Raw genomic sequence first — 230,686 nt, forward strand, 5'->3', positions numbered from 1 at the left:
AGTGGGCAAAGTCATCTAATTACACTTTGCTCACTTGATTACACCCTATTGAATCAACGATCTTGAAGAATCGTTTGAATTTTTGTCACCATTAAGTCAATCGCCACATGGTTTTGGCCGCCTTCTGGGATGATGATGTCAGCGTATCGCTTTGTCGGTTCAATGAATTGATTATGCATTGGTCTGACAACAGATACATACTGTTCAATCACAGAATCGATTGAACGGCCTCTTTCTTTCGTATCGCGTAAAATGCGGCGAATGATGCGAAGATCTGCATCTGTATCGACATACAGTTTAATATCCATTAAGTCTCTTAGACGTTCGTCTTCTAGTGCAAAGATGCCTTCAACAATGATAACATCCTTTGGTTCAACATGGACAGTCTCTTCTGAACGTGTGTTGAGCTTGAAATCATATATTGGTTTTTCAATGGATTCGTACTTTAAGAGCTGTTCCAAATGCTCAAACATCAGGTCATTGTCGAATGCGAGCGGATGATCATAGTTCGTAAGCAGACGCTCTTCAAATGGCATATGACTTTGATTTTTGTAATATAAATCTTGCTGAAGCATGAGGATGGAATGTCCTTTAAATTTTTCATAGATTGAATTGGTGACGCTCGTTTTACCTGAACCCGAGCCGCCAGCAATTCCAATGACAACTGGTTTACTCCTCATGTGGCTGTTATTTCCCCTTTCTAATCATGTTGCTAGGGTATACTTTTTGATCGAGCTTGAATTTGACGATTTGCAGCGGATGACGAGCGGCATCTAGTTCATTTCCTTTTTCATCCCAAATCGTCTCAATTTTGCATGTGAAATTCTCAATTTCTGGTCCGAAAAATTCGACTTCGTCCCCAGCTTTAAAGAAGTTACGCTGCTGCAATGTAACGATTTGTTCTTTTTCATCATAATGAAGAACGAGACCAGCGAAGTCAAATGTCGTTTTCTTTCCATGAATACCAAACATTTGTTCATCCGTACCTGGTACACCTTCGAAAAAGGCTGGTGCTGTGTCACGGTTTGCACATTTATCTAATTCATCTAACCATTCCTGCTCAATGACAAAATTGTCTGGGTCCGCACAATAGGCGTCGATGACTTTGCGATACACACTGACGACAGTTGCCACATAATGAATTGATTTCATTCGCCCTTCGATTTTCAAGCTGTCAATTCCCATTTCGATCATTTGAGGAATGGATTCGACAAGCTTTAAGTCTTTTGGACTCATCGCAAATGGTGCGTCTTCCTCTCCAAATAATGGCGCTTCCTCAGAACCTTCTAGTTTATAAAGATCATAATCCCAGCGGCAAGACTGGCAGCAGCCCCCGCGGTTAGAATCTCTTGCCGTCATATGGTTACTGAGCACGCAGCGGCCAGAGTAAGCAATACACATCGCACCGTGAATGAACGTTTCAATTTCAATATCGACCTTTTCTTTCATTTCTCTAATTTCAAGCGCACTTGTCTCGCGAGCCAGCACCACACGCTCAAGCCCTTCTTCTTTCCAAAACTGAACAGCTTTCCAGTTCGAAAGAGATTGCTGTGTGCTTAAATGGACTTCAAGCTTCGGTGCGACACGTTTACACGTTTCAATGATCAGCGGGTCAGCCACAATAATGCCCGCTACTCCAGCGCCTTCAATCCCTTGAAGGTATTCCTCCAGCCCGTCCATGTTTTCGTTGTGGGCAAAGATATTCGTTGTCACATAGATTCGTGCACCGTATTTTTTTGCAAATGCAACACCTTCAGCCATTTCCTCAATTGAAAAGTTATCGGCATTTGAACGAAGTCCAAATTCTTTTCCGCCTATAAAGACAGCGTCTGCTCCGTAATGTACAGCAATTTTCAGCTTTTCCAAGTTTCCTGCTGGTGCAAGCAGTTCTGGTTTTTTTGTAATGACACGTTTCCCGTCAATCATTTCAGAAATACCATCTTTCAATAGTGCCATTTCCTCTGCCTCCTCTTATATTAATAAACCGTTTCTTTAAAGAAGAACCCTGTATCAATTGAACGATTCACTGGCTGAATCTCTTCAATCCGCTTCACCCAGTCCTCTTTCTGATCTTCATACGCGTCTTTGTCAGTCGCTAATAAATCAATTGCTTTTCTATATAGAGACGTCACCTCTGTCATATAAGAAAGTGACTTTAAAATTCCGTCAATTTTAAAGGAGTCAATGCCTGCATCAACAAATTCCTCTAATTCGTCAATCATACACACATCATTTGGACTCATAATATGAGTGCCGTTTGCATCCTCGAAAATAGGGTATTTGTTTTGACGCTCTTGATCATGAAGGAATAGTCCTTCCTCCATATTTCTGCCTTCGACGTCCATTTGTTTGCCCTGATATTCAAAGTAGTTGCCAATGAGCGTACGTTTTGATTGAAACATACATGTCATGCCATGGACTTGAATTTCGATTTCCACCTCGGCATTTTCTTTGATGTCAATGACACTGTCCATATTCAGTTCTTTGGCAAGAACAGCACGCGTTGCACCTTTTCTGCCCCAGTAGTTACAAGTGTAATAGTTTGTCCCAGTCGTTTCTGTACTCCAGTGGAGATTCAGGCTTACCCCTGTTTCTTTGGCGGCCATGATCACTGCTGGGTCTCCAAAAACGACGCCATCTACGTTTAATGCGTCGAGAAAGGTTAAGTAATCTCCAAGCAGCTGCACACGATCATTATGAAAAATCGCATTCATCGCCACAAACACTTTTTTGTGATGCGCATGTGCAAGCTCAACCGTCTGTTTCACATCTTCTCTTGAAAACTCGCCTGCAAGACGAATACCGTATGTTTGTTCGCCTATTAAGAATGCATCAGCTCCCGCCTCGATTAATGGCAGTACGTCTGACACCTTGCTTGGCGTCACAAGCAATTCTGGTTTTTTCATGATTGGTCACCTCTTTTTGTACTAATGGCGATCCCGTCTCCCACTGGAATAATGCACGTTTGGAAATCAGGGTTTGACATAAGCCATTGATTGTATCGATCAATTTTTCCAATTAATTGTTTTTTTCGTTTATCTTCAATTTCTTCTTCATAGTTCGTTGCCACTAAGCCTTTGAATAATACGTTGTCTGTAATAATCATTCCGTCATGAGCAAGCATCGGTTCAAACAGCTCAAAAAAACGTTTGTACTGCCCTTTTGCGGCATCAATAAAGATCACATCATAGGGCGCCATCGTTTGGACTGTTTTAGCCGATTCCATGGCATCACCAAAGAACACGTGTATTCTTTCTTTTAACTTTAATTCCTCAATGTTCCGTGTCGCTTCTTCATAGCGTTTCGCATTTCGCTCAATCGTAAAAATTTCAGCAGCTGGTAGAGCTGTCGCCATTCGAATGGCGGAGTAGCCTATCGCTGTCCCAACCTCAAGAATTTTCTTCGGCTTTTTCATCGACAGCAGCTGCAGTAAAAGTTCAATGCTCACCTTTTCCATAATTGGCACATGATGCTCTTTTGCATATGCCTCTAATTGAGCGATTGCATCAGGACTTGGGTGAATTAAATGTTCAATATAATCATTCATTTGATCATCTTCGATAGTCATTATTTGTCTAGCTCCTTCATGACCTGAAAAAGAAGAGTCCTGCCTGTTGCAGCTCTCTTTCTCGTCAATCTTTCGTTCATCTAAGTAAAACAACCCGATATATTTTACCACAAAGAAGTGGTAATTGCGAACCTATAAATTGGATATTCCAACGAAAAAAACTGCAGGCAATCTTGTATTGTCTACAGTCTTTTTCGATTCACATGTACATTAATTGCTGCCTGTGATGTATTTGGCTTTCGCTTTGTTGTGCTCATTTAACGTTTTTGTAAAGACGACTTCTCCATTTTTCTTCGCAAGGAAGTACACATAATCTGTTTTATCTGGATGCAGTGCGGCTTTCCATGAAGATTCGCCAGCATTTGCAATAGGTCCAGGCGGCAGCCCCTTGTTGTTATACGTATTATAAGGAGATTTCACCTTAAGGTCTTTGTAATAAACACGGGATTTATGCTCACCTAGTGCATAGAGAACGGTTGGATCGGTTTGAAGCGGCATATCCTTTTTCAACCGGTTATAAAATACACTGGAGATTTTAGCGCGATCCGTCTTTTCTGTTGCTTCCATTTCAATCAGTGATGCCATCGTTAACACATCATGTATGGACATGTTTCTCTTTTTCATGTCTTTTTCATACGTTTTCACGTATTGATCTGTTTGTTTAATCATCGTTTCAATGATCGTTTCGAGTGATTCATCCTCACGATAAAATGGATACGTCGCAGGGAATAAATAACCTTCTAACGGATGTTTCACCTGTTTGCCATTTACCTGTGAAGTCACCGTTTTCGGATATTTTTTCATTAACGTTTGAATAAACGCAGGATCATCCAGCTTCGCTTCCACTTCTTTCGCTGAAAAATTCGTCTGGTTTGCAATAACTGCCGCAATATCAGACAGCTGTTTTCCTTCTGGAATCACAAGCTGAAAGGCGTAGTCTGTCCCTCCAGATGTCAGCTTTTGAATCAGCGTGTCTGCGTCCATCGTTTGTTTCAAATGAAAGTATCCTGCTTTAAAGCCGGACGCATTTTTGTATTTTGCATAATAAGTGAAAATCGTGTCATTCGAAATGAGCCCATTTTCTTTTAAAATGCCCGCAATCTCACGGACAGATGTCCCATTAGGAATATGAATATTAATCGTTTGTTTGCTTTTTTGATCGACCGGTCCAAGTGCTGATTTAACATATAAAAAGCCTGATAATGCTGCAATGATGATGACAGCAAGAACAGATAACAGGACGATCCCCATTTTCCTTTTGAAAAATGGTCGTTTCTTTTGTTCTGAAAACATGCATGGCCCTCCTCACATCTCGCTTTTATAGTACATGATTCGACGGAGTTCGGCAATTACTTGCTCATGCATGTCATGACAGAACTTGACATAATACGGCTAAACCAATGCCGCCACCGCTCCCAATAGCAGCCATGACATAGCTTCCATTCGGTAAGGTGCGCGCTTCATAAAATAGTCTCACCATCATCGCAGCGCCCGATGCACTATATGGATGCCCAAGACAAAGTGCACCGCCTCTTTTATTGATTCGGTCATAAGGAATATCCAGCATACGAGCAATCAGCGCTATTTTCAGAGCAAAAGCTTCATTGATTTCAAACAGTGCAACATCTTCTGCCTTGATTTTCTCTTGATCTAGAAGTTTCTTCATCGCATCAATCGGCGCAGCAGCTGGAAAATTGGGATGCATTGCCGCAACAGCACTTCCGGCATATCGCAGCATTGGCTGAAACCCATTTGCCTCCGCTAGCACTCTTTCCATCACAACGACCGCTGCTGCACCATCTGCTTCTTTGCAGCTATTGGCGGCAGTCACAGATCCTTTTCCCGGTGAAAATACAGGCTTTGCCCGCTGGATCAGTTTCGCCATCGGCCTTATTTTCGCGGCTGCTTCATCTATGCTCAGTCCGTCAATCGAAACGATTTCTTCAGAATATGTACCACGTTTGATTGCGTCTATACTTCTTTCCCAGCTTAATTGCGCATAGTCATCTTGTTCTTTTTTTGTGACAGAAAATCTCGAAGCGGTCAGCTCTGCTGCTTCTCCCATAGCCGGATCTCCTATCCATTCCGGTGAAAAGCGTGCTCTTTCTTTCATTGGTGATCTGGAAATGCTCTCAGTTCCGCCAGCGATATACATTGAACCTTCCCCTGATTGAACCATGACGCAAGCTGTTCGGATTGCTTCTAGACCTGAAGCACACTGCCTATCAACCGTCATACCAGGTACTCCTAAAGAAAGCCCTGCTTCTAATGAGGACAGACGAGCCATATTCCCGCCGCCTCCTACAACATTTCCTAATATGATGTCGTCCGGTGTCATCCTTTTAGACAAATACTGAATAAGGGGCGCGGCTAATTGCTCTGGACGATAATCCTTCAGCATCCCGTTTTTATCACCGAAGGGTGTCCGTTTTGCTTGTACAATTACTGCTTGCATGACAATTGTTCCTCCGCCCACTTTTTCATGCTGACACGTGCTATTTTTCCGCCGGATGTTTCAATTATTTGATCAATGACAAGCCATTTTTTAGGCACCTTGTAGGCCGCCAGTTTTTCTTTGACAGCTTGCCGAATCCTCTTTGTGTGCTGTCCTTCTTCAATAATGGCAACAGGGATTTCACCCCAATATGGGTCAGGAACGCCAACTACAACCGATCGCTTCACCTCTGGCTGTTCATTTAGCACACGCTCAATTTCCTCTGGAAAAATATTCAGCCCTCCATAGACGATCATGCCATTTTCACGTCCGCTCATATATAAATAGCCGTCTTCATCCAGCCAGCCCATATCATAAACTGTTATCCACTCTTCCGGCGGTTTCACTTCATGTAAGTAGCCTGCAAAAGACATTGGGCTCTTCACATAAATTCTTCCTATCTCATTTGGCTGGCAGACAGTTTGATCAGCTCGCCTCACTTCAATTTGAATGGGAGAGAAAGACTGTCCGACAGAAGAAGGTTTTTGCAAAAAGTCATTTGAAGATAAGTAGGAAACAAAGCTTAACTCTGATGTGCCGTAAAAATCAAAAAATGTCACATGCGGGTAGTTGGTCACGAGTTGTTTCTTTGAAGGAATGCCCCAATCTGCTCCAGATGATATGACAAGAAGCGGATTATCTCTCTCAAAAGCGTCTATTTCCAGCAACGATTCTGTCATTGTCGGAACAGTATACATCACAGTAATGTCTCCTGTCTGTAAGGCTTTCTTCGCTTTCACTGGCGTAAATTTTTCTAAAAGCGTCACTGTGCCGCCAAAGTATAATGTACTGATGGCACCATATAAAAAGTGAGAGGATAAGAGTGTACCTGTTATAAGAACATGATCTTGATGAGTGATTCCAAATGTACCAGCTGTCGTTCGAAAGCTTTCGATCCATGACTGCTGACGCCTGATAAAAGCTTTAGGTGAACCCGTTGATCCTGACGTAAATCCCATATAAAAGATAGGGTCGTTCTCGCTGTCGCATTTGTTAGATGGACCTTGTGTGATGAGGCTCATTTTTTCCTTCCATTTAGATAAAGAAAGAACATGCATGTCTTCGCTGTACTTTTCAAATCTATTTAAATATCGATCCTCGATAATGACGAGAGCTGCCTCACTTAACAAAAGCTTTTCTACACATTCTTCATGGCTCCATCTCGGATCAAGCGGGATAGCTGTCCACCCTGCAGAAGCAGCGCCAGCAAATATTTGGAGAAAAGAAGCACCATTTGATAATAAAAAAGCGACTCTTTTTTGCTCATGAGCCGTTTGTTGTAACCATTGCGCTGATAGCCGGACACGCTCATACCAATCTTGATAAGTGATCCTTTCTTGTCCATCAATGATGGCGATATGATCTGGGTTCATTTCTGCATGTAATGTATAGCTTTCCGTTATTCTGTTCAAACTGCACGCCTCCCTTTATGCACATCCCTTTTTCGATATGACATCGCCGCAATGATTTTCACCGTGAGAACGGCACATATGCCCGCTTTGATGAGATCACCTGGAATATAAATCAGGCTAAGAAGAGCTGCCTGAGTGACCTTGATATCCATCATCATCGCTTGAAAAGGAATGCCGCATAGATACAAAATTCCGATACTGCATACCGCATAGATCATAAAAAGACGCAGAGCGGTTATTTTTTTCAGTCGGTTGATCCACAAACTAATCATGAAGGCAGCCAATGGATAAGCAAGTAAAAATCCACCGCTTGGTCCAAAAAAGACCCCTATTCCGCCTCTGCCCCCTGACAAAAGAGGTGCGCCTGCTACCACAACCAAGAGAAACAGAAGTAAACTGATCAGTGCCTGTTTTGGCTTTAACAGCCCCCCAGCAAGCAAAAGACCTGCCGTTTGCAATGTGATGGGTACAGGTGTAAACGTAAGTAAAATCGGCGGGATCAATCCTAACATCCCGATAACCGCAGTCATTAGCGCCATTTGCATCATATCTTGAATTTTCAATTTCCATACCCCTCACTCAATACATTGTTAAAAATAGAGTAACAGGTACAGTTTATTATGTCAACACAAAATAAAATAAAGTTAACATATTGATCGCAAAAAAAGACCTGTGAAGAAAGATCACTAAGATCCGTTCACAGGCCTTTTATTCGTTCTATTCTTCGTCTTCTTCTTGATCTAAGAACGTATTTAACGTTTCTTCAATCATGTCCCACTCTTCATCCGTTTCAATAGGCTCTAGCTCGCCATCTTCACCGTTTTCGTTCGGCGTGAAGCTTGATGCATGAATTTCAATTTCTTCATTGTCTTGCTCAGAAATTGGGTAGTAAAGAACATATGATTTGTTAAAATGGTCGCTTTCAAAAGTAAATAGTACTTCGCAAAGCTGTTCATTTCCATTATCATCAACGATTGTAATTTGCTTTTCTCCGTGTTCCATTTGATTCACCTCATTTTAATTTAAGCTGTCTAAGTACCCTTGCAGGATCATAACAGCCGCCATTTTATCAATGACTTTTTTACGCTTTTGTCTGCTCACATCTGCAGAAATGAGCATTTTTTCCGCTGCCATTGTCGACAGGCGCTCGTCCCAAAGCACAACAGGAACATTGTACGTGTTTTCTAACACTTTCGCAAATGATTGGCTGGCTTCGCCTCTAGGACCGACCGTACCGTTCATATTTTTTGGAAAACCAAGTACAATTTTATCCGTTCCATATTGCGAGACGATTTCGGACAGGCGGCTGAGACCGAAGTCTCCGCCTGCTTCATCAATTTTAATTGTTTCAATCCCTTGCGCTGTCCAGCCCATTTCATCACTGATCGCAACACCAAGGGTTTTCGTGCCTAAATCTAAGCCTAAAATTCTCATGTTTTACGCCTCTTTATGTGTCTCTAAGTACGATTTAACCAATTCCTCAATTAATTCGTCTCGTTCTAGTTTACGAATTAGGTTGCGAGCATCCTGATGTCTTGGAATATAAGCAGGGTCGCCTGACAGCAAGTATCCGACAATTTGATTGATCGGGTTGTATCCTTTTTCTTGGAGTGCGTCATGTACTTTAATGAGCACTTCATTCACATTGGTTTCAGCTGAATCATCAGAGAAGTTAAACTTCATTGTCTTATCAAATGAACTCACTGCTTCTTGCACCTCTCTTCCAACATTCTACTAGCAAGCTTTTTTCTAACCGCTCATCTAATACCATTATTCTACACTACATCGCCTGATTATAAAACGGATTTGACAGATTCTTCGACAATTGCCAGTGCTTCTTCTAGCTTTTCCGGTTGTTTTCCGCCTGCTTGTGCCATGTCTGGGCGTCCGCCTCCGCCTCCGCCGCAGATTTCAGCTGCCTGTTTCACAAGTTTCCCTGCATGCAGACCTTTTTCGATGACGTCTTTTGTCACTCCTGCTGAAATGTTTACTTTTCCGTTTTGAACGGCTCCGAGCACAATGACAGCTGATCCTAATTTGGCTTTTAAGTCATCAACCATTGTTCTTAAATGGTTCATGTCTTTCGCGTTTACTTTTTCAGTTAACACTTTCACTCCGCCGATTTCTGTCACTTTTTCTAAAATAGAGCCTGCTTCAGCCTGGCTTAATTTTGCAAGAAGAGATTCGTTTTCTCTTTGAACCTCTTTTAAATCTGCCTGCAATGAAGCGATACGTTTTGGTACATCCTTCGTATTTGACTTCAGCTCACTCGCTGCCTGCTCTAAAATCGTCAGCTGGTCATTTAATTCTTCGTATGCCCCTTTACCAGTCACCGCCTCAATCCGTCGTGTTCCAGCACCAATACCCGATTCAGATGCAATTTTAAACAACCCGATTTCCGCAGTATTTTGCACATGACAGCCGCCGCATAGCTCGATGCTGTAATCGCCTACTTGGACAACTCGGACAATATCACCATACTTCTCGCCAAAGAGCGCCATTGCACCCATTTCTTTTGCTTCAGCAATCGGCTTCAGGTCAATAGCAACAGAGATGCCTTCCCAGATCTTTTCGTTCACAATTTTTTCAATCTGAGACAATTCTTCTTTTGTGACTTGTCCAAAGTGAGAGAAGTCAAAGCGAAGTCTATTTTCATTCACCAATGATCCTGCCTGGTTCACGTGGCTGCCCAAAACGTCTTTTAGCGCCTGATGCAAAAGATGTGTCGCTGTATGGTTTTTCACAATGCCTTTTCGAAGAGCTGATTCCACTTCCGCAGTGACTTCAAGTCCTTTTTTGGCTGTACCGCTTACGACTACTCCCTCATGAACATGCTGACCATTTGGCGCCTTTTTCACATCTTTGATGTCAATGTTCACTTCAGCGCTTTTCAATGTCCCTTTATCAGCCACTTGTCCGCCGCTTTCCGCATAGAAAGGTGTTTCATCTAACAAAATTTGCACTGTATCGCCTTCATGTGCTTCTGTGACAATTTCACCGTTTTGAAGCAATTCGACAATATGGGCATCTGCCGTTAGATTTTCGTAGCCAACAAATGTGCTTTCTACTTTAATATCTCCTAAAGCGCCACCTTGAACCTGCATACTGCCGACATCTTGTCTCGCATTTCTTGCACGTTCACGCTGCTTCTCCATCTCAGCCTGGAAGCCTTCTCGATCCACTGTCATGTTCTCATCTTCTGCGTATTCTTCTGTGAGCTCGACAGGGAATCCATACGTGTCATACAGCTTAAATACATCTTCACCTGAAATCTGTGTGCTGCCTTTGTCTCTTTCTTTTTTGATGACTTCTGACAAAATAGCTAAGCCTTCGTTCAGTGTTTCATGGAAGCGTTCTTCTTCATTCTTGATGACTTTCGCAATAAATTCTTCTTTCGCTTGTACATCTGGGTAGAAATCCTTCATGATTTCCGCCACAACTGGAACTAGGTCAAACATAAACGGGCGATGGATGTGAATGGTTTTTGCATAACGCACGGCACGGCGAAGCAAACGTCTTAACACATACCCGCGGCCTTCATTGGAAGGAAGCGCTCCATCACTTACAGCAAAGGCAACCGTTCGGATGTGGTCCGCAATGACTTTGAATGCTGTATCCTTTTCCTTTGTCTCGCCATAGCTTTCTCCAGAAATGGTCTCAACTGCACGAATAATTGGCATGAATAGATCTGTATCAAAATTCGTTGGCACGTTTTGAATGACAGATACCATTCGTTCAAGACCCATCCCTGTATCAATGTTTTTTTTCGGCAGCGGCGTGTATGACCCATCTGGATTATGGTTAAATTCAGAGAACACTAGGTTCCACACTTCTAGATAACGCTCATTTTCTCCACCAGGATATAATTCTGGATCGTTCATGTCGTCACCGTACGATTCACCGCGGTCATAGAAAATTTCTGTATTCGGTCCACTTGGGCCCTCGCCAATATCCCAGAAGTTGCCTTCAAGGCGAATAATACGTTCTTCAGGTACACCGATTTTATCTCTCCATAGAACATACGCTTCTTCATCCTCTGGATGGACAGTGACAGATAACAAATTCGGGTCAAAGCCAATCCACTCGTCACTTGTGAGGAATTCCCACGCCCATTCGATCGCTTCTTCTTTAAAATAATCACCAATAGAGAAGTTGCCGAGCATTTCAAAGAACGTATGATGGCGTGCCGTTTTTCCTACGTTTTCAATATCATTTGTACGTATCGATTTTTGCGCGTTGCAAATACGCGGATTTTCAGGTACGACGCGGCCATCAAAGTATTTCTTTAATGTTGCCACGCCGCTGTTGATCCACAAAAGTGTCGGATCATCATGCGGTACGAGTGATGCACTCGGTTCTACAGCATGTCCTTTTTCTTTAAAAAAGTCTAAAAACATTTGGCGTACTTGAGCTGAAGTTAAAGTTTTCATTCAAAAAATCCTCCCTTATCATTCATCAATCTCCACACAAACGAAAAAACATCCCGCCCTATGCAAGCACAAAACGACTTACACAGGGACGAGATGCTCTCGCGGTACCACCCTGATTATAGACCTATTCCGTCTATCACCTTCACATCCGATAACGCCGGAAGAGAGCGGCAGTGTTTATCTGCACTCGGGACTAGCTTCCGTTAAAGGTCTGATAAGGCTTTTCTCAGCAAAATAAAGCCTCTCTCTGCAACAGCTTTTTAACGTACTCGGGTCCGTCATTGAATTCAGTATGTAGTATGAATCGAAATTATTATAGACAACTCGGCTTCTCTTGTCAATGAACGCTTCGTCTCATGAGGATATATTGCACAATGATCACTCTGATGATAGCGGCAGTTGGTACGGCTAAAATCATGCCTATTAAACCAAATAACTCTCCTCCTGCTAGCAAGACAAGCATAATGACGACAGGATGCATATGAAGACTTCTTCCTACGATGATCGGGCTGAGGACGTTGCTTTCTAAAAATTGCAGCACCGCTACTGTAATCAGCACAATAATAACCGATTTAACCGAGATGGTAAACGCAATAAAGACAGCGGGAACCGCACCGATAATCGGTCCAAAATACGGAATGACATTCGTTGCGCCAATCAGCATACCTAGGACAAGCGGATACGGGATATGAAACAGCCAAAGCACAATGGCTGCTGCACCTCCAATTAATGAACAGACAAGCAGCTGCCCTCTAATATAATTACCAAGCGATTCATCAACTGCCTTCACAAACGCATGTCCCCTCTTCCGAAATGATGGCGGCGTCAAATACCATGCAACCCGCTTCATCGTATTCATGTCCTTCACCATATAAAAAACAAGAAAAGGAATGAGCGCTGCAACTAATGCGTAATCAAGTAATACTTTACAGCTAAGAATCATTCGCTCCGCGCCGTTAGCTGCATATGTCTCCGATTGAACAATTAAGCGATCCAAGCGGTCGTGAAGTCCGTCGGGCCAATGGCTTGTATGATGATGAATATGTGATAAAGCGCCATTATACGTTTCCGCAAGCACAGGAATTTGTTCTGACAACTCATTTAACTGCTTGATCATGACAGGCGCCCCTTTATAAACCGCAAGCCCAATCCCGCCAAAAAACAGTACATAAATCAATAAGAGACTAACAGTCCTTGGTAAGCCCCCCGCGTGCAATTTTTCCACTATCGGATAAAGCAGATAAGAAATAAAAATGGCAATGAGCAGCGGAATTAGAACCGCCTTTAACAACAAAAAAATAGGCCTCCATAACTCGTCGAGCTGCAGTAAAATGAGCAAGGATGCAAGGACAAGCAGGACCCCTGCGGCATATATCAGAAATTGGATCGGACGTTTCTTCACCTTTTTCACCTCTTTTCTTATTGTTTATCCATCTTCTGTAATTATCCATGTAAATAAAATTTGTCCTAACTTTGTTAAAAATGAATACACATGAAACATACAGCTCCATCCAAAGTCACTAAAATGTCTACACTGAATATTCCATCATGTACAAGAGGAGGTTCTTCATGATCACATTCGAAGAAGTCAACAAGCATTATGGCCAGTTCCATGTACTAAAAGACATTAACCTACATATTCAAAAAGGTGAGGTTGTCGTGATCATCGGTCCTTCAGGATCAGGTAAAAGCACGATGCTCAGATGCATCAATCGTCTTGAAAGCATTGATGAGGGAAAGGTACTCGTCAATGAAGTGCCTGTTCAGCATCCGAAGACCAACATCAATCTTGTCAGGCAAAATATTGGGATGGTGTTTCAGCATTTTCACCTCTACCCGCATAAGACGGTGCTTGAAAACATTATGCTTGCCCCAATGAAGGTGAAAAAGGTGAGTAAGGAAGAAGCGAGGGAAACAGCCGAATTTTATTTACATAAAGTCGGCATTCCTGATAAAGCTGACGCCTACCCTTCAAGACTCTCAGGCGGACAGCAGCAGCGTGTTGCGATTGCAAGAGGGCTTGCGATGAAGCCAGAGGTCATGCTGTTCGACGAACCGACATCGGCTCTTGACCCAGAGATGATCGGAGAGGTACTAGATGTGATGAAGCAGCTCGCCCGAGAAGGAATGACCATGGTTGTCGTCACACATGAGATGGGATTTGCCCGAGAGGTCGCCGACCGTATTGTCTTTATTGATGAAGGCAGAATTCTTGAAGAGTCAACACCGGCTGCATTTTATGAGAAACCGCGTGAGAAACGCGCTCAGCTCTTTTTAAGCCGTATTTTAAATCACTAGGGGGAATGATTTGATGAAAAAAATGAAACGCTTTGGCCTACTACTCTTTATGACTTGCTGTATTGCTGCATTGGCTGCTTGCGGATCTGCTGAAAAAGGCTCGACTGATGCAAAAAAAGGAAGCTCTTTAGAAGCCATTCAAAAAGACAAAAAAATCATATTCGGGGTCAAGAATGATACACGTCTCTTCGGTCTAAAAAATCCTAGCAACGGAGATATCGAAGGGTTTGATATCGATATTGCAAAAGCCATCGCAAAGGAAATGCTCGGCGATGAAGGAAAAGCAGAATTCAAAGAAGTGACATCAAAAACGAGAATTCCTCTACTGCAAAAAGGAGATATTCATGCGATCGTCGCAACTATGACGATTACCGAAGAGCGTAAAAAAGAAGTCAATTTCTCAGATGTTTACTTTGAAGCAGGACAATCATTGCTTGTGAAAAAAGGAAGCGACATTCAATCGATTGATGATCTTAAAAAAGGGACGAAAGTGCTTGCAGTGAAAGGATCTACTTCTTCTCAAAATATCCGCGAAAAAGCACCTGAAGCGTCTGTATTAGAATTTGAGAACTATCAGGAGGCTTTTACAGCTTTAAAATCAAACCAAGGGCAAGTGCTGACAACCGATAATGCGATCTTATTTGGTATGGCAGATGAGGATTCAAATTACGAAGTCGTCGGCGGCACCTTTACAGATGAGCCTTATGGTATTGCTGTAAAAAAAGGTGATCAGAAATTAACAGCTGCGATCAATAAAGCCCTAAAAACCTTAAAAGGCAATGGAGAGTATGACAAGATTCATCAAAAATGGATCAAAGAATGACCGTTTGACGTGTGAAGAATGATTCTCTCAGGGTGAGCCGCTCATTGGCTCACCTGTTGATCAGGAAGGAAGTGAACTGATTGCTACGGTTTTCCATTCTTATTGAAAATTTTCATCTTTATGTAGAAGGCTTTAAATATACCATTGGTGCAAGTGTCATTGCTTTGATTGGAAGCTTTTTGATCGGTACACTCATTGCCATTATGAGAATTGCGCCACTTAGGCCGCTCAACTGGTTAGGAACAGCTTACGTGGAGTTTGTTCGGAATATTCCGTTATTATTGATTACATTTGTCTTCTTCTTTGGATTACCCGTGCTAGGCATTGTAGCAGATGGCTTCACCGCTGGCACAATTGCCCTTGCCATTTATACCTCTGCCTTTATTGCTGAAGCCATTCGCGCAGGGATACAAGCTGTACCGCTTGGACAAATGGAAGCAGCCCGTGCTTCAGGTCTATCCTATGGCGGGACGATGCGGTATATTATTCTGCCGCAAGCGATTAAAATTGTCATTCCCCCTCTTGGGAATCAATTTATTAACCTTGTCAAAAACTCCTCTATTTTAGGTGTCATTGCAGGGTTTGATCTCATGTATCAAGGAGACCTCATCGCTTCTAGAACATTTGTGACATTTGATGTCTACATCTTTGTTGCCATGTTCTATCTACTATTAACGATTCCGCTCAGTTTAGGCGTTGGTTATTTAGAAAAAAGATTAGCAAGAAGCCACTAGAAAGGAGGAAACATCATGGATTTTCTAGGTGCCTACCAGCCTGATCATCTCGCCTTTTTACTTGAAGGATTTGCTGTCACCTTAAAAGTGGCTTTTATCTCCATCATTTTGAGCTTTCTCATTGGATTAGTCATTGGCACATTGCGGTTCGCTCAGATTCCGGTTTTATCAAAGATACTTGCAGTCGTCGTCGAAACCATTCGAAACCTGCCGCTCTTATTGATCATCTTTTTCACATATTTTGCACTGCCCGAAATCGGCATTAAGCTGAGCATTACAGCCTCGGCTATCGCAGCTTTAACCGTATTTGAATCAGCGATGCTGTCAGAAATTATTCGGAGCGGTTTAAAATCAATTGATAAGGGGCAGATCGAAGCAGCCAGGTCTTCAGGTTTAACCTATATCCAAACGTTAAAAATGATTATTATGCCGCAGGCTTTACGCCGTATGGTACCGCCAATTGTTAGTCAGTTCATCTCTCTTTTAAAAGATACGTCACTAGCTGTTGTCATTGCCCTTCCAGAGCTATTGCATCACGCTCAAATATTAAACGGTCAGAGCCAATCTTACTTACTGCCCATTTTCCTATTAGCAGCGATGATGTATTTTGTCGTCAATTTCAGCTTATCATTACTCGCGCGCCGATTAGAATATAGGCAGGCATAAAAAAGGACATCCGCTTTTGGCGGATGTCTTTTTGTTTACATCATTCTCATAACGCGTTTTCTTAGCTTTTTCATATCCCGCTTTGATGGCATATCATATCGGCTTGCAAAGTGATATGCGAGTGCACCTGCACCAAGCGTTAATAGTGAAGAAGTCATTTTGCCCATTCGAAATTCCCCCTTAACACTTATAGTTGAATTGAACGTTCATCATCACTAAACAGATCATCTAAGCTGCTTAGTGTTCCGTCTTCTTCCACTTGGTGTGTAGATATTTTGCCTTTTGACAGCGTCAATTCAATAAAACAGCCCCAGCAATAATATTGATTGACCCCAATTTTTCCGATGTCTTTACATTTGCAATTTGGGCAAATGAGCATAATCAGCACCTCTTTACGTTCGGTTTAGAACAAGTGCTTCCTTTTGAACGTTGATCAAGGTTCCGGCAGCCTGAAGCTGTTTTCGAATCCCTGATAGCTCTGTAAAGAAGCCGTCCGAGAGTTCATATGCTACGATTGTGCCCGAATTTGTGCAAAAGTATACATCTTCCAAAATGCCTAAATTTTCACCATCAGGCGACTGCATCATTTTCTTTTTCAATTTCGAAAATAAGAAGGATGGGGCGGAGGAATCCATGCCTATTCCCTCCTGGCAGCTCACATATAAGCCTTTGTCTGTCAGCTGATCCCCAGCCGAGAATGGAACGAGTGCACAGTCTTTCTTTTTCCCATCTAACACATATCCTCCGCAGCTGCCTCCGGCTAATAAGCAAATATCTTTTATCGAGCCAAGTGAATGAGACGTTTCACCTGTATAGATTGACATTCCTTCAAGCTCTCGACATGTTCTCAAAATGTGCTCAACCACCTTTTGCGGAACAGTCTTATCGTGTGCGTTTACTGCAAGACTCATACGAAGAAATGGCTTCCATGAACGAAATATGAGGATTTCTTTTCATGCTAAAAAAGGCTCCCATCTGGAAGCCTTTTATTCATGCATAAAATCAAATGGAGTGATTCCCTCCATACCGATATTTGCATCATGCACGCTAAACGGCAGTTCTTTTTGAAGTGCTGCAAGCTCCGCATCCATAACCTCTTCGGTTTGCACGAGCCGCATCGTTAAGGACGTTTGTCTGAGCGAATCCTCATTGTTTTTCACGCCCCACTCCAGTGCTGATTCCTCGCCGCACAGAATTAAAAACTTTTTACTTCGTGTAATGGCTGTGTACAGCAGATTTCGCCGAAGCATTCTGTAGTAGCTTCTCACGACTGGAAGCACAACGATGGGGAATTCACTGCCTTGTGATTTGTGGATGGAGCAGCAATAGGCATGTGTAAATTGATGAAAATCCTTTTTTGTAAAGGTGATTTCATTCCCATCAAAGGAGATCACAGCCATGTCTTCTTTTTCCGTGTTTTCTTTCGCATAAAAAATCGAGACAATTTCGCCAATATCACCGTTAAAAATATTGTTCTCCGGCTGATTCACAAGCTGAAGCACTTTATCACCGGTCCGGTACACCACATCACCAAACGGGATTTCTCTGCCCTTTGGTTTTTTAGGATTTAAAATGTGCTGCAGCATTTTATTGAGCTCATTAATGCCTGCTTTTCCTTTATACATGGGCGCAAGCACTTGAATGTCTTTAGCTGAATAGCCTTTTTGAGCAGCATTGCTGACGACTTTCTCAATCACTTCTTTCATTTGATCAACTGAGCATTTTATGAAAGATCGATCCTTTGAACGTGCGGTAATATCCTTTGGCAGGACGCCATTTTTCATATCATGTGCAAGCTCAACAATGCTGGAGCCGTCTGCCTGACGGTAAATATCTGTCAGGGTAACAGCTGGCACAGCTTGTGATGCAAGCAAGTCTCTTAACACTTGGCCTGGTCCGACAGACGGAAGCTGATGTTCATCCCCAACCATGATCACTTGGATATGGTCAGGAATGGCTTTAAACAAGTGATTCGCAAGCCAAATATCTAGCATACTTGATTCATCAATAATGACAAGCTTTCCTTCGATCGGCTGTTCTTCATCATGCGAGAATCCCTCTGACCCGTTCCAACCAAGCAGCCGGTGAATCGTCACAGCTGGAAGCCCTGTTGATTCTGTCATTCGTTTAGCTGCTCGTCCAGTTGGCGCCGCAAGCACAAATGGAAAGGATTCATCTTTTTTGTAATCACTCGGATCAAGAGATACACCGTGAAGATCGCTGTAAAGCTCAACAATCCCTTTAATGACTGTTGTCTTCCCAGTCCCAGGTCCGCCTGTTAAAAGCAGCATTGGGGACATGAGCGCCTTTTGAATCGCTTCTTTTTGTGTCGGTGCATACTGGACGCCCAGCCGTTCCTCTAGCTCACCAAGGGCTAGAAGGAATTCTGATTCAGGGAATTGGTCTGCATATTCCGTTTGGGAGACGATTTTTTGTATACGTTTGGCGACACTTTGCTCGGCATAAAATAAGGACGGATGATAGCAGCGCTCATCTTCAATGATCATCTCTTTCCCTTCGCCAAGTGCAATGATCTGATTGGCGACGTCCATTTCCGTCACTTTGTACTCATTGCCTGTCTGATTGAGCAGTTTTCGGGTTTCGACGATCAAATCCTTTGTTTGTATGTACGTATGACCGTCCTGAAGGCTGGCTGTCTCCACTGTATAAAGCAAGGCTGCACGGATTCGCTCTGGGTCATTTCCTGAGATACCGGTTCTAGCGCCAAGTTCATCCGCCTTAATAAATCCGATTCCTTCGACATCCTTGACGAGCTGATAAGGGTTTTCTTCAATCTTCTGCAGCGTCTCACTCTCGTACACTTGATATATCTTCATGCTGAGCTGTGGACCAAAGCCATATTGATTCAGGCTGATCATGATTTGTTCCAATCCTTGATGCTCCTGGAGCGCTGCGGCCAGCTTATCTGCCTTCTTTTTTGATAAGCGCGGAACGTCATACAAAACAGCTGGGTCACGCATAATTTTATGAAGCGTCTGACTGCCAAGCTGCCCCACAATTTCTTCCGCCGTCTTTTTCCCTATCCCTTCGAATAAATCACTTGAGAGATAATGAATGATTCCTTGCTTTGTTGTCGGTACTTCCTTTTGAAAATGAGTCGCCTGAAACTGTTCACCAAATTTCGGGTGACTTGTGACTTTGCCATAGAAGGTGTAAGTTTCTTCCTCATGAAGTGCTGGGAAGTAGCCTGTGACAGATGCTGTTTTTTCCTCTAAGTTTTCCGATGTTTCAATGACTTTCACCTTTAACACCGAGTATAAATTACTTTCATTATGGAAAATAACGGCTTGAACTGTCCCCTTTAAAAATGGTTCGTCCTCAAGCTTCATTTGATCTGGATGTTCCTGCACAGGTCTTCCCTCCTTCCGTCTATTCTGCCTCTTGAATTAGCTTTTGCGCATGTAGTGCCAGCATATGGTCAGGCTGCACGTCAATCGCTTTTCCTAGCATCTCAAGTGCTTCGTCTTTTTTCTCTAAGTATGCATACGCAACCCCTAAATTATAAAAGGCATCTGCATGCTGCGGATCACGCGCGATCACCTCGGTAAAGGTCGTCACCGCTTCTTCCAGCAACTGTTCATTGGCTAAGCACATGCCAAATTGGAACCTTGCTTCATTATCATCTTCATTCAGTTCGATGGCACGCTGAAGATAAGGCATCGCAAGCTTCGGCTGCTCTAATTTGATGAGCGTTTGCCCCAGCATATAAAATAAATCACTATTTTCCATCCCAGCTTGAAGTGCTTGTTCAAAATAGTCTTTTGCTTTCATAAAGTCTTCTTTTAATGTGTAGACATTTCCTGCCCCGTAATAGGCTGCAGCTGCGGCGTGATCAAGTTCTATTGCTTTTTGAAAGAAGTTTAACGCACGTTCAAATTCATTGATGCTTGAAAGCAAGTTCGCAAAGTTAATATATGGAACCGGGTCTTTCGGGCTTTCTTCAATGGCTTTCGTAAAAGCTTCTGCTGCTTTTTCGATGTTCCCTTGATTTAAGGCTTCTATTCCGATTTCGTTATGATTCATTCGCTCTCTCATCCTTTCATTAAAAAACCTCAACAGCGACGTTGAGGTTTTGAAAACATGTTACACATACGACAGCTTTTGGCCGTCCTTAAAGACATCGTCAATTGTTCCGCCGCCGAGACATTCGTCGCCATCATAAAAAACAACCGCTTGTCCTGGTGTGACAGCACGAACAGGTTCATCAAAGATGACCATCGCTTCTTGCTCACCTGTCATTTTCACCTTCACATGGTGATCTTCTTGACGGTATCTGAATTTAGCCGTGCAGGTTAATTCACCGTTTTCACCGACAATATGAGGACGAGTCCAGCTAATATTGACGGCTGAAATGCTTTCAGAATATAAAAGTGGATTGTGGAAACCTTGTTCGACAAACAGAATATTTTGTTCCAAGTCTTTTCCAACGACAAACCAAGGATCACCGCTGCCGCCAATGCCTAGACCTTGGCGCTGACCGATCGTGTAATACATCAGTCCATCGTGCTCCCCTTTAACTTCTCCGTCCATCGTCTGCATCACGCCAGGCTGGGCAGGCAAATATTGACTAAGGAACGTTTTAAAGTTTCTTTCTCCAATAAAGCAAATACCCGTTGAATCTTTTTTCGTTGCTGTTGCAAGCTCTGCTTCTTTTGCCAATTCACGAACCCTTTTTTTCTCTAGATCACCGATTGGAAACATGACTTTATCAAGCTGTTCCTGAGTCAGCTGATTTAAGAAATACGTTTGGTCTTTGTTGGCATCAAGACCTCTTAGCATTTTAACTTCATCGCCAGTTCTGTCGACGCGCGCATAGTGACCTGTTGCTAAATAATCCGCACCGAGTGACAATGCGTGCTCAAGGAACGCTTTGAACTTAATTTCTTTGTTGCACATGACATCTGGGTTTGGCGTTCTGCCCGCTTTATATTCATCAAGGAAATATTGAAACACTTTGTCCCAATATTGCTTCTCGAAATTCACTGCATAATAAGGGATTCCAATTTGGTTGCATACGCGGATGACATCCTCATAGTCCTCCGTTGCTGTACATACACCATTTTCATCTGTGTCATCCCAGTTTTTCATAAATATGCCGATTACATCATAGCCTTGCTCCTTTAACATAAGAGCAGCAACTGATGAATCGACTCCACCGGACATACCGACCACAACTCTTGTGTCTTCTGGTCTTTTTGTCATCTTCATCAACTCCATTTTCAATGAAACAGCATGTGCGTTTCGTTCTTCAGGTGCCTGGCTGTTTCATTTTTCACACACGAACAAAAGAGGAACGTTTATTTGGCTAAGCGTTTGACAACAGCTACTATCTTGCGCGCCGCCTGCTTCACATGATCCTCTTCATTCCCAAGACCGAAGCTTATTCTGACTGAGGACGTCAGCTTGTCTGCTTCTTCGCCATACATGGCGCTTAACACGTGTGAAGGAAGGACGGATCCAGCCGTACATGCAGACCCACTTGAAACAGCAATTCCTTCCATATCTAAATTCACAAGTAACGATTCGATAGAAACGCCCGGGAAATGAACATTTAAAATGTGCGGCAATGTCTCTTCCGGGTGCCCATTGATAGAGAAATCGAGTGATTCCTCTTCGAATACTTGTAGCATGATTTCTTTGAGCTTACCATAATGCATGGCTTTTTCTCTTCTATTTTGCTTCGTTAATTGAACAGCTTCTGCAAGTCCGACGATTCCTGCCACATTTTCAGTGCCAGCACGGCGTTTTCTTTCTTGTTCTCCTCCGAAAATTTGCGGAGAAAGTTTCACGCCTTCGTTTACATATAAAAAGCCCGTTCCCATTGGACCATTTAGCTTATGGCCAGAAGCAGATAAGAGATCAATATGAAGGTCTGCTACATCGATTGGCATTGTTCCAAACGCCTGCACGGCGTCTGTATGAAAATGAGCAGTGTGATTGTGTAAAAGCTCGCCAATGTCTTTGATTGGCTGAATCACACCTGTTTCATTATTGCCGTACATGATGGTCACAAGAATCGTATCATCTCTTAGTGCTTGTTTTAGTTGTTCAAGATGAATCAATCCAGTTTCATCCACATCTAAATATGTCACGTCAAATCCTAGCTTCTCTAGGCGTTCACATGTGTGCAGCACCGCATGATGCTCTGTTTTTGCTGTAATGATATGTTTTCCTTCATGCTGTCTTGCCATGGCCACACCTGTAATCGCCAGGTTGTCCGCCTCTGTTCCTCCACTTGTGAGGATGATCTCCTGTGGTTTACAGTGTAATTCTCCTGCAATCACTTCTCTTGCTTCATCGAGCCACTTTCTTGCCTCGCGCCCATATGAATGAATACTAGAGGGATTGCCAAATATCTCTGTAAAGTAAGGCATCATCTTGTCCACAATACGCTGATCCATCGGCGTTGTGGCTGCATGATCTAAATAGATACGTTCCATTCCCGGTACACCTCTGATCTAAATATAGAACATATACGCCTCTTGATCCTCGTCATCTTTATAGCTTGCCAAGTCTTCAAGAGTTGTATTGTCCAGTACGTCTTTTACTGCATCACGAATCCGAATCCAAAGTGCACGCTTTGCTGGTTCTTCGTTTTCAATGACTTCGACAGGACTAATCGGTCCTTCTAATACACGAATAATATCACCGGCTGTGATCTCGTTTGGTTCATGTGCAAGAACATAGCCGCCGTATGCACCGCGAATACTTTTCACAAGACGGGCATTCCGAAGTGGTGATACAAGCTGCTCTAAATAATGCTCAGACAAATTATTGTTTTGAGCGATTGATTTTAATGATGTAGGGCCTTCGCCATGTTTTTTGGCTAATTCGATCATGATCGTCAGACCATATCTGCCTTTAGTAGAAATTTTCAAGTTAAACACCTCTGCGTTTTCTATTTCTATGTCATCAATTAATTTTCTGATTTCATATACGCTTATATAGACCAAAAGCAATTATATCATACTTTTAGCCAACTTTCATTTGCCGGTTCTGAGCGCTATAAGAGGACGCATCCCTTTTCTATTTGAAGAAATTTCGGTACTCTATACAAACAAGACATTGCTTTAGGAGAGATAATCATGAAACCTTTAGCGTACCGGATGCGCCCAAGTCATATTGAAGACATCATTGGGCAGGAGCATCTCGTTGGAGAAGGTCAAATTATTAAACGAATGGTCGAGGCAAAACATTTATCCTCGATGATTTTATACGGACCGCCGGGCATCGGAAAAACATCGATTGCGACGGCGATCGCTGGCAGTACAAGCATTGCGTTTCGGACGTTGAATGCGGTCATTCATAACAAAAAGGATATGGAAGCTGTCGCCGCTGAAGCGAAAATGAGCGGCCAGGTCATCCTCATTTTAGATGAGGTTCACAGGCTTGATAAAGGAAAGCAGGATTTTCTTCTTCCTTATTTAGAAAATGGCATGATCATTTTAATTGGCGCAACGACAGCTAACCCCTATCATGTGATCAACCCTGCCATCCGAAGCCGGACACAAATATTTGAGCTAAAACCGCTTGAAACAGAGCAAATCAAAGCTGCATTAACAAGAGCGTTACAGGATGAACATCGCGGACTTGGCGGTTATGAGGTGACAGTGGACGATGAAGCGATGAATCATTTTTCCAATGGATGCGGCGGGGACGTACGCTCTGCTTTAAATGCTTTAGAACTAGCTGTTTTATCGACAAAAGCAGATGATGCTGGGCATATTATGATCACTCTTGCCGCAGCAGAAGAATGTTTACAAAAAAAGAGCTTCTCACATGATAAGAATGGTGATGCTCATTACGATGTCCTCTCGGCTTTTCAAAAATCCATTAGAGGCTCTGACGCAGATGCGGCGCTGCATTACCTTGCCAGACTGATTGAAGCAGGGGACCTCGAAAGCATTTCAAGGAGATTACTCGTGATGGCTTACGAAGATATTGGCTTAGCTAGTCCGCAGGCAGGCCCTCGTGTGTTAAGCGCTGTTCAAACAGCAGAAAGAGTCGGCTTCCCGGAAGCACGAATTCCGCTGGCTAACGCAGTCATTGAACTGTGTCTTTCTCCTAAGTCCAACTCAGCATATAAGGCGATCGATGCGGCACTTGGTGACATTCGTTCAGGGAAAATTGGTGAAATCCCTGTTCATTTAAAGGATGCTCACTACAAAGGAGCCACAGCACTCGGCAGAGGCGTCGATTACTTATACCCACACGATTATGAAAACGGCTGGGTGAAGCAGCAATACTTACCTGATCCTCTGAAAAACAAGCAATACTATGAACCAAAGCAAACAGGTAAATTTGAAGGCGCACTAAAACAGGTATATGAGAATTTAAAACGCCAAAAATAAAAAAGCCCACCTGCCTATTAGCAGGTGGGCTGTCAGATTGTTGACAAAGGGCTAAAATGATCTTGATTTTAGCCCTTTGTCTTCTTTTCAGCGTAATAGAAAACCTTTGCAGTCTAGGAAGGACGAGCATCGGAGCGGAGCGAATTTAACATTCGTGAGCACCGAAGCGCAGATCTGACACCGAATGCAAGGGTTTGTCTACACGCTGGCCCCTGCCTATTAGCAGGTGGGCTGTTTATTTATCCTTCACACGTGTAATTGGAATATCTTTTAAAAGCTGCATAATGACATGACCACCCATGATCAGTCCTGCAACAGATGGGACGAATGCGTTGGATGATGGCGGCATTTGTGCCTTGCGAATCTTCGCTTCATCATTTCCAACTTCTTTTCTGACATCTTCGCGGATGACAATCGGACTTTCATCAGAGAAAATGACTTCAATTCCTTTACGAATCCCTTCTTTGCGTAGACGCGTTCTCACGACTTTTGCAATTGGGTCGGTATGTGTTTTTGAAATGTCATCAATTTTGAAGCGGGTCGGATCTGTTTTGTTTGCAGCTCCCATACTCGAAATGATGTTCACACCTCGTTTCAGACACTCTTTCATTAAATGAATTTTATAGTGAATCGTATCTGACGCATCGATGACATAATCAAGTGGATATTCAAAAAATTGTTCATATGTTTCCTCTGTATAAAACATCTTGAGTGCAACAACTTCACATTCTGGATTAATATCAGCGATTCTCGCCTGCATTAAGTCAACCTTTGGCTGACCAACTGTTGAAAGCAATGCTGGCAGCTGACGATTTACATTTGTAATATCAATATCATCTTTATCAACAAGAACAATACGGCCAACGCCTGAACGAGCGAGTGCCTCAACTGCAAATGAACCAACGCCGCCCACACCAAGCACTGCAACTGTACTGTTTTTTAATATATCTAAGCCTTCCTTGCCAATGGCAAGCTCGTTTCTTGAAAACTGATGTAACAAGTGCCTCACTCCACCTTTATTTAAAATGAATCGAAAGAATCATATCATATTCAACCTTCTTCGTCATCCTTCTGAAAAAGAAAAAAACACAAAAAAGTCCCGACAACGCCGCCAGCTTTTCCTTCGTTTTGAACCCCGCACCATGCAGGTGGGTGCTTTCTTCCTGACTTTATAAGTCCTCTAAAGAGGCATTTATGCAGAAAGGAAAGGCAAGCTCCCGTATAAAAAAATGTTCGGTCAAAACTAGGTAACCACCGTACGTATCAGGACTTTATTTATTGATTGATGAAAGCATATCATAGGCATGCCGCTTTTTCAAGCGTTTACATGCCTATATCCATGCGTCTATTTTACTGTTTTACTTTTGTTTTAATCGCTAAACTTAGCTCATCAAGCTGCGCTTCGCTCACATGACCTGGAGCATCTGTTAGCACGCAGCTCGCACTTGCCGTTTTCGGGAATGCAATCGTGTCTCTTAGGTTAGAGCGGCCGGCAAGCAGCATCACTAAGCGGTCAAGACCAAGCGCAATTCCGCCGTGCGGAGGAACACCGTGCTCAAAAGCATCTAGAAGGAAGCCGAATTGTTCATAAGCCTCTTCTTTTGAAAAACCAAGTAAGCTAAACATTTTTTCTTGAATGTCCTTTTCGAAAATACGAATCGAACCTCCGCCAAGCTCATAGCCATTCAGGACAAGATCATATGCCTGTGCCTTCATGTCTTCTGGGCTTGTCTCAATTAATTCAAGATCGTCGCGTACTGGCATTGTGAAAGGATGATGGGCAGCATAGAAGCGTCCTTCTTCTTCATCTTTTTCAAGCAGCGGCCAATCCACAACCCATAAGAAGTTGAATACAGACTCATCGATGAGTTCAAGCTCTTTGCCGAGTTTTAAGCGAAGGGCACCAAGTGCGTCATGGACAACAGACGTCTTATCTGCAACAAAGAGTAAAAGGTCGCCTTCTTCGACTTGAAGCTGCTCTTTTAATTCTGCTTGCTTTGCTTCGTCAAAGAATTTAGCAATCGGCCCTTTTAATTCTGTCCCTTCTGCTTTAAGCCAAGCTAGACCTTTTGCACCGTAGTTCGCAGCAAATGCACCAAGGGCATCAATGTCTTTTCTTGAGTAATTCGCTGCAGCCCCTTTGACATTGATGGCTTTCACAGCTCCACCATTTTTTACAGCTCCGCTAAAGACTTTGAAATCAGAGTCTTTTACCGTGTCTGAAATGTTGACAAGCTTCATCTCAAAACGTGTATCTGGTTTATCAGAACCATAAGAATTCATTGCTTCATCATAGGTCATACGAGGTAATGGCAATGTCAGCTCTACGCCTTTGACATCTTTCATCACCTTTGCCATCATCTCTTCAGCAAGCGTCATAATGTCCTCTTGACTCATAAAGGACATTTCGATATCGACTTGTGTGAATTCCGGCTGACGGTCAGCACGCAAGTCTTCATCTCTAAAGCAGCGGGCAATTTGATAGTAACGATCCATTCCTGAGACCATCAGCAATTGTTTAAATAATTGCGGGGACTGAGGCAAGGCATAGAACTCTCCTTCGTGTACACGGCTTGGAACAAGATAGTCACGTGCACCCTCTGGCGTACTTTTTGTTAAAATTGGTGTTTCAATATCTAGAAAGCCGTTGTCATCTAAGAAATGGCGGAATGCTCTTGTAACCTCGTGTCGCATTTTCATCGTTTCAAACATAGCAGGACGGCGAAGGTCTAAGTAACGGTATTTAAGGCGCACATCTTCTGATACCTCGTCCGCTTGATCTGAAATCACAAAAGGAGGGGTCTTCGCTTCATTTAACACGCTGACCGTTTCGACTTGTATTTCAATTTTCCCTGTTTTTAGATTTGGATTAATTGTTGCTTCTTCTCTTGCGACAACCGTTCCTTTAATATCAAGGACATATTCATTACGAATCGATTCTGCTGTCTCAAGTGCCTCTTTTGAAAGGTCTGGATTGAAGACAGCTTGTACAATTCCTGTACGGTCACGCAGATCAATAAAGATTAATCCGCCAAGGTCACGTCTTTTTTGAACCCATCCTTTTAATACAACGGTTTGACCGATTTGGTCTTCTGTTACTTCTCCACAATAAAAAGTTCTACCAAACACAAACATTCCACTCCTTCTTTACGCCTTCTTGTGGGCCTTCATCATTTGAATCAGCTCATCAAGCTTCACTTCAATTTGTTCACCCGTTGTCGTATCTTTTACATTCACAATGTGCTGCGCCAGCTCATCTTCACCAAGGACAGCAATAAACTTGGCTTTTAATCGATCAGCCGCTTTAAATTGTCCTTTTAATTTCTTCCCTGTATAGTCCATTTCACTTGAAATGCCTTCTTTTCTCAGACGATTTAATAATGAAACAGCGTAATCTTTCGCATCATCACCGAGTGCAGCAATGTATAGATCAATGCCATCTTGCAATGGAAGATCAATCCCTTCAGCATCGATTGCTGATAGGAAACGCTCAATACTCATAGCAAAACCGATTCCTGGTGATTCAGGACCGCCAATTCCTTCAACAAGTCCATCATATCGGCCTCCGCCGGCTAATGTGGTAATCGCACCAAAGCCTTCAGCATTACTCATGATCTCAAATGCCGTGTGATTGTAGTAATCAAGGCCGCGCACTAAGTTCGGATCGACGACATATTCAACGCCTATATCTGTTAAGTATTGTTTGACCTTTTCAAAATAAGTCCGTGATTCATCATTTAAATAATCTTGAATGGATGGAGCCGTTGCCATCAATTCGTGGTCACGATCCTTTTTACAATCAAGAATTCGCAGCGGATTTTGATGTAAACGGGTTTGACAGTCATGACAGAATTCATCGATCCTTGGCTCAAAGTGCTCGACAAGTGCCTTGCGGTAATCTGCACGGCTCTCTTTGTCACCAAGGCTGTTAATGACGAGCTTTAAGTTAGAAAGACCTGCCTTCTCATAAACACTCATCGCAAGGGAAATAACTTCTGCATCAATGGCTGGATCCTTTGAACCGATCGCTTCAATCCCAAACTGATAAAATTGACGATATCTTCCCGTTTGCGGACGTTCATAGCGGAACATCGGTCCAATGTAATACAGCTTTGTTGGCTGCGCCGGCTGTGCAAATAATTTATTTTCAACATAAGAACGTACGGTTGATGCCGTTCCCTCTGGACGAAGGGTGATGCTGCGTCCCTTTTTATCTTCAAATGTATACATCTCTTTTTGAACGATATCGGTTGATTCGCCTACTCCCCGTGCAAACAGCTCTGTATGCTCAAAAATCGGTGTGCGGATTTCTTTGTATTGAAAGGCCGCACATGTATCTCTTGCAATTTGTTCAACATACTGCCAGCGTTCTGACTCTCCAGGTAAAATATCCTGTGTGCCTCTTGGAATATTAAAACTCATTTTTCGTCCTCCTACGACCATCATTCATTTTTTATGTGGACATATAAAAAACCCCCGCCTCTACTATGTGTATAGTAGGGACGAGAGTTATACCCGTGGTGCCACCCTAGTTGGAACATGATCTAGCCATGTTCCCGCTCAAATCCTTAACGCAGATTCACGTTCTCCGCCTATTGACTCATTTTTAGAGCGTTCAGCAGGAAACCTACAGAGTGTTCTTTCGTGATAAATGCCATGCGGATTCGCTTTCAGCCTAAGGCGATTCCTCTCTGCTCACGCAATTTACCCTACTATTCTCTATCATCAGTTCCACATTTTAAATTTTCAAGTGTGTTGATTTATATTATAATAAGGTCGGTGCTGCCACTCTGTCAACCCTTGCCGTGCCTCTTTTTCTTTTCCAGCTCTTCTTTTGACGTACATCCGTATTCAGATGCGGTTTCTTCAAGGAAGCCTGGTTGATCCATTTCGTCGTGCTGCCAGCGATCGATATCACGATGTCCATTATATTGCACTCGTCCTAATTTTCTGCTTAATCTCATGTTTGTACATCCTTTTATCACGTTTTTATTTAGTATAAACAGATTGATTCAATTTTATTAGGGAAACTGCAAGGAATTAGTCCATTACATAACGAATTTACATTCATCGGTTTTACAAGGGAGGGGAAAACACCGTTTTGAATCTAAAAAAACACAATCAAATGATGATGCTTCTTACCTGTTTTGTTCTTATCGCAAGTACTTTGCCTATGGCACATGCTACAGCACAAACAGATCAAGCTGTGGTCGCTACAGATGAAATCAATGTGAGAACGGGTCCTGGTTTAAGCTATGGAATCGCAGCTGTTGTGAAGCGCGGAGAAAGCTATCCCATTCTCACGAAACAAGGAGAATGGGTGCAGATCGGGCTATCGAACGGTCAAAAAGGCTGGGTCGTCTCATGGCTGATTACAACATCATCTGGCAGCCAAAAGTCTGCTAAGCCGAAGACACAAAATCAAAGCTCAGCAGAGAGCAGTTCCATTACATCGACAGCCTCTGATCTTCGCATACGGACAGGCCCTGGGACTTCCTATCAAGTCGTCGGAACTTTCCCGCAAGGCGCTTCGGCTAAAAAGCTGCAGACAAGCGGCGAATGGACAAAAATTTCGTATAAACAAGCAGTAGGCTGGGTTCACTCTGATTATGTGTCAGGCGGCCAAAAAGCTGCTCAATCAAGCTCTGGCGAGTCCTCTCGCTCTAAACAGACAGGCACAGTTGGCGTATCGAGCTTGAATGTAAGGCAATCGGCGGCACCAAATGCACAAGTCGTCGCTTCACTTGCCCGCAACACACAGATCACCATTTTGCGCGAGCAGAACGGCTGGTATGAAATTGAGGCAAAAGGCGTGAAAGGCTGGGCAGCAAGCTATTACATCGTCACAAGCAATGGAGCGAGTTCGGAGGGTGAAAAGAACTCATCTTCATCGGCTTCCCAAAAGAAAGCGTACATTGTTTACGATGGCACCAACATTCGAAAAAGTGCTTCTACCTCTGCTCAGATTGCAGAAAGAGCCACAAAAGGTGCTGCCTATCAAATTGTTCGCACGCAAGGTGACTGGTACGAGGTGACATTATCAAACGGCGGAACTGGTTATGTGGCAAGCTGGGTCGTTCAAACGAATAAAAATAGCAGCGAGGCACCAAGACCACAGCAGGATTCATCGTCAGGAACTGGTTCTTTAAAAGGAAAAACGATTGTTCTTGATCCAGGTCATGGCGGAAAAGACAGCGGTACGATTGGCGCAGATGGTGCGTTTGAGAAGAACATTACCATCAAAACCGCCAATTTACTGGCAGGCAAATTAAGGGCTTCTGGAGCAAATGTTTATTTAACTAGAAGTGAAGATACTTTTATCAGCCTTCAATCGAGGGTCGCGACATCTCATTACAGAAATGCAGATGCATTTATTAGTCTTCATTATGATAGTTTTATGGACCAAAGTGTCAGAGGAAGTACGGCGTATTATTATCAAGCAGCAAAAGACCAGCAATTAGCGACAAACGTTCATACAGAAGTCGCTAAACGCTCTCAAATCCCTGATAAGGGTGTCAAATTCGGAGATTATTTTGTGTTAAGAGAAAACAAACGTCCTTCTCTTTTATATGAACTCGGCTATTTAAGCAATCCTCAGGAGGAAGCCATCATTTATAGCGCCTCTTACCAAGAACGAGTCACAGAAGGAATGACAGAAGGATTAAAACAATATTTCCGCTAGAAAAAAGAGGCCACTGCGCCTCTTTTTTGTTTGGTCGCAAAAGAAAAAGACTCTAAACAAACTCCTGCATGAGTTTATCTACAGTCTAAAGTGAATCTATTCTTTGCTATCCATCCAGATGGTGACAGGTCCTGAATTGGTCAATGACACATCCATCATCGCGCCAAAACGGCCAGTTTCTACATGAATGCCTTTTTCTCTAAGGGCTTTATTGAAACATTCGTAAAGGGCGTTCGCCGCATCTGGCTTGGCTGCTTTCATAAAATTTGGCCTTCTGCCCTTTCTCGTATCACCATAAAGGGTAAACTGAGACACAGACAGCACGCTTCCTTTTACATCCAATAACGAATGATTCATTTTCCCGTTTTCATCCTCAAAAATACGTAAATGTGCAAGCTTATCAGCTAAATAATGCACATCTTCTTCTGTATCTTCGTGTGTGACACCAACGAGTACCATATATCCTTCATTGATGGCTCCTGTGATCTCTTCTTCTACCTTCACAGATGCACTTGTCACACGCTGCACAACAAGCCTCATAGACGATATACTTCCTTTCTAATTCATGAATCGGCGAACAGAGTAAATGTCTTTGATTTGTTTAATGCGTTCTACCACTTTGTGTAAATGGTTAATATTTTGAATAAAGATCGCCATATGGATCGTCGCCACTTTGTTACGATCAGACTTACCAGAAACCGACGAGATGTTCGTTTTGGTTTCGTTGACTGCTTGAAGCACCTCATTGAGTAAGCCGCGTCTGTCATATCCTAATATTTCAATTTCCACATTGTATTCTTTACGGTTTCGAGCAGGCTGTTCATGCTCCCACTCTACCGGAATTAACCGTTCCTGCGCTTCTCCTGTCTTCACGTTCGGACAGTCATCACGGTGAACAGATACGCCTCGGCCTTTCGTAATAAAACCAACAATGCTATCACCTGGAACAGGATTACAGCACTTAGATAAGCGGACAAGCAGGTTATCTATCCCTTTGACTCTTACACCTGCTTCTCGTTTCTTCCCGTGATACGTCTTTGGCTCTACAGTCACTTCTTGAACTGTTTTTTCTTGTTCTTCTTGATCTCTTTGTTTTCTTTCTTTTTCAGTTAAACGATTGGCGACTTGGAGTGCAGTAATTCCGTTATAACCAACCGCTGCATACATGTCCTCTTCGTTTGAGAAATTAAATTTGTCAGCCACTTTTTGCAGGTTTTCAGCTGTCAGGATGTCTTTGACATCAAACTCAAGGTTTTTGATTTCTTTCTCCACGAGTTCTCGGCCTTTTCCGACATTTTCTTCACGGCGCTGTTTTTTGAAAAACTGTCTGATCTTGTGCTTCGCTTGGGAGGTTTGGGCAAGTTTGACCCAATCCTGACTTGGTCCATAGCTGTGCTTTGATGTCAGAATTTCAATAATGTCACCTGTTTTCAATTTATGATCGAGCGTGACCATCTTTCCGTTGACCTTCGCACCGATCGTTTTGTTCCCAATTTCCGAGTGAATCCGGTAAGAGAAGTCAATCGGCACGGAACCCGATGGCAGTTCAATGACGTCTCCTTTTGGAGTAAAGACAAACACCATATCAGAGAAGAGATCGATTTTTAACGATTCCATAAATTCTTCTGCATCTGTCGATTCATTTTGGAATTCAAGGATTTCTCTAAACCAAGAGAGCTTCTTCTGGAAGACAGCTTCCTCCGTTGATTCTGCTGACTCTTTTCCTTCTTTGTATGCCCAGTGCGCAGCAATTCCGTACTCTGCAATTTCATGCATTTCCACTGTTCGGATTTGAACTTCAAGCGGGTCACCTTTTGGCCCAATCACTGTTGTATGAAGCGATTGGTACATGTTCGGCTTTGGCATTGCAATATAATCCTTAAACCTGCCTGGCATCGGCTTCCAGCATGTATGGATAATCCCGAGCACAGCATAGCAGTCTTTAATGCTGTCAACCAAAATACGAACGGCCAGCAGATCATAAATTTCATTAAACTGCTTATTTTGCAGGACCATTTTGCGATAAATACTATAAATATGCTTTGGTCTTCCGGAAAATTCAGCCTTGATGTTTACCTCTGACACACGATCTTTTACTTCATTGACAACCTCGTCCAAGTATTCCTCACGTTCCGCTCGTTTACGCTTCATGAGATTCACGATCCGGTAATATTGCTGCGGATTTAAGTAACGGAGCGCTGTATCTTCAAGCTCCCACTTAATCTTTGAAATCCCTAATCTGTGCGCAAGCGGTGCAAAGATTTCAAGGGTTTCATTTGAAATTCTACGCTGCTTTTCCTGAGGAAGGTGTTTGAGCGTTCTCATATTGTGCAGACGGTCTGCCAGTTTAATCAAGATGACGCGTATATCCTGCGCCATTGCCACAAACATTTTTCGATGGTTTTCGGCCTGCTGTTCTTCTTGTGATTTATATTTAATCTTCCCGAGCTTTGTTACACCATCAACAAGCATCGCAACTTCTTCGTTAAAATGCTCTTTTAAATCCTGTAATGTCACATCTGTATCCTCGACAACATCGTGCAGGAAACCTCCTGCAATGGTCGATGGGTCCATTTCAAGGTCAACAAGAATCCCCGCCACTTGAATTGGATGGATAATATAAGGCTCACCAGACTTCCGGTATTGCTCCTTATGTGCATTTTCAGCATATTCATATGCTCGCTCTATAAATTGAATATGTTCAGCGGACAGGTATTCTCTTGCATTGTCAATGACCTGCTGCGCCGTTAAAACTTGTTCGTTCGCCATGGAATCACCTTTTTAAATGAAAACTGTATTGTAGTTTATTATCAAGAAAAATTCGATAGATGTAAAGAGAAGAAGTCCGCTAAAAGATTTTTGATAGGAAAAAAGCACCCTTCCTACCGAGTGCTTTTTTCGTAAAACTCCATTAGTATTGCATTAACGTCAAGATGTCGTAACCGTCAAGCTTCTTTCTGCCGTCCAGATACGTCAGCTCAATCAAGAATGCAATTCCTGCCACAACGCCGCCCAATTCCTCTACAAGCTTGATGGACGCTTCAATTGTTCCACCAGTCGCAAGTAAGTCATCTGTAATCAATACACGTTGACCAGGACGAATCGCATCTTTATGAATCGTTAATACATCTTTCCCATATTCTAAGCCGTATTCGACTTTAACGACTTCACGAGGAAGCTTTCCTTCTTTACGAACCGGTGCAAAACCTACACCAAGTGCGTATGCTACAGGGCAGCCAATAATGAATCCACGCGCTTCAGGTCCAACAATGAGATCAATGTCTCTTTCCTTCGCGTATTCAACGATTTGATCCGTTGCATAACGGTACACTTCGCCTTTATCCATTAACGTTGTAATATCTTTAAATTGTACACCTTCCTTTGGGTAGTCAGGTACAACTGTCACATATTGTTTTAAATCCATCTTTTCCTTTTCCTCCTCGTACGTCAAAGCACAGGTGAGACTTCGCTCATTATGCTATTCAGCCATTCCTTCAGCTCTTTGGCTGAGGAATATGTTAGTGTTTGATCGAGTTCCATCAATCGTTGTTTTGCTGTATAGGATGCTGATGCTGTTAAATCTTTTTTAGGGGCATCACGTACTATTGACAGCACACCATTCTCTATTTTAACAAAACCGAGTTCAAAAAACACCTTTGTCATAAAAATCATTGTATCTTTTGTCCAGCCTCTATGTTTCGCAAGCTCCATTCCTTGCTCCTTGAGAGGGAAACTTCCTCGCTTTAACAAGAATCCATAAAACCATTTGAATTGATCACGGCTAGGGAAAGAGGACATGAAATGATCTTCTTTTCTTTGGAAAACCGTATAAACTCTAGCTGGCTTTTGGTTTTCTAACAGCTGCCTTAGTAAGTGTTCATCTGCTGGAACATCTGCAAAGACAACATACTTGCCTTCTACATCGAATGTTGAAACATTTTCTGCATGGACATGATGAATCGGGATTTTGACTTCCTGTTTTGTTTCTTCGTCAAAACAGACCACCACATATTTTTCTGGGTCAAGCGTGGAGATTGTCTTTTCCCAATCCTTTTTGCCGCGCAAATCAAACAGCTGCCACTCATCTACTCGGGCATCTTTTAGCATGAGCTGTGGTTTCTTCCGGTTATTCCATTCATTGATGGACATTTCACCAATGACGGAAATGCGGCTACCTGTGACAACTTCTTCTTTTAATTGACCTTGATGAAAACCGACACAGTCAAGCAGCTGGTCTTCGTCTTTCAGAGACATTTTAATATGATTCTGATTTGCTCCAATTGTTCGGATTTCTTCAAGTCTCACATCTTCAATCATGATGAACGGCTTTGGATTCTGCATGCCAAATGGTGACAGCATCCCCACTTCTTCAATTGCTTCAACCGTCAACTCGTCTACCTTGCATACAGCATCAACCCGCTGAATCGGAATAAAATCTTCTTCTGTCAACGTTTCATTCGCATATTGATTTAATCTTTCCCTTAGTAAAGGAACATCATCCGCTCGAAGTGTCATACCCGCAGCCATCGGGTGCCCGCCAAAATGCGGCAGAATGTCACGGCATTTGCTTAAATGGAAAAATAGATCGAAGCCAGGAATACTCCGCGCTGATCCTTTTGCCATTTGCGTCTCTTCATCTATTCCAAGCACAATCGCCGGACGAGAAAATGTATCCGTCAATTTAGAGGCAACAATTCCGACAACACCCGGATTCCAGCCAGCTTTCGCTACTACGATTGCAGACTGGTCATCACCTGTCTCTTCCACCATTTGAATGGCTTCTTCTGTGATCGTACTCACAATTTTTTGACGTTCTTTATTCAGTTCTTGTACAAAACGAGCGAGTTCTTCTGCTTCATCCTTATCCTCTGTCATGAGAAGATGAACAGCTGGATCGGCCTGTTCAATTCGTCCTACAGCATTCAGCCTTGGCGCAATTTGAAAGCCGACCGTTTCCTCATTTGCTTCTTCAAGAGTAGCACCTGCTTCTTTCAATAACGCCTTCAGCCCTGGTCTATTCGACTGCCTAAGCTGCATAAGCCCTTTTTTAGCGAGCCATCTATTCTCATCATGAAGCGGCACAAGATCCGCTATTGTCCCAATTGCCGCAAGATCTAACAGCTGAGTTGGCAGCTTTCCAAGAAGTGCATGCGCCACTTTAAATGCTACGCCTACACCGGCAAGTTCTTTAAAGGGATACTCACAGCCTGGCTGCTTAGGATGAACAATCGCAAGTGCCTCAGGCAGTTCCTCACTTGGTTCATGGTGATCTGTAATGATCAGGTCTAACCCTATTTCTTTTGCAATACGTGCTTCATTTACAGCTGCAATGCCTGTATCGACGGTGATGACAAGCGATGCGCCTTGCTCTTTGATATATCGGAAAGCCTGTTCATTAGGCCCATAGCCTTCTTTAAATCGATCTGGAATATAAAAGTCTACTTTCGCAGACAACTCTTTTAATGTATGTAAAAGCACAGACGTACTTGTCACACCATCCGCATCATAGTCTCCGAAGATCACAATCGATTCCTGCTCTTCGATCGCTTTGTTGATGCGCTCTACTGCCTCTTTCATTCCTTTTAATAGAAATGGATCATGAAATTCGGCTTTTTGATCAAATAAAAAAGACCTCGCTTCTTCTACTTCTTCAAGTCCTCTTTTTACAAGAAGCGATGCAGTCAGCGCTGAAATATTCAGATTTTCAGAGAGTGATTTCACTTTTTCTTCGCTTGGATGTTCATATTCCCAGCGCATTTTGGATAATAACATAAATTCACCCCTCAACCACACTATTATACTAGAGTGGCCTGAGGGGTTTCAATTTTTATTTTATGAAATTGTGCTGGAAGATTATTTTTCCTTCCGGTTAAATGATGCTGGCTGTTCTTTTAAAGGCGTCACATTCGGTTTCTTTTGAACGTCTTTGTCGATCTTTTTATTCGAAACAGCAGGTGCAGGTGCGGCTGCACGCTCAGCTTTTAATGCCTTTAGTTCACGTTTTAGTTTCATAATTTGGAAAATCCCTGCAAAAGCCACAATGAGTCCGCCCATGAGCACAGAACCAATAATGACAAGGATCAGCGGCCATTCAGCCGATCCAAATAAGTAGTCAACTTGCACCGGCCGCACATTGATTACGGCAAATACTGAGACAATTAATACGAAAATAAATGCGAGTATGATGGTCCATTGTTGTTTGTTCATCTACATATCCCCCAAGCTTTTTCTTTTATTCTTCCCTTTTCATAGTCCTTTTTAAACACAGAAAGAAAAGTGCGGAAGAAAATCTAACAGCATGGGCATGAATTAGCTGCTGAGTTTTTTTAAAATGAGATTCTTTTTTTCTTGTCTTTCTCCAGAAATAACAAGGGTATCCCCTTCTTCAATGACCGTTTCAGGTCCTGGATTCATTTTCTCATATGATTTTCTCACGATAGCGATGACTGTTACTTGATCATATTGGCGGACACTCAGGTCACCGATTGTTTGCTGAACAGCTGGTGCATTCTTTTCAATCTTAAACCATTCAATCATCAGTTTATCAATGGCTACTTCTACAGTTTCAAGCGCTTTCGGCTTATATACCATGCCGCCTAAGATTGCTGCAATTTGTCTTGCTTCTTCATCGTTTAGCAAGATACTAGAAATAGATTCTTCATGATCGTCCTCTTGAAAATGATACATTTCTCTCTCCTGCCGTCATCGTGTGTAATGATGGCAAGCTTCTCATTATTTCTTGTGATCATTTCGGCTTTGTGACCGATACCTGGCAGTTCAGTTTCCCGAACCTTCATAACAGCCCTCCAAAGCCAAATGCCTCAAACGGACACTTGCTTTCTATACTGGTCTAAACGTATGTCATTATAGCAAAAGACCATTTCAAGATCAATGATACCCGAAATGTTTTTTCGAATCGTCTGATTTCCGGAAAAACTAAAGAAAAAAGACTGCCATTCAGGCAGTCTCACTCAATTAAATATCTTGCTCAGTATCAATCTTCGCCGGTTTTTTCATCTCACGGCCTTTCCACATGAGCCAAATTTGCGCTGCGATATATAGAGATGAGTACACCCCTGTTAACAGACCGACAAGTAAGGCGATGGAGAAGTTTGTAATTGACGCTGATCCAAAGATAAGGAGTGTAATTACAACGACAAGTACGGTTAATACCGTGTTGACAGATCGCGTAAAGGTTTGCTGTAAACTTAAGTTCACAATGTACGATAGATCTTCAATGGTTTTTGGTTTGCGCTTCTTCATTTGTTCACGAACCCTGTCAAAGGTGACAATCGTGTCGTTGATCGAATATCCGATGACTGTGAGGATCGCCGCAATGAAGGTGACATCCACCTCTAAACGCGTAATACTAAAGAAGGCCACGATAAAGAACGCGTCATACAGCAGTGAAATAATCGCTGCAATGGCCATTTTATATTCAAATCGAACGGATACATATAAAATGATCCCGATTGAAGCAATGATGACAGCATATAATGCATTTCGGGCAAGTTCTTTCCCAACAGTCGGAGACACTGTACTTACGTTCGGCTCCGTTCCGTATTTATCTTTGAAGTAATCTTTCACTTCAGCAATCTTTTCTTTGTTCGGCACACCGACAAATCTCGCTGCTGCCTGATTTTCTTTTTGACCCGATAACACGACACTGTCTGTCTCAAGGTCCAGCTTTTTAAAGTCTTGCTCGACTTGTTCAGTTGACAGCTTGTGATCACTTTGGATATCAATTCTAGTTCCACTTGTAAAGTCAATTCCCGCATTCAGCTTGAAGATGGAAAGAACGATGATTCCCGCAATGGTGATAGTAGCTGAGAAAATCATAAATCCTTTACGTTTGCTGACGAAATCCCACTTATCAAATGGTGTTTTTGGCTCGGTGGTTTCTGTTGTTTCATGAATGTTCATAATGTCTTTTTGACGAACACCAAACCAGCCTTTTCTCCGGTCAAGATAGCGGCTTTCAACAAGAAGACCAAGAAGGAATCTTGATAGGAAGACAGCTGTGATAAAGCTAGTTAAAATCGATAGGATGAGCATCGTTGCAAATCCTTTTACCGAGCTTGTCCCGAAGAAGAACAGCACGCCGCCGGCAATAATACTTGTTAAGTTTGCATCAAAGATGGTTGCAAATGATCGGCGGTTCCCTGATCTGAAAGCAGAACGGACTGATTTGCCGAGCTTGAGCTCTTCTTTGATCCGCTCATAAGTAATAATGTTGGCATCAACAGCCATCCCTACCCCTAGAATCAATGCCGCAATTCCAGGCAGCGTCATGACTGCACCCATCCAATCAAACACTTGAAGCGTAATGTAAATATAAGCTGAAAGTGTGATGACAGCGATAAGACCAGGTAATCGGTAATAAAGCAGCATGAATAAGAAGATAAATGCGATTCCTACAATTCCTGCGAACACTGTTTCGTCCAGTGCTTGTTCACCAAACTGTGCACTCACAGATGTTGAATATTTTTCTGTTAATTTCACTGGCAATGCCCCGGCATTTAAAATACTTGCAAGGTCCTTTGCCTCTTGGACAGTAAATTTCCCTTCAATTTGCACGTCACTGCTGTTAATTTCTTGATTCACATTCGGTGCAGAGACATACTTATGGTTTGATTTTGAGACTTCTTTTTTGAAGGAATCTCCTTTGTGGTAATCAAGCCAAATGACAAGCTGGTTATTCGGCGCCATCGCCGCTACTTTTCTTGTGACGTCACCAAATTTTTTCGCATCCTTTAGTTTAACCGTCACAATTGGCTCATTCGTTTGACTGAATGTTTGTTTTGCACTGTTTTCGACCAGGTCAGCCCCGTTAAGGAGTTCTTTATCATTCGTATCTCTGAAGGATAGCTGTGCTTCAGTGGAAAGAATCTCCCTAGCTCTGTTTTGATCTTTTACTCCCGCAAGCTGCACACGGATACGATTGTTGCCTTCAATCGAGATGTTCGGCTCACTTACACCTAGCACATTGGCTCTTCGGTTTAAAGCCTCCACTGTACTGACGAGGACACTATTTGTGATTTTATCCTCTTTTTTCACTGGATGTACATCATACAGGACCTCAAATCCACCCTGTAAATCCAGCCCTAGCGTCATATCTTTCGCAACAGGCTTTGTTAGTAAGCCTACGCCAGTTCCGATTAACAGAACCACTAAGAAAAACGCAAGAATGCGCCCTTTTTTCATTATGTATTTCCTCCTTAAACACCTGAATCCATTAAGATGGCTTATTTCAACAGTTCATCTAGCATATTCTTGCCATCTTCACTGTCCAAAAAAGCAGACGTTTTAAACGACTGAACGGTTGCATAGTTCATAAATTCGCCAATTTTCACAGATAAAATATCTGCAACCATTTCATGAATCGGATACTCTTGTTTTTTCTTCCACTTCTTATTCTCTAAGTATGACCATAATTCCTCTAAATCTACATCTTTATAGCCCAAAACGATGAATTCTTCAAGCTTACTGAACAGAAAAGGCTTTAAATGGTCTTTGTAAATTGCAGCCGGATGTTGTGTCAATGGGACGCTCCCCCTTTTCAGTTTTTATCGAGAGACTTGTCATGCTTGGACGATATACACGCATATCTTATTGTATATGATTCTATGTCGTTTGAGAAGGCAGGTGATCTTTGATTTGACGAAGCAAACGTTTTTAAAGGGCACGATTATTTTAATTTTAGCAGGTTTTATCACGAGAATATTGGGTTTTGTCAATCGAATTGTCATTGCAAGGTTCATTGGCGAAGAAGGAGTCGGGCTTTATATGATGGCTGCTCCTACCTTTTTTCTCGCTGTGACGCTAACACAATTCGGACTGCCTGTCGCTATCAGCAAGCTTGTCGCAGAAGCAGAAGCCCGGGGTGACAAACAGAAAACAAAACGAATTCTTGTCATGTCTCTTGCGATAACAGGGACTCTCAGCCTGATATTCACGCCGCTCTTTTTATGGTTTGCACCCATCATGGCAGAAAATATGCTGACAGATCCTAGAACGGTCTATCCACTGCTTGCCATTACGCCCGTTGTCCCAGTCATCGCCATTTCCAGTGTGCTAAGAGGATATTTTCAAGGCAGACAGCAAATGAGCCCGCTTGCCATATCTCAAGTACTGGAACAGGTTGCAAGAATTTCTCTAGTGGCAGTATGTACAACGGCTTTCCTTCCTTATGGGATTGAATATGCGGCAGCAGGTGCGATGATTTCATCTGTTATTGGAGAGATGATTTCACTTGCTTATTTACTGATTGCCTTTCGTTATAAAAAGACCATTCGTATTCGAAAACGATTTTTTAAGGCGATTCATGACGGTAAGGACACGTTTAAGCAGCTGATGAGTATTGCCCTGCCAACAACAGGCAGCCGTTTTATCGGGAATATTTCGTGGTTTTTAGAGCCGATAGTTGTCGCGCAAAGTCTTGCCATTGCTGGATATGCGGCCGTCGAGGCGACAAGACAATACGGGGAATTGACTGGTCTTGCGCTGACCCTTTTGACACTGCCTAGCTTTATTACGTATTCTCTCTCCACTGCACTGGTCCCAGCAATCAGTGAAGGAATGGAGCAGAACAAACGCAAAACGGTCGAATACAGGCTGAAGCAGGCGATGCGTCTTTGTCTACTCAGCGGAGGTATTTCCTGTATTATTCTTTTCGTTTACGCAGAAGATTTAACGCTCTTTATGTATGGTTCATCGCATGCGGCTATTTATGTAAAATTCATGGCACCATTTTTTCTTCTATATTATTTTCAAGGGCCGCTTCAAGCCGTCTTGCAAGCACTCAATTTAGCTGGTGCGGCGATGACGAATAGTCTGATAGGTGCTGTTGTGAAAACAGGAATGATCTTTGTTCTTGCTTCACAGCCGGGCTTTGGCATTATGGGGGCAGCACTTGCAATATTAATCGGCATCGTCCTTGTCACGCTGCTTCATGCGGCAACTGTCGGTAAAGTACTGCCTATTCATTTACCAATGAAGGAATATGGGATATGCGTTCTTGTGATCATCGGCACTGGGGCCGTGAGCCTTTGGCTGAAATCTCAAGTAAACGGGCTCTTTTCTGCCCCTATTGAGCTTGTGATGCTGATCTTTGTTACGTGCGCGCTGTATGTCATTCTATTAATCTGTCTAGGGCTAGTGAAGCGAGAAGAGCTTCGCCGTATCCCGTTTATAGGGAAACTGCTTTAGCTCATTTCTTCTTGATCACTTCATCTTTCAAATCAATATAAAATGTCTTTTGATTAAAGCTGCAGTAGGAAATCTGATCAATTTCATGATAGCCCCTTTTGGCAAGCTCATCTTTCAGCCACTGTTCATTTTGATTAATTTGCTTCAAATGATCGTGCTGTACAACGCCATCAGCAATAAGTGGCAGCTCAAGCGCTCCGTGTGTGTGCTTGTTTTCTTTTTCGACAACCGCAAGCTTTCCGGATGGCTCTAAAATGGCGTAAGACACATCCTGAATGCTATCGATGTTGTTTTCTCTTAATTGAATGAGCAGGTCATCAAAATTGTATCGCTGTTTTCTCATCGCACCCTCGTCAATTTTCCCATTAATGATGAGCAGGACCGGTTTGCCGTCAAGAAAGCGCCGGACACCTTGGAATTTCAATGAGAGATAGGCAAGTGTGATTTGAATGAAGGTTAACAGCAGGATCGGCCATACCGTATGTAACATGTGATCCTCGACTTCTTCTATAGCGAGAACCGCAATTTCTGCGATCATCATAAAAATGACAAGATCTAAAATACTCAATTCGCCAATTTCTCTCTTGCCCATTAACCGAAAAATAAACCAAATAAGAAAATATAAAATGATTGTTCTCATGGAGATAATCAAGATGTCCTGCATGTGATGTAAACCCTCCTTCTCCACCATAGCTTGTGTCAAAACCCTTTATTTATGTAGAAAAGAAAGCCTCTGTTTTTATCGTGAGAAACATGTCTATTTTTTCTTCTATGTGAATACATTTTAGTAAAAGACAAGCTTCGGTCAATTGGAGAGGAGACGAATCACATGCAGGAAACGAAACAAATCGGAAAAGGGATTTTATCCGGCTTAATGGCCATTTTTATCGTCATGATTGTCACAAGCTTACTTGTATCGCTCATGCTTACCTTCACAAGTATGCAGGAATCATCGTTTAAATGGATGATTATGATTTTGTCCTTTGTGGCACTTTTATTAGGGGGGATCATTTCTGGAGGAAAGGCAAAGGAGCGCGGCTGGTTCATTGGTGCGATTACTTCGCTGATCTTTTCCCTCACTGTATTTTTGTTTCAATATTTAGGGTTTGGAGAAACCTTTTCACCAGAGCAGTTCATCTATCATGGGGCATTTCTAGGGATTTGTATGCTCGGCGGAATGATTGGCGTCAATCTTCGAGGCAAATAAAAAAAGAGCGGATCTATATCGCTCTTTTTTTTATGGCTATGTATCGGAGGATTAGCCTTTGTCAGCTAATTCTCTAATAGCACGACGATCGAAAGTTAAACGGTTGTTTTCGCTTGTTTTGATGACCACTTTTGATTCATCAATGTAGTCGATTTCACCGTGTAAACCACCGATTGTGACGATTTTATCGCCTTTTGATAAAGATTGCTGCATCTGACGCACAGCTTTTTGTTGCTTTTGCTGTGGACGGATTAATAAGAAGTAAAGCACAGCAAACATGACAACAATCATAATGATTGAACCCATACCACCATCCATTCTATTTCACCCCTTTCTAAAGCATTGTAAAGCCTTTTCGTTTATAGGTTAAAAGTTTTTCGCATTCGGTTCGTTAAAGCCGTAACGCTCAAAAAACTCTTCTTTAAAATCACCTAAACGATCCTCACGGATAGCTTCTCTCACTTGCTCCATTAATTTTAACAGAAAATGAAGATTATGATAAGTTGTTAATCGAATTCCGAACGTTTCATTTGTTTTGATCAAATGTCTAATATAAGCGCGTGTGTAGTTTTTACATGTGTAGCAGTCACAATTTTCATCGATTGGTCTGAAATCACGCTCATATTTTGCATTTTTCACAACTAGACGTCCTTCGCTTGTCATCAACGTACCGTTTCTAGCAATTCGTGTTGGCAGCACGCAGTCAAACATATCTACACCGCGAATGGCGCCGTCAATTAAGGAATCTGGTGAGCCGACACCCATTAAGTACCTTGGCTTGTCTGCTGGTAACAATGGCGTTGTGAACTCGAGTACACGGTTCATCACATCTTTTGGTTCCCCAACAGATAAGCCTCCGATGGCGTAGCCTGGGAAATCAAGTGACACGAGATCTTTTGCACTTTGTTTACGAAGCTCTTCGTATTCTCCGCCTTGGATGATTCCAAACAGCCCTTGATCCTCTGGACGCTGATGTGCTTCTAGACAGCGTTCTGCCCATCTGCTTGTCCGCTCTACAGAACGTTTCATGTAATCGTATTCTGCTGGATATGGCGGGCATTCATCAAATGCCATCATAATATCAGAGCCAAGCGCATTTTGAATGTCCATGGCCTTCTCAGGAGAAAGGAACAACTTATCTCCATTTAAGTGATTACGGAAGTGGACGCCTTCTTCTTCAATTTTTCTAAATTCACTCAAAGAGAAGACTTGGAATCCGCCTGAGTCGGTCAAAATCGCTCGATCCCAGTTCATAAATTTATGCAGGCCGCCTGCTTCTTTCACAATGTCATGACCCGGACGGAGCCATAGGTGGTACGTATTGCTTAAGATGATGCCTGCTTCCATTGCCTTTAGTTCTTCAGGCGCCATCGTTTTGACTGTAGCCAGTGTACCTACCGGCATAAATACAGGTGTGTCAAAGGAGCCGTGCGGTGTATGAACGCGTCCTAGTCGTGCACCTGTTTGTTTGCATGATTTAATAAACTCATAACGTATCGGTAATTGCGACAAAAATGAGCCCTCCTGTCTTTGTTGTATGATGTTATTGAATCAGCATGGCATCGCCAAAGCTGAAGAATCGGTATTCCTCTTTTACAGCCTCATTGTACGCTTTTAGGACATGCTCTCGTCCAGCTAATGCGCTGACAAGCATGATTAACGAGGATTTTGGCAGATGGAAATTCGTGATCATGCCATCAATTGCCTTGAATGTGTAGCCGGGGTAAATAAAGATTGACGTCCAGCCGCTTGACGCTTTGAATTCACCGTCATGCGCACTTGCAATGGTTTCTAGCGTTCTCGTTGACGTTGTCCCCACTGAAATAATCCGCCCGCCTTCTTTGCGAACGCGATTAAGCTCTGCCGCTGTTTCTTCATTCATTTCGTAAAATTCCGCGTGCATTTCGTGTTCTTCAATACGATCTGCACTGACCGGACGAAAAGTACCAAGCCCCACGTGCAGTGTAATGAATGCGATGTGCACACCCTTTTCTTTCAGCGCATCCAGCAGCTCGTTTGTAAAGTGAAGACCAGCAGTCGGAGCAGCAGCGGAGCCGACCTCTTTCGAATACACCGTTTGATAACGTTCACGATCGTCAAGCTGCTCTTTAATATAAGGAGGCAGCGGCATTTCACCAAGGGATTCAAGTACTTCATAAAAAATGCCGGTATACTGAAACTCAACTTTTCTTCCGCCATGTTCTAATTCTTCTGTACATACCGCTTGAAGCCGTCCATCACCAAATGTGATCACTGTTCCTTTTTTCACCCGTTTGGCTGGTTTTACAAGTGTCTCCCATTTGTCGCCTTCCTCTTGTTTTAAGAGAAGAAGTTCAACTTTTGCACCTGTATCCTCTTTCATTCCAAACAAACGTGCCGGGAGAACGCGCGTATTATTTAAAACGAGACAATCACCCGTTTGAAAATAATCGGTGATTTGTGAGAATGTATCGTGTTTGATTGCCCCCGTTTGTTTATTTAAGACCATCAGTCTTGATGCGTCTCGTTTTTCAAGCGGTACTTGTGCAATCAATCTTTCTGGTAAATCAAAATCAAATAGTTCTAGCTTCATTTCCTTCACCTATTCTGTAGTTAACTAGTTAACGTTATTTCATCCGTCCAAAGATATTCAGTAATATGGTTAGCACGATGCTAATGACAATGCATGTGATCACAGGAAAAAAGAACGTCACATTTCCTTTTTTTACAAAAATATCACCTGGAAGCTTACCAACCAATTGAAAACCTAATCCTGCGGCAAAAAGGACACCACCTAAAATCATCAATATTTTAGGGAATTCAGTCACGAATCGGAACCTCCATTTGAAAATGTTCATACGCTTCTCTTGTGACGACCCGTCCTCTTGGTGTTCTTTGCAGGAAACCAATTTGCAGTAAATACGGTTCGTACACATCTTCAATCGTATGTGATTCTTCTCCAATTGTCGCTGAGATCGTATCAAGCCCAACAGGCCCGCCTCTAAATTTTTCAATCATACTTAAAAGCAGCTTATGGTCGATATGATCAAGACCAAGCTTGTCGACTTGAAGGCGCTCAAGGGCATCTTCCGCAATGTCCTCGGTAATCGCGTGATTCCCAAGCACCTGCGCAAAATCTCTTACTCTTCTGAGTAGACGATTGGCAACCCTCGGCGTACCGCGGGAACGTCTTGCAATCTCTTCGGCTGAGCGAAGATCGATCCCAATCTCGAACAGCTCGGCTGTTCTTGAAACAATGTGAGCCAAATCTCTTTGCTCATAGTATTCCAATCTTGCATGTACCCCAAACCTGTCACGAAGCGGCGCTGTTAAAAGCCCGACGCGGGTCGTGGCACCTACAAGTGTAAATGGCGGTAAATCAAGCCGTACAGAGCGCGCTGTATCTCCTTTGCCAATGACGATATCTAAACAAAAATCCTCCATTGCTGGATAAAGCACTTCCTCAATTGAGCGCTGCAAGCGATGAATTTCATCTATAAACAACACATCACCTGGCTCAAGAGACGTTAAAATCGCCGCCAAATCACCAGGACGTTCAATCGCTGGTCCAGATGTTGTACGCAGCTGAACATTCATTTCATTGGCAATAATCGACGCGAGCGTTGTTTTCCCGAGTCCGGGCGGTCCGTATAAAAGGACATGATCGAGTGTTTCCTGCCTCATACGGGCAGCTTCAATAAACACGCTGAGGTTATCCTTTACTTTTTGCTGACCGATATATTGGCTAAGTGTCTGAGGCCGCAGACTTTGCTCAATGGCTGATTCATGGTTGTCTGCTTCAGTTGAGACGAGCCGTTCATCCATGAGACATCACCCTATTTCAACATTTTTTGTAAAGCTTTTTTCACATATTGATCGGTTGTGAGATTCTTTTCTTCTTTTAATAATGGAAGAACCTTTTTAATTTCGCGATCACCGTATCCGAGAACACTTAAGGCTTCAAACGCTTCGTCTAATGCCGTTTGCTGCGTTTCGACCTGAATATGGTCCTCGTGATTAAATAGATTGCCAATCATTTCAGGCACAACATCAGCTAGCTTTCCTTTTAGATCGAGAATGATTTGGCGAGCTGTCTTTTTGCCAACACCAGGGAACTTAATCAGGAACGCTTCATCTTCACGTTCTATCGCTGAAATGACAGCGCCTGGATCACCTGAAGCAAGAATCGCTAGAGCCCCCTTCGGCCCAATCCCTGTGACATTTAACAGTTTTGTGAACAGCGCTTTTTCTTCTCGTGTTTGAAATCCATATAACGAAAAAGCGTCTTCCTTTATGTAATGATACGTATAAATCGTTTCATGTTTATTGATTTGATAGATAAACGGGTTTGGGCTATAGACTTGATATCCCACTCCGCCGTTTTCTATGACAACATATTGCGGGCACACATAATCAATGGTCCCTTTTACAAACTCTATCACCGTTTTCACCTCTTTGACTGTTCTTCATTGTAACATAAATCGAGAAGAAAACCGCAATAAAAGTTAACATACGTTCGCTCAATGCATTTTTACGATGACACTACGAAAAACAGCTTGCGGCCTTCACACCAGCAAGCTGTTATACGCTTTAAAACGATATTTCATTTCGGTAAGGCTTCATGACTTCAAGCACATGCTCAAATTCATCCTTTGTTCGAAAAGGAATGCCTTGCTCAAGCTGCTCCTCCACATGACTTTCTAAACGGGACGTATCAATTTGAAAAAAGAGATGAATGGGCTCCGCCCAGCCGTCAGGCCTTCCATGAAACGTAGAAATCACACCGTCCTCTGATAATCCGATATATCCATTTGCTTTACTTAATGGAGAGATATCATCAATTTGCTTTCTAAAAAGCGCAAAATCCTCTTTCTGCTCTACTAGCGTCCAGCCTTTATACTGCGACCAGAATGTGTCTTTGTCTTCTAATGATGCCCGGTGTCTTTCAATACTCACATCTCCGTCTAGATAGACTTTTTCTAGCTGCACGGTGATCGAGTTTGACTGCTTTTGCAAGTGTTCTTTTCCTTCCATATCCGTAGCGAAAAAAAGCACACTTGTCATGATAAGTCCTGTAACGAAACATTTCATCTTCACTTTCACTATTTACACCTCTTTAGAACATGAGATCGATGCATGACATATGTAGTTTGACCCATTTTTCTAAACATTAACCAAATCAATGACATGAATATATGGGAAGAGTCTTTCGTTGTATCCTTCATTCGTAAATGGTATGTTTTATACAATCCATTGCTTTATCGAATGCTCGGTTTTTTCATCATTCGTTTTTCAGCCGCATAAACTGAAACCAAAGAAGGTGAAGTCAATGTCAGAAGTCAAAAGATTAGCCGAATCGATTCAGTATCATGAGGATAAACGTCTTCATAAGCTTGCCTTTAAACCGGCAGAGCTTGAGCTGTGCGGCAAAGGAAGAAGTGCCTATGTCTTTTCATACAAAAAAGACGGCAAGAAAATGGCGCTAAAAGTCTTTTTCCCTTCTTATCAGCATATTGCCCGCAAAGAAGCCGCTATTTATGAAAAGCTCTCTGGTTCGTCTTACTACCCTGAGATTTATGAATCTGGGGATCAGTATATTTTAATGGAATATATTAAAGGATATACATTCTATGAATGCCTCACAAAGGGGATTCCTATTAAAAAACAAATGATTGCGCAAGTCGATGATGCGCTAGAAGAAGCACGCGAGAAAGGATTGAATCCTTCTGATATCCATCTGAGGAATCTGATCTTAACAAAGGAAGGACAGGTCAGGGTCATCGATGTTGCCCGTTTCACACAAACAAAAGCTTGCCATCAGTGGGATGACTTAAAAGCCGCTTATGCTTATTATCAAAAACCTTTTTTCCCGAAAAAAGCACCGCGTCTTTGGCTTGAAGTGATTGCTTATTTGTATAAAAAGAACTGGCTGTCTCGCGGCCAGCTTAATAATCGGAATGATTTCTCTGCATAATGAAAGCCGCTCTCACTGAGCGGCTTTCAGCGTGTAGACAAACCCTCGCATTCTTTGTCAGTCCTGCGCGCTGGTGCTCACGAATGTCAAATTCGCTCCGCGCCAGTGCTCGTCCTTCCTAGACTTCAAAGGTTTTCTATCACGCTGAAAAGAAGACAAAGGGCTAAAATAAAGATCATTTTAGCCCTTTGTCAACAATCTGAAAGCCGCTCTCACTGAGCGGCTTTTCTGTGTCAATCTGTTTCAACATGGATGCTATTCACATTTAATAAGTTAATGATTTCATTATTCAGCTTAAACCAATGATTGGCTTCTTCAATTTTCTTATACACATCATAGGTAGCTGGACGTTTTAGCTCGAAATCAAGCACTTCCCCATTGTTCATATGAAATGTTACCTTAAATACTTTCATCATAAGATCACCTTCCACTCTCTCTTGTTAGCTGGCCAAATAGATCGGCTCTTTTCATTCATTCTCTACTCAACTCGTTTCCCCTCCTTCTTTCCTTTCAAACACAAGAAGTTTAAATTTTGTTTAAATTCAAACAATATCTCTATCCCTCTTCTTTGCAAAGAAGTATATTATTTAAAAGGAGGTTTTCTTTATGAAACGGAAAAAGAAACGAACATCCCCAGAAAGACAAACAGTCGTGTTTCATTTAACAGATGCCCTCATTCCGAGTCTGGACATGATAGGGGTTGCATTAAAGGCATTTTTCCACCTCTTAAGAAAAGCCTTATCCGCGATCTGATAAAACCCCGCACAACATGCGTGCGAGGTTCTTTTTTAGGATGAATATATTTGACTTCCTTGGCTGATAAACTCCTTCGCCTTCTTCTCCATCTCTTTTTTCACTTCTTCTGATTGATTGCGAATATCATGGGAAATTTTCATGCTGCAAAACTTCGGTCCGCACATCGAGCAAAAATGGGCAGTCTTAGCGCCTTCAGCAGGCAATGTTTCATCATGGAACGCCATCGCTCTTTCTGGGTCAAGTGACAGGTTGAATTGGTCCCGCCATCTAAATTCAAACCTTGCTTTCGATAAAGCATCATCGCGCTTTTGAGCAGCAGGATGTCCTTTTGCTAGATCAGCAGCATGTGCAGCAATTTTATAGGCAATCACACCTTCTCTTACATCTTCTTTGTTCGGCAGACCTAAATGCTCTTTTGGCGTCACATAGCATAGCATCGCTGTCCCATACCAGCCGATCATAGCTGCGCCGATAGCAGATGTAATATGATCATATCCCGGAGCAATATCTGTTGTAAGAGGTCCTAATGTATAAAATGGTGCCTCTTTGCAAATCTCCATTTGTTTGTCTACATTCTCTTTGATTTTATCCATCGGAACATGTCCAGGCCCTTCAATCATCACCTGTACATCATGTTTCCAAGCGATCTCTGTCAATTCACCTAACGTTTCCAGCTCTGCAAACTGCGCTTCATCATTGGCATCAGCAATCGAGCCTGGTCTGAGTCCGTCTCCAAGTGAAAAAGCAATATCATACGTTTTCATAATCTCACAAATGTCTTCGAAGTGGGTATAAAGGAAATTTTCTTGATGATGGGCAAGACACCATCTTGCCATAATGGCACCGCCTCTTGAAACAATTCCGGTCACCCGATCGACTGTCAGCGGAATATACCTTAATCGCACGCCCGCATGAATCGTGAAGTAGTCTACTCCTTGCTCTGCTTGTTCAATTAACGTGTCTCTGTACACTTCCCACGTCAAATCTTCTGCCACGCCATTCACTTTTTCAAGCGCCTGATAAATGGGAACGGTGCCTACTGGGACTGGGCAATTGCGTATGATCCATTCTCTCGTTGTATGAATGTCCTTTCCTGTAGACAGATCCATCATAGTGTCTGCACCCCATCTGATGGCCCATGTCATCTTTTCTACCTCTTCATCAATGGATGATGTCACAGCTGAATTACCAATGTTCGCATTGATTTTGACATGAAAATTCCTTCCGATAATCATCGGTTCACTTTCAGGATGGTTAATATTCGCTGGAATGACCGCTCTTCCGCTGGCTACTTCCTCTCTCACGAACTCAGGGCTTAGCTCTTCTCTTAACGCGATGAACTCCATTTCAGGCGTTACAATACCTTTTTTTGCATAATGCATTTGCGTCACACAGGCACCTTGTTTTGCGCGAAGCGGCTCATGATGAAAATCAGTAAGAACATGCTGATGTGACGATTTCTCTTTGGAGCGATATCCGTTATCTTCAGGTTTTACATGACGTCCTTCATAGCTTTCTGTATCCCCTCTTTCTTCGATCCATGCCGCTCTCAGACGATGAAGCCCCTTTGTAACATCGATATGGGCACGCTCATCGGTGTAAGGTCCACTCGTATCGTACACACGAATCGGTTCATTTTGAATGTTTCCTGCCTGCGTCACCGTTTGTGAGAGGGCAATCTCTCTTTTTGGCACTAAAATGTCAGGTCTTGACCCTTTCTCATACACCTTTCGGCTGCCATCAAAGCTTGATAATAACGATTGAGTTGTTAGGGTATTTTTCTTTTCTTTCATTTGCTGTTCTCTCCTTCTCTTCTTGTCACAGGACAGGACGGAATCAGCACCAGCAAAAAAACCAGGCTCTATGAACAGAACCTGGTTTCGTCGTTAGAAATAAACATGAATCTCATTTATAAGACACATGTATCATCTTCAACTTCCCCACGCTGGTACGAGCCAGATCAGGTCCAAAGGGTTAAGAAGCATACACTTCTCTCTCAGCCCAGCCGCGGGCACCCCTAGTCACATTTATTCATTTCCACAACAGTGTAGCATAGAGATGCCATGAAAAAAAGGAGTTTTAGGAAAATAGTTCCTTTTCACTACAAAAGAGATAAAGCCAGCTTGATATACACCTTTATATACATCATCCTCCTCAAACATTTAGATAAAATCTGAAATAATCATTGATCCTTTTCTCCTATTATGTATAATTAATCTAAACGGAGAATTTTTATACAGACTTTTTTAAAGGAAGTTCTAGTCGATTGCAAACATTTCTCACATTTATCGTCATAGGATTCTCAATCGCTCTACCAGTTGGAGCGATCACGGTTGAAATGACTAAACAAGGATTAAAAAACGGCTTCTTTCATGGTTTAACTGTAGGAGCAGGCGGCATGACCATTGATCTCTTACTAATCTTGGCTTTGTATGCTGGATTTGCTCAGTTTTTATCACTGCCATTTGTCCAAATCCCGCTCTGGCTGATCGGAGCTATCTTCTTAATGATGCTCGCATACGATTCCATTAAACATGCGGATCAAGACATCCATTTAGCTGGCGAAAAAGTCAATAAATCTTTCGCAAAAACGTACAGAAACGGCTTGCTTGTCGCGGTGTCTCCTGGAAACCTTGTGTTCTGGGTTTCTGTATTTGGAGCTGTACTGGCAGATGCATATACAAAAACAGATTCATCTGAATTTATACTGGCATCAGGCGGTATTTTGGCAGGGATTCTTCTTCATGACATCGGTCTTCTCACCCTTGTATCCTTAACAAGAAAAGTGATGAATCGAACGATGATCAAATGGACATCCATTATTGCTGGTATTTTATTACTTGGATTTGGCTGTTATTTCTTTTACGAATTCTATATAGGCATTAAGGTTTATTTTTAAGAAAAGGCTAAAGTTCTTGAGGAACTTTAGCCTTTTTTATGCTTCAACTTATCGAGTCATGCCTGTTTGACCTGTTTCAAATTGTGTTCTTCTCATATCTCTAAAGCGTGTGAAAGCTCCCTCGTCTTTAATGACTTGGACAGCTCTTCCATCCGCATAACGAGTCGCTGCTTCTTCCACTTGTGATACGCCCTCTGACGTCAGACGTCCATCTGATTTAATGGCAATATACACATTTTCATCTGTTACCATCACCTGTGAGTCTGCAACGTGGTTCATTTTATTGACGCGATTGGCAATTTTTCTTGAACGCTGCACATTCTCTTGTTTATCGTAGCCAGAGAACGACATTTGGTTATGATAGTTCATATCTCCATGACTGTAGCGTCCATCACCACCTGCGAGAGGCGTTCGATCATCTGCTTGAGGGCGGGTGCGATAATCAACATTCGTTGTATTCCCACCGTTCATTCCCTCCATGAGTTCAGAAACTGGCCCTTGATGATCTTGGTTATTGTCATCCGCACGGTTATTCGAATGATATCCGACTGGCTGACCTGATTGATTATGACGTGTATCTACACCTGCATTGTCATTTGTACCACATGCCGTTAACCCAATAGGAAGAAGCACTAATGCGATCGTTTTTTGCCATTTTTGTCTCAAACGAAAAACCCCCTGTACAAATTCAATCTCATGAGCGCGAAACAGGCTCTGTTTTAGCATGTACAGTTTGGGGAAAAATCAAGCTGTCAGTTATAAACAAAAAAAGGAACGATTGAGATCGTTCCCTCCAGTTTGCTAAAATGATCTTTATTTTAGCCCTTTTTCTTCTTTTCAGCGTGATAGAAAACCTTTGCAGTCTAGGAAGGGTGAGCACAGGAGCGGAGCGAATTTGACATTCGTGAGCACCGGAGCACAGCCCTGACAAAGAATGCGAGGGTTTGTCTACACGCTGAAAGGAACGATTGAGATCGCTCCTTCTGTTATTACTCTTCTTCGTCTTCCTCTGGTCTTGCAAAAACAGATTGACCTGGATATGGCTGCATATAAGGCTGAGCTGGATAAGCCCCCATTTGGCCATAAGGTACAGGATTCGGGTAATGTCCTGGCCATGGCTGATGCTGCTTCATGCCATCATCACATCCGCAGTCTTCCTTGCCATAAGCTTCATTTGAAACATTTGGATAAAAGCCTTGATTCACGTTCGCATTGACATTGGCGTTGGCATTGGCATTTGGATGCATATGGTGGTGCCAGTGATGCCCATCGTTTGCATGATGTTCATAATGTTCTCCGTAATAAGCTGGCGCTTGATACGCAGGATAATACGGCTGCGCTGGGTATGGATATGGCATCATGTGATGGTGATAATATGGCTGGACAGGATAGCAAAGACCTGACCCTGGTAAAATTGGCGATGCTGGCACCATTTGCTGCGGATATGGATACATTGCCGGCATGTAATGACCATGACCATAATAAGGATCATATGCGTCATGATGCTGGTGATGGTGATGATGTTCCTTATTCTCAGCCATTCCCCCTACCGCTGCGCCTCCTACATTCGGCATTTGCGGGAAATTAGGAAGGTTTGGGTAATTGCTGTGCTCCATATCTTTTCCCTCCTCCTTTTGATGCGGAATATGAATAAACGGATCATACCCCTTTGCCACTTCATCTTTTAAATGACCTTTATTTTCATGATGGAAATGGTCCTTGTTGTCTTTATGCTCCTTATTCTCATGATGGAAATGGTCCTTGTTGTCTTTATGCTCCTTATTCTCATAATGAACATGATCTTTATGATCCTTTTTGTCATGAACATGATCTTTCTTTTCATGAACATGATCTTTTTTCTCATGATGTTCTTTTTTGGGAGGAGGCGTGAATGGCTGGTACAGATTGGTCTGATAATAATTCACATCGACTTGTGGAAAAGCTGGCTGCTCGATCTTTGGCACTGGCGGTACATAAGGTACAGGTTCGTTTGGCTTTTCTTTCGGCTTCGTATCTTGCACTTGCACGACATCTTTTGGCTTTTCTTTCACATACGGATGTTCTTTCGTCTTTGGCATTTCTTTTGCTTTGTGATGATCTGTTTTTACAGGAACACCACTAGATGGAATCTTGATCTTCATACCCGGCATGATCAAATCTGGGTTACTGAGCTGTGAATTTAGTTTTTTCAATTCTTGAAAGTCGACTCCGTATTTCTTTGAAATTTTCCAAAGGGAGTCTCCTTTTTGCACAATATGAATTTTCAACGTTTTCCCCTCCTATGCAAAACGTGAACGTAACGGTTATGTCAGAAGTACAATATGTTTCACCATAAATTTATGCCTATTTACAAGCCGATATGATAAAAACTTGTTTTCTGATAGGAGGGGCTGATTCATTATTTAATGGCGAGCATTTTATTCAGTGCAAGTAAAGCGTCTTTTGTCGTGTCTTCATTGACTTGAATCAAACCGACCGGATCACCTTTCTCTATGCTTTCTAGTGACCATAACAAATGAGGGAGATCGATCCGATTCATCGTCAAACATGGACACATATCCGGATTGAGGGATTCGATTTGTTTATCTGGATGCTGATCTATGATTCGCTTGACCAAATTCATCTCTGTTCCAATCGCCCACTTGCTTCCTGCTGCTGCTTCCTTGATCGTATCAATAATAAATTTCGTTGAACCGGCAAGATCAGAAGTCGTGACGACTTCATGCGTGCACTCTGGATGGACAAGAATTTGAATGTCACGGTCTCTTTTTCTCGTTTCTTCAATATTCCGCACCGTAAATTTCTCATGGACAGAGCAATGGCCTTTCCATAAAATCATCTTGATGCGGGAAAGCGGCTGATCGGTGATGAGCCTTTCTTCTATTTGATCCCAGACAGCCATTTCTTCAAGTGAAATGCCTAAATCAAAGGCCGTATTACGCCCTAAATGCTGATCAGGGAGAAACAGAATCCTCTCTTTTTGTGTGAGCGCCCACTCCAGCACTTTTTTAGCGTTTGATGATGTCACAGTGGCCCCGCCATGCTTTCCGACAAATGCTTTAATATCAGCTGTTGAGTTGACATACGTAAGGGGAAGAATTGTCTCCCCAAACAGATCAGTGAGCTGCTCCCATGCTCTATCCGTTTGTTTCATGTTTGCCATATCTGCCATTGAACAGCCTGCTCTCATATCTGGCAATAGAACCTTTTGATTCTTATTTGACAGCATGTCTGCTGTTTCAGCCATGAAGTGAACACCGCAGAACACAATGTACTCCGCTTCCTTGTTGTCCGCGGCTATTTGTGCGAGCTGCAATGAATCTCCTGTTGCATCTGCAAATTGGATGACTTCATCCTTTTGATAATGATGCCCTGGTATAAAAAGCTTTGATCCAAAGGCTCGTTTAATGTCTAACACACGCTGCTTCATCTCCTCAACAGATCGGTGTTTATATTCTTCTGGCATCATGGCTACATGTTGATTCGCAAGTACATCAAGCAGTGACATGAGTTGTTCCCCCTTTATGACTGAATTCCATATTCATACTAAAATCAAATGCTGGGGCAGAATGTGTCAGAAAACCAAGTGAAATAAGATCGACACCTGTCCCTCTGTAACTTGGCAATGTCTCTAGTGTGATGCCTCCTGAAGCCTCGGTCAGAATTGTCTCAGGCGTCATTTGTTTAAAACGTTTGACTTCGTCCGGAGAGCAGTTGTCAAACATGATGACATCGGCCTTTGCATCAATGGCTTCCTTTAGCTGCGTTTCTGATTCAATTTCCACTTCAATTTTCACCATATGACCGGCATATGCTCTTGCTTTCTCTACTGCTTCACGAATAGAGCCGCATGCGGCGATATGATTATCTTTAATCATTACCCCATCTGATAAGCCGAAGCGATGATTCTTTCCCCCACCTGTCTTCACAGCGTATTTCTCTAACATACGCAAGCCGGGCGTCGTTTTTCTCGTATCACAAATCGTAATCGACGGGTCCGCTAATCGCTGCACTGCTTCATGTGTTAAAGTGGCGATACCTGTCATGCGCTGCAAGACATTTAAAATGACCCGTTCTCCTTTTAATAAGTCGCTGACTGGTCCCTTTATTTTCGCCAGCACTGCCCCTGAATGAATCCAATCACCTTCTTCAAAGAACAACTCAGTCTGAATCTGTTCATTCAGCAGGCGGTACCCTATGTCAATGACTTGAGAACCTGCCAATACACCCGATTGTTTTGCGATGATATAGGCTGTTCCTTTCTTTTCTCCAAAAATGCCATCAGCTGATACATCTCCAAAACCAATATCTTCTGTGAAAAAATGAGTCAACATTTGTTTTAACTGTAAACGTTCCATTTGGCACCGATCCTTTCATTTTTCATCATGTGAATGTGGCCTTTTTCATGGACAATTTGCACGCCCCGCCATAATGCATCATTCCGATTTGGATAATCCAATCGATAATGACCGCCTCTACTTTCTGTACGAAGTAATGCAGACTTCACAAGACAAATCGCTAATGTCCATTGATTGCTTAATTCGATCTGTTCACTTGTGATACCCTTCACATTCATTTGCTGATAAGGGACTTGCTGTAATGTTTGCAGTAAGGTCTTTAGCCCTTTTTCGTCTCTTACAATTGCGGCATATGTCGTCATCCATTGTCTCAACTGATTCTCTGAAATCTCTGGGACGGACCATACTTCTTGAATAGAGAAAGAAGGGATTGTTTTTTTCTGTTTAGCTATTTGTTCAATTCTCCGTGCCGTTTTGTTTCCTAAAACGAGACCTTCCAAGAGAGAATTACTCGCCAATCGGTTCGCTCCGTGTAAGCCTGTACAGGCCGCTTCTCCGATAGCAAAAAGAGATGGAACCGTCGTTTCTCCATATTCATTCACGCAGATTCCGCCCATTAAAAAATGCATACCAGGGGAAACTGGGAGCCTGCCGCTTGCCATATCGACACCTACCCGCTCACACATTGCAGCAATGGCTGGAAAACGAACTGAGAAATGTGGAATTTCGCTGATATTGAGATACAGCTCATGACCTAATTGCTGCTCATGAAAAATAGCTCTAGCAACAATATCTCTAGGCGCTAAATCAGCTTGTGGGTGAATGCCTTTCATGATCCTCCTGCGTGTTTCATCTTCTAAATAGGCTCCCTCTCCTCGGACTGCCTCTGAAACGAGACCGACTGCTTTTCCAGCGATCGTCAAGAGGGTGGGATGGAATTGAACAAATTCGAGATCAGCTAATTGTGCTCCGGCTCGATAAGCCATCATCAGTCCGTCTCCTGTTACAGAAGGGTCATTTGTGTTTGTTTCATATAGGGAGCCGCAGCCGCCCGTGGATAAAACAACGGCATCTGCGGTCATGGTATGTACGCGATCTTTCTCATCTTTCCAGACCACTCCTATGCAGGTTCCTTCGTGAACGAGCAGATCAACGACATGGGAATTTTCATATAAATGAATATGTGAGCCAAGCTGATTTTTTAAATACTGCACGAGGGTTTTACCTGTTTGGTCTCCTCCTGCATGCAAAATGCGATGAGTCGTATGCGCCCCCTCTTTACCTAATTGCGGCACGCCCGTCTCCGTTTGATCAAATGGACAGCCTTCTTCTACGAGCTGCTCCACCATATGCTTTCCAAGACGTACGATCTCTTGTACCGCCCTTTCATCATTGTGATCACAGCCGGCAGCTAATGTGTCTTGTACATGCTGATGAACAGAATCCTGTGCTGAAAAGGCAGCAGCGATTCCTCCTTGTGCAAGCATGGAATTACTAGAGGAAAATTGATTTTTTGTCATCATGATGACTTCGCAGCTTGCTGAAATGGTTTTTGCAAAGGAAAGCGCTGCAATGCCTGATCCCACCACAATGATTTTTTTGATTGATGACACCATCGCCCCTCCTGTCATTTACACCTGTCTTGACACATATCATTACACAACACTACAATAAATACAAGAAAAAATTTTCTCATAGGAGATGGATGGATTGGTTTATTTAGATTACGCAGCTTCTACACCTGTTTCGGAGGAGGCACTGCATGTTTTTCAGCAGCTAAGTAAAGATTGCTACGGGAATGCAAGCAGTCTACATGATGCAGGCGGAAGAGCAAATGACATACTGACTTACAGCAGACAATCAATCGCTGCCATTCTTGAGGGCGAACCAGAGGGCATCTACTTTACAAACGGCGGAACGGAATCCAATCTTCTTGCGATTCAATCGATGGCAAATGGTCTGCCAGCAGACAGGCAGCATGTCATCACAACTTCTGTAGAGCATCCTTCTGTTCATCATGCGGTTAAGAGCTTAGAGCGTCTTGGCGCGAAGGTTACGATCATTGAACCGAATCAAGATGGGATCATCACTCAGGACATTCTCAAAGATGCATTATTGCCTGAAACAGGATTAGTATCTATCCAGCATGCTAATTCAGAAACAGGGATTATCCAGCCGCTCGCTGAATTAGCACCCATTTTAAAAGAAAGGCACATTCTTTTTCATACAGATGCCGTGCAAACATTCGGAAAGGTTCGTGTGTCCATCAAGGAGCTTGGGGTTGATGCCGTATCCATCTCTAGCCATAAAGTGTATGCACCTAAGGGCGCTGGTGCTGTCTATATGGGCGCTCACGTTCCTTGGAAGCCTTTATATTCAGGTGCAGTTCAGGAAAATGGCTTCCGCCCTGGAACAGTGAACGTTCCATGCATCGGTGCTTTTGCTGCTGCGAGCGAACAATTAATGCTTAAGCTAGATGAGCAAAAACGGCAAAATGAGCAGCTTCGTGATTATTTTCTTCAACAGCTGAAAATGAGACAGCTTCCTGTTCGTACACTTCAGAACAATGGCAATCGCCTTATGTTGCCTCATATTATTGGTTGTTTTTTTGAAGGGTTTGAAGGACAATATGTAATGTTAGCATGTAACCGGCATGGGATTTGTATATCGACTGGAAGCGCATGTGCTTCTGGTTATCATCATCCCTCCCCGGCTGTGAAGGCATTGCACGTATCAGACCGTGATGCTCTTCAATTCATTCGACTATCATTTGGATCGAAGTCGTCAAAAGAGGACATCGATCAGCTTTTGCATACATTTGAACAATTGCAAAAGGAGAAGAAAGGAGCATAAGACGTGGAGCAAGAGAGGAAACTCATTGGCGAAGAGAGAAGAAACGCCATTTTAGAGTGGCTGAAAGAAACAGATTCACCGCTCACCGGGAGCTTTTTGGCTAAAAAGGCAGCTGTCTCTCGACAAGTCATTGTACAAGATATCTCACTATTGAAAGCAAAAAACGAACCCATTATTGCCACAAGTCAAGGCTATGTGTATATGGCATCTCAGCATGCGCCAGAAAGAGAAATTGAACAAATCATCGCCTGCAAGCATGATCCTGTTCGTACAGAAGAGGAACTGACCTTAATTGTAGATTTTGGGGTGACGGTAAAAGATGTGATTATAGAGCACCCTGTTTACGGTGAACTAACGGCCTCGATTCGCGTCAGCACTCGCAAGCAAGTAGCTGATTTCGTTCATCATATTTCTAACACGGGCGCCTCCTACTTGTCAGAACTAACAGACGGTGTGCATTTACATACACTCACTTCTTACAGTCAAAAGCAGCTTGACCAAGCCATCCAAGCGCTCGATGATGCTGGCTTTTTAATTAAAGATTAAAAAAATAGTGTCCTGCAAGGGACACTATTTTTCATTCGTTAGTTCATATGTTTGGTAGCTGCCGAGCAATTTGACTTCACAGCCAATTGCTTCTAATTCCTGAATCGCACCAGGGACAAGGACATCATCCATTTCTTTTTCTATATCTATAATAAATAAATAGTGTCCAAGACCAGTTTTTGTTGGACGAGATTCAATTTTTGACAAGTTGAGATTTCGCCAAGAAAAGGCAGATAACACGCGGTGCAATGCACCTGATTGGTCATCCTTTGGCAGACTGACGACAATGGTCGTTTTTGGCTTCGATGAGAACCCTGCATTCATTGGGAACGATGCTTTAGGATCTTTATGTAAAATAACAAAGCGTGTATGATTGTGCGGATAATCATGAATGTCTTTTTTTGCAATCGTTAAACCATACGTTTGTGCGGCAATTTCATTCGCAATGGCCCCAGCAGCCTCATCCGGATGCTCACTGATATATTTCGCTGCATAACCTGTTGATTCAACTGGACGATGCGGAATATCTGGGTACTGCTTTTTCAGAAATTGATGACACTGGGCAATCGCGTGCGGATGTGATTGGATCACATCTAATGTCTCCCAGCTTTCCGCTCTTGATGGGTGGACAAGCAAATGCTGCCGAATCGGTGCTGTCATTTCACCAACAATGGACAGCGCTTCTTCATGAATTAAATAATCAATCGTTAAGTTTACAGATCCTTCGAGTGCATTTTCAAGTGGAACGACCGCCAAATCGACTTCGCCTTTTGACACAGCATCCATACATTGCGGAATCGTTGCATAGGCACGCTGCATTGCATCTGCTGGAAAGCAAGAGCATACGGCCAAATGAGTAAATGTTGCCTCTGGTCCAAAATAACCTACAGTTAATTGCTTCATCTGCTATGATCTCTCCTTTTACGCCCCAGAACCTAGAATTTCAACTTTTTCGACAAATTCAAGTTTTCTTAATTGATTCATGACTGTATTGATATCATCTGCCATACCAGCCGTGCTAATGGATAGCGTGACATTCGCTCTTCCTTGCAGCGGAATCGTTTGGTGAATGGATAACACATTACAGCCAGAGTCAGCCACAATTTGAAGCAGTCTTGACAAAGCCCCAGACCGATCCTCAAGGTGGAAAAACAATGTGATGATCTGCTCTTTCACCATCGTATAAAATGGAAAAACAGCATCTCTGTATTTATAAAAAGCACTGCGGCTTAAATCCGCTTGTTGAACAGCATCGGCAACTGAATCCGCTTTTTTGCGATCGAGAAGCTTTTTGACTTCAAGCGTTTTTCGCATCGCATCTGGAAGGACATCCTCTCTTACTAAATAGAACGTTTCTTCTTTCACCTGTTTTCTCCCCTTTTAAAAACGGGAGAGCCCATGGACTGGACCCTCCTTTTGATCAATCAATAAATTCAAATTCAAATTCAAGCAGACGAATGATGTCGCCGTCTTGTGCACCACGCTCACGCAAGGCATCATCGACACCCATTCCGCGCAATTGTCTAGAGAATCGTTTCACGGACTCATCTCTTGAGAAATCTGTCATCTTAAACAGTCGCTCAAGTGCTTTACCCGTTATGACAAATGTACCGTCAGGATCTCTTGTGATCTCAAATGGTGCATCTCCCTCATCAAACCTGTACATTACGCGGTTATCAGACAGTTCCTCTTCATTATAAAGCGGGAATTCCGGTGTTGTTTCAAGCTGATTGGCGATTTCAAATAAAAGCTCACGAAGCCCTTCTCTTGTGATCGCACTAATTGGGAACACTTTATAGTCATCCGTTAATTTTTCTTTAAATGCCGCTAGATTGTCAGCAGCATCTGGCATGTCCATTTTGTTCGCTACAATGATTTGTGGACGCTCAGTCAATCTCATATTGTATTGCTCAAGCTCTTCATTAATCGTCACATAATCTTCGTACGGGTCACGTCCTTCAAGTGCTGACATATCAATGACATGGACAATGACACGTGTCCGCTCAATGTGGCGTAAAAATTGATGACCTAAGCCAACACCTTCGTGCGCGCCTTCGATCAGTCCTGGCAGATCCGCCATGACGAAGCTTCGGTTATCATCTGTTTCGACAACTCCTAGGTTCGGCACAAGCGTTGTGAAATGATAATCCGCAATTTTCGGTTTCGCAGAAGAGACAATTGAAAGCAGTGTCGATTTCCCGACACTTGGGAAACCAACAAGTCCAACATCTGCAAGTACTTTTAATTCTAAGATGACGTCACGCTCTTTACCTGGCTCGCCATTTTCAGAAAGCTGTGGTGCAGGGTTTGCCGGTGTTGCGAAACGTGAATTTCCACGTCCGCCTCGTCCGCCTTTTGCAATGACTGCCCGCTGTCCATGCTCTGTTAAGTCTGCGAGTACCTGTTCCGTCTCTGCATCCGTCACAACCGTACCGGGCGGAACTTTGACAACCATTTCTTCCGCATTTCGGCCGTGCTGGTTTTTACTCATTCCGTGCTCGCCGCGATCCGCCTTAAAATGGCGCTTATAACGAAAGTCCATCAATGTTCTGAGTCCTTCGTCTACTTCAAATACAACATCTGCACCATTTCCACCATCGCCGCCAGCCGGCCCGCCTTTTGGCACATATTTTTCACGACGAAACGCCACCATACCGTTTCCGCCGTCACCGCCTTTAACATACACTTTAACCTGATCTACAAACATAACTTCCTCCGTTTCTCTGCATCACATATCTCATTCTTGCCTCAAACAAAGCTCGATCATGGACTCATGACTTGTCACATGAAATTGAACTACACTCATACATGGATAGTTTGCGTCATGAAACGCATTTAACGCATCCAAACTTGTTAATTTTCCTTTGAAATCAAAATATAAGATCACATCATTCTCTTCATGATCTGTTTGGAACGTGACCGTTAAATGATTTTCAGTTTTCTGGCAAACTGATTGATCGAATATCGAAAACAACTCCTGTGATACCGTTAGCAGCTGCGATTCATATGCTGATAAGTCTCGGGTTTCACCAAGCACTTCGTATTCTAAGGTGATAAAATGCGACTCCCAATTAAATGTTAGAAAGTAATAGGCCAATTGGGGAATTTTTAAATTTGAGAGTTTGGATTCATGCTGTGCTTCAATGACCATTTCTTCTATAATTTCAAACACACGGTCATATTTTTCTAATGTCAAGTTGCCCTTGATCAGCTGCAATTTATTCATCCAGTCATGTCTTGAACGACTGAGCAGATAGATCAATTCATTTGTTAATGCAACGTGAGTTAATTTTTCGTTTTGTTTACTTGATATCTCTTCCATTATCGCACTCCCAATCGTTTGGTCTCTCTTTTAGGAGTCTTATCATCAATATGTCTCCCTGAATTATAACAGAGAAGACAGCATAGAAAAACACTAGTTATGTGAGGAAAGGTTGTTTTTTCTGATCTATAGGAGAAAATGAGGCAAAGTCAGCAAACGTTCTTTGATATTGATGGAGTGCATCTCTTTTTCATCTTCGATACTACTTGTAAAAAGTGAAAAAAACTCCAGTCAATGACCGGAGTTTTTAGCAATTATTGTGCCGCAGGATATACGCTCACTTTTTTACGGTCACGACCGAAACGTTCGAATTTAACTGTTCCGTCGATTTTAGCGAAAAGAGTGTCGTCGCCTCCGCGTCCAACGTTTTCACCTGGATAGATTTTCGTTCCACGTTGACGATAAAGGATAGAACCACCAGTTACGAATTGACCATCAGCACGTTTAGCGCCTAAACGTTTAGACTCAGAGTCACGTCCGTTCTTTGTAGAACCTACCCCTTTTTTAGATGCGAAAAATTGAAGATCTAATCTAAGCATGAAGTTCACCTCCTATTTTTTTGTAGATATTCTCACATAATCGTGATAATCTCGTTCGATTGTTTCTAAGGAAACGACCATGCCTTCTAAAAGCAGCTGGGCTTTTTCAAAGGATACTGGATCTGTATCAGCCGGCAATTCAAAAGAGAAATAGCCGCCTTCCTCGCCAATATCAAGCAGAGGGTCCAATCCTGTCAGTGCAATAATTGAATTGACTGAGCCGAAAACAACAGCAGATACTCCTGCACAAACGAGATCCTGACCTTTTTCAGCAAACTCGGCATGTCCAGTCATCTGAAAAGACGTAATGCTTTCATCTGCTGCCGACCGAGTAATGGTTGCTTTGATCATATCACTCACACGCCTTAAGCGTTGATTTTTTCGATAACAACTTTAGTGTAAGGTTGACGATGACCTTGTTTCTTGTGGTTGTTTTTCTTCGGTTTGTACTTGAACACAGTAATTTTCTTACCGCGACCTTGTTTTTCAACTTTAGCCGTTACTGTTGCTCCAGCAACTGAAGGGTTACCCACTTTGACAGTGTCTCCGCCGACAAACAATACGTTTTCAAAAGTTACTGTTTCACCTGCTTCAGCAGCTAGTTTTTCAACATAAACAGTTTGACCTTCTTCAACTTTTACTTGTTTACCACCAGTTTCGATAATTGCGTACATCTCTGCACCTCCTAATAAACTCAGACTCGCCGAATACAGGGGGCCTTAGGCTCTTTACACCTGCTTCGCGCGGTTGTAGCACGGGTGCTACATATCCATAACATTAAAAAATATATCAAATTAGACGCAGAATGTCAACGTATTTTCATCACTAGTACGGCAAAAGAAGCTCTTCCATGGAGGAGGTAGTTCTTCGATCTGAAAAATATGCATGAAGCAGTTCATTTTCGTCAAGCTGGCTCATTTTCACGCCATCTCTTTCAATAATAATCGGATGCTTACAGCCTCTTTGGAATCGCGCCATGACTTCATATACTTTTTCCTCAGCGCTCGCTCTCAGCGGAATCAGCTTTTCTACCTTTTGCTCTTTTTTACCGTAATAACGTTCTAGTAAAAAACGAACCCTGACATAATGCCGCTGCCGGTACTCCATCACGAGTGAATAGGCTAAAAAGGTGAGCAGCACCCAGCCGTTGAATTGAAGCGGCGCAAACAAAAGTAATCCGCCTGTCAACAGACTAAAAAAGACAAGGGAGCCTTTTATGGCAAGGGCATGTGCACGTTGGAAAGGGTAATATGCTGATAAGAGCAAAAAGAATAATTTCCCGCCATCTAGCGGCCAAATCGGCAAAAGATTCACAAGGAAAATCGCCATATTATAAAAAGTGAACATCGTAAAAATGTCGTGTGAAATAAGAGAAGCTTCCATGAAAAACCACGCCATAAGCTGGAGCGGTACATGCTGGAGCGGCCCGCATAAAATGACCGCCAGCTCTTCCTTTAGCGGGCGGTTCCCATGCTCTTCTACTTCTACCGCTCCGCCAAACGGGAGTAGAAAAATCCGCCGAATGCGCCAATGATAATAGCAAGCAGCCGCTGCATGTCCAAGCTCATGGACAAAGACGATAATGAGCAGACAAAGCAGCGGCTTGATTTGACCAGAGAGGATCGCAAACGCCATCACAATCCACAGCAGCGGATGAATGTGAATTTTCGTCAGCATGACCAGCCATCTATTCAAAGGTCATCACCTGAATAGGATCGATAAACTGTTCATTTTGCTTAATGGCAAAGTAATATGTGCCCTTTCCTTGATCATCAAGTGAGATCTGGCCAATTTTCTCACCCTTGTCGACAAAATCGTATAAGGCCACATTGGCTTCCTTTAATTGACCGTACCAGCTATAGCTGTTATCCGCATGCTGCACGACCACTGTCAGCCCTGTGTCACTTTTCTTTTTCACTTCTACTACATAGCCTTCCTTCATACTGTCAATCGCTTCAGCCGATGTTTCGATTTTGACACCTGCTCCATTTTGCGTAAAGGATTCCTGTACTTTTCCAGAAGCAGGTACGGCCAGTTCTTGGTTCGCTTGTACATCTTTTTGGTCTTCCTTTTTGTCGGTTAAAAAGGCAAGGGGGTTTCCAACTGTTTTCTCAAACCAGCGATTGGCAGCAGCAAATTGAAAATCTTGCTCAAAGGTCTGCGTAATGATCGGCTTCAGCTGCTGAAACGGCCCTGCCTGACCTTTAAATGAAATGGCTACAATCAACACAAGAGACGCAGATAATAAACATTTCAGCACAAAGGCATTGGGGTTAAATAGCGGATGCTGATATTTCTTCGGCTGATGAGACGACGATTCAAAGGAAGACGACCCTGAATGCTTTTCTTCCTCTGTCAGCATGACCCATGGAGGGATATCCTCTTTTTTCTTGAAAGTCGTCTTCTTAGATGGAGCAGCTGACTGCTTCGTTTTGCGGCGCTGCGCGATTTTCTTTCGGTACTCGTCCACACTTTTCATGAGATCACCCTTTACATACAAACAGTTTGTACATTTTATGTGGTGACCTCATCTGATATGCAACAAAAAGACCGATTCTGATCGAATCGGTCTCATTTTACCTGAATGCTTATTAAGCTCTTACACCAAAAAATGCTTTCAGCTTCGCAAACATTCCTTTGTTTTCATCTTCAAATGATTGAAGTGGAACAGATTCGCCTAGTACGCGGCGGGCGATATTACGATACGCAATCGAGACTTTATTTTTAGCATCCATGACAATCGGTTCACCATTGTTTGAAGCCTTAATCACGTCATCATCATCAGCGACAATGCCAAGAAGATCAATCGATAAGTGATGGACAACTTCATCCACATCCATTGAATCGCCACTTTTCGCCATGTGTGTACGAATACGGTTGACAATCAAACGAGGTGGTTCGATATCTTCTTGTTCTAACAAGCCGATGATACGGTCGGCATCTCTTACAGCTGAGATCTCAGGCGTCGTCACGACAATTGCCTTATCTGCACCAGATACAGCATTTTTAAAGCCTTGCTCAATTCCAGCAGGGCAATCAATGACGACATAATCAAAGTCTTGTTTCAATGATTGAATTAATTCTTTGATCTGCTCTGGTTCTACAGCCGTTTTATCGCTTGTTTGAGCAGCGGGTAAAAGATACAAAAGATCCTCGAAACGCTTATCTTTTACAAGCGCTTGGTGAATTTTACATCTTCCTTCTACTACATCGACTAGATCATAAATAATGCGGTTCTCAAGCCCCATCACGACATCTAAATTCCGAAGGCCAATATCGGTATCAACTAGACACACCTTTTTCCCTTGAATTGCTAGTGCTGTGCCTAAGTTTGCAGATGTTGTTGTTTTGCCAACGCCGCCTTTTCCTGAGGTAATCACAATAGCCTCGCCCAATTTCACATTCCTCCCTCAAGCCTTGTCAGATTAGGTCTTATATGAGCCAATTGCTGCAGGCGTTCAATGATCATGTTGCCATCTATATCTAAATAAGCACATTCCATTTCATTTCCATCTTCTTTTTGATCTGGTGCACGGTTAAACACTTGTGCGATGCGAAGCTGTGTTGGAATCATACGAGATGCCGCAATGACAGCTTGTTTATTCCCATTACATCCAGCATGTGCCACGCCTTTTAAAGCGCCGAGCACAAAAATATTTCCCCCTGCACGAATCGTTCCGCCAGGATTGACATCTCCTACTAATAAGAGATCTCCTTCAACATACAGTACCTGTCCAGAGCGCACAATTTTGGCTACAGAGGTAATTTCGGCCTCTGCTTTTAATCGTCTCGCCTCTTCAGTTGACATGACGTCACTTTCAATAGAGTGAATGACGAGATGTTCATTTTCAGAGACTGCTTCAGTCAAACGCATTTCCTGATCCTCTGTTAAATACCGAAAACCAAGCTTAATATGCACATTAACCTTATGACCTTCCCTTCCATCTGTATATTGCTCAAGTAAAAGAACCTCTCGCAAGCCAGAAAGAAGGTCATCAAACGAACAGTCATCATTTAACTGTAATGTTAATCCGTTTTTTGTACCTTTTATTGTCACATATTGCTGTTTTTGAGTTTTCAAGATGCTCACCTCAACAACATACTCATTTCGCCGTATTTGGACAAACTCCTGCTTTTATTCGTCGATCAGTCCTTGTTTCATATTGATGAAAAAGAGCCTAAGCGGCACAACAAGTATGAGAGACGCAGCAGTATTTAAAAGAATCGTTGGAATAAAGCGTTCGATGACATACGTATTAAACGGCATAATACCTGGTTGAATTGTCGCTTGAACGCCGTATACATAAAACTCCATCACGGAAACAGCAATAATCGACAGAAAGACGACCACTAACATATTTGTTTGCAAAACTTTAAAGGCTTTCGCTAGCAAATAGCAGAGCGCTCCAAAGCCAAACATATGAACACCAAGTATGCCTGTATACGAAATATCATATAAAAGTCCAAAGATAAAACCGAAAATCACACCATATTTTTGATTCACAAAAGCCGTCATAAATACAAGTGCGAGTAAGATGAAATGAGGAGCTAAAATTTGATTGTCTGAAACAAATGGGAGCTTCACTAGATCGACAAAAATACTGTCAAATACGAAGATAAACAACATGACGAAAGCAAGAAGGAAACGTCTCACGATCCTTCCTCCTTCGTCAATTCAGATGCATCTGCCGTACTTGAGCTGCGATTCACCACAATCACGCGGTCTAAATTGTTGAGTTCAGCCGCTGGTTCTACATAAATGATTTTTGTCAGGCCGTAATGATCTGGCTCGATTTCACTCACCTTACCAATCGTCAAGCCTTGAGGGAATACGCCCCCTGCTCCAGATGTTTCAACAAGATCTCCTTTTTTGACATCTCCATCTGCATCAGATTTCAGAATATTCATTGTCAGCATTTTTTTCTTACTGTCATAGCCGTTAATAATTCCGTTGAGTTCTTCTTTGCCCTTTTTCGCAAAAATTTTCGTTGAAATTCTATTATTTTGGTCAGTAGAGCTTAGCAACCTTACAGTCGAAGTAAAATTGTTGAGCTTATCACTTTCAATTTTCCCAATTAACGCACCACTCTCATTTGTGACCGCCATATCTTTGTCAACGCCTTGTTTTTTCCCTTTATCAATCATGACAAAGCTATCCCAAAGGGACGGGTTTCTAGCGATAACCGTTGATAGAATTGGCGTATAATCACGAATAGAGTTCACATAACCGAGCTGCTTGCGAAGCTTTTTGTTCTCATCTTCTAGTTCTTGAAGTTTCGCCTCATATTGGGTTTGTCCATCAAGTTTTTTTCGAAGACGTTCGTTTTCATCGTATGTGTTCTTTAAATCTTGTACGTTCCCATAAATACCGGCGATAAATTGTGATGGTTTATGAAAGACACCTTGAAAAAAGCCTGTCGTATCCCCCACTAATTTTTCCGGCCATGAAGCACCTCTGCCGCTTTTCACTGAAAAACCAATCATGGCCACCAGTACGATGACACAGACAAGGAGCAACATTAATCTTTTATTCATAAAAAACTGCGGCATGTCTTACACCTCTTTATTTACGCCCGATTATCGATTATCTTTTGATTTTCCTTTGAACAAATGAATATGCTCTAGTGCTTTTCCTGTTCCGATTGCCACACAGTCAAGCGGGTCTTCAGCAATAATGACTGGCATCTTCGTTTCATCACTAATGACTTTGTCAAGATTACGAAGCAATGCACCGCCGCCAGTTAAGACGATTCCACGGTCCATAATATCTGCTGCCAGCTCAGGCGGAGTTTTTTCAAGTGTCATTTTCACCGCATCAACAATTGTTTCCACTGTATCGCGAAGCGCTTTTGCAATCTCATCTGCTGTAATCGAGATTGTTTTTGGCAGACCAGTTAAAAGGTCACGGCCCCGAATATCCATTTCATCATGTACATCAGGCTGCGCAGAACCAATTTCCATTTTAATAGCTTCTGACGTACGATCACCGATCATCAGGTTATACGTTTTACGGATGTAGCTGCTGATCGCATCATCCATTTCATCTCCTGCCACGCGGATTGATTGTGATGTCACAATACCGCCAAGAGAAATAATGGCTACCTCTGTTGTACCGCCGCCAATGTCAACAACCATACTTCCTGTTGGCTCCCATACAGGCAGGTTAGCACCGATCGCCGCAGCAAATGGCTCTTCAATCGGGTATGCGTCACGTGCACCAGCTTGTCTTGTTGCATCAATAACTGCACGCTCTTCTACAGCTGTAATACCAGATGGTACACATACCATCACGTAAGGTTTACGAGCAAAAAGCCCTTTGCCTTTTAATGCTTGATTAATGTAATATTTCATCATTGTTGCTGTCGTCTCGTAATCTGCAATGACTCCGTCTTTCATTGGGCGAAGTGCCACAATATTACCAGGTGTACGGCCAATCATGTTTCTCGCGTCATTTCCAACCGCCACTATAGACTTCGTATCAGTTTCCAAAGCTACGACCGAAGGTTCTCTTACAACAATGCCTTTTCCTTTAATAAAAACAAGCGTGTTCGCTGTTCCAAGATCTATTCCAAGGTCTTTTGTACCAATTCCAAACATATGTATGTATCTTCCTTTCTTAAACCAAAATTCCCTTTAGGGAAAAACTCATAAACTCTATTATATCGTAAAACATTGAAAAAAAAAGTGTTACAAATACCCTTTTTCCTTCAAACTCACAAATTTTTGATCACCTATGACCAGATGATCAAGCAGCTGTATTCCAATCAGCTTTCCACATTCAAAAAGTCGCTGTGTAACTTCAATATCTTCCCTGCTGGGCGTCGGATCTCCAGATGGATGGTTGTGCACACATATAAATGAAGCGGCCGATCGTTTAAAGGCTTCTTTGAAAATTTCACGCGGGTGAACGATCGATGAATTCAGGCTTCCAATAAACACGGTATGTTTATGAAGAACTTGATTTTTTGTATTGAGATAAAGACAAACGAAATTTTCCTGTGTCAAAAATCTCATATCTTCCATCACAAAGTTCGCTCCGTCTTCTGGTGTGCGGATCACATAGCGGTTATCCGTCGTTTGATGGTGTAATCTAGTGCCGAGTTCTAAAGCAGCTAAAAGAGAAATCGCCTTCGCCTTTCCAACTCCTCTAATCTTCGACATTTCTTCAATTGAGGCTTCTTTTACAGAGCGAAGACCGCCAAATGTTTGCAGAAGTCTTGCAGAAATTTGGAGAACTGATTCTTTTTTCGTGCCTGTTCTTAGAAGAATCGCAACAAGTTCATGATTTGACAAACTGCTGGGCCCGTATTTGATAAATCGTTCTCTCGGTTTTTCATCATGAGGGAGATGCTTTAGCAGCATAGGGAAATCGTTCAGGATGACCACTCCTTTTAGAATTCCTTCCTGTCTTCAAAAAGGGGTGATTCCAAAGGTTTCAAGCACTCTGACTGTTTTCGCAATAGGTAGACCGACAACGGAAAAATAATCACCATCTATTTTTTGAACAAACAGTGCGCCTTTCCCTTGAATGCCATAGCTTCCCGCTTTATCAAGGGGTTCGCCCGTATCGATATAGCGGTCTATTTCATTTTGAGTCAGCGTCCAAAATGTCACTTCTGTCTGTTCATAAAATGTTTCTTTTCTATTCTCTGACTGAACCGTGACACCCGTCAAGACTTGATGTGTCTTTCCTGATAATAATTGAAGCATAAAAGCCGCTTCTTTCTTATCTTTTGGTTTCCCAAGACATTTGCCGTCAATTGCAACAATTGTATCTGCACCAATGACCACAGCTTTGGGATTTAATCTTTGAATATCATTTGCTTTTTGTTCTGCCAACCATTGGACGTTCTCAGCAGGGGAAAGGTTTCGATTAATTTCTTCTTTTAAATGACTTGCTTGAATGTCATAAGAAAACCCTGCTAGATCAAGCAATTCTTTTCTTCTAGGTGATTGCGATGCGAGAATCAATTGGTTCATGTTTGTTCATCCTTTCAGGGTTTAGCCTAAGAAGTAAGATACCCATTCATCCTAGCAAATGTACATCTTACCGACAATTTACGAAAATTCATTTTTCATGTACCTTCATCATTATGTTGGATGCAAAAGAAAAAAACTAGTCATTTTTTGACTAGTTTCGTTTCTTAAAAAATGATTTTACGTATTTAATTGATCAAGCAATGCCTGCTGAGATTTCCATCCATTTTCAGCAGTTGGGTCATTTAAGAGCTGCACAGCTTTTAGCAAACTGCTTTTAGCCGGTGCATCCTCTGTTTTGGCACTTTCAAGCTCAGAAATTAGCTGCGTGACTTCCTTTTGATCCACTTCATCGCCTGCAATCACTTTGGATGATAATACAGATGCCTTTTCTATTAAACTAGTCAGCTCATCCGGCACTTGAAATGAGAGCTCCTTTCCTCCCCACGCCTCAAAGTGCTGATCAATCAATTTCTTCCCTACAGCGCTTGTCATCCCCTGCTCTGTCGCAAGCCCGGCAATGACATAATATCCATCATCCATGGAAACCTTTTTCCCAGCATATCCTGCATCTTTTAAACTGCCAACTAAGTCATCTGCTCCTTTTTCAGAAGAGAATTTCCCAGCCTGTACAACAAAGGTTGATAAACTGCCAGAGGCACTTTTTTCATCTTTGTTCTCTTTTGATTCATCTGTAGTACCTGCATTCGGCGCATCCCCACCAGCTTTCATCGATGATTGATTTCCAGAACCAGATGCCGAGACACTGATATCTCCACCTGAAGGATTTGATGTACCATCTTGACTTAAACTAAGCGCAAACACCCCAAGGCCTGTCCCAAGAACGACCGCAAACACAATCGTTGTCATCACTCTCTTGAAGGGACCACGATTTTTACCGAACTTCTGATCAAAGGAGCTTTTTTTCTTTTGATAAGGTGTGACGACTTTTGGATCAGAATGATAAATATGATCAGCAGCATCATCCCACTGGAAATCTTCTTCTTTCGGTTTAGACGAATCTTCCTGAGAAGCCGCTGTCTCCTGTTCAGAATGTCTCTTTTCCTCCCAATTCGAAAACGTCACTTGATCCTCTTGCTGTTTTGGCGGCTGATGATCATCTTCATGCACCATTTCTTCCTTGCCATTAATATTGACCTTTAGCCCTTGTTTTTTTGCCTGCCTCTTTTTCACTGTCATTCCCCGCTTTCTGACATGTTTGTAAGAAAGACCTTTCTGTCCAATGAATCAGCGCGAATTTAACCCGTCCTTCTTTCTGTTTCACACTTTACCATAGCAGTAAAAAAAAAGAACAAGACTTTTGTCGGCAGGGCAAAAAAGTGTTCGCCAATTTTTTCACCCCTTCGACTATCCAAATAGAAACAAGACAGGAGCACCACAGAGATACAGCAAAAAAGAAATAGCGATCGAAGGAACAAAAGGGAATGGCTCGTTTACTCGAAAGGAAAAGACCTTTGCATAAACCATTCCAGCGATACATGAGAGAAAAAGCATGAGAAGGAACGGCTTGAAGCCAAAGCAAAACGCAAGCACACTGAACAACTTCATATCAGCTCCGCCCAGACTATTCGGCTTAAAATAATCTAAACTAGAAAACAAAAGAATGCAAAAAATCAGAGAAGCCGCCCCTTCCCACCAGATAAGAAGCGGTTCCAACGTGCGGTATATGACGAAAAGAGGGAAAAAGAAGAGAAACAGCTCGTTCGGCACCCTCATATAGAGAAGATCACTCACGACAGCAATCACGAATAAACTACAAAGAATCACAAGGAAAAGACTTTCAAACGAAACACCAGCGATCCTATAAATGAACAAAAAAAGACCGCCTGACAGCATTTCAATCGTTGGATAGAGCCAAGACAGCCGAATGCCGCAATGTTTACAAGACCCCTTCCATACAGCATAAGAAACGAGCGGGATCATCTCATACAGGGATAGCGGCTGTTTACAGGCTGTGCAGTGAGAGCGAGGGAAGAGAATAGACCGCTTCACTGGCAGCCTTTCGCCAGTGAGATGTAAGAACGATCCCATCGTGATGCCTGCAAGAAACAGAAAAATCTCAATCATATGTGGTGCTCCTTCCGGTAATAAGATAGACCGGATTTTACCATGACCCTATCCACCAAAGCATCTAGTGAAAATATGATTTTTCCCCTCTTCTACATATAAAAAGAAAAAGACGCAGGAGGCATCAAAGCCATTTGCGTCTTTTCGTTATCCAATCATACGATTTCGTAAATCTGAAATAAAATAAAGAGAGCCTGTCACAAGGATCACCGCTGAAGGATCATCACTTTTTTTCTGAATGAACTCAAGCACTGTACGAGGGTCATCATCATACGATGTTGCCTCTAACTGACTGCATGCATAAAGCTTTTCCGCTGATTCAGCTCTTGGAAAATCAAATGAAACAAAATGGATAGAGGAACTAATGGCTTCAAGTTTTTGAATCATTTGCTTGTACGGCTTATCTTTTAAAGCACTAAAACAGACATGCACTTGTTTACTAGAAAAATGAGCTTGTACCGTTTCAATTAAACGGTCGATTCCTTCTTCATTATGAGCGCCGTCTAAATAAACTGGTGGATGGTCTTTGACTTTTTCAAATCTTCCAGCCCAAACTGCATGCCGAATACCTTCATATACCTGCTCTTCTGTCACGCTAATATAGCCTTCTTGCTCCATCCATTCAATGAGTAAAACAGCAAGGGAAGCATTTTGCTGTTGATGCGTTCCGATTAACCCTGTTTCAAGCTGCGGATACTGCCTTTTTGATGTGCTTAACGTAAATCGTTCTCCTGTTTCTGTTGGCTGCTGATGACTGAAGGTACAAGTATCCTGTAATGAAATGCATTCCGTCTTCTTCTCTTTTGCGATATTTTGAATGACCGCAAGTGCTTCCGGTTGATGAACTGCGGTGATCATCGGAATACCCTCTTTGATAATGCCCGCTTTTTCAGATGCAATTTGTTCAAGTGTATCACCTAGAATCGCCATATGATCATGACCAATCGATGTAATCGCTGTTAAGATAGGTACGGCAACATTTGTTGAATCAAGTCTTCCGCCAAGCCCTGTCTCTAATAGGACAAAGTCTACTTGCTGCACATCGGCAAAATAAGCAAATGCACATGCGGTAATGATTTCAAACTCTGTTGCTGCGCCAAGCTCTGTTTGATCTAACTCATCAACAAAAGGCTTGATTTTATTCACCAAACTCAGCCATTCTTCATCCTGTATAGGTGCTCCGTTCACGCTGATTCGTTCATTGAACGTTAAAATAAACGGGGAGGTGAAGGTGCCGACTGAATAGCCTGCTGCCTGTAAAACGGAACGAGTAAACGCAATCGTTGAACCTTTTCCATTTGTACCTGCAACATGTACCACTTTTATGCGTTGTTCCGGATGGCTTAGTTTGTTCATCAGCCACTTCATTCTTTCAAGACCCGGTTTTACACCAAAGGCCAGTCTACTGTGAATCCACTCAATGGCTTCATGATAGGTTGTAAACAATGTCATCTCTCATTTCATCCGAAATTTTCAAAAAAGACGACTCCATTTTGTTAGGAGCCGTCTTTTCAACCTTATGCTTTCAGCTCTTCAATACGCTTTTGAACAGCTTCGCGTTTTGCGACATAGTCACGTTCTTTCGCACGCTCTTCTTCTACGACACTTTCAGGCGCTTTTTTCATAAAGCCTTCGTTGCCAAGCTTTTTCTGGACGCGCTCTACTTCTTTTGTCAACTTATCAAGCTCTTTTTGCAGACGAGCGATTTCCTCATCTAAGTTGATTAAGCCTTCAAGCGGCAGAATGAGCTCTGCTCCAGAAATAACAGCCGTCATCGCTTTATCACTAGCTGGGACATCTGTGCCAATTTCAAGTACACTTGGGTTCGTAAAACGCTCGATATATAAACGGTTTTTCTCTAAGCGTTCCTGCACATCAGATGTAGAAGCTTTAATGTAAAGCTCCACCTGTTTGCTCATTGGCGTATTCACTTCACTGCGGATGTTACGAACAGAACGGATGAGTTCCACAAGCAGCTTCATATCAGCAGACGCTTGTTCGTTTGAAAGCTCCGGCTTCACCTCAGGCCAAGCCGCTACAGTAATCGATTCACCTTCGTGCGGAAGATGCTGCCAGATTTCTTCTGTTAAGAATGGCATGAACGGATGAAGAAGTCTCATCGTCTGATCTAATACGTACGCAAGGATCGAACGAGTCGTTTTCTTCGCTGCTTCATCTTCTCCATAAAGCGGAAGCTTCGCCATCTCAATATACCAATCACAGAAATCATCCCAAATGAAGTTGTATAAATGTCTGCCCACTTCACCAAATTCATACTTGTCAGCTAGCTGTGTGACACTTTCAATCGTTTCATTTAAGCGAGTTAAAATCCATTGGTCAGCAACTGATTTTTCTCCTGTTAAATCAAGCTCATCATACGTTAAGCCATCCATGTTCATTAAAGCAAAACGTGATGCGTTCCAAATTTTGTTCGCAAAGTTCCAAGTGGATTCAACCTTTTCAAAGCTAAAGCGAAGATCCTGACCTGGTGAGCTTCCAGTTGCTAAGAAATATCTTAATGAATCTGCACCGTACTTGTCGATGACCTCCATTGGATCAATTCCGTTACCTAGCGACTTACTCATTTTACGTCCTTGCTCGTCACGGATCAGCCCATGAATCAGAACGTCTTTAAACGGTTTTTCTCCTGTGAATTCAAGACCTTGGAAGATCATGCGAGAGACCCAGAAGAAAATGATGTCATAGCCTGTAACAAGCAGGTTTGTTGGATAGTAGCGCTTGAAGTCTTCACTATCTGCATCCGGCCAGCCCATTGTCGAGAAAGGCCAAAGCGCTGAACTAAACCATGTATCAAGCACATCGTTATCCTGTTCCCAGTTTTCTATATCTTCTGGTGCTTCCAGTCCAACGTATACTTCTTTCGTTTCTTTATGATACCAAGCTGGAATGCGGTGTCCCCACCATAGCTGACGAGAAATACACCAGTCACGGATATTTTCCATCCAGTGTAAATACGTCTTTTCAAAGCGGTCTGGAACAAATTGAACTTGGTCGTCCCCATTTTGAAGGTTAATGGCTTCGTCTGCCAACGGCTGCATTTTTACAAACCATTGAGTAGATAAATAAGGTTCAACGACAGCTCCGCTTCGCTCACTATGACCAACTGAATGCATATGGTCCTCAATTTTGAACAAAATACCCTCTTCTTGCAAGTCTTTTACAAGCTGTTTACGGCATTCAAAGCGGTCCATTCCTTTGTATTGCAGTGCATTTGCATTCATTGTGCCATCTTCATTCATGACAAGAATACGCTCTAGGTCATGGCGGTTTCCAAGCTCAAAGTCATTCGGGTCATGAGCAGGTGTAATTTTCACAGCTCCTGAGCCAAACTCTATATCGACATAGTCATCAGCAACGATTGGAATCTCGCGTCCTGTAATTGGCAAGACCACTGTTTTTCCAATTAAATGCTGATAACGTTCGTCATCAGGATGCACGGCAACGGCTGTATCTCCGAGCATTGTTTCAGGTCTTGTCGTCGCAATTTCAATTGAACCCGTGCCATCTGAAAGTGGGTATCTTAAGTGATAAAACGCGCCTTGAACATCTTTATAAATGACTTCAATATCAGAAAGTGCCGTTTTCGTCGCTGGATCCCAGTTAATGATGTACTCTCCGCGATAGATCAGCCCTTTTTCATACAATTGAACAAACACTTGGCGTACCGCTTTATTCAGACCTTCATCTAATGTAAAACGTTCACGTGAGTAATCAAGACCAAGCCCCATTTTCGCCCACTGACTGCGAATAAAGTCCGCATATTCTTCTTTCCATTTCCACGTTCCTTCCACAAATTTCTCCCGGCCAAGGTCATAACGGCTTACGCCTTCTTCGCGAAGCTTTGCCTCAACCTTTGCTTGGGTCGCAATACCGGCATGATCCATTCCTGGAAGCCATAGAACGTCATAGCCCTGCATCCGCTTCATACGTGTCACGATGTCTTGAAGTGTAGAATCCCACGCATGCCCAAGGTGCAGTTTTCCTGTCACGTTTGGTGGAGGAATGACGACTGTATATGGATCTTTCGTTTTGTCATTTTGTGCTTCAAAGAATTTTCCTTCAAGCCAGTACGTATAGCGGTCTTTTTCAATCGCATTTGGGTCGTACTTTGTTGGCATTTCTTGATTATTTGTTTCCATTTATGTAACCTCCACATTTTTTCGGCTGATGAAACATAAAAAAGCCTTTTCATCCTTATAAAAGGACGAAAAAGCTTTTTCGCGGTACCACCTTTTTTCATGGAACACATAGACGTGTCCCATACACTCTAAAGGATAACGGGGTTCTCCCGAATTTCTCTACTTGTTCATTCAAGAAATTAAGCTCACAGGCGACCTTCCAAACAAGTGCATCCTAGGAAACCTTTCAGCTCATGGTCTCCCTCTCTTTAGGGTCTTGCTTGTACTCTTCCTGATCCACGCTTACGATATATCACGTTCATCAGCACATACTCATCTTTTATTTATATTACTAAATGCCTTTTGTTTTCGTCAATCATCTTTTCCGCTTTTCTTCTTCTTTATACAAATTGGGCAAGCACCCTTTTCCTCTTTGCCCATATGATAATAACAAAATGAAGAAGGAGGGCGTTTGCTTTGAAAAAGATCAATCCTTACACACTTCCCCCCTGGCTGAGACAAATTCGGGCAGTGGCCTCCCAAGTCGTTCTCCCGATTGCGATATTTCAAGGGTTTCGTACGATCATTTTCCCCACAACATTTGACGTCCTCATCCTAGGTATTCTCATTTTTCTCGCCTGCGCCTTTCACCTTGATTGGTTTTAAACACTCGCGCTTATGTACACACAAAATAACCTCGTCATTCCGCTGATGACGAGGCACTTTGTTCTTCTTCAAGCCGTCTAGCCTGCTCAATCTCGTGAATCTTCATGACGGTCGGCTCTGAATTTTTCATCTGCCAATACGCTCTTAACAGCTGTTGACAGCTTTCCATCTCATCCTGCCCGCCTGCTTCATAGGTTTTAACTGTATCAAACAGACCTTGCGGATAAGCAAGGTAACTAAGAAACAAATGAAGCTCTTCCTCCCGAAGAGGATTTCCTTTTTGGTACGTATAAAACAAGGAAGTGCATTCAGGACAAGACGTGGGATAGGTTTTGAATGTCCGATAGTAAAAGGTCAGAAGGTCATAAATGGGGGCGGCTTTTTTAGACCGCTCAAAATTGGTGAAATGTCCTGTACCCACATCATTATACAAAAAGTGATGAATCGACAGCTGCCCATGATTTAACACAACACGTGTTGTTTCTTTATCTTTCATTTCTTCATGCCAGTCTTCTAGTCGTTCGAGGGCAAATTCGCTGGCAGACATCGCCTCTGAAAAATACATCGCAGCAGCCAGTTCAAATGGCGACATATACCAAGTTTGCTCTGCCCGCTCTATGAATCGTTCATACATGTCTTTCTCTGTTTCCCATTTGGTCTTGATTTGTGTGTAGTGCGCTTCGATCTCTTGCTCTGTGATATCCATCATCACTTCAGTCCGCTTATGAAGTCTTGCAATCTCTTGAAATAAATATTCATGTTTATCGTCCTGCTCTTCTCTCTTTTCATTCGTCAGCCAAGGCATGAGATAATATGCGTACTGGCTTTCACGATGACTTGAGAAAAAAGAACCGCTCTTCGTCCGATAAATCGGCACAAAAGAGCGATAGCCCTTTGATTCTAGTTCAAGCATTTGCTCTGTAAACTGCATATGTCGACTGGCTTTTACTCGCTTTAAGGCAAATACGCCCTGCTTTGTATATACTTTGACGACAGCAGGACTGACAGGTTCAACGTATTCCGCCTCAAGCCCGTATTCGTATAGGACAGATTGGATCTCATCCACGTTCACTCACCACATTTTCTCGATCGGTCATCTCTTGTTAGGCATTGCTTTTTTGATATTCAGGAATATAAAGAATCTGCCCTTCTTCAAGCTCCGCATCCACTGATAATGAGTTTGTGCGAAGAAGCTGCTGCACATTCAACTGATATCGCTCACAAATACGATCGACCGTATCTTCTTGCTGAACTATACATATTTTCATGCGAGAAAAATCTTCCTCCTCCTGCTTAGCAAACAGCTTTGTTAAATAAAGAGAGTTTTCACTGCCAGACGTTTCTCTCACATCTTCTTCAAACTCCTCTTCTTCTTGAGCTGACTCATATACTTTTGGCGCTTCTCGTTCATATAACCGTCCGAGCTGGTACGTGTCATCCTGCGCCTCTTGCTCCTCTTCCACGTGATAAGCCGGTGATTCAAATACTGGATACGGCTGAACCGTTTCTTCCAGCTCTTCAGCTGCTTCGGGATCTTTTCTCACTTCCACCTCAAAGAATGTATCCTCCCTTTTCTCTTCTTCTAAGAGCTTAGGCGGTTCAAAAAATGGCGGTTCTTGCACCTGAGCTTCTGGTAAGGAGCGATAACCAAGCGCCACTTCTTCTTGGCTCTCCGATTCTTCCAGTTCTTCGGTTTCTTCTTCCCTACTCACCAGCTCTATCTCAATTTCTTCTTCCTGCTTTTCTTCTTCGGCGCGCGTGTCATGCTGTAATACAGCCTGATCCTCATCAATCTCACGTTCATAGTCTTGTAGCTCTTCTTGCTCTTCATCTTCTGGCTGCAGCTGATAATCGTAGGTCACGTCGCCATATTCTTCTTCAGAACGATGAACAAATTCATATGGCTCCTCTACAGGCACTTGGGGCATTTCCTCGTCTAATAGACCCTCAATCGCCAGATCAGCTTGAATGGTCAGCAAACGATTTTCTGTCAGCTGGTAATCAAACGCATCAATAAACACAAACACATCATTTAAATGACTGATTTTGTTTTTAGGAATCGTGATATCGACTGGGAATTGATGCAGAAGCTCCGCCGTCCCGTCTTCTCTGACCTTCACCTCATCAGCTTCTCTGTATGATGCATAGGAACTCAATTCACCCAATAGCTCCTCTTGATTTATGTTGTATTCTCCTGTTAGCTCGAGTGAACCTCTAATCGAAACATAATCATTCACTTCTTGAACGAGAATGTCAGGATCGAGAGAAATAGACAGCAGCTCACTGACTTCCTGTCCGCTTTTGAAATAGATGGATTCTTCTACTGAAAACTGTAATCGATTGTTTTGAGACAAGTCGGTGTCCTCCTTTCATCTAATCCTTCAAAATAAAATTAGATGTCAATACAGATGTATGTGAGAGGCAGTGAAAATATGATTGGTTTTCAGCAACACAAAAAAACCGATATGTCTCCATATCGGCGCAGCGTGTAGACAAACCCTCGCATTCGTTGTCAGTCCTGCGCGCAGGTGCTCACGAATATCAATTCGCTCCGCTCCTGTGCTCGACCTTCCTAGACTTCAAAGGTTTTCAATTCACGCTGAAAGGAAGAACACAAGGCTGAAAGCAAGCCTTGTGTCATGATCAAAAGCCGATATGTTTCCATATCGGCTTTCGTTTATCGACGTAGTTTTTGAAATACTTTTTCCACTGTCTCAATCGTATATTCGATGTCTTCATCTGTGTGAGCTGTTGACAGGAATAGTCCTTCGAATTGAGAAGGGGGAAGGAAGATGCCGTGGTCGGCCATTTCCTTGTAAAATTCAGCAAATAAAGCGAGATCAGCTGTTTTGGCTTTGTCATAATTGACCACTTCTTCATTTGTAAAGAAGAATCCAATCATCGAACCCGCACGGTTAAACGTTAATGGAATTCCATGTGCTTTCGCCGCATTTGAAATGCCTTCTTCCAGCCGGTCTCCTTTTCGTCTAAACTCTTCATAAGACTCAGGTGTCAGCTGTTTTAAGGTTTCTAAGCCTGCTGTCATCGCAAGTGGGTTACCAGATAACGTTCCTGCTTGATAAATTGGACCGCTTGGCGCAATTTGTCTCATAATATCCGCTCTTCCGCCATAAGCGCCGACCGGAAGACCGCCTCCGATCACTTTACCAAGACACGTCAGATCAGGTGTGATGCCAAAGTAGCCTTGCGCGCAGTGATAATCCACACGGAAGCCGGTCATGACCTCATCAAAAATGAGTAAAGCTCCGTATTGCTCTGTGATGTCTCTCAGCCCTTGTAAGAAACCGTCTTGCGGAGGGACAACCCCCATATTTCCTGCAACCGGCTCGACAATGACACCTGCAATATCGTCTCCAAATTCCTGAAAAGCAACTTGAATGCTTTCTAAATCATTGTACGGCACTGTGATCGTGTTGCTTGCAGTTCCTTCAGGTACCCCTGGGCTATCTGGAAGCCCTAGCGTTGCGACACCTGAACCTGCTTTAATGAGCAAAGAATCACCGTGGCCATGATAGCAGCCTTCAAATTTCACAATTTTATTTCTGCCTGTAAAGCCTCGAGCCAGACGAAGTGCACTCATGGTTGCCTCTGTACCAGAGCTGACCATACGAATGACTTCGATAGAAGGAACCCGCTCTGATACAAGCTTAGCTAATTCATTTTCAACTAATGTCGAAGCACCAAAGCTTGTCCCCTTTTCTGCCACTCGCTGAATGCTTTCAACCACACGGTCATTCGTATGCCCTAAAATAAGCGGTCCCCATGATAAGACATAATCGATGTATTCATTTCCATCAATATCATAGATTTTGGCGCCTTTGCCTCGTTCCATAAAAATCGGATCTGTGTTCACTGATTTAAATGCACGTACAGGGCTGTTGACACCACCAGGCATTAAATGCTGCGCTTCTTCAAATGCTTGCTTTGATTTTTCATAGCTACGTCCCATTTCAACGTCCTCCTGTCTATCCGTTCTTTATTCTGAGAGCCATTTTGCTGCATCTTTTGCATGATACGTAATGATGAGTTCTGCTCCTGCACGTTTCATGCTTGTCAGCATTTCAAGAACAAGCTCTTTTTCAGAAATCCACCCATTTTGAGCAGCGGCTTTGACCATTGCATATTCTCCGCTCACATTGTAAGCAACAATAGGGAGTGTAAATTCATTTTTCACATCACGCATAATGTCTAAATAAGAAAGAGATGGTTTCACAATGAGGAAGTCAGCTCCCTCTTCTACGTCAGATTGCGCTTCTCTTAGTGCCTCTAAACGGTTTGCAGGGTCCATTTGGTATGTTTTACGATCTCCAAACTGCGGTGTGCTATGCGCCGCGTCACGAAACGGACCGTAAAACGCACTTGCATATTTCACAGCATATGACATGACAGGTACATGAATAAAGCCAGCTTCATCAAGCGCCTCACGAATGGCAATAACAAATCCATCCATCATATTGGAAGGAGCAATGATATCTGCACCTGCGCGCGCTTGGCTAACAGCAGTTTTCGCTAATAGCTGAAGAGATTCATCATTTAAAACTTCTCCATCTTCAACGATTCCGCAGTGTCCGTGATCTGTATATTGGCATAAGCAAGTGTCTGCAATGACCACGAGCTCTGGGAAATGCTTTTTGATCTCAAGCGTCGCTCTTTGCACAATGCCATGGTCGTGATACGCTTCACTGCCCACATGGTCTTTATGATCTGGAACACCAAATACAATAATTGATTTGATGCCTAGGTCGACAAGCTCTTGGACTTCTTCTTTTACAAGGTCCACTGAAATGTGATAAACACCCGGCATTGAAGAGACTTCTTTTCGGACATTTTCTCCCTCTACAAAAAAGATCGGATAAATGAAATCAGATGGTCTTAAAAAGGTTTCTCTGACTAATTCTCTCATTCCTGCACTTGTCCGCAGTCTGCGGTGTCTGTTAAATTTCATCATTGGTTCAACTTCCTTTCAGATAAACGGCACATCAATTCAAGCATTCCGTCTATCGTATAAGTATCTGGGGTTTCAGAAGAAATCCCGTATTGAAGCAGCGCCTCTTTTGTCAGAGGACCGATCGTCACAAAACAGGTGTCAGAAGCAGCTAGCTTCGCTGCATCTGCCTCCATGGCATGCATAAATGAATGGACAGTGGATGAGCTCGTAAATGTAATAAAATCAAATGATTGCTTCGTCATTGCCGTTTTGAGAGCGGCAATTCCTTCCTCATCCTTGACCGTTTCATATAAAATCCATTCCTTTACTTCTATGCCAAGTGGAACAAGCGTTTTCTTCACGACATCTCGAGACAGGTGTCCTTTTGCTACAAACACACGCTCTCCCGGACGCACATGGTCAAGCAGCGCATCTGCGAGCTCTTCCGCTATGAATCGTTCTGGTACGACATCCACCTTCAAGCCGTGCTGCTCAAGATAGGCAGAGGTTTTCTCACCTACCGCAGCCACTTTCAAATGGGATAAACTCTTATGTAAATGATGGTCTTCTATGTAGCTCAGAAAAAAAGACGCCCCATTTACACTCGTGAAAACAAGCCATTGGCTATTTTCTAAGTCCTTTAAAAAGGCCTGCGCTTTTTCATTTGTGAGCGTAGGCTCAAACCGAATAAGAGAGGTTAAAACAGCATGGCCGTTCAGCTCTTCAATCTTCTGCTGAAACACACCCGCTTGACGTTCATTTCGAGTGACAAGCACCGTCTGTCCGTGAAGCGATTGGCCTATGGTCATTGGGAGGACAGATCCTTTTTCACCTTGTCGATTAAATCCTTTGCTCCCTTATCAGCCATCTGCTTCGCACATGCTGTTCCAATTGCCTCAGGGTCAGAGCCTGATACAGTTTCTCGAATAATCGTGTGTCCGTCAGCAGATGCCACAAGACCCGTCAGTTCAATTTCATCGCGCTCATTTATCGTTGCATAGCCAGCGATCGGCACCTGACAGCTGCCATCCATTTGTTTGAGGAAGGCTCGTTCAGCGAGAACCGTTTTCTTTGTGTATTCATTCGTAAATTGAGCGAGAAGCTGCAATAGCTCTTCATCATCTCCGCGGCACTCAATTGACAAAGCGCCTTGACCAACTGCGGGCAGGCAAGTCTCAGGAGATAAAAATTCAGACACGACCTCTTTGCTCCATCCCATTCTGGACAGACCGGCAGCCGCTAGAATAATGGCATCATATTCTTCATTTTTCAGCTTTTCCAATCGTGTATCAATGTTTCCTCTAATCCATTTAATGTTCAGATCTGGTCTTTCCTGAAGAAGCTGGGCACTGCGCCGTAAGCTGCTCGTTCCCACAATAGCACCCTTCGGCAGCTCATGAAGACGCAGATGATCCTTCGAAATCAGAGCGTCCCTTACATCTTCACGCTCAGGAATACAGCCAATGACTAATCCTTCAGGAAGAGCAGCCGGCATATCCTTCATACTGTGAACTGCCATATCGATGTCGTGATTCAGCATCGCCTGTTCAATTTCTTTGACAAACAGTCCTTTTCCGCCAACCTTTGATAAGGTCACATCTAAAATTTGATCACCCTTTGTCACAATCTCTTTTATTTCAAAAGAATAAGAAGGGTTTAGTTCAGACAGCTTTTGAATGACCCATTTTGTTTGTGTAATTGCAAGCTTACTTCTTCTAGAACCTACTTTAATTGTACGCAATTCGTCTTCCTCCCGACAATGCCCTTAAGACTCATCATTATTTATTGAAACCAATGAAAGGTTGATAAGCTACCAAGCAGAAAATAATTGATCATCAGCACAAAGAATGAACCGACATTCCACAGTGCCACGACTTTGCCCTGCATATTTTTCACCAATCTGATATATAAGTAAACACCATATAAAAACAGCATAATAAACGAACCAAGCACCTTTGTATCTGTCCAGTACAACGTATCATACGAAATATATGCCCAAATGATGCCAAGAATCAAACTAAGTAAGAGCATCGGCACGCCAATAATGTTTAATACGTATGCCATATGATCAAGCTTCGATAAATCTTCAATTCTCAGAAGCCATTTTCCCCATTTTTTCTTTTTCAGCAAACGATATTGAAAGAGATAGAGTAGAGAGAAAGCAAATGAAAGTGAAAAGGCACCGTATGATAAAATCGCCATCGTAATATGAATCACAAGCAATTCACTCGTCAGCTTCCCAGTTAGTTCTGCTGAGTGGAGATCAGATGGTGTAAAGGTGTGAATCGCCATCAAGGAAAAACCGATGACATTTGTAAAAAAGACGATAAATTCAACACGCAATATTTTTGTGAGAACAAGTGAAAGTGTCACAAGCACCCACGTATAAAAATATAACCCCTCTGCTACATTCAACACAGGGAATCGGTCTGTTTCCATCATAATATAGAACATGTAGACTGTTTGCAGCAGCCAGACAATAGAAAGCAACCAGAAAGCCATTTTTCCAGCCTTCCGGTTGTGTTGAAGAAAATCTATGAAATAGAACAAGACACTTAGTGCATAGATCAAGGTCGTCGCTTCGCCTAGTCTCGCTACAATGGATTCCATCATCGCTTAATCACTCACTGGCAACTGTAGCAAAGCCTTGTGCCATATTTGGTTTAAACAGCTGAAATGACCCTTGCTCCACCTGCATCGGCTCCACCTTTTGCTCTTCATCTTCAACCTGTAAATCAAAGATTTCTTTGAACAGTAAAAGTTTTTCTTCTGCATTCGGCTCCGCGGCAATTTCTTTTGCCTTTAAGATAGGATCTTTCAGCATTTGATTGATAATGCTTTTCGTATGTTTATTTAATAGCTTCATTTCACGGTGTGTGAGATTCGGAAGCTTTCGCTCAATACTCTGCATCGTATCCGCTTGAATCGTCAGCGCCTTTTCTCTAAGTGCAGAAATGACAGGAACCACACCAAGCGTATTCAGCCATTGCTTAAATTCCACAATTTCTGCTTCAATGAGGAGCTCAACCTGCTCAGCCACCGCACGGCGTTCTTTTAAGTTAGCTGCCACGATGCCCTCAAGATCATCAATGTCATACAAAAAAGCACCTTCTACTTCAGAAATGGCTGGATCTAAATCACGAGGGACAGCAATATCCACCATAAATAGAGGTCTGCCCTTCCGCTTTTTATTCGCACTTTCGACCATTTCTTTTGTAATGACAAATTGTTTCGCACCAGTGGAACTAATTAAAATGTCCGCTTCGGATAATGTTTTTTCCAATTGGTTTAAGCTTTTAGGCTCTCCTGAAAAACGGCCCGCCAATTCTTTTGCTTTCTCATACGTTCGATTGATAACCGTTACTTGACCAATCCCTTGACCTTGAAGGTTTTGAGCCGCTAGTTCGCCCATTTTACCCGCACCAAGAATCAGGACATGTTTATCAGAAAGACGTCCAAAGATTTTTTTCGCAAGCTCGACAGCTGCATAGCTGACAGACACGGCATTAGACGCAATGTCTGTTTCCGCATGAGAGCGTTTTGCAACGGTGACCGCCTGTTTGAATAAATAATTGAAAACGGTACCAATGGTCTTCTCCTCTTGAGCTACTTTAAAGCTAGAGCGCACTTGACCAAGTATTTGTGTTTCGCCAATCACCATGGAATCAAGTCCACAGGCCACACGGAATAAATGCTCGACCGCTCCATCATTTTCATAGAACTTCAAATACGGCGAGACATCTTCCTTTTCTAAACCGAACCAATCAGCTAAAAATCTTTTTATATAAAACCGTCCAGTATGAAGCTGATCTACCACTGCGTAGATCTCTGTTCGATTACATGTTGAGATGACGATATTCTCTAGAATGCTTTTTTCTTCTTTAAGCTTGGACATCGCTGTTCCGAGCTCGCTCGGTTCAAAGCTCAGCTGTTCCCGTATCTCAACAGGGGCTGTTTTATAATCTAAACCCACAACAAGAATATGCATAACTTCAGCTTGCACCCCCAACGCCCTGTCTAATTTATAATAATTACAATATAGAATTTATTATTTATAGTGATTATAACATATATTCATTTTTAACTGGATGAAAATTGTGAACAGATTTCAAAAATGTTGTGATATAGTAGAAAAATGTTCGACACCCATTATGCCATATCATCACTTCAAGCAATTTACCAGATTTGGCGCGTGCGGACAAATGATCTGCTTAAAAGAAGGTGACATCTTTGAAGAAGAAATCCATTTTGCTACCGCTCACTTTGCTGGCTGTAGCGCTATATGCCATTCTCTCAGGAGGTCAATTTGACATTTGGAAGGATCAAGAGAAATGGTATACACTCGTACTGCTTTTTGGCCTTGCTTTCTTATATCAAGGAAAGAAGGAGCAAGAAAGCGCTCATGTGTTTATCGGTATGCTCATGACGGGCCTTTCGCTACACTTTATTCTTCAGCCAAAATTGGACTACTGGCCAGACACATTTACGATGATCGTATTCATCGTTGGACTTGCTCTTTTTGTGAAATCATCTCAGAAAAAAGAATATCGTATTGAAAGTGTTATTCTCATTGCACTCGGTCTGTTCCTTTATTTCTTTCAGCAAATTACAAAACAGCTAAGTTCCCTTTCGATCCCTACTTCCGGTTTTGAATTGTACTGGCCTTATGTACTGATTGCTGTCAGTCTCCTCTTATTATTTTTAAAAAGGAAATAACTTATACAATAAAAAGGCATCTGCTCATGACAGATGCCTTTTTTTAGTTATTAATCTTCGCAAGGATGGCATTCCAGGCTTCGTCTTTTCCCTTTTTTGTTTCAGAAGAGAATAGGACTAGTTCATCTGATGGGGCAATGTCGAGTGTCTGTTTGACGACTTTCGCATGTTTTTCCCATTTGCCTTTTGGAATTTTGTCCGCCTTTGTTGCGATGACGATCACGGGAACGCCGTAATATTTCAGGAATTCATACATGTTCACATCATCTACTGATGGCTTATGACGCAGGTCCACAATTTGGACAACTGCTTTTAATTCTTCACGCATTGTAATATACGTTTCGATCATTCTACCCCAGGCTTCACGCTCTGTCTTTGATACTTTAGCAAAGCCGTAACCTGGAACGTCCACAAAATGGAGCATATCATTAATAATGTAGAAATTAAGCGTTTGAGTCTTACCTGGTTTAGAAGACGTACGCGCTAAATTTTTACGATTAATCAATGAGTTGATGAACGAGGACTTCCCAACATTTGATCGTCCAGCAAGAGCGATTTCAGGCAGTCCCCCGCTTGGGTACTGCTCTGGTTTTACCGCACTAATGACGATATCTGATTTTGTTACTTTCATCTTCCCTCTCCTACCAACGCTTTCTCAAGCACCTCATCTAAATGCGAGACCGGAATAAAGGTTAGTCCTTCTCTCACACTTTCAGGAATATCATCAATATCCTTCTCATTGTCCTTTGGAAGAATAATGGTTTTCAGTCCTGCACGATGTGCGCCTAATGCTTTTTCTTTTAGTCCGCCAATTGGAAGCACTCTTCCTCTTAACGTGATCTCTCCTGTCATACCAACCTCTTTTGACACAGGTCGTCCTGTGAGGGCTGATACAAGAGCCGTCGCAATGGTGATACCAGCTGATGGCCCGTCCTTTGGAACCGCACCCTCTGGAACATGGATATGAATATCATGCTTTTCATTAAAATTAGGATCAATGTTCAGTTCATCTGCTTTCGAACGAATATAACTGAATGCCGCCTGTGCAGATTCTCTCATAACATCACCAAGCTTACCTGTTAACAACAGCTTGCCTTTACCCGGAGAAAGTGATACCTCAATTGACAAGGTGTCTCCGCCAACAGTGGTATACGCAAGTCCTGTGACAACTCCCACTTGGTCTGTCGTTTCAGCCTGACCATAACGGTAAAGTCTTTTTCCGAGAAATTCAGATAAGTTCTTTTCTGTCACCGTGATGCGTTTGCGGTCTTCAGCCACAATCGCTCTTGCCGCTTTACGGCATATCGCCGCAAGCTGACGCTCTAATCCACGAACACCCGCTTCTCTTGTGTAATAGCGAATCGTATCATAAATCGCTGCTTCACGAAGCTGCAAGTTCCCTTTCTTTAATCCGTGCTCCTTTAGCTGCTTCGGCAGAAGATGATCTTTCACAATTTCTGCTTTTTCAACCTCTGTATACCCTGCAATCGTGATAATCTCCATTCTATCACGAAGTGGACCTGGAATGGTTGCTAAATTGTTGGCAGTGGCAATAAATAACACCTGAGACAAATCAAATGTTTCTTCAATATAGTGATCGCTAAAGTTATGATTTTGCTCTGGGTCTAAGACTTCGAGCATCGCAGAAGATGGATCGCCTCTAAAATCAGAGGACATTTTATCAATTTCATCTAAAAGGAAGACCGGATTCATCGTTCCTGCCTTGCTCATTCCGCGAATGATACGGCCTGGCATCGCACCTACATACGTTCTTCTATGTCCACGAATCTCGGATTCATCACGCACACCGCCAAGGGAGATACGGATAAACTTTCGGTCAAGTGATTTGGCAATCGATTTGGCAAGTGACGTTTTCCCTACGCCAGGAGGTCCTGCTAAGCAAAGAATCGGTCCTTTTAATGAATTGGTCAGCTTCTGTACAGCAAGATATTCAAGCACCCGTTCTTTGACCTTTTCCAGCCCGTGATGCTCATCATCTAAAATTTCACTTGCAAGCTTTAAATCGAGACGATCTTCTGTATAGATGCCCCACGGGAGGCCGATCAGCCAATCAATATAATTTCGAATCACAGAGCTCTCAGCAGAGCTTGAAGGAATTTTTTCATAACGATTCAATTCTTTTAGCGCCGTTTCACGAACAGAATCCGGCATGCTCGACTCTTCGATTTTAGACATTAAAGAACTGACTTCGCCCGTTTTCCCTTCTTTGTCTCCAAGCTCTTTTTGAATGGCTTTCATTTGTTCACGTAAATAATATTCTTTTTGCGTTCGTTCCATTGAACGTTTCACGCGCTGCCCAATTTTCTTTTCAATCTCGAGCACTTCTTTTTCATTGTGAATTAAGCTGATGACCCGGTTCAGCCGTTTTTTGACATCTACTGTTTCCAGTACTTCTTGTTTGTCCTTTAATTTAAGCGGCAGGTGAGAAGCAACGATATCTGCCATTCTCCCCGGTTCTTCAATGTCCGTCACTGTTGCATATGTTTCAGCTGAGATTTTTTTTGAAATTTTTATGTATTGATCAAAGTGATCTAACAATGTACGCATGAGGGCTTCTGCTTCTGCGTCCTTTAATTCTTCTTCTGTCAATTCTTTAATGTCGACGGACGTATAGTCCTCCAGCTCGACATATGATTCGATCTGCGCTCGATTTAGGCCTTCAACGAGTACACGAATCGTTCCATTTGGCAGCTTCAGCATTTGTTTAATTTTTGTGTAGGTGCCGACTTTGAAAATTTCCTCTTCACCTGGTTCATCTATTGAAATTTCCCGCTGTGTAGCTAGAAAAATCATATGATCGTTCATCATCGCCTGTTCTAATGCTTGAACAGACTTTTCGCGTCCAACGTCCAAATGCAAGACCATTGTTGGATAAACAAGCAAACCTCGCAATGGAAGGAGCGGAACATTCTTTTTGATTTCATCTGCCATGTTGATTGACACCTCCGTCACTAGTATGAATCATTATAATATACCTGTTTCAGTCTTGTACAATGTAAAAGACTTGAGAAATGTTGATCTTACCGTAGTATACCCTTTCTTTTTATCTTGAAAAAGAAAAAAAGATCTATTTCACTAAAAAATCCCCATATGTGATGGGGATTAAACAGATTTTCTTTTCATTTCTTCTTCTAGTCCATCTTTCTTCTCGTCTGGCGGGTTAACCAAACACTGATCCAGCACTTCTTGGAAGTGCTTCACAGGCACAATGGTGACCCCTTCAATCTCTTTTAAGATCGACTGCTGGTTGTCATAAGGAATAATGACGGTTGTGGCACCAGCCTGCTTCGCTGCCTTTATCTTCGGTATCACACCACCGATCGGCTTCACCTGACCTTGCAATCCGATTTCACCCGTCATGGCTGTTAGATGATCAATAGGGATTTGATGTATGGCTGAGAAGATTGCGGTTGCCATGGCAATCCCAGCAGACGGTCCATCAATTGGGGCACCGCCTGGAAAATTAATATGGATGTCATATTCATTTGTCCGAATGCCTAAATTTCGAAGTACCGTTAATACATTTTCAACTGACCCTTTGGCCATACTTTTTCGTCTAATGGATTTCGATTGATTGCCAATGCTTTCTTCTTCTGCAATGCCTGTAATGTTGATACTGCCTTTCTCAAGCGCCTTACAGATGTTCACTTCAATCTCAAGCAAGGCACCGCTGTTTGGTCCATAAACGGCCAGTCCATTGACTACCCCCACTTTTGGCTTTTCCGGTACTTTTTGTTCATATCTTGGTGTCAGCTGGCTCGAATGAATAACCCATTCTACATCTTCGATCGTGATGTCTTTTCGATTTTCCGTGACCGCCATGCCAGCGGCAATCTGCACCATGTTGACCGCTTCACGTCCATTTTTCACATAGGAGGTTAACAGGTTCAGCCCTTCATCACTTAATTCCTTTTGAATTTTTTGGACAGCCTTGGCAGCGACGATTTTCAGTTCATGCTGGTCAAGGTCTTTAAAGAAAATTTCGAGACATCTTGACCGGATCGCTGGTGGAATTTCGTCAGGTGTTCTTGTCGTGGCACCTATCAATCGAAAATCGGCCGGAAGTCCATTTTGGAAAATATCATGAATGTGATTCGGGATTTGGGTATTTTCTTCACTGTAGTAGGCACTGTCTAAAAAGACTTTCCGATCTTCCAGCACTTTGAGCATTTTGTTCATTTGGATCGGATGCAGTTCGCCAATTTCATCGATAAACAGAACCCCGCCATGAGCATGTGTGACGGCTCCTTGTTTTGGCTGCGGAATGCCTGCTTGCCCCATTGCTCCAGCCCCTTGGTAAATTGGGTCATGCACGGAACCAATAAGCGGATCTGCAATGCCTCGTTCATCGAATCTCGCGGTTGTGGCATCGAGCTCTACAAAGACCGCATCTTTTTTAAAAGGAGAATCAGCGTGACGCTTCGCTTCTTCCATCACAAGACGGGCAGCGGCTGTTTTACCGACTCCCGGTGGTCCGTAGACGATGACATGCTGTGGGTTCGGCCCACATAGTGCCGCTTTTAGTGCACGAATGCCGTCTTCCTGCCCTACAATATCCTGAAACCCCTTTGGCCGGACTCTCTCTGATAAAGGTTCACTCAGCTTGATTGACCGCATCTTTCTGAGTGCCTCCATTTCTTTCTTTGACTCTTTGTCTATCGTCACCTTTTGTGTGCGCTGATTTCGCAGTAAGTTCCAAAAGTACAGCCCAATGACGATACCAAAGAACAGTTGTATGAATAAAACGATTCCTGTCCAGCTCAATCGGTGCTCCCTCCTTCATCTATCGTATGTATTGGTTTCTGTCTGCTAGTATTTCCTAGAGCTGGACGGAATAAACACAACTTCCACGATAAATAAAAAACTCCTGAATCAAAAGGATTCAGGAGTGAGACTACTCTTATGCAGATGTTTTCGTATCTTTATTAACGACTGTGCCGTCCTTTAACACAAGACGCGGCGACACGCCATCAGCAACTGTTGCACCAGTGATTACACATTTTTCAATATCATCACGTGATGGAAGGTCAAACATCACATCAAGCATGATGCCTTCAATGATTGAACGTAGACCACGAGCTCCTGTTTTACGCTCAATTGCTTTTTTCGCAATTTCGCTAAGAGCATCTTCTTCAAATTCTAGCTCTACATCATCAAGCTCAAGCATTTTTGTATACTGCTTAACGAGTGCATTTTTAGGCTTCGTCAAGATCTCTACAAGTGCTTTTTCATCTAACGGCTCTAGGCTTGCAATAACCGGTAGACGGCCGATGAATTCTGGGATTAAACCGAAGCGAAGCAAGTCTTCTGGGAGTACTTTTGATAAAAGAACTTCTTTTTCAAGATCTTCGATTTTATTTTCCGCACCGAATCCAATGACTTTTTGACCTAAGCGGCGTTTGATGATTTGCTCAATGCCGTCAAAGGCTCCACCACAAATAAAGAGGATATTTGTTGTATCGATTTGAATGAATTCTTGATGAGGATGCTTACGTCCACCTTGAGGCGGTACACTAGCGACAGTTCCTTCAAGAATTTTCAATAGTGCTTGCTGAACACCTTCCCCAGATACATCACGAGTGATAGAAGGGTTTTCTGATTTTCTTGCTACTTTATCGATTTCATCGATGTAGATAATACCTTTTTCTGCTTTTTCTACATCATAATCGGCTGCTTGGATCAGCTTTAGTAAAATATTCTCTACGTCTTCACCAACATAACCTGCTTCAGTTAAAGATGTTGCATCTGCAATCGCAAATGGCACATTTAAAATACGAGCAAGCGTTTGAGCAAGTAATGTTTTACCGCTTCCTGTTGGCCCAATCATAGAGATATTACTTTTCGAAAGCTCAACATCATCAATCTTGCTGTTGGAATTGATCCGTTTGTAGTGATTATAAACCGCTACAGCTAAGGATTTCTTCGCATTTTCTTGGCCGATGACATATTCATCAAGAATCTCCCGAATTTCATGAGGCTTCGGAACATCCTTGAATTCAACTTCTTCCTCAGTGCCGAGCTCTTCTTCAACTATTTCCGTGCAAAGCTCGATACATTCATCACATATATATACGCCAGGTCCTGCGACCAGTTTACGCACTTGATCTTGCGTTTTTCCGCAAAACGAGCATTTTAATTGACCTTTTTCCTCGTTGAATTTAAACATTCTTTCACCCCTTATTCTTCTTCACTTGCCTGTAGCTAACAGTCAGCTACCTTTCTGGGTCCAGTATGTATGCATTTTACCATACTTTCCTAAAAGACGGTAATGATGTGTTTCTAACACTGCACATCGAGATATGTATAACAGAAAGATGCGACTTACACTATCGTTTCCAAAAGAAGCGATGATAAGTCAAAAATTGTACAAAACAAGGCACGAGTCACTCGCGCCCTGTTTTATTATTATGCACCATATTAACGGTTTTCTACAAGAAAATCAATTGCTTTACGAACTTTTAGATCTTCTTTCATTGCGTCAGTAGATCCGATCGCTTGTTTAATATTTTCAATTGGCATGTTGTATGCTTCAGCCATTTTTGAAAGCTCTTCTTCTACTTCTTCATCAGACACTTGTAAGTTTTCTGCAGCAGCAATTGCTTCAAGTGTTAGGTTAGATTTTACGCGTTTAGCAGCATCTTCTTTCATTTGCTCTTTCAGCGCATTTTCATCTTGTCCTGAGAATTGGAAGTAAAGCTCAAGGTTCATTCCTTGCATTTGAAGGCGTTGTTCGAATTCTTTCATCATACGGTCTAGCTCTGTGTCAACCATCGCTTGTGGGATGTCAACTTCCGCATTTTCAGAAGCTTTCTCAACTAGCTCTTCACGAAGTTTACCTTCTGCTTCGTTTTCTTTCGCTTCTTCAAGACGTTTCTTTGTTTTTTCAGTTAGTTCAGCAAGAGTTTCTACTTCTTCATCAACATCTTTCGCGAACTCATCGTCAAGTGCTGGAAGTTCTTTTGCTTTGATTTCGTGAATTTTCACTTTGAATACAGCTGGTTTACCTGCAAGGTCTTCAGCATGGTATTCTTCTGGGAAAGTGACTTCTACGTCTTTTTCAGCTCCAGTTTCAAGACCAACTAACTGCTCTTCAAAACCAGGGATGAATGAATTAGAACCTACTTCAAGAGAGTAGTTCTCAGCTTTTCCGCCTTCGAATGCTTCTCCATCAACGAATCCTTCGAAATCAAGAACAACTGTATCGCCGTTTTCGATTGCGCCTTCTTCTTTGACAACAAGCTCAGCTTGACGGTTTTGCATGCCTTTTAACTCTTCTTGTACATCTTCATCAGTGACAGTAGCGTCGTCTTTTTCTACGTTAAGACCTTTGTAGTCACCAAGTTTCACTTCAGGCTTCACTGTTACTTTTGCAGTGAAGATTAAGCTTTCGCCTTTTTCGATTTTCTCAACATCGATTTCAGGGCGGTCAACTGGCTCGATACCAGCTTCGTCGATTGCTTTTGGATACTCAACTGGAAGAAGAATATCTAATGCATCTTGATAAAGAGATTCTACACCAAAACGCTGTTCGAAAAGACCACGTGGTACTTTCCCTTTACGGAATCCAGGGATCGATACTTGCTTAACAACTTTCTTAAACGCATCATCAAGTGCTTTGTTAAATGTTTCAGCATCAACTTCTACCGTTAAGATGCCTTCGTTACCTTCTTGTTTTTCCCATTTTACTGACATGTGTGTTTCCCTCCAAAAATCTATTCAGATTGTGCGTTGTTACATTCTAAAGCATCATAAAGACTTCGTCCAATTAAAAACCACGCACGCCGCTAAAGAAGCGGTATTATGTATACAACATTTGACTTGATTATACATATCGTCTTTCAACCATTGGAATCGACAACTGCACGATATATGCACAAATACAACCATTATATTATAACATAACAAGTCCGTCTTTCAACTAAATCGACAAATTACAAATAAGAAATTTCTTCAATATCTTTCAGCATTGTGCAAGCTTCTCTCAGCTCTCGTTCATCAAATTCATACAATAGATGTAATTCTTCGAGGTCAATCTCAATCCCATGCATTTCATAGCCGACTTTATGAAGTGCTGCTGCCCAAAGATTCGGATCTGTGTATTTAGGAAGAAATGGATATAGCACAAATAAGTGCCTGCGCCATAACTCTTCCACGCCTTGATAAAGGGTTGGGTTCTCATTGCCGAGTGTGTCATCGAGCTTACGAAGAACTTGCTGAAGCAGCGGCATTTGCTCTGGCTTGACAGCCTCAGAAGGAATAAGCGTTAACGAATCACCGAACTTCGTCACATGAACCGGCTTTGCCACATCATGATCTGACAGAAGCTGCAGAATCAATGATTTGACCAAAGGGTTTCCATCAGGCTTTTGTAGGATCGTATTTAATAGACCCATATGCGGCGTAATGTTTCGGTCTTTCAGCGAATGGATGAACTGCACCTGCTCTTCTGGCCGCTCGAGCATATCATCTATATTGATTTCGCCGTAGTCATCATCGTCTTCATCTAAAATCTGTTCAGGCGATTCGATCATTTTTCTACTAAATTCGAGTAGCTTGTAAAAATGCTCCGCGCTTTCTGCTGGAAGGTGGTTTTCCTCAAGTACTGCTTCAATTGTCTGCTTCACTTCTTCATATTCTTTCAGCTGAATTAAGATTGTCATATACACTTGAAGCACGGTGAAGTAATGACCATATCCTTCATGCAACATCTTCTCACACACACGCTTTGCATCCTGCAGCTCGCCCAGCTCCAGAAAACAAATCGCCATACCGAGATGAATATCGGATTCTTCATCGTCATCATAAGATTTTGCTTCTGAAAACAAGTGAAGCGCCTCTTGATACTGTTTATCTTTTAATGCTGCCATTCCTTTTTCAATCAGTCTTTCTTTCAGACCAGGAAACAAAATGACATTATCTTTCTTCTTGTCATGTTTCATGCTTACGTTCCTTTCGGGCGCATATTTTTTATCAGTTTACCAACGAAGGTTAGTAAACACAAGTAACGAGAGGTTTTCATGCAAAAAAGAAGCCGTCACACCTCGGGTGGACGGCTTCTTGTTGTTTACGCACGCAGCCAGCTGCTGCGCTTATCTTCAAATGCTTGAATGTCATCTTCTAGTAGTAAAGTTAATGAGATCTCATCATAGCCATTCAGGAGCATTTCTCTCCAGTGAGGATCCACATCAAAAGGAGTGATATTCCCTTCGTGATCTTCTATTTGCTGTTTTTCAAGATCAACCGTCATCTCATACCCTTTGTTCTCATATGACGCAGCGAATGTTTTCCACACATCATAATCAAGACGAATCGGAAGCATCCCATTTTTAAAACAGTTTTGGTGAAAAATATCTGCGAATGATGGTGCGATGACAATTTTGAAACCATAATCATCAAGTGCCCAAGGAGCGTGTTCCCTTGATGATCCGCAGCCAAAGTTTTCTCCTGCGATCAAAATGGATGAACCTTCATAAATCGGCTGATTCAGTTCGAAATCAGGATTTGGGCTGCCATCGGCTAAATACCGCCAGTCGAAAAAGGCAAACCGGCCATATCCTGTTCTTTCAATTCTCTTCAAAAATTGCTTCGGAATAATTTGATCTGTATCTACGTTGATACGGTTAAGCACAGCGGCTTTTCCTTTGTGTGTGACTAAAGGCTCCATCTATGACAACTCCTTACACGACTGTTTTCTCTTGATTAAACTTCCTGACATCGACAAACCGGCCATGTATTGCAGCCATTGCGGCCATTGCCGGGCTGACAAGATGCGTTCTCGCACCTTTTCCTTGACGACCCTCAAAGTTACGGTTTGATGTGGATGCGCAGCGTTCACCTTCTGGTACCACATCGTTATTCATGCTTAGACACATACTGCAGCCAGATTCTCTCCATTCAAATCCTGCTTCAAGGAAGATTTCATGAAGACCTTCTTCTTCTGCTTGCAATTTGACGCTTTGAGAGCCAGGCACGACAATCGCTCTGACATGATCAGCTACCTTTTGTCCTTCTATCATAGAAGCTGCTTGGCGTAAATCAGTCATTCTTGAGTTCGTACATGAGCCAATAAACACATGCTCAATCGTAATATCTTCAATACGCTGATGCGGATGAACCCCCATGTATTCGTACGCACGAATCGCTTCTTTTTGGTCATCCTCTTGCGCAAAATCATCAGGTCCTGGGATGGATGCATCTACAGGCAGCACCATTCCTGGGTTAATTCCCCATGTGACCATTGGTGAAATCTCATTCCCATCTAAAACAATCGTTTTATCATAGGTTGCACCCGGATCTGTTTTAAGTTCTTCCCATTCTTTAATCGCTGCTTCGAAGTCTTCTCCCTGCGGTGCATATTTGCGGCCGCGGCAATATTCAAAGGTGACTTCATCAGGTGCAATCAACCCTGCTCTTGCGCCTGCTTCAATCGACATATTACAAACGGTCATACGTTCATCCATCGTCATGTTTCTGAATACTTCCCCAGTGTATTCAATGACATAACCTGATCCGAACTTCACGCCATGCGCGCCAATGACTGCTAAAATGACATCTTTGGCCGTTACCCCTTTTTGCAGCTTTCCGTCTACTCTAATTTCTAATGTTTTCGGACGCTGCTGCCAAAGTGTTTGTGTGGATAGTACATGTTCAACCTCACTTGTACCGATGCCAAAAGCAAGTGCGCCAAATGCGCCATGAGTGGATGTATGACTATCTCCGCAAACGATTGTTTTTCCCGGAAGTGTCAAACCAAGCTCTGGTCCAACGACATGGACGATTCCTTGGTCTACACTGTGAAGGTCAGCTAGACGGACACCAAATTCAGCACAGTTGCGCTCTAGAGCACTCACTTGTTTTTTAGCAACCTCATCTTTGATCACAAATCGATTCACAGTCGGGATGTTGTGATCCATCGTCGCAAACGTGTTTTGAGGTCTTCTCACCTTGCGCCCTTTTTGTCTTAATCCTTCAAACGCTTGAGGCGATGTCACTTCATGCACCAAGTGCAGATCAATATATAAAAGGTCTGGTTTCCCCTCGCCGCTTTTGACAACGTGCTGATCCCATATTTTTTCGATGATTGTTCGAGGCATAACCCTTTTCCTCCCTCTACCTAATTCCACAAGATTCTATTTATACAATTGTTTTCGCGCGCTGCTTGAGTGCGTCTACAACTGCATGAGTGATGTCTTCAGTTGTTTGATACGTTCCCTCTTTTGCCGATAAATCCTTTGTTCTTTTGCCAGAGGCAAGAACAGCTTCCACAGCTTCTTCTATGGCAGCCGCTTCATCTTCTAATGCAAAGGATGTTCTAAGCAAGCTTGCTGCCGACAAAATAGTTGCCAGAGGGTTTGCGACGTTTTGCCCCGCAATATCGGGTGCTGATCCATGAATCGGCTCATATAAATGAAGGCCGGTGCTTGATAGACTAGCAGATGGCAGCATACCGAGTGATCCAGTAATCATTGAAGCCTCGTCACTTAAGATGTCACCAAACATATTCTCTGTCACAATGACATCAAATTGTGCAGGCTTATAAATCAGCTGCATGGCGGCATTATCAACGAGCATGTGCTCAAATTCAACGTCTGGATATTGAGAAGCCACTTCTTCTACCGCATCCCGCCATAGTTTACTAGAAGCCAGAACATTCGCTTTATCCACAGACGTTACTTTTTTCCGTCTCGTTAACGCCATGTCGAATGCTTCTTTTAGTACACGGACAATCTCTTCCTTTGTATAAAGAAGCGTATCAACCGCAGCTTCTTTTCCTTCTTCATCTGTATAGCGCTCGCTTGGTTCACCAAAATAGAGACCACCTGTTAATTCACGAACGATGACAAAATCGACTCCGTTAATGTGATCCTGTTTTAACGGTGACGCCTCGCTTAAGCTATCGAACACTTTGACAGGACGAATATTAGCAAATAAGTCCAATTGTTTACGAATGGCGAGTAAGCCTTTTTCCGGACGAAGCTCTGGTGGATTTTGATCCCATTTGGGTCCGCCGACTGCTCCTAATAAAATCGCATCAGCGCTCTTGCATACATCAACCGTTTCTTTTGGGAGCGGATTATTTTTTTCATCTATTGCGATACCGCCAATGAGCGCCGTTTCGAATTCGAATTCGTGCCTAAATTGAGCCGCTGTCTCTTTGAGGACAGCGACCGCTGATGTCACAACTTCCGGTCCGATTCCATCGCCGGGCAAAAGTGCAATTTTCTTTTTCATGAGGACCTACCTCCTTTCCTATGAGATCGCGTGATGTTTCTCAATTTCAATGAGATTTGATTTAAAGATTAAATGCCTGTTTACTGCATTGACGTAAGCTTTCGCCGATGCTTCAAGCACATCTTGCGCTACACCGCGTCCTGCTGTTTCTTTTCCTTCTATTGAAACAGTGACATATACTTCAGCTAGTGCATCTCTGCCTTTTCCATTTGATTGAATACGGTAGTCTAGCAAATGAATTCTTTCCTCCATACAGCGCTCCAGTGTGTTGTACACAGCTTCTACACTGCCTGCGCCTGTAGCTGCTTCTTGAATAACTTCTTGCGTTTCTTGATTTTTCAGAGAGACCGTTGCTGTCGGCATCTGTTCTGTTCCATAATGCACTTGAAGACTTTCAAATTCGTAGCCAATTTTTCGGTCTGCTACTTTTTCTTCCAATATAATAGAAATCAAATCATCATCTGTAATTTCTTTTTTCTTCTCCGTCAAGTTCTTGAAGGTTTCGAAGAACTTATTGATTTCTTGTTCTGTTAGTTTAAAACCTAACGTTTTCATGCGGTCTTTAAACGCATGTCTTCCGGAGTGTTTTCCAAGGACAAGCACATCTGTTGTCACGCCGACAAGCTCTGGAGAAATAATTTCATAGGTTGTTTTTTCTTTGAGGAAACCATCTTGGTGAATACCTGATTCATGTGCAAATGCGTTGTTTCCAACGACTGCTTTATTACGCGGCACAATCATTCCTGAGTATTTGCTCACTACATCACTTGTACGCTTAATTTCATTCAATTGAATCGTTGATTCGACCTGGTAGAAGTCTTTTCGAATATGAAGAGCGACTGCAATTTCTTCTAAAGCGGCATTTCCTGCACGTTCTCCAATTCCGTTAACAGCCGTTTCAATTTGATTTGCTCCATTTTCAATGGCTGCAAGTGAGTTTGCTACAGCCATCCCTAGATCATCATGACAGTGAGCAGACAAGTTGACGCGGTCGATATTTGGAACATGTTCCTTCATATATTTAAAGATATTGCCATACTCTTTTGGCGCTAAGTATCCAACTGTATCTGGCAAGTTAATGACACTCGCTCCAGCGTCAATGACCTTCTCTACAATTTCTGCTAAGAAAGCAAGATCTGTACGACATGCATCTTCTGCTGACCACTGGACAACTGGAAAACGTTCCTTCGCGTATTTCACCATGGAGACAGCCTGTTCTACGACCTCTTCACGTGTTTTCTTTAGTTTATGCTCCAAGTGAATATCAGAAGTAGCGATAAAGATATGAATTCTTGGTTCCACTCCATCTTTTAACGCTTCCCATGCAGCATCAATGTCACCTTTTACACATCTCGCAAGACCAGCAACTGAACAATTTTTGATCGTTCTAGCAATTTCTTGTACGCCTAAGAAATCCCCTCGGGATGAAGCGGGAAAACCCGCTTCAATGATATTAACCCCAAGGCGCTCAAGCTGCTTTGCAATGATTAGCTTTTCTTGTGCATTTAAGTTCACTCCTGGTGATTGCTCTCCATCTCGAAGTGTTGTGTCAAAAAAATTAATTTTCCGCACCGACGCTCACCGCTTCCTTTTTCTTTCCTTGTTTGACGAAAGGCATCATTTCACGAAGCTTTCTTCCAACGATTTCAATTTGGTGCTCATTTTCATTAGCATTGATCGCATTGAAACGTGGACGATTCACTTGGTTTTCAACAATCCATTCTTTTGCAAATGTTCCGTTTTGGATATCAGTCAAGACGGCTTTCATCGATTCTTTTACGTTTGCATCCACAACGCGTGGTCCTGATACGAAGTCACCCCATTGTGCTGTATCAGAGATTGAATATCTCATGCCTTCTAATCCTTCTTCGTACATAAGGTCAACGATCAGTTTCAGTTCATGTAGACACTCGAAGTATGCAAGCTCTGGCTGATAACCTGCTTCTGTTAATGTTTCAAATCCTGCTTTCACTAGTGAAGTAAGACCCCCGCAAAGGACTGCTTGCTCACCGAATAGATCCGTTTCCGTTTCTTCTTTAAATGTTGTTTCAAGAACGCCCGCTCTTGCTCCACCAATTGCTTTTGCATAAGCAAGTGCTTTATCTTTCGCTTGACCAGATACATCTTGATAGATGGCAAATAGTGCAGGTACACCAGCGCCTTGCTCATATGTTCTTCTCACAAGATGTCCTGGACCTTTTGGAGCCACAAGATACACATCTACGTCACTTGGAGGAACGATTTGATGGAAATGAACGTTGAATCCGTGTGCGAATACAAGTGAGTTGCCTGCTTCTAATTGATCTTTGATTTCTTCGTCATATACTTTCTTTTGCTGCTCATCTGGAAGTAGTACCATGACGATGTCTGCTTGTGCTGCCGCTTCTTTTACTGTGAATACTTGATGGCCGTCTTCTTGTGCTTTTGTATAAGATCCGCCTTTTCTCACGCCGACGATGACATCTACGCCGCTTTCTTTTAAGTTCAATGCATGTGCATGACCTTGTGATCCATATCCAATGATGGCAACCTTTTGACCATTTAATACGTTTTCTTGAATATCACCGTTATAATATACTTTTACCATTTGACTCTCTCCTTTTGTTTAGACAATTGAAATTGTTTTATTTTGTTGCGGCTTTTGCTGATTATCTCTCGCAAAGGCCGTGGTGCCAGTTCTGGCGACTTCTTTAATGCCGTATGGCTTAAGTAATTCAATGAGTGCTTCAATTTTTGAAGACTCACCTGTCACCTGAATGACGACACTCTCTCTGCTCACATCTACAATAGAAGCTCTAAATGGTTCAATGACCCCTGTGATCTCCATTCTAGATGCTGGTGCAGAAACGACTTTTATCAAAGCCAGCTCTCGCTGGACGATTGATTGGTTTGTAATGTCTGTTACTTTGAGAACATCAATTTGTTTGTTCAGCTGTTTTGTTAGCTGTTCGATGTCTTTCTCTTGGTCTACATGGACGACGAACGTGATGCGTGATACATCTTGAATCTCAGAATGGCCGACCGTAATGCTTTCAATGTTGTAATGTCGTTTAGTAAAAAGGCCAGTGATTCGGTTCAGTACGCCTGATCGATTTAATACAGTCAACACAATAATTCTTTTCAAGGTTTCACCCCCACCATCTCATGAAGTCCTTTCCCCGGTGCTACCATCGGGAATACTTTTTCATCTCTCGCTACATTGACATCGATGAAAACAGGCTCTCTAGAGGTTAGCGCTTCTTCAAGCTTTTCTTTCGCCTCTTCGTCTGTTGAGATTCTGATTCCTTTAATGCCATAAGCTTCAGATAATTTAACGAAGTCTGGCTGCTCTGAAAATTTAGAATATGAGTAGCGTTCTTCGTAGAAAATTTCTTGCCATTGTCTTACCATTCCAAGGCTGTGATTATTTAGAACAATCACTTTCACTGGAAGGTTCAGCTCACGGATAACGGCAAGTTCTTGCAAGGTCATTTGGAAACCTCCGTCTCCTAAAATCGCCACAACCGTTGCCTCTTGATCAGCCAGCTGAGCGCCGATGGCTGCCGGTAAACCGAAGCCCATTGTACCAAGGCCACCAGATGTGACCCACTTATCAGCATTTTCAAATGGATAGAACTGCGCTGCCCACATTTGATGCTGTCCAACATCAGTTGCCACAATGGCTTCACCTTTTGTGAATTGATGAATGTATTCAATCAGCTTTTGAGGTTTAAAGCCCTCTGCTTCGTTTTCAACGTACCAGAGTGGATATTCTTCCTTCCACTGATCTAGTTGGTTTTTCCATTCGTCTGACTCTCCTTGCTTCCCGTCTTGCTTAATCAGCTCTTCAAGGACTAGCTTACTGTCTCCAACAACCGGGATATGGGTATGAATGTTCTTGCCAATTTCTGCTGGGTCGATATCGATATGTGCTACCTTCGCATGTTTCGCAAAGTGATTGAGATTGCCAGTTACCCTGTCATCGAATCTCGCACCAATTGAAATGAGCAAATCACATTGATGAAGAGCCATGTTCGCTGCATATGTGCCATGCATACCAGCCATCCCTAGGAAAAGAGGATGCTTTGCCGGGAAGCCGCCAAGTCCTAGCAGTGTATGAGCGACTGGAATTTGCTGCTGCTCTACATACTGCCTTAACTCTTCAGATGCTTTGCCATGAAGAACGCCAGCTCCTGCTAGAATGACCGGTTTCTTCGCTCTACTGACAGCTTCTACTAATTTGCGAATTTGCAAATAGTTTGGCTCTACTTTTGGCTGATAACCAGGTAAATCAATTGGCTGATCGTATTCAAACGTTCCTTCAATGCCTGCCACATCTTTTGGAATATCAATCAAGACTGGACCAGGTCTTCCTGTCGTTGCGATGTGGAACGCTTCTTTAATGACGCCCGGTAATTCCTCTGGATTTCTCACCTGGTAGCTGTGCTTTGTGATAGGCATTGTGATGCCGAGCACGTCTGCTTCCTGGAAAGCGTCTGATCCAATGACTGAGGTTGCCACCTGTCCTGTGAAGACAACAAGAGGAAGTGAATCAATCATCGCATCTGCAATTCCTGTGACTAGGTTTGTCGCTCCTGGTCCTGATGTAGCAATGACAACACCCGGTTTACCAGATACTCTAGCGTATCCTTCTGCTGCATGAATCGCTCCCTGCTCATGCCTTGGCAGGACATGAAATAAACCAGAATCATAAATTTTATCGTAGATCGGTAAAACCGCTCCGCCTGGATATCCGAAAATGACTTCTACTTTTTCTCTTTTGAGTGCTTCAATTAGCATGAGTGCACCGTTCATCGTTTGTGGTGCTTTAGATGTTTCCGTCTCCACTTGTACATTTGTCCCCATTTGATTTCCTCCTCTTTGTCTTGCTTCAGTCAAGTTTTTTCACCCTTTTCTATTCAAGATCGAGATTTTAACCATATAAAAAAGCCTTCTCACCCCACAATGACACTACTTTTCACTAGGTCAAAGGGGCGAAAAAGCTTTGTTTTTCGCGGTACCACCCTTGTTCACAGCAACATCTGCTGCCGTCTCATGGACATCTTTCATCCATTTTGGTAACGAGTGAGCAATGTCACTCGGTCTGCCCTACTATCATTTCAAGCAGACACTCAGAGGTGAGTTCACTTTAGAAAGTAACACCGGTTTCCAGCTACCACCGGCTCTCTGTAGATACTGACTCTAAAACTACTAGTCCTCTTCAACGTTTATCGATATCTATTTAGCTTGCGTGAATGTTTTCATCTGTAAAAACGACTTTTTCTCCTTCTTCAACGACTCGCTTGCGGAATTGTTCAAGAAGTTTGTTTGTGTGAACCCCAGGTTTCCCTTCACCGATTGTACGGCCGTCAACCTTTACAACGGCAATCACTTCGGCTGCTGTTCCAGTTAGAAAAACTTCTTCTGCTGTATACACATCGTGCCTTGTGAATGGTTCTTCTTTCACTTCATAGCCTAAGTCTTCTGCAATCTCCATGATGGCATTTCTTGTGATGCCTTCAAGAGCGCCGATATAACCTGGCGGTGTATAGAGCTTACCTTTTTTATAAATAAACACATTGTCTGCAGAACCTTCTGCCACGTACCCTTGATCGTTCAGCATCAGTGCTTCACTCACACCGGCCATATGGGCTTCGATTCGGACAAGGATGTTATTCAAATAATTTAATGATTTCACTTTTGGACTCAGTACATCGGGACGATTTCGCCTCGTCGGTACCGTCACAATATCAATACCTGTTTCATATAGGTGCTTTGGAAAGATGGCCAGCGGCTCTACAATGATCACTGTGTTGGCTCTCCCGCAGTTGTTTGGATCTAAACCAAGATCACCAGCTCCTCTTGAGACAACAAGACGGATATAGGCATCCTTCAGTCCGTTCCTTTCAACTGTATGAATCATTTTTTCCGTGAGTTCCTCAAGTGAATATGGAATGTTCAGCATAATCGATCTGGCGGAATCATACAGGCGGTCTAAATGTTCTTTCATTCGAAAGATATTTCCGTTATACACGCGTATCCCTTCGAACACACCGTCACCGTATAAGAAGCCATGATCATAAACTGAAATTTTCGCATCCTCTTTTTTCACGAGTTCATCGTTTAAAAAGATCCACTGTTCCTTTTGGTCTTCCATTTTCAGTGAGCACCCTCTCTTTCAAACAAAAAGTAGTTGAATTTTCAGACACTTTATATTAAAGCGCCTCACGCTTGCTCTGCGTGTTTGTTTAGCTTTTGTTGAACCCATCTTACGCCGCTTTCCATACAGTGTCAACAGCATTTTTAAAATTATTAGACAATTTAGACTAATCAAAATTAAATGTATACGCTTACACCTTTGCTAGACAAGGAATGAAAAAAACTTAAAATTTTTTGTATTTTTTCTTCAATTGATTTACTTTACCTGAACGCTTTTCATTTGAGAAAACGTTTGTCATATTTTTTCACATTATTTTTAATGAAGACTGGTAGATTCCAGCGCTTTTGATTTTCTTTCGGTATGCCTTTCTAAAGCGTTTTCCTATGAATTTATGATAGAATGAGAGCATCTTATAGAAGGAGGGCAATACATGGCTAACATCAGAGGTTATATCGGAACGTATACAAAGGGAGACAGTAAAGGCATTTATACTTTTACATTAAATACGGACAAGCAGCAGATCGAACAAGTAGAAGTGGCTGCTGAACTTGAAAATCCTACATATTTAACCGTCTCAGATTCTCAAAAATTTGTGTATGCTGTTGTGAAAGAAGGATCACAGGGCGGCGTGGCTGCTTATCAAATCGATGCAGAAACCGGCACACTTCGTTTCATCAACCAAGAACTTGCCGAAGGCGCTTCTCCTTGTCACGTCAGCGTGGACAGTCAAACAAAAACAGCTTTTACAGCAAACTATCATAAAGGAACAGCAGAGATGTATGAAATCGATGCTGAAAATGGCTCAGTGATTCGCACGCTGTCACAGGCGCAGCATGAAGGAACTGGCCCTAACGAAGATCGTCAGGAAAAACCGCACACTCACTTTATGGGTCTGACACCAGATGAACAATTTGCAGTGGCTGTTGACCTTGGGACAGATGGCATTTATACGTATAAGAAAGAAAACGGCAAACTTGAGCTTGCTCATACATTTGAAACAAAACCAGGCACCGGGCCTCGCCATATTACATTCCATCCAACGAAACCTGTGGCATATGTGATGACAGAGCTAAGCTCAGAGGTGATTGTGCTTCGTTACTTTGAAGATGGTCATTTCGAAGAGATTCAAACGATCGCAACCATTCCAAGCGACTTTACAGAGAACAATCAAGGCAGTGCCATTCACGTCTCTTCAGACGGCCAATTTGTTTATGCAGGAAATCGCGGACATGACAGCATTGCGATTTTTAAAGCAGACGCTGACGGCCAATTAAGTCTTGTCGAGATTGCTTCTTCTGAAGGAAACTGGCCTAGAGACTTTGTGCTTGATCCAACTGAAGAATTCCTCGTCGGTTCAAACCAAGAGTCTAGCAACCTAGTGTTATACAAACGCGACAAAGAAACAGGACGACTCACTGTCTTACAATCAGACATCTCAGTCCCTCATCCAGTTTGCGTGAAATTTTTAGGATAATGAAAAAAAGCCTCCAACTGTGGAGGCTTCATATTGTTGACAAAGGGCTAAAATGATCTTGATTTTAGCCCTTTGTCTTCTTTTCAGCGTGTAGACGGCATCCCGCCATCTTCAAGCTTTTGATCAATCAGAGACGTATCGGTTTTTTCACCGAACCATTTTGACAGCCTGTCCTGCGCTTTTCCTTTCACATCATCATCAATGTAGACCGCTACTTGAATCAGAGCAAATGTGATCGCTCCTAAATCATCTGTATAGCCTACACCAATCAATGTATCGGGAATGAGGTCAATTGGAAGGATAAAGTATCCGAGTGCCCCAATAATAAGGGTCTTCGCTTTGACAGGTACTTCAGGTTTTTGCAATGTATAGTAAAGTAATAGCACAGCATAGACAAGAGAGACACCAGCTTTCTGTGCCGTCTTTTTTAACTTTTCCCAAAAGGCATGATCATTAAAATGCTTCTTTGAACGCTTCAATAGTTCTTTTTTCTCAGAACGATTCATCATATCGCCTCCATTTACAGCATAGACCTTTTCCCTTCGTTATACAAGATATTCGCCAATTCGACAAACAAAAAGCAGCAGAAAGCTGCTGCATTCTACTGCTCTTTGTAAAACTTTTCGATTGCCTTATCGATGTACACCCATCCTTTATAAGACACATGAATCGTATCTTTAAAGAAATAAGGATCGTACTCATGCTTAGTCAAATCTGCGACTTCATACCCGTTATCGCGTATTTGATGATTGATTTTCTCATAATACTCTGTACGTCCCTCTTTCGGAAAACCGGTATAATCATACCATTTTCCGTTAACAGGAATCGTCACAAACAAAGGCTTTGCCCCTGCCTGTTTTAAAATATCCAGCATGATTTGAAAATCTTTGTATTCTGGTGATTCCGCATAAGAATGACCTTCACGGGAATCTTTCATCTTTTTCATGATCGGTTTCAGCTTGCGGTCAAACAGTTTTTGATTAATATAAAACGGGTTGTTCCCTGCTTTTTCCGCACCTAAGACGCTTGCTTCTTTTTCAAGCTCAGTCCATGTTTTTCCTTTGACTGATGGAGACGGTTGAAGCTTACGTTCATGTCCCGATCCAATTGTATAGTACATGTCTTTCTTTTGAAGCATGCCATAATACATTTTTGCAATAGGAGAAATCGCGCCATAAGCGAATTTGTTCCCAGAAAGCTCTGCTTTAAAAAGCTCTGTGATGACCATGTCGTTCTTCACTGCTTTAAACGTCATGATTCTCTTAATCAGTTCTTTTTTCACAGCTGGATCAATTTCTTTATTATAAGCGAGATTCAGTGCTTGAAGCGCTGAATAGTTCGGCGCAAAGTGATTTTCGTCAGATCCCCATTTCACAAACCACTGAGGGGACACGATAAACACAAGCTTCTTCCCTTTTAATTCATCCATATGCGCTGCAAAGTTCATCGCATGAATTAATGATTGCGATCCACCTTTTCCAATAAGATAAGGTGTAAACCCTTGAGGATTCTCATGAAAGAAATTTGAAGGGTGATATGGATCAAAACGTGATAGTTCAGAAGATCCATAGATCGGCAAATAAGTTGGATCTTTTAGCATTTCGTCTTGTAAATAAAGCCCTTGAAACATCCCCGGATCTAATTCTGTGGCTGACTTTTGTAATTTGTCTTTTGGGATCAGATGTGAGAGCCATGCATTTGGTACAAGAAGAACACCAATGAATAGAACAGCCGCTAAAATAAGCGGCCCAAAAAAACGCTTTTTCATTACTTCATCTCTGCCAGCTGCTCAGCAATGTGATTCGGTGTATCCCACACATCACGATCAAACTCTGTAATCGGAACAGTAATTCCAAGTTGACTTTCGATTGCCATAAGCAGTTCTACTGTACCAAATGAATCTAGAAGACCTTCGTCAAAAATTGCAATCTCTGGATTTTCTTTCACAACGTCATCCTGACAAACCTCTGCAATAATACCGTATACTTGATTTTTAAATTCCATAATTTTCTACTCCCTTAATCATTAATGATGAAATGGTTTTCCTGAAAAAATATAAAATCCGAAACAAATCACATGGAATGTAATAATGATCGACACAACCATTGTGACCTTATTATCCGGCCACCACTTGTGTTTTTTATTCCATTTCTCGAATAAATTGTAACCGGACATCACAACTGCGTGATATAGTCCGTAAATAATATATTGAAGTGCTAGACCATGCCAAGCACCCATCAATAGAAAGAGGACAAAGTACCCAATATTTGATACAGCCATACGGTTCTTGATCCACTTCTTTTTTGTCATAAAGAACACAAATCTCATAAACACGTAGTCTCTGAACCAGAAGGACAGGGACATGTGCCAGCGATTCCAGAAGTCTTTAATGTTCCGGCTGATAAACGGTTTGTTAAAGTTTTCTGGTGATTTAATGCCCATCATATAACTCACACCAACAGCAAATGCTGTATAACCAGCAAAGTCAAAGAACAAATACATACTGTACGCATACATATATGTTAACTGTTGAACAAAGTGACTGCTGCTAATATGATGAATATTCATCAGAATATACGTGTGAATCAAATAACCAATAATGAACTTATATAAGAAGCCGATAAAAACTTTATGAATACCCGCGTATAGAAGATCACTGTACGCTTCCTTTTCAGGCGGCGTATCCATATCCTTTTCAAACCGGCGGTAACGATCAATCGGACCTGATGAAATCGTCGGGAAAAAGACAATGAAATAGACCAAACGATGAATCGGCATTTTCTTCTTAATCAAGCCGTCTCTTGTCTCGATAATTAACTGAACACCTTTAAATGTTAAGTACGAGATCCCTAAAAAGCTCAGCCAGTTCATTGGCGGCGGTTGATGCGGCTGATGAGTTAAAAAGAACGGTAAAACCTTTGATAGCACAAGCGGCAAAATCGATGCCACCACTGCCATATAGAAGACAGACGCTTGATTCGCTTTCAACCGGTACGAAAGGTACAGGCGGATGATCAAGACTTGCCACACTGTAAACAAGAAGAGTAGCAGCGCGCCATGTGCATCCTTAGAGAAAATAAGGGCGAGTGCCACAACCGTTGCAAACATGTTGTAGCCCTGCATTCTTTTGCCGCGAAGACCAAGAATGATCGTCGGCAAAAGAAGAACACCAATTAGAATGAAGAAAAAGAATGAACTAAACGGAATCATAGAAGAACCTCTTTCGCGATTCTTTTACGGTCAACCTTCCCGTTTGGCGTCATGTATAGCTGCTCAAGATAGACAAACTTTCTTGGAATCATGTACGCAGGCAGTGAATCCGCCATTTCTTTCTTAATTGCACTTGTCAGCTGATATTCTTTTTCAAAAGAATGCGCTGCTGGAACAATGGCTGCAATTAAGTACTCCACATGACCGTTTGGCTGGAACGGCACAATCACACAAGCATTGACATACGTTGTCTCGCTCACATGATATTCAATTTCTTCAAGCTCCATTCGGTATCCATGCAGCTTAATTTGATAGTCCAGACGGCCGTGGCATGTAATCAAACCATCCTGCGTCACACCTGCATCACCTGTACGGTAAGCAGGGCGCCCTTCGTATTCAAAGAACACTTTATCTGTTAAGGCTTGTTCACCTAAGTAGCCTCTCGTGACGCTTGGCCCCACGATGACAATTTCCCCTTTTTCACCGTCAGGAAGTGCATTGCCTTCTTCATCTAAAATAACGATATCTGTATCCGGTTTGGCGTAGCCGACTGGTAAAGAATCGTGCTGATCAAGAATCGCTTGCGTGACTTCAATCGATGTGATCGCAACAGTTGCTTCAGTCGGACCATACGTATTAAAGACCTGCGCCTTTGGAAAACGCTCAAGGAGCGCACTTGCTACAGATACAGGAAGTGCCTCTCCGCAGAACAAGAAAACTTTCAACTCTGGTAAAAGCTCCCCTGTAAAGGAAGGGTCCATTAAGCACATTTGCACAAAGGAAGGTGTTGATGTCCACACTTCAACGTCAGATTGACCAAGTGCTGCAAACATATCCTTCGGCTTATTCACTAGATCTTTCACTAAACAGTAAAGCGTGCCGCCTGATTGAAGCGCTGGATACAAATCCATCACTGATAAGTCAAAAGAAAATGGTGCTTGATTTAAGAACGTGCGTCCCCCGTCAATTGGGAAGTCTCGGCACATCCACTCTGTAAAGCTTTCTAAATTATTGGCTGTTACCTGAACGCCTTTCGGTTTTCCGGTACTGCCAGACGTATAAATGATGTAAAAGACATCATCCTGTTGAACCCACTGCGAGGATGGCGGTGCTTCTTTTTCAAGAGCTAAAAGAGATGCCGCACTTTTCACTTCAATGTGTTCTTCTACATCTAGTACATTCTGCTCATTTGCACAAATCAACAGACTGGCTTTTGAGCTTTCAATAATTGAAACGATACGCTCAGCAGGGATTGAGATGTCGACCGGAATGTATGGTCTACCTGATTTCACACTGCCTAAGAAAGAAATGAGCATCTCCGGCTCCATATGACCGTATACAATGACAGGTGCACTATCTGTAGCGACTGCATCGATGGCACCAGCCATTTGGTCTGATAGATGCCAAAGCTCATCATATGTGATCGAAGCATGTTGAGAAACAAATGCTGGCTGTTTTGGTTTCGTTTGTTGGTATTCTTGAATCGTGTGTAATAGTTTCATAGTTTAATCTCCAATTAAAAATCGTTGTAAATGAATGATCCCGTATTAGCTGTGTGGAATCCGTAAATAAAGAACAATAATAGCAAAATAAGTAAGTAAAAGCTCGTATATCCTATCCATTTTACAGACTTATTTTCTGATAGCTTTTTGAATAGCATATTGATAACCTCTTTTCTTTTGACACTTATAGAGACGCATGAATCATTAAAAGAGTTTCATATCAAAACATAAAAATTTTAAGAAATCATGAAAAAAGATGTCGAACCTTGGAACGTCTCTTTTGGCAAAGCTGTCTTATTGTAACAAAGATTTAATACATTTGAAATAAAATCCGAGCTTAAATTTGCCTTAAAATTGGTGAAAGCTGTCGAATAAACACAAAAGCCACCTAGTTTACCTAGATGGCTTTGATTTTAATTACTTCTTATATTTATTGACTTCGAACATGAGAATATTTTTGAACACCACATAATCCTTTTTACTTTCAAAGGGACCTTTATTGTTGTCATGCTCGTCAATCTCATAAAACCCTGGTCCTTCTCCGGCATCACGCTTTTTGTACCAGGATAGGAAAGCGTTGACTTCTTTCATGGAGAGGTCATACTCTTTTTGCAAACCATTGACCATTGTGATGATGAGAAGGGCATTACCGTCTTCATCAGTTGCATCGTCTTTTGGTGGTGTGGTTGGTTCAGGGTCTTTGTCGCCTGGGGTTTCGGTGTTGTTTGGAAATTCTAGGTCTTTTAAGGAGATAGAGATGACAGATTTGTAGTTTCTATCAGCAATATCGGTATAATTCAAATTTATATTATATTGACGTCCTCCTATTACATATAACATATCCCCTATAATAACTGATGAAGCACCAACACGAATATCATTGTTAGGTACAACTACTTTCACCATTTCTTCTTTTTCAGCATTATAGACATATAATCTATTAGGTGAAATGCCTGGTAAAATCATATTATCTTTATAAGTAACTCCACTCAGATATACTTTTTTAAATCCTCCTTTTTTTGCAGACCAACTATCATTAGAAGCATCAAATTCAAAAATTTCACTATTATTGTTTTCTCCAATAATATAGAACTTCCCTTTCAAAACTAGACCAATTGCTCTTTGTGTTTTAAATGATGGTGAAGCTTCCTTTTTCCATTTGTTTTCTGTTAGATCATAACTAAAAAATTCATTGCCACCTAATACATAAATTTTATCTCCCATAACACCAGCTTGAACATTATAAGCACCTTTAGAAGGACTTTCAAAAGGAATATCAGTTAAAACTTCCCACTCGTCTTTTTTTGTATCGTACACTTCAAATTTATTGAAGGAATTTTGGTGATTTCCTGCTAGAACATAAATTTTAGACCCCACAACAACAGATGCTGCTCCCCCTCTCCCGCTAGGCATATCTTTCCTTTTCGTCCATTTATCAGCGGAAGGGTCATACTCTAATGTTTCGTTAAGAGCATTAAATCCTCCAATTACATATATTTTCCCATCAACTGCATTAGCTACAGCTCCAATTCTTGCTGTTGGCAAATCAGCTAATTGATTCCATTCATCCTTAGCAGCATTTGCAACTTGAAATACCTGTGTGAATGAAAGAATTACTAGTAACATCATGACGATCCATTTTTTCAAAAATAACACTCCCTTTTCATTATCTTACTTCTTCATTATCGGAGTGTTTTTTAATTTGTATAGAATAATTCATCTTTTTAAAGAGAAATTAATAGAAAAAACATCGAAAAAGTAACTTACTAAAGAGTCGCTTAAAATAATAGGTTCAATCAAAAACTGCCTGAGTCTATAATCAAAGAACACAATAAAAAACCCATGATTTCATGAGTTTCTTCTCAGTCCATTATTAAAAAATCCGTCACAAGGCAAGCGGGCTCTCCGTTTTGATCTAGCCCCAAAAGCTTGGATACATCCCGTCGCCGAAGCCTGTTGTAAACATGGCAATGTCCACTTTGTCATGAAAACGGGTGACGAGCCAGTCCCATGTGTGCTTGTAGTTTTGCTCAAGCGCTTCTGCAAATTCTTCATAAAGATAGAAATCATTGTCCTCTTTATATCGCTTATCCTCTTAAGCTTGTAAATATCGTGCTGCTTCCGCATCCATGAAACAACCCATTCCCGTATTTACACCGTAGCCGAAGAACTCGTCTTCTTTCAATTGATTGAGTTCCTGCCCTGCTCTTGTGGCAAGCTCCCATTCTGTTGCTTGCTCGTTTGTGAACTTGATCATTGCATAGGCAACGCGTTCGTCACCGCTTTGCAACCGCTTAACTATAAGTAGAATAGGATATTTTCCTAGAGCAACCTTCCTCGTAAACGATTGGTCCCCTTCTGAAACAAAAGGATCGCAGGCAACGATATGACCGCTCGTGATCTCAGTATAGCCTAACTGTTTGGCGAATAATTGATCACCCTCTTGACTGCTTGTTGTCTCTCCATTTCTATATAACAGGTGTGTTGGATTGATGTTGTACAAGTGACCATTCCTTTCTTTGTTTTTCTGGGACGTTTGGGATTATGTACTTTTCCACCATTTAACCTGTCAATTTTCTAAGGATAAATTTCAAAGTATGATCATCCATAAAACATCCATTTCCAGTATCAACTCTATAACCGGAGAACTGATCCCCCTGTAAATCACTTTCTAACTGTCCATTTGATAATGCAAGTTCCTACTTAAAACTCGATTCATCTTTTCCTTCTACTATACATCTTAATTTTTTTAGTTGGAGAAAAAATTATTCTCTCTTTTGAATATTTACCCTTTGCGATGTCTTTTTCATTAGTAAAAATAAATGGAAGGTTAATTAAAAAACGCCCTTCCAATGAAGGGCTGTGTTATTAACTATTTTCTTTTGAGTATTTCTTAATTAATGCTTCGCTAATCCTGCTTACGATATAGATCGCAACTGCTAAAATCAGCATCAACGGAAACATGCTTAAACGATCATCTGCAACATATACAATGATCCCCACAATGATAGCCACTACGATTGCCGTTAAAAAATGCTTCACCGCCATCTCACCCCTTTGTATAAATCATATACATTTTATTACACAAAAGGTTTAATTGAAATAATTTCCATGAAATCAGCAAGTTTCGTTTGTCCGCTCTTAAAGTAGATTGCTATCCCCTTATGTTGTTCGTGAAATTTCCATATGTTAAAATCAACTAAAATACCTATTTAATGGATCAATCAGGAGGTCATTAAGTGACACAGCAAAGCACGCCATCCAAAATGTTATTAATTACTTTACCCGGCGCTATTATTGCCCTTGTGATGATCTTAGGGAGAATTGATACACCTGTAACAAATGTTTTATTTTATATTGTAGCTTTCAGTGTGATGGGTTTAGTGGTTTCAAGCTTATTAAAAGACTACAGAAAAAAGAAAAATTAACTCCTCATCTTGGGAGCTGTCGTTTATGCAGCTCGCTGTCTGTTTGTGAAAGCTCCAAACTTTAAGGATTTAAGCAAACTTAATGATTCATAAAATAATTAAATGAAATTTAGACTTCACCGTGTTATCTAGCTTACCAGCCACCATACCAGCCGCCGTGTCCTCCACCGTGTCCTCCGCCGTGTCCTCCGCCGTGTCCTCCGCCGTGTCCTCCGCCGTGTCCTCCGCCGTGTCCTCCACTAGGTTGACATAACGTTCCGGGTTGATTAATTTGAGCAACATCTATAGGACTAACTCTTCTTCTAATTGGAGCACCACCACCTGGAGGATATTGGTCAAATGTCCAAAGAAAGTCATTAGGTGTAGCTGGTAGACCTGTTGGAGAAGCAATCATGTCTACACTTATAAAGCGTACATTACCAAAACATGTACCATCGTTCATCAGAATATCAACATTCTTATTAATCCATTCAGTTCCCGCTCCAGCTGGTTGGTAGTGAAATACACGCGTTCCTTGCTGCCTGTAAGGATCGTAATTATTATTCACTTATATCTCCTCCTCATTGATAAAAAGACCATTTGTCTAAATATACATATGGTTAATTTTCCTGCTGGTTTAGACTAATACCTATATGTAAAAGCCTAATTTTTTTAGATTCAAAAGAAAGATTGTTATATGTACTTTTTGAAACAAATTTGCTAATCGAAAACAACCGTATAAAAGCGGTGATATCTTTCCTTAGATAGCACTCAAGTATATAACATGCTATAGATTATTCTTATCGAGTAGCATTGATTGTTTTGTCACGTTACCGCACTAAAACATGCCCTTATTCTTCAACTGTTGGTTTAGATATTGAATCGGTTAAAGTAGAACCAGGTAAATCTTCCAATAAACTTCTCACATCAACTTTTACATCAAACAAACCTTTTCTTTTGATCATACAAAAAACCTCCTATATCGTTAGTAAGTCGATATACGGAGTAATTTCTTACATGACCGTTATACTGACCGTTTGACTAAACGATATAAGAGGTTGATTTTATGGGCTTTAGCACCCGATTTATTAACGTCCCAGGAGAGATTCGAACTCCCGACCGACGCCTTAGAAGGGCGTTGCTCTATCCAGCTGAGCTACTGGGACATGTTGTTATGTAGTGTGCTGTGGTGTATTACCTCAGCGACAATATTTATTATATTACTATTGTTCTTTAAAGTCAACGGTTTTTCGAAAGTTTTTTCATAAGGGGCAAATGCTGCACCCTTATGAAATACCTTCCAATGTGACAGTGTTTTCGAGGTCTTGTATGGCTTGACCTTCGTCTGTGAAAAACTGTACGTTCGCTTCGCTTCCATCTAGTGTCAGTATAGCGTAGCTGCGCTCTTTACGCACTCTTGGCAGGTGCACACTGCCTGGGTTAATGAGCAGTTTTCCTCTTAGCAGCTCACTGCCTGGGATGTGCGAGTGGCCAAAGCAGATGATGTCTGCGCCTAGCTCTTCTGCACGGTAGTAGACTTGAAGCAAGGATTGTTTGATGCCATGCAGATGTCCGTGAGTGAGAAATAGTTTTCCGCCTCCATCAAGTGAAAGCAGGAGCTCTTCTGCAAAATCGCCCATAAAGTCACAATTTCCTTTGACGACTTTGTATCCTTCGAGAGCTGGGTGGTTCGTGTCGAGTTCTGAATCTCCGCAGTGAATCATCATGTCGACTTCAGCCGCATGCCGTTTGGCAATGGTTTGAAGTTCGTCTGTGAGTCCATGACTGTCACTAATGATGAGTATCTTCATGGCTTCATTCCCCCTTATTCATTTGCGTCTAGCAGTGATGAAAGCTTTTGAAGCGCGACCGCTCGATGGCTGATCTTGTTTTTCTCCTCTGGTGATAACTCGGCCATCGTCTGGTCTTTGTCTTTGACGATGAAAATTGGGTCGTATCCGAAGCCGTTTTCGCCGATTGGTTCCTCTGCGATGAAGCCTTCTACTGATCCTTCTACCGTCTTTGTTTCTTTACCCGGTATGCTGACAGCCAGGGCACATCTGAATCTAGCTGTGCGGTCTTCTTTTTCAATGCCTTGAAGTTCGCTCAGCACTTTTTCTACATTCTCAGCATCGTTTTTATGTTCACCAGCGTATCTCGCTGAATAGACGCCAGGTTTTCCGCCAAGAAAATCAATCGACAAACCGGAATCGTCTGCAATGACCATTTCACCTGCTTTGGCTTGAATCGCCTCGGCTTTGATAATGGCATTTTCTTCGAAGGTTTGTCCTGTTTCTTCAATCTCTTCAGTAAAGCCGATGTCTGCTAGTGTTTTGACCGTGAATCCTTTTGGCTCAAGAATGGCTTTGAATTCTTTCGCTTTGCCCGCATTGTGCGTTGCAATGATGGCTGTTTTCATCCTGATCAAACCCTTCTCTTTATTCGATGACTTCTCCTGTCACTGCTTTTTGCTTTTCGATTAATTCTTTGATGCCCTTTTCGGCTAAATCAAGTAGTCCGTTTAGCTGTTCTCTTGAGAATGTCGCTTCTTCGCCTGTGCCTTGAAGTTCAACAAAGCGTCCAGCACCTGTCATGATGACATTCATATCTACTTCAGCTGAAGAATCTTCTTCATAATTTAAATCTAACAGAAGACCTTGCTGAGAATCAATTCCGACGGATATCGCCGCTAAATAATCAGTGATCGGGTTTTGTTTGATGACACCTTCTGCTCGAAGCTTTTGAATCGCAAGCGTCATGGCGACAAAAGCACCGGTAATAGATGCTGTGCGTGTGCCCCCGTCTGCTTGAATGACATCACAGTCAATCCAAATCGTGCGCTCGCCAAGCTTTTCTAAGTCAACGACTGCACGGAGTGCTCGTCCAATTAATCGCTGAATTTCCATTGTACGTCCTGTCACTTTTCCTTTAGATGATTCTCTAATGGTTCTTTGAGCGGTTGCTCTTGGAAGCATGCTATATTCTGCTGTAATCCAGCCTTTTCCTTGTCCTCTTAAAAAAGGAGGTACGCGGTCTTCGATGGATGCGTTACAAATCACCTTCGTATTGCCCGCTGAGATTAAGACAGAGCCCTCTGGATGCGTAATGTAGCCTGCCTCTATTTCAATTTTTCTTAATTCGTCATAGTGTCTTTCATCTAATCTCATGATTTACCTCCGTTACAATATACATTCCGCGCGGATGCCAGCGGGGTTCTCCTACTAACTTTGACAACCTCGGCTCGTTCTAATCGCTTGGAATAAAAAAGAGGCAGCGAATATGCATGCCTCTTTTTCTCCATTATATCAATGTGTGCCGTTAAAAACTACCTGTATTCACTTGTTCTGGTCTTGAAACCGGCTTTGTCAGCTCTGCTCCTTTTTCGTTCACAAGCTCAGCCTTGCCGTTTACCTTAACGGATACGCTTTTGACGTCCGGCAGCTCTGTTAATGTGAGCACGATGCTATCAAGAACTTTTTGTGAAATCACCTTTTTCTTTTCATCTGCGCTGCCGAAAATGGATTCGTTGAAATCAAGTGTCACATGTCCGTCTTTTACTTTCGGGATATCATTCAGCTTTACATCTTGATCAAAGTCTGTGAGCAAATGGCTTTTTTTGCTCGGTCCAGAGACGAGCTCATCAATGGCTGCTGTAATTTGATCATCCTCATCTTTTGGCGCCCTTTTGGTCACAGGAACATAGTACGTCTGTTCATCAGATTCAGCTAAGTAATAAACTGTCACTGGCTTTGTCGATGTCATATCAGCGGCAGCCTCGTGCTGAATATTAATACCGTCTTCTCTGCTTAAATCATCTGAAATCGGTGTGCCGTTCACAGGCATTTCTTTTAGTTCATGACCATTCATTTTCAATTTGACTTTGGCGACAGAATCAAACTGCGTTAACGTCCAAGTGACCGATTGCAGGATGCGCTGTTCGTCTTCTTTTTTATAGTTTTTGAATTCATTTGAAAAATCTACTACGGCCGTTCCGTCTTTAATGTCGACAGATACACTCGTGTCGGCCGGCAAAACAGCCCGGAATCCATTTGGCATGAGGTTCGAAATCGGTCCTCCGTCCACGAGGTATTCTAAGGTTTGTTTAGCACTCCCCTCATTTTTCGGCAGTGGAATGGATTGAGAAACGACATACCCGTTTTTATCAATTAAATATAATTCTCTCATGACTGTATCTGCCTTCTTCTCTTCTTTTCCTTCTTTCGCTGTTTGTTTATCTTCTTTATTTTCTTTCACATATGTGACGTTTTGTGGCGGGTCAATCTCTGTTTTCGCTTGGTCTGTTTGAAACAATCCGCATCCTGACAAAAGCATGGCTGACGCGATACACGTCACAGCTGCTGTAGATCCTTTTTTCAGCATACTTCACCCTCCTCTAGTAGTTTGTACTACTATGTATACGAGCTCCTCCTGCGGATTAGACCCTTTTCATAAAAAAATAACCCACTTCAAATAGAAGGGGGTTATTGCTGATAGACATGTTCGAGTGATACGGTTTCGACCTTCCCTGGCAGGTAGCCAAACCAGTCACGAGCGATGTTTTCAAAATTTTGCTGCTGCCCTGTTGTATAGAATGTATGAACAGGCGCTTCTTTAGAGGTATTTAACAGCCCTTTATAGGAAAGAATCGTACTTGCTTCTCTCGCTGTCTCGTCCCCTGATGAAATGATGCTCACATCACTGCCCATAAAGCGCTGAATCGACTCTTTTAAAATCGGATAGTGTGTGCAGCCAAGAATGAGTGTATCAATTCCTGTTTCTTTCATCGGTTCAAGGGAATCTTTCACCACTTCATCTGCTGTCTGATCTAAAAATGTACCGCTTTCCACAAAGGGAACAAGCAGCGGACATGCCAGACTTTGAACCGCTAGTCCTGCTTTTAGGGATAGCAAAGCTTCTTTGTATGCCTCGCTTTTGATCGTATTGGCTGTACCAATGACACCAATCTGCTGATTGTTTGTCACCTTGATGGCTGTGCGGGCGCCGGGCTGAATCACGCCAATGACCGGAATATCAAGCGTTCCTTTGATTTCATCTAGTGCGATCGCCGTCGCTGTGTTGCATGCGATGACGAGCATTTTAATATGATGATGTCTTAATAAGTAGTGTGCCATTTCCCAAGTATATTGAAGAACCTCTTCTTCTTTCCGAGGGCCATACGGGCACCGTTTTGTATCGCCTACGTAAATGATTTTTTCTTTTGGCAGTTGTCTCATGATTTCCTTTGCAACGGTTAAACCGCCGACGCCGGAATCAATGACGCCAATTGGTTGATCCAACAAAATCGCCTCATTTTCTTTTCATTTGCTGCTGTAGTTTCGTTAAGGATTGATTGAAAACGATGGCTTCTTCTTCTGAGAAAGCCCCTAGAAGTTCACTGACGTATTCTTGGCGTTTAACAATCACTTCTTGAATGATCCGCTCGCCTTCAGGCAATAAATGAATGCGAACCACGCGGCGGTCAGAAGGATCTTTTACTCGTTCGACAAGTTCACTTTTTTCCATTCGATCAATTAAGTCGGTGGTTGTACTGCAAGCCAAATACATCTTTTGTGATAGCTCACCTATTGTCATATCTCCGAATTCATAAAGCCACTGAAGCCCTACAAATTGAGGAGGTGTAATCGTATATTGATTCAGGATTTCTCTGCCTTTTTGCTTAATAATTGCAGCAATATGGCGCAATGATTTTTCAATCTCTGCTACATGGTCGAACTCATTCGTTTCCATTTCATTGATACCTCACTATAGCATCTCACTTTGATTAAAACGTACATTCCTATTTTCCTCGTTTTTCAGTGAAAATGCAAGAAGAGACTCATGGAAACCATATAGAAATAACCGGTTCCTCCCTTGTATGGAAGGAAAACCGGCTGACTTTAGAGCTCTAGCTCACCCATACGCAGAAGCTCGACTACGGCCTGTGAACGACCTTTGACTCCTAGCTTTTGCATGGCATTCGAAATATGATTTCGAACAGTCTTTTCGCTAATAAAAAGCTCGCTTGCAATTTCTTTTGTTGTTTTATCTTGGACGAGCAATTCGAATACTTCTCTTTCTCTTTTGGTTAATAGCGGCTTGGATTGAAACTCTTTCTCCTTCAAGTATTGTAACCCTCCTTGCTAAGGTGAGAGCTCTAGTCTCTATAGAATGGGATTCTGTATAGTCGAGATATCATATGCCGGTTGCTCGAGGTAGGTGACGTTAAAATCGAGAATTCCCGCATATGAGCGTCCATTTTGTGCGTTTTTATCCGCACAAAAAAGGACGAGTCTCCTACCTGAGACATCGTCCTTTTCATACACATATTTAAAAGATAGAAATGGCACCTGTCAACAAAGCGATCAATGTTGTAAAAAGGGCAGTTAACACGGTCCATAGCAGTGCATATTTTTGCAAATCACCAATATCTTTGTTCAGCATACTGACAAGAAGCAGCGTTGAAGCCACAAGAGGGCTCAGCAAGTGAACAGGCTGTCCTATAATAGAGGCACGTGCAATCTCCACCGGATCAATCCCGTATGCTGCACCGGCTTCAGCCAAGATTGGCAGCACCCCGAAATAGTAAGCATCATTTGAAAGAACAAATGTAAATGGCATACTCGTCAAAGCAACAATCAGCGGAAAAAATGAGCTGTAGGAATCCGGAATCATGTAAATGACCAAATTAGCAATGGACTCCACCATTTTTGTCCCTGAAAAAATGCCTGTGAAAATTCCAGCTGCAAACACAAGGGTAATGACCGTTAAGGCATTTCCTGCATGCGACAAAATTCTCTCGCGCTGATCTTCAACCTTTGGATAGTTGATCATGAGAGCGATGACAAATCCAATTAAGAAGAGAACTGGAATCGGTACGATATCTAAAACAAGTGTCGCCATCACCGCAATCGTCAAGAAGAAGTTCACCCAAATGAGGTTGGGTCTTTTCATGTCTTCTACTCCATCTTCGATTGACGCTGCCAATTCAGGGGAGATCGAGGTCTCTTCTTTGTACTGAATCTCTGCAACCCCAATTCGTTTCCGCTCTTTTTTTCCAAGCACATACGCAGTAAAAAGAATAAAAAGACCGCCTCCAACCATTGTTGGAATTAATGGAATAAAAAATTCACCAGCATCTAATCCAAGCGCCGCGATGGCACGGGTAGCCGGACCGCCCCAAGGCGTCATTCCGCTCATAATTCCTAAAGACAATAATGAAATCGTTCCTAAAATTAATGGGTTCATCCCAATTCTTAAGAAAAGTGGTAGCATTGCTGATACGGTAATCATATACGTTGTTGTTCCATCACCATCTAAAGCAACAAGCATAGACAAAATCGCTACCCCAAAAGCAATTTTGACAGGATCACCTTTTACAATACGTAAAATGAGTTTAATCAGAGGATCAAATAATCCAGCATCCAGCATGACACCAAAGAATAAAATCGCAAATAACAATAAAGCAGCTGATGGTGCAACAGTTTTCAGTCCATCAAGCATCATGTCCCCTAATCCTTTGTTAAAGCCACCGATCAATGCAAATATGATAGGTACAACGGTTAGAGCCACCACCGGATGCATACGTTTTGTCATAATGAGAAATGTAAATGTCAAGACCATCAAGATCCCTAAAATAGCTAGCACTTTATATCCCTCCATCCTCTTCTTTACATGATCTGCAAGCGCCCCCTTGCACTTGCGATCTATATGTTAGCGCTTTCTATTTCAAGGATATAATAGCTTTTTTCATAATGAAAATATTGATTTTTTCGTATATTCTATAAATTTCTTTTATAATCAGCCTTGCTGACTTCTTAAAAACTCAATGAATGCTTTCACAACAGATAAATGAAGAGAGTCTGGCTGGTACATAAGCCATGTATCTCTTAAAACAGGCTGTCCATCTTTATACGAAAGACCTTTTACAAATAGCTCATCACTTGGTCTGAGGCAAATTTCTGGGACAATGGCATAGCCTAAACCATGCTTGACCATCTCTTTTGATGTATCCTGGCGGTCTGTCTCCATCGTCACAAGTGGAGGCATGGTGAACGTTTCCTGCCACCATCTGTTAATCAATCGTTTTAATGAACTATCTGTATGATAGTCAATGAGCGGCAGATTTGGGAGGTCTTTCAGCTGGATTTCTGATTTTGAAATGATACAAAGCCGCTCTTTATCGAGCAAAAACCGCTCTCCATTCCAGTCGTAATCCCCTCTTAAAATCCCTAAATGGACACTTGATGTGCCTAATAAATCCATGACTTTTGTGCTCCAGCCTGTATTCACCATGAATTGAACATGTGGATACTGCTTAGAAAATTCTCTTAAAATTTCTGGGAGCTTATACTGAGCAAAGTTACTTGAGACCCCTAACCGGATTGTCCCTTTGACCTTTTTTTGCATATTCAGCATGCCATCTTTCGTTTGCTGAAGCTGTTTGAGCATGTCATTTGCATATGCAGCCAAGTACTCGCCTTCTGACGTAAATTCAATCCCTCGTTTTCTTTTGAAGAAAAGCTTCATATCGAACTCTTCTTCAAGCTGCTTCAACCGATAGCTTAAGGCAGGCTGAGAGACAAATAATTTTTCCGCCGCTTTTGTGATGTTCTTTTCTTCATAGAGCACCTTTAAAAACCGCCAGTCTTTCTCATCCATTGTGTGCCCTCCTTTTTCACTAGTTATAAAAAAAATTTATTGATTCATCTTAAAATAATGTATTTAACTTATTTCTTATTATACTTTACCATTTTGATTAGATAAACAGTTCATTAAAAATTGAGGGTGAGAGCAATGAGAAAAGTTCCAATCACAATCATGCGAGGCGGTACAAGTAAAGGGGTATTCATTCAAGCAAACAATGCACCATTTGAACACGATGAGCTCGAGGCATTCCTACTAGACATTATGGGCAGCCCTGACCGGTTGCAGGTCGATGGAATCGGCGGCGGTAATTCTTTAACAAGCAAAGTGGCCATTATCGATAAAGCCACACGTCCAGATGTGGATGTGAACTATACGTTTGCACAAGTCAGCATCAATGAGAGATATGTCGACTTTAAAGGGAACTGCGGGAATATCTCATCAGCGGTTGGACCATACGCCATCATTAAAGGACTTGTTCAAGCGGTTGAGCCCATTACGACTGTACGTATCCTCAATACCAACACAAATAAAGTCATTACAGCAGAGGTCGAAGTCGAAAATGGAGAAGTGAAATTTGAGGGACAGGCAGAAATTCCAGGAGTAAAAGGGACAGGTTCTCCCATTTATTTATCTTTTGAAAATCCTGAAGGCGCTGTGACAGGTAAAACCTTTCCGACTGGAAACAAAATTGATACGATTCAAACAAAGTTTGGAGAGATTCCCATCTCGATCGTTGACATTGCAAATCCCATTGCCTTTGTTCGTGCCAAAGATATTCAATTAAAAGGAACTGAATTGCCTGAAGAGTTTACAGACGAATTACTGGATGATTTAGAAGAAATTCGTTCCATCGCTGCTGAAATGTGTCACTTTGCACCAAAAGAAATGGCGACATTACAGTCTCCAGCTGTTCCAAAGCTTGCGCTCATTAGCGAGCCTGCTGATTATGTAGATACTAATGGAATCTTGAGAAGAGCAGCCGATATGGACATCATCGTTCGTATGCTATCGATGCAAAGACCGCACCAAGCACTTGCCATTACCGGCTCTGTCTGCGTGACAGCCAGCTGTTTCTTGGATGAAACGCTTCCGGCTCAGCTGTTTAAAGGGCAAGATGACACACTTCGTATTGGGCATCCTGCTGGTATTATGCAAACTGAAATTGACATCTCTCAAAACAGAGTCAAAGTCATTCGAACCGCAAGAGAAATTCTAGACGGGGTTGTCTTTACGAAACAAGATTATATTGTGCAGCCTCATATTAAAAGAGAAGCCTGAAGCAGACGAGAATACGTCTGCTTTTTTTAATGTTGAAGCGGGGCATCAATATCTCCGGCAGAATGAGCTTTGATCTGTCCTTTATCATCTTTTAGCTGAAGATGACCAAAGCGGTTAACGCCGTAGCAAATGCCTTCTTCCCATGTTTGTTTTTCACGATCTAACGAGATGCGAAGCGGCTTGTTGAGACGATATAACCGTTTATTATAAAGGGCAGTGAGTGCTTCAAACCCTTCATTCTGCCAGCGTGTATGGTATTTTTCAAAAGCCGCTGCCAGGTCTTTCACTAGCTGATCGGCTTTCACCTCTGTCATCTCTGATAAGCAAATGGTTTTGTATGGGACATGCTCCGGCTTCGTCTTTACATTGATGCCAACACCGATATAAATGGCGCTGCGGTCTGCTTCAATTAATGTGCCGGATACCTTTGCTTCATTAATGAGGATATCATTCGGCCATTTGATCGCCAGCTGATCGTCCGCTCTTATGAGTGGTTTCAGCACATCATAGATTGCTAGTGCTGTCAGCGGGGCGATCGTTGACTGGGTGGAGAGTTCTTCTGGCGGTAAGACTGTCATGGTTACCGCCACATTCCCTAAAGGTGTTTCCCACGGCCTGCCGAGTCTGCCTCTTCCTGCTGTCTGCTGGCGTGCATAGACAGCAAATGAGGGCTTTTCTCCTTGCTGCATAAGCCTTTTCGCTTCATTATTTGTACTATCAATGGTGTCATATTGAAAAATCTTCATATGTTCTCCTCTTGTTTCTTCTTGATATGATGCTTTCATTATAACAAAATGAAGCGTACACGTTGATGAGGCAGCATGCTACTCATTTCGCTGCGCCTGAAATGTCTCTTTTTCGTCTTCAGTAAATGGGACAGATGTGCCTGTGTCTTTACTAATTTGCACCATGGTGACTGAGCCTGTAAAGCATGGTTCCTGCTGCTCATTTTCTCCTAAATAATGAAGAATGAGTGAGCTTGAGCCTACCTTTTCCGGCTTGACATACACACGAAGCCTCTCTCCAATCTCTACCTGCTTGATGTAATCACATTGCAGGTTAGCGACGACTGTCATGGTTTCTCTCACACGTTTCATCCGTTTATCAACAATTCCTGTTTTTTGAAAAAAGGCAATGCGCGCCTCTTCAAAATACACAAAAGGGGTAACATTGTTCATATGGCCAAACATATCCGTTTCTGAAAAACGAACGGTCGTTTCGACATAAAATCGAAAGGATGCCCTCCACTCTTCAAACGGTTCTTCAATATATGACGGCAATCTCACTTGACCATCTCCTTATTTGGAAACAAAACGCCTCTCCCGTATTGGAAGAGGCGTTTGTTTATATGTTGCATCCAGCCTCTTAAACACTCATCATGATTGGCAAAGAGGACTGAATGTAATGTTATTCTGCGTGATCGCTTCCGAAGAAGTTACGGAATGCTTGTAAAGTTGTATCTCGGTTAAGTGCAGCAATTGACGTTGTCAGCGGGATTCCTTTCGGACAAGACTGCACACAGTTTTGGGAGTTCCCGCAGTTCGCAAGACCACCGTCCCCCATAATTTCTTCAAGACGGTCAGACTTATTCATCGCACCTGTCGGATGTGCGTTAAATAGACGAACTTGCGAAAGCGGTGCAGGTCCCATAAAGGAAGACTTATCATTCACGTTTGGACAAGCTTCAAGGCAGACACCACATGTCATACATTTAGAAAGCTCGTATGCCCATTGACGTTTTTTCTCAGGCATTCTTGGTCCAGGACCAAGGTCATACGTGCCATCGATCGGTACCCATGCTTTCACCTTTTTCAAGGAATTGAACATCCGGCTTCTATCAACCTGCAAATCTCTCACAACCGGGAATGTCTTCATCGGCTGAAGACGAATCGGCTGGTCTAACTTGTCAATCAAGGCTGTACATGATTGGCGCGGCTTTCCATTAATGACCATAGAACAAGCTCCGCACACCTCTTCAAGACAGTTCATATCCCAGTTGATCGCCGTTGTTTTTTTCCCTTGTTTATTGACCGGGTTCCGTCTAATTTCCATGAGTGCGGAAATGACGTTCATATTTGGGCGGTAAGGGATTTCGAATTCTTCATCATAAGGCTTTCCATCTGCTGTATCTTGACGTGTGATTATGAATTGAATCGTGTTTTTTTCACTCATCTTATTTCTCCACCTTTTTCTTCGAGTAATCTCGTTTACGAGGTGCAATTAACGATACATCGACGTCCTCATAGTGGAATGCAGGCTTTTGATTTTTTCCTTTGAACGTAGCCATCGTTGTTTTTAGGAACTCTTCATCGTTTCTCTCTGGGAAGTCCGGTTTGTAGTGTGCGCCTCGGCTTTCATTTCGGTTGTAAGCCCCGATCGTAATGACTCTTGCCAGCTGAAGCATGTTGTCAAGCTGACGTGTGAAGGCAGCGCCTTGGTTGCTCCATGAAGCTGTATCATTGATGTTGATCTGCTTGTAGCGCTCCATTAGTTCTTCGATCTTCTGATCTGTTTTTAAGAGTTTGTCATTGTAACGAACAACTGTGACGTTATCCGTCATCCATTCTCCAAGCTCTTTATGAAGCACGTACGCATTTTCTGTTCCGTCCATGCCGAGGATGTTGTCCCATTTCTCCTGCTCTTTCTTCACAGCGCTGTCAAATGTTGCAGAAGATAGGTCTTCCGCAGACTTTTCAAGACCACTAATGTACTTCACAGCATTTGGTCCAGCGACCATTCCGCCGTAAATGGCTGAAAGCAGTGAGTTTGCACCAAGTCTGTTTCCGCCGTGCATAGAGTAATCACATTCTCCGGCAGCGAATAGACCTTTGATATTTGTCATTTGATCATAATCAACCCATAATCCGCCCATTGAGTAATGAACAGCAGGGAAAATTTTCATTGGAAGCTTACGAGGGTCATCACCCATGAATTTTTCATAGATTTCAATGATGCCGCCAAGTTTAATATCAAGTTCTTTTGGATCTTTATGAGAAAGATCGAGATATACCATGTTCTCTCCGTTGATGCCAAGCTTTTGCTCGACACATACGTCAAAGATCTCACGTGTTGCAATATCACGCGGTACAAGGTTTCCGTATGCTGGATATTTTTCTTCTAGGAAGTACCAAGGCTTCCCGTCTTTATATGTCCAAACACGTCCGCCTTCACCACGAGCCGATTCACTCATGAGACGAAGCTTGTCATCTCCAGGGATCGCTGTTGGGTGAATTTGAATGAATTCTCCATTTGCGTAATGAGCCCCTTGCTGATAGACGATAGATGCAGCAGATCCAGTGTTAATCATGGAGTTCGTTGATTTTCCGAACACGATTCCAGGACCGCCTGTTGCCATGATCACTGCATCTGAACGGAAGGATTCAATTTCCATTGTTGTTAAGTTCTGCGCGACAATGCCTCGGCATACTTCCTCGTCATCTAACACAGCGCCAAGGAATTCCCAGCCTTCATATTTCGTGACAAGCCCCGCTACTTCATAGCGGCGAACCTGCTCATCAAGTGCATATAATAGCTGCTGGCCTGTTGTAGCCCCAGCAAATGCTGTACGGTGGTGCTGTGTTCCCCCGAAGCGGCGGAAGTCCAATAATCCCTCTGGTGTTCTGTTAAACATCACACCCATCCGATCAAGTAAATGGATAATGGACGGCGCTGCTTCACACATTGCCTTAACTGGCGGCTGGTTGGCTAAGAAGTCTCCGCCATACACCGTGTCGTCAAAATGCTCATAAGGTGAATCCCCTTCACCTTTTGTATTCACCGCTCCGTTGATTCCGCCCTGTGCACATACAGAATGCGAACGTTTTACAGGTACGATTGAAAATAGTTTAACAGCTGTTCCCGCTTCTGCTGCTTTAATAGTTGCCATGAGACCAGCTAAGCCGCCTCCGACAACGATGATGCTAGAATTACTCATTGTAGCCCCTCTCCCTCTTCTACTAATCTATTTCCTCTTAAACAAAAGCGAAAATTGCTCTTAGCCCTACATATGAAAGCGCTATAAATATACCTAATGTCACATATGTGGAGATTCTTTGTGAGCGTGGTGAAACAGTAATTCCCCAGCTGACAGCAAATGACCACAAGCCATTAGCAAAGTGGAAAATAGTAGATAAAACGCCGACAATATAGAAGCCTAGCATAAATGGAGAGCTTAAAATATTCGCCATCATGTCATAGTTCACTTCAGCTCCAAGCTGAGCTTGAATTCGTGTTTCCCATACGTGCCAAGTGACAAAAATCAATGTGATGATACCTGAAACCCTTTGCAGTCTAAACAACCAGTTTCTTAAGTAACTGAAGCGAGACGTGTTGTTTTGTGCCGTAAAGGCTATGTACACCCCATAAACAGCATGATAGATCAGTGGTAAGAAAATCACGAACAGCTCAAGTGCATATCTGAATGGAAGCTGTTCCATAAAGTGTGCAGCTTTGTTAAACGCCTCTGGTCCATTCGTCGCAAAGTGGTTAATCACTAAGTGCTGAATTAAAAATAGACCGACCGGAATGACGCCAAGCAAAGAATGCAATCTCCGATAAAAAAATTCTTTGTTCCCCGACATTACTTTACCCCCTAGTAAAAAGTGCAATTGCTGAAAATTGTCTTACCCCCGCTTCTTTCAATTGTAAGCACTTTATTCAAATTTATTGACAATTTCATTTTACTCCTATGTCAAAAAAGCGTCAAGAAACCGCGTACATAAATTAAAATTTTCCGAAATTTAAAAGTTTTAAATCAAAATTCGTTTTACTACAATAAGAATTTCTTAGACTTCAGGGAAAACTCTGTCATCATATGCTCACATAAGCTATAATAAATTGTTGAAAGAGGGGAGCCGTACAATGAATAAATTCGAATCTAACTTAGAACAGCTAAAAGAAATTGAAGTCAATGGATTTGCCTACGAGCTGATACGCGAAGTTCTGCTGCCTGATATTTTGGGTCAGGATCATTCATCTATGATGTATTTTGCGGGTAAGCTGCTTGCTCGTAAATTCCCTCAAGAGTCATGGGAGAAAATCCCCGAATTTTTCCATGATGCCGGATGGGGAACTCTCACGATGGTCCATTCGAAAAAACAGGAAATTGAGTTTGAGCTCGAAGGACCACTTGTATCAAATCGACTTACCTATCAAAAGGAGCCATGCTTTCAGATGGAAGCAGGTTTTATTGCTGAACAAATCCAGCTTCTGAACGAGCACGTGGCTGAATCTTATGAACAAGTGAAAAAGCGTGCTGATAAAGTCATTTTAACCGTTAAATGGGATTTAAGAGACCCTAGCTAACACTCTTTATGAAAGGCGCGGACTTTAGGTCACGCCTTTTTTGTTTGCCTTCTTCTATCATAGCATACTTAGTGAATGGGTTTACGTACGTTTTCCTTTCTAGTATGGGGGTTTCGGATATAAAAAAGAGGTGCACTCTTTTAAGAGATACACCTCCCTGCCTGTTTAAGAATGGGCAGCTACCTTTGATAAATCAAACGCATCGTGCAACGCTTCAACTGCTTTGACCATATCGTCACGGCCAACCACTGTTGAGACTTTGATTTCAGACGTACTGACCATTTTCACTTGTATGTCTTTTTCCGCTAACACAGCGAACATTTCAGCGGCTACGCCTGGATTTGAAACCATACCAGATCCAACGATAGATACTTTGGCTAATTTGCTTTCTGTCTCGATCTGTTCGTAGCCAAGTGCTCCTTTATATTCTTCTAACACTTCAACTGTTTTAGACAAATCATCCGTTTTCACAGAGAAAGAGATCGACGTCTGATTGGTGCTTGTGACGGACTGAATGATGATATCCACATTGATATTTTGCTTCGCAAGTGTCGTAAAGATGGTCGACAATGTGGTGAGACCGCTTGAAAGACCGCACACCGTCACGCGTGTAATCTGATCCTCAAATGCAATGCCTCTGACGACTAAATTTTGTTCCATGGATGATTCCTCCTCAATTAACGTACCCGATTCATTTTCAATACTAGAACGGACTTCTAGTGGGACTTGATAATTTTTCGCAAATTCGACAGCTCTCGGATGCAAGACACCAGCTCCTAAATTAGCCAGTTCGAGCATCTCATCGTATGAAATACCTGCAAGCTTCCGCGCGGCCGGTACATAGCGCGGATCTGTCGTAAATACTCCTGGTACATCTGTGTAAATATCACATTTATCCGCTTTTAGTGCGGCAGCAAGTGCTACAGCCGTCGTATCTGATCCACCGCGTCCAAGTGTTGTAATATGCAGGTCATCTGCAATTCCTTGGAAGCCTGCTACAACCACTACTTTTCCTGCACTTAATTCCTCTTTTATTCTTGATTCATCAATATCGACGATTCTTGCGTTACCGTGTACCTGCTCTGTTTTCATACCAGCCTGCCAGCCTGTAAAGGAAATCGCATCATAGCCTTTTGCTTGCAGCGCCATCGTTAATAAGGAAATGGTCACTTGCTCTCCAGTTGCGAGCAGCATATCCATTTCTCTTTTTCTCGGATGATCTGTGAGTTCTTTCGCTAGGTCTACTAGAACATCCGTTGATTTCCCCATTGCCGACACAACCACAACCACATCATGTCCGGCCTCGCGTTCAGCGATGACCCTTTCTGCAGCATTGCGAATTTTTTCTGTCGATCCAACAGACGTTCCGCCAAATTTTTGTACAATTAGTCCCATGTCTACCACCCTTTTTCAAAAGATCACGTGTGAGAGAAGAGGCAAGAAGCGGCTTTGGAGACTGCCTGCTCACTGCAAATAAAAAAGCAATGAGAGAACAGATCTCCCATTGCTTTATAATCATCATCAAACGATGCAAACAATGAGATAGCCCTCCAAGAAATACATTCTTGACAGCCCTACATTTCTTCAATGTACAGCCAGCGAATAAAATGAGTGGATTTTATTCACTTCGGCGACGCTCCCCTTTCAGCCCTCTTCCTAGATCCCATCGATCTCTGAAGGCTTACTCTTGAAGTTCGCACCTCTATCTTCAACAAACAACACGTTCATTTATTAAATTTAGTCACAATCTTAACAGACTTTTGGAAAAAGTACAATCTATTTTTTTAAAGCTTCCATTAAAAGCTCGGCCGTTTGTTTCGGGATACCAGCCTCCTGAAAGTCTTGGATAGAGGCTTCTTTCATCTTTTTCACAGAGCCAAAATGTTTAAGAAGCTGTTTTTTACGCTTTTCTCCGATACCTGGCACATCGTCTAAAATAGATTGAAATGCATTTTTTCCGCGCAGCTGCCGGTGAAAGCTAATCGCGAACCGGTGCACTTCATCTTGAATACGCTGCAATAAATAGAAGGCCTGGCTATTTCGCTCTAGTGCAACAATTTCCAGTGTATCGCCCATCATCAGATTCGACGTCCGGTGCTTTTCATCTTTGACTAGACCTGCTACTGGAACAGACAGATTCAATTCATTTTCAAGCACATCTATCGCTGCATTGATCTGTCCCTTTCCTCCGTCAATTAAAATCAAATCTGGTAGCGGGAGCTCATCCTTTAACACGCGGGTATATCGCCTTCTAATGACTTCACGCATCGATGCATAATCATCTGGACCTGTGACGGTTTTAATTTTGTATTTTCGGTATTCCTTTTTATACGGCTTCCCGTCCTGAAAGACGACCATGGCAGAAACCGGGTCTGCACCTTGAATATTCGAGTTATCAAATGCCTCAATCCGGTAAGGCATATAAATATTTAGTGCATCTCCAAGCTGCTTCACTGCACCAATGGACCGCTCTTCATCACGCTCAATGAGCGAAAATTTTTCTTTTAAGGCAATTTTGGCATTTTGATGGGCAAGTAAAAGCAAATCCTTTTTCTTTCCTTTTTTCGGCTGATGAACGTTCGTCTCAAGCAATTGTTCAATCATCTCTTGATCTACGCTATCTGGCACCAAAATTTCCTTCGGCAGAAAGTGGTTGTTCTTTGCATAAAATTGTCCCATAAATGTGAGAAACTCTTCCTCAGGGTCTTGATACATAGGAAACAGGCTGACATCACGTTCAATCAATTTCCCTTGCCTGATGAAGAAGACCTGGACACACATCCAGCCCTTGTCATAGGCATATGCAAAAACATCTCGATCTGATAAATCGCTCATCGTCATTTTCTGCTTTTCCATCGTAGAGTCGATATACGCGATTTGGTCTCTCAGTTCTTTTGCCCGTTCGAACTCTAATTGTTCGGCGGCTTCATTCATCTTTTCGGTGAGTTCTTTTTTGATTTGCTGATGTCCTCCGTTTAGAAACCTTATGATTTCGTCCACGAGCTGCTTATTCGTTTCTTCAGAAATGTCATACACACATGGCGCGAGACATTGTCCAAGATGATAATATAAACAGACGCGATCAGGGAGGGTGGCACATTTTCTGAGAGGATATAAACGGTCGAGCAGTTTTTTCGTTTCACGTGCTGCCTGTACGTTCGGGTATGGTCCGAAATATTTCCCTTTGTCCTTTTTCACATGACGGGTGACGATCAGCTTAGGATGCCGTTCATTCGTAATTTTAATAAAAGGATACGTTTTGTCATCCTTGAGCATGACATTGTATTTTGGGTCGTATTTTTTGATTAAATTTAGCTCTAAAATGAGTGCCTCGATATTAGAAGAGGTGACAATGTATTCAAAGTCCTCAATTTCACTGACAAGCCGCTGCGTTTTGGCGTCATGAGATCCAGTGAAATAAGAGCGTACTCTATTTTTTAAGACCTTTGCCTTCCCCACATAAATGACTGTATTTTGCCGATCTTTCATTAAATAGCAGCCTGGTTGATCTGGCAAGACCGATAGCTTTTCTTTGATCAGTTTGTTCATCTTTTCATCCGTCCTTGTTTTCCTCTTTCACTCCTTCTAGTGTATCACGAACATTTGTTTTATACCATGTTGAAAGAAAAGCGGCTCTCGTCTTTACGAGAACCGCTTTAGTGAGTATGCCGATTGGGCATAGACAGGTTTATAGATGTTTGTTAACAAGCTCAGCAAGTGCTTCTTTTGGTTTGAAACCAACAGAAGTTTCTACCACTTCACCGTCTTTTAAAACAAGAAGTGTTGGGATACTCATCACGCCGTATTTACCAGCAGTTTCTTGGTTATCGTCTACATCAATTTTTACAATTTTCATTTTATCGCCCATTTCTTGATCAAGTTCTTCAAGAACTGGAGCAATCATTTTACAAGGTCCGCACCATGGTGCCCAAAAGTCCGCAATAACAACACCTTCTGCAGTTTCTTGTGAAAATGTTGCGTCAGTAGCTTTTACGATTGCCATTATTCATTCCTCCAATGTAAATTATGCTTTTTAGTATAGCATCTACCAATGTGACTTGCGAATGAAATGCTTACGAATCATTTTTTATGAAATGAATTAAAAAACAAACCGTACAATCGCACCAATGACAACAATTGCACCGATAATCATGAGAATCGTTCTAAGCATATAAATAACTCCCTTTCCGCTTCGTTTACAATGTATGATGCCCCAACATCCTGCTCATCAAACATCTAAATATGCGATCAAGCGAGATCAATCGTAACCATCACCACAGACATTGGCGGCAGCTCTATGCTCAACTCACCGGGTTTTACAGCAAATTGCTGAAACTCTGCTGGCTGGACAGCATGAGGATCATCAAATGTGTTGTGCGCATTCATGCGGTTTGCTGTCAGCACGCGGCCCGTGACTTTCGTTTCTGCATCCACACCTTCAATGGCAAGGGATACTTCGTTTTGTTCATGCGGATTCAGGTGACAGAAGCTAATATGCATCTTATCTGACGAACGCGAAGCTGACACACTAACCTGAGGTATTTTTTCTCCACTGCGTTCATAAAACGTTGACACGAACTCCACTTCAAGTGCTTCTTCCTCTTTATGCACTTGAAACATGTGAAACACATGATACGTAGGCGTCAGAAGCATCTTTTCGTCTTCCGTTAACACCATTGCTTGCAGAACATTGACCGTCTGGGCAATATTCGCCATATGAATCCGCTGGCAATGACGATGAAAGATATGAAAATGAAGGGCACAAACAAGTGCGTCTCTTAGTGTGTTTTGCTGATACAAAAACCCTGGATTTGTTCCTGGTTCTGGGTCATACCATGTCCCCCATTCATCAATGATCATCCCGATTCGCTTGTCTGGGTCATAACGATCCATGATCTCTCCATGATCCACGACAAGCCGTTCCATCTCATAGGCTTTTTTCAACGTAATAAACCATTCATCTTCATCAAATTCAGTCGCTGACCCTTTCTTCTCCCACGTACCAGGTACAGTGTAGTAATGCAAACTGAGTCCATCTATCCAAGGTGCGGCGCGCTCCATTAATACTTTTGTCCAATTCACATCATTTGAATTGGCTCCGCACGCAATTTTGTATATGGATTGACCTGCAAACTCTCTCACATACGTTTGATATCGTTTATATAAATCGGCATAGTATTCAGGCGTCATATTCCCGCCACAGCCCCAGCTTTCGTTTCCTACACCAACATAGGTCAAATCCCAAGGTTCTTGTTTTCCATTTTGAATGCGCCAATCAGACATAGGTGTTCCCTTTGGAAAGGTGATGTACTCGACCCAGTCTGCTAATTCTTGAACAGTCCCACTTCCCACATTTCCGCAAATATAAGGCTCACATTCAAGCAGCTCACACAATTTCATAAACTCATGTGTACCAAATGCATTGGATTCAACCGTACCACCCCAATGAGTGTTCACCATCGGCTTTCGTTCGCTGAGATCACCTACACCATTTGCCCAATGATACTCGTCTGCAAAGCAGCCGCCCGGCCACCTAAGCACCGGAATATGTAATGCTTGAAGGGCTTTTAGCACATCCGTACGAATCCCCTCAATATGATCGATCTCTGAATCTTTTCCGACCCAAATCCCATCATAAATCCCTCTTCCTAAATGCTCTTGAAAATGTCCATAGATGTGTTTAGAAATACGTCCGATCACGTCATTCACTTTTACTGTCCCCTTCACTTGTCAACCGCTCCTTTGTGTATTGATTACATACAAAAAAACCCAGAATACCTAGGCATTCTGAGTGTATGAGCGTTACGAGTGGATATTCATCTTTTTTAACTCTTCATTCAAAAGCGGTACCACTTCAAACAAGTCACCGACGATTCCGTAATCGGCAATTTTGAAGATCTCAGCTTCTGGGTCTTTGTTAATCGCCACAATGACTTTACTGTTAGACATCCCGGCTAAATGCTGAATCGCTCCTGATATCCCGCACGCAATATAGAGATCAGGTGTGACGACCTTGCCTGTTTGCCCAATTTGCAGGGCATAATCACAGTAGTCTGCGTCACAGGCACCACGCGAGGCACCGACTGCTGCGCCCAGCGTCTCAGCGAGTTCATTCAGCGGTTCAAACCCTTCCTTACTCTTGACCCCGCGTCCCCCGGCGACGATAACTTTTGCTTCAGATAAATCTACACCTTCTGACGTTTTTTTAATGACTTCCTTCACGATCGTTCGCAGGTTCTGAATATCGACAGAAACCGGTGTAATGTCTCCGCTGCGTGAGGCATCCCGCTCAAGAGGTGCCACGTTGTTCGGGCGTATGGTGGCCAAAAGCAGACGATCTGTTGAAATCACTTTTTCGAAGGCTTTTCCAGAGTAAATCGGTCTTGTGAAAACAAGATGTTCTCCGGTAACGCTTACATCAATCGCATCTGAAATTAAACCAGTCTGCAAGCGTGCAGCTATTTTCGGCGACAAGTCTTTTCCGATAGACGTATGGCCAAAGAGGACGGCATCTGGGTCAACCTGATCTAATATGGCTTGAAGTGCCTGCGCAAAACCATCTGACGTATAATATGAAAGGTGCGGATGCTCCACAATCATGACATGATCCGCTCCATAGTATAGCAGTTCATTCGCTTGGTCTTTGACGTCATCCCCTATTAACACGCCAATGACTTCACCGCCATCTGCCACTTGATGAGCGGCAGCAATCGCTTCAAATGTCACATTTCTTAATTTACCGTCACGACTTTCTCCAAGTACAACAACTTTTTTACTCATCTTTCAAGTTCCCCCTTGTTCTCGTGATATCGAAAAGTGGATGTTTAGATGACCTTTGCTTCATTTCTTAATAAATCTGTCAGTTCTTTGACTTGATCCTGAAGCTCACCGCTCAGCACCTTGCCACCCTCTTTTTTCTCCGGTAAGAAACGTTCAATTGTTTTGATTTTATATGGCACATCGTCTTCATCCAGATCTAAATCATCCAGTTCCAATTCTTCTAAAGGCTTTTTCTTTGCCTTCATAATGCCTGGTAATGATGGATAGCGAGGCTCATTGAGACCTTGCTGCGCAGTGACAACAAGCGGGAGCTCAGCAGAAATGACTTCCACATCACCTTCTGCATCTCGTTCAATCGAAGCAGAGCCGCCGTCAATTTGAATACTTGTAATCGTTGTGACATATGAAAACCCAAGTAATTCAGCAAGACGCGGGGCAACCTGTCCAGAGCCACCGTCAATCGCCACATTCCCTGCTAAAATCAAGGAAGCCTCTTTGTCTTTTAAATAATGGTAAAGAATCGTAGAAGCTGAATATTGATCCCACTCTTCTAAGTCGTCTTCCACATTTAATAAAACGGCTTGATCGCAGCCCATAGCAAGCGCTGTTCTCAGTTGCTTTTCCGCATCCTCACTGCCAACTGTCACAACGGTCACTTCTCCCACGTGCTCGTCGCGAAGCTGGATGGCTTCTTCTATGGCGTACTCGTCATAAGGATTAATAATGAACTCTGCTCCATCTTCTTGAATTGCACCAGACTGAATGGAAATCTTCTCTTCCGTGTCAAACGTACGCTTCATCAAAACAAATATATTCATCCATTTCTCCCCCTTGTTTCGTTTGAATCCTTTATTCCCCTTTAAAATTCGGTTTGCGCTTTTCGATAAAGGCTTGGATGCCTTCTTTGGCGTCATTCGATTGGAAAATCTCACCGAACTTTTTGGCTTCTAGCTTCATACCGCCATCATATGAATACAATTTTGTCGCATTCAATAAATCCAGCACATACTCGAGTGATTTTGGGCTTTTCGTTGCAAATTTTGACGCAAGTGTTTTGGCTGCTTCGAGCGCCTCTTCCTCTGTTTCTGCCAACTTTGAAACAAGTCCGCAGGCAAATGCTTCTTCACCTGTAATCGGTTCAGCTGTACCCATCATTTCCAGCGCTTTAGCAGAACCAACATAGCGCGGCAGGCGCTGCGTACCGCCGAATCCTGGAATGATGCCTAGGTTTAGTTCCGGCAGTCCAAGCTTCGCATCTTTTGTGGCGATTCGGATATCACAAGACATGGCAAGCTCAAGGCCCCCGCCTAATGCCGCTCCGTGAATTGAAGCAATGACCGGTTTTGGACATTGTTCAATCCGTTCAAAGACCTGTTGCCCTCTGTCTGCAAGGCTTGAATAGTCAGATTCTTCCTGTAACGTCGTAAATTCCTTAATATCAGCACCTGCTGAGAAAAATCTTCCTTCCCCGTGGATCACAATGGCTCTTACTTCTTCATTTTGTTCGAGCTGGTCAAACATGTCATTAAGCTCGGTGAGTAGCTGAGAAGATAAGGCGTTTGCTGGTGGATGCTGAATCGTGATAAGTGCTGTCTGTCCTTCATGATGTAAGGTGAGTATCTTTTCCATGTCAATCATCCTTTTTCAAAATGTCTTTAAGATTGATGTATTCCGTTTAAGAGTAGATCACGTACGTTTTCTGCGAGTGCAGGAAGATCATATTTTTGATCATTCATGACCCATGTTGTAGCGGTTTCATCAATGGTCCCAAATACCATTTGTCTCGCTAAGCGGACATCTAGATTTTGTCTGAATTCTCCTGTTTTCTTTCCTTCTGCTAATATCGACTCGAGCATATTTAAATACCCTTTCAGCACCTCATTGATTTTTTGCCGCAGCTCAAGGTTTGACTGCCTGAGTTCAAGCTGTGTCACAAGAGCCAAATGATGATTTTGCGCAAGCATACGAAAATGCTCCTCAATAAGCAGTAGAAGCTTTTCTTTCGCCGACGGTTTCTTTTGAATATCTGTTTCCATTCGTTCGATGAATTGTCCCATTTTTTCTTTGAACAATGAGATCAAAATATCCTCTTTATTTTTGAAATAAAGATAAATGGTTCCGTCTGCTACCCCTGCTTGTTTCGCAATTTTTGAAACTTGTGATTGGTGATAGCCGTTCTCTGCAATCACCACAACTGCTGCATCAATAATTTGCATGTACTTCGGTCTTTTCTGCTTCAATGTGCTTCGTCCCTTTCTGGATTGAATGAGTATTCATTCATAACTTTATGTTAAAAAGAAACGGGCGATTTGTCAAGTGATCTTCTTCTTTCTTTTCCACCTTTAGCATACCAGAGGAGGCGGTCAACATTCAAATCATCCGGCCGGTGGACCGGATGATGAAGCCGTTATGTTTTCGGTTGATCGGCAGGCGTTTCAGATGAAGAAGCGTGCTTTCTTTTTTCTTCTTCAATTAATACTCTGCGCAAAATCTTCCCGACGGCTGTTTTAGGCAGTGACTCTTTAAATTCATACACGCGCGGTACTTTAAATGAGGCAATTCTCGTCCTGACAAAGCGATCAAGTTCGTCCTCTGTTAAGTAGGCATCCTTTTTCGGTACAATAAATGCTTTCACTGTTTCTCCTCTGTACGGATCTGGAATACCTGCGACGACGACTTCTTGTACAAGCTCATGCTCATAAAGGGCTTCTTCGACTTCTCTTGGGTAAATATTATAGCCGCTCGCAATGATGACATCTTTTTTCCGGTCGACAATATAGAAAAAACCGTCCTCATCCATATACCCTATATCTCCGGTGAAAAACCAGCCATCTCGTAATACAGCCTCTGTCTCCTCTGGCTGATTCCAGTATCCTTTCATGATCTGGGGCCCTTTGACAATGATTTCTCCATGCTCATATGGTTCTTTGAAGCCTCCGGTTTCCTCGCAATAAATACCGGCATCTGTATTAGGCCACGGACAGCCAATGCTGCCTGTTTTGTTCGCTCCCCATAAAAAGTTAGAATGAGTGACGGGTGAGGTTTCTGAAAGTCCGTACCCCTCCACTAAGCGTCCTCCTGTTAATTTTTCAAAGCTTTGTTTGACTTCAACAGGAAGTGCCGCTGAGCCGCTTAGACATGCAGTGATGGACGATAGATCATACTTTTCAATGTTCGGATGATGCAGCAAGGCGATATACATGGTTGGTGCACCTGGAAAGAGCGTCGGCTTCTGTTTTTCAATCGTTTTGAGGGTATCAGCTGCGTCAAATCGCGGAAGTAGAATCATTGAATGCCCTTCTTTGACAGCAAGATTTAAGACGGTCGTCATTCCGTAGACATGAAAAAACGGAATGATGCCGAGGATGCGTTCTTTCCCCCTGGTCGTTTTATACATCCAGGAAGCGCACATTTCAGTATTCGCTAAAATATTTTCATGTGTGAGCATGACGCCTTTTGGTAACCCGGTCGTTCCGCCAGTATATTGCAAAACAGCGATATCCTCTTTCGGATCAAAGGCAAGTGCGGGTATCTGCTGTTCACCTTCCGATTCTTTCATAATCTGCGCGAAGTGATGAATGGTGTCATTTTTCTCCACTTGTATGACCATTTTATTTTTTCTTCTTTGCACAATAGGAAACAGTATGTTTTTCGGGAATGGTAAATAATCTTGTAGTTTGGTGACGATTAAGTGCTCCATACTTGTCAGCGCTTTCATTTTATAAGCCTTTGGATACAACAAATCTAGCGTGATCAGCACTTTGGCGCCGCTGTCTTCTATTTGATATTCCAGTTCTTTCTCCGTATAAAGCGGGTTTGTTTGAACAACGATGCCGCCTGCTATTAAAACAGCATAATAAGAAATGACCGATTGAGGACAGTTCGGCAGCATGATCGCTACTCTGTCGCCTTTTTTCACGCCAATTTTCAGCAGATGACTGGCTAGTTTCAATACGTCTTCTTGCAGCTGTTCATAGGTGATGTTCTTTCCTAGAAAATGAATGGCTGTATGCTCAGGTGCAGCCTCTGCGGAGCTGAATAAGTAAGATTGTAATGTTTCATTTGGGATGGTGAGTTCGTGGGGAATTTGATTCGGGTAATGCAGAAGCCAACGTTTATCTGACTGCATAAAAACCCTCCTTCCTGAACTTTCGTACTATTATATTATAGCAAACTTTTCCTTAGGGCAGTTTGCTTTTTTCTAATAGGGCTTGGTTCAATTGCATATGTTTACTTTTTCGCCGGTGTTTCGATAGAGGCTCTTTTTCCTTCATGATGCCACTGTTCATATAATCCACCGATTGCACGAAATGAGTCGTTGACTCTTTCTACGATCTGTTGATGGATACTAGGGTCATTCGGTAAATGCGTCTGGATGTTGTCGACTTGATACTTCCTCATCATGTCGATATAAACCGTGAGAAAAATCGTGTCTTCTAAAATCCAGTAAATGACTTCATCCGCCACTTTTGATCTTTTATGCAGCATTTGAATGCCTCGTTCATATTGAATGAGGATATAACCACTGGAATCGATTTGAATATAGGGACTCAAATCATCAAAAAATCCTGACGTTTGAAATGGACGTGCAATATACGGTTTGTATATGTCTCTTGGAAGGGCTGTCATTTGAAGACAAGTATCAATGCGCTTGATCAGTTCGTCTTTTTGCAGAATGTGCTTCATGTCATTCGCCGCCTTTGATGAGATAAAAGCTGCCAAGGGATTCCCTGACAGCTTTCTAACGCCTGTTTTTTTCATTTCACAAGAACAGATAAACGGCACCAATGACCGCAAAAGTGCAGGCAACTACGATTAATACTTTTGCTAGCTTTTCCATGTCGTCTCCTTAAATGCCGGCTGCTACTACGTAAGACAGCCCAACTGAAATGATGAGTGAAATAAACCCGACCGCTCTATTATCATTTTCAATCTCTTTGTCTACTTTAAAACGTGGTGTTAAAAATTCAAAAATGAAATAGCTGACAAGCAGCATCACAAAGCCGTATACGCCCCATCCAATCATTTGAAGAAGGGAATTGTGCTGAGCGATTGAATGCTGAAATACATTCGCAATCCCAAAGATTTTCCCGCCTGTTGCCATGGCAACGGCTAAGTTCCCCCGCTGAATCTCTTCCCAATTCTTATAGGAGGTGACGAGTTCAAAAACGGTTAGAAATAAGACGAGACACAGGACGGCCACGCTATAATAGGCGGCAATTTCCACAAGTTCATTTTCCCAAAAGGCTTTCATGCGTTTTCTCCTTTTTACTTTAATTCGACGATGGTGACGCCTGATCCTCCCTCACCTTGTTCGCCAAAACGGGCATTTTTCACACTTCGATGCTGTTTCAATAATTCCTGAACCCCTTTTCTAAGGGCGCCAGTTCCTTTACCGTGAATAATAGACACACGCGGATAACCAGCTAATACAGCATCATCTAAATATTTTTCGACTCTGCTTAAGGCATTTTCATAACGCTCGCCTCTTAAATCGAGTTCCAGCGAGACATGATAATCTTTCCCTTTGACTGCCGTGATGGCTTTTTCTTGCTTAAATTCAGGTGCTGATTTGATAAATTCCATGTCTTTTTCTTTTACCTTCATTTTCAGAATGCCTATTTGGACACTCCATTCTTTGTCGCCTGTTTGTTCAAGCAACGTTCCTTTTTGCCCGAAGGTAAGCACTTTGACTTCGTCGCCTGACTTCAGCTGTCTTACTGCTTTTTTCGCTGGCTCTGGCTTCTTTTTCCTGTCAAACTCAGGAACAGCTTCTTCAAGACGCTTTCGCGCATCGATGAGTTCATGCTCTTTGAATGAGCGGTGCTCACTTTTTATCGACCGGAGCTCTTGAATGATATCTTCTGCTTCTTTTGATGCTTGTTCAATTTTCTCTTTCGCTTTCTGTTCAGCTTCTTCAAGCAGTTTATCCTTTTGCTCATTCCATTCAAGAATTTGTCTTTGCAATTCTTTATGAAGCTTTTCTGCTTCTTTTCTATAGACTTCTGTCTCATGCAGTTCTTCTTCTGCTTGTTTCTTGCTATCTTCTAATGAAGCGATCATTTGGTCTACTTCATTATGCTCTGCATGCATATCTGCTTTTGCCCGGTCTATAAGGTGATCTGGCAAACCAAGACGCTTTGAAATTTCAAATGCGTTACTTCGTCCAGGCACACCGATGAGCAGGCGGTACGTTGGAGATAAGGTTTCAATATCAAACTCCACGCTTGCATTTGTGACGCCTTCCCGGTTATACCCATATGCCTTCAGCTCGGGGTAATGAGTCGTTGCGATGACACGTGCATTCGTTTGATGCACTTCATCTAATATGCTCATCGCAAGTGCCGCACCTTCAGCTGGGTCTGTTCCTGCCCCTAATTCATCAAATAAGACGAGAGAATTAGAAGTCAAATGCTTTAAGATATCGACAATATTGACCATATGAGATGAGAACGTACTCAAGCTTTGTTCAATGGATTGTTCGTCTCCAATATCAGCAAAGACTTGGTCGAACACAGCCACTTCAGAGCCTTCTTCAACTGGAATATGGAGGCCCGCCTGTGTCATCAGCGTCAGAAGACCTAGCGTTTTTAAAGTAACGGTCTTTCCCCCTGTATTTGGTCCAGTGATCACGATCGTTGAAAAATCTTTACCGAGCTCAATATCATTTGCGACAACTTGATCCCGGGGCAATAGAGGATGTCTTGCTCGTTTTAAATAGATTTCTCCTTGATCATTCACAGCAGGTTTTGTGGCTTTTTCTGTCTTTGCATATTTAGCTTTAGCAAAAATAAAATCTAGCGTCTGCAGTTCCTTTACATTGTGAAGCAGTTCCCCAATGTGCTCTGAAACGCTCTCTGTCAGCATTTGCAGAATCTTTTCAACCTCTTGCTTCTCTTTTAAACGGGTTTGCTGCAAGGTGTTATTTACATCCACGACCACTTGCGGCTCAATAAAAAGGGTCGCCCCTGATGAAGACTGGTCATGAACAATTCCGCCGTAATTCGAGCGGTACTCTTGTTTCACCGGAATAACAAACCGGTCATTACGAATGGTGACAATTGTGTCTGACAGCATTTTCGAAGCCGATTGTGAACGAATCATCGATTCTAATTTATCGCGGACCTTTGATTCTAGTGAGCGTAATTGAATACGCAATGAACGAAGTGCAGGAGTTGCATGATCAAGCACTTCTCCATTATCACCAATACAGCTTTCGATTTCTTTTCTGATTTCAGGCAGTAATATCAGTGTCTCAGCATATGTATGAAGGCGCGGTATATCTACTCCATCTTCATACATGGACGTGAGAAAGTGCTTCATATTTTTCACCGCATATAATAGCCCTGCGATTTCCATCAGCTCAGAAGGGCTTAATGTACTGCCGATTTCTGCCCGTTTCACTGCGCGTCTAATATCTGTTAACCCGCCAAATGGCGCAGATCCCTTTAAACGGATCACATCTTGCGCTTCTTCTACCTCTTCCAGCAAATGCTGAATGGTTTCTATATCCGTCAGAGGTGTTAAATCCTGCGCTCTTTCTTTTCCTAATGTGGATGCGGTATAGGACATCACTTTTTCTTTTACTTTATGAAATTCTAATGATGCTAACACTTTTTGTTGCAGCATGGTCCAGCCTCCTAACGACTACCTGTCACGCGTTAAAAACTTTTTGATCTCGTTTAGAGTAAAAGTATTCACGACATTTTCTTTTGGTGTCCAGCCCTTTCTTGCAGCTGTTACACCGACTTCCATATGTTCCAGCATGGCGATGTTGTGCGCATCTGTATTGATCATGATGTGCACACCCGCTTCATTTGCTTTGATTAAATGCTCTGTTTTCAAATCCAGTCTTGACGGATTGCTGTTGAGCTCAAGTGCAGTTCCCGTTTTCTTCGCAAGCTCTATGAGTTGATCTATATTTAAGGCATAGCCATCCCGTCTGCCGATCAAACGGCCTGTTGGATGTGCAATTAAATCGACATGCTGATTACGCAAGGCATTTTCAAGGCGTTCCATAATGACTTCTTCCGGCTGAGAGAAGCTAGAATGAATAGACGCAATGACAAAATCCATGTCTTTTAAAAAATCATCATCATAATCTAACGATCCATCCGGCAGGATATCCATTTCTACCCCTTTGAAAATGTGAAAATGCTCGAATTCCTGATTAATCTTATCAATTTCTTTTGCTTGCAGACGCAAACGTTCTTTTGTTAAACCGTTTGCTACTTTTAAATATTGCGAGTGGTCTGTAATCGCCATGTATTCATAGCCTTTGGCAATACATGCTTCCGCCATTTCACGAATAGAGAATGCTCCGTCACTCCATGTCGAGTGCATATGAAGGTCGCCTTTAATATCTTTCAGTTCTACAAACTGCATACTTTCTTTATACGTATCAATCTCCGCTCCGGTTTCACGAATTTCTGGCGGAATGAGCGGAAGTTGAAAATGTGCATAAAAAGCGCTTTCGTCTTCAAACGTTTTTACTTCTCCAGTTTCAATTGTTTCCACACCATATTCGCTAATGCGCTCTCCGCGTTCCTTCGCAAGCTGACGCATTCGAATATTGTGATCTTTTGAGCCAGTGAAATGGTGCAGCGTAGTTGCGAATTGGTCTACTGTCACAAGCCGGAAGTCGACACTGATCTCAAAATCAAGGGCAAGCACAACAGATACCTTCGTATCACCGCTTGCGATAACATCTTTGACATCATCAAGTGCAACGAGCTGCTCTCTAACTTGCTCAGGATTGTCTGTTGCAATGATATAATCTAAATCTTTGACGGTTTCGCGTGCACGTCTTAAACTGCCGGTTCTTGAAAAACGGATGATACCTTCCATCTCTTCAAGGGCATAATCAATCCGCTCTGCCACATCTAATGCAAAGCCAATTGGCAGTCGTTCCGGCTGCTTTCCTGCTTCCTCAAGCGCTGCGAGAATCTTTTCTTCTGTTTTTTTGCCGAAGCCAGCAAGCGCTTGTACCTTTTCCGCTTCGCATGCTTCTTTTAGAGATTGTGCATCATGGACGCCAAGCTCTTGGTAAAGCTTAGCGATCTTCTTCCCGCCGAGTCCTGGTAATTTCAAAAGCGGGACAAGTCCTTCGGGCACTTCCGTTTTTAATTGTTCGAGTGTTTCTGATTGTCCTTTTTCGATATACTCAGTGATCACAGCAAAGGTTCCTTTTCCAATGCCAGGTAATGCTAATAGATCATCTATTTGAGAAAGGCTGCGGTCATCTTGCTCCAGTGCCGCTGCTGCTTTACGAAAGGCAGAAATCTTAAAAGGATTATCTCCTTTTAGCTCCATATATATTGCAATTGTTTCAAGAAGTTTGATAATATCTTTTTTATTCATCTCTCATCCTCCAGCCGCTTTGGCATCTTCCTTTATAAATATACAAACTTTTCCTTCATCCTACAACTTTCTGTCATGGAATGAGAAAAAACTTCTCCAAGAAAGGAGAAGTTTTTAAACTCCATACGTCGTCCATAAGTCTTTGACAAGACCGGACAGATAAGGGGTGTTGCTTACGATCGCATCTGCTAATATGGATTTACTCAACATTGTTTGCAGTGCATCGACTGGAAGTAATGCAGCGACAAACAAGAGAATAAATACAAATAGATAGGTTTCAAGAAATCCTAAAACACCGCCTAGCAGTTTGTTGACCTGTTTAATCACAGGTATACTTGCAATGGTTGTGAGCAATCCGCCAATGATGGCGAGCAGGATTTTGGTCAAGATAAACAGAATGATAAACGCAATGGTATTATAATAAGCTGTTTCTAGATTCCCACTAAAGAAAGCGAGCTGCGCTTGACCGCCGCTAAAATTAGGTGCTGGAATCCATGTAAGCTGTGGTGCAAGTGACTGATAAAACATGGAAGCCACTAAGATAGAAACAACAAAGCTGATCAATTTAATAAATTGAAGAATAAACCCGCGTTTTAGACCGACAAGCGTTCCCATAAGAAGCAAAAACAAAATGATGATATCGATCACGGTAATTTCATTCCTTTTCTTTAAGCTGAATCTCTAGTTTTTCGTATTGCTCTTTTAATTTCATGTAGTCGTGGACGACATTGACTGCTGTCAGTACAGCTAATTTGTTTATATCAAGGTATGGGTTTTTTTCATTTATTTCTCTCATTTTATCATCAACAATTGAAGCAACGTGTCGCATATGCATCTTCGTTTCTTGACCGATGATCGTATAGGACTGTCCGTAAATCTCAACTGTTGTTTTCGTTTTACCGCCGTCAGACAACGTTTCTCCTCCATTCCACGAGAATCCTAGTCTCTATCATAACATGTTTAGACATTGAATGGAAAGACGAGCCCTTCCCTGTTATGGTACACTTTAGAAATCAATGATATCAAGGTAAAAAGGAGTTATCCACTGTGCCCCAATCCGTCTTAAAAGCAACATCAGAAGACCTTAAAAAAATGAAGAGCGCGTATGCGCACCACTTAACTGATACGTTACCACCAGGCGCCCTTTTTCAAGCAAAGGTCTCTGGCTGTACAATTACAGCCTATCGATCTGGAAAAGTGCTGTTTCAAGGACAAAAGGCTGAAGCTGAAGCTAGTCAATTCAGCCATTTAAAAGCAGCTGATACGAAAAGCCCAAAAGCACCGGCTGTCACAAAATATAGTCCGCCGTCAGGGATTGCTTCTATGTCCGTCATCGGTTCAGATGAAGTAGGAACAGGTGATTATTTTGGACCGATGACGGTCTGTGCCGCTTATGTTGATGCCAGCCAGCTTGCTCTTATGAAAGAGCTTGGCGTAAAAGACTCAAAAGGTCTAAAAGACCCGCAGATTATCAATATTGCCAAAGATCTCATCAAAACCATTCCGTTCAGCCTTCTTGTGCTCCGAAATGAAAAGTACAATGCGATGCAGGAAAAGGGCATGAGCCAAGGGAAAATGAAGGCGCTTCTTCATAACCAAGTCATCACCTCTGTGCTAGAGAAATTAGACGGGAAGCAGCCTGAAGCTATTTTGATTGACCAATTTGCAGAACCAGGTATTTATTTCAAGCATCTTGCTGGGAAAAAAATCATTCGGGAGCGGACGTACTTTAGCACAAAAGCAGAAGGCATTCATTTGTCAGTTGCTGCTGCTTCCATTATTGCAAGATACGCTTTTTTAATTGAAATGGATAAGTTATCTAAAGCAGCAGGGTTTGACATTCCAAAAGGAGCCGGTCCTCATGTGGACAAGGCGGCTGCAAAGCTCATCAAGCTGCACGGCGAAGAGGCTTTACGTCAATTTACAAAACTGCATTTTGCCAACACACAAAAAGCGAAAAAATGGCTATAAAAAAGAGCTAGGCCTATATGGCCTTAGCTCTTTTTTCTTTAACCGCGCAAGACGGCTTGATACGTATCTTCTAATGCTTTCAATACTTTTGTATGAACAGCCGTGACTTCTTCCTCTGTCAATGTTTGTTCCGGATTTAGATATTGGAGAGAGAATGCAACAGATTTTTTGCCTTCTTCCATATGTTCACCTTCATACACATCAAAGACGGATAGGTCTGTCAGTAAATCCTCGCCTGCCTCATAGATGACGCGCTCCAGCTGTCCGCTTGAGATATTCTGATCTACAACAAGTGCAATATCTCTTGTCACAGCAGGGAATCTCGCAATCGCTGTATATTTCATATCCTTCGATTCAGATGTCATCACATCTGTTAAATCAAACTCGAAGACATATGTTTCTTTTAAATCTAATTCCTTTTCAATGACTGGATGAAGTGCAGCAACAAACCCAATGACTTTTCCATTTAAATGAACATCTGCTGTTCGACCTGGGTGAAGACCCTCACGCTCTGCTTGAACATATGTGATTTGGTCTGATACACCAAGCTTTTCAAATAGACCTTCTGCAATTCCTTTCGCTACATAAAAATCGACGGCTTTTTTCTCGCCCTGCCAAAGATTTTTATGCCATAAGCCTGTCAGCGCACCAGCGACATGCTCTTTTTCCACCGGCTTTGCTCCTTCAGCTTCTGCTAAGAACACAGAACCCGTTTCATAAAAACCAAAGGAATCAGCTTGTCTTGCCAGGTTATATGCAACAGAATCAAGTAAGTTTGGCAGAAGACTTTGTCTAAGCACACTTCGTTCTTCACTCATTGGCAGGGAAAGTCTCGTTTTATAAGCTGGATTCAGTGCAAAAGCTGTAGACTTATGCTGATTTGTCAATGAATACGTGATCGCTTGAGAAAGACCTGCGCCTTCTAAGAAGCGTCTCACCTTTCTGCGCTTCACTTGATATGGCGTAAGACCGCCAACTGTACCAGCTGTCGCAGGCAGTGTAGACGGGATATTATCGTAGCCATATAATCTCGCAACTTCTTCAATGAGATCTTCTTCAATCGTAATATCCATTCTGCGAGAAGGAACCGTTACAACAAGAACGTCATTTGATTCGCCTACTGTAAAGCCCAGTTTGTTGAAAATTTGAATCATATCTTCTTTTGAAATGCTCATGCCAAGCACCTTGTTCACACGCTCAGTGGATACGTGGATGACATTCATACTTGTTTGCAGGTGGTTTTCCTCCACAGTCCCGCTTAGCACTTCACCACCTGCATAGAGACTGATCAGTTGCGCTGCTCTTTCGGCTGCAGATTTCGTACGCTGCGGATCAAGTCCTTTTTCAAATCGTGTGCTTGATTCACTGCGAAGCCCTAAGTCTCTAGATGCTTGACGGACTGTTTGACCGTTGAAATATGCCGCTTCTAAAAGAATTGTTGTCGTTTCATCACGCACCTCTGATTCAAGACCGCCCATGACGCCTGCGACAGCGTGCGCTTTCGTTCCATTAGTGATCACAAGATGCTTTGATGAAAGTGTACGTTCTTGCTCATCAAGTGTTTGAATGCTTTCGCTATCAGTCGCTTTACGTACGACCACTTGCTTTGAACCAAAGCGGTCATAATCAAATGCATGAAGCGGCTGACCGTATTCAAGCAGTACAAAGTTCGTAATATCGACGACGTTGTTAATTGGGCGAATGCCTGCATTCATCAATCTTGTTTGAATCCAAAGCGGTGCTGGTCCAATCTTTACATTTTTAATGATCTTCGCAGCATAAAGTGGATTCGCTTCTTGATCTTCAATTTTCACCGAAATATAGTCTGCTGTTTTTTCTGAAGACATGTCATGTGCTGTATCAGGAAGTTTGATGTCTTTCCCTAAAATGGCTGCAACCTCATAGGCGACACCTAGCATATTCAGGGCATCCGCACGGTTTGGCGTTAAGCCAAGCTCAAGTACCGCATCGTCTAATTGAAGTGCCTGAAGGGCATCATCCCCGGGTTTGACGTCATTTGGGAAAACAAAAATACCTTCTGCATATTCCTTTGGTACGAGTTTGCTTTCGACACCTAATTCTTGCAGAGAACAAATCATGCCATGAGACTCTTCGCCGCGCAGCTTTGCTTTTTTAATTTTAAAATTCCCAGGAAGGACTGCGCCAACCGTTGCGACAGCCACATATTGTCCTTTATCCACATTCGGAGCTCCGCAAATAATTTGAACCGGTTCGTCTTCTCCGATATCCACGAGACATTTGTTTAATTTGTCGGCATTTGGGTGCTGTTCTCGCTCCACGACGTGTCCAATGACAACTCCTTTAATTCCTTCGCCTTTATATTCAACGGCTTCCACTTCAATTCCGCTTCTTGTGATTTTTTCTGCTAATTCATCCGGCTGAATGCCTTCTAAATCGACATAGTCTTCTAACCATTTATATGAAACAAACATGTTGATTTCCTCCTCTTAGTCCTGCTTGAATTGCTTTGTGAATCTAATATCATTTGTGTAGAAATGGCGAATATCATCAATGCCGTATTTGAGCATTGCAATCCGTTCAACACCCATTCCAAAAGCAAAGCCTTGGTAAGTTTCTGGATCAAATCCGCTCATCTTCAGGACATTTGGATGAACCATCCCAGCTCCTAAAATTTCAATCCAGCCTGTTCCTTTACATACAGAACAGCCTTTCCCGCCGCATTTAAAGCAAGACACATCCACTTCGACAGATGGTTCTGTGAATGGGAAAAAGCTTGGACGCAGTCTAATTTCACGATCTTCACCAAACATTTTTCTCGCCACTGTCTCTAGCGTACCTTTTAGATCACTCATACTAATATTGTGATCGACAACAAGCCCTTCAATCTGCATAAATTGATGTGAATGAGTCGCGTCATCACTGTCTCGTCTATATACTTTCCCAGGGCAGATGATCTTCACAGGACCTTGTCCTTTATATTTTTCAAGTGTACGTGCTTGAACTGGTGACGTTTGTGTTCTGAGTAGTGTATCCTCGGTAATATAGAAGCTGTCCTGCATATCACGTGCCGGATGCTCCTTTGGAAGATTCAGCGCTTCAAAGTTATAATAATCCGTTTCTACCTCAGGACCTTCCTCAACGGTATAGCCCATACCAATAAATAAATCTTCAATATCTTCGACAACAATCGTTAATGGATGTCTTGCCCCCATTTTGATTGGGCTTGCTGGCAATGTAACATCGATCGTTTGAGACGCAAGTTTCTTCTTCACTTCTTCTTTTTCCAGCTGTTCATTTTTTTCAGCAATAGCACCAGCAATCTGCTCTCTCACTTCGTTTGCGAGTGCGCCCATTTTTGGTCTTTCTTCTGCGGACAGCTTGCCCATTCCGCGAAGCACCTCTGTGATCGGCCCTTTTTTCCCTAAATATTGAACACGAATGTCATTGACTTCTTTGAGCGAGCTAGCTGCTTCAACCTTCGCTATCGCTTCTAATTCAAGCTGTTTTAACGTTTCTTGCATGAGTGTAATCCTCCTTTTGATATACAAAACCGTCTGGATAAACGGCTGTTTGATCGTTTGAAGACAATAAAAAAACCCGTCCTTCTAAAAAAGAAGGGACGAGTTGTGGTCGCGGTACCACCCTTGTTAAGCACAAATACATGTGCGAATAAGCTTCATTGACATAACGGAATCAAACGAATCCGGTTCACCTTTACGCAAAGCTTGCGGTCCCGGTGACAACTCCAGAGGTGAATTCCTGTTTCAGCATTCCTTAAATGCATTTTCAGTCTACGATGCATTCTCCCTATAAGGCCGCTCCTTGAAACAATCTTCCTCTATCATGGTTTTTAAAATATTAGTTTCATTATAGTGAAAATGAGCGCATGATGCAACACTATCCACGCAAATGATAGACAAGAACAGCTGCTGCAACAGCCACATTTAATGATTCTGCCTGTCCATACATTGGCACATATAAATTGTGGTCTGTCATTTGCAGAATCTCTGGGTTTATACCCGCACCTTCATTGCCCACAATTAATGCAAACGAACCTTCTGCCGTTACGCTTCTATACGCTTTCGCATTGTTTAGCGCACTTCCGTATACAGGAATGCCTTGCTCCTTACATACTGGTATGGTCTGCTGAAGGGTTTGCTTTAAAATTGGCAGGTGGAAATGCGATCCTTGTGCTGAACGGAGCGTTTTTCCGTTAAATGCATCAACTGTTCCATCGCCTAAGATCACAGCATCAAGACCGGCGGCATCTGCTGTCCGAATGAGTGTGCCTAAATTCCCTGGGTCCTGCACTGCATCTAACAGAAGAAGTCGTTCATACTTCTTTTCTTCAAATACAGGAACTGCACAAACTGCCGCGATGTGCTGAGGCGTTTCCGTTTCGGTCATGGCAGAAAAGGCTTCCTCGCTCAGTTCATACAGTTCAATGTCCGGATCGATATGAGAAGGAAGCTTATCAGGCGATGTGACCATTAATTCTTTTACAGCTCCGCTCTTCAATGCTTCTTCCACTAAGTGGATTCCCTCCACGAGAAACAGCCCCGTTTTCGTTCGTTCTTTTTTCGTATGGAGCTTTTTCCACTGTTTAATGTTTGTGTTTTTAGCTGATTCTATATATTTCAAGCGACTTTAACTCCTTTAAATATCATGAATTTATTATATCTCATGCACACTACATAATAAACCTGTCTTTGAGACAGAATAGGGCTATTACCATCAAAAAAGGAGTGTGGGCAATGGATTTTAATTTAAGAGGCGCAGTCATTCAAAACATCACTGGCCATAATCAAGAGCAGCTTGAGCATACAATTTTAGATGCCATTCAAAGCGGTGAGGAAAAAATGCTGCCAGGCCTTGGCGTGTTGTTCGAAGTGCTATGGCAAGAAGCATCAGAAAACGAGAAAAATGAGATTCTTGAAACATTAGAGCAAGGCTTAAAGCCTCATCAGCAGCAATAAAAGAAGCCGGTTTGCTTATCATAGCAAACCGGCTTTTTCATTTAGCCAGTGATCGGTGTTTCCATCCGAAGCGCTGGATCACGCCAAATGTCGACCCATTTTTTAATCGCAAACACAATAATCACAAATCCTAAGATCAACATAATGATTGATAGCACCGCATTCAGCACGCTGTAACCTGATGCCTCGGGATTAAGGTATACATTTGCTACCATCCAATAGCCCGCGTAATTCACTGTCACATATAAGTAAGCAAGTGGAATTAAACAAGTCAGCATATATCGCCTTTTATCTGCAATTTTTAATACAACGGTTGCTCCGATGATGAGACCGACCGATGCCATTAACTGGTTTGACACCCCAAACAGTGCCCAAATGGACCCGATGTCTCCAGAGTAAAGCAAATAGCCCCACATAAAACAAGCAAGCGCACTTGCGAACACCGACCCAGGGACCCAGTCATTTCGTTTAAGCGGTTTATAAGCTTCGCCAAAGAAGTCTTGAATCAAATATCGTGCCACACGTGTCCCTGCATCAATAGCGGTTAAAATAAAGACAGCTTCAAACATAATGACGAATTGGAAAAAATAAGACGCCAAATGACCAAAGAACGGAATCCCCGTAAAGATATACGCCATCCCTACAGCTAATGTCACAGCTCCACCCGTTCTTCCTTCTAAATCAAGACCAATTTCCTTACTCAGCTGCGGAAGGTTCTCGACACTCATCCCGAGTGTTCTGAACACTTCTGGCGTACTGTTTATCGCAAAATAATCGCCTGGATGAAGAGCGGTAGCGGCAATTAACGCCATAATTCCAACTAGACATTCTACTAGCATTGCGCCAAAAGCGACAGGCTTCATATCACTCCAGCGGTCAAGCATTTTAGGTGTTGTCCCAGATCCAACAAATGCGTGGAAACCAGATATGGCACCGCAAGCAATGGTTATTGAAATAAAAGGCCAGACAGGACCAGCTAAAACAGGACCTCCTCCATTCACAAACTCCGTAAAGGCTGGGAATTGAATCGTTGGATTGACGACAAAGATTCCAGCAATCAATGCGATAAAAACACCTATTTTCATAAAGCTGCTTAAATAGTCCCTCGGTGCGAGCAGCAGCCAAACCGGCAATGCCGCAGCAAAAAAAGCATAGATCGGCAAGGCAAGAGCAAGTGTTTTTGTATCAAGTGTTAAAAGATCGCCAAGTGCCGTTCCTTGAATATTCGGCCCAAGGAATACACCAACCATCAGCAAAATAAATCCCGCAGTTGTCGCCAGTTTTAAATTGCCTGTCTTTTTATAATAAAGACCAACCCCCATCGCAATTGGAATCGTGATTCCGACTGCAAATGTCCCCCAAGGGTTACGTTCTAACGCATGAAGCACAACCATAGACAGTCCTGCCATTGTGATCGTAATGATAAACAGCATCGCAAGCCCTGTACAAAATCCTGCGACAGGTCCTAGCTCTTCCTTCGCTACCTCTGATAACGATTTCCCCTTTTTTCGCATCGACGCAAATAAGACGACAAGATCATGTACAGCTCCGCCTATCACTGCGCCAATTAACAGCCAAAGGAGACCCGGTAAATACCCGAATTGCGCAGCTAAAATCGGACCCACTAACGGACCTGCAGCTGCAATCGCAGCAAAGTGATGCCCAAATGTGACCCATTTATTGGTTGGCACATAATCCTTCCCGTCCTCTAATGTGTGAGCCGGTGTAGGATGATCGTCTGTCACCTTTAAGACCTTGACCATCATAAATGTGCCATAAAGACGATAGGCAATCGCTAAAATACACATAGATGCTATGACAATTGTAACCGCATTCATTTAACCATCCCCTTTGCACAAACAATTTGTTACAAATATAACATAAATTGATTGATTTTTCTCTCCTTTAAAACCAAGTTGACAAATAAGAATAATATGTTTATTCTTAAGGTAGCTTCACCTACTTCCATAAACTCTCTTTTGACAGGGCTTTCTTTAGGCTCTGTCCTTTTTATTGCTTTCATCTTACAAAAATAAAAGCCAGATCACATGTGCCTTATTCACTAGAATATTTTTTCTTCTTCTCTCAAAAACAGTTCTTTTGGCGTAACTTAAAATGACAGTTCATTTCCTGGGAAATTCAATGAAATAAAAAAAGCCCTTCCCCTATACTGAGGAAAGGCTTTCTTACTTAAGAACCGTACGTGATCTGCTCAACCGTTTTTTGATCAAGTCTTTTGATCACTTCTGTTAAAAGCTTCACTGCATTTTCATAATCATCTCGGTGAATCATCGCTGCATGGGTATGAATATATCTACTTGGTATCCCGATCGATAGTGATGGCACACCATGACCTGTTAAATGGATACCGCCAGCATCTGTCCCGCCGCCAGGCATAGAGTCATATTGGTACGGAATGTTCAATTCATCCGCTGTTTGGACAACAAAATCCCGAAGCCCTTTATGCGATACCATAGAAGCATCAAATACAACAATCGTTGGTCCTTTGCCAAGTTTGCTTGTTGCTTCTTTTTCAGTAATGCCCGGTGTGTCTCCTGCTACACCAACATCAATGGCAAATCCAATATCAGGCTGGATTGTAGCCGCTGCTGTTTTGGCACCACGCAGGCCAACTTCCTCTTGTACAGTTGCAACACTGTAAGCAATATTCTCATGCTGAGTATTGTGTAAGTTCTTCATGACATCAATCGCAACTGCACAGCCGATACGGTTGTCCCATGCTTTTGCAAGGAGCATTTTTTCATCATTCATCACTGTAAACTCAAAATAAGGGACGATTTGATCTCCAGGCAGAACGCCCCACTCCATTGCCTGTTCTTTGCTTGATGCACCGATATCAATAAACATATCTGTCATCTCGATCGATTTTTTTCGAGCTTCAGGTGACAAGACGTGCGGCGGCTTTGAGCCAATCACACCTGTTATGTCTCCCTTTTTCGTTACAATCGTCACACGCTGCGCGAGCATGACCTGTGACCACCATCCGCCGACAGTTTGGAAGCGAATGTAGCCTTTGTCATCAATTTTTGTCACCATGAATCCTACTTCATCTAAGTGACCAGCAAGCATAATTTTAGGTCCGTTTGCGTTTCCTTCCTTCTTAGCAATTAAGCTGCCAAGGCGGTCACTGGAGACTTCATCTGCATATGATTCTATGTATGTCTGCATGACTTTTTTGACATCACGTTCATTTCCTGGAATCCCTTTTGCATCCGTTAGGTCTTTCAGCATAGTTAATGTTTGATCTAGCTTTGTCATTCCATATATCCTCCTTTATCTTCATGGTGCATTCTTATTATACAAAACCTTTTTCGTTCAATACGATCTTTTTATGAATATTTTTTCGTTTTCCGAAATATTTTTTAAAAAAAAGTTGAAACCTTTTGGCCTTTTCATTCGTAGTACATCAGATAACGGTATTGGAGGTGCATCCTGTCATGTTTGTAATCCTCATTAGACTAGCTCTTGTTGCACTGCTTGTCTACATCTTCTACATGGCGGTAAAATTCTTCTCAAATCCGAGAAGAAAGCTGAAACAAGCACAATTAAAAGAAGGCTTTTATTTTATGGACGAACAACAAAATGCACGTAAAAATTTTAATTTCGTCTATAAAGGTGTCTTGTTTGAAGGGGAGAAGCATGTTCCTTCTAAGGATCATCCTCTATTTGTCCACTCCATTTACGTTTGGACGGAGTCACCTGAGAAGCTAAGTGAATTTACATTAGAAGACTTTGAAAAATTGGAGGAAAACATTATCGAACGTTATCCTCAAACAAAAATTGATTGGGATCAGCCCATTAAAAAAATCAAACAAAAAAAAGGAGCAGACACGCCGTCTTGATGGCGTCTGCTCCTTTTTCAGATGAACTTGATATATCCTAATATGATCAACTGCACCATGATTAACACTGGCATGCCAATTTGAAAGGCAGGATGCTTTGTTTTATGACGGAAATACTGCATCCCTAGATACGATCCAGCAGCCCCAAAAAGCACGGCAGCACTCCATAAGTGCGCCTCTGAAATTCTCCATTTATGCGCTTTTGCCCGGCGTTTGTCCTCTCCCATGAGAAAGAAACCATAGCCATTTACCAAGATCAGCAGCACAATCAACGCGATATTCATTCATTTCACCTCACATGATGAGCAAAAAAGATCACCCCTCGACGGAATGATCTTTCATATGACTTACTTGTCTAGTTGTGCTTTTGCAGCATCAGCAAGCTGATTGAATGCACTTAGGTCATTCACAGCAAGGTCAGCAAGCATTTTGCGGTTTACTTCGATACCAGAAAGCTTTAGGCCATGCATTAAACGGCTGTAAGAAAGACCGTTCATACGAGCTGCAGCATTGATACGAGTGATCCATAGTTTACGGAAGTCACGTTTTTTCTGACGACGGTCACGGAAAGCGTAGTTTCCAGATTTCATCACCTGTTGGTTTGCTACTTTGTATAATCTATGTTTTGAACCGAAATAACCTTTTGCTAATTTAAGAACCTTTTTACGACGCTGACGCGACACAGTTCCGCCTTTTACTCTTGGCATTGTAATTCCCTCCTATGATTCCTATTCCAAATTACTTGATGTTTGCAAGTTGTTGTTTGATACGTTTGAAATCTCCAGCACTTACGATTGCGCTCTTACGCAATTTACGTTTTTGCTTTGTAGATTTGTTAGCGAACAGGTGACTTGTGTACGCATGAGAACGTTTAAGTTTACCAGAACCTGTTTTTTTGAAACGTTTAGCAGATCCGCGGTGAGTTTTCATTTTTGGCATTGGATATTTCCTCCCTCTGTTACTTTACTTTTCGACTTTTGGTGCAAGCATGAGGAACATGCTACGTCCGTCCATCTTAGGTTTTGTTTCTACTGTTGCTACTTCAGCGCAAGCTTCAGAGAAACGGTCTAACACGCGCTGTCCGATTTCTTTATGCGTAATCGCACGCCCTTTAAAGCGTATAGAAGCTTTCACTTTATCGCCCTTTTCAAGGAATTTGATTGCATTACGGAGCTTCGTGTTAAAATCATGTTCATCAATTGTCGGGCTCAACCGAACTTCTTTTAAGCTAATGATTTTTTGATTCTTACGTGCCTCTTTATCCTTCTTCTGCTGTTCGAATCGGAACTTACCATAGTCCATGATTCGGCAAACAGGTGGTTTTGCATTTGCAGCAACTAACACAAGGTCAAGATTGGCTTTCGTAGCAATTTCCAGAGCTTCCTGGCGGGTTTTAATCCCCAGCTGATCGCCATTTTGTCCGATCAAACGAACTTCACGCGCACGAATACCTTCATTAACTAATTGATCTTTGCTAATAGTGAGCCACCTCCATGAGATTTTGAATTGAGTTCACAATTCATTTTGACCATTTCGTTGTATGTTTTACAGGCAAACAAAAAGTGTGGGCATATAAAACACCCACACTGCGAACATTTGCATGAAAAAATAAATGTACGGTCAACCTGTCAACTACAAACACGTGTCAATCAGGTGAGAAGCGGGTGCTTCTGCTTGTGATATCTATTCAATTCGTTAATTATTCTACACAATTTTCATTTGTCCGTCAAGTAACCGAACTCTTGAAACAACTTTTTCATTTTAGCATGATTAAACGAATTGGGCAAGGCTTTTCAAAACAATGACGTCATCAAAGAATCAATTGCATAAAGATTGGGATGACGATGACGGTCACAACCCCTACGACCACAACAGCAATACTTGCCATGGCCGCTTCCACTTCACCCATCTCAATCCCAACAGAGACGCCAAGTGCATGTCCTGATGTACCGAGTGCAAGCCCTTTTGCCACTGGATTTTTAATTCGAAACCATTTTAAGAAGAAAGCACCTAGTGCATACACAATGACTGCATTAAATATGACCGCAAAGGCTGTGATATCTGCAATTCCGCCAATATCCTTTGCAATCGGAAGAGCAATCGCTGTCGTCGCTGCCTGTGGGAGCATACTTTTCATTACAGCCGCATCAAGATGAATGCCTTTTGCTACGACATACACAATTGTAATGGAACAAAGTGATCCTACAAAAATAGCGGATAAAATCTGCCACCAATATTTTTTAAGCAATGCGCGCTGCTTATAAAGCGGAATAGCGAAAGCAATGGTCGCAGGCTCTAAGAAAAACTTGATAATCTTGCCGCCCTCATTATAATCTGCATAAGAAAAACCGCCAATTTTCAAAAATAAAATACCTAACACCATGGCGACAAAAAGTGGTGTAAATAAGAAGAAGCCTTTTGATTTTTCAAATAAGAATGTACCGATTCCAAAGGCGACCAATGAGACGACTATACCAAAATAAGGACTCATTGTACTTGTACCCATCCTGCATCTCTCCTTTAATGCGTACTTGAAGCTGGTTTATTAGAATGAGAAGGAGTCGATTTGCTCTCCTTTGTCTCTTTACGTTTCTGTGGTTTGTCTGATAATTGCATGAGAAGCTGCGTGAATAGCCCTGTCGCTGCAAGTAACATAATCGTTGCAATGATAATGACACCGACGACTTGCACACCTACTTCTTGCATGACACCTAGTGATTGAATAACCGAGATACCAGAGGGAACAAATAGAAAGCTAATGAGCCCTGTCAATGATGTACCTAATTGCTCCACTTGCTCCAGTTTGACGATTTTCGTTGTCAGCAAAACAAATAATAGAACCAGACCAATCACAGATGCAGGCATCGGAATTGGTAAATACATTGAAATGAGATTAGAAACGAACATTACGGTTGCAAAGATAAATGCTTGAGATAGAAATCCGTATACTTTAGTGGCACTCATGCCCCTTCACCTCTTTCTTCGACTGCCCTCAGTATACGGCATGAAATAAATGAATGAAGCGTTTACAATCAAACTCGCCGGACTCAATGAATGAAATGCAGAAAACGAGTATTGAAATACAATTAAAAAAAGCCGTCCTACTCTAGCAGGAGCGACTTCTTTAGTTCTTTGGCGTAAGTGCGGCTGACAGGAATAATCGACCCGTCTGTCATATGTAGATTATACGTCGAATTAAACCACGGCTGTACTTCTTTCATATGAGAGGTGTTCACGATATAGCTTCGATGAACCCTCATAAAGTAAGCCTCAGGGAGTTTCTTTTCAATGACCACAAGCGGTTCTGTGACCTCATACATGTGATCCTTTGTTTTCACGACCTTTTTCCCTTCACTGAGCCCTACATACATGATCTCTTCTACTTGCAGAATGACAATTGAGTCATCAACTGAAATGGCTAGCTTTTGCTGATGGGGTATTCTCTCATCTGACAGCTGGTGGTCTTGCGTCTCAACAGATTTCCACTTTTTAAACTTTTGGATCGTTTGCAAAAGCCGTTCTTCATCAAATGGTTTTGTTAAATAATCGAGCGCACTGACCTCAAACGCCTTCAGCGCATACTGATCAAAGGCTGTCGCAAATACAATCGCTGGCGGATCAGACATCCGGTTGAGCCTTTTGGCAATATCAAATCCATTTTCACCAGATAAATCAATGTCTAAAAAGAGCAGGTCCGGCTTATGATCCACCATCCGGTCAAAAGCTGATTCTATATTTTCTGCTTCCTCTATTTGAACATCCTCTTTCGTTCTGCGTAATAAGTATTTTAATTCGTCTCTTGCTAACACTTCATCATCTACGATTAATACATTTATCAACGAAAATCATCCTCTTTTACATAGTCCATTGGAATGCGAAATGAGATGTCAGTGCCTTGGCCGCTATGAATAGATAGAGCGGCTTGTCTGCCAAAAATCCCTCTTAACCGCTGATCTAAATTAAAAAGAGCCGTACCTGTTCCTTCTTTGGATTCAACAGGCGCTTTTAATAACTGAGCCATCTTGTCATTCTCGATTCCCTGTCCATTATCCGTCACTTTCATATAAACATGCCCATCTTTCATCACAGCAGATACGATGACTTCACAGCTCGTTTGATGTTTAGGAAATGCGTGTCTCACTGCATTTTCAACAAGCACCTGAAGCACAAATGGCGGAATCATCACCTGCTCTAGCTCCTTTTCAATTTGAAAGGTCACGTGGTATTTATTTGGAAACCTTGCTTGTTCAAGTGACAAATAGGCTTCTACATGCTGAATTTCTTTATGAAGTGGAATGAGCAGCTGGCGGGCGCCTTGCAAATTGGATCGAAAATATATACTCAGCTGAAGCAGCAGCTTCCTAGCCATCTCTACGTTCGTTCTGCACAAGACAGAGATGGTATTAATGGCGTTAAATAAAAAGTGCGGATTCACTTGCGCTTGAAGTGCTTTGATCTCTGCATCTTTTAGCAGACGGCTTTGGGTTTCTGCCTCCCCAAGCTCAAGCTGTGTGGAAAACAGCATCGCCAAGCCTTCTGCAAGCTCCTCCTCTACCCTGCTTAATCCGACCGGAGAATTGAAATACATTTTTAACGTTCCGATCGTTTGACCATTGGAGGTGAGGGGCAGCACAATCGCCGCTTGAAGCGGGCAATGGGTGACTGAACAATTGATTTCATCTTTCGAATGCGCCTTCATAATTTTGCCGCTCATCAATACTTGTTTCGACAGTCCTGTAATGAGGCTTTTCGATGGAATATGATGATCTGTCCCATCTCCAACATGCGCTAAAATCTTTTCTGTATCGGTTAAGGAGACCGCATCTGTTTCTGTTAATCGATGAATGATCTCCGCCACGCTTTTACATGACTGTTCATTTAACCCTTGGCGGAAGAAAGGCAGCGTTTGATCGGCGATTGAAAATACACGGTGTGTCTGCATCGCCTTTGCCTGCTCTTCTTGCCGAATGACTGACTGTAAAATCGATAAAAAGATAAAGCTGCCAATTCCATTCACAAAAATCATCGGCAGGGCAATAATACTCACAAGCCCCCAAGCATCAACAAATGGCTTTGCAAATAGAAGGATAATAATCATCTGCAAGGATTCCATTGCCACACCAAAAAGTGCGGCTTGGCGAGGTGTCACCATTCGATTCTTCCGCTTAAACCTGCTGCCGACATAACCTGCAATCACACCGGCTAAAATCGAAGAAATCGCACAGCTGAGTGCCGTGCTTCCTCCTAATGAATAGCGATGAATACCAGCTAGAAGCCCTGCACCAATGCCAACAAACGGCCCTCCTATTAATCCGCCCATTTCGATTCCCATGATTCTCGTATTGGCAATTGAGCTTGACGAGCCGAGATGATAGGAAAACTCATGATTCATGACCATCTGCTGCTGGATTTCAATTCCTGTGTAATTGCTGATAATACTAAAAGAAGCAAAAATAAAGACAAGGACTGCCTTTTTTTGAAACCCTTCATTATGAAGCAATAGATTGCGAAAGCCCTTCACATGGGCAAGCACAAACCCTAAAATAACGATGATCCCAACACGCTCGATCATCATAATAATTAAATGAAGCAAACCTGCCACCTCAATTGATGTATGTATTATTTACTGTCTTTCTATTCTATCATGTGCGGTCAATGTTCAAATATCTCTCAAATCTTTTCTTTATTGCCCTCATCTTCTATTGTAAAATGAACTTGAGCCGTCACTTGCAATTGAAGGTAACACATACATAACAAGGGAGAAGATCATGAAAGCCGTATTTTTCGATTTAGATGATACTTTGCTTTGGGATGAAAAAAGCATTCACACCACTTTTCAGGAAACATGCCGCGAAGCGGAAAAGAAATATGGACTGAATCCAGAAACATTTGAACAGATTGTTCGTGAAGAAGCAAGAAAGCTGTATTCGTCCTATGAAACATATGATTATACTGTCATGATCGGAATTAATCCTTTCGAAGGACTGTGGTCCAATTTTAGTGAACCGATTAGCGAAGGCTTTCAAAAATTGAATGCCCTTGCACCAGAGTATCGCAAGAACGCTTGGACCAATGGCTTAAAAGAAGCAGGAATTGACGATGAGGCATTTGGACAATATTTGGCTGATTTCTTTGCAGCAGAGCGGAGAAAACGCCCATTTGTCTATGAAGAAACGTACCCTGTTTTAGACCGTCTGAAAGGCAGCTATGAATTGCTACTTTTAACAAACGGAGATCCTAGTCTTCAAAAGGAAAAACTGGCCGGTGTTCCTGAGCTTGCACCTTATTTTAATGAAATTGTCATTTCAGGAGATTACGGGAAAGGCAAACCTGACCCTAGCATCTTTGAGCACTGCCTTCAGCTGTTAAATCTAACAAAAGACGATGTGATCATGGTAGGAGATAATCCAAAAACAGATATTCTTGGGGCATCTCGAGCCGGGATTCAAACCGTTTGGATCAATCGACATGGCAAAAAGAACGAAACAGATGTAACGCCAGATTATGAAATCAAAGACTTACATGAATTGTTTGATATATTAAAATAGAACAAACGAGAAAACACCCTTCTCCTAACGAGATTGGGTGTTTTTTGTGTGCTCAAACTACACAATTCCCGCTAGACTTTGCGCTTGCTTGTCTAAGCTGCGGGCTGCTTCTCCTACATTCATAAATTCCTCACTTGCCTGCTTTACAAGATCGCGATTTGTAAATACCGTTGTCTTGGCCCGGCTCGTTCCGCTGCTGACCTTCTCTACTTCCGCATGAATCGCCTTTACATATTGATCTACTTTGACGATCGCTTCTTTTGCATCAGTTGCAAGCTTTCGAATTTCTGCCGCCACTACACTAAAGCCATTTCCATAGGAACCTGCATGGGCTGCTTCGATCGCCGCATTTAATGCAAGGAGCTGGGTTTGTGAGGAAATGCTGTTAATCGTTGTAGCGATGGAACTGATGGACTCTACCTGCTCTGTTAATCCTTCTAGTAAGCTCATATTTTGATCTGTTTCGTTTGCTATATGATCAAAGGAGACATTGACTCTTTGACTATGCTGGATGCCCACTTCTGCTCGCTCCATTAATTTCGCAGACATGTCCTTTAAATCGCCTACGACCTGTTTCATCGTGCTTTCTCTTTCTGTTATGTCTGTTGCGACTTTCACAACACCCACTACGCGTTCCTCTTCATTGCGGACAGGTGTATATGTCGCTTCAAGCCATAAATTGTCACCATTCTTCGTCGTCCGCTGCACCTTTTCCTGAAAGACTTGCCCCTCTTTCAAACGCTTCCAAAACATTTGATAGCTTGCGTGTTCTGCAATATGAGGAGGACAAAACTGTCTATGTTTTAAACCAATCATCTCTTGCTTTGAATATCCCATGGCTTTTGCAAAAATATCATTGACCCATAGCACTTCACCTGTCACATCAAATTCAATCATCGCCAGTGAGTGTTCCAATGCACGAAGTACTGCTGATCGCTCCAATACTTGTGATGATAAAGTGTTTGTTGTTTTCATCATCGCTTTCATACCCCCAATTTAACTCGAACCAATAGTACATACTTACCCATACTTTCATACTATCTAAACGTATCATTCAAGGGACTGGATCACTAGTGGAGAATTTTTCCCAAAAAGAAAAAGCCAGTGATCTAAGGAGAAAGATCACTGACTGCTTCGCTTGAAAAAGATTATTTTTTCGCTTCTGCTACTGCATGTTTCACAAAGGCTTCAAGATCCATTGTTTCTGAATCTTGCTCTCCGTATTTTCTTACATTGACTGCGCCATTTTCTGCTTCTTGATCTCCGACGACTAGCATGTACGGAATCTTTTGCATTTGCGCTTCTCTAATTTTGTATCCGATTTTTTCATCACGGCTGTCAAGCTCTACACGAAGACCTTCAAGCTGCAAACGTTCTTGTACTTTTTTCGCATAGTCTAAATGGACAGAAGGTGAAACCGGGATGACTTGGAATTGTACAGGTGCCAGCCAAGTTGGTAGGGCTCCTTTGTATTCTTCAATTAAGAAGGCAACAAAACGCTCCATTGTAGAAACAACACCTCTATGAATCACGACTGGACGATGGTGCTTGCCATCTTCTCCGATATATGTGAGATCGAAGCGCTCTGGAAGTAAGAAATCAAGCTGTACAGTAGACAGTGTCTCTTCTTTTCCAAGAGCTGTCTTCACTTGAACGTCAAGCTTCGGACCATAAAATGCCGCTTCGCCTTCTGCCTCATAATAGTCATGACCAAGCTCGTCCATTGCATCCTTTAGCATCGATTGCGCTTTATTCCACATTGCATCATCGTCGAAATACTTCTCAGTATCTTCTGGATCACGGTAAGATAAGCGGAATGTGTAGTCATTCAAGCCAAAGTCTTGATACACTTCTTCAATTAGGCGAACTGTACGAATGAATTCGTCTTTGATTTGATCTGGACGTACAAAGATATGGGCATCGTTTAATGTCATACCGCGAACACGCTGAAGGCCGGATAAAGCACCTGACATTTCATAACGGTGCATTGTACCAAGCTCTGCAATACGAATTGGCAATTCGCGATAGCTATGCGGCTCGTTTTTGTAAATCATCATATGGTGAGGACAGTTCATCGGACGAAGAACAAGATCTTCGTTGTCCATTTCCATCACAGGGAACATGTCTTCTTGATAATGCGCCCAGTGCCCTGATGTTTTATACAATTCAACATTTGCAAGAACTGGTGTATACACATGCTCATAACCAAGGCGTACTTCTTTATCGACAATGTAACGCTCAATAACGCGGCGGATCGTTGCGCCTTTTGGCAACCAAAGCGGTAGACCTTGACCTACCTTTTGAGAGTTCGCAAACAGTTTCAGCTCTTTTCCTAGTTTACGGTGATCGCGTTCTTTCGCTTCTTCAAGCAGGCGTAGATGCTCATTTAGATCATCTTTGCTGAAGAAAGCTGTACCGTAAATACGCTGAAGCATTTGATTGTTGCTGTCACCTCTCCAGTATGCACCTGCAAGGCTTAACAGTTTAAACTCTTTGATTTTCCCTGTTGATGACAAGTGAATGCCGCGGCAGAGGTCAAAGAATTCACCCTGCTCATAAATCGTGACAGCTTCACCTTCTGGAATCGCCTCTAACAGCTCAAGCTTTAATTGATCACCAATCGCTTCAAAGCGTTTTTTCGCTTCTTCTCTTGATACTTCAATTCGCTCGATTGGCAGATTGCTGTTAATGATTTTTTTCATTTCTTTTTCAATCTTTGGTAAATCTTCCGGTGTGATGGCAACATCGATGTCCACATCGTAGTAGAAGCCATTTTCAATCACAGGACCTACGCCAAACTGAACGTGATGCTCTTTTCCATACAGGCGTTTGATTGCCTGTGCTAGCAAATGAGCTGTGCTGTGGCGCATAATGTCGAGTGCTTCATCACTTTTATCTGTGATGATCTCAATTGTTCCACTTTCTAGTAGCGGCGTACGCAGATCTATTTCTTTGCCGTTCAATTTACCGGCAAGCGCTTTTTTCTTTAGGCCTGGGCTAATTGATGCCGCGATGTCTTCTGTTGTAGCTGTTTTGTCAAACTCCTTGACTGCTCCATCTGGAAATGTAAGTTGAATTTGTTCTGACATCTCTGGTCACTCCTTTTTTTGGCAATATAAAAACCCCGCCCCCTGGAAAGGGACGAGGTTGAATAAAACGGAATCGTGGTTCCACCCTTTTTCCCGTATTTGCAGCTTACTTTTTCATAAGCAAACACGGCTTGTGGTTCGATAACGGGAATTCCCGTCAGCCATTACTAAAACGTTCACAGCTGATGTTCAAAGGTGGTAAAGCAAATGGTCCTCTGCTAGGAAGCTTTCAGCCGCGGCTTCCCTCTCTTTAAGCGGGTGTTCATTTGTTCATGTCCTTATCAATACGGTCTTTGTATGAAGTTACACCGTATTATAAAACGTTTTTTCGTGAAAATCAAGAAAGCTTTTCACTTTTCTGTTCCAAATGGTCATGGACAAATTGAACATTGTGTTCTTGAAATGAATGAGCCGGGAATACCTCGACCCTTTCTTGAAAAATATTTTGAATGGTCTGTACCATCGAGTGACCTGTATCATTTGTAAACAGGTCAATCTTTTTGGGCGCTATGGATACGAGTGGTGCAATCAGCTGCGAATCAATATACATTGGATGCTCTCTTACAAACTGTCTGTCTATGTATTGTTTTTGATCACGCTCAGAAGCGTACCGAAATTCCCAAATCATCAGGCGATCCTGATGCACAACATGTACTTTTTCGAGCTTCGGTTCTTTTGCCATCACATAGTCTCGAAGCGATTGAATGAAGTTTTGATATTCTTGTTCCATTTTGTATTCTTCAATGGAGACTTCAACATAGTTCTTCAGCCTCCTGTCATACTCTGACAGTCTGAATGTCATAAATGAACCAATTGAAAAAATACCTTGCTGTAAAGAAATCGTCTCGAGCTCCTTTGTTAACAGGGCTTCTCTTGACGGTTCTTGATGAATGCCGGGAATATCATCTAAATCCCCGTTCATGATGCTGTGGGCAATTGAAAGAATTTGGTGCTGCTCTTCAGGATCTTTAAATAAATACGTGTTTTCAAGAATGCTGCGCATGCGCTCATTTTCTTTGCATTCCAAAAAAAAGTGAACCAGTAATGGCCGCACAATGGACTCAAGTCCTTCCTTTGATTCCTTCACCTCTATGAGAAGCCGGTCTTTCCCTTGTTGAATTGACATGTGATGCCGACTGTCCAAGTGTTCAGCAAGATGTAAAAAAGCGGCGGTATCATATTCATCTTCAAAGATTATTTCAAGCATGTTTGTCCCCCCTAACGACATCTGTTACATATATATGGGGAGAACATAAAAAATAGACGCCTAAAATAAATCAGGCATCTTTCTTTTTAAAATGAGCGGAACTGAGATAAAGATTAGATAAATCAAACAAACGATTGCTAAAGCGGCATAATTGCCGCTGACAAAGCTTGAGCCAAGGACATTTAATGCAACTGTACCCGGTATTAAGCCTAAAAAGGTAGCTGCCGTAAATGCACGATAATTTGCACGTGAAGCTGCTGCCGCATAGCTGACAAAGTCAAAATGGATTGGGGCAATTCGCAATAACAAAATGTAAAGAAACCCATGCTCCTGAATGCGGGACGTCACCGCTTTCAGCTTCCGGCTGCTTGATTGTGTTTCCTTCTTTTTTGCACGAAAGGTTGTGGCAAGCAGGAAGGAGCATGTTGCTCCGGCGGTAGCACCAACGAGGGCATAAATCGTCCCAAGAACACTGCCAAATGCCAAACCTGCTGCCAGCGAAAAAACCGTAATAGGGACGAGAACAAACGGGCGAAAAAGAGATAAGAAAAGAAAAACAAAGGGTGCCAGCATCCCAAATTGAAGCACCCAATTTTTCACATCTTTTGGCGCCAGCTGAAGATGCTGTTTGTTCAGCCACCAAAGTAAAACAGCGAGACCTGCAATCACGAGAAAAAGCAGCCATTTTCTTTTGTTCATTTCATTTGCTCCTCCTTCAGGTGATAGACGCTTTTATAAATGACGGCGGTTTTCTCCTTCGAGCAAGACTGCCTCTGCTAAATAGAGAATCCGTTCCATTAAACGAGCGGCTTTGACCTCTTCTTTTTCCCCGCGCTGTGAGTACGTAAAGTGATGCTTCAGTTCACTTGGTGAGAAATTAGAAGAGAAGAAAGTCGGCAGCTGCTCTGCCATACGGTATTGTAAAATCGTTCCGAGTAGTTCATCTCGAACCCAGCTTGTCATCGACTCTGCCCCAATATCATCAAGCATTAAAATAGGGGTGGATTTGACCATGTTCAGTTTTGATTCTAGTGTATGATCGGCTAACGAATTTTTTAGCTCTCTCACAAATTCAGGCACGTACACAAGGAGAGATGGGTATTCCTTCTCCGCTAACTGCTGCGCAATGGCTGCCAGAATATACGTTTTTCCTACTCCAAACTTTCCGTGTAAATATAAGCCCTTCCCTTTGCCCGTCTCATCATAGCTTTGCAGGAATTGCCCTACTTTTTGAATGACTTCCTGTCTTCCCACAACGTTCAAATCAGCGAACGTCGCTTGAAGAACATTTTGCGGAATGTACATGCTTTTCATGAGCTCTTGCTGTTTTTTCTGTCTGTCGAGCCGCAGCTTGACTGGACAAGGGGAATATTCAATATCAATACTCTGACCTTTGATCACAAGCTTCGGGTGATAACCGTCTAAAATCGCATTGACGTTCTCTTCATCTAAGCAATATGAACAGCCCTTCGACTGCTGCACATATTCAAAAAGCCGGTTCAAGCTGCGATTGATCATGTCTTCGTGTATGTCTTCTTGGTGCTCCTGTAAAAAGGCTTTTACATCTTCATCAGATAACACACTCTCTTTAATCTGATTGTATCTCACACGAAAATCTACGCGCCCTTTTAGCTGTTCAAATGAACGACCGATCGGTTTCATCCTCATCTCACCTCATCTTAATGTGCATTGTACTTTTTCATATTTTTAAACTGATCTAACAGTTTTTCTTTTTCTCGTTCGAGGTCTTCTGTCGACAGGCTGTCTGTTTGTTCTTTTGCTGGCTGTTCTTTCGTTTCGGTTTCTTTCATCCAGTCAGGAAGCTTCTCTTCACGGACAACTTTCCCTGATCCGTATGTGCTACGCTGCTTTTTCTGCTGCGCCCACTCTGTCATTTGCCTGTTCTCTTCTTTGGCCATTTTCATGGCCGCCGCTACGGTTTTAATTTTCTTTCTCACCCAATGAGCGGCGATTTTTTGCATATATGTTTTCGACAGCTTCATATCTGTTTTCAATAATGTATAGTAGATCAAAACGTTCATGACACCTGGCTCTAGCTGTTGCTCAAGCATAATATCTTCGACAATTCTTAAGTCGGCATATGTTGGCTCAATGCCGTCAGCCATATCTTTTAGCAGCTCCCTAGGCGAAATATGATCAAGCTTTTCAATCAATTTGGCATCCGTCGTATCTGCCACTGGCGCTTTTGAAGCATCTTGACGCAAGTGTCTCGGCTGTTTTTGATCAATGAGTTTTGGCTGCTCGCCTCTGTATTCAATTTGGTACCAGTCTCTTGCCGCTTTTCTCAGCTCTTCTGTTGAGATCATTTGATCCGAACCACAGGCGCCTGCTACAATATTTTGCATTTGAAGCGGGGTGATGCCGTATACAACGGCTAACTTCTTAATGGTTTCTTTCACCTGCTTTGTCAAAGCCTTTCTTGGAATCATCATATCAGACATGCCTGCTAACAATAAATCGAAATCAAAGGATTCGTCTGAGAGAGGAGCCGGCTGACTCGATCCAACGGTCACATATTCATAGCCCTGATCAAGTGATGACGCCTGATTGATTTCTTCTGTCATCCTGCGTTCACCTGGCTGCAATACGTGAAAAACTTCTTCAAACGACCGCGAGATGTTCTTTGCCTCTGCCGGAACACCGGGATATGAGAAATAATCACGAAGCTGCATATATTTCGCTTTCTCTACACGATGGTACAGCAGAACATTCAGCATACCATCTTGGAAAAACTCATCTGGTCTTAACGGCGGCACAAGCTCATATGTAAACAGTCTGCCTTCTTCCGTTTCCTGTTCATATGTGCGGAGTAATCCAATCGCTTCAAGCTTTAAACGTTCCTCAAAAATATCATTCAAATTCGTTTGCAGCATGACCATGAGCTGCCGATGAGGTGCGGGTTTGCCCCACATACGATTTTGTTCCAGCTCTCCCCACAGCGTCATATATAAGCTGAAAGCGGACATGCCTATAAGCGGCTGATATAAAAGAGTGATGAGCTGTCTATCGATGTCACCGAGCAATGAAGCGCTTTTGACGACATACGGATCGACGGCTAGCACTTCCTTCCAATGCTCTGTCATATGCTGATCCTCCCCATGAATTGCAATTGTTTCTATTGTACACCCTTTTTGCGTTTTACGCTTTACGCAGGAAAAAGAGCATGAAGTATCTTCAGCTCTTTTTTAGCGTTCTTTCTTTAATAAATCTTTTAATTCATCAATAAAGACGTTGATATCTTTAAACTGCCGGTAAACGGAGGCAAACCTGACGTAAGACACTTCATCAATTTTTGCCAGCTCGTCCATCACCATTTCACCTACAAGCTCACTTTTCACTTCTGACATACCTTGATTACGCAGTTCTTTTTCAATATTAAAGCAGACATCCTCCAGCTGCTTTAAAGCAACAGGTCGCTTTTCACATGCTTTAATGAGTCCTCTCAGCATCTTTTCGCGGCTGAATTCTTCTCGAATTCCTTCTTTTTTCACCACAATCAGTGGTAATTCTTCTAATTTCTCAAACGTCGTAAAGCGATATTGGCAGCTTTCGCACTCTCTTCTACGACGGATGGATTTCCCTTCATCTACTGGTCTTGAATCAAGCACCCTTGTGCCAAGGTGCTGACATGTGGGACATTTCATTTCATCAGCTCCGATCTATTCTTGGAAGTTGTTTGTCTAGTTCATCATAAAGGGAAAAAACCGTTTTCTCACTATAGCCAAAATCTGTTGGCAAGGCTGTTTCTGTTGTCACATTAAAATCGACAGCTGTTTCAAAAGGACGAATTGAAATGACAGTCGCTACGAGAAAGGCTTTTTTCGGCATACTGATGTTTGCGCTGATTTCACCTCGTTCTGCTGAAACAGATGTCACTTGATAGGAAGCGTGCCCAGAAAGCATGGCTTCCACCGCTTGAAAAACTTGCGCATTCGTCGATTTGTAGTAATGGCTTTTCAGTTCTGACACTGGATGCTCGTCAGATGTTTCTGTATGGTTTGACATGAACCGTTTGAACTTTTGTCCTAAAATCATCTACGTATCCCCTTTGCCATAATGCCTCTTCTTTATTTTATAAAAAAAACCTTTGTTTTCCTAGAACAAAAGTATAGGCAAGTTGGGGAATGTTGGATTTTCTCTATCAAACAAATATAAAAAGGAGCATAACACAAAGGCATTTCAATGCTTTTGGCCAGCTCCCATTGCGATCTTTTTTTATGTTTACAGTGCTTTGGCTTGCGCCTGTTTCACTTGTACAGGTCCCATGCCTCGAGGAATTTCAATGTTTTCTCTTGTTTCAGCACCTAATTCATCTCCGATATGATCTGCTGCGATATTCGGATCTAGGTCGCCGCAAGTATAAACATCTATGCTCGCATAACCATGTTCAGGAAAGCTGTGAATTGTCAGATGAGATTCAGAAATAATGACAACTCCACTTACTCCTTGAGGTGCAAATTTGTGAAAAGCAACCTCTCTTACTTCAGCTCCTGATTTCAAAGCTGCATTTACAAACGTTTTTTCAATAAAATCCATGTCGTTCAGTTTATCACAGTCGCATCCCCATAGCTCGGAGATAACGTGACGTCCGATTGTTTCCATCATGGACCCCCCTTAAACAAGAATGAAAGAGTGAAGTTCTAAGCAGCCGGACCGGACATATACCACGGGGGAAAGTTAGTCCAAAGAGGTCCTAACCCTTTAAGTATACCCGAATGAGTCTGCGAACAAGAAGTTCACGAAAAATAGTATACTTTGTTTAGACCCATTTTGCAAGCTGTGTTTTCAATGGGATTTTCTCTCATTCCTTGAAAAGGGACGTTCGTCTTCTTCATTTCAAACAGCAGAAAGCTCTTTCATCTGCGATCCGACAAACTTCACAAGATCCACCACTCTGCATGAATAACCCCATTCATTGTCATACCATGCAAGAACTTTTACTTTTCTATCCCCCATCACCATCGTTGTCAGTCCATCTACGACAGCTGAATAAGGGTTCGTATTAAAGTCTGTAGAAACAAGCGGCTCATCCGTGTAATCTAAAATACCGGAAAGAGAAGTTTTTGATGCATTTGAGAAGGCTGCATTGACTTCTTCTGCTGTGACATCTTTTTTCAAGTCGACAACAAGATCAACCATCGATACATTGGAAACTGGCACGCGAAGTGCAAGTCCATGCAATTTCCCTTTCATGTGCGGCAGCACTAAAGAAAGCGCTTTAGCGGCGCCCGTCGTCGTTGGAATAATGGACTGGGCACATGCTCTTGCCCGGCGCAAATCCTTATGCGGATTATCGATATTTTTTTGATCATTTGTATACGCATGAACCGTTGTCATTAAACCGTTGTCGATGCCAAATTCATCATCTAACAATTTGACAACTGGTGCTAAACAGTTTGTTGTACAAGATGCGTTTGAAATAACGACGTGCTTTTCAGGATCAAGATCATCCTCATTGACACCCATCACAATTGTAATGTCTTCATTTTTACCTGGAGCTGTAAGTACGACCTTTTTCGCTCCGGCATCTATATGGCCCATCGCTTGATCTTTTGAATTAAATTTTCCGGTTGCTTCTATGACGATATCAATCCCAAGCTCTCCCCACGGAAGCTGCTTTGGGTCTCTGTTATTGAGCAAAAGCACTCTTTTCCCATTTACAATCAGTGCGTCATCTTCTGCTGTCACATCGCATTCGTAACGTCCATGATTTGTATCATATTTAATTAAATGTGCTAGCGTTTCGGCAGGATAGCTTGCGTTCACCGCTACAATTTGAATTTGATCATCAAGCATTGCTTTTCTGAAGACCATGCGTCCAATTCTGCCAAACCCATTGATCGCTGCTTTTACCTTCATGAACAGGTCACTCCTCTATTATGTGTTATACTCAATAAATTTATTTATGAAATTAGTATATCACATTAGATTGTAATTGCCAGTATATAAACGTATATTTTCTAAAAAGGGCTGTTCTTTTCATGAGAAATATAAAAAGCATAAAAAAAGAAGAGTACGTGTATGTACTCTTACTTATCAGTATGTTCCCATTCATTTAATATGTTCTGCAATTGCTTTCTAATAAAAGCAAGATCTTGTGTATTTTCTATCACCCGGTCTGCTTTCTTACATTTTTCCTCAAGAGGCTGCTGAGAGTGAATCCGATTCAGCGCTTCTTCCGCGCTAAGGTCGTTTCGATTTATGAGTCGTGATAGCTGTAATTCTGGTGTTGTATACACCACAATAATGCGGTCGACGAGACTTTCCAGCTGACTCTCAAATAAAAGCGGGATATCCAGGACAACGAATGTTTCTCGGCTGTCGATTCCTTCATCTCGCTGCCTGAGCATTTCCTTTCGCACTTCTGGGTGAACGATCGCATTTAGCTGCTTTCTTTTCTCTTCATTAGAAAAAATAATGGCTCCCAGCTGCTGCCGGTCTAGCTCTCCATTTGGCAGGAGGACACCCTCACCAAAGGTTTGAACGATATGATGAAGGGCGGGTGTTCCTTTGGCGACCGCTTCTTTTGCAATCACATCTGCGTCCACAACCCGGATGCCCTGCTCTTTTATCATCTGCGAGACTGTGCTTTTTCCGCTAGCAATCCCGCCGGTTAATCCAATGACAAGCGTCAATTGATTTCCTCCTTTTACAGCTTCCAAACCCCAATTAATATGAGCAGAAGCCCTGGTAAGCATGCGAGTTTATCGATCCAGCGCCAATTTGCCAAGTAATGACCGGCACGCAGACCGATACATACAAAAAGTGAGCTCATCACTGCGACCGTGATACTCATGACAATTGGAGAAAAGCCTAGTATCGCTGCGCCAATCCCTGCGCCAAATGCATCAATGGATAAAGCAATTCCAAGAAGTACCGCTTCTATTCCATTAATCGTCCCAGATCGGTCAATATCTGCACTTGTTGGCTTTCTTAAAATGTGAATGACAAGCCCAAGCGATTGGACTTCCACATTAAGCAATGTCTTTTCATGAAGAAGCAAATCACGCTCTTTCGCTGGTTTGTAAAATTGATACAGGACCCAAAGACCAATGGCAATTAAGATGCCTCCCCCCAGTTTATCGGTCACTGAGACAGGGAGAAATGTCGTCAGCAAGCTGCCAATCAGCATAGAAATGAGCAGCACAATCCCTGAGCAGCATGCAATAATGACGATGGCTTTAAATGGGATCCTCATTTTGCGAAGACCATACGTAAAGCCTACAGAAAAGCTGTCGATGCTGACTGCAATAGCTAAAAACAGGAGCGAAATCGAAATCATACCTGAACTCTTCCTTTCTGTTCATGCAACGATGATCAAGAGTCTCTAGGCGTTCTTAGACTCTTCTTCACTATATGAAGAGCAGGTGGGCTGTGTGTCAGTCTACACCTTGCTGAAAAATGAATGTTTTTTATCGTATGCATAGCAAAAAGGAAGCATGCTCATGGCTAAGCTTTATTGAGGACGTTTTTGGCAGGTCACACAAAAGTGTGTACCGCGCCCTCCGACTACTGTTTTCTCAATGATGCTTCCGCATGTTTGGCAAGGCTCTCCCCGCCGGTCATATACAAGAAGCTGCAATTGAAATGTGCCAATATCTCCTTGTGAGTTGATATAAGAACGAATTGTACTTCCTCCCGCATCTACCGCCACCTGAAGCGTATCGATGATCTGTTTGTGAAGCACTTTGCAAGATTCCAGGCTGAGCTGATTCGCTTTCGTTTCTGGATGAATCCCTGATTTAAACAGGACCTCATCTACGTAAATGTTACCAAGTCCTACGACAATCTTTTGATCAAGCAGTGCTGTTTTGACCACGCGAGTTGTTTTTTTCAATTGCTCCCATAAATACTCAGGAGTAAACTGTTCATCGAATGGTTCATATCCCAGCTGTGATAGCGGGAGTTCCCTTTCCTCTTCACCCGGCTGAAATAAATGCATAGTGCCAAATTTACGCACATCATGGTACCGAAGCTCCGTCCCATCTGTAAACGTAAAGACGACGTGTACGTGTTTATCATAAGGCTCATGCGCTTCATGTACACGATATTTCCCTTCCATCCTTAAATGGGAGACCATCACATAATGGTCTAAATGAAAGAGGAGGAACTTTCCTCTTCTTTCAATGGTTTGTATGGTTTCTCCAACCAATCTTCTTGCGAACTCTTCCGGCTCCCCAGGACGTTTGATGATGTTTGGCCATTTGATATCGACCGTTTCAATCGTCTTTCCTTCGACTAACCGCTTGAGAGTGCGCCGGACGGTTTCAACTTCTGGTAATTCCGGCATGCTCCTCGCTCCTTTTTCTCTCTCTATTATTTATTTCGCATCGTACCAAGATGGACCTGAAGCAAAATCAACTTTTAGCGGCACATCAAGCTGAAGTGCATTTTCCATGACTTCAGGAACAATCTTTTCAAGAATGGCGATTTCTTCTTTCGGCGCTTCAAAGATCAATTCATCGTGCACCTGTAATAAAAGATTTGTCTGCAGGTTTTCTTCTTTGAGCCTTCGCGCCATATCAATCATCGCTTTTTTAATAATATCGGCTGCGCTGCCTTGGATCGGTGTGTTCATGGCTGTTCGTTCTGCAAAGCTTTTGATATTAAAATTTCGGCTTGTGATATCTGGGATATACCGTCTGCGTTTAAGAAGCGTCGTGACGTAGCCTTTTTGTTTCGCTTCCTGAACGATTTCTTCCATATAGGTTTTCACGCCTTTAAAGCTTGTTAAATAGCGCTCGATAAATGCGGCGGCTTCTTTTCTTGTGATCCCAAGGTTTTGAGAAAGTCCATAGTCGCTGATTCCGTATACAATACCGAAATTTACCGCCTTGGCTTGTCTTCTCATAGCGGAAGTCACTTCTTCTTCTGAGACATGGAACACATCCATCGCTGTTTTCGTGTGAATGTCCATGTCCCTCGTAAATGCTTCGATCAAATTCTCATCTTGTGAAATATGAGCGAGTACACGCAGCTCGATTTGTGAATAGTCAGCTGCAAACATGAGCCAGCCTTCTTTTGAAGGAACGAATGCTTGACGAATCTTCCGTCCTTCTTCTAAACGAATCGGGATGTTTTGAAGGTTTGGATCTGTTGAGCTTAATCTTCCTGTTTGGGTGAGTGCTTGATTAAATCTTGTATGCACTTTATGGGTATCCTTGCGCGTTACTTTCATTAACCCTTCTACATAGGTCGATTGCAGCTTTCCAATTTGTCTATAGTGCAGAATGGACCGAATGATTTCATGCTTATCTTCAAGCTTTTCGAGCACATCTGCAGACGTTGAATAGCCTGTTTTTGTCTTCTTGATAATCGGGAGACCTAATTTTTCAAAAAGGATGACACCAAGCTGTTTAGGAGAATTGATGTTAAACGTTTCTCCTGCTAAGCGGTGAATGGTTTCTTCATATTCTTTGAGCTTTTTCGTTAATTCTTCACCCATTTTCTCTAGGCGCTTTAGATCTACCTTTACTCCAAGAGATTCCATTTCGCCTAAGATGAGTGCTAGCGGCAGCTCTAAATCTTCATATAGTTCATGCTGATCATTTTTTTCTAATGCTTCTAATGTTAAATCATGCAAGGCTGAGATCGCCGCTGCTTTTCGTCCGAGATGTCCCTTCAGTTCATCTTCAGGTGGAATCGCCTGTTTTGCTCCTTTTCCGTATACTTTTTCATCAGAAAGAGCGATATTCAGACCATATTCCTTCGCTACACTTGCGACGTCTTCGTATGATTTCTGCGGGTTGACGACGTAGGAAGCGAGCAGAACATCATTGTCGACACCTTTTAGGTCGACATCATGCCATCTGAGAGCGACAACTGCTCTTTTTGAATCAAAGACCCATTTTTTCTTCGTTTCATCCTGTACCCATTCTTTAAATGCATCTGATTGAAGCGCATCTTCTTTCGTCATAAAGAACGCACCATTTTCATTATGGATCGCAAAACCGATCAAATCCGCTTCGTGATAATTATCTCCAAGCTGTTCTACCACAAGGGCTGCATGATCTGTCAGCATGTCGCCTCCTGCAGCTGTCATTTTTTTCACTTCTAATGCGTCTACTTCAACCTGTTCATCTGTTTCTGGTGCTTCTCCTAGACGCTCTAGCAGGGTTTGAAAGCCTAGTTCTTTATAAAGAGAGATCACTTGATCCATGTGTGGACCTTCGTAGGCAAGATCTTTGCTCGACACATCAATAGGTGCTTCTACGAGAATGGTCGCCAGCTCTTTACTCATGACTGCTTGTTCTTTATATTCTTCAAGCTTTTCTTTGAGCTTTTTCCCGTTCACTTCATCAATATGTTCAAGCAGGTTCTCAACTGTTTCAAACTGCTTTAACAATTTAATGGCTGTTTTTTCACCTACACCTGGGACGCCTGGGATATTATCTGAGGAATCTCCCATCAACCCTTTCATATCAATGATTTGATCTGGTCGCAGGCCATATTTCTCTTCAATATGAGCAGGTGTGTAGTATTCTACTTCTGTGATGCCTTTTTTCGTAATAGCCACTGTCGTATGATCTGTTGAGAGCTGGGTTAAGTCTTTATCTCCTGAGAAGATTTTGACTTCAAAGCCGTTTTTTTCTGCCTCGACAGCCAACGTACCGATAATATCATCTGCCTCATATTGAGGAAGCTCGTACCTTTTCACCTGATAGGCATCTAATAGTTCACGGATGAATGGCATTTGTTCTGATAGCTCTGGCGGGGTTTTTTGTCTTCCGCCTTTATATTCTTTAAATGTCTCGTGGCGGAAGGTTGTTTTTCCCGCATCAAATGCGACGAGCATATGGGTTGGCTTCTCGTCCTCCAGCATTTTCATTAAAATCATCGCAAAGCCATAAATAGCATTTGTATGTACGCCTTTATCATTTGATAATAGCGGCAAAGCAAAGAAGGCTCGATATGCGAGGCTGTTTCCATCCACTAACACTAATTTCTTTTTGTCTGTCATGTTTTAATCCTCCATCGGCTGAGCCATCTCAGCCGTCTCTTTCACACATTGTATCTTCATTTTATCAAAGTTTATTTTGAAAAGAAAATAGTCGAGCCTGCATAAAAAAGGGACGAAAACAACAAGTGTTTTCGTCCTTCCAAAATTGGCTCCTTGGATGAAGGGGTTCCTATTCATCCTATCAATGAATGTTTAACAAAACATGAATTCATTGTAAAGATCATGTAAATTTTAACGTGACTTTCCTTTTTTCTCTATGTCGATTTCAGGCTCACTGTAAAAGTCGTTCCTTTACCTTGTTTGCTGCGGACAGAAATTGTTCCTTCATGCGCTTCCACAAGGTGTTTGACAATGGCAAGGCCAAGACCTGTACCGCCTGAATTCCTGCTTCTATCTTTATCAATTCGATAAAATCTCTCAAATATTCTTGGAATCTCACTTTTCTTCATACCGATCCCTGTATCTGCTACATCAAATTCATAGGCACCTTTTCTCGGTCTTGCTGAGATGGTGACACTTCCTCCCTCTGGTGTATAGGTCAGGGCATTATTAACGAGATTGAGGAAGATTTGCTTTAACCTTAGCGGGTCTGCCATGACATAGACCGGTTCTTTCGGGACACGCACGTGTAATTGAATGCCTTTTTCTGTAGCCTTTTGTTTTAACAGCACTTGAATCTCTTGGATGATTTCTGTCGCATTGGCTTCTTGAATATTCAGCTTGAATTGCTGCTGCTCAATTTTAGAAAGATCAAGTAAGTCTTGAATCAATGTTTCTAGACGGACACTCTCTTTTAAAATGATAGAAAGGAATTCTGTCAGTGCTTCTTTGTCATCAATCGCGCCATCAAGAAGGGTTTCAGAAAATCCTTTAATCGACGTAATCGGTGTTTTTAACTCATGAGACACATTGGCGACAAAGTCTTTTCGCATCTGCTCCAGCTGCTTCGTTTCTGTCACGTCATGAAACACGAGGACAATTCCTTTCCATTCATCGTCTGTACTTAAAATGGGTACACCATCCACTTGGAAGTAGCGGCGTTCAATGTCAACGGCTAGACGTAAAAACTTCCGCACCTTCGTTTCTGTCATGAAAATTTCGTCAATTAATTCGATAATCTCTTCATGGGTAAACGCTTCATGATAAAGCTTGTGCATGTAAATGTGCTTTTGCACCTTAAACTGCTTGCGGAAGGTTCGATTGACGAGGTGAATATACCCCATCTTATCAATCAATATAATCCCCGCTCCAATATTTTCAATGACCGTTTGCAGCCGGTCTCTCTGCATTTCACCAGCACTTGTCATTTCTTGAAGACTTTCTGCCAAACGCTTCATGGAAGTATTCAGTTCACTTGTTTCAATCATCAGCTCTTCATAATTATTCGTATCATAGTTCCCGCGTTCTAGCTGTTTAGCTACCTTTGTCGCATAATCAATTGGTTTCACATATTTCATCGACATGCGGTACCCAAAGAAAACGATAATGATAATCGCCGAGCCAAGACAAAAGGCTAAGGCAAGCCAAAGCTGGCCGTCAATTTCATTTAAAGGCTCGTATGACGCATGGAGAAATAAATAACCCGCCGGTTCGTTTTGTTTTAAGACCGGGACAGCATAATGGAACAGCGCATCCTTCTCATCGTCAATAACGACCCCTTTTGTTTGGAGACGTTCATTGTTTAGTGTGTTTTGAATGACAGCCTTTTGTTCTGCTTGACCCGTTGTATGTATGATCTTCCCCTTTAAATCCACAATCGACGCATTCATGTCAAAATGCTGCTTTGCCTGATTGAGGATCTCTTTGTTTTGCTTCGCCTTTAAATCATCACCATTCATAGAAGACAGGAGAAAGCTCGATTCCTTTTCCATTCGTTCCGTTAATTTTGTTTCATAGAAAACATGGAACATGTGATCCAGGAAAAGACCAAGTGCCACAAACACAATAAAAAGGAGAAAAATGAGTCCCGAAAACAGACGGGTTCTAATTTTACTCATTTGACTTTGGCTCCTCCAATTTGTAGCCTAAGCCGCGAATCGTTTTAATGTATGTTGGTTTTTTCGTGTTCTTTTCAATTTTGTCCCGCAAGTGACTAATATGGACATCCACAATACGAGTGTCACCTGCAAAGTCATAATTCCAAACGGCACTTAGCAATAAATCACGCGTGAGGACACGTCCTTTATGCTTCGCCAAATAAAGCAGCAGTTCAAATTCTTTTGGCGTCAGCTCTAGACGTTCTTCCTGGAAATAGACTTCGTAGTGTTCTGGTAAAATACGCAGTTCACCAATTTTGATTTGATCTGCAATGATCTCATCCTTCTCCTCTTGCGTGGGGGTAGGCTGAGATTGCTGTGCTCTTCTCAAGATGGCTTTTACCCGAGCACCCACTTCTCTAGGACTGAATGGCTTTGTCATGTAATCATCGGCCCCAAGCTCAAGACCTAGCACCTTATCAAATTCATCGTCCTTTGCTGTCAGCATTAAAATAGGGAACATCATTTTTTGAATTCTCAGTTGTTTGCACACTTCAATGCCGTCCATCTTCGGAAGCATTAAATCTAATACAATGAGATCAGGCTGTTCACTTGCTGCTTTTTCAAGTGCTTCTTCCCCGTCTCTTGCTGTGACGACATCATAGCCCGCTCTTTCAAGGTTATAGCTTAGAAGTGTTACAATCGATTCTTCATCATCCACAACTAATATTTTTTTATTCATGTTGTGCCTCCAATTAGTGATTTCCCCTGCATCCGTTTTTTGTATCTTATGTGAAAAGCGAGAAGTCATGCTTTCTCTTTCATTTTAACGAAAGCTTAACAAGAGAACAATTTAAAATTTCGACAAGATTTGTTTTGTAAACAAAAAGAAGACTCCTCATCAGAGAAGCCTTCTTTTTTATTCATATTAAGACAATACTTTCATGACATTCTTAACAGATTCAACAGAACGGTCAAGCTGACTTCTTTCTTCTTCTGTCAGCTCAAGCTCGATGATCTGCTCAAGGCCGTTTCCACCTACGATTGTTGGTACACCTAGGTAAATGCCTTCGTAGCCATATTCACCTTCAAGGTAAGCAATCGTCGGCATGACGCGGCGCTGATCTTTAAGGATCGCCTCAACCATTTCGACTAGTGAAGCAGCAGGTGCATAATATGCACTACCGTTACCTAATAGGTTCACGATTTCGCCGCCGCCTTTTCTTGTTCTTTCAACAATTGCATCAATTCGCTCTTTAGGAATCAAAGTTTCAAGCGGGATACCGCCTGCATAAGAGTAACGAACAAGAGGAACCATGTCATCGCCATGTCCACCAAGCACAAAGCCCGTCACGTCTTTAACAGATAGGTTTAATTCTTGAGCAACGAACGTACGGAAACGTGCTGTATCAAGAATGCCCGATTGTCCAATGACTTTTTCTTTTGGTAATCCTGATTCTTTATAAACTGCATACGTCATTGCATCAACAGGGTTTGTTAATACAACAATGATTGTTTCTGGAGAATATTTAACGATTTCGCGTGTCACACTTCGCATGATTTTTTCATTTGTTGACACGAGATCGTCACGGCTCATTCCCGGCTTTCTTGCAATTCCCGCCGTAATGACCACGACATCAGAACCGGCTGTATCTTCGTAGTTAGAAGTTCCTGTAATGTTTGCATCGAAGCCTTGAACAGGACTTGCTTCCAGCATATCAAGTGCTTTCCCTTTTGTTGGGTTCTCAAGCTGCGGGATATCGACTAATACGACGTCCGCTAATTCTTTTTGAGCCGTTAGAAATGCTGTAGTTGCTCCAGTAAAGCCTGCTCCGATAACAGATACTTTTTTACGCTTGTTTGCCATTTCCTTTTTCCCCTTTAACTTTAAAGTTTAAGAATCAAGACAAGTTTTTGATGAGCTCGTCAGCAAACTCAGAACATTTCACTTCTGTTGCGCCATCCATTAATCTAGCAAAATCGTAAGTGACGACTTTTGATGCAATTGTATTTTCAACAGATTGAATCACTAGATCAGCTGCTTCCTGCCAGCCAAGGTGCTCAAGTAAAAGCACGCCTGATAGAAGAACAGAAGATGGGTTCACTTTATCAAGACCAGCATATTTTGGTGCTGTTCCGTGAGTCGCTTCAAAAATAGCGTGTCCTGTTTCGTAGTTGATGTTCGCACCTGGTGCGATACCAATTCCACCAACTTGTGCTGCAAGAGCATCAGAGATGTAATCTCCGTTTAAGTTCATTGTTGCCACAACATCGAACTCAGCTGGACGAGTTAGGATTTGTTGAAGGAAAATATCTGCAATGCTGTCTTTGACAATAATTTTGCCAGCAGCTTCTGCTTCACTTTGCGCTTTATTTGCCGCATCTTTTCCATCTTGTTCTACAATACGATCATATTGTGCCCATGTAAAGACCTTGTCGCCAAACTCTTTTTCAGCCACTTCGTAGCCCCAGTTTTTGAAGGCACCTTCTGTGAATTTCATGATGTTTCCTTTGTGAACAAGTGTCACAGACTTACGGCCTTGGTCGATTGCATATTGGATAGCCGCTCTGACAAGGCGAGAAGTTCCTTCTTCAGAAACTGGCTTGATTCCGATACCTGATGTTTCTGGGAATCGAATTTTGTTTACACCTAATTCGTTTTTCAAGAAGTCAATTAACTTCTTCACTTCGTCTGATCCTTGTGCATACTCGATACCAGCATAGATATCTTCTGTATTCTCACGGAAGATGACCATATCTGTGTCTTCTGGACGTTTCACAGGAGACGGTACGCCTTTGAACCAGCGAACTGGACGTAAGCATGTGAATAGATCAAGCTCTTGTCTAAGTGCCACGTTTAACGAACGGATTCCTCCGCCGATTGGTGTTGTGAGTGGTCCTTTGATTGCGATTAAGTATTCACGAATGTCTTCAAGTGTTTGCTCAGGAAGCCATTCTCCAGTTTTATTGTAAGCTTTCTCACCGGCATATACTTCTTTCCAAGTGATTTGCTTTTCACCTTTATATGCTTTTTCTACAGCGGCTTCAAGTACTCTTGATGCTGCTTTCCAAATGTCAGGACCGATTCCGTCCCCTTCAATAAACGGGATGATTGGATTATTTGGTACATTCAATACGCCGCCAGTAACTGTAATTTTTTCGCCTTGTGACAATGATATTACCTCCCAGGTTATGTAGTGAATATTTGAAACTTCTTGGCTTGATGTCTGCAAGCGAAGAAGTTTTTCACGTGATTCGTTTTTTGTTGATCTAGAGGCTGATTGGCCTTCGTGAGGATCAGCCCCCGCTTATTCTATAAACATTAGTCTCTTTCACTGATCGGAACAAACGTTTGAAGATCAGGTCCAATGTAGTCAGCTCTTGGACGGATGAGACGATTGTTGTCATACTGCTCTAAAATGTGAGCAATCCATCCAGAGAATCGGCTGATCACGAAAATTGGTGTAAACAAGTCATGATCAATCCCAAGACTGTGATATACAGATGCAGAATAAAAATCAACATTCGGTGGAAGATTTTTCTCTGATGTCACGATTTCCTCTGCGCGAACAGACATTTCATACCATTTCGGCTCGCCAGTCAGGTTTGTTAAACGCTGGCTCATTTCTTTTAGATGCTTTGCACGCGGGTCACCTTGACGGTATACGCGGTGGCCAAAGCCCATAATTTTTTCTTTCTTCTCTAGCTTACCATGAATATAGGAATCTACGTTTTCAACTTCGCCAATTTCTGAAAGCATCTTCATCACGCCTTCGTTGGCTCCGCCATGAAGTGGTCCTTTCAGCGCACCGATAGCCGCTGTTACACCAGAGTAGATATCTGATAGTGTAGCAACACATACACGCGCTGTAAATGTCGATGCGTTTAATTCATGATCCGCATGTAGAATGAGTGCCTTATCAATTGCCTCAATTTCTACTGGTGACGGCTCTTCGCCATTTAGCATATACAAGAAGTTCGCAGCATAGCTGTATTCTTCTTTTGGCTGTACAGGCTCAAGTCCCTTACGAATGCGTGAAAACGCAGCGACTAGTCCAGAAATTTTCGCCTGTAAGCGAATGGCTTTTCTGTAATTTGCTTCTTTGTCCATAATCTCTGATTCGTCATCAAGTAATCCTAGTAAGGATACCGCTGTACGAATCGCAGACATTGGATGAACCCCATCCAGCGAATACGATTTAAAGTGCTCAATGATTTCTTGCGGAATGTGAGCATTTTCGTTGAGCTGCTGTTTTAACTCACTCAGCTCTTGCTCATTCGGCAGCTTTAAGTGCCATAACAGGTAGACAATTTCTTCGAATGTAGCTTTTTCAGTTAAATCATCGATATTGTACCCTACATAAGTAAGAGTATCATCAATAATTGAGCTTACGGATGAAGTTGTTGCCACGATACCTTCAAGACCTCTTGTTGCTGTCATGTTCAATCTCCCCTTTTTAAAAAGATTCCCCTTCGTTGCAGAATTCTCGCTTTTTGAAAGCGCTATCCAATCCGAATAAGTCGGCACGTTCAGAAAAGAAAATGCTTACATTTACCTATACGGTTAGAGCGCTTTTAGCCTCATATCTCTTGTGTGATCAATGAGTTCAAAATTAAGCCTATTCCCATTATAAACAATAATCAGACATTTGTTAAATGTTTAACTATAATTTTTTTTGATATTTTTTTTTCCAGTCTTCCATATCAGGCATGGAATAAAGGGATTTTGCTTCTTTTATTATATTTAATTATGTTTTTTTGCAAAAGCTCACGCAAGAAAAAAATAAAAAAGAAAGTGGCATGAACCACTCTCTTTTCAACCGCTGAAAAATTTCACAGCCTGCATCGCCAAATAAGCAATTCCTGCTCCGATTAGCGGACCGACAGCTACACCTTTAAATAAGCTGACTGCCAAAATCGTCCCTAACACAAGCGCTGCCGTGATATGCGGATCATTTTCGAGTAGCACAATACCGTTTTTTGCGATTAATGCTACTAATATACCCGCTCCAAGTGCAATCCAAGCATAAGAGGATTTCATGGCTTCCCCGAGCTGCTTAAATCCAATGTCACCTGTTGCAATAGGAACAAGCACAGCAATTGTAATGACGGTGACCCCCCAATTGATGCCCTTCGACTGAAGAACTGGGAAAATTTTTTGATCCAAACCAATCAGCTTAATCCCAATGAGCACAGAAACCGCTAAAATTAATGAATTGTTTTTTGCAATAAGTGCAATAACGAGTAAAAGAACCAAAAATAAATTTGCTTGAGTAAACATACGCCGCCCCTTCCTTTCTTTTTATTGCGACCTTTTCATATTACTAATCTTTTTGAATAAAATGAAGTATCGGACATGCTTGTTTTTTGGAGGGGATTGTGTGAATCACACCTATATGGCCATTTTTCTACGAAGTTTGATGATGATCAGCATTGCTGTATTTGCGGTTGTCTTTTTATATCAGTCTTTTCCTTTTTTATATCCTTTTTGGATTGCACTTATTGTATCCTGCCTGATTCACCCTGCTGTATGCAAAATAGAAGAGATCACCGGAATGCCGAGAGGATTTGTTGTCGTCATTGTACTACTGCTCTTTTTAGTAGTAGCAGCCAGTTTCATCACACTCTTAGTAGCAGAAATCATTTCAGGAAGTGCTTATTTGGCAAAGGTTCTGCCTGGTCACCTTGATCGCATGATTGGGATTGTGGAACAGTTTTTTACAGATAAGATCCTGCCTTTGTACCATGATGTAACCGCCCAATTTAATACACTTCAAGCTGGTCAAAAGGAATCGATTTTGGGACAAATCCAAGCGCTAGGCGATGAAGCTGCCGCAAAAATAGGGACTTTTCTTTCAAAAACACTCGAGCTCATCCCAGCTTTTTTAGGTCTTTTGCCCGATGCAGCCGCAACCCTTTTGTTTTCTGCACTGGCGACTTTTTTTATCACGAAAGATTGGTTTACATTAAAAAAATATGGCTCTCGTATCTTTCCCGCAAAATGGATGCAGCATACACGAGCCATTTTATCTGAAATCAAAAAAGCCATTACCGGTTTTATGAAGGCGCAGCTTTTGCTTGTTGCGATGACCATCGGCCTTGTCATCATTGGACTGATCATCTTAAAAGTCGAGCACGCCCTTGTCATTGCTTTATGTATTGGGTTTGTCGATTTACTTCCTTATATCGGGAGCGGCACTGTTTTTCTGCCATGGATCATTTACTCTGCTATGACAGGAAACCTTTCACTCGCCATCGGGCTCGGCATTTTGTATATTGTCGTGCTCATTCAAAGACAAATATCAGAGCCAAAAGTCTTAAGCAAATCCATTGGGCTTAATCCTTTAGCCACGCTTGTGGCGCTATTTGTCGGGTTAAAATGGTTGGGTTTCCTCGGACTCGTCATTGGCCCTGCTTCCCTTGTCGTGTGGCAAGCATTTCGTAATGCAGGTGTTTTCAGGGATATCTATCAGTACATTCGGTACGGCATGCAAAAGTAAAAGAGACCTTCAGCTCAAGGTCTCTTTAGCGAATAATTGTATAGCGACTGCGATTAGACATGTTTCTAAGCCAGCGTTCAAAAAGCGGCTTGATTTGCTTTCTCGTCATCGGAATGAGCAGCAGCGCACCGATGATATCTGATAAGAAGCCGGGAATGAGTAGCAGCAGACCGCCGATTAGAATGCAAAAACCATCGACAATCGCTACCCCTGGCATTTTGCCATATTGTAAATCTCTTTGCACTTTTTGAAAAGCTTCGATTCCTTGTTTTCTTGCAAAATAAGCACCTAATGCACTCGTGAGTACGATCATCAGCATCGTTGGCAAAATGCCAATGATTTTACTTGATATTAAAAATAAACTGATTTCCACGGCAGGGAACAGGATCAATAATAGTAGCAAATATTTTTTCAAGCCATATCACCTCATGGGGTATCTTTCACCCGAAAGCTGTTTTACTTTTTTTAGTGTAACATAAAAAAAGAGAGGAGTCAGACAACTCCCCTCGTGTGTATCAATTAAAGGACGCTTGCACGGCCTTTGTAGATCGCTCCGCGTGCCGGATCTACTGTAATCTCTTCGCCTTCTTTTAGCAGTGTTGTTGCGCTGTCAAGACCTACAATCACTGGAATGCCAAGGCTAAGTCCAACGACTGCTGCATGGCTTGTTAGTCCGCCTTCTTCAGTGATCAGGGCAGATGCTTTTTCTAAAGCCCCCATCATATCACGGTCTGTACAGTTTGCAACAAGAATTGCACCATCGTACATTTTTTCCTCTGCTTCTTTTCCGCTTTGCGCAATGACAACCGGTCCAAATGCAGATTTACGGCCAATTCCTTGACCTTTCGCAATGATGTCACCGACAACATAAACTTTCATTAAGTTTGTTGTACCTGTTTCACCAACTGGCACACCAGCTGTAATAACGATTAAATCGCCATGTCTCACGTAGCCTGTTTCAATCGATTTCTCGACTGCATTCTCAAGCATTTCATCAGTAGACGTCGTTTTTGATCCGCTCTTTGCAAATACACCGAATACAAGAGATAGCTTTCTCGCAACTGATTCGTTTGCTGTAACTGCTACGATTGGTGCTTTTGGTCTATATTTTGAAATCATTCTCGCTGTATGACCGCTTTCCGTAGGTGTCACAATCGCTGCAACGTCAAGCTTCATCGCTGTATGTGCAACAGATTGACCGATGGCATCTGTAATGCTGACATCTACTTCTTCGCTTCTGCGAGAAAGAATGGCTTTATAGTTGAGTGCATCTTCTGAACGTGATGCAATGTTATGCATCGTTTGTACAGCTTCTACTGGATATGTTCCTGCTGCTGTTTCACCAGAAAGCATAATCGCATCTGTGCCATCAAAAATGGCATTTGCCACGTCACTTGCTTCCGCACGAGTTGGACGAGGATTACGCTGCATGCTATCAAGCATTTGGGTCGCTGTGATGACTGGTTTGCCTAAGCGATTGCATTTTTTGATCAGCATTTTTTGAACAAGCGGTACTTCTTCTGCCGGGATCTCTACACCAAGATCTCCACGTGCAACCATCAAACCGTCTGATACCTCAAGGATTTCATCGATGTTATCAACACCCTCTTGGTTTTCAATCTTAGGAATGATTTGAATGTCAGCCGCATTATTCTTTTCAAGAAGCTCACGAATTTCAAGAACATCAGAAGCTCGTCTCACAAAAGAAGCTGCGATGAAATCGACGCCTTGTTCAACTCCGAACAGAATATCATTGGCATCCTTTTCTGTAATACCTGGCAGGTTCACACTTACACCTGGTACGTTTACACCTTTTTTGTTTTTGAGCGTGCCTGTATTCATGACCTTTGTGACGATTTCTTTGCGGTCCATGTTAATTTCTTTCACTTCTAAACCAATAAGACCATCATCTAATAGAATCGTTGAGCCTACTTCTACATCATGAATTAACTCTTCATACGTCACACTAATTTTTTCCGTATTTCCAACAATGTCTTCCATACTTACGATAAGATCTGCACCAGCGACTAGCTCAATTGAGCCGTTTTCAACTGTACGTGTACGGATCTCTGGACCTTTTGTATCAAGAAGGATCGCAATGTCCTTGCCTAATGTTTTACCTGCTTTACGAATGTTTTCGATGCGTGCGCCATGCTCTTCAAAATCTCCATGAGAGAAGTTTAGTCTGGCTACATTCATTCCTGCTTCAATCAATTCAGTCAGCTTTTCAATAGTTTCACTTGCTGGACCGATTGTACAAACGATTTTTGTCTTTCTCATTACTGTTCCTCCTAAGGTCTTCTCGTTTTATATAGAGAGCTCTTGTGAAAGTCGGTACATATTTTGATCGACTGTATGTTTTTTATCTAAGATATCTAAAATATCGTGGTGAACGAGTTCGTTGCTTTGAATGCCCACACAGCGTCCGCCTTTTCCTTCAAGAAGAAGTTCTACTGCGTATGCTCCTAAACGGCTTGCGAGTACTCGGTCAAATGCGCTTGGAGAACCTCCGCGCTGAATATGTCCTAAGACAGATACACGGGTTTCAAGGCTTGTCTCCTCTTCAATCCGCTTACCAAATTCAACACCGCTGCCTACGCCTTCTGCGACGATGATGATACTGTGCTTCTTGCCGCGCTCGTGCCCTCTTCTTAATCTCGCGATAATTTCATCCATGTCATAGTCTGCTTCAGGAATCAAAATAGATTCGGCTCCGCCTGCAAGACCTGACCAAAGAGCAATATCACCAGCATGTCTTCCCATTACTTCCACTACGTATGTACGTTCATGAGATGTGGCTGTATCACGAATTTTATCAATGGCGTCAATGACTGTATTCAGTGCTGTATCAAAGCCAATAGTGAAATCAGTACCCGGGATATCGTTGTCGATTGTACCCGGGACACCTACACATGGAAAACCGAGCTCAGTTAATTTCTTCGCTCCCATGAATGAACCGTCTCCGCCAATCACAACAAGTCCTTCAATACCGAATTTTTTTAAGTTCTCAATGCCTTTTTCACGACCTTCAACTGTCTTGAATTCAGGGCATCTTGCCGTGTAAAGTTTTGTTCCTCCACGATGAATGATATCGCCAACTGAACCTATTTCAAGTTTCTCAATTTTACCGTTAATTAGACCTGAATATCCATTATAAATACCGTAAACTTCAACATTATGGTAAATCGCTTTCCTTACAACTGCGCGCACAGCTGCATTCATTCCTGGGGAATCCCCACCGCTCGTTAAAACTCCTATACGCTTCATCTTTTTCACCTCAGAGACCATATATGAATTAAACATACCATTTCCACTGCTTGAAAACAATCATGAGCAAAACCGGATGTTTTCAATACGTATTTCTAAAACCGTACTTATTATACAATTAAATAAACCGTTTTTAAACAAAAGTTAAGAAAGTCATGAAAGCAATTCTTTCAAAAGCGAGGAAGATCCAGCCTTCTAAAGCCCACCGTATCAGGATTTTCAGACGTTTCAAACTTTATGAAAACAAAAGAAAATTATTTTCAAATAGCGCTTACATGAGGTCGGTTTTCATGAAAAAGGATGAAAAAAAATAAACGCCAGCCAAAAAGGCTGTACGTTTATTTAGTTTACCCCAATATATTGATTTTCAACCGATACTTTCCCGATTGCTTTGTATTTTTGATATCTTTGTTCGACTAGTTCTTCAGGTGTTAGTTTGAGCAAAGATGTAAGTGACTGTTTTAATGTTTTTTCAATGTAGGCTGCTTGTTGTTTCACGTCTCGGTGTGCTCCACCTTGCACTTCTTTAATAACATCATCTATAATATCTAATTCTTTTAGGTCTGGAGCCGTAATTTTCATTGATTCTGCAGCTTTTTTCGCAAGTGATGAGTCCTTCCAGAGCAGTGCTGCTGCACCTTCAGGTGAAATCACTGAATACGTTGAATTCTCTAGCATGTATAGGTGGTTTCCTACGCCTAAGCCTAGTGCGCCGCCACTTCCGCCTTCTCCAATGACAATACAGACAACCGGTACACGAAGTCCTGCCATTTCGAATAGGTTTTTCGCAATTGCTTCACTTTGCCCGCGTTCTTCAGCTGCTTTACCAGGATAAGCTCCTTTTGTATCAATAAAGCAAATGATCGGGCGATTAAATTTATCTGCTTGTTTCATCAAGCGCAGCGCTTTACGGTAGCCTTCTGGATGAGGCATTCCGAAATTACGGCGCAAGTTTTCTTTTGTATCTTTACCGCGCTGATGGCCAATCACCGTGACAGGAAGCCCTTTAAACGTGGCAATTCCTCCAACGATCGCTTCATCATCGCCATAAAAACGGTCACCATGACACTCGAAAAAGTTGTCAAACAGCTCTTGAATGTAATCGAGAGTTGTTGGGCGCATCGCATGACGAGCAATCTGTACTCTGTCCCACGGCTTTAAATTTGTATAAATGTCTGCTTCAAGTTTGCTCAGACGTGTTTCAAGACGCTCAATTTCTGCACTTAAATCCATTTCTGAGTTTTGTGTGAACTTTTTCAGTTCATCAATTTTCGCTCGAAGTTCAATGACAGGTTTTTCAAATTCTAGTTCTCCAGCCACTCTCGTTCACCTCCTGTGCTGTGTAATGCTAAGATTCGGCCTAGTGTTTCTTTCATCTCTGCACGATGAATGACAGCATCCAATTGACCATGCTTCATTAAAAATTCAGCCGTTTGGAAGTCCTCTGGCAGGTCTTCACGAATGGTTTGTTCAATGATTCTACGACCTGCAAACCCAATTAAAGCACCAGGTTCTGCAAAGTTGTAATCACCAAGAGACGCGAAACTAGCTGATACACCGCCAGTTGTTGGGTTCGTCATCACAGAGATAATCAAACCTTGATGCTCGCTGAACAGCTTTAATGCTGAGCTTGTTTTTGCCATCTGCATAAGACTGAGGATCCCCTCTTGCATTCTCGCTCCGCCTGATGCAGTAAAGATGATAAATGGCACCTTGTCCGCTTTTGCTTTCTCGATCGCAAGTGTGATCTTTTCACCAACAACTGAGCCCATGCTGCCCATACGGAATGTGGCATCCATGACAGCGATCACAGCACGCTGGCCTTCAATTTCACCTTGACCTGTGACAATGGCTTCATTCAAAGACGTTTTTTCTCTGTCTTTCTCAAGCTTTTCTTCGTAGCCTGGGAATCCGAGCGGGTTTTCTGAGATCAGGTGCCCGTTAAATTCTTCAAATGTGCCTTCGTCAACAAGGCTGTCAATACGCTGTTTTGCATTCATTTGCAAATGTCTACCGCAATTCATGCAAACACGTAAATTTTTATCTAGTTCTTTGGTGAGCATTATTTTTTTACATTGCGGACATTTGGTCATGATGCCTTCAGGCACATCTTGACTTGCCTGTTCAGAGGGTACAGATGCATATTTTTTCTTTTTACTGAAAATATTTTTGATTGACAAATGACTACCTCCCTTTTTGAAGGGTTTTTTCTTTACACGCACATCCACTATTATAGGACATGTCATAACTGTACCGAAACTATTGTACTTTTTTTGTCAAACGCTGTCATCCTTCATTCAATTTTTTCAGTGGGGAATTGATGAGAAATGAGTATGTGTTTGGGGCGCTGAGCAGTTGATATATGTGAATTGTGAACGTCTACAAAAAAATATCATTCCGGATGAAAAAATTTTCGCGTATGAGAGGAAATGGTGCACGTCTTTCCTCCAATTTCAGAAAGAACGTGCACACTTTTCCAATTGATTATTCGCCGATAATCGTTAATTTTCTTGTTTTTTCAGCGACTTCTTCTGGGTCGACTTTGATTCTTGCAACACCAGTTTCCATTGCTGCTTTTGCTACTGCTTTTGCTACCGCTGGTGCTACACGTGCATCAAATGGTTCAGGGATGACGTATTCAGCTGACAATTTATCATCTGAAACAAGAGAAGCAATTGCTTCAACGGCTGCAATTTTCATTTCTTCGTTAATGTGAGTTGCTCGAACATCTAATGCTCCGCGGAAAATTCCTGGGAATGCCAGTACGTTGTTTACTTGGTTCGGGAAGTCAGAACGGCCAGTTCCTACAACACTTGCGCCTGCTGCATGTGCATCTTCTGGCATGATCTCTGGATTAGGATTCGCCATTGCGAAGATGACAGGATCTTTTGCCATTTTGCCAACCATTTCTTTTGTTAGAGCGCCTGCTACTGAAACCCCAATGAAGACGTCAGCGCCTTCAATCACTTCTTCTAACGAACCTTCTTTACGGTCTTGGTTCGTGAATTTAGCCACTTCGTTTTTCACTGCATTCATACCGTTCGGGCGGCCTTCGTAAATTGCGCCTTTTGTATCACACATGATGATATCACGTACACCGAAATGATATAGAAGCTTGATAATCGCAATTCCCGCTGCTCCAGCGCCGTTTGCCACCACTTTGATAGAGGACATTGATTTTCCAGACAGTTTCAGTGCATTTACAAGTCCAGCTACTGTCACAATCGCTGTTCCGTGCTGATCATCGTGGAACACTGGAATGTTTGTCTCTTTTTTCAAGCGCTCTTCAATAATAAAGCAGTTTGGAGCTGCAATATCTTCAAGGTTGACACCGCCAAACGTTGGCTCAAGAAGCTTTACTGTTTCAACGATTTTGTCTACATCGTTTGTCGCAAGCGCGATTGGGAAGGCATCAACGCCAGCGAAGCTTTTGAATAATACAGCTTTTCCTTCCATGACTGGAAGAGATGCTTCTGCACCAATATTTCCAAGCCCTAAAACAGCACTTCCGTCTGTGACAACAGCGACCATATTGCCTTTCATTGTATAATCATACACTTTGCTTGTGTCGTCATAAATATCTTTACATGGTTCTGCAACACCAGGTGAGTAAGCCAAGCTCAAGTCTTTCGCATTTTTCACTTGTACTTTTGATTTTGATTCAAGTTTGCCTTGATTCTCTTTGTGCATATGTAATGCTTCTTCTCTTAATGACATGTGATGAACACTCCTTCAAGTGGAAAATGATTTAATGAATTGCTAAGTTGATAAGCACATACTGGCAGTTTTAAATACACAGAATCTTTAAAATGATAACACAATAGGTGAATTTGTAAAACATATTCAAGCGATTTGTCATCATTTAATCACAACGTTTTGTTCACCGAGCAGCTCTTTTAACTGGAAAATGACAGCATGATCTGCATGAACTTTGTATGCATCTGGAAGTCTCACTGTCTTTTTTTGCTTCTCATAATACAAATAGACATCTGCTTCTCCGCTGTGCATCGAGATCACCCGCTTTACTTGCTCTAGCAGCTCCTGCGTATGATTTTCTTCTTTCACCCGAATGTAGACAGACTCTTTTCTTTGTGTGCCCATCTCTTCAAGCAGAACGGCTTCTTGCACGATGATCTGGCTGCTGTCATTTCTGACATCTATTCTGCCTTCAACATAAAGCATGGCGCCCTCCTCAAGTAAGGGGGACAGCTTTCTAAATTGCTCTGGAAAGACGACGCCTTCCATTTCTCCCGTTTCATCCCCAAATGTGATAAATGCCATCGATTGTCCATTTTTTGTTCGAATCGATTTCACTTTTGTCAAAAGACCACCCATTGAGACCTTTCGCTTTATATAGGAAGAAAGTCTGATGATGTCCACTGCACCATTCTCTCTTAAGCGATCTCGGTACGCTTGTACAGGATGATTTGATAAATATAGTCCAAGTGCCTCTTTTTCAAATTGCAGGAGATCGACAAGCGGCAATTCTTCTATCTCCGCATATTTTGGCTTAATGGAGAAGGTTGTATCCCCCAGAAAGTCGAGCTGATCATCTGGATTTAAAAATGACACGTGGTCTAATGCAATATCTATTGATGCCAATAACGAAGCACGATTTGGATAAAGCTCATCCATCGCCCCTGAAAAAATGAGCGCTTCAATCGTTTTTCGGTTGACACTCTTTGCTGATACTCTTGCGCAAAAATCAAATAAATCTTCAAACGGCTTTTCCTGTCTTGCCCTGTATATATCCTTTACAGCTGACACTCCGACATTTTTGATCGCTCTTAAGCTGTAGCGGATCTCCCCTTTTTCAACCGTAAATGGAAATTCACTCTTATTAATAGAAGGCTTCAACACAGATATCCCTTTTTCCTTTGCCTCATAGAAATATTGAGCGACTTTGTCTTCATTTCCAATCACACTCGTTAAAAGTCCGCACATAAAATATAACGGATAATGCGCTTTTAAGTAAGCAAGCTGAAAGCCAATCATGCTATATGCAACAGCATGGCTTCTATTAAAACCATAGTTTGCAAATTTGACGATTAAGTCATAAACGTCATTTGCAATGTTAACAGGATACTCCTTTTTTAGGCATCCTTCAACAAAATGGCTCCGCTCTTCATCAAGGACCTTTTTATCCTTCTTCGAAACAGCTCTTCTTAATAGATCTGCCTCGCCAAGCTGAAAGCCTGCCATCTTCGCTGCAATCAGCATAATTTGCTCCTGATAGACGATGACCCCATATGTGTCTTTTAAAATGTCATATAAATCAGGATGCGGGTAAGAGACCTTGACTCTGCCGTGCTTTCGGTCGATAAAAAGCGGGATATTCTCCATTGGACCTGGGCGATAGAGGGCATTGACTGCCACGATGTCTTCTAAACTAGAGGGCTTAAGGCGTCTCAGCACCTGACGCATCCCTTGTGATTCAAGCTGGAAAATCCCAGTCGTATCTCCCGCTGATAACAATTCAAATGTTTTCTGATCTTCATATGAAATGTCACTAAAGTTAATGTGGACGTTTTCCTGTCTTTCAATCTGGTTTTTAATGGATTCAATTAAGGTTAAGTTTCTTAGTCCTAAGAAATCCATCTTTAAAAGCCCAAGATCTTCTAAATAATTCATCGCATACTGCGTTAAATACACACCATCATGACCGTCTTGAATAGGAACAATCTCTGTCAGCGGCTCCTCGCTCAGCACAACGCCGGCTGCATGTGTCGAGGTATGTCTTGGCAAGCCTTCTACCTTTAAAGCAGTTTGAAAGACTTGCCTGAGCTCTTCGGACTGCTGGAGCATTGCTTTTAATTCAGGAGATGCAGCTAGCGCTTCTTTCAGCGTCGTTCCTGGCTTTGATGGAATCAGCTTTGCAAGACGGTCCGCTGCCTTTGAATCAATCCCCATCACACGCCCGACATCTCTTAAGGCTGCTTTTGCTGCAAGTGTTCCAAACGTGACAATTTGCGCCACATGCATGTCTCCGTATTTGTCTTTTACATAAGAAATGATTTCATCTCTTCTCGTATCGGGGAAATCAATATCAATATCAGGCATACTGATTCGCTCAGGATTTAAGAAACGCTCAAATAACAGGCCGTGACGGAGCGGATCAACATCCGTAATAAACAGTACATAGGCAACAAGTGAACCTGCTGCCGATCCCCGGCCCGGCCCTGTGACAATGCCTTGGTCATGGGCATACTTCATAAAATCCCACACGATGAGAAAATAATCACTGAAATTCATTTTTTGGATAATGCTCAGTTCGTACTCAAGTCTTTTCACATACGCGTCATTTGAAGCAATCTTTCTTTGCTTCATCCCTTCTACACACACTTTGCGTAAAAACTGATCTGCTGTTGATTGATCAGGGGTCGGATAGGATGGGAGTTTTGTCTGCCCAAGATTTAAATCGACTTCACAGCGGTCTGCGATCTCCACCGTTCTTGATAGCAGCTCCGTATCCTGCGTATACCATTCCTTCATTTCTTCAAAGGTTCTGAAATGCTTTTCTGCTCGGTCTTCCTCAACCTCAGGCAGCTGCTGCCCTGCTTTAATAGCCTTTAAACACATATAGGCCGTTTTGTCTTCCAGGTTGATGTAGTGGACATCTCCTGTCGCAACAAGAGGAATGTCGGCACTTTTTGAGACGTCCCTCAGTTTACCGGCAAGCGATTCGTCTTGCTGAAATGGCTGAAGTGCGATGTATACATGTCCCTCACCGAAAATATGTTTCAATTGTTTCGCCGCATCATGCGCTTCTTCTAGCTGATCATGCTGAAGCAGCGTTTCAATGTAACCAGAAACGCCTGGTGTCATGGCAATGAGCCCGCGGTGGTAGCTTTTCAGCCATTTCTCTTTCAGTCCAGCTTTTGATTTTGATTTCAGCACACTGCTGATCTTGATCAAATTTTGGTAGCCTTCATTGTTTTTGGCAAGGAGTACCAAGGGATAAGCCTCTGTCTCTTGTTCATCTATGAAGACAGAAGCTGTTAAACCGATGACAGGCTTGATGCCATGTTTTTTACATTCCTTATAAAATTCAACCGTTCCATACATCACATGGTCATCGGTAAGAGCGAGCGCCTTGCAGCCAAGTTCTTTCGCTTTCAGCACGAGCTCCTTTACTTTTGCTGCACTGCTTAATAAGCTGTATCCACTGTGGACCTGAAGATGAACATAAGACATGCTTAATCCACTCCTTTCGTCTAAAGTCATTCTTTCATTATAAAACGCGATGCGATGAGAAACAAATGTTCTTTCTTTTCTGTCCGTTCATACTTGTCCCGCACGCACCATATATTGAATAGAGTGAGGTGGACAAAATGGATGTGAAGGAAGCTTTTATTCCAAATTTTATTAGCTGTTATTTTATTGCACTTGGGGTCATTTTGGGTGGTGCCATTATAGGCGGTGTTGGTGCTTATTTGTCCGGTCAGCCGCCTTTATCCATTATTACGAGTCTTGCCAACCGTTTAAAGATTTGGGCGCTTGTCGCAGCTATCGGCGGAACGTTTGATGCTGTTTATAGCTTTGAAAGAGGTATTTTTGAAGGGAACACGCGTGATATTTTCAAGCAGATTTTATTAATTGTCTCTGCCATGGGCGGTGCGCAAACGGGTTATCTTATTATCACGTGGCTCACACAGGAGCATGTGTCATCATGAGGGTGCCGGAGCTGTACAAACGTCCAGGCTGGCAGCGTTTTTTTGCGGGGATGATGTTTGGCGCGATTGTGAGCTGGCTCATTTTCCTCTTTACATACGGAACCTTTCAGGAAAAGCAGGTGACACTGCTGAGAAGCCAGCAGCACCATATGGACAGTCTGAAAGAACAAATCACACTCTATCGGGAAGATTTGCATAAGTTAAATGAGGATAATAAGAAGCGGCTGCTGATCCAAAGCGTAGATGTCCATCTCGTCAATCGTGAGCAATATAAAATCCCAGAGCCAGATACGCTAAAATTTGAAGATCAGGTCAAGGAGGATATCTCAGAGGTTATTACAAAGGATATTGAAAGTGTCTATAAAACAAAGGAATTATTAAAACGCACGGTCGAAAACAAAGAATATACCATTCGGGAAAAGGCATACCGCGCCAAAGTGACAGAGCTGACAATTTATACAAAGCTTTCACTTGAAGTGCGCATTTCATTTGCTGAATAAATGATCATGTGGAATTTTTATGAATTTCTGCCCTCAATGATCGCTTTTCCCCCTTAATTTTTATACACTAAAAGTAGAACGAGATCTAAAACAGAAAGAGGTGAGGACAATGGAGGTTTATAGCTATCGTCAAATGGCACGAGACAAAGCAAGCCGGATCAAGGACGGCATGTGTGCTTATGCTGAGACAGAAATGATGGCTCATTTAATTAAAAAAGAATTAAAGCATCAAAATCTCCAAGCCTATGAAGATTCAACTGACATCGGCTGCTGGTTTATCCCTGTATGCAAGTAACCCTCTTCTCCATGACAAAAAAAGAGAGAGGGGACTTGAAGCCCCCTCTCTCATGATGATGATTTACATACTTCTTCTAAATCACGCAAAATCTCATCTGCCACGGCCCAATCATAAATAGACGCACCAGCTGCAAGCGGGTGGCCGCCGCCATGATATTTTTTCGCAATGGTATTAATGACGACGCCTTTCGAACGGAATCTAACACGAATCTGATCGTTTTCTTCCACAAAAAAGACCCATGCCTTAATCCCTGCAATATTTCCAAGTGTTCCAACAAGCTGTGAGGCTTGCTGCGCTGTCGTTTGGAACGATTCCAAAATATCCTGCTTAATGAAAACAGAAGCGACCCCATTCTCTGACAAAGAAATATGTTGAAAAATATAGCCATTTAATTTCACGACATTGAGATCCGTCTCATACAATTGATTGAAAAGGTCTGAAGATGAAAATGGATATTCAATCAGTTCTCCAGCATATTTGAGCGTCTTTTTCGTCGTGTTTGGGAAAAGGAAGCGGCCTGTGTCTCCTACAATGCCGGCATAAATGAGTTCTGCCGCCTTTGTATTCAGCTGATATCCTTCTTCTTTCCCCTCTAAATACAATTCATAAATCATTTCGCTCACAGAGCTTGCCTCTGTATCCACCCAAAGCAAATCACCATAAGGATCTTCATTTGGATGATGGTCAATTTTCATCAGCTTATCGCCCATTGAATAGCGCTGATCGTCAATTCTTGCTTGATTGGCTGTATCGCAGACAATGACAAGGGCATCTTTGTACACGTCATCCGGCACTTCATCAAGTTCATATAAAAATGAAAGGGATGGCTCCGGGGTTCCTGTCGCATAAATATTTTTTTCTGGATAGGTGGCACGCAAGATTTCCGTAAGGCCGCACTGCGATCCATAGGCATCAGGATCTGGTCTTACATGTCTATGAATGATGATGGTGTCATATAATGATATGGTTCTAATCAGTTCTTTTTTCATAAAAACTCCTTCTTATCCGATACTCTTTTTATTATTAAATCATAATCTATCCTGACGGAAAAGTGAGGAATAGACAATTTATTCTAGTAAGCAAGCCTATTTACGTTTAAAATAGGGTTGTAACCACTTACAATGGAGGCTTGGCACATGCTTGTTTTGATTGTGTTTATTATTTGTTCTGCCATGTTTTATTTATACTACAAAGCAAAGAATGTACGTACGAACCGCCCAGTCGAAAAGAAATTCTGGTCGGCGAAATCCAGTATGGCACTTGGCTGCTTTGTCCTGCTCTTCGGTGTGAATCAATTATTTTTAAACCGCTCGTCACTCGCATTTGTCATTGGATTTATTTTTGTTGCTGTCGGTATCGGCAGTACGTGGGCTGGATATAAAGCCTACAAGCATTACCTTCCGCTCTTTTTAAAGGAAGGCGAAAAAGATCACGCATAATAAGAGAGAAGGGCTAAAATGATGTTTATTTTAGCCCTTTGTCTTTTTCAGCAGATTATCCTCTCTCCATGAGCTGCACCATCAGCATGGCTTTACCGACGATATTCGATTGATGATAAACTTCCACTTCCAGCTTTCCAAACTTGCGTCCTACTTCTAAAATATTTGGCTTGATCTGTATCGTGGATTCCATTTGAACCGGTTTTAAGAAGTAGACAGAGAGACTTTCGACAATCAGCTCCCCTTTTTTATGAGACTTTAAGAAGCGGTTGGCGGATTCAATTAAAATTTGCGTGAACACGCCATATGAAATGTTTCCGAGCTGGTTTGTCATTTGTGGTGTGACCTCATATTGATACACGGCATCTGCCTTTGGTTTTTCTGTATCGGTCTCTTTAAACCCTCTTGAGACAACATCATCCAGTTTTTCTCCGACCTGCGGCTGCTTTTGAATCATTTGAAGCGCCTTCAGCACGTCCTGACGACTGATCATTCCAATCAGTTTCGCATAATCATCTACAACAGGCAGCACCTCAATGCCTTCCCATACCATCATTTGAGCAGCAGAAGCGACAGAGGTTTTGCCAATGACTGTCAGTGGGTTTTTCGTCATGACCTTTTCAATCGGTGTGGAGCGGTCATGCCCCGCGATATCCTTTGAGGTGAGAATGCCGTGAATTTTCATTTGGTCGTCTGCGACCGGAAAGCGTCCGTGGCCAGTTTCATAGTTCTTTTCATACCATTTTTCAAGCTTATCCTCTGGTGATAAATACACTGTTCGTTCTATCGGCGTTAAAATATCTTCCACAAGCACAATCTCTTTTTTTATGAGTTGGTCATAAATGGCCCGGTTAATGAGAGCTGCTACGGTAAATGTATCGTAGCTTGTCGATAAGATCGGCAGCTCAAGCTCATCTGCGAGCTGAATGATTTCATCATCTGTTGAGAAGCCGCCCGTGACCAGCACAGCTGCTCCTGCCTCTAATGCTTGTCTGTGGGCATTGATCCGGTTTCCGACAATTAGCAGGTTTCCAGCTGCCGTATAGCGCATCATCGCATCAAGCTCCATCGCTCCGATGACAAATTTGTTTAATGTTTTATGTAAGCCCGCTCGTCCTCCAAGCACCTGTCCGTCAATCACATTGACCACTTCTGCATATGTCAGTTTTTCAATATTTTCTTTTTTCTTCTGTTCAATTCGAATGGTACCAACTCGTTCAATGGTACTGACGAATCCTTTATTTTCAGCATCCTTGATGGCCCGGTAAGCGGTCCCTTCACTCACTTTCATTTCTTTCGCAATACGCCGGACAGAAATTTTCTCTCCGACTTCTAATGAATCAATATACGATAAAATTTGTTCATGCTTTGTCGCCAATCCCGTTCACCCTTTTTGTTTTCAGCGTTTTCATCTAACTTTCATTATAAGGGCAGGAGGCTTTTAATAGCAATTTGTCTTTTTTCAGCGCGATACATGTAAACAAAAAAGCCGGCATTTGAGTGCCGACTTTCAGGTTGTTGACAAAGGGCTAAAATGATCTTGATTTTAGCCCTTTGTCTTCTTTTCAGCGTGATAGAAAACCTTTGCAGCCCTAGGAAGGACGAGTACTGGCGTGGAGCGAATTTGACATTCGTGAGCACCAGCACGCAGGACTGACACCGAATGCGAGGGTTTGTCTACACGCTGGAAGCCAGCATTTGAGTGCCGGCTTTTTGCTATGTTGATTAAATCTCTATCGATTCTCCGCTGTTTAACACATGACCGACGCCGCCATGCAGGCTGTCTGCAAATGCATGTGGGTCCTGCTCAATCGGCGGGAATGTGCTGTAGTGAATTGGCACGACTTGCTTCGCCCGAAGCCATTCGGCTGCGATTCTTGCATCGTCCGGTCCCATCGTGAAGTTATCACCGATCGGAAGGAATGCAAGCTCAATATGATTCAGCTCACCGATCAGCTTCATATCTGAAAAGAGTGCAGTGTCTCCGGCATGATAAATCGTTTTGCCCTCTGCAGTAAATAAAATACCTGATGGCATGCCTGTATACATAATCGTTTTTGCATCTTCATCAATGATAGCAGAACCATGGAACGCTTGAGTGAGCTTCACTTTACCAAATTCAAACTCACGTCCGCCCCCAATCGAAAGCGGGTGCGTTTTCACCCCTTGCCAGCTTAAATAAGTGGCAAGCTCGAATGGCGCAATAACGAGCGCATCATTGTTTTTGGCGATTTCAATGGTGTCACCGATGTGATCTCCATGCCCGTGCGTGAGCAAAATGACATCCGCTTTGACATCTTGCGGTTTGATATCTGTGTGCTTATTTCCATTTAAAAATGGATCAATCCAAATATGGTATCCGTTTGTTTCAATGTGTACGACTGAATGTCCGTGATATGTAGCTTTCATGTGAGTATATCCACCTTTCGAATTTGATCTCATTTCATCTATTCCCTGTATAAAAAACTGAAAAACTTAATGTCTGTGAATGACGTTAAGACCACCTGTTGCTTCAATAACGGTTCCTGTAATCAGATCAGAGCGGTCATCGCATAAAAAGGAAATGATGCGCCCGATATCTTCTCCAGTACCAGACCTGCCAATCGGCGTTTCATCGTCTTTCATCTGGCGCGCTTCTTCTATTGTCGATTCTTTCATGTCACCAACGATTTTGCCTGGACAAACCATATTGGCTGTGATGCCATTTTCGGCTTCTTCAATCGCAATGGTTTTCGTCAGTGACGCCAGCCCCACTTTTGCTGCTCCGAAGGCTGATCTGTGCATCCATCCCGGCGCATGGTCTGCGCCTTGAAAGCCATATGTGACAATTCGGCCGAAGCCTTGCTTTCTCATCATTGGGATGACCATACGGAACAAATGGAACACAGCAGATAGGTTGCCTTCCATCATTTGATACCATTCATCTTCGGAATAATCCGCTAGTTTTTTTCGTTCGAAAATATAAGGTCCGGCATTGTTAATCAAGGCATCGATCCGCCCAAATCGCTCGGCTGCCAGCTCGACCATATTTTTTAAATCTTCTTTGTTTGTCACATCGCCTTGGACAAATTGAATCTTCTCTTCATATTGCTGCAATTCTTCTTTCATCTGGCGCACAGCTTCATCATCACTTCGATAATTGACTGTCACAGAATACCCCATATTCAGTAAAGACTCGGTGACTTTCCTGCCAAGTCCCTTAGAACCCGCTGTTATTAATGCGTGTCGCACACAATCTCCTCCTAAAACAAAGGTTGCAAGTTCATGTGTTTCTTTTGTTATCTTTACTTTACTATAAACCAGCATCTGGCGCACTTATGAACCCTTTCTGCTATTTCTATTTAGAATGAAAAAATGAAGGATGATTCATCCACTTTTGGATATCCCACGAGTCATGAATATCAAGAAGCAGCGAAACAAAACGGTAGCATTCTCTCACCTCATAAAGCTGGCGAGGAAGCGGGCAAATCTCTTCATAGCCCAACTGAACATCGTGTGCAGCTTCTTTCGTCAAAAGGTATTCCAATGCAATAAAATCAAACGCAGCTGGTCCAAATACGACGTATTCCGTATCAACTAGACTCGTCACTTGATCATACTTTTCAATATATTGCGACGGATCTAAATCAATTAAAATGAGACTGGCTGAATCAGGAGTACTGAGGTGGTCTAGCTTTTGCTGCACCATTTCTCCATAGCACTGAAATTCAGGCTGATCAGCGTAATAGCGGCTTATAAGTTTAGACACAGCCCTTTTTAAAAGAGCATGGAATTCACTCAAATGTCTCTTTTCTGCTCCGTATATAGTACCGAAGGAGTGAGTTCGATGTGAATGAAGATGTGCTAGTTTCCTCCCGTAATTCAAATAGAAATCTGATGAACGTCCCTTAAAAGATGTTAAAGGTGTTCTTTCTACTTTTTCCATGACATCATAATGTCTCCCCGCCATCTTCACTTTACGAACAACTTCCGGAATATGAAAGGAATTCGTCAGAGCCAGCTTTTCATTGATTTGATCGAGATGCTCTTGTCCCATATCGGCATTTACCCCATAGATCATGTTGATCCCATATACAAATTCACTTTCTGCTTTTGTCATTTTAGGAGATTTCACCACATATTCCGTTTTGTCTTGTAAGGAGATCAGCCACACATCATTGGCCCGTCCGTCGTACTGTTCTCCTAACGTCTTAACTGAGACGATGGGCTGGTCAAACAAAGCCTGAAGCGTTTTCTTCATGAACTGCTGTCACTCCCTCTTTAGCTTGGCACTGGTATGCTTTCAACTTCTCTAATGATGATCAATTTCCTTGTTCCATTACAAAAAACCATCCGTATAAACGAATGGTTTTGGTCAGTTATGCTAGGCAGGCTTTTGCTTTTTCTAAAGCGAGCTGAATTTGTTTAAATCCAGTTCCACCTGCGCTTGTTCTTTTTTCAACAGCAACATAAGGATCAAGAACGGTGTAAATGTCTTCTTCAAAAAGATCGCTCGCTTCTGTAAATGTCTCAAACGGAAGATCACTTAAGTAGATGCCTTTTTGAATGCATGTATACACGAGCTTGCCAACGATTTCGTGTGCTTCACGGAATGGCATGCCTTTTTTCGCAAGGTAGTCTGCCACTTCAGTCGCATTTGAGAAATCTTCTTTCGTTGCTTTTTTCATGACATCTTCGTTCACTGTCATTGTTTGAATCATGCCTGTGAAGATTTGCAGGCTGCCGGCGATGGTTTTGACTGTATCAAACATGCCTTCTTTATCTTCTTGCAGGTCTTTGTTATACGTAAGCGGCAAGCCTTTCATAATGGTGAGAAGCCCCATCAGGTTGCCATACACACGGCCTGTTTTCCCGCGGATCAATTCTGCCATATCCGGGTTTTTCTTTTGCGGCATCATGCTGCTGCCTGTTGCATATGTGTCATCAAGCTCAATGAATTTGAATTCTTGAGAGCACCATAAAATGATTTCCTCACAAAGACGCGAGAGGTGCATCATGACAAGGCTGCTGTTAGACAAGAACTCTAAAATGAAATCCCGATCACTTACGCCATCAAGGCTGTTTTCGTAAATATGATCAAAACCAAGCAGCTCCGCTGTATATTCACGATCAATTGGGAATGTCGTTCCTGCTAGCGCCCCGCATCCAAGTGGAGACACGTTAATTCGTTTCAAAGAATCTTGAAAACGCGCTTTGTCACGCTCTAGCATCCAGAAATAGGCGAGCATATGATGTGCAAAGGAAATAGGCTGTGCACGCTGTAAGTGCGTATAACCTGGAAAAATCGTTTCAACGTGCTGTTCTGCTTTTTCCACAAGCACTGTTTGAAAGGAAGAGATCAGTTCAATGATATGCTCTACTTGGTTATTCAAATATAAATGCATATCAGTGGCAACCTGATCATTCCGGCTTCTCGCTGTATGCAATTTGCCGCCAAGCGGACCAATCTCATCAATGAGCATTTTTTCAAGGTTTAAATGGATGTCCTCATAATCCACTGAGAATTCGAGTTCATTTGCCTCTGCCTTTTTCATGAGCGTATTCAATCCATCTTTAATGGCAGCGGCCTCGTCATCGCCCAGGATACCGCATGTATTCAGCATACTTGCATGAGCAAGGGAGCCGGTCAGATCTTCTTTGACTAATTGTTTGTCGAAATGAATGGACGCGCCAAACTCATCGACCCATTTTTCTGGTGTTTTTTGAAATCGGCCTCCCCAAAGCTTTTTCATGCTTTAACCTGCTCCTTTTTATTCACGATGCTGTTCACTTTTGTTGGTAAGCCCCAAAGGTTAATAAATCCTACCGCTGCATCATGATCGAATTCATCTGCTTTTGTGTAAGTTGCTAAATTTTCATCATAAAGTGAATATGGTGATTTACGTCCTTCAACAATGGCATGGCCTTTAAATAGTTTTACACGTACAACACCTGTTACGTTCTGTTGTGTTTCTTGTAAGAAAGCATCTAGTGCTCCTTTAAGAGGTGAGAACCATAATCCGTTGTATATTAATTCAGCCATTTTTTGTTCAACGATTGGCTTAAAGTGTGCGACTTCCTTCACTAGCGTTAAGTCTTCAAGCTCTTTATGTGCTTTTAGAAGTGTGACAGCACCTGGGCATTCGTACACTTCACGAGATTTAATGCCTACAAGACGGTTTTCAACGTGGTCGATTCTGCCAACCCCATGCTGACCAGCGACTTCATTTAAATGAAGAATAAGATCTGATAAGGAATACTGAATACCATCAATAGCTGTTGGTTTTCCTTTTTCAAACGTGATTTCAATGATTTCAGGTGTGTCAGGTGTTTTTTCAAGTGGCGTCGTTAAATCATACGCGCCTTCTGGCGGTGCAGCCCAAGGATCTTCTAAAATGCCGCACTCGTTACTTCTGCCCCAAAGGTTTTGGTCGATTGAATATGGGCTGTCTAAGTTAATCGGAATTGGAATACCATGTTTTTGTGCATAATCGATTTCTTCATCACGAGACCATTTCCACTCACGCACTGGTGCAAGAACTTCTAGGTCTGGATTCAACGCTTTAATGGATACTTCAAAACGGACTTGGTCGTTTCCTTTTCCAGTACATCCGTGCGCAACCGCTACTGCATTTTCTTTCTCTGCGACTTCCACTAGTTTTTTTGCAATAAGTGGACGAGATAATGCAGATACAAGCGGATATTTCCCTTCATACATCGTGTGTGCTTGTAAGGCAGTTAGTGCAAATTCCTCTGCGAATTCTTCTTTTGCGTCAATCATGTAAGACTGAACCGCTCCGACTTGAAGTGCTTTTTGTTGAACGAATGCTAAGTCTTTTCCTTCACCTACGTCTAGGCAGCAAGCGACGACTTCGTATCCTTGCTCTTGTAACCATTTAACTGCAACAGAGGTATCAAGACCTCCGGAATATGCTAATACGACTTTTTTATTTTGTGACATGATTGAAAAGCTCCTCTCACTTGTTTTGATTCTGTGAATGTTTTTTGCATAAAAATAAGTTTTAATTTATAAACATGCATTTAGTATGTATACACTGTAACAAGGAAAAATTGTTTTTTCAACCCCTTTATGAAAAAAACTCCGCCAAATTTTCTTGGCAGAGTCATTTTGGGCTATTTTTGATCCTTTTCAAGCTCTCGTAAGACGTGAGGAAGCTCTGGAATGATGAGTTTTGTCATGGCTAAACGAACAGCTCCAGTAGAGCCTGGTGTGGCAAAGACGGCTTTTTGATTGACGACCCCTGCCGCTGCCCGGGACAACATAGCGGCTGAACCGATGTCTTCTGTATAGCTTAGCATGCGGAAAATTTCGCCAAAGCCAGGCAGCTCCTTGGAGAAAAGCGGGGTGATCGCTTCAATGGTGACATCCCTTGCGGCAATTCCTGTGCCTCCGTTTAACAAGACGGCATCTATTTTTGGTTCGCTTGTTCCCTCTAGCACAGCGTCTTGGATCGCTCCAATGTCATCTTTTACAATATCATATGCAAGAATGAGATGTCCCTGTTCTTTAAGCAAATCAATCATCAGACGGCCGCTTTTATCTGTTTCTTTCGTTCTTGTATCACTGACCGTAATGACTTTCACATAAAGCCTCGCTTTCGCCTCACGTTTATGTTCTGTCACGCCCATTTTCGCACCGCTCCCTTTTGCTTCGTATTGGACAACATTATAGCATGCTGCTTTTAACAGAAAAAAGCTCTTTTCCTTATTGGAAAAGAGCTTCTTCATTTTGATTACGCTAAGCGCATAACGTCTCTTGCAATCATGACTTCTTCGTTCGTTGGAATAACGATCACTTTTACAGGAGAGTGCGGGTAGCTGATGAATGCTTCTTCGCCTCTCATGTTGTTAAGAGAAGGATCCCAGTAAACGCCCATGAATTCTAGACCACGAAGGACACGTGCTCTTACTTCTGAACTGTTTTCACCGATTCCAGCTGTGAAGATGATCGCATCTACGCCATTCATTCTCGCTGCATAAGAACCGATATATTTATGAATACGGCTTGCAAAAATATCAAGAGCTACTTCTGCACGGTCGTTTCCTTCTTCTGTTGCTTCTTCAATATCACGAAGGTCACTTGATAGACCAGACACACCTAAAAGACCACTCTTCTTATTCAAAGTTGAAAGTACTTCTTCAGCTGTATGTCCTGTTTTCTCCATAATAAATGGAATAAGGGCAGGGTCAATGTTACCTGAACGTGTTCCCATTGCAACACCCGCAAGCGGCGTGAAGCCCATTGAAGTATCGATTGATCTTCCGCCTTCAACTGCTGCGATACTCGCACCATTTCCAAGGTGACAAGAGATCAGACGAAGCTCTTCAAGAGGACGGCCTAATAGCTCTGATGCACGCTCTGTTACGAACTTATGGCTTGTCCCGTGGAATCCGTATTTACGAATACCAAAGTTTTTGTAGTAGTCGTACGGAAGGCTGTATAGGTAAGACTGCTCTGGCATTGTTTGGTGGAAAGCTGTATCGAACACAGCAATCGCTGGTACGTCAGGCAGAATTTGTTTGAATGCTTTGATTCCTACAACGTTTGCAGGGTTGTGCAGTGGTGCTAGCTCTGAAAGCTGATCAATGTCATTGATGACTTCATCAGTTAAAAGAACAGAGTCGCTGAATTTCTCTCCACCGTGAACAACACGGTGTCCTACGCCATCAATTTCATTAAAGTCTTTGATGATGTTAAATTCAATTAGTTTTTCAAGTAGCATTTTAACCGCTACTGCATGATCTGGAATATCTGTGACTTCTGTTTTCTTTTCTCCATCTACAGAAATCGTGAAGATACTGTTGTCCATTCCGATTCTTTCAACAAGACCTTTTGTTAAAACGGTTTCTTCTGGCATGTCGAACAATTGGAATTTAAGAGATGAGCTTCCTGCGTTGATTGCAATAATTTTAGACATTCTTGTCGCTCCTTTTACTCAGTTGTTATATAAGGTTTCACGTTTTTTCCGGTGCTATATTCAACCTGTATGACGGGTCTTTTATAGTTTAACGATAAGTCCGAAAAATATCTGACTTTTTCATTTAAACATTGAAAACTTTGCATTTCAAGTGCACCTTCGAACTGTTATCGCTTACATCGATAAGTCGATATTTTCTGAATAATAAAAAAGCCAGACATCACTCTGGCTATTCTTTCGTTTCTTTTTCTTCTATAAACCATTGGTCTAATTTTCTCATTACACCCAACATTGATTCTTTTTGTGAGAAAGACGGTAGATTGGCAAACAGCATCCGTTTTGGTGCTTCGAGCCCTTCCTTTTTCTTTTGCATCACAAACAAGCTTTTGGCGTGCTTTTTGTCCTTGAACATGGAGACCGGCAGCTGAATTAATGCATTCATATATGCATGATCTTTGATAAAGTCCTTTAATTGCACGCTTTCTTTTCCTTCAAACAAATCGTTTGGAATGATGAAGAACAAGAAGCCGCCTTCTTTTGTATAACGAAGGCTTTGTTCAATAAATAAATAATGCGCAAAGGCATGTCCTTCTTTTGCCTTTAATTCATAGTCTGCTGCACGCTCATCATTTGGATAATAACCAACTGGCAGACTGCATACAGTGACATCTACTGGAGAGATCAAAAGCGGCTCAAGACTGTCTTGATGGAAAAGCTCGACTTCCTTCTCTTCCAAGTTCGCCTGTGCCCATGCAATTTTAATGAGGACATCATCAATTTCAGACGCAAAGCCGCGCTTTGTTTCTGCAGTCAGATTATTTAAGACAGCAAGCAGTAAGTTCCCTGTTCCTGCTGCTGGATCAAAGACAACTAGCTCTTTTTGTCCTTCTAAAAATTTATTCACCAAGTAGCTGACAAACAGCCCGATCGTATCTGGTGTCATCTGACGATTTGGATGGGAAATATCCTTTTGTCCTTTCAATACGGCGAGCTGAAACGCTTTACGAATCTGCTCATGATCATAAGAGGCAAAATCTGCTTTCTCTATTAAATCCTTTAGTAAACCGTCTCGATCATTTGCTTGGAAAAAGGCTTCTCCTGCTTCAGCTAATGCCTCAATATAGGAAATGCTTTGGTCCTTTTTTAATCGAATAGAAGCTGTATCGAGCAGCTCGAAAATCGTACTTACTTGATCTTTCTGCAATGCTTTTCTCTCCTCGCTTTGTTAAAAGCTATATGTTCTCATTGAAAAGAGCCCCAGTATGAAGCCGGAGCTCTTGTCGATGCTGCTTTTATAACAGTGATTTTGCAGCTTCAATGGCTTTTTCATAATTTGGGTGATTCGTTGCTTCGCTTACGTATTCAGTGTAAACCACTTTCCCATTAGGGTCTAATACGAAAACTGCACGCGCCAATAAACGCAATTCTTTCATATACACACCGAATGCTTCACCAAACGACATATCTCTGTGATCAGATAATGTTTCGACATTTTCAATTCCGTTTGCTCCGCACCAGCGTGCTTGTGCAAATGGAAGGTCTGCACTAATTGTATAGATATTGACCGGACCTAAACCGGCTGCCTCTTCATTGAAACGTCTTGTTTGTGCGTCACACACACCTGTATCAATAGAAGGAATCACTGAGATGATCGTCACTTTTCCTGTTAAATCAGAAAGTGAAACTTCCCCTAGTGAGTTCGTTAATACCGTGAAATCCGGAGCCTGCTCGCCTACTTTTACTTCATTTCCTACAAGCGTGACAGAACTCCCTTTAAATGTGATCGATGCCAAAACAATTCCTCCCTTATCAAATGTATGGTTCTATCATAGTAGAGAAAGCAAAAAACTGCAAAGCCTAATCTTCGCTTTTGAAAAAAAAGTTAACTGCAGCGCAGCTAACTTTTTAAAGGTCTATGTCATCTAGTTTTCGTTCTTTATGACGGTTCTCCCGTTCATCCTTCTTAAACATGTGCTGAAGACGTTCAATTGCTTGAGGAGCAGAATCCAATATTTTATCAAGCAGATGTGTATGTTCATCCAAATGAAGCATTCGAACGCCGTTTGTTCCGACAATTAAGAAGGCAATTGGTGTAATAGACACACCTCCGCCGCTTCCTCCGCCAAATGGGAGTCTCGGTTCTTTTCGTTCTTGATCATCAGAACGTTTTTCTTTCTTTTGGTTCCCGTTAAATTCACTGCCGCCGGCTGCAAATCCAAAACCAACCTTCGACACAGTAAGGATGACACTGCCGTCAGGGGTTTCGACTGGATCGCCGATGATCGTATTCACATCTATCATTTCTTTTAAGTTTTCCATCGCTGTCTTCATAAGACCTTGGATTGGATGATCTGCCATTTTCGGGTTCCTCCTTAAACAGATGATTCATTCTTCGTTGCTTGAAGAGAGGCACTTTTTCTCGCCTTTCTTCCTTTTAACCAATGAACAAGTAAACGAATGGCTGCAAGCATAGCATGTCCAATACGAAAATAAGCTATACATGTAAACTGGGTCTGTGACACATTGTGCTGAAAGGCAGGAATGACTTCATATACCGGTTTATGCTTAAAGGTGAGATGCTCCTGCATAAAGGCAAGTAGTGCTCCTTTCACTGACCATACACCACCAGCTGCTACACCTGTCAAAGCAGCGTCATGAAAGCCGATCCATGTTGACCAGTGAAACGAGACAATCTTTACGTGGATGAAGAATTTACGCATGATCCGGTTTAAATCGACGATCTCTTTTGTGATGCGCTCCATTTGATGAAGGATTTGCTTCATATCACGTTTTCCCACTTTTTTATGTATGGATTCTTTTTCGTGACTAGGGGTTTTGGCGCTCGCCATTTTCTTTTCACGTATATCAATCGTTTGATCCTCTGGATTGACCCTCACCATCGGAATGTCTTTTTTGAGTCTGATGATTCCATATAAGGTGATGATCTTCAGTGCAAGATGATCATCGTCATTTGCATGTGAATAATCCAGTGAAATGGTCACTTTCATGAAGATTAATAAGATTCCAAGGAACAAAAAAGCTGCGATCCAAACGTAAAGCACTGTGCTCACTTCCTTCATAACAAATGATGCTTCCTCTACGATTATGGCTCTCATTCTGGATTTTATACCCAATCATAAAAAAAAGAGTTTGACCGGTACCCGGCCAAACTCCTCTGATTATACGTTTGCTTCTGTTTTTTCATATAGGTGTTCATGGACGACCACCGTATCAGCAAAGTAATCATGAACCCCTTGCTTTTTCGGTGTGAATCCAACAACAGCATAGAGAACAAAGAGCGTATTGATATAGCGTCCTACAATCTCTCTAAAGAAAATGACATCCCATGCCAGCTTCTTCTCAGGCTGAAGTGAGACCACTTTGATTCCAAACACCATTTTCCCAAGTGTTTGCTGAAAGATTTTCGTCATGATGGCGAAATAAAGCAGGAATACAATCGTCGTTGTGACGGAGAATGGAGAAAACCATCCTCCTCCTTTGGACCAGCCGAACAGACTAAAGATTGGAGAAACCGTCAAATGGTTGACACCCCAGACGACGAGCCAATCAAGAATAAACGCCCAAAACCTAATCCAAAAGCCTGCAAACGCCTGTGCTTCAATCACTGCACGTTTCGCAAGAGCCGGATTCGATTCTTCTTGGCTACGGCTTTCGGTTACTTCATCGAATGTAGAATCCATCTATGATCCCTCCTTTATTTTGAATAGAGATACATCGGTTTAGACCCATTTGAGCCAGCCAGTGTTTCTTTTAGATTGAGAAAATCAATTTCACTTTTAAAGAGTTTGCTTGCGCTCATATTGAAGAGAGAGTTCCAGCCAAAGCTTTGAGAATAGCTGACCACTGTCGCTCCTTTTAACCCTTTTTCATTTTTCTTCATTGCTTTGATTGCATCTTCATAATATCCAAGCTCATCGACTAATCCGTTCGATTTCGCCTGTGTTCCGTCATAGACCCGGCCGTCAGCAATTTTCTTCACGTCTTGTTTTGACATGCCGCGTCCTTCAGAGATCACTTTGACAAATCCTTCATACGAGTTATCGACCATGCTTTGCATGATGTCGCGCTCATCTTTCGTCATATCACGATTTGGTGACATGATGTCTTTGAATTTTCCGCTTTTAATTGTTTCGTATTTAATACCTAAATTATCTGCCAGCTTTGAATAGTTCAAGCTTTGCATGATCACTCCTAAAGATCCAGTTAATGTTTCAGGTGAAGCAAAGATTTTCTTGGCTGGCGTTGATACGTAGTAGCCGCCAGAAGCTGCCATAGAGCCCATGGAGACGTAAATCGGCTTCTTCGCTTTTTTCACTTCTTCTAATTTTTTATGTATTTCTGCACTTTCATAGACACCGCCGCCAGGAGAGTTGACGCGTAGCAGTACACCTTTTACTGAAGCATCATCTTTCGCTTTTTCTAATTCCTTGAGGAATGCACGATGATCATAGCCTTCTCCGCCTAATAGACTTGATGCGCCGCCATTATCTTGAATGGTTCCATTAATCTCAAGAACCGCTATTTTTCCAGCACCGCTTCCATCCTCTAGTACCTTCTCTTCTATTTCATCCCCAAATTGATAGCTCATTTTATTGTCATTGAAGCTTTCATACAAAGCCGTCGTGACACTAATCACAATTGAAAATCCGAAAACTCCAAGTGCAATGATTAACGCTACCCATCTTTTCGCATTCATCTTTTTCTCCTCCTTTTTGTCTCTCTTCATTGATACGAATATTCACATGAAATGTTTCACAGGAATTGTGGTTTTTTTACATTTCATTTCATCATATGATAGCACCTCTCTTCTTTCACGATCAACTTTACATCGTCTGCCAAGAGATACGTGTGACGAAAAATTGGCTTTTTTATCCTCTCTCTGCACCTATTAGGCTAGGTCTTCACCACAACAAAACACCTAATCCACTCTTTCATAAGAAAACAGCTATTCAATTATGCTCAAATTCTGCCCTTTTCAAATCCCTTACATTGACTCATTTCTAAAAATGAATGCCACCATCATGAAGGTTTTTCTAATGTTTTTACTTTCATATGAAAAAAGTGTAAAATGTGAGCAAGGCTTCATATGTAAGCCCTTTATTACTCTAAATCTACTTTTGACAACGAAGGGGAGAACGTCAATGACAGACAATCGTCGCAATGTATTTTTCTTTTACAAAAAAGATCATGAATTGGATGGACACATTTCTTCTCTGGAGAAGCTCGCTACCGATCAAGGCTTTCAAGTCGTCAAGCGTGCAGAGGATGCCCATATTATTGCTTCAATTGGCGGAGATGGCACATTTCTTCAAGCAGTCCGCAAAACGAACTTCCGGGATGACTGCTTGTATGTAGGGGTATCAAAAACAGAGAATTCGCATCTATACTGCGATTTTTCATTAGAACATTTTGATAAAATGATTGATGCCATGAACACTGAACAGATTGAAGTGAGAAAATATCCGATCATTGATGTAAGCGTTGACAGTACAAACCAATTCCATTGCTTAAATGAACTGTCGATCCGCTCAAGCATTATTAAAACATTTGTGATCGATGTGTATATAGATGATTTCCACTTTGAAACATTTAGAGGAGACGGAATGATTATTTCTACTCCGACTGGCTCAACAGCCTACAATAAATCGGTAAACGGTGCCGTGGTTGATCCGATGCTCCCTTGTATGCAAGTTACAGAGCTTGCATCGCTAAACAACAACTCGTACCGTACACTGGGCGCTCCTTTCATCTTAAGCAGTGACCGCAAGCTAACGCTGAAGGTTGTGCAGGACGGCAACGACCATCCGATTATCGGGCTTGATAACGAAGCGCTTGGCACAAAACACGTCAAACAAATCGACATCGGCCTTTCAGGAAAAGTCATTAAAACGGTAAAATTAAAAGACAACTCCTACTGGGAAAAAGTAAAACGCAGATTCCTTTAATCAAAAAGCTCCTTTATGGGGCTTTTTTTCATGTCTTTTCATTCACGGTCATGATTATGGTATGATGTCACAAGTATGAATGTACGAAAAGGAGAACACGATGACATTACAACAATTTGATCAATATCCATTAAGCGATGATTTAAAACAAGCGCTAAAAGCACTTCACTTCCATACACCTACACCTGTTCAGCACGAGACATTATCCGTTGCTTTTTCAAGGCAGGATCTGATCGTCAAATCTCAGACTGGCAGTGGCAAGACCGCAGCCTATGGTCTGCCGATTTGTGAAATGGTCGATTGGGCTGAAAATAAACCTCAAGCCCTCATCCTCGTTCCAACGCGAGAACTCGCCATGCAGGTAAAACAGGACCTTACAAGCCTTGGACGATTGAAACGAATTAAAGCCGCAGCCATTTATGGAAAAGCCCCTTTTCAAGCCCAAAAAGTAGAGCTTGCACAAAAAAACCACATTGTGTGCGGAACACCAGGACGAGTCTTGGATCACCTTGAGAAAGGTACTCTTTCCTTAGAAAACCTTAAATTTTTCGTGTTAGATGAAGCGGATGAAATGCTGAACATGGGATTTATTGAGCAAGTTTCTTCTATTATTGAATATCTGCCACCAAAGCGCATGTCAATGCTCTTTTCAGCGACCATGTCAGATGAGATGAAGAAATTAAGTGAACAGTTTTTACAATCACCAAAAGTAATTGAAATTGCACGGGAAGAAACGTCTGTACCACAAATCACCCACACCGTGATTGAAACGGAAGAAGAAGCGAAATTCTCTCTTCTTCAGCGTACGATCGTCATTGAAAATCCAGATAGCTGCATTATTTTCTGTAATACACAGGATCGAGTCAATGAACTCACGATGAAGCTGGATGATTGGGATGTGCCTTGTGACAAAATTCATGGAGGCATGAGACAAGAAGACCGTTTCGCTGTTATGGATGAATTCAAAAACGGTGAATTCCGTTATTTGATCGCAACCGATATAGCAGCCCGGGGCATTGATGTCAGTGACATGACACATGTGATTCATTATGACCTCCCCTATGAAAAAGAGCGCTATATTCACCGAACAGGAAGAACAGGCAGAGCGGGAAAAAGCGGAAAAACCATTGCGTTTATGACGAAAAATGCAAAACCTCTAATTGATGAATTAAAGCAGGAAGCAGGTATTGATTTCAAAACGCAGCCTTATCCAACAAAGGAAGATGCAGAGCAGCATGTAGAAGGCTTTGAAGAAAAGATTGAAACGCCAGTTCAAAAGGAAAATAAACAGGCGGGCGTTGAGAAAGATATTATGAAGCTTTATTTTAACGGCGGGAAGAAAAAAAAGCTGCGGGCCGTTGATTTCGTTGGGACCATTGCCAAAATAGAAGGCGTTGCCTTCGATGACATTGGGATTATTACCATTCAAGATACGAAAACATATGTCGATATTTTAAACGGCAAAGGCCCTCTTGTGCTGAACGCTATGCGCCACACAACCATTAAAGGCAAGCAGTTAAAAGTTCATGAAGCACGTTCATAAAAAAGTAAAGGCGAATCGCCTTTACTTTTTTATTTAAAATAAAATAAGCTTACAAACCCTGATACCATCAGCCTTTCCTGCAATCAACATGACAAATGTCATATCGAATACATGATGGGTGCTACTATGAGCATGACACCTTTCCTTCTATACTTTGAAGTAGAAAGAAACGGAAAGGACTTGAACGTTCATGACGACTTCAACAAACACACAGCAGCAAGCCACTTTAAGAAAACAAGTTGGCCAATTCTCTGGTGCTAATTCGAAAAAAAGTATCATTCAACTCTTTAATACATTCATTCCATTTTTGGGGCTTTGGTTTCTTGCCTATTATAGCCTGAACATCTCCTACCTTTTAACCCTCTTCTTTGCGGTTATTGCAGCTGGTTTTTTAGTACGTGTCTTTATTATTTTTCACGACTGCTGCCACCAATCCTTTTTTAAACAGAAGCCGCTGAATCACCTGTTTGGTTTCATAACGGGTGTACTCACCCTTTTCCCTTATCTTCAATGGCAAAGAGATCATTCAATTCACCATGCCACAAGCAGTAATTTAGACAAACGAGGTACTGGTGACATTTGGCTCCTGACAGTCAAAGAATATCAAGAAGCATCTGCATGGACGAAATTTCGCTACAGATTTTATCGCAATCCTTTTGTCATGTTTATTTTAGGACCGATCTTTGTTTTTCTCTTAAAAAACCGTTTCAACGTCAAAAATGCTCGTAAAAAAGAGCGCTGGAACACGTATTTCACAAACATATCAATTGTTTTATTGGCAGGAGCTACCTATCTTCTTTTTGGCTGGGAAGGTTTGTTACTTGTCCAAGGTCCAATCTTTCTGATTTCTGGATCAATCGGTGTATGGCTGTTTTATGTGCAGCATACGTTTGAGGATTCTTACTTTGAAGCAGATGAGAATTGGAATTATGTGCAAGCAGCTGTAGAAGGCAGTTCTTTTTACAAATTGCCAAAGCTTCTTCAGTGGTTAACAGGTAATATCGGTTATCACCATGTCCATCATTTAAGTCCGAGGGTACCAAATTATCACTTGGAGCATGCACATGAGCATAGTGAGCCGCTTCAAAATGTTCCAACCATCACTTTAAAAACAAGTATCGAGTCAATGAAATTTAGACTTTAGGATGAAGAAACGAAAGCATTCGTTACCTTTAAAGAAGCACGTCAGACGAGAAGCACACCTGTCATCAAAGGAGACATTCTCAAGAAGAATGCATAAACGACGCAAGCTCTTTCTTACAATAGAAGGAGCTTGTTGGTATTTACAGGATGCGATAAAGTGTTCAATTTGATAAAGTAGTGAAAAAGAATGAAAAAATGGAAAAGGTGATTCACGGATGAAAAAACAACTTAAAATTCAAAAATTGCATGGGATATCCCCGTATATATGGGCCATTTTTTTCATCCTTCCCTTTTATTTTATCATTAAGGCTCCTTCGACTTTAGGCATTGTAATCGGCATTATTTTGAACGTTGTCTTTTTCGCTGTCTATCGTTTTGCCTTTATCGCAAAAGGCTGGTCTTTATATGTATTAGGCCTTCTCTTGATTGCGATTTCTACTGGCTATGTCATGCTCTACAGCTACATTTATTTCGCTTTTTGCATCGCCTATTTCAATGGGCATATTAAAAGAAAAGTACCTTTCTATATCTTATACTATATTCATGTCGGGAGCGCCGCCATTGCTGTAAACTTCAGTCTGATCTTAAAAAAGGGCTGGTTTCTCACGCAAATCCCCTTGGTTCTCATTACACTCATTAGTGCCATTCTCCTCCCTCTCAGCATTCGAAGCAGGAAGGAACGTGAACGGCTCGAAGAGAAATTAGAAGATGCCAATGAACGGATCGCTGACCTTGTAAAAATTGAAGAAAGGCAGCGCATTGCACGTGATCTGCATGATACCCTTGGACAAAAGCTTTCCCTCATCGGTTTAAAGAGTGATCTTGCCCGAAAACTGGTTTATAAAGACCCAGAGCAGGCACGCGCCGAACTGAAAAGCATCCAGCAAACAGCCAGAACGTCTCTCAATGAAGTGCGGAAAATTGTTTCCTCCATGAAAGGTATTCGGATCAAGGATGAAATGTCGAACATCGAGCAAATTCTCGAAGCAGCGGGGATTGAATTGATTTATGATGAAAAGGAAGCGCCAAAACACATCTCTCTTCTTAACGAAAACATTGTAAGCATGTGCATCAAAGAGGCCGTGACAAATGTCGTCAAACATAGTGATGCGACCGTTTGCAAAGTCACCATTCATCAAAAATCAAAGGAAGCTATCATCACCGTTGAGGATGACGGGACATTTAAAGGCGATGATCCACTCTCTCCAATGAAGGGGCATGGCCTTTTAGGAATTAGAGAAAGATTGGAATTTGCAAATGGGCGCCTGCGTATTGAGACAAAGGACGGAACAAAGCTGATCATGAGCATTCCAAATGATTCAGCAGCAAAAGACAAGGAGGGGATGAAATGATCAACATCTTTATCGCAGAAGATCAGCAAATGCTGCTCGGTGCGCTCGGTTCACTTCTTGATTTAGAAGACGATATGACGGTTGTTGGAAAAGGTACGAACGGTCAGGACGCCATCGATTTTGCCAAAAAACACCCTGTTGATATTTGCTTAATGGATATTGAAATGCCAGGAAAAACGGGACTTGATGCAGCGGAAGAGCTCAAAGGAACAGATGTAAAAATCATTATTTTAACGACCTTTGCCCGCTCTGGTTATTTCCAAAGGGCGCTCAAAGCTGGCGTCAGCGGCTATATGCTGAAAGATAGTCCAAGTGAAGATCTGGCAAGTGCCATTCGCAGTGTGATGAAAGGGAAAAAGGTGTACGCCCCTGAATTAATGGAAGACTTATATAGTGACGAAAACCCTTTAACAGAACGAGAGAAATCAGTCCTTGAACTCGTCGCAGACGGCAAAAACACAAAAGAAATTGCGAAGGAGCTCAGCATTAAAAGCGGCACGGTCCGAAACTACATTTCCATTATTTTAGATAAGCTAGAAGTGAAAAACCGCATTGAAGCCATTACACGCTCAAAAGAAAAAGGCTGGTTTAAATAAGAAAAAAGATCAGGACACATGCTGCCTTGATCTTTTTTTCTACCAAAAATCTCCCCTCCTATTTTTTATCACCAACTATCAAAATGTAATTGACAACAGACCGCACTTCTATGATATGATATCCAAGTGATAATAATTATCATTATCACTCATACAATCAAATACCCGGCTAATGTGCCGATTTCAAAGGAGTCTACATTCATGAAGAAAATATTGTTCCCTCTGATGCTCATCTTTGTACTTGCATTGAGCGCATGTGGCAATAGCAGCAGCTCTTCCTCAAATAAAGGAAATCAATCAACATCATCAGACAAAATTACATATGAATCTGAAAATGGCCCTGTGAAGCTGCCAGCGCACCCAAAACGTGTCGTTGTACTCGGTTCCTACACAGGTAATGTTATGTCACTTGGTGTGAACCTGGTCGGCGTCGACTCTTGGTCAAAAAAGAACCCTCGCTTCCAAAAGGAATTAAAAAATGTGGAAGAAGTGTCAGATGCCAATGTCGAAAAAATCATGAAGCTAAAGCCTGATGTCATCATTGGCTTAAGCAATACAAAAAATGTAGAAAAACTAAAAAAAATTGCACCAACCGTCTTGTTTACGTATAACAAAGTCGATTACCTACAGCAGCATATTGAAATTGGAAAAGTATTAAACAAAGAAAAAGAAGCCAAAGCATGGGTAAAAGATTTTAAAGAACGCGCAGCTGAAGCTGGAAAAGAAATTAAAGCAAAAATCGGCGAGGATGCGACGGTTTCTGTGTTTGAAAGTGGCACAAAAGATCTTTACGTGTTCGGAGATGCATGGGGCCGGGGCACAGAAATTCTTTACCAAGCAATGAAACTAAAAATGCCTGAAAAAGTGAAAGAAAAAGCATTAAAGGCTGGCTACTATGCGGTTTCACAAGAAGTTATTCCTGAATTTGCTGGAGACTATATGATCATTAGTAAAAACAGCGAAATGGACAATTCCTATCAAAACAGTGAAATTTACAAGTCCATACCAGCTGTGAAAAAACATCGTGTGTATGTGGCAAATGCAGAAGAATTCTATTTTAATGATCCGCTCACACTCGAGTATCAACTATCATTCTTTAAAAAGCACTTTTTAGGTAAATAAACTGAAGCAAGGGAGCCCTTCCCTTGCTTTTTTCTTATCTGCTTCTAGCGGCAGCATCTTTTTTCCGCTACAATGACATACAAGCGAATACAAAAAGTGTGGTGCTGGTTTTGTTTAAAATTTTACTCATTGAGGATGATACAACCCTCTTCCAAGAAATCAAAGAACGTTTAGTGAATTGGTCCTATGATGTTTATGGGATTCACGATTTTCAACAGGTGATGCAGGAATTCACTTCTGTTCAGCCTGATCTCGTCATTATCGATATACAGCTCCCAAAATACGATGGCTTTCATTGGTGCCGGATGATTCGGCATCATTCAAATGTACCAATCATCTTCCTCTCCTCACGTGACCATCCTGCTGATATGGTCATGTCAATGCAGCTCGGTGCCGATGATTTTGTACAAAAGCCCTTTCACTTTGACGTGCTTATTGCCAAAGTCAGTGCCGTTCTTCGCCGCGTGCATGATTATAATGCAGAACCGGCTAGCCTAAAGGTATGGTGCGGCGCTACGATTGATCTAGAAAAAAACACCGTCACAAATGATCACGGTGAAGTTGAATTAACGAAAAATGAACTGTTTATTCTCAAGGAATTGATCCAGCATAAAAATCATATTGTCAGCCGGGAATCACTCATTCAAGCACTGTGGGAGGATGAACGGTTTGTCAGTGACAATACACTTACTGTGAACGTCAATCGCCTTAGAAAAAAACTAGATGAGATCTCCCTTGGCACCTACATTGAAACAAAAGTGGGCCAAGGCTATCTTGCAAAGGAAAAGGATGATCAATGATGCTGCACGCATTTTTAAAAGAACGAAGAAGCTGGATTCTGTTCTTTCTTAGTTTGCAGTTCCTTATTCTGTTTGTTGCTTATTTGGATACGACCATTCCAATGGCATCTCTTTTTTATATTGTGTTATTATCTACGTTTTTCATGATCGTCTTTCTCTTTTTCCGATACCGTAAAGAAACGGCGTATTATGAGCGGCTGAAAGAATGGGATGATCATATTGATCATCAAATGCGGCTCACGCCATCTTCCCCATTTGAACAGCTTGTACATGATGCGACGTCTGAGCAAATTGCCCGCTACCGAAAAATGGCAGCAGAACAGCAAATTGCCCTTGAAGAAGAGAAGGATGAATTACTCTCATGGATACATGAAGTGAAGACACCTCTCACAGCGATGCACTTGATGATTGACCGCTTAACAGAGCAGCCGCTGAAATCAAATATGACGTACGAATGGCTCAGAATTCATTTATTACTCGATGCCCAGCTGCATCAAAGCAGAATACGTCATATCGAAAATGATTTATTTATTGAACAGCTGGACCTGCAAAGCATCATAGCGAAGGAAATCAAAGCGCTCCAATCATGGTGCATGCAAAAAGGGATCGGCTTTGAACTCACGCTAGAAGAACGTCACGTATTAAGTGATACAAAATGGTTATCCTTTATGATCAGACAGGTACTCACAAATGCAGTCAAGTACAGCCAATCGTCCGATATTGCCATTGAAAGCAAGAAAATGGATGAACAAGTGTTGCTGACGATTACAGATCAAGGCAGAGGAATTGACCCAAGAGACCTTCCGCGTATTTTTGAAAAAGGCTTTACCTCAACTAGACATCACAATGACACAGCCTCAACAGGAATGGGACTCTATTTAACAAAAAAAGGAGCAGACGCTCTTCATATCAAGATCGAGGTCAACTCCACGATAGATCAAGGCACAACCTTCACCTTCATCTTTCCGAAAAAGAATGATTTTGTGCATATTGCGAGCATGTGACAAAACAGACGAATCAAAATCTCTTCGCATCTGGCTCCCAAGCTAGTGCGAAGAGATTTCATTCTTTTATTTAAGAAATGCTCTCTGCCTCTTGACGCACAATATCTCCCACCTTTCTACGTCTATAAATACTTAAAATCATCCCAACAGCCATCAATTCAAGCAGAATATGAGAACCGCCATAGCTCATGAAAGGCATGGACAATCCAGAAAAAGGCAGAAATCCGAAATTAGTAACAATGCTTAAAATCAATTTTGCTGCAAACACAGCTGCAAAACCTGTCATCAGCATTTTTCCATAAGCCATTTTTACGCGTTTTGTTGTATGAAAGATTCGGTAAATAAAAATGACAAACAACATAAGTACAACGACTCCTGCTAGCCAGCCAAATGAAAAAATGATATATGTAAACATCCAATCAGTGTGAACCTCGGACATTGCAGAAGGAATGATTTGAAGTCCGTTTGAACTAAATTGATGAACTGTGTAAAGTTGTCTACCTGCTTGAAAAAGAGAAAACATTTCAAACATTAGATATATACCGCCTGCTGCTGCCAGCGGAATGATTTGCCTTAAACTAGCACTAGACACACACATCATCGTTAAACACATGACAAAACAGATAACGGTCGCAGGAAGAAAACCAATCGCACTGATTAGAATAACTGGTAAAGCCATAATCCCTACTCCAAGCCAAGCTTTGAGACCATTCTCCCAATTCCAAGAGTGAAAGATACCTGCTAAAGAAACAGCCACAAGAAATGGTACGACCTCCGTCAAATTGATTGAGATATCGCTTAATCTTAAAAACAGAACACCGTTTACTCTTATGCCAAAAATCATCGTCAGAAGCACCATTCCAAGCGTCCCTATATATAAATGCCAGGAGTATTTCAATAAGCGCCGATAATCGAAGGAAAATAAAACAAACATAAGCACTAGTCCAACTAAATAAAAGGCGAGACTTTTATAAAAAATATTCATGTCTTGTAGATTTGTAAACCCCGAATGAAACTGCAAAAAGTACATGATAAGCAGTCCAAAAGAACAAGCGGCTAATACAAGAAGAAACATTTTAAGATCCATTTCGGTTTTATGTGTTTCATGAAGCTGCGCTCCAAGAATGGTCGCATCCCCAATTTGCTCTAGCGCTTGATCCACCGCCTCTTCTTCAGACATCCCAGCATTCATCGCTTCCTCTTTTAGCGTGTATAGATGATCCATAAGTTCAAGCTTGATTTCCGAATGGACATCTTTATTTTTGACTCGTTTACATACATTCTTCATATATTTTTCAAACTTTTTTTCTAATCCCATGCGATTTTCACTCCGTTCAACACGCCATCGACTGCATTTTTGAAAACATCCCATTCTTCTTTCTTTTCCTGCATAAATGCTTTTCCTTGTTCATTTATTTTGTAATATTTTCTTTTCCGATTGCCATTCCCTTCGCCCCAGTAAGAGATAATGAATTCTTTCCCCTCCAAGTTGTGCAAAATCGGATAGATTGTTCCTTCTTTAAAGCTGAAAATACCTTCAGACTTCTCCTCCAATGCTTTGATCATTTCATATCCATACATTGGCTTTTCATTTAACAAGCTTAAAATCAGGGTAGCTGTACTTCCCTTTAAAAGCTCTTTACTTACTTTCATTCCTGATCACTCCCAATACATAGATTTACTATGCATATATTTGATATGCATATCTTACATGAATAAAATGACCATGTAAAGCTCCAAAACGTCATAATACCAAGAAAAATCCAAGAAGATTGATACATAAGAATGAAAAACAGATAAAATGAATGTGTGATGATCAGAAACAAACTTAAACAAAACATATGAACCGTTTAAAAAAACAAGCATGTGACAACAATGTCACATGCTCGTCTGTTTTGTTCGCCAAATCGAAGGAAGTCCGGCGGGCTTCTTTTTATACTAGAGATACCAATTAAATAGAAAAGGGGATCGACAAATGAACATTTTAGAAGCTCGCAAAATATATAAAAGCTACGGAAATAAATTCAACAAACAAGAGGTGCTGAGTGGCATTGATTTGACCATTGAAGCCGGAGAATTTGTCAGTATTATGGGGCCATCAGGCTCGGGGAAAACAACCCTTCTGAACGTATTGTCCTCTATTGATCATGTGTCCAGCGGATCCATTCGTATCGCAGATGTTGAGATGACACAAATGAAAGATCAGCAGCTCGCAGAATTCAGAAAAAAGCAGCTTGGCTTTGTTTTTCAGGATTATAACTTACTTGATACACTCACGGTCAAAGAGAACATCCTCTTGCCATTATCCATCTCCAAAACGCCGAAGAAAGAAGCTTTCGAACGTTTTCAACAGCTTGCGGAGGACATGGGCATCTATGAACTAAGAGACAAATACCCAAATGAACTCTCTGGTGGACAAAAACAGCGGACATCAGCGGTTCGTGCCTTCATTCATGAGCCAAGTCTGATTTTCGCAGATGAACCTACTGGAGCGCTTGATTCCAAATCTGCATCTGATTTACTCAATAAACTGCAAGATTTCAATCGAAAACGAAAAGCGACCATTGTCATGGTGACACATGATCCTGTCGCAGCCAGCTATTCAAGACGCGTCATTTTTATCAAGGACGGACAGATTTATACTCAGTTGAATAAAGGTGCTTTAGAGAGAAAGATGTTTTTCGAGGATATTATGAAAACGCAAGGTGTTTTAGGCGGTGTGAAGCATGAACATTAATCAGCTCATTCTCCGTAACCTGAAGAAAAATTTGAAGAATTACTATTTATATGTGTTTGCTCTCGTGTTTAGTGTGGCGCTCTACTTTTCCTTTGTCACCTTGCAGTACTCACCAGCACTTGATGATGTAAAAGGGTCCATTAAAGGCGGTGCGTCGATTAAAGCCGCTTCGGTGCTGCTTATTGCCATCGTTGGGATCTTCCTGTTATATGCGAACAGCATTTTTATTAAACGCCGAGGGAAAGAAATAGGTCTCTTGCAACTCATTGGCATGACGAAACAAAAAATTGCCAAACTGCTCAATGCAGAAAATTTTATCCTCTACGTGTTCTCAATGGCTGTTGGCATCATAGCTGGATTTATTGGTTCAAAGCTCATGCTGATGGTGTTATTTAAAGTAACCGGCGTGAACGCCATCGCCAACCTGCATTTTTCAGGCATGGCCCTTTTGCAGACACTTATCGTCTTTTTCATCATCTATGGATTAATTATGCTAAGAAATAGACGGTTTATTAGTAAACAGACAATTTTATCTTTGTTTCGAACCACGTCTTCTACAGAGCAGCGTGTGAAAAAGATCTCTGTGTTTGAAATCATCATTGGGGTTTTCGGTATTGTCTTGATCAGCTCAGGCTATTATATTTCTTCTAAGCTTTTTACAGGCTCATATACGTCTATGTTTGAGTTACTTTTAGCCATGATTTATATTCTAGCCTCTGTCATCATCGGTACTTTTCTTTTTTACAAAGGCTCTGTTTCTTTCATTGCCAATATCGTACGTAAAAGAAAAAATGGCTATCTCGCCATTCATGAAGTCCTGTCTTTGTCATCTATTATGTTCCGATTAAAATCAAATGCACTGCTTTTAACGATTATTACAACCGTATCTGCTCTTGCCATCGGGTTGTTATCTTTAAGCTACATTTCCTATTACTCAGCAGAAAAAACGGCTGAACAACAGATTCCATCACATTTTGTCATGGGCTCAGAGAAAGAAGCCGATACCTTCGCTCGTGCACTTTCTGACAAACATATTGCATATGAAAAAAAGCAGTTCAAGGTCATTCAAGCGGATTTTGACGCAAAGAAGATCATGGATTCGGAATTAGAAAGTTTGAAGAAGGATCCAGGAGTCTTGACACTGTCTGTGATCAGTGAGAAAAATGCACCTAATATTCATGTGGAGAACAACGAAGTCATTTTAAGCGGCTACAGTGATTTATTGAAGAAATTCATGCCGATTCAAAGCTCAGGTGATGTGAAACTTCTTATCAAGAAACCGCTTGATTTAAAAGTCATTGATATGAAGAAAGATTACATCATCTCTTACAAGTTCACTTTTGGCGGTCTGCCTGTTGCCGTCGTAAGTCAAAGTGTTTTTGAACAACTTGACCAGCAGAAAGATCCTAAACTTCAGCTTGAGAATAACCAATATAACGCAATCAATATAAAAGATGATCAAAATCTTGAACAAGCCAATGATGTGTTTACATCTTTAAAACTAAGTGACAACAGCATGTCTCAATTAGCTTCAGCTCAGCAGCAAAAGCAAACAATGGGACTGATGATGTTTGTGGTTGGATTTTTAGGTTTAAGCTTCCTTGTCACATCAGGCTGTATTTTATACTTTAAACAAATGAATGAAAGTGAAGAGGAACAAAGCTCCTACACGATCTTGCGTAAGCTTGGTTTTACTGAGAAGGATCTATTAAAAGGCATCCGGCTTAAACAGCTGTTTAACTTCGGGATTCCGCTCATCGTCGGATTGCTGCACAGCTACTTTGCTGTACAATCAGGCTGGTTTTTATTCGGCGGAGAATTGTGGACTCCAATGCTCATCGTCATGTCGATTTACACTGCCTTATATTCTGTCTTCGGATTCCTGTCTGTCCAATATTATAAAAAGGTCATCAAAGAATCCTTGTAATCAATTCCCCATAGGCATCGCCTATGGGGGTATTTTATTTACGAAGGTGTCGATTCAAACTTGTGTGATAAAATATGGTCTCTTGCTGCATAAGCTTTTCGTTTGACCTCTTCTAGGTTTACACCGACTAGCTTTCCGTTTTGTTTCACTGCTTTTCCAGCCACATAAACAGAATCAACATTTGAAGGATGTGCCGTTTGGACAACCGCTCCAGCTGGATCTGACATCGGAAGGAGATTCATGCTTGTCCGATCGAGCAGAATGAAATCAGCTTCTTTCCCAGGTGTAAGTGACCCAATTTTATGATCGAGCTGTAATGCACGAGCACCATTGATCGTCGCAGCCTCAAGCATTTGATAAGC

Annotated in this window: 222 protein-coding genes, 1 tRNA gene, 1 other RNA gene, 4 pseudogenes, 2 riboswitches and 7 other annotated features (1 of these 237 cut by a window edge); of the genes and pseudogenes, 38 read left to right on the forward strand and 190 right to left on the reverse strand. The window is 42.2% G+C overall.

The window, feature by feature from the left end; genetic code table 11:
- Nucleotides 1-53 precede the first annotated feature (53 nt).
- The 13 genes from udk to CKW02_RS12500 form a co-directional block, all read right to left on the reverse strand.
- Nucleotides 54-680, reverse strand: coding sequence for a uridine kinase (gene udk, locus CKW02_RS12440; RefSeq protein ID WP_003216283.1), 627 nt, complete (start codon nucleotides 678-680; stop codon nucleotides 54-56).
- A 7-nt stretch (nucleotides 681-687) separates the two neighbouring features.
- On the reverse strand, nucleotides 688-1,956 hold the full coding sequence (locus CKW02_RS12445) for a peptidase U32 family protein (RefSeq protein WP_003216809.1): 1,269 nt from the start codon (nucleotides 1,954-1,956) through the stop codon (nucleotides 688-690).
- A 20-nt stretch (nucleotides 1,957-1,976) separates the two neighbouring features.
- Nucleotides 1,977-2,906, reverse strand: a complete 930-nt coding sequence (locus CKW02_RS12450) for a peptidase U32 family protein (RefSeq protein WP_003216182.1) — start codon at nucleotides 2,904-2,906, stop codon at nucleotides 1,977-1,979.
- Nucleotides 2,903-3,568: an O-methyltransferase gene (locus CKW02_RS12455; RefSeq protein WP_003216230.1), complete on the reverse strand. Its 666-nt coding sequence runs from the start codon at nucleotides 3,566-3,568 to the stop codon at nucleotides 2,903-2,905. Before CKW02_RS12455 ends, CKW02_RS12450 begins: the two co-directional genes overlap by 4 nt.
- 210 nt (nucleotides 3,569-3,778) lie before the next feature.
- Nucleotides 3,779-4,861 (reverse strand): endolytic transglycosylase MltG, encoded by a 1,083-nt coding sequence (gene mltG / locus CKW02_RS12460; RefSeq protein ID WP_003216614.1) that lies wholly within the window; start codon nucleotides 4,859-4,861, stop codon nucleotides 3,779-3,781.
- Between the two features lie 73 nt (nucleotides 4,862-4,934).
- Nucleotides 4,935-6,023 (reverse strand): acetyl-CoA C-acyltransferase, encoded by a 1,089-nt coding sequence (locus CKW02_RS12465; protein ID WP_003216841.1) that lies wholly within the window; start codon nucleotides 6,021-6,023, stop codon nucleotides 4,935-4,937.
- Nucleotides 6,011-7,474 carry an acyl-CoA synthetase gene (locus CKW02_RS12470; RefSeq protein ID WP_003216368.1) on the reverse strand — a complete coding sequence of 488 codons (1,464 nt, stop codon included), beginning with the start codon at nucleotides 7,472-7,474 and terminating at the stop codon, nucleotides 6,011-6,013. The genes CKW02_RS12465 and CKW02_RS12470 overlap by 13 nt, the downstream gene beginning before the upstream one ends.
- A complete protein-coding gene (locus tag CKW02_RS12475) occupies nucleotides 7,471-8,037 on the reverse strand; it encodes a biotin transporter BioY (RefSeq protein ID WP_003216511.1) in 567 nt (188 codons plus the stop codon). The genes CKW02_RS12470 and CKW02_RS12475 overlap by 4 nt, the downstream gene beginning before the upstream one ends.
- A gap of 154 nt (nucleotides 8,038-8,191) precedes the next feature.
- Entirely contained in the window at nucleotides 8,192-8,476 is a 285-nt protein-coding gene (locus CKW02_RS12480; protein ID WP_003216483.1) for a DUF1292 domain-containing protein, read from the reverse strand.
- A gap of 15 nt (nucleotides 8,477-8,491) precedes the next feature.
- Nucleotides 8,492-8,908, reverse strand: coding sequence for a Holliday junction resolvase RuvX (gene ruvX, locus CKW02_RS12485; RefSeq protein WP_003216519.1), 417 nt, complete (start codon nucleotides 8,906-8,908; stop codon nucleotides 8,492-8,494).
- Between the two features lie 3 nt (nucleotides 8,909-8,911).
- On the reverse strand, nucleotides 8,912-9,178 hold the full coding sequence (locus CKW02_RS12490) for an IreB family regulatory phosphoprotein (protein WP_034620648.1): 267 nt from the start codon (nucleotides 9,176-9,178) through the stop codon (nucleotides 8,912-8,914).
- A gap of 89 nt (nucleotides 9,179-9,267) precedes the next feature.
- Nucleotides 9,268-11,904 (reverse strand): alanine--tRNA ligase, encoded by a 2,637-nt coding sequence (gene alaS / locus CKW02_RS12495; protein ID WP_003216457.1) that lies wholly within the window; start codon nucleotides 11,902-11,904, stop codon nucleotides 9,268-9,270.
- An 81-nt stretch (nucleotides 11,905-11,985) separates the two neighbouring features.
- Nucleotides 11,986-12,195 (reverse strand) — a binding site (T-box leader).
- 46 nt (nucleotides 12,196-12,241) lie between these two features.
- Entirely contained in the window at nucleotides 12,242-13,306 is a 1,065-nt protein-coding gene (locus CKW02_RS12500; protein ID WP_003216223.1) for an AI-2E family transporter, read from the reverse strand.
- A 167-nt stretch (nucleotides 13,307-13,473) separates the two neighbouring features.
- On the opposite strand from CKW02_RS12500, the gene CKW02_RS12505 reads away from it, so the two are divergent.
- The 4 genes from CKW02_RS12505 (at nucleotide 13,474) to CKW02_RS12520 (ending at nucleotide 16,425) form a co-directional block, all read left to right on the forward strand.
- The gene (locus tag CKW02_RS12505) at nucleotides 13,474-14,202 is read left to right on the forward strand and encodes an amino acid ABC transporter ATP-binding protein (RefSeq protein WP_003216774.1); all 729 of its coding nucleotides are present in this window, start codon (nucleotides 13,474-13,476) and stop codon (nucleotides 14,200-14,202) included.
- Nucleotides 14,203-14,215: 13 nt separating this feature from the next.
- Complete coding sequence (locus tag CKW02_RS12510) at nucleotides 14,216-15,025, forward strand: transporter substrate-binding domain-containing protein (RefSeq protein ID WP_003216364.1); 810 nt, start codon at nucleotides 14,216-14,218, stop codon at nucleotides 15,023-15,025.
- 80 nt (nucleotides 15,026-15,105) lie between these two features.
- On the forward strand, nucleotides 15,106-15,759 hold the full coding sequence (locus CKW02_RS12515) for an amino acid ABC transporter permease (RefSeq protein ID WP_003216507.1): 654 nt from the start codon (nucleotides 15,106-15,108) through the stop codon (nucleotides 15,757-15,759).
- A gap of 15 nt (nucleotides 15,760-15,774) precedes the next feature.
- Nucleotides 15,775-16,425, forward strand: a complete 651-nt coding sequence (locus CKW02_RS12520; RefSeq protein ID WP_003216394.1) for an amino acid ABC transporter permease — start codon at nucleotides 15,775-15,777, stop codon at nucleotides 16,423-16,425.
- A 35-nt stretch (nucleotides 16,426-16,460) separates the two neighbouring features.
- On the opposite strand, the gene CKW02_RS12525 is transcribed toward CKW02_RS12520, so the two are convergent.
- The 8 genes from CKW02_RS12525 to cymR form a co-directional block, all read right to left on the reverse strand.
- The gene (locus CKW02_RS12525) at nucleotides 16,461-16,592 is read right to left on the reverse strand and encodes a YrzQ family protein (protein ID WP_003216198.1); all 132 of its coding nucleotides are present in this window, start codon (nucleotides 16,590-16,592) and stop codon (nucleotides 16,461-16,463) included.
- Between the two features lie 20 nt (nucleotides 16,593-16,612).
- The gene (locus CKW02_RS12530; RefSeq protein ID WP_003216308.1) at nucleotides 16,613-16,804 is read right to left on the reverse strand and encodes a hypothetical protein; all 192 of its coding nucleotides are present in this window, start codon (nucleotides 16,802-16,804) and stop codon (nucleotides 16,613-16,615) included.
- A gap of 13 nt (nucleotides 16,805-16,817) precedes the next feature.
- Entirely contained in the window at nucleotides 16,818-17,276 is a 459-nt protein-coding gene (locus tag CKW02_RS12535; protein WP_034620649.1) for a PRC-barrel domain-containing protein, read from the reverse strand.
- A gap of 135 nt (nucleotides 17,277-17,411) precedes the next feature.
- Nucleotides 17,412-19,796: an SF1B family DNA helicase RecD2 gene (gene recD2 / locus CKW02_RS12540; protein WP_003216666.1), complete on the reverse strand. Its 2,385-nt coding sequence runs from the start codon at nucleotides 19,794-19,796 to the stop codon at nucleotides 17,412-17,414.
- A 19-nt stretch (nucleotides 19,797-19,815) separates the two neighbouring features.
- Complete coding sequence (locus CKW02_RS12545) at nucleotides 19,816-20,469, reverse strand: tetratricopeptide repeat protein (RefSeq protein WP_003216571.1); 654 nt, start codon at nucleotides 20,467-20,469, stop codon at nucleotides 19,816-19,818.
- Between the two features lie 60 nt (nucleotides 20,470-20,529).
- Entirely contained in the window at nucleotides 20,530-21,648 is a 1,119-nt protein-coding gene (mnmA, locus tag CKW02_RS12550; RefSeq protein ID WP_003216305.1) for a tRNA 2-thiouridine(34) synthase MnmA, read from the reverse strand.
- 95 nt (nucleotides 21,649-21,743) lie between these two features.
- The gene (locus CKW02_RS12555; RefSeq protein ID WP_003216474.1) at nucleotides 21,744-22,886 is read right to left on the reverse strand and encodes a cysteine desulfurase family protein; all 1,143 of its coding nucleotides are present in this window, start codon (nucleotides 22,884-22,886) and stop codon (nucleotides 21,744-21,746) included.
- An 18-nt stretch (nucleotides 22,887-22,904) separates the two neighbouring features.
- Nucleotides 22,905-23,324: a cysteine metabolism transcriptional regulator CymR gene (gene cymR / locus CKW02_RS12560; protein WP_034620651.1), complete on the reverse strand. Its 420-nt coding sequence runs from the start codon at nucleotides 23,322-23,324 to the stop codon at nucleotides 22,905-22,907.
- A 207-nt stretch (nucleotides 23,325-23,531) separates the two neighbouring features.
- On the opposite strand from cymR, the gene CKW02_RS12565 reads away from it, so the two are divergent.
- Entirely contained in the window at nucleotides 23,532-24,797 is a 1,266-nt protein-coding gene (locus tag CKW02_RS12565) for a replication-associated recombination protein A (RefSeq protein ID WP_003216609.1), read from the forward strand.
- A 235-nt stretch (nucleotides 24,798-25,032) separates the two neighbouring features.
- Here CKW02_RS12565 and CKW02_RS12570 read toward each other — a convergent pair whose 3' ends face one another.
- The 5 genes from CKW02_RS12570 to CKW02_RS20315 all read right to left on the reverse strand — a co-directional run bounded on the left by CKW02_RS12570 (nucleotide 25,033) and on the right by CKW02_RS20315 (nucleotide 29,761).
- The gene (locus CKW02_RS12570; protein ID WP_003216704.1) at nucleotides 25,033-25,797 is read right to left on the reverse strand and encodes a tRNA threonylcarbamoyladenosine dehydratase; all 765 of its coding nucleotides are present in this window, start codon (nucleotides 25,795-25,797) and stop codon (nucleotides 25,033-25,035) included.
- Nucleotides 25,798-25,889: 92 nt separating this feature from the next.
- Nucleotides 25,890-26,070, reverse strand: a non-coding RNA gene (gene ssrS, locus CKW02_RS12575) — 6S RNA.
- A gap of 77 nt (nucleotides 26,071-26,147) precedes the next feature.
- On the reverse strand, nucleotides 26,148-27,926 hold the full coding sequence (aspS, locus tag CKW02_RS12580) for an aspartate--tRNA ligase (RefSeq protein ID WP_095117949.1): 1,779 nt from the start codon (nucleotides 27,924-27,926) through the stop codon (nucleotides 26,148-26,150).
- Nucleotides 27,927-27,944: 18 nt separating this feature from the next.
- Nucleotides 27,945-29,219 (reverse strand): histidine--tRNA ligase, encoded by a 1,275-nt coding sequence (gene hisS, locus CKW02_RS12585; RefSeq protein ID WP_003216423.1) that lies wholly within the window; start codon nucleotides 29,217-29,219, stop codon nucleotides 27,945-27,947.
- A gap of 73 nt (nucleotides 29,220-29,292) precedes the next feature.
- Nucleotides 29,293-29,532 (reverse strand) — a binding site (T-box leader).
- A gap of 58 nt (nucleotides 29,533-29,590) precedes the next feature.
- Nucleotides 29,591-29,761 carry a YrzK family protein gene (locus tag CKW02_RS20315; protein ID WP_003216250.1) on the reverse strand — a complete coding sequence of 57 codons (171 nt, stop codon included), beginning with the start codon at nucleotides 29,759-29,761 and terminating at the stop codon, nucleotides 29,591-29,593.
- Between the two features lie 137 nt (nucleotides 29,762-29,898).
- Here CKW02_RS20315 and CKW02_RS12590 point away from each other — a divergent pair, with 137 nt between their 5' ends.
- Nucleotides 29,899-31,479, forward strand: a complete 1,581-nt coding sequence (locus CKW02_RS12590; protein WP_003216815.1) for an N-acetylmuramoyl-L-alanine amidase family protein — start codon at nucleotides 29,899-29,901, stop codon at nucleotides 31,477-31,479.
- A gap of 96 nt (nucleotides 31,480-31,575) precedes the next feature.
- Here the strand turns inward: CKW02_RS12590 and dtd are convergent, their stop codons facing one another.
- The 8 genes and pseudogenes from dtd to CKW02_RS12630 form a co-directional block, all read right to left on the reverse strand.
- A complete protein-coding gene (dtd, locus tag CKW02_RS12595) occupies nucleotides 31,576-32,019 on the reverse strand; it encodes a D-aminoacyl-tRNA deacylase (protein ID WP_003216527.1) in 444 nt (147 codons plus the stop codon).
- A gap of 18 nt (nucleotides 32,020-32,037) precedes the next feature.
- A complete protein-coding gene (locus tag CKW02_RS12600) occupies nucleotides 32,038-34,248 on the reverse strand; it encodes a RelA/SpoT family protein (RefSeq protein ID WP_003216285.1) in 2,211 nt (736 codons plus the stop codon).
- 142 nt (nucleotides 34,249-34,390) lie between these two features.
- Complete coding sequence (locus CKW02_RS12605) at nucleotides 34,391-34,903, reverse strand: adenine phosphoribosyltransferase (RefSeq protein ID WP_003216770.1); 513 nt, start codon at nucleotides 34,901-34,903, stop codon at nucleotides 34,391-34,393.
- Nucleotides 34,904-34,926: 23 nt separating this feature from the next.
- Entirely contained in the window at nucleotides 34,927-37,251 is a 2,325-nt protein-coding gene (recJ, locus tag CKW02_RS12610) for a single-stranded-DNA-specific exonuclease RecJ (RefSeq protein WP_003216405.1), read from the reverse strand.
- An 81-nt stretch (nucleotides 37,252-37,332) separates the two neighbouring features.
- Nucleotides 37,333-37,686, reverse strand: coding sequence for a LapA family protein (locus CKW02_RS12615; protein ID WP_003216178.1), 354 nt, complete (start codon nucleotides 37,684-37,686; stop codon nucleotides 37,333-37,335).
- A 102-nt stretch (nucleotides 37,687-37,788) separates the two neighbouring features.
- Nucleotides 37,789-38,276: pseudogene (locus CKW02_RS12620) on the reverse strand (cation:proton antiporter regulatory subunit).
- A 178-nt stretch (nucleotides 38,277-38,454) separates the two neighbouring features.
- Entirely contained in the window at nucleotides 38,455-40,683 is a 2,229-nt protein-coding gene (gene secDF, locus CKW02_RS12625; protein ID WP_095117848.1) for a protein translocase subunit SecDF, read from the reverse strand.
- A gap of 41 nt (nucleotides 40,684-40,724) precedes the next feature.
- Nucleotides 40,725-41,021, reverse strand: coding sequence for a post-transcriptional regulator (locus tag CKW02_RS12630; RefSeq protein ID WP_003216788.1), 297 nt, complete (start codon nucleotides 41,019-41,021; stop codon nucleotides 40,725-40,727).
- 115 nt (nucleotides 41,022-41,136) lie between these two features.
- Here CKW02_RS12630 and spoVB point away from each other — a divergent pair, with 115 nt between their 5' ends.
- Nucleotides 41,137-42,687 carry a stage V sporulation protein B gene (spoVB, locus tag CKW02_RS12635; RefSeq protein ID WP_034620578.1) on the forward strand — a complete coding sequence of 517 codons (1,551 nt, stop codon included), beginning with the start codon at nucleotides 41,137-41,139 and terminating at the stop codon, nucleotides 42,685-42,687.
- A 1-nt stretch (nucleotide 42,688) separates the two neighbouring features.
- Here the strand turns inward: spoVB and CKW02_RS12640 are convergent, their stop codons facing one another.
- The gene (locus CKW02_RS12640; protein WP_003216185.1) at nucleotides 42,689-43,351 is read right to left on the reverse strand and encodes a DUF421 domain-containing protein; all 663 of its coding nucleotides are present in this window, start codon (nucleotides 43,349-43,351) and stop codon (nucleotides 42,689-42,691) included.
- Nucleotides 43,352-43,516: 165 nt separating this feature from the next.
- Here CKW02_RS12640 and CKW02_RS12645 point away from each other — a divergent pair, with 165 nt between their 5' ends.
- Nucleotides 43,517-43,894 (forward strand): TIGR04086 family membrane protein, encoded by a 378-nt coding sequence (locus CKW02_RS12645; RefSeq protein WP_003216839.1) that lies wholly within the window; start codon nucleotides 43,517-43,519, stop codon nucleotides 43,892-43,894.
- Between the two features lie 51 nt (nucleotides 43,895-43,945).
- Here CKW02_RS12645 and yajC read toward each other — a convergent pair whose 3' ends face one another.
- The 7 genes from yajC to CKW02_RS12680 all read right to left on the reverse strand — a co-directional run bounded on the left by yajC (nucleotide 43,946) and on the right by CKW02_RS12680 (nucleotide 48,964).
- Nucleotides 43,946-44,212 carry a preprotein translocase subunit YajC gene (yajC, locus tag CKW02_RS12650; protein ID WP_003216659.1) on the reverse strand — a complete coding sequence of 89 codons (267 nt, stop codon included), beginning with the start codon at nucleotides 44,210-44,212 and terminating at the stop codon, nucleotides 43,946-43,948.
- 48 nt (nucleotides 44,213-44,260) lie between these two features.
- Complete coding sequence (tgt, locus tag CKW02_RS12655) at nucleotides 44,261-45,406, reverse strand: tRNA guanosine(34) transglycosylase Tgt (protein WP_003216540.1); 1,146 nt, start codon at nucleotides 45,404-45,406, stop codon at nucleotides 44,261-44,263.
- Nucleotides 45,407-45,437: 31 nt separating this feature from the next.
- Nucleotides 45,438-46,466: a tRNA preQ1(34) S-adenosylmethionine ribosyltransferase-isomerase QueA gene (gene queA / locus CKW02_RS12660; RefSeq protein ID WP_003216830.1), complete on the reverse strand. Its 1,029-nt coding sequence runs from the start codon at nucleotides 46,464-46,466 to the stop codon at nucleotides 45,438-45,440.
- Nucleotides 46,467-46,500: 34 nt separating this feature from the next.
- The gene (locus tag CKW02_RS12665; protein ID WP_003216361.1) at nucleotides 46,501-46,701 is read right to left on the reverse strand and encodes a DUF2905 domain-containing protein; all 201 of its coding nucleotides are present in this window, start codon (nucleotides 46,699-46,701) and stop codon (nucleotides 46,501-46,503) included.
- Entirely contained in the window at nucleotides 46,694-47,698 is a 1,005-nt protein-coding gene (gene ruvB, locus CKW02_RS12670; RefSeq protein ID WP_050943663.1) for a Holliday junction branch migration DNA helicase RuvB, read from the reverse strand. The genes CKW02_RS12665 and ruvB overlap by 8 nt, the downstream gene beginning before the upstream one ends.
- Before the next feature lie 11 nt (nucleotides 47,699-47,709).
- The gene (gene ruvA / locus CKW02_RS12675) at nucleotides 47,710-48,315 is read right to left on the reverse strand and encodes a Holliday junction branch migration protein RuvA (protein ID WP_003216534.1); all 606 of its coding nucleotides are present in this window, start codon (nucleotides 48,313-48,315) and stop codon (nucleotides 47,710-47,712) included.
- Between the two features lie 148 nt (nucleotides 48,316-48,463).
- Complete coding sequence (locus tag CKW02_RS12680) at nucleotides 48,464-48,964, reverse strand: intercompartmental signaling factor BofC (RefSeq protein ID WP_170966011.1); 501 nt, start codon at nucleotides 48,962-48,964, stop codon at nucleotides 48,464-48,466.
- Nucleotides 48,965-49,202: 238 nt separating this feature from the next.
- Between CKW02_RS12680 and CKW02_RS12685 the strand changes: the two genes are divergently transcribed.
- Nucleotides 49,203-49,847 carry a hypothetical protein gene (locus CKW02_RS12685; protein ID WP_003216487.1) on the forward strand — a complete coding sequence of 215 codons (645 nt, stop codon included), beginning with the start codon at nucleotides 49,203-49,205 and terminating at the stop codon, nucleotides 49,845-49,847.
- A gap of 233 nt (nucleotides 49,848-50,080) precedes the next feature.
- Here the strand turns inward: CKW02_RS12685 and CKW02_RS12690 are convergent, their stop codons facing one another.
- On the reverse strand, nucleotides 50,081-50,263 hold the full coding sequence (locus tag CKW02_RS12690; protein ID WP_003216799.1) for a hypothetical protein: 183 nt from the start codon (nucleotides 50,261-50,263) through the stop codon (nucleotides 50,081-50,083).
- A 190-nt stretch (nucleotides 50,264-50,453) separates the two neighbouring features.
- On the opposite strand from CKW02_RS12690, the gene CKW02_RS20320 reads away from it, so the two are divergent.
- Nucleotides 50,454-50,600 carry a hypothetical protein gene (locus tag CKW02_RS20320; protein WP_003216600.1) on the forward strand — a complete coding sequence of 49 codons (147 nt, stop codon included), beginning with the start codon at nucleotides 50,454-50,456 and terminating at the stop codon, nucleotides 50,598-50,600.
- Between the two features lie 35 nt (nucleotides 50,601-50,635).
- Here the strand turns inward: CKW02_RS20320 and thiC are convergent, their stop codons facing one another.
- Complete coding sequence (gene thiC, locus CKW02_RS12695; protein ID WP_003216710.1) at nucleotides 50,636-52,396, reverse strand: phosphomethylpyrimidine synthase ThiC; 1,761 nt, start codon at nucleotides 52,394-52,396, stop codon at nucleotides 50,636-50,638.
- Nucleotides 52,397-52,523: 127 nt separating this feature from the next.
- Nucleotides 52,524-52,632: riboswitch (TPP riboswitch) on the reverse strand.
- Nucleotides 52,633-52,869: 237 nt separating this feature from the next.
- Here thiC and CKW02_RS12700 point away from each other — a divergent pair.
- Nucleotides 52,870-53,502, forward strand: coding sequence for a LysE family transporter (locus CKW02_RS12700; protein ID WP_003216651.1), 633 nt, complete (start codon nucleotides 52,870-52,872; stop codon nucleotides 53,500-53,502).
- A gap of 48 nt (nucleotides 53,503-53,550) precedes the next feature.
- Here CKW02_RS12700 and CKW02_RS12705 read toward each other — a convergent pair whose 3' ends face one another.
- From CKW02_RS12705 to nadB, 5 genes are all read right to left on the reverse strand, one after another.
- Nucleotides 53,551-54,168 (reverse strand): YhcN/YlaJ family sporulation lipoprotein, encoded by a 618-nt coding sequence (locus tag CKW02_RS12705; RefSeq protein WP_003216228.1) that lies wholly within the window; start codon nucleotides 54,166-54,168, stop codon nucleotides 53,551-53,553.
- A gap of 323 nt (nucleotides 54,169-54,491) precedes the next feature.
- Nucleotides 54,492-55,769 (reverse strand): SafA/ExsA family spore coat assembly protein, encoded by a 1,278-nt coding sequence (gene safA, locus CKW02_RS20625; RefSeq protein ID WP_003216558.1) that lies wholly within the window; start codon nucleotides 55,767-55,769, stop codon nucleotides 54,492-54,494.
- 131 nt (nucleotides 55,770-55,900) lie between these two features.
- Nucleotides 55,901-57,010 carry a quinolinate synthase NadA gene (gene nadA, locus CKW02_RS12720; protein ID WP_003216441.1) on the reverse strand — a complete coding sequence of 370 codons (1,110 nt, stop codon included), beginning with the start codon at nucleotides 57,008-57,010 and terminating at the stop codon, nucleotides 55,901-55,903.
- Nucleotides 56,997-57,860: a carboxylating nicotinate-nucleotide diphosphorylase gene (gene nadC, locus CKW02_RS12725; protein ID WP_003216390.1), complete on the reverse strand. Its 864-nt coding sequence runs from the start codon at nucleotides 57,858-57,860 to the stop codon at nucleotides 56,997-56,999. The genes nadA and nadC overlap by 14 nt, the downstream gene beginning before the upstream one ends.
- Nucleotides 57,842-59,416: an L-aspartate oxidase gene (gene nadB / locus CKW02_RS12730; protein ID WP_003216776.1), complete on the reverse strand. Its 1,575-nt coding sequence runs from the start codon at nucleotides 59,414-59,416 to the stop codon at nucleotides 57,842-57,844. Before nadB ends, nadC begins: the two co-directional genes overlap by 19 nt.
- 94 nt (nucleotides 59,417-59,510) lie before the next feature.
- On the opposite strand from nadB, the gene CKW02_RS12735 reads away from it, so the two are divergent.
- Together CKW02_RS12735 and CKW02_RS12740 are read left to right on the forward strand one after the other, a co-directional pair.
- Nucleotides 59,511-60,653, forward strand: a complete 1,143-nt coding sequence (locus CKW02_RS12735) for an IscS subfamily cysteine desulfurase (protein WP_003216758.1) — start codon at nucleotides 59,511-59,513, stop codon at nucleotides 60,651-60,653.
- A gap of 3 nt (nucleotides 60,654-60,656) precedes the next feature.
- Nucleotides 60,657-61,199: a transcription repressor NadR gene (locus CKW02_RS12740; protein WP_003216377.1), complete on the forward strand. Its 543-nt coding sequence runs from the start codon at nucleotides 60,657-60,659 to the stop codon at nucleotides 61,197-61,199.
- Nucleotides 61,200-61,223: 24 nt separating this feature from the next.
- Here the strand turns inward: CKW02_RS12740 and pheA are convergent, their stop codons facing one another.
- The 20 genes from pheA to CKW02_RS12840 form a co-directional block, all read right to left on the reverse strand.
- The gene (gene pheA / locus CKW02_RS12745) at nucleotides 61,224-62,102 is read right to left on the reverse strand and encodes a prephenate dehydratase (RefSeq protein WP_003216746.1); all 879 of its coding nucleotides are present in this window, start codon (nucleotides 62,100-62,102) and stop codon (nucleotides 61,224-61,226) included.
- An 18-nt stretch (nucleotides 62,103-62,120) separates the two neighbouring features.
- Complete coding sequence (locus CKW02_RS12750) at nucleotides 62,121-62,564, reverse strand: ACT domain-containing protein (protein ID WP_003216269.1); 444 nt, start codon at nucleotides 62,562-62,564, stop codon at nucleotides 62,121-62,123.
- Between the two features lie 55 nt (nucleotides 62,565-62,619).
- Nucleotides 62,620-63,906 (reverse strand): GTPase ObgE, encoded by a 1,287-nt coding sequence (obgE, locus tag CKW02_RS12755; RefSeq protein ID WP_003216191.1) that lies wholly within the window; start codon nucleotides 63,904-63,906, stop codon nucleotides 62,620-62,622.
- A gap of 30 nt (nucleotides 63,907-63,936) precedes the next feature.
- Nucleotides 63,937-64,521: a sporulation initiation phosphotransferase B gene (locus CKW02_RS12760; protein WP_003216825.1), complete on the reverse strand. Its 585-nt coding sequence runs from the start codon at nucleotides 64,519-64,521 to the stop codon at nucleotides 63,937-63,939.
- 254 nt (nucleotides 64,522-64,775) lie between these two features.
- Nucleotides 64,776-65,060, reverse strand: a complete 285-nt coding sequence (gene rpmA / locus CKW02_RS12765) for a 50S ribosomal protein L27 (RefSeq protein WP_003216586.1) — start codon at nucleotides 65,058-65,060, stop codon at nucleotides 64,776-64,778.
- A gap of 12 nt (nucleotides 65,061-65,072) precedes the next feature.
- Nucleotides 65,073-65,411 carry a ribosomal-processing cysteine protease Prp gene (locus CKW02_RS12770; RefSeq protein ID WP_003216478.1) on the reverse strand — a complete coding sequence of 113 codons (339 nt, stop codon included), beginning with the start codon at nucleotides 65,409-65,411 and terminating at the stop codon, nucleotides 65,073-65,075.
- A 14-nt stretch (nucleotides 65,412-65,425) separates the two neighbouring features.
- Nucleotides 65,426-65,734 carry a 50S ribosomal protein L21 gene (rplU, locus tag CKW02_RS12775; RefSeq protein WP_003216781.1) on the reverse strand — a complete coding sequence of 103 codons (309 nt, stop codon included), beginning with the start codon at nucleotides 65,732-65,734 and terminating at the stop codon, nucleotides 65,426-65,428.
- 12 nt (nucleotides 65,735-65,746) lie between these two features.
- Nucleotides 65,747-65,819 (reverse strand) — a sequence feature (ribosomal protein L21 leader region).
- A gap of 66 nt (nucleotides 65,820-65,885) precedes the next feature.
- On the reverse strand, nucleotides 65,886-66,755 hold the full coding sequence (locus CKW02_RS12780; RefSeq protein ID WP_034620586.1) for a M50 family metallopeptidase: 870 nt from the start codon (nucleotides 66,753-66,755) through the stop codon (nucleotides 65,886-65,888).
- The gene (locus tag CKW02_RS12785; protein WP_003216570.1) at nucleotides 66,748-67,539 is read right to left on the reverse strand and encodes a M23 family metallopeptidase; all 792 of its coding nucleotides are present in this window, start codon (nucleotides 67,537-67,539) and stop codon (nucleotides 66,748-66,750) included. The genes CKW02_RS12780 and CKW02_RS12785 overlap by 8 nt, the downstream gene beginning before the upstream one ends.
- Before the next feature lie 112 nt (nucleotides 67,540-67,651).
- Nucleotides 67,652-68,455, reverse strand: coding sequence for a septum site-determining protein MinD (gene minD / locus CKW02_RS12790; RefSeq protein WP_003216504.1), 804 nt, complete (start codon nucleotides 68,453-68,455; stop codon nucleotides 67,652-67,654).
- 2 nt (nucleotides 68,456-68,457) lie between these two features.
- Nucleotides 68,458-69,141: a septum site-determining protein MinC gene (gene minC / locus CKW02_RS12795; RefSeq protein ID WP_003216790.1), complete on the reverse strand. Its 684-nt coding sequence runs from the start codon at nucleotides 69,139-69,141 to the stop codon at nucleotides 68,458-68,460.
- Between the two features lie 54 nt (nucleotides 69,142-69,195).
- Nucleotides 69,196-69,714 (reverse strand): rod shape-determining protein MreD, encoded by a 519-nt coding sequence (gene mreD, locus CKW02_RS12800; protein ID WP_003216271.1) that lies wholly within the window; start codon nucleotides 69,712-69,714, stop codon nucleotides 69,196-69,198.
- Nucleotides 69,711-70,610: a rod shape-determining protein MreC gene (gene mreC, locus CKW02_RS12805; protein WP_003216396.1), complete on the reverse strand. Its 900-nt coding sequence runs from the start codon at nucleotides 70,608-70,610 to the stop codon at nucleotides 69,711-69,713. The genes mreD and mreC overlap by 4 nt, the downstream gene beginning before the upstream one ends.
- A gap of 27 nt (nucleotides 70,611-70,637) precedes the next feature.
- Entirely contained in the window at nucleotides 70,638-71,657 is a 1,020-nt protein-coding gene (locus tag CKW02_RS12810; protein ID WP_003216532.1) for a rod shape-determining protein, read from the reverse strand.
- Between the two features lie 90 nt (nucleotides 71,658-71,747).
- Nucleotides 71,748-72,422 carry a RadC family protein gene (radC, locus tag CKW02_RS12815; RefSeq protein WP_034620589.1) on the reverse strand — a complete coding sequence of 225 codons (675 nt, stop codon included), beginning with the start codon at nucleotides 72,420-72,422 and terminating at the stop codon, nucleotides 71,748-71,750.
- Between the two features lie 48 nt (nucleotides 72,423-72,470).
- Nucleotides 72,471-73,040, reverse strand: a complete 570-nt coding sequence (locus CKW02_RS12820; RefSeq protein ID WP_003216355.1) for a Maf family protein — start codon at nucleotides 73,038-73,040, stop codon at nucleotides 72,471-72,473.
- A gap of 177 nt (nucleotides 73,041-73,217) precedes the next feature.
- Complete coding sequence (locus tag CKW02_RS12825; protein ID WP_003216728.1) at nucleotides 73,218-74,237, reverse strand: SPOR domain-containing protein; 1,020 nt, start codon at nucleotides 74,235-74,237, stop codon at nucleotides 73,218-73,220.
- 168 nt (nucleotides 74,238-74,405) lie between these two features.
- On the reverse strand, nucleotides 74,406-75,125 hold the full coding sequence (locus CKW02_RS12830) for a prepilin peptidase (RefSeq protein ID WP_003216484.1): 720 nt from the start codon (nucleotides 75,123-75,125) through the stop codon (nucleotides 74,406-74,408).
- 147 nt (nucleotides 75,126-75,272) lie between these two features.
- Nucleotides 75,273-76,577 carry a bifunctional folylpolyglutamate synthase/dihydrofolate synthase gene (locus CKW02_RS12835; RefSeq protein WP_003216210.1) on the reverse strand — a complete coding sequence of 435 codons (1,305 nt, stop codon included), beginning with the start codon at nucleotides 76,575-76,577 and terminating at the stop codon, nucleotides 75,273-75,275.
- A gap of 65 nt (nucleotides 76,578-76,642) precedes the next feature.
- Entirely contained in the window at nucleotides 76,643-79,285 is a 2,643-nt protein-coding gene (locus CKW02_RS12840; RefSeq protein ID WP_003216328.1) for a valine--tRNA ligase, read from the reverse strand.
- 58 nt (nucleotides 79,286-79,343) lie between these two features.
- Nucleotides 79,344-79,573 (reverse strand) — a binding site (T-box leader).
- 168 nt (nucleotides 79,574-79,741) lie between these two features.
- Here CKW02_RS12840 and CKW02_RS12845 point away from each other — a divergent pair.
- Nucleotides 79,742-79,930 (forward strand): hypothetical protein, encoded by a 189-nt coding sequence (locus CKW02_RS12845; protein WP_003216497.1) that lies wholly within the window; start codon nucleotides 79,742-79,744, stop codon nucleotides 79,928-79,930.
- 34 nt (nucleotides 79,931-79,964) lie between these two features.
- On the opposite strand, the gene ysxE is transcribed toward CKW02_RS12845, so the two are convergent.
- The 8 genes from ysxE to hemA all read right to left on the reverse strand — a co-directional run bounded on the left by ysxE (nucleotide 79,965) and on the right by hemA (nucleotide 88,866).
- Nucleotides 79,965-80,996 (reverse strand): spore coat protein YsxE, encoded by a 1,032-nt coding sequence (gene ysxE, locus CKW02_RS12850; protein ID WP_003216429.1) that lies wholly within the window; start codon nucleotides 80,994-80,996, stop codon nucleotides 79,965-79,967.
- A gap of 37 nt (nucleotides 80,997-81,033) precedes the next feature.
- The gene (locus CKW02_RS12855) at nucleotides 81,034-82,284 is read right to left on the reverse strand and encodes a LysM peptidoglycan-binding domain-containing protein (RefSeq protein ID WP_003216314.1); all 1,251 of its coding nucleotides are present in this window, start codon (nucleotides 82,282-82,284) and stop codon (nucleotides 81,034-81,036) included.
- A 323-nt stretch (nucleotides 82,285-82,607) separates the two neighbouring features.
- Nucleotides 82,608-83,900 (reverse strand): glutamate-1-semialdehyde 2,1-aminomutase, encoded by a 1,293-nt coding sequence (gene hemL, locus CKW02_RS12860; protein ID WP_003216796.1) that lies wholly within the window; start codon nucleotides 83,898-83,900, stop codon nucleotides 82,608-82,610.
- A 27-nt stretch (nucleotides 83,901-83,927) separates the two neighbouring features.
- Nucleotides 83,928-84,899: a porphobilinogen synthase gene (gene hemB / locus CKW02_RS12865; RefSeq protein ID WP_003216644.1), complete on the reverse strand. Its 972-nt coding sequence runs from the start codon at nucleotides 84,897-84,899 to the stop codon at nucleotides 83,928-83,930.
- On the reverse strand, nucleotides 84,896-85,687 hold the full coding sequence (locus tag CKW02_RS12870; RefSeq protein ID WP_003216187.1) for a uroporphyrinogen-III synthase: 792 nt from the start codon (nucleotides 85,685-85,687) through the stop codon (nucleotides 84,896-84,898). The genes hemB and CKW02_RS12870 overlap by 4 nt, the downstream gene beginning before the upstream one ends.
- Nucleotides 85,684-86,619, reverse strand: coding sequence for a hydroxymethylbilane synthase (gene hemC / locus CKW02_RS12875; protein ID WP_003216588.1), 936 nt, complete (start codon nucleotides 86,617-86,619; stop codon nucleotides 85,684-85,686). Before hemC ends, CKW02_RS12870 begins: the two co-directional genes overlap by 4 nt.
- 41 nt (nucleotides 86,620-86,660) lie before the next feature.
- Nucleotides 86,661-87,491, reverse strand: a complete 831-nt coding sequence (locus CKW02_RS12880; protein ID WP_003216469.1) for a cytochrome c biogenesis protein — start codon at nucleotides 87,489-87,491, stop codon at nucleotides 86,661-86,663.
- Between the two features lie 7 nt (nucleotides 87,492-87,498).
- Nucleotides 87,499-88,866: a glutamyl-tRNA reductase gene (gene hemA / locus CKW02_RS12885; RefSeq protein ID WP_003216303.1), complete on the reverse strand. Its 1,368-nt coding sequence runs from the start codon at nucleotides 88,864-88,866 to the stop codon at nucleotides 87,499-87,501.
- Between the two features lie 242 nt (nucleotides 88,867-89,108).
- Here hemA and CKW02_RS12890 point away from each other — a divergent pair, with 242 nt between their 5' ends.
- The gene (locus tag CKW02_RS12890) at nucleotides 89,109-89,594 is read left to right on the forward strand and encodes a hypothetical protein (protein ID WP_003216801.1); all 486 of its coding nucleotides are present in this window, start codon (nucleotides 89,109-89,111) and stop codon (nucleotides 89,592-89,594) included.
- A 43-nt stretch (nucleotides 89,595-89,637) separates the two neighbouring features.
- Here the strand turns inward: CKW02_RS12890 and yihA are convergent, their stop codons facing one another.
- The 14 genes from yihA to ilvE form a co-directional block, all read right to left on the reverse strand.
- The gene (gene yihA, locus CKW02_RS12895) at nucleotides 89,638-90,225 is read right to left on the reverse strand and encodes a ribosome biogenesis GTP-binding protein YihA/YsxC (protein ID WP_003216344.1); all 588 of its coding nucleotides are present in this window, start codon (nucleotides 90,223-90,225) and stop codon (nucleotides 89,638-89,640) included.
- A complete protein-coding gene (gene lon, locus CKW02_RS12900) occupies nucleotides 90,222-92,546 on the reverse strand; it encodes an endopeptidase La (protein WP_003216539.1) in 2,325 nt (774 codons plus the stop codon). Before lon ends, yihA begins: the two co-directional genes overlap by 4 nt.
- A 171-nt stretch (nucleotides 92,547-92,717) precedes the next feature.
- Nucleotides 92,718-94,379: an ATP-dependent protease LonB gene (lonB, locus tag CKW02_RS12905; RefSeq protein ID WP_003216675.1), complete on the reverse strand. Its 1,662-nt coding sequence runs from the start codon at nucleotides 94,377-94,379 to the stop codon at nucleotides 92,718-92,720.
- Between the two features lie 136 nt (nucleotides 94,380-94,515).
- Nucleotides 94,516-95,781 carry an ATP-dependent protease ATP-binding subunit ClpX gene (gene clpX / locus CKW02_RS12910; RefSeq protein ID WP_003216176.1) on the reverse strand — a complete coding sequence of 422 codons (1,266 nt, stop codon included), beginning with the start codon at nucleotides 95,779-95,781 and terminating at the stop codon, nucleotides 94,516-94,518.
- Nucleotides 95,782-96,032: 251 nt separating this feature from the next.
- Nucleotides 96,033-97,307, reverse strand: a complete 1,275-nt coding sequence (tig, locus tag CKW02_RS12915; RefSeq protein WP_003216748.1) for a trigger factor — start codon at nucleotides 97,305-97,307, stop codon at nucleotides 96,033-96,035.
- A gap of 239 nt (nucleotides 97,308-97,546) precedes the next feature.
- Nucleotides 97,547-98,554: a DNA damage checkpoint antagonist DdcA gene (gene ddcA / locus CKW02_RS12920; protein ID WP_003216502.1), complete on the reverse strand. Its 1,008-nt coding sequence runs from the start codon at nucleotides 98,552-98,554 to the stop codon at nucleotides 97,547-97,549.
- A gap of 125 nt (nucleotides 98,555-98,679) precedes the next feature.
- Complete coding sequence (leuD, locus tag CKW02_RS12925) at nucleotides 98,680-99,279, reverse strand: 3-isopropylmalate dehydratase small subunit (protein WP_003216415.1); 600 nt, start codon at nucleotides 99,277-99,279, stop codon at nucleotides 98,680-98,682.
- A gap of 13 nt (nucleotides 99,280-99,292) precedes the next feature.
- Nucleotides 99,293-100,708: a 3-isopropylmalate dehydratase large subunit gene (gene leuC / locus CKW02_RS12930; protein WP_003216723.1), complete on the reverse strand. Its 1,416-nt coding sequence runs from the start codon at nucleotides 100,706-100,708 to the stop codon at nucleotides 99,293-99,295.
- 40 nt (nucleotides 100,709-100,748) lie between these two features.
- Nucleotides 100,749-101,846: a 3-isopropylmalate dehydrogenase gene (gene leuB, locus CKW02_RS12935; protein WP_003216515.1), complete on the reverse strand. Its 1,098-nt coding sequence runs from the start codon at nucleotides 101,844-101,846 to the stop codon at nucleotides 100,749-100,751.
- A gap of 18 nt (nucleotides 101,847-101,864) precedes the next feature.
- Nucleotides 101,865-103,418 carry a 2-isopropylmalate synthase gene (locus CKW02_RS12940; RefSeq protein ID WP_034620594.1) on the reverse strand — a complete coding sequence of 518 codons (1,554 nt, stop codon included), beginning with the start codon at nucleotides 103,416-103,418 and terminating at the stop codon, nucleotides 101,865-101,867.
- Nucleotides 103,405-104,433, reverse strand: a complete 1,029-nt coding sequence (ilvC, locus tag CKW02_RS12945) for a ketol-acid reductoisomerase (protein WP_003216490.1) — start codon at nucleotides 104,431-104,433, stop codon at nucleotides 103,405-103,407. Before ilvC ends, CKW02_RS12940 begins: the two co-directional genes overlap by 14 nt.
- 18 nt (nucleotides 104,434-104,451) lie before the next feature.
- Complete coding sequence (ilvN, locus tag CKW02_RS12950) at nucleotides 104,452-104,970, reverse strand: acetolactate synthase small subunit (protein WP_003216637.1); 519 nt, start codon at nucleotides 104,968-104,970, stop codon at nucleotides 104,452-104,454.
- Nucleotides 104,967-106,691, reverse strand: coding sequence for an acetolactate synthase large subunit (gene ilvB, locus CKW02_RS12955; RefSeq protein WP_003216845.1), 1,725 nt, complete (start codon nucleotides 106,689-106,691; stop codon nucleotides 104,967-104,969). The genes ilvN and ilvB overlap by 4 nt, the downstream gene beginning before the upstream one ends.
- 121 nt (nucleotides 106,692-106,812) lie before the next feature.
- Nucleotides 106,813-107,059, reverse strand: a binding site (T-box leader).
- An 8-nt stretch (nucleotides 107,060-107,067) separates the two neighbouring features.
- Nucleotides 107,068-107,982: a branched-chain-amino-acid transaminase gene (gene ilvE / locus CKW02_RS12960; RefSeq protein WP_003216381.1), complete on the reverse strand. Its 915-nt coding sequence runs from the start codon at nucleotides 107,980-107,982 to the stop codon at nucleotides 107,068-107,070.
- A gap of 433 nt (nucleotides 107,983-108,415) precedes the next feature.
- Between ilvE and CKW02_RS12965 the strand changes: the two genes are divergently transcribed.
- Nucleotides 108,416-109,459 (forward strand): lactonase family protein, encoded by a 1,044-nt coding sequence (locus CKW02_RS12965; protein ID WP_003216692.1) that lies wholly within the window; start codon nucleotides 108,416-108,418, stop codon nucleotides 109,457-109,459.
- 83 nt (nucleotides 109,460-109,542) lie between these two features.
- Here CKW02_RS12965 and CKW02_RS12970 read toward each other — a convergent pair whose 3' ends face one another.
- The 10 genes and pseudogenes from CKW02_RS12970 to CKW02_RS13015 all read right to left on the reverse strand — a co-directional run bounded on the left by CKW02_RS12970 (nucleotide 109,543) and on the right by CKW02_RS13015 (nucleotide 117,219).
- Complete coding sequence (locus CKW02_RS12970) at nucleotides 109,543-109,965, reverse strand: YkvA family protein (RefSeq protein ID WP_034620597.1); 423 nt, start codon at nucleotides 109,963-109,965, stop codon at nucleotides 109,543-109,545.
- A 95-nt stretch (nucleotides 109,966-110,060) separates the two neighbouring features.
- Nucleotides 110,061-111,227 (reverse strand): D-alanyl-lipoteichoic acid biosynthesis protein DltD, encoded by a 1,167-nt coding sequence (dltD, locus tag CKW02_RS12975; protein ID WP_003216631.1) that lies wholly within the window; start codon nucleotides 111,225-111,227, stop codon nucleotides 110,061-110,063.
- Nucleotides 111,227-111,463 (reverse strand): D-alanine--poly(phosphoribitol) ligase subunit 2, encoded by a 237-nt coding sequence (dltC, locus tag CKW02_RS12980; protein ID WP_003216498.1) that lies wholly within the window; start codon nucleotides 111,461-111,463, stop codon nucleotides 111,227-111,229. Before dltC ends, dltD begins: the two co-directional genes overlap by 1 nt.
- A 21-nt stretch (nucleotides 111,464-111,484) precedes the next feature.
- A complete protein-coding gene (gene dltB, locus CKW02_RS12985) occupies nucleotides 111,485-112,669 on the reverse strand; it encodes a D-alanyl-lipoteichoic acid biosynthesis protein DltB (protein WP_003216593.1) in 1,185 nt (394 codons plus the stop codon).
- Nucleotides 112,666-114,171, reverse strand: a complete 1,506-nt coding sequence (dltA, locus tag CKW02_RS12990; protein ID WP_003216448.1) for a D-alanine--poly(phosphoribitol) ligase subunit DltA — start codon at nucleotides 114,169-114,171, stop codon at nucleotides 112,666-112,668. The genes dltB and dltA overlap by 4 nt, the downstream gene beginning before the upstream one ends.
- 14 nt (nucleotides 114,172-114,185) lie before the next feature.
- Entirely contained in the window at nucleotides 114,186-114,335 is a 150-nt protein-coding gene (locus CKW02_RS12995) for a teichoic acid D-Ala incorporation-associated protein DltX (protein WP_024427820.1), read from the reverse strand.
- Nucleotides 114,336-114,588: 253 nt separating this feature from the next.
- Nucleotides 114,589-115,818 (reverse strand): Kelch repeat-containing protein, encoded by a 1,230-nt coding sequence (locus CKW02_RS13000; protein WP_003216587.1) that lies wholly within the window; start codon nucleotides 115,816-115,818, stop codon nucleotides 114,589-114,591.
- Nucleotides 115,819-116,086: 268 nt separating this feature from the next.
- Nucleotides 116,087-116,674 (reverse strand): annotated as a pseudogene (locus CKW02_RS13010) (DUF4241 domain-containing protein).
- A 58-nt stretch (nucleotides 116,675-116,732) separates the two neighbouring features.
- Nucleotides 116,733-116,858: pseudogene (locus CKW02_RS20700) on the reverse strand (hypothetical protein); the annotation flags it as partial.
- 181 nt (nucleotides 116,859-117,039) lie between these two features.
- On the reverse strand, nucleotides 117,040-117,219 hold the full coding sequence (locus CKW02_RS13015) for a hypothetical protein (RefSeq protein WP_003216276.1): 180 nt from the start codon (nucleotides 117,217-117,219) through the stop codon (nucleotides 117,040-117,042).
- Between the two features lie 191 nt (nucleotides 117,220-117,410).
- On the opposite strand from CKW02_RS13015, the gene CKW02_RS13020 reads away from it, so the two are divergent.
- Nucleotides 117,411-117,599: a hypothetical protein gene (locus tag CKW02_RS13020; protein WP_003216499.1), complete on the forward strand. Its 189-nt coding sequence runs from the start codon at nucleotides 117,411-117,413 to the stop codon at nucleotides 117,597-117,599.
- Nucleotides 117,600-117,732: 133 nt separating this feature from the next.
- On the opposite strand, the gene CKW02_RS20155 is transcribed toward CKW02_RS13020, so the two are convergent.
- The 11 genes from CKW02_RS20155 to CKW02_RS13075 all read right to left on the reverse strand — a co-directional run bounded on the left by CKW02_RS20155 (nucleotide 117,733) and on the right by CKW02_RS13075 (nucleotide 126,236).
- The gene (locus tag CKW02_RS20155) at nucleotides 117,733-118,146 is read right to left on the reverse strand and encodes a hypothetical protein (protein ID WP_157733348.1); all 414 of its coding nucleotides are present in this window, start codon (nucleotides 118,144-118,146) and stop codon (nucleotides 117,733-117,735) included.
- 524 nt (nucleotides 118,147-118,670) lie between these two features.
- Nucleotides 118,671-118,744 (reverse strand) — tRNA-Arg (locus CKW02_RS13030).
- 120 nt (nucleotides 118,745-118,864) lie between these two features.
- Nucleotides 118,865-119,389: a YfcE family phosphodiesterase gene (locus CKW02_RS13035; protein WP_003216435.1), complete on the reverse strand. Its 525-nt coding sequence runs from the start codon at nucleotides 119,387-119,389 to the stop codon at nucleotides 118,865-118,867.
- A 14-nt stretch (nucleotides 119,390-119,403) separates the two neighbouring features.
- A complete protein-coding gene (locus tag CKW02_RS13040) occupies nucleotides 119,404-120,006 on the reverse strand; it encodes an XTP/dITP diphosphatase (protein WP_169901759.1) in 603 nt (200 codons plus the stop codon).
- A gap of 10 nt (nucleotides 120,007-120,016) precedes the next feature.
- The gene (gene rph / locus CKW02_RS13045) at nucleotides 120,017-120,745 is read right to left on the reverse strand and encodes a ribonuclease PH (protein ID WP_003216792.1); all 729 of its coding nucleotides are present in this window, start codon (nucleotides 120,743-120,745) and stop codon (nucleotides 120,017-120,019) included.
- Between the two features lie 151 nt (nucleotides 120,746-120,896).
- A complete protein-coding gene (locus CKW02_RS13050; protein WP_003216461.1) occupies nucleotides 120,897-121,958 on the reverse strand; it encodes a GerMN domain-containing protein in 1,062 nt (353 codons plus the stop codon).
- A gap of 101 nt (nucleotides 121,959-122,059) precedes the next feature.
- Entirely contained in the window at nucleotides 122,060-122,878 is an 819-nt protein-coding gene (racE, locus tag CKW02_RS13055; protein WP_095117850.1) for a glutamate racemase, read from the reverse strand.
- 7 nt (nucleotides 122,879-122,885) lie between these two features.
- Nucleotides 122,886-123,326, reverse strand: a complete 441-nt coding sequence (locus CKW02_RS13060) for a MarR family winged helix-turn-helix transcriptional regulator (protein WP_003216546.1) — start codon at nucleotides 123,324-123,326, stop codon at nucleotides 122,886-122,888.
- 149 nt (nucleotides 123,327-123,475) lie between these two features.
- Nucleotides 123,476-123,700 (reverse strand): spore germination transcription factor GerE, encoded by a 225-nt coding sequence (gerE, locus tag CKW02_RS13065; RefSeq protein WP_003184172.1) that lies wholly within the window; start codon nucleotides 123,698-123,700, stop codon nucleotides 123,476-123,478.
- Between the two features lie 205 nt (nucleotides 123,701-123,905).
- Nucleotides 123,906-125,222: a CitMHS family transporter gene (locus CKW02_RS13070; protein ID WP_034620662.1), complete on the reverse strand. Its 1,317-nt coding sequence runs from the start codon at nucleotides 125,220-125,222 to the stop codon at nucleotides 123,906-123,908.
- Nucleotides 125,223-125,375: 153 nt separating this feature from the next.
- Nucleotides 125,376-126,236 (reverse strand): LysR family transcriptional regulator, encoded by an 861-nt coding sequence (locus tag CKW02_RS13075; protein WP_003216318.1) that lies wholly within the window; start codon nucleotides 126,234-126,236, stop codon nucleotides 125,376-125,378.
- A 135-nt stretch (nucleotides 126,237-126,371) separates the two neighbouring features.
- Here CKW02_RS13075 and CKW02_RS13080 point away from each other — a divergent pair, with 135 nt between their 5' ends.
- A complete protein-coding gene (locus CKW02_RS13080) occupies nucleotides 126,372-127,502 on the forward strand; it encodes a 2-methylaconitate cis-trans isomerase PrpF family protein (RefSeq protein ID WP_003216772.1) in 1,131 nt (376 codons plus the stop codon).
- A gap of 26 nt (nucleotides 127,503-127,528) precedes the next feature.
- On the opposite strand, the gene CKW02_RS13085 is transcribed toward CKW02_RS13080, so the two are convergent.
- The 5 genes from CKW02_RS13085 to CKW02_RS13105 form a co-directional block, all read right to left on the reverse strand.
- Nucleotides 127,529-128,248 (reverse strand): biotin--[acetyl-CoA-carboxylase] ligase, encoded by a 720-nt coding sequence (locus CKW02_RS13085; RefSeq protein ID WP_034620606.1) that lies wholly within the window; start codon nucleotides 128,246-128,248, stop codon nucleotides 127,529-127,531.
- 78 nt (nucleotides 128,249-128,326) lie between these two features.
- Nucleotides 128,327-128,788 (reverse strand): acyl-CoA thioesterase, encoded by a 462-nt coding sequence (locus CKW02_RS13090; RefSeq protein ID WP_003216642.1) that lies wholly within the window; start codon nucleotides 128,786-128,788, stop codon nucleotides 128,327-128,329.
- A gap of 121 nt (nucleotides 128,789-128,909) precedes the next feature.
- Nucleotides 128,910-129,674 (reverse strand): succinate dehydrogenase iron-sulfur subunit, encoded by a 765-nt coding sequence (gene sdhB / locus CKW02_RS13095; protein WP_003216443.1) that lies wholly within the window; start codon nucleotides 129,672-129,674, stop codon nucleotides 128,910-128,912.
- Nucleotide 129,675: 1 nt separating this feature from the next.
- A complete protein-coding gene (gene sdhA / locus CKW02_RS13100; RefSeq protein WP_003216403.1) occupies nucleotides 129,676-131,436 on the reverse strand; it encodes a succinate dehydrogenase flavoprotein subunit in 1,761 nt (586 codons plus the stop codon).
- Between the two features lie 37 nt (nucleotides 131,437-131,473).
- Entirely contained in the window at nucleotides 131,474-132,082 is a 609-nt protein-coding gene (locus CKW02_RS13105; protein WP_003216544.1) for a succinate dehydrogenase cytochrome b558 subunit, read from the reverse strand.
- Between the two features lie 280 nt (nucleotides 132,083-132,362).
- Here CKW02_RS13105 and CKW02_RS13110 point away from each other — a divergent pair, with 280 nt between their 5' ends.
- A complete protein-coding gene (locus tag CKW02_RS13110) occupies nucleotides 132,363-132,806 on the forward strand; it encodes a YslB family protein (protein ID WP_003216293.1) in 444 nt (147 codons plus the stop codon).
- A 165-nt stretch (nucleotides 132,807-132,971) separates the two neighbouring features.
- On the opposite strand, the gene CKW02_RS13115 is transcribed toward CKW02_RS13110, so the two are convergent.
- From CKW02_RS13115 to zapA, 15 genes are all read right to left on the reverse strand, one after another.
- A complete protein-coding gene (locus tag CKW02_RS13115) occupies nucleotides 132,972-134,201 on the reverse strand; it encodes an aspartate kinase (protein WP_003216445.1) in 1,230 nt (409 codons plus the stop codon).
- Nucleotides 134,202-134,341: 140 nt separating this feature from the next.
- A riboswitch (Lysine riboswitch) is annotated at nucleotides 134,342-134,519 on the reverse strand.
- 63 nt (nucleotides 134,520-134,582) lie between these two features.
- The gene (gene uvrC, locus CKW02_RS13120) at nucleotides 134,583-136,355 is read right to left on the reverse strand and encodes an excinuclease ABC subunit UvrC (RefSeq protein ID WP_003216379.1); all 1,773 of its coding nucleotides are present in this window, start codon (nucleotides 136,353-136,355) and stop codon (nucleotides 134,583-134,585) included.
- Nucleotides 136,356-136,494: 139 nt separating this feature from the next.
- Nucleotides 136,495-136,809 (reverse strand): thioredoxin, encoded by a 315-nt coding sequence (gene trxA, locus CKW02_RS13125; RefSeq protein ID WP_003216330.1) that lies wholly within the window; start codon nucleotides 136,807-136,809, stop codon nucleotides 136,495-136,497.
- 245 nt (nucleotides 136,810-137,054) lie between these two features.
- Nucleotides 137,055-138,533, reverse strand: a complete 1,479-nt coding sequence (locus CKW02_RS13130) for an alpha-N-arabinofuranosidase (protein WP_003216522.1) — start codon at nucleotides 138,531-138,533, stop codon at nucleotides 137,055-137,057.
- A gap of 75 nt (nucleotides 138,534-138,608) precedes the next feature.
- Nucleotides 138,609-139,586: an electron transfer flavoprotein subunit alpha/FixB family protein gene (locus tag CKW02_RS13135; protein WP_003216494.1), complete on the reverse strand. Its 978-nt coding sequence runs from the start codon at nucleotides 139,584-139,586 to the stop codon at nucleotides 138,609-138,611.
- A gap of 44 nt (nucleotides 139,587-139,630) precedes the next feature.
- Nucleotides 139,631-140,404 (reverse strand): electron transfer flavoprotein subunit beta/FixA family protein, encoded by a 774-nt coding sequence (locus CKW02_RS13140; protein ID WP_003216278.1) that lies wholly within the window; start codon nucleotides 140,402-140,404, stop codon nucleotides 139,631-139,633.
- Nucleotides 140,405-140,435: 31 nt separating this feature from the next.
- The gene (locus CKW02_RS13145; RefSeq protein WP_003216795.1) at nucleotides 140,436-141,215 is read right to left on the reverse strand and encodes an enoyl-CoA hydratase; all 780 of its coding nucleotides are present in this window, start codon (nucleotides 141,213-141,215) and stop codon (nucleotides 140,436-140,438) included.
- Between the two features lie 26 nt (nucleotides 141,216-141,241).
- Nucleotides 141,242-141,826 carry a fatty acid metabolism transcriptional regulator FadR gene (locus tag CKW02_RS13150; RefSeq protein ID WP_003216590.1) on the reverse strand — a complete coding sequence of 195 codons (585 nt, stop codon included), beginning with the start codon at nucleotides 141,824-141,826 and terminating at the stop codon, nucleotides 141,242-141,244.
- Nucleotides 141,827-141,993: 167 nt separating this feature from the next.
- Entirely contained in the window at nucleotides 141,994-143,715 is a 1,722-nt protein-coding gene (locus CKW02_RS13155; RefSeq protein WP_003216454.1) for an AMP-binding protein, read from the reverse strand.
- A gap of 101 nt (nucleotides 143,716-143,816) precedes the next feature.
- Nucleotides 143,817-144,272, reverse strand: a complete 456-nt coding sequence (locus CKW02_RS13160) for an immunity 63 family protein (RefSeq protein ID WP_003216699.1) — start codon at nucleotides 144,270-144,272, stop codon at nucleotides 143,817-143,819.
- A gap of 163 nt (nucleotides 144,273-144,435) precedes the next feature.
- Complete coding sequence (locus CKW02_RS13165; protein WP_003216817.1) at nucleotides 144,436-144,840, reverse strand: DUF350 domain-containing protein; 405 nt, start codon at nucleotides 144,838-144,840, stop codon at nucleotides 144,436-144,438.
- A gap of 14 nt (nucleotides 144,841-144,854) precedes the next feature.
- The gene (locus tag CKW02_RS13170) at nucleotides 144,855-147,212 is read right to left on the reverse strand and encodes an endonuclease MutS2 (RefSeq protein WP_034620664.1); all 2,358 of its coding nucleotides are present in this window, start codon (nucleotides 147,210-147,212) and stop codon (nucleotides 144,855-144,857) included.
- A gap of 21 nt (nucleotides 147,213-147,233) precedes the next feature.
- Complete coding sequence (gene polX / locus CKW02_RS13175; RefSeq protein WP_003216204.1) at nucleotides 147,234-148,946, reverse strand: DNA polymerase/3'-5' exonuclease PolX; 1,713 nt, start codon at nucleotides 148,944-148,946, stop codon at nucleotides 147,234-147,236.
- 114 nt (nucleotides 148,947-149,060) lie between these two features.
- The gene (locus CKW02_RS13180) at nucleotides 149,061-149,594 is read right to left on the reverse strand and encodes a CvpA family protein (protein WP_003216761.1); all 534 of its coding nucleotides are present in this window, start codon (nucleotides 149,592-149,594) and stop codon (nucleotides 149,061-149,063) included.
- Between the two features lie 7 nt (nucleotides 149,595-149,601).
- A complete protein-coding gene (gene zapA, locus CKW02_RS13185) occupies nucleotides 149,602-149,859 on the reverse strand; it encodes a cell division protein ZapA (RefSeq protein WP_003216811.1) in 258 nt (85 codons plus the stop codon).
- A gap of 134 nt (nucleotides 149,860-149,993) precedes the next feature.
- On the opposite strand from zapA, the gene rnhC reads away from it, so the two are divergent.
- Nucleotides 149,994-150,917 carry a ribonuclease HIII gene (rnhC, locus tag CKW02_RS13190; protein ID WP_003216625.1) on the forward strand — a complete coding sequence of 308 codons (924 nt, stop codon included), beginning with the start codon at nucleotides 149,994-149,996 and terminating at the stop codon, nucleotides 150,915-150,917.
- 38 nt (nucleotides 150,918-150,955) lie between these two features.
- Here the strand turns inward: rnhC and pheT are convergent, their stop codons facing one another.
- The 3 genes from pheT to CKW02_RS13205 all read right to left on the reverse strand — a co-directional run bounded on the left by pheT (nucleotide 150,956) and on the right by CKW02_RS13205 (nucleotide 155,540).
- The gene (gene pheT / locus CKW02_RS13195; RefSeq protein ID WP_003216726.1) at nucleotides 150,956-153,370 is read right to left on the reverse strand and encodes a phenylalanine--tRNA ligase subunit beta; all 2,415 of its coding nucleotides are present in this window, start codon (nucleotides 153,368-153,370) and stop codon (nucleotides 150,956-150,958) included.
- Nucleotides 153,371-153,385: 15 nt separating this feature from the next.
- Complete coding sequence (gene pheS, locus CKW02_RS13200; protein WP_050943608.1) at nucleotides 153,386-154,420, reverse strand: phenylalanine--tRNA ligase subunit alpha; 1,035 nt, start codon at nucleotides 154,418-154,420, stop codon at nucleotides 153,386-153,388.
- 376 nt (nucleotides 154,421-154,796) lie between these two features.
- A complete protein-coding gene (locus tag CKW02_RS13205; protein WP_003216635.1) occupies nucleotides 154,797-155,540 on the reverse strand; it encodes a TrmH family RNA methyltransferase in 744 nt (247 codons plus the stop codon).
- Between the two features lie 113 nt (nucleotides 155,541-155,653).
- On the opposite strand from CKW02_RS13205, the gene sspI reads away from it, so the two are divergent.
- Nucleotides 155,654-155,875 carry a small acid-soluble spore protein SspI gene (gene sspI / locus CKW02_RS13210; protein WP_003216243.1) on the forward strand — a complete coding sequence of 74 codons (222 nt, stop codon included), beginning with the start codon at nucleotides 155,654-155,656 and terminating at the stop codon, nucleotides 155,873-155,875.
- Nucleotides 155,876-155,916: 41 nt separating this feature from the next.
- Here sspI and cstA read toward each other — a convergent pair whose 3' ends face one another.
- Both cstA and CKW02_RS13220 read right to left on the reverse strand, forming a co-directional pair.
- The gene (gene cstA / locus CKW02_RS13215; protein ID WP_003216709.1) at nucleotides 155,917-157,713 is read right to left on the reverse strand and encodes a carbon starvation protein CstA; all 1,797 of its coding nucleotides are present in this window, start codon (nucleotides 157,711-157,713) and stop codon (nucleotides 155,917-155,919) included.
- 352 nt (nucleotides 157,714-158,065) lie between these two features.
- Entirely contained in the window at nucleotides 158,066-159,154 is a 1,089-nt protein-coding gene (locus tag CKW02_RS13220; RefSeq protein ID WP_003216206.1) for a M42 family metallopeptidase, read from the reverse strand.
- Between the two features lie 179 nt (nucleotides 159,155-159,333).
- Here CKW02_RS13220 and CKW02_RS13225 point away from each other — a divergent pair, with 179 nt between their 5' ends.
- Nucleotides 159,334-159,738, forward strand: a complete 405-nt coding sequence (locus CKW02_RS13225) for a hypothetical protein (protein WP_003216690.1) — start codon at nucleotides 159,334-159,336, stop codon at nucleotides 159,736-159,738.
- A 17-nt stretch (nucleotides 159,739-159,755) separates the two neighbouring features.
- On the opposite strand, the gene CKW02_RS13230 is transcribed toward CKW02_RS13225, so the two are convergent.
- The 8 genes from CKW02_RS13230 to CKW02_RS13265 all read right to left on the reverse strand — a co-directional run bounded on the left by CKW02_RS13230 (nucleotide 159,756) and on the right by CKW02_RS13265 (nucleotide 165,331).
- Nucleotides 159,756-160,022: a DUF1294 domain-containing protein gene (locus tag CKW02_RS13230; protein WP_003216616.1), complete on the reverse strand. Its 267-nt coding sequence runs from the start codon at nucleotides 160,020-160,022 to the stop codon at nucleotides 159,756-159,758.
- Nucleotides 160,023-160,085: 63 nt separating this feature from the next.
- The gene (gene rplT / locus CKW02_RS13235) at nucleotides 160,086-160,445 is read right to left on the reverse strand and encodes a 50S ribosomal protein L20 (RefSeq protein ID WP_003216409.1); all 360 of its coding nucleotides are present in this window, start codon (nucleotides 160,443-160,445) and stop codon (nucleotides 160,086-160,088) included.
- A 31-nt stretch (nucleotides 160,446-160,476) separates the two neighbouring features.
- Entirely contained in the window at nucleotides 160,477-160,677 is a 201-nt protein-coding gene (rpmI, locus tag CKW02_RS13240; RefSeq protein WP_003216324.1) for a 50S ribosomal protein L35, read from the reverse strand.
- Between the two features lie 24 nt (nucleotides 160,678-160,701).
- A complete protein-coding gene (gene infC, locus CKW02_RS13245; RefSeq protein ID WP_034620611.1) occupies nucleotides 160,702-161,217 on the reverse strand; it encodes a translation initiation factor IF-3 in 516 nt (171 codons plus the stop codon).
- A 71-nt stretch (nucleotides 161,218-161,288) separates the two neighbouring features.
- Nucleotides 161,289-161,420: a sequence feature (ribosomal protein L20 leader region), on the reverse strand.
- Between the two features lie 128 nt (nucleotides 161,421-161,548).
- Entirely contained in the window at nucleotides 161,549-162,244 is a 696-nt protein-coding gene (gene lrgB / locus CKW02_RS13250) for an antiholin-like protein LrgB (protein WP_003216496.1), read from the reverse strand.
- Between the two features lie 14 nt (nucleotides 162,245-162,258).
- The gene (gene lrgA, locus CKW02_RS13255; RefSeq protein ID WP_003216712.1) at nucleotides 162,259-162,702 is read right to left on the reverse strand and encodes an antiholin-like murein hydrolase modulator LrgA; all 444 of its coding nucleotides are present in this window, start codon (nucleotides 162,700-162,702) and stop codon (nucleotides 162,259-162,261) included.
- A gap of 137 nt (nucleotides 162,703-162,839) precedes the next feature.
- Entirely contained in the window at nucleotides 162,840-163,577 is a 738-nt protein-coding gene (locus CKW02_RS13260; protein WP_003216174.1) for a LytR/AlgR family response regulator transcription factor, read from the reverse strand.
- Complete coding sequence (locus tag CKW02_RS13265) at nucleotides 163,574-165,331, reverse strand: sensor histidine kinase (protein ID WP_003216542.1); 1,758 nt, start codon at nucleotides 165,329-165,331, stop codon at nucleotides 163,574-163,576. The genes CKW02_RS13260 and CKW02_RS13265 overlap by 4 nt, the downstream gene beginning before the upstream one ends.
- 175 nt (nucleotides 165,332-165,506) lie before the next feature.
- Here CKW02_RS13265 and CKW02_RS13270 point away from each other — a divergent pair, with 175 nt between their 5' ends.
- A complete protein-coding gene (locus CKW02_RS13270) occupies nucleotides 165,507-166,286 on the forward strand; it encodes an HAD family hydrolase (protein ID WP_003216598.1) in 780 nt (259 codons plus the stop codon).
- A gap of 57 nt (nucleotides 166,287-166,343) precedes the next feature.
- Here the strand turns inward: CKW02_RS13270 and CKW02_RS13275 are convergent, their stop codons facing one another.
- From CKW02_RS13275 to CKW02_RS13370, 20 genes are all read right to left on the reverse strand, one after another.
- Nucleotides 166,344-167,264 carry a methyl-accepting chemotaxis protein gene (locus CKW02_RS13275; protein WP_003216740.1) on the reverse strand — a complete coding sequence of 307 codons (921 nt, stop codon included), beginning with the start codon at nucleotides 167,262-167,264 and terminating at the stop codon, nucleotides 166,344-166,346.
- Nucleotides 167,265-167,434: 170 nt separating this feature from the next.
- Nucleotides 167,435-169,375: a threonine--tRNA ligase gene (thrS, locus tag CKW02_RS13280; RefSeq protein WP_095117853.1), complete on the reverse strand. Its 1,941-nt coding sequence runs from the start codon at nucleotides 169,373-169,375 to the stop codon at nucleotides 167,435-167,437.
- Between the two features lie 45 nt (nucleotides 169,376-169,420).
- Nucleotides 169,421-169,669: a binding site (T-box leader), on the reverse strand.
- A 43-nt stretch (nucleotides 169,670-169,712) separates the two neighbouring features.
- Entirely contained in the window at nucleotides 169,713-170,582 is an 870-nt protein-coding gene (ytxC, locus tag CKW02_RS13285) for a putative sporulation protein YtxC (protein ID WP_003216517.1), read from the reverse strand.
- A gap of 60 nt (nucleotides 170,583-170,642) precedes the next feature.
- Nucleotides 170,643-171,281, reverse strand: a complete 639-nt coding sequence (locus CKW02_RS13290; protein WP_003216366.1) for a TVP38/TMEM64 family protein — start codon at nucleotides 171,279-171,281, stop codon at nucleotides 170,643-170,645.
- 33 nt (nucleotides 171,282-171,314) lie between these two features.
- Complete coding sequence (dnaI, locus tag CKW02_RS13295; RefSeq protein ID WP_034620615.1) at nucleotides 171,315-172,244, reverse strand: primosomal protein DnaI; 930 nt, start codon at nucleotides 172,242-172,244, stop codon at nucleotides 171,315-171,317.
- A gap of 17 nt (nucleotides 172,245-172,261) precedes the next feature.
- Complete coding sequence (gene dnaB, locus CKW02_RS13300; RefSeq protein WP_003216778.1) at nucleotides 172,262-173,686, reverse strand: replicative helicase loading/DNA remodeling protein DnaB; 1,425 nt, start codon at nucleotides 173,684-173,686, stop codon at nucleotides 172,262-172,264.
- Nucleotides 173,687-173,788: 102 nt separating this feature from the next.
- Nucleotides 173,789-174,247 carry a transcriptional regulator NrdR gene (gene nrdR, locus CKW02_RS13305; RefSeq protein WP_003216720.1) on the reverse strand — a complete coding sequence of 153 codons (459 nt, stop codon included), beginning with the start codon at nucleotides 174,245-174,247 and terminating at the stop codon, nucleotides 173,789-173,791.
- Nucleotides 174,248-174,251: 4 nt separating this feature from the next.
- Nucleotides 174,252-174,638, reverse strand: coding sequence for a hypothetical protein (locus tag CKW02_RS13310; RefSeq protein ID WP_003216254.1), 387 nt, complete (start codon nucleotides 174,636-174,638; stop codon nucleotides 174,252-174,254).
- Nucleotides 174,639-174,824: 186 nt separating this feature from the next.
- Nucleotides 174,825-175,205 (reverse strand): adenosylmethionine decarboxylase, encoded by a 381-nt coding sequence (gene speD / locus CKW02_RS13315; protein ID WP_003216492.1) that lies wholly within the window; start codon nucleotides 175,203-175,205, stop codon nucleotides 174,825-174,827.
- A gap of 234 nt (nucleotides 175,206-175,439) precedes the next feature.
- Complete coding sequence (locus CKW02_RS13320; protein WP_003216683.1) at nucleotides 175,440-176,462, reverse strand: glyceraldehyde-3-phosphate dehydrogenase; 1,023 nt, start codon at nucleotides 176,460-176,462, stop codon at nucleotides 175,440-175,442.
- Between the two features lie 170 nt (nucleotides 176,463-176,632).
- Nucleotides 176,633-177,238, reverse strand: coding sequence for a dephospho-CoA kinase (coaE, locus tag CKW02_RS13325; protein WP_003216794.1), 606 nt, complete (start codon nucleotides 177,236-177,238; stop codon nucleotides 176,633-176,635).
- 14 nt (nucleotides 177,239-177,252) lie between these two features.
- Nucleotides 177,253-177,885 carry a sporulation membrane protein YtaF gene (gene ytaF, locus CKW02_RS13330; RefSeq protein ID WP_003216274.1) on the reverse strand — a complete coding sequence of 211 codons (633 nt, stop codon included), beginning with the start codon at nucleotides 177,883-177,885 and terminating at the stop codon, nucleotides 177,253-177,255.
- Nucleotides 177,886-178,059: 174 nt separating this feature from the next.
- Nucleotides 178,060-178,893 carry a DNA-formamidopyrimidine glycosylase gene (gene mutM / locus CKW02_RS13335; RefSeq protein ID WP_003216358.1) on the reverse strand — a complete coding sequence of 278 codons (834 nt, stop codon included), beginning with the start codon at nucleotides 178,891-178,893 and terminating at the stop codon, nucleotides 178,060-178,062.
- 30 nt (nucleotides 178,894-178,923) lie between these two features.
- Entirely contained in the window at nucleotides 178,924-181,563 is a 2,640-nt protein-coding gene (gene polA, locus CKW02_RS13340) for a DNA polymerase I (RefSeq protein ID WP_003216843.1), read from the reverse strand.
- Nucleotides 181,564-181,817: 254 nt separating this feature from the next.
- Nucleotides 181,818-183,560: a two-component system histidine kinase PnpS gene (pnpS, locus tag CKW02_RS13345; protein ID WP_003216485.1), complete on the reverse strand. Its 1,743-nt coding sequence runs from the start codon at nucleotides 183,558-183,560 to the stop codon at nucleotides 181,818-181,820.
- Entirely contained in the window at nucleotides 183,553-184,281 is a 729-nt protein-coding gene (locus CKW02_RS13350; RefSeq protein WP_003216596.1) for a response regulator transcription factor, read from the reverse strand. Before CKW02_RS13350 ends, pnpS begins: the two co-directional genes overlap by 8 nt.
- Nucleotides 184,282-184,467: 186 nt before the next feature.
- Nucleotides 184,468-185,406: a malate dehydrogenase gene (gene mdh, locus CKW02_RS13355; RefSeq protein WP_003216833.1), complete on the reverse strand. Its 939-nt coding sequence runs from the start codon at nucleotides 185,404-185,406 to the stop codon at nucleotides 184,468-184,470.
- A 34-nt stretch (nucleotides 185,407-185,440) separates the two neighbouring features.
- Nucleotides 185,441-186,712, reverse strand: coding sequence for an NADP-dependent isocitrate dehydrogenase (gene icd / locus CKW02_RS13360; protein ID WP_003216780.1), 1,272 nt, complete (start codon nucleotides 186,710-186,712; stop codon nucleotides 185,441-185,443).
- A gap of 149 nt (nucleotides 186,713-186,861) precedes the next feature.
- Nucleotides 186,862-187,980, reverse strand: coding sequence for a citrate synthase (gene citZ / locus CKW02_RS13365; protein ID WP_008346063.1), 1,119 nt, complete (start codon nucleotides 187,978-187,980; stop codon nucleotides 186,862-186,864).
- Between the two features lie 375 nt (nucleotides 187,981-188,355).
- A complete protein-coding gene (locus CKW02_RS13370) occupies nucleotides 188,356-188,820 on the reverse strand; it encodes a DUF441 domain-containing protein (RefSeq protein WP_003216450.1) in 465 nt (154 codons plus the stop codon).
- Between the two features lie 100 nt (nucleotides 188,821-188,920).
- On the opposite strand from CKW02_RS13370, the gene ytvI reads away from it, so the two are divergent.
- Complete coding sequence (gene ytvI, locus CKW02_RS13375) at nucleotides 188,921-190,039, forward strand: sporulation integral membrane protein YtvI (protein ID WP_003216550.1); 1,119 nt, start codon at nucleotides 188,921-188,923, stop codon at nucleotides 190,037-190,039.
- Between the two features lie 25 nt (nucleotides 190,040-190,064).
- Here the strand turns inward: ytvI and CKW02_RS13380 are convergent, their stop codons facing one another.
- From CKW02_RS13380 to dnaE, 7 genes are all read right to left on the reverse strand, one after another.
- Nucleotides 190,065-190,454 carry an FxsA family protein gene (locus CKW02_RS13380; protein ID WP_003216718.1) on the reverse strand — a complete coding sequence of 130 codons (390 nt, stop codon included), beginning with the start codon at nucleotides 190,452-190,454 and terminating at the stop codon, nucleotides 190,065-190,067.
- A 104-nt stretch (nucleotides 190,455-190,558) separates the two neighbouring features.
- The gene (gene pyk / locus CKW02_RS13385) at nucleotides 190,559-192,319 is read right to left on the reverse strand and encodes a pyruvate kinase (RefSeq protein ID WP_003216573.1); all 1,761 of its coding nucleotides are present in this window, start codon (nucleotides 192,317-192,319) and stop codon (nucleotides 190,559-190,561) included.
- A gap of 27 nt (nucleotides 192,320-192,346) precedes the next feature.
- Entirely contained in the window at nucleotides 192,347-193,306 is a 960-nt protein-coding gene (pfkA, locus tag CKW02_RS13390; protein ID WP_012010865.1) for a 6-phosphofructokinase, read from the reverse strand.
- A gap of 342 nt (nucleotides 193,307-193,648) precedes the next feature.
- Entirely contained in the window at nucleotides 193,649-194,626 is a 978-nt protein-coding gene (accA, locus tag CKW02_RS13395; RefSeq protein ID WP_003216264.1) for an acetyl-CoA carboxylase carboxyl transferase subunit alpha, read from the reverse strand.
- A complete protein-coding gene (accD, locus tag CKW02_RS13400) occupies nucleotides 194,611-195,486 on the reverse strand; it encodes an acetyl-CoA carboxylase, carboxyltransferase subunit beta (protein WP_003216743.1) in 876 nt (291 codons plus the stop codon). The genes accA and accD overlap by 16 nt, the downstream gene beginning before the upstream one ends.
- A gap of 304 nt (nucleotides 195,487-195,790) precedes the next feature.
- Nucleotides 195,791-197,023, reverse strand: coding sequence for an NADP-dependent malic enzyme (gene ystJ / locus CKW02_RS13405; protein ID WP_003216785.1), 1,233 nt, complete (start codon nucleotides 197,021-197,023; stop codon nucleotides 195,791-195,793).
- Between the two features lie 141 nt (nucleotides 197,024-197,164).
- On the reverse strand, nucleotides 197,165-200,500 hold the full coding sequence (dnaE, locus tag CKW02_RS13410) for a DNA polymerase III subunit alpha (RefSeq protein ID WP_003216661.1): 3,336 nt from the start codon (nucleotides 200,498-200,500) through the stop codon (nucleotides 197,165-197,167).
- Between the two features lie 137 nt (nucleotides 200,501-200,637).
- Here dnaE and ytrH point away from each other — a divergent pair, with 137 nt between their 5' ends.
- From ytrH to CKW02_RS13425, 3 genes are all read left to right on the forward strand, one after another.
- Nucleotides 200,638-200,979: a sporulation membrane protein YtrH gene (gene ytrH, locus CKW02_RS13415; RefSeq protein ID WP_034661856.1), complete on the forward strand. Its 342-nt coding sequence runs from the start codon at nucleotides 200,638-200,640 to the stop codon at nucleotides 200,977-200,979.
- A complete protein-coding gene (ytrI, locus tag CKW02_RS13420) occupies nucleotides 200,976-201,479 on the forward strand; it encodes a sporulation membrane protein YtrI (protein WP_003216226.1) in 504 nt (167 codons plus the stop codon). Before ytrH ends, ytrI begins: the two co-directional genes overlap by 4 nt.
- Nucleotides 201,480-201,588: 109 nt before the next feature.
- Nucleotides 201,589-201,774 (forward strand): YtzJ family protein, encoded by a 186-nt coding sequence (locus tag CKW02_RS13425; protein ID WP_003216400.1) that lies wholly within the window; start codon nucleotides 201,589-201,591, stop codon nucleotides 201,772-201,774.
- A 50-nt stretch (nucleotides 201,775-201,824) separates the two neighbouring features.
- On the opposite strand, the gene CKW02_RS13430 is transcribed toward CKW02_RS13425, so the two are convergent.
- The gene (locus CKW02_RS13430; protein WP_003216520.1) at nucleotides 201,825-202,766 is read right to left on the reverse strand and encodes a DHH family phosphoesterase; all 942 of its coding nucleotides are present in this window, start codon (nucleotides 202,764-202,766) and stop codon (nucleotides 201,825-201,827) included.
- 147 nt (nucleotides 202,767-202,913) lie between these two features.
- Here CKW02_RS13430 and CKW02_RS13435 point away from each other — a divergent pair, with 147 nt between their 5' ends.
- On the forward strand, nucleotides 202,914-203,216 hold the full coding sequence (locus CKW02_RS13435; protein WP_003216665.1) for a YtpI family protein: 303 nt from the start codon (nucleotides 202,914-202,916) through the stop codon (nucleotides 203,214-203,216).
- 55 nt (nucleotides 203,217-203,271) lie between these two features.
- Here the strand turns inward: CKW02_RS13435 and CKW02_RS13440 are convergent, their stop codons facing one another.
- The 14 genes from CKW02_RS13440 to sppA all read right to left on the reverse strand — a co-directional run bounded on the left by CKW02_RS13440 (nucleotide 203,272) and on the right by sppA (nucleotide 216,851).
- Entirely contained in the window at nucleotides 203,272-204,594 is a 1,323-nt protein-coding gene (locus CKW02_RS13440) for a CBS domain-containing protein (protein ID WP_003216834.1), read from the reverse strand.
- A gap of 347 nt (nucleotides 204,595-204,941) precedes the next feature.
- Nucleotides 204,942-205,625: a metal-dependent hydrolase gene (locus tag CKW02_RS13445; RefSeq protein WP_003216753.1), complete on the reverse strand. Its 684-nt coding sequence runs from the start codon at nucleotides 205,623-205,625 to the stop codon at nucleotides 204,942-204,944.
- Between the two features lie 66 nt (nucleotides 205,626-205,691).
- Complete coding sequence (locus CKW02_RS13450; RefSeq protein WP_003216208.1) at nucleotides 205,692-206,447, reverse strand: SDR family oxidoreductase; 756 nt, start codon at nucleotides 206,445-206,447, stop codon at nucleotides 205,692-205,694.
- Between the two features lie 106 nt (nucleotides 206,448-206,553).
- Nucleotides 206,554-207,456 carry an aminoglycoside phosphotransferase/kinase family protein gene (locus CKW02_RS13455; protein WP_003216797.1) on the reverse strand — a complete coding sequence of 301 codons (903 nt, stop codon included), beginning with the start codon at nucleotides 207,454-207,456 and terminating at the stop codon, nucleotides 206,554-206,556.
- 118 nt (nucleotides 207,457-207,574) lie between these two features.
- The gene (argH, locus tag CKW02_RS13460) at nucleotides 207,575-208,948 is read right to left on the reverse strand and encodes an argininosuccinate lyase (RefSeq protein ID WP_003216440.1); all 1,374 of its coding nucleotides are present in this window, start codon (nucleotides 208,946-208,948) and stop codon (nucleotides 207,575-207,577) included.
- Nucleotides 208,945-210,156, reverse strand: coding sequence for an argininosuccinate synthase (locus CKW02_RS13465; RefSeq protein ID WP_003216486.1), 1,212 nt, complete (start codon nucleotides 210,154-210,156; stop codon nucleotides 208,945-208,947). The genes argH and CKW02_RS13465 overlap by 4 nt, the downstream gene beginning before the upstream one ends.
- A 173-nt stretch (nucleotides 210,157-210,329) precedes the next feature.
- A complete protein-coding gene (locus CKW02_RS13470) occupies nucleotides 210,330-210,845 on the reverse strand; it encodes a MogA/MoaB family molybdenum cofactor biosynthesis protein (RefSeq protein ID WP_034620671.1) in 516 nt (171 codons plus the stop codon).
- A 104-nt stretch (nucleotides 210,846-210,949) separates the two neighbouring features.
- Nucleotides 210,950-212,134 (reverse strand): acetate kinase, encoded by a 1,185-nt coding sequence (locus tag CKW02_RS13475; protein ID WP_003216471.1) that lies wholly within the window; start codon nucleotides 212,132-212,134, stop codon nucleotides 210,950-210,952.
- Nucleotides 212,135-212,363: 229 nt separating this feature from the next.
- On the reverse strand, nucleotides 212,364-213,338 hold the full coding sequence (locus CKW02_RS13480) for a class I SAM-dependent methyltransferase (RefSeq protein ID WP_003216620.1): 975 nt from the start codon (nucleotides 213,336-213,338) through the stop codon (nucleotides 212,364-212,366).
- Nucleotides 213,339-213,426: 88 nt separating this feature from the next.
- Nucleotides 213,427-213,927 (reverse strand): thiol peroxidase, encoded by a 501-nt coding sequence (gene tpx / locus CKW02_RS13485; protein WP_003216787.1) that lies wholly within the window; start codon nucleotides 213,925-213,927, stop codon nucleotides 213,427-213,429.
- Nucleotides 213,928-214,039: 112 nt separating this feature from the next.
- The gene (ytfJ, locus tag CKW02_RS13490) at nucleotides 214,040-214,492 is read right to left on the reverse strand and encodes a GerW family sporulation protein (RefSeq protein ID WP_003216488.1); all 453 of its coding nucleotides are present in this window, start codon (nucleotides 214,490-214,492) and stop codon (nucleotides 214,040-214,042) included.
- A gap of 14 nt (nucleotides 214,493-214,506) precedes the next feature.
- The gene (locus CKW02_RS13495) at nucleotides 214,507-215,214 is read right to left on the reverse strand and encodes a DUF2953 domain-containing protein (protein ID WP_003216463.1); all 708 of its coding nucleotides are present in this window, start codon (nucleotides 215,212-215,214) and stop codon (nucleotides 214,507-214,509) included.
- A 99-nt stretch (nucleotides 215,215-215,313) separates the two neighbouring features.
- On the reverse strand, nucleotides 215,314-215,835 hold the full coding sequence (locus tag CKW02_RS13500) for an RDD family protein (RefSeq protein ID WP_003216326.1): 522 nt from the start codon (nucleotides 215,833-215,835) through the stop codon (nucleotides 215,314-215,316).
- Nucleotides 215,836-215,849: 14 nt separating this feature from the next.
- The gene (sppA, locus tag CKW02_RS13505) at nucleotides 215,850-216,851 is read right to left on the reverse strand and encodes a signal peptide peptidase SppA (RefSeq protein WP_003216629.1); all 1,002 of its coding nucleotides are present in this window, start codon (nucleotides 216,849-216,851) and stop codon (nucleotides 215,850-215,852) included.
- 445 nt (nucleotides 216,852-217,296) lie between these two features.
- Here sppA and CKW02_RS13510 point away from each other — a divergent pair, with 445 nt between their 5' ends.
- From CKW02_RS13510 to CKW02_RS13545, 8 genes and pseudogenes are all read left to right on the forward strand, one after another.
- The gene (locus tag CKW02_RS13510; RefSeq protein ID WP_003216672.1) at nucleotides 217,297-218,100 is read left to right on the forward strand and encodes an NAD kinase; all 804 of its coding nucleotides are present in this window, start codon (nucleotides 217,297-217,299) and stop codon (nucleotides 218,098-218,100) included.
- Between the two features lie 100 nt (nucleotides 218,101-218,200).
- Nucleotides 218,201-219,643, forward strand: coding sequence for a DEAD/DEAH box helicase (locus CKW02_RS13515; protein WP_003216216.1), 1,443 nt, complete (start codon nucleotides 218,201-218,203; stop codon nucleotides 219,641-219,643).
- Nucleotides 219,644-219,833: 190 nt separating this feature from the next.
- Nucleotides 219,834-220,883: pseudogene (gene desA / locus CKW02_RS13520) on the forward strand (Delta(5) desaturase DesA).
- 118 nt (nucleotides 220,884-221,001) lie between these two features.
- Complete coding sequence (locus tag CKW02_RS13525; RefSeq protein WP_003216252.1) at nucleotides 221,002-222,138, forward strand: sensor histidine kinase; 1,137 nt, start codon at nucleotides 221,002-221,004, stop codon at nucleotides 222,136-222,138.
- Nucleotides 222,135-222,734, forward strand: coding sequence for a response regulator transcription factor (locus CKW02_RS13530; protein WP_003216398.1), 600 nt, complete (start codon nucleotides 222,135-222,137; stop codon nucleotides 222,732-222,734). Before CKW02_RS13525 ends, CKW02_RS13530 begins: the two co-directional genes overlap by 4 nt.
- Nucleotides 222,735-222,935: 201 nt before the next feature.
- Nucleotides 222,936-223,856, forward strand: a complete 921-nt coding sequence (locus CKW02_RS13535) for an iron-hydroxamate ABC transporter substrate-binding protein (RefSeq protein ID WP_003216500.1) — start codon at nucleotides 222,936-222,938, stop codon at nucleotides 223,854-223,856.
- A 110-nt stretch (nucleotides 223,857-223,966) separates the two neighbouring features.
- A complete protein-coding gene (locus CKW02_RS13540) occupies nucleotides 223,967-224,656 on the forward strand; it encodes a response regulator transcription factor (protein WP_148660152.1) in 690 nt (229 codons plus the stop codon).
- Nucleotides 224,656-225,660 carry a sensor histidine kinase gene (locus tag CKW02_RS13545; RefSeq protein ID WP_034620622.1) on the forward strand — a complete coding sequence of 335 codons (1,005 nt, stop codon included), beginning with the start codon at nucleotides 224,656-224,658 and terminating at the stop codon, nucleotides 225,658-225,660. The genes CKW02_RS13540 and CKW02_RS13545 overlap by 1 nt, the downstream gene beginning before the upstream one ends.
- Nucleotides 225,661-225,730: 70 nt before the next feature.
- Here CKW02_RS13545 and CKW02_RS13550 read toward each other — a convergent pair whose 3' ends face one another.
- Together CKW02_RS13550 and CKW02_RS13555 are read right to left on the reverse strand one after the other, a co-directional pair.
- Complete coding sequence (locus CKW02_RS13550; protein ID WP_003216717.1) at nucleotides 225,731-226,978, reverse strand: FtsW/RodA/SpoVE family cell cycle protein; 1,248 nt, start codon at nucleotides 226,976-226,978, stop codon at nucleotides 225,731-225,733.
- Entirely contained in the window at nucleotides 226,969-227,313 is a 345-nt protein-coding gene (locus tag CKW02_RS13555; RefSeq protein ID WP_003216467.1) for a PadR family transcriptional regulator, read from the reverse strand. Before CKW02_RS13555 ends, CKW02_RS13550 begins: the two co-directional genes overlap by 10 nt.
- Nucleotides 227,314-227,635: 322 nt before the next feature.
- Here CKW02_RS13555 and CKW02_RS13560 point away from each other — a divergent pair, with 322 nt between their 5' ends.
- On the forward strand, nucleotides 227,636-228,397 hold the full coding sequence (locus tag CKW02_RS13560) for an ABC transporter ATP-binding protein (RefSeq protein ID WP_003216695.1): 762 nt from the start codon (nucleotides 227,636-227,638) through the stop codon (nucleotides 228,395-228,397).
- A complete protein-coding gene (locus tag CKW02_RS13565; protein WP_003216529.1) occupies nucleotides 228,387-230,324 on the forward strand; it encodes an ABC transporter permease in 1,938 nt (645 codons plus the stop codon). Before CKW02_RS13560 ends, CKW02_RS13565 begins: the two co-directional genes overlap by 11 nt.
- A 38-nt stretch (nucleotides 230,325-230,362) precedes the next feature.
- Here CKW02_RS13565 and CKW02_RS13570 read toward each other — a convergent pair whose 3' ends face one another.
- Nucleotides 230,363-230,686, reverse strand: partial view of an amidohydrolase family protein gene (locus CKW02_RS13570; RefSeq protein WP_003216575.1) — the final stretch only. 1,029 nt of this gene lie beyond the right edge of the window; the window shows 324 of its 1,353 coding nt (coding positions 1,030-1,353); the start codon falls outside the window, past its right edge; its stop codon occupies nucleotides 230,363-230,365.

This window comes from Bacillus pumilus, assembly GCF_900186955.1.
GTDB classification, from domain to species: Bacteria; Bacillota; Bacilli; order Bacillales; family Bacillaceae; genus Bacillus; species Bacillus pumilus.

Excerpts from the sequence above, each read along its gene's own strand:
- CKW02_RS12970 (WP_034620597.1), bottom strand. The coding sequence starts at position 109,965 with ATGAATCGTTCTGAGAAAAAAGAACTATTGAAGCGTTCAAAGAAGCAT.
- ytfJ (WP_003216488.1), bottom strand. The coding sequence starts at position 214,492 with ATGGCAGATCATCCAATCCAAGGTCTTATGAAGACAGCGATGGAAAAC.
- CKW02_RS12840 (WP_003216328.1), bottom strand. The coding sequence starts at position 79,285 with ATGGAAACAAATAATCAAGAAATGCCAACAAAGTACGACCCAAATGCG.
- CKW02_RS12455 (WP_003216230.1), bottom strand. The coding sequence starts at position 3,568 with ATGACTATCGAAGATGATCAAATGAATGATTATATTGAACATTTAATT.
- CKW02_RS13470 (WP_034620671.1), bottom strand. The coding sequence starts at position 210,845 with ATGGGCGTGACAGAACATAAACGTGAGGCGAAAGCGAGGCTTTATGTG.
- CKW02_RS13475 (WP_003216471.1), bottom strand. The coding sequence starts at position 212,134 with ATGTCTAAAATTATTGCAATCAACGCAGGAAGCTCATCTCTTAAATTC.
- rpmA (WP_003216586.1), bottom strand. The coding sequence starts at position 65,060 with ATGCTTAGATTAGATCTTCAATTTTTCGCATCTAAAAAAGGGGTAGGT.
- CKW02_RS12530 (WP_003216308.1), bottom strand. The coding sequence starts at position 16,804 with ATGCTCATTTGCCCAAATTGCAAATGTAAAGACATCGGAAAAATTGGG.
- CKW02_RS12525 (WP_003216198.1), bottom strand. The coding sequence starts at position 16,592 with ATGGGCAAAATGACTTCTTCACTATTAACGCTTGGTGCAGGTGCACTC.
- ilvB (WP_003216845.1), bottom strand. The coding sequence starts at position 106,691 with ATGGGGACAAATGTACAAGTGGAGACGGAAACATCTAAAGCACCACAA.
- recJ (WP_003216405.1), bottom strand. The coding sequence starts at position 37,251 with ATGTTATTATCCAAAATGCGCTGGGAATATGAACATCCAAGCGAAGAA.
- dnaI (WP_034620615.1), bottom strand. The coding sequence starts at position 172,244 with ATGAAACCGATCGGTCGTTCATTTGAACAGCTAAAAGGGCGCGTAGAT.
- yajC (WP_003216659.1), bottom strand. The coding sequence starts at position 44,212 with ATGGATGGTGGTATGGGTTCAATCATTATGATTGTTGTCATGTTTGCT.
- CKW02_RS13135 (WP_003216494.1), bottom strand. The coding sequence starts at position 139,586 with ATGAGTAAAAAAGTTGTTGTACTTGGAGAAAGTCGTGACGGTAAATTA.
- mnmA (WP_003216305.1), bottom strand. The coding sequence starts at position 21,648 with ATGACAAAAAGACCAGAAGACACAAGAGTTGTGGTCGGTATGTCCGGT.
- CKW02_RS12565 (WP_003216609.1), top strand. The coding sequence starts at position 23,532 with ATGAAACCTTTAGCGTACCGGATGCGCCCAAGTCATATTGAAGACATC.
- CKW02_RS13500 (WP_003216326.1), bottom strand. The coding sequence starts at position 215,835 with ATGGATTCTACATTCGATGAAGTAACCGAAAGCCGTAGCCAAGAAGAA.
- CKW02_RS13425 (WP_003216400.1), top strand. The coding sequence starts at position 201,589 with ATGGAGGTTTATAGCTATCGTCAAATGGCACGAGACAAAGCAAGCCGG.
- ruvB (WP_050943663.1), bottom strand. The coding sequence starts at position 47,698 with ATGGATGAACGGCTCGTCTCAACTGAAGCAGACAACCATGAATCAGCC.
- CKW02_RS12690 (WP_003216799.1), bottom strand. The coding sequence starts at position 50,263 with ATGATGAAAGTATTTAAGGTAACATTTCATATGAACAATGGGGAAGTG.
- clpX (WP_003216176.1), bottom strand. The coding sequence starts at position 95,781 with ATGTTTAAATTCAACGAGGAAAAAGGTCAATTAAAATGCTCGTTTTGC.
- thiC (WP_003216710.1), bottom strand. The coding sequence starts at position 52,396 with ATGAAAGAAAAGAAAAATACCCTAACAACTCAATCGTTATTATCAAGC.
- CKW02_RS13085 (WP_034620606.1), bottom strand. The coding sequence starts at position 128,248 with ATGAAGATTTTTCAATATGACACCATTGATAGTACAAATAATGAAGCG.
- sdhB (WP_003216443.1), bottom strand. The coding sequence starts at position 129,674 with ATGAGTGAAAAAAACACGATTCAATTCATAATCACACGTCAAGATACA.
- CKW02_RS12450 (WP_003216182.1), bottom strand. The coding sequence starts at position 2,906 with ATGAAAAAACCAGAATTGCTTGTGACGCCAAGCAAGGTGTCAGACGTA.
- CKW02_RS13225 (WP_003216690.1), top strand. The coding sequence starts at position 159,334 with ATGTTTGTAATCCTCATTAGACTAGCTCTTGTTGCACTGCTTGTCTAC.
- CKW02_RS13165 (WP_003216817.1), bottom strand. The coding sequence starts at position 144,840 with ATGAAAGCCTTTTGGGAAAATGAACTTGTGGAAATTGCCGCCTATTAT.
- radC (WP_034620589.1), bottom strand. The coding sequence starts at position 72,422 with ATGCTGCTAAAGCATCTCCCTCATGATGAAAAACCGAGAGAACGATTT.
- CKW02_RS13535 (WP_003216500.1), top strand. The coding sequence starts at position 222,936 with ATGAAGAAAATATTGTTCCCTCTGATGCTCATCTTTGTACTTGCATTG.
- CKW02_RS12640 (WP_003216185.1), bottom strand. The coding sequence starts at position 43,351 with ATGCAGGACATCTTGATTATCTCCATGAGAACAATCATTTTATATTTT.
- sdhA (WP_003216403.1), bottom strand. The coding sequence starts at position 131,436 with ATGAGTAATTCTAGCATCATCGTTGTCGGAGGCGGCTTAGCTGGTCTC.
- CKW02_RS12870 (WP_003216187.1), bottom strand. The coding sequence starts at position 85,687 with ATGACCATAGGCCAATCGCTTCACGGACAGACGGTGCTTGTCACTCGA.
- polA (WP_003216843.1), bottom strand. The coding sequence starts at position 181,563 with ATGACAGACAAAAAGAAATTAGTGTTAGTGGATGGAAACAGCCTCGCA.
- rplT (WP_003216409.1), bottom strand. The coding sequence starts at position 160,445 with ATGCCAAGAGTAAAAGGCGGAACTGTGTCGCGTCAGCGTCGTAAAAAG.
- mdh (WP_003216833.1), bottom strand. The coding sequence starts at position 185,406 with ATGGCAAACAAGCGTAAAAAAGTATCTGTTATCGGAGCAGGCTTTACT.
- speD (WP_003216492.1), bottom strand. The coding sequence starts at position 175,205 with ATGGAAACAATCGGACGTCACGTTATCTCCGAGCTATGGGGATGCGAC.
- hemL (WP_003216796.1), bottom strand. The coding sequence starts at position 83,900 with ATGGGACGTAGCTATGAAAAATCAAAGCAAGCATTTGAAGAAGCGCAG.
- CKW02_RS13060 (WP_003216546.1), bottom strand. The coding sequence starts at position 123,326 with ATGGAAACGAATGAGTTCGACCATGTAGCAGAGATTGAAAAATCATTG.
- CKW02_RS13455 (WP_003216797.1), bottom strand. The coding sequence starts at position 207,456 with ATGAAGAAAACGCTTCAGGCTTTGTTTGACCAGCCCATCGTCTCAGTT.
- CKW02_RS13140 (WP_003216278.1), bottom strand. The coding sequence starts at position 140,404 with ATGAATATATTTGTTTTGATGAAGCGTACGTTTGACACGGAAGAGAAG.
- CKW02_RS20315 (WP_003216250.1), bottom strand. The coding sequence starts at position 29,761 with ATGAGATTAAGCAGAAAATTAGGACGAGTGCAATATAATGGACATCGT.
- alaS (WP_003216457.1), bottom strand. The coding sequence starts at position 11,904 with ATGAAAACTTTAACTTCAGCTCAAGTACGCCAAATGTTTTTAGACTTT.
- CKW02_RS13310 (WP_003216254.1), bottom strand. The coding sequence starts at position 174,638 with ATGATTTTAGGACAAAAGTTCAAACGGTTCATGTCAAACCATACAGAA.
- tig (WP_003216748.1), bottom strand. The coding sequence starts at position 97,307 with ATGTCAGTAAAATGGGAAAAACAAGAAGGTAACGAAGGCATCTTAACG.
- trxA (WP_003216330.1), bottom strand. The coding sequence starts at position 136,809 with ATGGCAATCGTAAAAGCTACTGACGCAACATTTTCACAAGAAACTGCA.
- ruvX (WP_003216519.1), bottom strand. The coding sequence starts at position 8,908 with ATGAGAATTTTAGGCTTAGATTTAGGCACGAAAACCCTTGGTGTTGCG.
- CKW02_RS12760 (WP_003216825.1), bottom strand. The coding sequence starts at position 64,521 with ATGGAAGAGATATCAAGTAAACAAAACGAAAAATTAACTCACGTTGCA.
- ddcA (WP_003216502.1), bottom strand. The coding sequence starts at position 98,554 with ATGAAACATGACAAGAAGAAAGATAATGTCATTTTGTTTCCTGGTCTG.
- CKW02_RS13155 (WP_003216454.1), bottom strand. The coding sequence starts at position 143,715 with ATGCAGTCAGATAAACGTTGGCTTCTGCATTACCCGAATCAAATTCCC.
- CKW02_RS13430 (WP_003216520.1), bottom strand. The coding sequence starts at position 202,766 with ATGAAAAAAGAACTGATTAGAACCATATCATTATATGACACCATCATC.
- lrgA (WP_003216712.1), bottom strand. The coding sequence starts at position 162,702 with ATGAGTGCCACTAAAGTATACGGATTTCTATCTCAAGCATTTATCTTT.
- CKW02_RS12785 (WP_003216570.1), bottom strand. The coding sequence starts at position 67,539 with ATGAAAAGTGTGGACGAGTACCGAAAGAAAATCGCGCAGCGCCGCAAA.
- CKW02_RS13525 (WP_003216252.1), top strand. The coding sequence starts at position 221,002 with ATGAAAAAACAACTTAAAATTCAAAAATTGCATGGGATATCCCCGTAT.
- mutM (WP_003216358.1), bottom strand. The coding sequence starts at position 178,893 with ATGCCGGAATTACCAGAAGTTGAAACCGTCCGGCGCACTCTCAAGCGG.
- pyk (WP_003216573.1), bottom strand. The coding sequence starts at position 192,319 with ATGAGAAAGACAAAAATCGTTTGTACAATCGGTCCAGCAAGTGAAACT.
- pnpS (WP_003216485.1), bottom strand. The coding sequence starts at position 183,560 with ATGAGTAAAATTAGAACCCGTCTGTTTTCGGGACTCATTTTTCTCCTT.
- CKW02_RS13115 (WP_003216445.1), bottom strand. The coding sequence starts at position 134,201 with ATGGGACTAATTGTACAAAAATTTGGCGGAACGTCTGTTGGATCGACA.
- CKW02_RS13465 (WP_003216486.1), bottom strand. The coding sequence starts at position 210,156 with ATGTCACAAAATAAAAAAGTCGTATTAGCATATTCCGGAGGTCTTGAT.
- CKW02_RS12465 (WP_003216841.1), bottom strand. The coding sequence starts at position 6,023 with ATGCAAGCAGTAATTGTACAAGCAAAACGGACACCCTTCGGTGATAAA.
- CKW02_RS13435 (WP_003216665.1), top strand. The coding sequence starts at position 202,914 with ATGCTTGTTTTGATTGTGTTTATTATTTGTTCTGCCATGTTTTATTTA.
- CKW02_RS13320 (WP_003216683.1), bottom strand. The coding sequence starts at position 176,462 with ATGAAGGTAAAAGCAGCGATCAATGGGTTTGGCAGAATTGGACGCATG.
- cstA (WP_003216709.1), bottom strand. The coding sequence starts at position 157,713 with ATGAATGCGGTTACAATTGTCATAGCATCTATGTGTATTTTAGCGATT.
- dnaE (WP_003216661.1), bottom strand. The coding sequence starts at position 200,500 with ATGTCTTATGTTCATCTTCAGGTCCACAGTGGATACAGCTTATTAAGC.
- CKW02_RS13015 (WP_003216276.1), bottom strand. The coding sequence starts at position 117,219 with ATGGCGGTGAAGCATTTTTTAACGGCAATCGTAGTGGCTATCATTGTG.
- CKW02_RS13445 (WP_003216753.1), bottom strand. The coding sequence starts at position 205,625 with ATGAAAGCTACATATCACGGACATTCAGTCGTACACATTGAAACAAAC.
- polX (WP_003216204.1), bottom strand. The coding sequence starts at position 148,946 with ATGAATAAAAAAGATATTATCAAACTTCTTGAAACAATTGCAATATAT.
- CKW02_RS12770 (WP_003216478.1), bottom strand. The coding sequence starts at position 65,411 with ATGATCAAAGCAACCATTACTCGGTCGGCAGCAGATGAAAGCATTACG.
- nadC (WP_003216390.1), bottom strand. The coding sequence starts at position 57,860 with ATGGAACGTTTACAGTTAAAACAAATGTTGACTCATTTTTTCACAGAA.
- argH (WP_003216440.1), bottom strand. The coding sequence starts at position 208,948 with ATGAAAAAGCTTTGGGGAGGCCGATTTCAAAAAACACCAGAAAAATGG.
- leuC (WP_003216723.1), bottom strand. The coding sequence starts at position 100,708 with ATGCCTCGAACAATCATCGAAAAAATATGGGATCAGCACGTTGTCAAA.
- CKW02_RS12820 (WP_003216355.1), bottom strand. The coding sequence starts at position 73,040 with ATGAACCAATTGATTCTCGCATCGCAATCACCTAGAAGAAAAGAATTG.
- CKW02_RS12830 (WP_003216484.1), bottom strand. The coding sequence starts at position 75,125 with ATGATTGAGATTTTTCTGTTTCTTGCAGGCATCACGATGGGATCGTTC.
- CKW02_RS13080 (WP_003216772.1), top strand. The coding sequence starts at position 126,372 with ATGAGAAAAGTTCCAATCACAATCATGCGAGGCGGTACAAGTAAAGGG.
- dltC (WP_003216498.1), bottom strand. The coding sequence starts at position 111,463 with ATGGAATTTAAAAATCAAGTATACGGTATTATTGCAGAGGTTTGTCAG.
- CKW02_RS12965 (WP_003216692.1), top strand. The coding sequence starts at position 108,416 with ATGGCTAACATCAGAGGTTATATCGGAACGTATACAAAGGGAGACAGT.
- CKW02_RS13530 (WP_003216398.1), top strand. The coding sequence starts at position 222,135 with ATGATCAACATCTTTATCGCAGAAGATCAGCAAATGCTGCTCGGTGCG.
- CKW02_RS12600 (WP_003216285.1), bottom strand. The coding sequence starts at position 34,248 with ATGGCGAACGAACAAGTTTTAACGGCGCAGCAGGTCATTGACAATGCA.
- yihA (WP_003216344.1), bottom strand. The coding sequence starts at position 90,225 with ATGAAAGTAACAAAATCAGATATCGTCATTAGTGCGGTAAAACCAGAG.
- CKW02_RS13050 (WP_003216461.1), bottom strand. The coding sequence starts at position 121,958 with ATGCTGAAAAAAGGATCTACAGCAGCTGTGACGTGTATCGCGTCAGCC.
- CKW02_RS12480 (WP_003216483.1), bottom strand. The coding sequence starts at position 8,476 with ATGGAACACGGAGAAAAGCAAATTACAATCGTTGATGATAATGGAAAT.
- pheT (WP_003216726.1), bottom strand. The coding sequence starts at position 153,370 with ATGTTTGTTTCATATAAATGGTTAGAAGACTATGTCGATTTAGAAGGC.
- hemB (WP_003216644.1), bottom strand. The coding sequence starts at position 84,899 with ATGATGAAATTTAACAGACACCGCAGACTGCGGACAAGTGCAGGAATG.
- CKW02_RS13510 (WP_003216672.1), top strand. The coding sequence starts at position 217,297 with ATGACAGACAATCGTCGCAATGTATTTTTCTTTTACAAAAAAGATCAT.
- CKW02_RS13270 (WP_003216598.1), top strand. The coding sequence starts at position 165,507 with ATGAAAGCCGTATTTTTCGATTTAGATGATACTTTGCTTTGGGATGAA.
- CKW02_RS13370 (WP_003216450.1), bottom strand. The coding sequence starts at position 188,820 with ATGTTTACTCAAGCAAATTTATTTTTGGTTCTTTTACTCGTTATTGCA.
- CKW02_RS13230 (WP_003216616.1), bottom strand. The coding sequence starts at position 160,022 with ATGAATATCGCGTTGATTGTGCTGCTGATCTTGGTAAATGGCTATGGT.
- ytrI (WP_003216226.1), top strand. The coding sequence starts at position 200,976 with ATGAGGGTGCCGGAGCTGTACAAACGTCCAGGCTGGCAGCGTTTTTTT.
- CKW02_RS12555 (WP_003216474.1), bottom strand. The coding sequence starts at position 22,886 with ATGGAACGTATCTATTTAGATCATGCAGCCACAACGCCGATGGATCAG.
- pheS (WP_050943608.1), bottom strand. The coding sequence starts at position 154,420 with ATGCAAGAAACGTTAAAACAGCTTGAATTAGAAGCGATAGCGAAGGTT.
- udk (WP_003216283.1), bottom strand. The coding sequence starts at position 680 with ATGAGGAGTAAACCAGTTGTCATTGGAATTGCTGGCGGCTCGGGTTCA.
- CKW02_RS12825 (WP_003216728.1), bottom strand. The coding sequence starts at position 74,237 with ATGACAGTGAAAAAGAGGCAGGCAAAAAAACAAGGGCTAAAGGTCAAT.
- pfkA (WP_012010865.1), bottom strand. The coding sequence starts at position 193,306 with ATGAAGCGTATAGGAGTTTTAACGAGCGGTGGGGATTCCCCAGGAATG.
- CKW02_RS13350 (WP_003216596.1), bottom strand. The coding sequence starts at position 184,281 with ATGAATAAAAAAATATTAGTTGTGGATGATGAAGAATCGATTGTAACA.
- leuD (WP_003216415.1), bottom strand. The coding sequence starts at position 99,279 with ATGGAGCCTTTAGTCACACACAAAGGAAAAGCCGCTGTGCTTAACCGT.
- CKW02_RS13145 (WP_003216795.1), bottom strand. The coding sequence starts at position 141,215 with ATGGAAAAGATACTCACCTTACATCATGAAGGACAGACAGCACTTATC.
- CKW02_RS13565 (WP_003216529.1), top strand. The coding sequence starts at position 228,387 with ATGAACATTAATCAGCTCATTCTCCGTAACCTGAAGAAAAATTTGAAG.
- obgE (WP_003216191.1), bottom strand. The coding sequence starts at position 63,906 with ATGTTTGTAGATCAGGTTAAAGTGTATGTTAAAGGCGGTGACGGCGGA.
- nadA (WP_003216441.1), bottom strand. The coding sequence starts at position 57,010 with ATGTCACTGCTTGATGTACTTGCGAATCAACATGTAGCCATGATGCCA.
- secDF (WP_095117848.1), bottom strand. The coding sequence starts at position 40,683 with ATGAAAAAAGGGCGCATTCTTGCGTTTTTCTTAGTGGTTCTGTTAATC.
- citZ (WP_008346063.1), bottom strand. The coding sequence starts at position 187,980 with ATGACAGCAACAAGAGGTCTTGAAGGTATCGTGGCAACAACTTCATCC.
- CKW02_RS12510 (WP_003216364.1), top strand. The coding sequence starts at position 14,216 with ATGAAAAAAATGAAACGCTTTGGCCTACTACTCTTTATGACTTGCTGT.
- CKW02_RS12685 (WP_003216487.1), top strand. The coding sequence starts at position 49,203 with ATGTCAGAAGTCAAAAGATTAGCCGAATCGATTCAGTATCATGAGGAT.
- CKW02_RS12520 (WP_003216394.1), top strand. The coding sequence starts at position 15,775 with ATGGATTTTCTAGGTGCCTACCAGCCTGATCATCTCGCCTTTTTACTT.
- mltG (WP_003216614.1), bottom strand. The coding sequence starts at position 4,861 with ATGTTTTCAGAACAAAAGAAACGACCATTTTTCAAAAGGAAAATGGGG.
- CKW02_RS13075 (WP_003216318.1), bottom strand. The coding sequence starts at position 126,236 with ATGGATGAGAAAGACTGGCGGTTTTTAAAGGTGCTCTATGAAGAAAAG.
- CKW02_RS13560 (WP_003216695.1), top strand. The coding sequence starts at position 227,636 with ATGAACATTTTAGAAGCTCGCAAAATATATAAAAGCTACGGAAATAAA.
- dnaB (WP_003216778.1), bottom strand. The coding sequence starts at position 173,686 with ATGACAGAGCATTGGAAGGAAGTGCTAGCCGTCGATCCGTATGTCGTC.
- CKW02_RS12680 (WP_170966011.1), bottom strand. The coding sequence starts at position 48,964 with ATGAAATGTTTCGTTACAGGACTTATCATGACAAGTGTGCTTTTTTTC.
- ytrH (WP_034661856.1), top strand. The coding sequence starts at position 200,638 with ATGGATGTGAAGGAAGCTTTTATTCCAAATTTTATTAGCTGTTATTTT.
- CKW02_RS20320 (WP_003216600.1), top strand. The coding sequence starts at position 50,454 with ATGAAACGGAAAAAGAAACGAACATCCCCAGAAAGACAAACAGTCGTG.
- uvrC (WP_003216379.1), bottom strand. The coding sequence starts at position 136,355 with ATGAACAAACTGATCAAAGAAAAGCTATCGGTCTTGCCAGATCAACCA.
- CKW02_RS13035 (WP_003216435.1), bottom strand. The coding sequence starts at position 119,389 with ATGAAGATACTCATCATTAGTGACAGTCATGGACTCACAGACGAACTT.
- mreC (WP_003216396.1), bottom strand. The coding sequence starts at position 70,610 with ATGCCGCAGTTTTTTATGAATAAAAGATTAATGTTGCTCCTTGTCTGT.
- sspI (WP_003216243.1), top strand. The coding sequence starts at position 155,654 with ATGGATTTTAATTTAAGAGGCGCAGTCATTCAAAACATCACTGGCCAT.
- dltD (WP_003216631.1), bottom strand. The coding sequence starts at position 111,227 with ATGAAAAAGCGTTTTTTTGGGCCGCTTATTTTAGCGGCTGTTCTATTC.
- ilvE (WP_003216381.1), bottom strand. The coding sequence starts at position 107,982 with ATGGAAGACCAAAAGGAACAGTGGATCTTTTTAAACGATGAACTCGTG.
- dtd (WP_003216527.1), bottom strand. The coding sequence starts at position 32,019 with ATGAGGCTTGTTGTGCAGCGTGTGACAAGTGCATCTGTGAAGGTAGAA.
- CKW02_RS12605 (WP_003216770.1), bottom strand. The coding sequence starts at position 34,903 with ATGGATTTAAAACAATATGTGACAGTTGTACCTGACTACCCAAAGGAA.
- rph (WP_003216792.1), bottom strand. The coding sequence starts at position 120,745 with ATGAGATTAGATGAAAGACACTATGACGAATTAAGAAAAATTGAAATA.
- dltA (WP_003216448.1), bottom strand. The coding sequence starts at position 114,171 with ATGAAACTATTACACACGATTCAAGAATACCAACAAACGAAACCAAAA.
- CKW02_RS12645 (WP_003216839.1), top strand. The coding sequence starts at position 43,517 with ATGCAGGAAACGAAACAAATCGGAAAAGGGATTTTATCCGGCTTAATG.
- sppA (WP_003216629.1), bottom strand. The coding sequence starts at position 216,851 with ATGAATGCGAAAAGATGGGTAGCGTTAATCATTGCACTTGGAGTTTTC.
- CKW02_RS12505 (WP_003216774.1), top strand. The coding sequence starts at position 13,474 with ATGATCACATTCGAAGAAGTCAACAAGCATTATGGCCAGTTCCATGTA.
- CKW02_RS12880 (WP_003216469.1), bottom strand. The coding sequence starts at position 87,491 with ATGATGGAATCCATTGTAGCGAGACTAGGCGAAGCGACGACCTTGATC.
- CKW02_RS13110 (WP_003216293.1), top strand. The coding sequence starts at position 132,363 with ATGAATAAATTCGAATCTAACTTAGAACAGCTAAAAGAAATTGAAGTC.
- CKW02_RS12835 (WP_003216210.1), bottom strand. The coding sequence starts at position 76,577 with ATGACATTGTTTACAACCTATCATGAAGCCATTGAGTGGATTCACAGT.
- CKW02_RS13555 (WP_003216467.1), bottom strand. The coding sequence starts at position 227,313 with ATGAAAGTAAGTAAAGAGCTTTTAAAGGGAAGTACAGCTACCCTGATT.
- CKW02_RS13515 (WP_003216216.1), top strand. The coding sequence starts at position 218,201 with ATGACATTACAACAATTTGATCAATATCCATTAAGCGATGATTTAAAA.
- leuB (WP_003216515.1), bottom strand. The coding sequence starts at position 101,846 with ATGAAAAAGAAAATTGCACTTTTGCCCGGCGATGGAATCGGACCGGAA.
- CKW02_RS12810 (WP_003216532.1), bottom strand. The coding sequence starts at position 71,657 with ATGTTTGGAATTGGTACAAAAGACCTTGGAATAGATCTTGGAACAGCG.
- CKW02_RS13495 (WP_003216463.1), bottom strand. The coding sequence starts at position 215,214 with ATGAAGGAAGTGAGCACAGTGCTTTACGTTTGGATCGCAGCTTTTTTG.
- rpmI (WP_003216324.1), bottom strand. The coding sequence starts at position 160,677 with ATGCCAAAAATGAAAACTCACCGCGGATCTGCTAAACGTTTCAAAAAA.
- lrgB (WP_003216496.1), bottom strand. The coding sequence starts at position 162,244 with ATGGGTACAAGTACAATGAGTCCTTATTTTGGTATAGTCGTCTCATTG.
- hisS (WP_003216423.1), bottom strand. The coding sequence starts at position 29,219 with ATGAGTTTTAATATTCCAAGAGGCACACAGGATATTTTACCTGGAGAG.
- nadB (WP_003216776.1), bottom strand. The coding sequence starts at position 59,416 with ATGGTGTCATCAATCAAAAAAATCATTGTGGTGGGATCAGGCATTGCA.
- ystJ (WP_003216785.1), bottom strand. The coding sequence starts at position 197,023 with ATGTCATTAAGAGAAGAAGCATTACATATGCACAAAGAGAATCAAGGC.
- rplU (WP_003216781.1), bottom strand. The coding sequence starts at position 65,734 with ATGTACGCAATTATCGAAACTGGTGGTAAACAAGTAAAAGTTGAAGAA.
- CKW02_RS13550 (WP_003216717.1), bottom strand. The coding sequence starts at position 226,978 with ATGGGATTAGAAAAAAAGTTTGAAAAATATATGAAGAATGTATGTAAA.
- lon (WP_003216539.1), bottom strand. The coding sequence starts at position 92,546 with ATGGCAGATGAAATCAAAAAGAATGTTCCGCTCCTTCCATTGCGAGGT.
- CKW02_RS13290 (WP_003216366.1), bottom strand. The coding sequence starts at position 171,281 with ATGAACAAAAGAAAATGGCTGCTTTTTCTCGTGATTGCAGGTCTCGCT.
- hemA (WP_003216303.1), bottom strand. The coding sequence starts at position 88,866 with ATGCATATTCTTGTTGTGGGTTTAGATTATAAAACAGCCCCTGTTGAG.
- CKW02_RS13545 (WP_034620622.1), top strand. The coding sequence starts at position 224,656 with ATGCTGCACGCATTTTTAAAAGAACGAAGAAGCTGGATTCTGTTCTTT.
- CKW02_RS13220 (WP_003216206.1), bottom strand. The coding sequence starts at position 159,154 with ATGACAAAGCTAGATCAAACATTAACTATGCTGAAAGACCTAACGGAT.
- CKW02_RS12545 (WP_003216571.1), bottom strand. The coding sequence starts at position 20,469 with ATGAATCATAACGAAATCGGAATAGAAGCCTTAAATCAAGGGAACATC.
- CKW02_RS12615 (WP_003216178.1), bottom strand. The coding sequence starts at position 37,686 with ATGAACAAACAACAATGGACCATCATACTCGCATTTATTTTCGTATTA.
- CKW02_RS12445 (WP_003216809.1), bottom strand. The coding sequence starts at position 1,956 with ATGGCACTATTGAAAGATGGTATTTCTGAAATGATTGACGGGAAACGT.
- CKW02_RS13105 (WP_003216544.1), bottom strand. The coding sequence starts at position 132,082 with ATGTCGGGGAACAAAGAATTTTTTTATCGGAGATTGCATTCTTTGCTT.
- CKW02_RS13275 (WP_003216740.1), bottom strand. The coding sequence starts at position 167,264 with ATGATGAAAACAACAAACACTTTATCATCACAAGTATTGGAGCGATCA.
- nrdR (WP_003216720.1), bottom strand. The coding sequence starts at position 174,247 with ATGAAATGTCCCACATGTCAGCACCTTGGCACAAGGGTGCTTGATTCA.
- dltB (WP_003216593.1), bottom strand. The coding sequence starts at position 112,669 with ATGATTCCGTTTAGTTCATTCTTTTTCTTCATTCTAATTGGTGTTCTT.
- ytxC (WP_003216517.1), bottom strand. The coding sequence starts at position 170,582 with ATGCTTGAAATAATCTTTGAAGATGAATATGATACCGCCGCTTTTTTA.
- CKW02_RS13160 (WP_003216699.1), bottom strand. The coding sequence starts at position 144,272 with ATGAAGCACATTCTGCAAAAAGACGAACTGATCAAGCGCATTGATACT.
- ytaF (WP_003216274.1), bottom strand. The coding sequence starts at position 177,885 with ATGATTTCGATTTCGCTCCTGTTTTTAGCTATTGCAGTCAGCATCGAC.
- ilvC (WP_003216490.1), bottom strand. The coding sequence starts at position 104,433 with ATGGTAAAAGTATATTATAACGGTGATATTCAAGAAAACGTATTAAAT.
- thrS (WP_095117853.1), bottom strand. The coding sequence starts at position 169,375 with ATGTCAGAACAAATTCAACTTACATTTCCAGATGGAGCAGTCAAGGAG.
- pheA (WP_003216746.1), bottom strand. The coding sequence starts at position 62,102 with ATGAAGCAATTAACTGTAGGTTATTTTGGACCAGAGGCAACATTTACT.
- queA (WP_003216830.1), bottom strand. The coding sequence starts at position 46,466 with ATGAAGCTAGAACTATTTGATTTTGATTTACCAGAAAGATTGATTGCA.